Annotated in this window: 214 protein-coding genes, 1 pseudogene and 1 riboswitch (2 of these 216 running past the window's edge); of the genes and pseudogenes, 177 read left to right on the plus strand and 38 right to left on the minus strand. The window is 43.8% G+C overall.

Going from position 1 to position 230,686, the window contains the following annotated elements; all coding sequences use genetic code 11:
• From prfA to ACH6C1_RS03435, 10 genes are all read left to right on the plus strand, one after another.
• Positions 1 to 936: the 3' portion of a peptide chain release factor 1 gene (gene prfA, locus ACH6C1_RS03390; protein ID WP_366247804.1), read on the plus strand. It extends 135 nt beyond the left edge of the window; the window shows 936 of its 1,071 coding nt (coding positions 136-1,071); the start codon falls outside the window, past its left edge; its stop codon occupies positions 934 to 936.
• On the plus strand, positions 917 to 1,801 hold the full coding sequence (gene prmC, locus ACH6C1_RS03395; protein WP_374074623.1) for a peptide chain release factor N(5)-glutamine methyltransferase: 885 nt from the start codon (positions 917 to 919) through the stop codon (positions 1,799 to 1,801). Before prfA ends, prmC begins: the two co-directional genes overlap by 20 nt.
• A 117-nt stretch (positions 1,802 to 1,918) precedes the next feature.
• Positions 1,919 to 2,545 carry a stage II sporulation protein R gene (spoIIR, locus tag ACH6C1_RS03400; protein ID WP_374074625.1) on the plus strand — a complete coding sequence of 209 codons (627 nt, stop codon included), beginning with the start codon at positions 1,919 to 1,921 and terminating at the stop codon, positions 2,543 to 2,545.
• A 63-nt stretch (positions 2,546 to 2,608) separates the two neighbouring features.
• Positions 2,609 to 2,977 (plus strand): hypothetical protein, encoded by a 369-nt coding sequence (locus ACH6C1_RS03405; RefSeq protein WP_366247801.1) that lies wholly within the window; start codon positions 2,609 to 2,611, stop codon positions 2,975 to 2,977.
• 71 nt (positions 2,978 to 3,048) lie between these two features.
• Positions 3,049 to 4,065 carry an L-threonylcarbamoyladenylate synthase gene (locus ACH6C1_RS03410; RefSeq protein ID WP_374075557.1) on the plus strand — a complete coding sequence of 339 codons (1,017 nt, stop codon included), beginning with the start codon at positions 3,049 to 3,051 and terminating at the stop codon, positions 4,063 to 4,065.
• A 143-nt stretch (positions 4,066 to 4,208) separates the two neighbouring features.
• Positions 4,209 to 4,814, plus strand: a complete 606-nt coding sequence (locus tag ACH6C1_RS03415) for a low molecular weight protein arginine phosphatase (RefSeq protein ID WP_374074628.1) — start codon at positions 4,209 to 4,211, stop codon at positions 4,812 to 4,814.
• Positions 4,815 to 4,863: 49 nt separating this feature from the next.
• Positions 4,864 to 6,240: a methyl-accepting chemotaxis protein gene (locus ACH6C1_RS03420; RefSeq protein WP_374074630.1), complete on the plus strand. Its 1,377-nt coding sequence runs from the start codon at positions 4,864 to 4,866 to the stop codon at positions 6,238 to 6,240.
• Positions 6,194 to 6,634 (plus strand): ribose 5-phosphate isomerase B, encoded by a 441-nt coding sequence (gene rpiB, locus ACH6C1_RS03425; RefSeq protein WP_095220942.1) that lies wholly within the window; start codon positions 6,194 to 6,196, stop codon positions 6,632 to 6,634. Before ACH6C1_RS03420 ends, rpiB begins: the two co-directional genes overlap by 47 nt.
• Positions 6,635 to 6,649: 15 nt before the next feature.
• A complete protein-coding gene (locus ACH6C1_RS03430) occupies positions 6,650 to 7,189 on the plus strand; it encodes a TIGR01440 family protein (RefSeq protein WP_374074633.1) in 540 nt (179 codons plus the stop codon).
• 48 nt (positions 7,190 to 7,237) lie between these two features.
• Positions 7,238 to 8,473, plus strand: a complete 1,236-nt coding sequence (locus tag ACH6C1_RS03435; protein WP_366247796.1) for a serine hydroxymethyltransferase — start codon at positions 7,238 to 7,240, stop codon at positions 8,471 to 8,473.
• Between the two features lie 167 nt (positions 8,474 to 8,640).
• Here ACH6C1_RS03435 and ACH6C1_RS03440 read toward each other — a convergent pair whose 3' ends face one another.
• Positions 8,641 to 9,477, minus strand: coding sequence for a MurR/RpiR family transcriptional regulator (locus ACH6C1_RS03440; protein ID WP_374074635.1), 837 nt, complete (start codon positions 9,475 to 9,477; stop codon positions 8,641 to 8,643).
• Between the two features lie 152 nt (positions 9,478 to 9,629).
• Here ACH6C1_RS03440 and ACH6C1_RS03445 point away from each other — a divergent pair.
• Positions 9,630 to 10,619, plus strand: a pseudogene (locus ACH6C1_RS03445) (Gfo/Idh/MocA family oxidoreductase).
• A gap of 1 nt (position 10,620) precedes the next feature.
• Positions 10,621 to 11,583: a Gfo/Idh/MocA family protein gene (locus ACH6C1_RS03450; RefSeq protein WP_374074637.1), complete on the plus strand. Its 963-nt coding sequence runs from the start codon at positions 10,621 to 10,623 to the stop codon at positions 11,581 to 11,583.
• A gap of 367 nt (positions 11,584 to 11,950) precedes the next feature.
• On the opposite strand, the gene ACH6C1_RS03455 is transcribed toward ACH6C1_RS03450, so the two are convergent.
• Positions 11,951 to 12,385 (minus strand): hypothetical protein, encoded by a 435-nt coding sequence (locus tag ACH6C1_RS03455; protein WP_374074639.1) that lies wholly within the window; start codon positions 12,383 to 12,385, stop codon positions 11,951 to 11,953.
• A gap of 556 nt (positions 12,386 to 12,941) precedes the next feature.
• On the opposite strand from ACH6C1_RS03455, the gene upp reads away from it, so the two are divergent.
• The 31 genes from upp (at position 12,942) to ACH6C1_RS03610 (ending at position 42,476) form a co-directional block, all read left to right on the plus strand.
• Positions 12,942 to 13,571, plus strand: a complete 630-nt coding sequence (gene upp, locus ACH6C1_RS03460) for a uracil phosphoribosyltransferase (protein ID WP_038564063.1) — start codon at positions 12,942 to 12,944, stop codon at positions 13,569 to 13,571.
• Positions 13,558 to 14,718: a non-hydrolyzing UDP-N-acetylglucosamine 2-epimerase gene (gene wecB / locus ACH6C1_RS03465; protein WP_374074641.1), complete on the plus strand. Its 1,161-nt coding sequence runs from the start codon at positions 13,558 to 13,560 to the stop codon at positions 14,716 to 14,718. The genes upp and wecB overlap by 14 nt, the downstream gene beginning before the upstream one ends.
• Positions 14,719 to 14,784: 66 nt before the next feature.
• Positions 14,785 to 16,968 (plus strand): S8 family serine peptidase, encoded by a 2,184-nt coding sequence (locus ACH6C1_RS03470; protein WP_374074643.1) that lies wholly within the window; start codon positions 14,785 to 14,787, stop codon positions 16,966 to 16,968.
• A gap of 441 nt (positions 16,969 to 17,409) precedes the next feature.
• Positions 17,410 to 17,781 carry an ATP synthase subunit I gene (locus ACH6C1_RS03475; protein WP_366247792.1) on the plus strand — a complete coding sequence of 124 codons (372 nt, stop codon included), beginning with the start codon at positions 17,410 to 17,412 and terminating at the stop codon, positions 17,779 to 17,781.
• Between the two features lie 21 nt (positions 17,782 to 17,802).
• The gene (gene atpB / locus ACH6C1_RS03480) at positions 17,803 to 18,537 is read left to right on the plus strand and encodes a F0F1 ATP synthase subunit A (protein ID WP_095220936.1); all 735 of its coding nucleotides are present in this window, start codon (positions 17,803 to 17,805) and stop codon (positions 18,535 to 18,537) included.
• 32 nt (positions 18,538 to 18,569) lie between these two features.
• Positions 18,570 to 18,776 (plus strand): F0F1 ATP synthase subunit C, encoded by a 207-nt coding sequence (gene atpE / locus ACH6C1_RS03485; protein WP_077307123.1) that lies wholly within the window; start codon positions 18,570 to 18,572, stop codon positions 18,774 to 18,776.
• A gap of 130 nt (positions 18,777 to 18,906) precedes the next feature.
• Positions 18,907 to 19,416, plus strand: coding sequence for a F0F1 ATP synthase subunit B (gene atpF, locus ACH6C1_RS03490; RefSeq protein WP_374074647.1), 510 nt, complete (start codon positions 18,907 to 18,909; stop codon positions 19,414 to 19,416).
• A 3-nt stretch (positions 19,417 to 19,419) separates the two neighbouring features.
• Positions 19,420 to 19,965, plus strand: coding sequence for a F0F1 ATP synthase subunit delta (locus tag ACH6C1_RS03495; RefSeq protein ID WP_374074649.1), 546 nt, complete (start codon positions 19,420 to 19,422; stop codon positions 19,963 to 19,965).
• 18 nt (positions 19,966 to 19,983) lie between these two features.
• A complete protein-coding gene (gene atpA / locus ACH6C1_RS03500; protein WP_374074651.1) occupies positions 19,984 to 21,489 on the plus strand; it encodes a F0F1 ATP synthase subunit alpha in 1,506 nt (501 codons plus the stop codon).
• Between the two features lie 60 nt (positions 21,490 to 21,549).
• A complete protein-coding gene (gene atpG, locus ACH6C1_RS03505; RefSeq protein WP_095220933.1) occupies positions 21,550 to 22,416 on the plus strand; it encodes an ATP synthase F1 subunit gamma in 867 nt (288 codons plus the stop codon).
• A gap of 23 nt (positions 22,417 to 22,439) precedes the next feature.
• The gene (gene atpD / locus ACH6C1_RS03510) at positions 22,440 to 23,834 is read left to right on the plus strand and encodes a F0F1 ATP synthase subunit beta (protein WP_095220932.1); all 1,395 of its coding nucleotides are present in this window, start codon (positions 22,440 to 22,442) and stop codon (positions 23,832 to 23,834) included.
• A gap of 38 nt (positions 23,835 to 23,872) precedes the next feature.
• A complete protein-coding gene (locus ACH6C1_RS03515; protein WP_141234103.1) occupies positions 23,873 to 24,277 on the plus strand; it encodes a F0F1 ATP synthase subunit epsilon in 405 nt (134 codons plus the stop codon).
• Between the two features lie 192 nt (positions 24,278 to 24,469).
• The gene (locus ACH6C1_RS03520; protein ID WP_095220930.1) at positions 24,470 to 24,703 is read left to right on the plus strand and encodes a DUF1146 family protein; all 234 of its coding nucleotides are present in this window, start codon (positions 24,470 to 24,472) and stop codon (positions 24,701 to 24,703) included.
• A 78-nt stretch (positions 24,704 to 24,781) separates the two neighbouring features.
• Positions 24,782 to 25,489, plus strand: coding sequence for a YwmB family TATA-box binding protein (locus tag ACH6C1_RS03525; RefSeq protein ID WP_374074656.1), 708 nt, complete (start codon positions 24,782 to 24,784; stop codon positions 25,487 to 25,489).
• A 33-nt stretch (positions 25,490 to 25,522) separates the two neighbouring features.
• The gene (murA, locus tag ACH6C1_RS03530) at positions 25,523 to 26,827 is read left to right on the plus strand and encodes a UDP-N-acetylglucosamine 1-carboxyvinyltransferase (protein WP_095220928.1); all 1,305 of its coding nucleotides are present in this window, start codon (positions 25,523 to 25,525) and stop codon (positions 26,825 to 26,827) included.
• Positions 26,828 to 26,993: 166 nt separating this feature from the next.
• Positions 26,994 to 27,818, plus strand: coding sequence for a M55 family metallopeptidase (locus tag ACH6C1_RS03535; RefSeq protein ID WP_374074659.1), 825 nt, complete (start codon positions 26,994 to 26,996; stop codon positions 27,816 to 27,818).
• A 12-nt stretch (positions 27,819 to 27,830) separates the two neighbouring features.
• Positions 27,831 to 28,766 carry an ABC transporter permease gene (locus tag ACH6C1_RS03540; RefSeq protein WP_366247786.1) on the plus strand — a complete coding sequence of 312 codons (936 nt, stop codon included), beginning with the start codon at positions 27,831 to 27,833 and terminating at the stop codon, positions 28,764 to 28,766.
• Between the two features lies 1 nt (position 28,767).
• Positions 28,768 to 29,721, plus strand: a complete 954-nt coding sequence (locus ACH6C1_RS03545) for an ABC transporter permease (protein ID WP_374074662.1) — start codon at positions 28,768 to 28,770, stop codon at positions 29,719 to 29,721.
• A gap of 4 nt (positions 29,722 to 29,725) precedes the next feature.
• Entirely contained in the window at positions 29,726 to 30,715 is a 990-nt protein-coding gene (locus ACH6C1_RS03550; RefSeq protein ID WP_366247785.1) for an ABC transporter ATP-binding protein, read from the plus strand.
• 23 nt (positions 30,716 to 30,738) lie between these two features.
• The gene (locus tag ACH6C1_RS03555; protein WP_374074665.1) at positions 30,739 to 32,364 is read left to right on the plus strand and encodes a peptide ABC transporter substrate-binding protein; all 1,626 of its coding nucleotides are present in this window, start codon (positions 30,739 to 30,741) and stop codon (positions 32,362 to 32,364) included.
• A 74-nt stretch (positions 32,365 to 32,438) separates the two neighbouring features.
• Positions 32,439 to 33,362: a S66 peptidase family protein gene (locus ACH6C1_RS03560; protein ID WP_374074667.1), complete on the plus strand. Its 924-nt coding sequence runs from the start codon at positions 32,439 to 32,441 to the stop codon at positions 33,360 to 33,362.
• Positions 33,359 to 34,456: a dipeptide epimerase gene (locus tag ACH6C1_RS03565; protein ID WP_374074669.1), complete on the plus strand. Its 1,098-nt coding sequence runs from the start codon at positions 33,359 to 33,361 to the stop codon at positions 34,454 to 34,456. Before ACH6C1_RS03560 ends, ACH6C1_RS03565 begins: the two co-directional genes overlap by 4 nt.
• A complete protein-coding gene (locus ACH6C1_RS03570; protein WP_374074673.1) occupies positions 34,453 to 35,340 on the plus strand; it encodes a C40 family peptidase in 888 nt (295 codons plus the stop codon). Before ACH6C1_RS03565 ends, ACH6C1_RS03570 begins: the two co-directional genes overlap by 4 nt.
• A gap of 106 nt (positions 35,341 to 35,446) precedes the next feature.
• Positions 35,447 to 36,484: a stage II sporulation protein D gene (gene spoIID / locus ACH6C1_RS03575; protein WP_374074676.1), complete on the plus strand. Its 1,038-nt coding sequence runs from the start codon at positions 35,447 to 35,449 to the stop codon at positions 36,482 to 36,484.
• A 75-nt stretch (positions 36,485 to 36,559) separates the two neighbouring features.
• Positions 36,560 to 37,477: a stage II sporulation protein SpoIIQ gene (gene spoIIQ / locus ACH6C1_RS03580; protein WP_374074678.1), complete on the plus strand. Its 918-nt coding sequence runs from the start codon at positions 36,560 to 36,562 to the stop codon at positions 37,475 to 37,477.
• A 221-nt stretch (positions 37,478 to 37,698) separates the two neighbouring features.
• Entirely contained in the window at positions 37,699 to 38,766 is a 1,068-nt protein-coding gene (locus ACH6C1_RS03585; RefSeq protein WP_374074680.1) for an AimR family lysis-lysogeny pheromone receptor, read from the plus strand.
• 213 nt (positions 38,767 to 38,979) lie between these two features.
• Positions 38,980 to 39,249, plus strand: a complete 270-nt coding sequence (spoIIID, locus tag ACH6C1_RS03590; protein WP_038564118.1) for a sporulation transcriptional regulator SpoIIID — start codon at positions 38,980 to 38,982, stop codon at positions 39,247 to 39,249.
• Positions 39,250 to 39,429: 180 nt separating this feature from the next.
• Complete coding sequence (gene mreB / locus ACH6C1_RS03595) at positions 39,430 to 40,431, plus strand: rod shape-determining protein (protein ID WP_095221237.1); 1,002 nt, start codon at positions 39,430 to 39,432, stop codon at positions 40,429 to 40,431.
• A 132-nt stretch (positions 40,432 to 40,563) separates the two neighbouring features.
• A complete protein-coding gene (locus tag ACH6C1_RS03600; RefSeq protein WP_374074683.1) occupies positions 40,564 to 41,382 on the plus strand; it encodes a flagellar hook-basal body protein in 819 nt (272 codons plus the stop codon).
• Positions 41,383 to 41,394: 12 nt separating this feature from the next.
• Positions 41,395 to 42,192 carry a flagellar hook-basal body protein gene (locus ACH6C1_RS03605; RefSeq protein WP_374074685.1) on the plus strand — a complete coding sequence of 266 codons (798 nt, stop codon included), beginning with the start codon at positions 41,395 to 41,397 and terminating at the stop codon, positions 42,190 to 42,192.
• Between the two features lie 20 nt (positions 42,193 to 42,212).
• The gene (locus tag ACH6C1_RS03610; protein WP_095220914.1) at positions 42,213 to 42,476 is read left to right on the plus strand and encodes a DNA-directed RNA polymerase subunit beta; all 264 of its coding nucleotides are present in this window, start codon (positions 42,213 to 42,215) and stop codon (positions 42,474 to 42,476) included.
• A 36-nt stretch (positions 42,477 to 42,512) separates the two neighbouring features.
• Here the strand turns inward: ACH6C1_RS03610 and ACH6C1_RS03615 are convergent, their stop codons facing one another.
• Positions 42,513 to 42,671: a lmo0937 family membrane protein gene (locus ACH6C1_RS03615; protein ID WP_286160647.1), complete on the minus strand. Its 159-nt coding sequence runs from the start codon at positions 42,669 to 42,671 to the stop codon at positions 42,513 to 42,515.
• A gap of 122 nt (positions 42,672 to 42,793) precedes the next feature.
• Here ACH6C1_RS03615 and fabZ point away from each other — a divergent pair, with 122 nt between their 5' ends.
• The 9 genes from fabZ (at position 42,794) to ACH6C1_RS03660 (ending at position 52,041) form a co-directional block, all read left to right on the plus strand.
• Positions 42,794 to 43,216: a 3-hydroxyacyl-ACP dehydratase FabZ gene (gene fabZ, locus ACH6C1_RS03620; RefSeq protein ID WP_095220913.1), complete on the plus strand. Its 423-nt coding sequence runs from the start codon at positions 42,794 to 42,796 to the stop codon at positions 43,214 to 43,216.
• Between the two features lie 113 nt (positions 43,217 to 43,329).
• On the plus strand, positions 43,330 to 43,815 hold the full coding sequence (locus ACH6C1_RS03625) for a competence protein ComK (RefSeq protein WP_374074688.1): 486 nt from the start codon (positions 43,330 to 43,332) through the stop codon (positions 43,813 to 43,815).
• An 88-nt stretch (positions 43,816 to 43,903) separates the two neighbouring features.
• Positions 43,904 to 44,530 (plus strand): hypothetical protein, encoded by a 627-nt coding sequence (locus tag ACH6C1_RS03630; RefSeq protein WP_374074691.1) that lies wholly within the window; start codon positions 43,904 to 43,906, stop codon positions 44,528 to 44,530.
• 194 nt (positions 44,531 to 44,724) lie between these two features.
• Positions 44,725 to 45,843, plus strand: coding sequence for an acyltransferase (locus ACH6C1_RS03635; RefSeq protein WP_374074693.1), 1,119 nt, complete (start codon positions 44,725 to 44,727; stop codon positions 45,841 to 45,843).
• Between the two features lie 102 nt (positions 45,844 to 45,945).
• A complete protein-coding gene (locus tag ACH6C1_RS03640) occupies positions 45,946 to 46,620 on the plus strand; it encodes a hypothetical protein (protein WP_374074696.1) in 675 nt (224 codons plus the stop codon).
• 13 nt (positions 46,621 to 46,633) lie between these two features.
• Positions 46,634 to 47,896 carry an efflux RND transporter periplasmic adaptor subunit gene (locus ACH6C1_RS03645; RefSeq protein ID WP_374074698.1) on the plus strand — a complete coding sequence of 421 codons (1,263 nt, stop codon included), beginning with the start codon at positions 46,634 to 46,636 and terminating at the stop codon, positions 47,894 to 47,896.
• 96 nt (positions 47,897 to 47,992) lie between these two features.
• Complete coding sequence (locus tag ACH6C1_RS03650; RefSeq protein WP_374074700.1) at positions 47,993 to 49,081, plus strand: glycosyltransferase family 4 protein; 1,089 nt, start codon at positions 47,993 to 47,995, stop codon at positions 49,079 to 49,081.
• A 180-nt stretch (positions 49,082 to 49,261) separates the two neighbouring features.
• Complete coding sequence (locus ACH6C1_RS03655; protein WP_374074702.1) at positions 49,262 to 51,649, plus strand: cell wall-binding repeat-containing protein; 2,388 nt, start codon at positions 49,262 to 49,264, stop codon at positions 51,647 to 51,649.
• Between the two features lie 113 nt (positions 51,650 to 51,762).
• Positions 51,763 to 52,041, plus strand: a complete 279-nt coding sequence (locus ACH6C1_RS03660) for an AbrB/MazE/SpoVT family DNA-binding domain-containing protein (RefSeq protein WP_095220905.1) — start codon at positions 51,763 to 51,765, stop codon at positions 52,039 to 52,041.
• 44 nt (positions 52,042 to 52,085) lie between these two features.
• On the opposite strand, the gene ACH6C1_RS03665 is transcribed toward ACH6C1_RS03660, so the two are convergent.
• Entirely contained in the window at positions 52,086 to 52,856 is a 771-nt protein-coding gene (locus tag ACH6C1_RS03665) for an SDR family NAD(P)-dependent oxidoreductase (protein ID WP_374074705.1), read from the minus strand.
• Positions 52,857 to 53,045: 189 nt separating this feature from the next.
• Here ACH6C1_RS03665 and ACH6C1_RS03670 point away from each other — a divergent pair, with 189 nt between their 5' ends.
• Positions 53,046 to 53,660 carry a TetR/AcrR family transcriptional regulator gene (locus tag ACH6C1_RS03670; RefSeq protein ID WP_374074707.1) on the plus strand — a complete coding sequence of 205 codons (615 nt, stop codon included), beginning with the start codon at positions 53,046 to 53,048 and terminating at the stop codon, positions 53,658 to 53,660.
• 15 nt (positions 53,661 to 53,675) lie between these two features.
• On the opposite strand, the gene ACH6C1_RS03675 is transcribed toward ACH6C1_RS03670, so the two are convergent.
• From ACH6C1_RS03675 to ACH6C1_RS03690, 4 genes are read right to left on the minus strand one after another with little or no spacing between them, the layout of a single operon-like run.
• Positions 53,676 to 53,996 carry an EamA family transporter gene (locus tag ACH6C1_RS03675; protein ID WP_286160656.1) on the minus strand — a complete coding sequence of 107 codons (321 nt, stop codon included), beginning with the start codon at positions 53,994 to 53,996 and terminating at the stop codon, positions 53,676 to 53,678.
• A complete protein-coding gene (locus ACH6C1_RS03680; protein ID WP_095220901.1) occupies positions 53,983 to 54,339 on the minus strand; it encodes a DMT family transporter in 357 nt (118 codons plus the stop codon). Before ACH6C1_RS03680 ends, ACH6C1_RS03675 begins: the two co-directional genes overlap by 14 nt.
• A complete protein-coding gene (locus tag ACH6C1_RS03685) occupies positions 54,305 to 56,053 on the minus strand; it encodes a DUF6020 family protein (protein WP_374074709.1) in 1,749 nt (582 codons plus the stop codon). The genes ACH6C1_RS03680 and ACH6C1_RS03685 overlap by 35 nt, the downstream gene beginning before the upstream one ends.
• Positions 56,053 to 57,021, minus strand: a complete 969-nt coding sequence (locus tag ACH6C1_RS03690) for a glycosyltransferase family 2 protein (RefSeq protein ID WP_374074711.1) — start codon at positions 57,019 to 57,021, stop codon at positions 56,053 to 56,055. Before ACH6C1_RS03690 ends, ACH6C1_RS03685 begins: the two co-directional genes overlap by 1 nt.
• Positions 57,022 to 57,312: 291 nt before the next feature.
• Here ACH6C1_RS03690 and murJ point away from each other — a divergent pair, with 291 nt between their 5' ends.
• The 5 genes from murJ to ACH6C1_RS03715 all read left to right on the plus strand — a co-directional run bounded on the left by murJ (position 57,313) and on the right by ACH6C1_RS03715 (position 62,515).
• Complete coding sequence (gene murJ / locus ACH6C1_RS03695) at positions 57,313 to 58,824, plus strand: murein biosynthesis integral membrane protein MurJ (protein WP_374074714.1); 1,512 nt, start codon at positions 57,313 to 57,315, stop codon at positions 58,822 to 58,824.
• Between the two features lie 33 nt (positions 58,825 to 58,857).
• Positions 58,858 to 60,240 (plus strand): O-antigen ligase family protein, encoded by a 1,383-nt coding sequence (locus ACH6C1_RS03700; RefSeq protein WP_374074716.1) that lies wholly within the window; start codon positions 58,858 to 58,860, stop codon positions 60,238 to 60,240.
• A 34-nt stretch (positions 60,241 to 60,274) separates the two neighbouring features.
• Positions 60,275 to 60,751 carry a PssD/Cps14F family polysaccharide biosynthesis glycosyltransferase gene (pssD, locus tag ACH6C1_RS03705; RefSeq protein ID WP_095220896.1) on the plus strand — a complete coding sequence of 159 codons (477 nt, stop codon included), beginning with the start codon at positions 60,275 to 60,277 and terminating at the stop codon, positions 60,749 to 60,751.
• Positions 60,748 to 61,227 (plus strand): PssE/Cps14G family polysaccharide biosynthesis glycosyltransferase, encoded by a 480-nt coding sequence (gene pssE, locus ACH6C1_RS03710; protein WP_374074718.1) that lies wholly within the window; start codon positions 60,748 to 60,750, stop codon positions 61,225 to 61,227. The genes pssD and pssE overlap by 4 nt, the downstream gene beginning before the upstream one ends.
• Before the next feature lie 196 nt (positions 61,228 to 61,423).
• Complete coding sequence (locus ACH6C1_RS03715; protein WP_374074720.1) at positions 61,424 to 62,515, plus strand: glycosyltransferase family 4 protein; 1,092 nt, start codon at positions 61,424 to 61,426, stop codon at positions 62,513 to 62,515.
• Between the two features lie 62 nt (positions 62,516 to 62,577).
• Here ACH6C1_RS03715 and ACH6C1_RS03720 read toward each other — a convergent pair whose 3' ends face one another.
• Together ACH6C1_RS03720 and tagD are read right to left on the minus strand one after the other, a co-directional pair.
• Positions 62,578 to 63,657: a CDP-glycerol glycerophosphotransferase family protein gene (locus ACH6C1_RS03720; protein ID WP_374074722.1), complete on the minus strand. Its 1,080-nt coding sequence runs from the start codon at positions 63,655 to 63,657 to the stop codon at positions 62,578 to 62,580.
• Between the two features lie 112 nt (positions 63,658 to 63,769).
• Complete coding sequence (gene tagD / locus ACH6C1_RS03725) at positions 63,770 to 64,168, minus strand: glycerol-3-phosphate cytidylyltransferase (protein ID WP_095220892.1); 399 nt, start codon at positions 64,166 to 64,168, stop codon at positions 63,770 to 63,772.
• 385 nt (positions 64,169 to 64,553) lie between these two features.
• Here tagD and ACH6C1_RS03730 point away from each other — a divergent pair, with 385 nt between their 5' ends.
• The 7 genes from ACH6C1_RS03730 to ACH6C1_RS03760 all read left to right on the plus strand — a co-directional run bounded on the left by ACH6C1_RS03730 (position 64,554) and on the right by ACH6C1_RS03760 (position 79,169).
• Positions 64,554 to 66,680, plus strand: coding sequence for a CDP-glycerol glycerophosphotransferase family protein (locus ACH6C1_RS03730; protein WP_374074724.1), 2,127 nt, complete (start codon positions 64,554 to 64,556; stop codon positions 66,678 to 66,680).
• Between the two features lie 321 nt (positions 66,681 to 67,001).
• Positions 67,002 to 70,178: a GW dipeptide domain-containing protein gene (locus tag ACH6C1_RS03735; protein WP_374074726.1), complete on the plus strand. Its 3,177-nt coding sequence runs from the start codon at positions 67,002 to 67,004 to the stop codon at positions 70,176 to 70,178.
• Positions 70,179 to 70,386: 208 nt separating this feature from the next.
• Positions 70,387 to 73,329: a peptidoglycan recognition protein family protein gene (locus ACH6C1_RS03740; RefSeq protein ID WP_374074727.1), complete on the plus strand. Its 2,943-nt coding sequence runs from the start codon at positions 70,387 to 70,389 to the stop codon at positions 73,327 to 73,329.
• Positions 73,330 to 73,440: 111 nt separating this feature from the next.
• Positions 73,441 to 75,054, plus strand: a complete 1,614-nt coding sequence (locus ACH6C1_RS03745; RefSeq protein WP_095220888.1) for a glycosyltransferase family 2 protein — start codon at positions 73,441 to 73,443, stop codon at positions 75,052 to 75,054.
• Between the two features lie 76 nt (positions 75,055 to 75,130).
• Positions 75,131 to 76,666 carry a glycosyltransferase gene (locus ACH6C1_RS03750; RefSeq protein WP_374074730.1) on the plus strand — a complete coding sequence of 512 codons (1,536 nt, stop codon included), beginning with the start codon at positions 75,131 to 75,133 and terminating at the stop codon, positions 76,664 to 76,666.
• 72 nt (positions 76,667 to 76,738) lie between these two features.
• The gene (locus ACH6C1_RS03755; RefSeq protein WP_366247748.1) at positions 76,739 to 78,289 is read left to right on the plus strand and encodes a glycosyltransferase; all 1,551 of its coding nucleotides are present in this window, start codon (positions 76,739 to 76,741) and stop codon (positions 78,287 to 78,289) included.
• Positions 78,290 to 78,437: 148 nt separating this feature from the next.
• A complete protein-coding gene (locus ACH6C1_RS03760) occupies positions 78,438 to 79,169 on the plus strand; it encodes a WecB/TagA/CpsF family glycosyltransferase (protein WP_366247747.1) in 732 nt (243 codons plus the stop codon).
• Between the two features lie 34 nt (positions 79,170 to 79,203).
• Here the strand turns inward: ACH6C1_RS03760 and tagH are convergent, their stop codons facing one another.
• The 3 genes from tagH to ACH6C1_RS03775 all read right to left on the minus strand — a co-directional run bounded on the left by tagH (position 79,204) and on the right by ACH6C1_RS03775 (position 82,459).
• Entirely contained in the window at positions 79,204 to 79,992 is a 789-nt protein-coding gene (gene tagH / locus ACH6C1_RS03765; RefSeq protein ID WP_095220885.1) for a teichoic acids export ABC transporter ATP-binding subunit TagH, read from the minus strand.
• A gap of 16 nt (positions 79,993 to 80,008) precedes the next feature.
• Positions 80,009 to 80,845: an ABC transporter permease gene (locus ACH6C1_RS03770; protein ID WP_374074732.1), complete on the minus strand. Its 837-nt coding sequence runs from the start codon at positions 80,843 to 80,845 to the stop codon at positions 80,009 to 80,011.
• Positions 80,846 to 81,007: 162 nt separating this feature from the next.
• A complete protein-coding gene (locus ACH6C1_RS03775) occupies positions 81,008 to 82,459 on the minus strand; it encodes an LCP family protein (RefSeq protein ID WP_374074733.1) in 1,452 nt (483 codons plus the stop codon).
• 250 nt (positions 82,460 to 82,709) lie between these two features.
• On the opposite strand from ACH6C1_RS03775, the gene ACH6C1_RS03780 reads away from it, so the two are divergent.
• The 3 genes from ACH6C1_RS03780 (at position 82,710) to ACH6C1_RS03790 (ending at position 83,369) form a co-directional block, all read left to right on the plus strand.
• Positions 82,710 to 82,937, plus strand: a complete 228-nt coding sequence (locus ACH6C1_RS03780) for a DUF1659 domain-containing protein (protein ID WP_095220882.1) — start codon at positions 82,710 to 82,712, stop codon at positions 82,935 to 82,937.
• Positions 82,938 to 82,962: 25 nt separating this feature from the next.
• Positions 82,963 to 83,172 (plus strand): DUF2922 domain-containing protein, encoded by a 210-nt coding sequence (locus ACH6C1_RS03785; RefSeq protein ID WP_095220881.1) that lies wholly within the window; start codon positions 82,963 to 82,965, stop codon positions 83,170 to 83,172.
• Positions 83,173 to 83,234: 62 nt separating this feature from the next.
• Positions 83,235 to 83,369 (plus strand): YvrJ family protein, encoded by a 135-nt coding sequence (locus ACH6C1_RS03790; RefSeq protein ID WP_095220880.1) that lies wholly within the window; start codon positions 83,235 to 83,237, stop codon positions 83,367 to 83,369.
• A gap of 18 nt (positions 83,370 to 83,387) precedes the next feature.
• Here ACH6C1_RS03790 and ACH6C1_RS03795 read toward each other — a convergent pair whose 3' ends face one another.
• Together ACH6C1_RS03795 and ACH6C1_RS03800 are read right to left on the minus strand one after the other, a co-directional pair.
• Positions 83,388 to 86,390, minus strand: coding sequence for an ATP-binding protein (locus ACH6C1_RS03795; protein ID WP_374074736.1), 3,003 nt, complete (start codon positions 86,388 to 86,390; stop codon positions 83,388 to 83,390).
• 13 nt (positions 86,391 to 86,403) lie between these two features.
• A complete protein-coding gene (locus tag ACH6C1_RS03800) occupies positions 86,404 to 87,525 on the minus strand; it encodes a response regulator (RefSeq protein ID WP_374074738.1) in 1,122 nt (373 codons plus the stop codon).
• 216 nt (positions 87,526 to 87,741) lie between these two features.
• Between ACH6C1_RS03800 and ACH6C1_RS03805 the strand changes: the two genes are divergently transcribed.
• From ACH6C1_RS03805 to ACH6C1_RS03825, 5 genes are all read left to right on the plus strand, one after another.
• The gene (locus ACH6C1_RS03805) at positions 87,742 to 96,153 is read left to right on the plus strand and encodes a SpaA isopeptide-forming pilin-related protein (RefSeq protein WP_374074740.1); all 8,412 of its coding nucleotides are present in this window, start codon (positions 87,742 to 87,744) and stop codon (positions 96,151 to 96,153) included.
• A gap of 1 nt (position 96,154) precedes the next feature.
• The gene (locus ACH6C1_RS03810) at positions 96,155 to 96,742 is read left to right on the plus strand and encodes a class D sortase (RefSeq protein WP_374074742.1); all 588 of its coding nucleotides are present in this window, start codon (positions 96,155 to 96,157) and stop codon (positions 96,740 to 96,742) included.
• Between the two features lie 469 nt (positions 96,743 to 97,211).
• Positions 97,212 to 99,251, plus strand: a complete 2,040-nt coding sequence (locus ACH6C1_RS03815) for a choice-of-anchor I family protein (RefSeq protein ID WP_374074744.1) — start codon at positions 97,212 to 97,214, stop codon at positions 99,249 to 99,251.
• Between the two features lie 108 nt (positions 99,252 to 99,359).
• A complete protein-coding gene (locus ACH6C1_RS03820) occupies positions 99,360 to 100,286 on the plus strand; it encodes an AEC family transporter (RefSeq protein WP_374074746.1) in 927 nt (308 codons plus the stop codon).
• Between the two features lie 354 nt (positions 100,287 to 100,640).
• The gene (locus ACH6C1_RS03825) at positions 100,641 to 101,936 is read left to right on the plus strand and encodes a CitMHS family transporter (protein WP_095220874.1); all 1,296 of its coding nucleotides are present in this window, start codon (positions 100,641 to 100,643) and stop codon (positions 101,934 to 101,936) included.
• Positions 101,937 to 101,997: 61 nt separating this feature from the next.
• Here the strand turns inward: ACH6C1_RS03825 and ACH6C1_RS03830 are convergent, their stop codons facing one another.
• Both ACH6C1_RS03830 and ACH6C1_RS03835 read right to left on the minus strand, forming a co-directional pair.
• Positions 101,998 to 102,198, minus strand: coding sequence for a DUF2536 family protein (locus tag ACH6C1_RS03830; protein ID WP_095220873.1), 201 nt, complete (start codon positions 102,196 to 102,198; stop codon positions 101,998 to 102,000).
• 41 nt (positions 102,199 to 102,239) lie between these two features.
• A complete protein-coding gene (locus tag ACH6C1_RS03835; RefSeq protein WP_374074748.1) occupies positions 102,240 to 103,121 on the minus strand; it encodes a GNAT family N-acetyltransferase in 882 nt (293 codons plus the stop codon).
• A 162-nt stretch (positions 103,122 to 103,283) separates the two neighbouring features.
• On the opposite strand from ACH6C1_RS03835, the gene ACH6C1_RS03840 reads away from it, so the two are divergent.
• The 3 genes from ACH6C1_RS03840 to galE all read left to right on the plus strand — a co-directional run bounded on the left by ACH6C1_RS03840 (position 103,284) and on the right by galE (position 105,480).
• On the plus strand, positions 103,284 to 104,138 hold the full coding sequence (locus ACH6C1_RS03840; RefSeq protein WP_374074750.1) for an ROK family protein: 855 nt from the start codon (positions 103,284 to 103,286) through the stop codon (positions 104,136 to 104,138).
• A gap of 20 nt (positions 104,139 to 104,158) precedes the next feature.
• Positions 104,159 to 104,416 carry a YciI family protein gene (locus tag ACH6C1_RS03845; protein ID WP_374074752.1) on the plus strand — a complete coding sequence of 86 codons (258 nt, stop codon included), beginning with the start codon at positions 104,159 to 104,161 and terminating at the stop codon, positions 104,414 to 104,416.
• A gap of 74 nt (positions 104,417 to 104,490) precedes the next feature.
• The gene (gene galE / locus ACH6C1_RS03850; RefSeq protein ID WP_374074754.1) at positions 104,491 to 105,480 is read left to right on the plus strand and encodes a UDP-glucose 4-epimerase GalE; all 990 of its coding nucleotides are present in this window, start codon (positions 104,491 to 104,493) and stop codon (positions 105,478 to 105,480) included.
• Positions 105,481 to 105,492: 12 nt separating this feature from the next.
• Here galE and ACH6C1_RS03855 read toward each other — a convergent pair whose 3' ends face one another.
• On the minus strand, positions 105,493 to 106,008 hold the full coding sequence (locus ACH6C1_RS03855) for a GNAT family N-acetyltransferase (RefSeq protein ID WP_374074756.1): 516 nt from the start codon (positions 106,006 to 106,008) through the stop codon (positions 105,493 to 105,495).
• 116 nt (positions 106,009 to 106,124) lie between these two features.
• Here ACH6C1_RS03855 and ACH6C1_RS03860 point away from each other — a divergent pair, with 116 nt between their 5' ends.
• The gene (locus tag ACH6C1_RS03860) at positions 106,125 to 106,994 is read left to right on the plus strand and encodes an SMP-30/gluconolactonase/LRE family protein (protein WP_374074758.1); all 870 of its coding nucleotides are present in this window, start codon (positions 106,125 to 106,127) and stop codon (positions 106,992 to 106,994) included.
• A 37-nt stretch (positions 106,995 to 107,031) separates the two neighbouring features.
• On the opposite strand, the gene ACH6C1_RS03865 is transcribed toward ACH6C1_RS03860, so the two are convergent.
• The 3 genes from ACH6C1_RS03865 to ACH6C1_RS03875 form a co-directional block, all read right to left on the minus strand.
• Positions 107,032 to 107,160 (minus strand): hypothetical protein, encoded by a 129-nt coding sequence (locus ACH6C1_RS03865; protein WP_286160643.1) that lies wholly within the window; start codon positions 107,158 to 107,160, stop codon positions 107,032 to 107,034.
• 5 nt (positions 107,161 to 107,165) lie between these two features.
• On the minus strand, positions 107,166 to 108,263 hold the full coding sequence (locus tag ACH6C1_RS03870; RefSeq protein WP_095220866.1) for a response regulator aspartate phosphatase: 1,098 nt from the start codon (positions 108,261 to 108,263) through the stop codon (positions 107,166 to 107,168).
• 170 nt (positions 108,264 to 108,433) lie between these two features.
• A complete protein-coding gene (locus ACH6C1_RS03875; RefSeq protein WP_374074761.1) occupies positions 108,434 to 109,792 on the minus strand; it encodes an MATE family efflux transporter in 1,359 nt (452 codons plus the stop codon).
• Positions 109,793 to 109,998: 206 nt separating this feature from the next.
• Here ACH6C1_RS03875 and ACH6C1_RS03880 point away from each other — a divergent pair, with 206 nt between their 5' ends.
• The 5 genes from ACH6C1_RS03880 (at position 109,999) to ACH6C1_RS03900 (ending at position 112,492) form a co-directional block, all read left to right on the plus strand.
• Positions 109,999 to 110,349 carry a hypothetical protein gene (locus ACH6C1_RS03880; RefSeq protein ID WP_095220864.1) on the plus strand — a complete coding sequence of 117 codons (351 nt, stop codon included), beginning with the start codon at positions 109,999 to 110,001 and terminating at the stop codon, positions 110,347 to 110,349.
• A gap of 84 nt (positions 110,350 to 110,433) precedes the next feature.
• A complete protein-coding gene (locus ACH6C1_RS03885; protein WP_374074763.1) occupies positions 110,434 to 111,135 on the plus strand; it encodes a Na-translocating system protein MpsC family protein in 702 nt (233 codons plus the stop codon).
• Positions 111,136 to 111,297: 162 nt separating this feature from the next.
• Positions 111,298 to 111,708 (plus strand): ATP-binding protein, encoded by a 411-nt coding sequence (locus ACH6C1_RS03890; protein WP_286160655.1) that lies wholly within the window; start codon positions 111,298 to 111,300, stop codon positions 111,706 to 111,708.
• A 112-nt stretch (positions 111,709 to 111,820) separates the two neighbouring features.
• Positions 111,821 to 112,270, plus strand: coding sequence for an AraC family transcriptional regulator (locus ACH6C1_RS03895; protein ID WP_374074764.1), 450 nt, complete (start codon positions 111,821 to 111,823; stop codon positions 112,268 to 112,270).
• Between the two features lie 60 nt (positions 112,271 to 112,330).
• On the plus strand, positions 112,331 to 112,492 hold the full coding sequence (locus tag ACH6C1_RS03900) for a hypothetical protein (RefSeq protein WP_374074766.1): 162 nt from the start codon (positions 112,331 to 112,333) through the stop codon (positions 112,490 to 112,492).
• On the opposite strand, the gene ACH6C1_RS03905 is transcribed toward ACH6C1_RS03900, so the two are convergent.
• Positions 112,486 to 113,535, minus strand: coding sequence for a C40 family peptidase (locus ACH6C1_RS03905; RefSeq protein ID WP_374074768.1), 1,050 nt, complete (start codon positions 113,533 to 113,535; stop codon positions 112,486 to 112,488). The genes ACH6C1_RS03900 and ACH6C1_RS03905 overlap by 7 nt on opposite strands.
• Positions 113,536 to 113,866: 331 nt before the next feature.
• On the opposite strand from ACH6C1_RS03905, the gene galU reads away from it, so the two are divergent.
• The 17 genes from galU to ACH6C1_RS03990 all read left to right on the plus strand — a co-directional run bounded on the left by galU (position 113,867) and on the right by ACH6C1_RS03990 (position 130,493).
• On the plus strand, positions 113,867 to 114,751 hold the full coding sequence (gene galU / locus ACH6C1_RS03910; RefSeq protein WP_366247718.1) for a UTP--glucose-1-phosphate uridylyltransferase GalU: 885 nt from the start codon (positions 113,867 to 113,869) through the stop codon (positions 114,749 to 114,751).
• Between the two features lie 312 nt (positions 114,752 to 115,063).
• The gene (locus ACH6C1_RS03915) at positions 115,064 to 115,831 is read left to right on the plus strand and encodes a YveK family protein (RefSeq protein ID WP_374074770.1); all 768 of its coding nucleotides are present in this window, start codon (positions 115,064 to 115,066) and stop codon (positions 115,829 to 115,831) included.
• Positions 115,806 to 116,498: a CpsD/CapB family tyrosine-protein kinase gene (locus tag ACH6C1_RS03920; protein ID WP_374074772.1), complete on the plus strand. Its 693-nt coding sequence runs from the start codon at positions 115,806 to 115,808 to the stop codon at positions 116,496 to 116,498. The genes ACH6C1_RS03915 and ACH6C1_RS03920 overlap by 26 nt, the downstream gene beginning before the upstream one ends.
• A gap of 109 nt (positions 116,499 to 116,607) precedes the next feature.
• Positions 116,608 to 117,375: a tyrosine-protein phosphatase gene (locus ACH6C1_RS03925; RefSeq protein WP_374074774.1), complete on the plus strand. Its 768-nt coding sequence runs from the start codon at positions 116,608 to 116,610 to the stop codon at positions 117,373 to 117,375.
• A gap of 21 nt (positions 117,376 to 117,396) precedes the next feature.
• Entirely contained in the window at positions 117,397 to 118,068 is a 672-nt protein-coding gene (locus ACH6C1_RS03930) for a sugar transferase (RefSeq protein ID WP_374074776.1), read from the plus strand.
• A gap of 20 nt (positions 118,069 to 118,088) precedes the next feature.
• Positions 118,089 to 119,528 carry an O-antigen polymerase gene (locus ACH6C1_RS03935; protein ID WP_374074778.1) on the plus strand — a complete coding sequence of 480 codons (1,440 nt, stop codon included), beginning with the start codon at positions 118,089 to 118,091 and terminating at the stop codon, positions 119,526 to 119,528.
• Positions 119,494 to 120,630 (plus strand): glycosyltransferase, encoded by a 1,137-nt coding sequence (locus ACH6C1_RS03940; protein ID WP_374074780.1) that lies wholly within the window; start codon positions 119,494 to 119,496, stop codon positions 120,628 to 120,630. The genes ACH6C1_RS03935 and ACH6C1_RS03940 overlap by 35 nt, the downstream gene beginning before the upstream one ends.
• Before the next feature lie 14 nt (positions 120,631 to 120,644).
• Positions 120,645 to 121,637: a glycosyltransferase family 2 protein gene (locus ACH6C1_RS03945; RefSeq protein WP_374074782.1), complete on the plus strand. Its 993-nt coding sequence runs from the start codon at positions 120,645 to 120,647 to the stop codon at positions 121,635 to 121,637.
• A gap of 5 nt (positions 121,638 to 121,642) precedes the next feature.
• Complete coding sequence (locus tag ACH6C1_RS03950) at positions 121,643 to 122,647, plus strand: glycosyltransferase family 2 protein (RefSeq protein ID WP_374074784.1); 1,005 nt, start codon at positions 121,643 to 121,645, stop codon at positions 122,645 to 122,647.
• Between the two features lie 14 nt (positions 122,648 to 122,661).
• The gene (gene cps2T, locus ACH6C1_RS03955; protein ID WP_374074786.1) at positions 122,662 to 123,828 is read left to right on the plus strand and encodes a beta 1-4 rhamnosyltransferase Cps2T; all 1,167 of its coding nucleotides are present in this window, start codon (positions 122,662 to 122,664) and stop codon (positions 123,826 to 123,828) included.
• The gene (locus tag ACH6C1_RS03960; RefSeq protein WP_374074788.1) at positions 123,821 to 124,690 is read left to right on the plus strand and encodes a glycosyltransferase family 2 protein; all 870 of its coding nucleotides are present in this window, start codon (positions 123,821 to 123,823) and stop codon (positions 124,688 to 124,690) included. The genes cps2T and ACH6C1_RS03960 overlap by 8 nt, the downstream gene beginning before the upstream one ends.
• Positions 124,691 to 124,707: 17 nt before the next feature.
• Positions 124,708 to 126,132: an oligosaccharide flippase family protein gene (locus ACH6C1_RS03965; RefSeq protein ID WP_374074790.1), complete on the plus strand. Its 1,425-nt coding sequence runs from the start codon at positions 124,708 to 124,710 to the stop codon at positions 126,130 to 126,132.
• Positions 126,133 to 126,136: 4 nt separating this feature from the next.
• Positions 126,137 to 127,015: a glucose-1-phosphate thymidylyltransferase RfbA gene (gene rfbA / locus ACH6C1_RS03970; protein ID WP_374074792.1), complete on the plus strand. Its 879-nt coding sequence runs from the start codon at positions 126,137 to 126,139 to the stop codon at positions 127,013 to 127,015.
• Positions 127,016 to 127,030: 15 nt separating this feature from the next.
• Positions 127,031 to 127,588: a dTDP-4-dehydrorhamnose 3,5-epimerase gene (gene rfbC / locus ACH6C1_RS03975; RefSeq protein WP_374074794.1), complete on the plus strand. Its 558-nt coding sequence runs from the start codon at positions 127,031 to 127,033 to the stop codon at positions 127,586 to 127,588.
• Positions 127,588 to 128,451 carry a dTDP-4-dehydrorhamnose reductase gene (gene rfbD, locus ACH6C1_RS03980; protein ID WP_374074796.1) on the plus strand — a complete coding sequence of 288 codons (864 nt, stop codon included), beginning with the start codon at positions 127,588 to 127,590 and terminating at the stop codon, positions 128,449 to 128,451. The genes rfbC and rfbD overlap by 1 nt, the downstream gene beginning before the upstream one ends.
• Positions 128,448 to 129,464, plus strand: a complete 1,017-nt coding sequence (rfbB, locus tag ACH6C1_RS03985) for a dTDP-glucose 4,6-dehydratase (protein WP_374074798.1) — start codon at positions 128,448 to 128,450, stop codon at positions 129,462 to 129,464. Before rfbD ends, rfbB begins: the two co-directional genes overlap by 4 nt.
• 261 nt (positions 129,465 to 129,725) lie before the next feature.
• On the plus strand, positions 129,726 to 130,493 hold the full coding sequence (locus ACH6C1_RS03990) for a tyrosine-protein phosphatase (protein ID WP_374074800.1): 768 nt from the start codon (positions 129,726 to 129,728) through the stop codon (positions 130,491 to 130,493).
• Positions 130,494 to 130,538: 45 nt separating this feature from the next.
• Here ACH6C1_RS03990 and ACH6C1_RS03995 read toward each other — a convergent pair whose 3' ends face one another.
• Positions 130,539 to 132,530, minus strand: a complete 1,992-nt coding sequence (locus ACH6C1_RS03995) for a hypothetical protein (RefSeq protein WP_374074802.1) — start codon at positions 132,528 to 132,530, stop codon at positions 130,539 to 130,541.
• Positions 132,531 to 132,826: 296 nt separating this feature from the next.
• Here ACH6C1_RS03995 and ACH6C1_RS04000 point away from each other — a divergent pair, with 296 nt between their 5' ends.
• The 5 genes from ACH6C1_RS04000 to ACH6C1_RS04020 all read left to right on the plus strand — a co-directional run bounded on the left by ACH6C1_RS04000 (position 132,827) and on the right by ACH6C1_RS04020 (position 139,635).
• Positions 132,827 to 133,774, plus strand: a complete 948-nt coding sequence (locus tag ACH6C1_RS04000) for an LCP family protein (protein WP_374074804.1) — start codon at positions 132,827 to 132,829, stop codon at positions 133,772 to 133,774.
• Between the two features lie 89 nt (positions 133,775 to 133,863).
• Positions 133,864 to 134,793, plus strand: coding sequence for an LCP family glycopolymer transferase (locus ACH6C1_RS04005; protein WP_483887686.1), 930 nt, complete (start codon positions 133,864 to 133,866; stop codon positions 134,791 to 134,793).
• A 246-nt stretch (positions 134,794 to 135,039) separates the two neighbouring features.
• Positions 135,040 to 135,858 carry a phosphodiester glycosidase family protein gene (locus ACH6C1_RS04010; protein WP_374074808.1) on the plus strand — a complete coding sequence of 273 codons (819 nt, stop codon included), beginning with the start codon at positions 135,040 to 135,042 and terminating at the stop codon, positions 135,856 to 135,858.
• A gap of 119 nt (positions 135,859 to 135,977) precedes the next feature.
• Positions 135,978 to 137,999, plus strand: a complete 2,022-nt coding sequence (locus tag ACH6C1_RS04015; RefSeq protein ID WP_374074811.1) for a CDP-glycerol glycerophosphotransferase family protein — start codon at positions 135,978 to 135,980, stop codon at positions 137,997 to 137,999.
• Positions 137,917 to 139,635 carry a DUF6270 domain-containing protein gene (locus ACH6C1_RS04020; protein WP_374074814.1) on the plus strand — a complete coding sequence of 573 codons (1,719 nt, stop codon included), beginning with the start codon at positions 137,917 to 137,919 and terminating at the stop codon, positions 139,633 to 139,635. The genes ACH6C1_RS04015 and ACH6C1_RS04020 overlap by 83 nt, the downstream gene beginning before the upstream one ends.
• Positions 139,636 to 139,672: 37 nt before the next feature.
• On the opposite strand, the gene ACH6C1_RS04025 is transcribed toward ACH6C1_RS04020, so the two are convergent.
• A complete protein-coding gene (locus ACH6C1_RS04025) occupies positions 139,673 to 141,322 on the minus strand; it encodes a Na/Pi cotransporter family protein (protein WP_374074816.1) in 1,650 nt (549 codons plus the stop codon).
• Between the two features lie 465 nt (positions 141,323 to 141,787).
• Between ACH6C1_RS04025 and ACH6C1_RS04030 the strand changes: the two genes are divergently transcribed.
• Positions 141,788 to 143,080 (plus strand): amino acid permease, encoded by a 1,293-nt coding sequence (locus ACH6C1_RS04030; protein WP_374075562.1) that lies wholly within the window; start codon positions 141,788 to 141,790, stop codon positions 143,078 to 143,080.
• Here the strand turns inward: ACH6C1_RS04030 and ACH6C1_RS04035 are convergent.
• Entirely contained in the window at positions 143,057 to 143,677 is a 621-nt protein-coding gene (locus tag ACH6C1_RS04035) for a LysE family translocator (RefSeq protein ID WP_366247698.1), read from the minus strand. The two genes, ACH6C1_RS04030 and ACH6C1_RS04035, sit on opposite strands and share 24 nt — an antisense overlap.
• Positions 143,678 to 144,028: 351 nt before the next feature.
• Here ACH6C1_RS04035 and ACH6C1_RS04040 point away from each other — a divergent pair, with 351 nt between their 5' ends.
• Together ACH6C1_RS04040 and ACH6C1_RS04045 are read left to right on the plus strand one after the other, a co-directional pair.
• On the plus strand, positions 144,029 to 144,544 hold the full coding sequence (locus tag ACH6C1_RS04040; RefSeq protein ID WP_374074819.1) for a sigma-70 family RNA polymerase sigma factor: 516 nt from the start codon (positions 144,029 to 144,031) through the stop codon (positions 144,542 to 144,544).
• Between the two features lie 200 nt (positions 144,545 to 144,744).
• Entirely contained in the window at positions 144,745 to 146,088 is a 1,344-nt protein-coding gene (locus ACH6C1_RS04045) for a UDP-glucose dehydrogenase family protein (RefSeq protein ID WP_095224251.1), read from the plus strand.
• Between the two features lie 33 nt (positions 146,089 to 146,121).
• Here ACH6C1_RS04045 and ACH6C1_RS04050 read toward each other — a convergent pair whose 3' ends face one another.
• On the minus strand, positions 146,122 to 147,111 hold the full coding sequence (locus ACH6C1_RS04050; protein ID WP_374074821.1) for a helix-turn-helix domain-containing protein: 990 nt from the start codon (positions 147,109 to 147,111) through the stop codon (positions 146,122 to 146,124).
• A gap of 132 nt (positions 147,112 to 147,243) precedes the next feature.
• On the opposite strand from ACH6C1_RS04050, the gene ACH6C1_RS04055 reads away from it, so the two are divergent.
• The 8 genes from ACH6C1_RS04055 to ACH6C1_RS04090 all read left to right on the plus strand — a co-directional run bounded on the left by ACH6C1_RS04055 (position 147,244) and on the right by ACH6C1_RS04090 (position 158,105).
• Complete coding sequence (locus ACH6C1_RS04055) at positions 147,244 to 148,149, plus strand: ROK family protein (protein WP_374074823.1); 906 nt, start codon at positions 147,244 to 147,246, stop codon at positions 148,147 to 148,149.
• 3 nt (positions 148,150 to 148,152) lie between these two features.
• Positions 148,153 to 149,565 (plus strand): aryl-phospho-beta-d-glucosidase, encoded by a 1,413-nt coding sequence (bglH, locus tag ACH6C1_RS04060; protein ID WP_374074825.1) that lies wholly within the window; start codon positions 148,153 to 148,155, stop codon positions 149,563 to 149,565.
• A gap of 172 nt (positions 149,566 to 149,737) precedes the next feature.
• Positions 149,738 to 152,275 carry a winged helix-turn-helix domain-containing protein gene (locus tag ACH6C1_RS04065; protein ID WP_374074827.1) on the plus strand — a complete coding sequence of 846 codons (2,538 nt, stop codon included), beginning with the start codon at positions 149,738 to 149,740 and terminating at the stop codon, positions 152,273 to 152,275.
• Between the two features lie 90 nt (positions 152,276 to 152,365).
• On the plus strand, positions 152,366 to 152,764 hold the full coding sequence (gene gloA2 / locus ACH6C1_RS04070; RefSeq protein ID WP_217973748.1) for an SMU1112c/YaeR family gloxylase I-like metalloprotein: 399 nt from the start codon (positions 152,366 to 152,368) through the stop codon (positions 152,762 to 152,764).
• Positions 152,761 to 153,456, plus strand: a complete 696-nt coding sequence (locus ACH6C1_RS04075; RefSeq protein ID WP_374074829.1) for a hypothetical protein — start codon at positions 152,761 to 152,763, stop codon at positions 153,454 to 153,456. The genes gloA2 and ACH6C1_RS04075 overlap by 4 nt, the downstream gene beginning before the upstream one ends.
• 107 nt (positions 153,457 to 153,563) lie before the next feature.
• The gene (gene ppx / locus ACH6C1_RS04080) at positions 153,564 to 155,111 is read left to right on the plus strand and encodes an exopolyphosphatase (protein ID WP_374074831.1); all 1,548 of its coding nucleotides are present in this window, start codon (positions 153,564 to 153,566) and stop codon (positions 155,109 to 155,111) included.
• Between the two features lie 84 nt (positions 155,112 to 155,195).
• The gene (locus ACH6C1_RS04085) at positions 155,196 to 157,313 is read left to right on the plus strand and encodes an RNA degradosome polyphosphate kinase (RefSeq protein ID WP_374074833.1); all 2,118 of its coding nucleotides are present in this window, start codon (positions 155,196 to 155,198) and stop codon (positions 157,311 to 157,313) included.
• Positions 157,314 to 157,442: 129 nt separating this feature from the next.
• A complete protein-coding gene (locus ACH6C1_RS04090; RefSeq protein WP_374074835.1) occupies positions 157,443 to 158,105 on the plus strand; it encodes a hypothetical protein in 663 nt (220 codons plus the stop codon).
• Here ACH6C1_RS04090 and ACH6C1_RS04095 read toward each other — a convergent pair.
• The 5 genes from ACH6C1_RS04095 to ACH6C1_RS04115 form a co-directional block, all read right to left on the minus strand.
• The gene (locus tag ACH6C1_RS04095) at positions 157,991 to 159,157 is read right to left on the minus strand and encodes a hypothetical protein (RefSeq protein ID WP_374074837.1); all 1,167 of its coding nucleotides are present in this window, start codon (positions 159,155 to 159,157) and stop codon (positions 157,991 to 157,993) included. The two genes, ACH6C1_RS04090 and ACH6C1_RS04095, sit on opposite strands and share 115 nt — an antisense overlap.
• The gene (locus ACH6C1_RS04100) at positions 159,144 to 160,373 is read right to left on the minus strand and encodes a glycosyltransferase family 2 protein (protein WP_374074839.1); all 1,230 of its coding nucleotides are present in this window, start codon (positions 160,371 to 160,373) and stop codon (positions 159,144 to 159,146) included. The genes ACH6C1_RS04095 and ACH6C1_RS04100 overlap by 14 nt, the downstream gene beginning before the upstream one ends.
• Positions 160,370 to 161,143 (minus strand): hypothetical protein, encoded by a 774-nt coding sequence (locus tag ACH6C1_RS04105; RefSeq protein WP_374074841.1) that lies wholly within the window; start codon positions 161,141 to 161,143, stop codon positions 160,370 to 160,372. Before ACH6C1_RS04105 ends, ACH6C1_RS04100 begins: the two co-directional genes overlap by 4 nt.
• 38 nt (positions 161,144 to 161,181) lie before the next feature.
• A riboswitch (cyclic di-GMP riboswitch) is annotated at positions 161,182 to 161,265 on the minus strand.
• A gap of 40 nt (positions 161,266 to 161,305) precedes the next feature.
• Positions 161,306 to 163,564, minus strand: coding sequence for a glycosyltransferase family 2 protein (locus tag ACH6C1_RS04110; protein ID WP_374074844.1), 2,259 nt, complete (start codon positions 163,562 to 163,564; stop codon positions 161,306 to 161,308).
• Positions 163,565 to 163,582: 18 nt separating this feature from the next.
• Complete coding sequence (locus ACH6C1_RS04115; RefSeq protein WP_374074846.1) at positions 163,583 to 164,620, minus strand: endo-1,4-beta-xylanase; 1,038 nt, start codon at positions 164,618 to 164,620, stop codon at positions 163,583 to 163,585.
• 242 nt (positions 164,621 to 164,862) lie between these two features.
• Here ACH6C1_RS04115 and ACH6C1_RS04120 point away from each other — a divergent pair, with 242 nt between their 5' ends.
• The 6 genes from ACH6C1_RS04120 (at position 164,863) to ACH6C1_RS04145 (ending at position 171,759) form a co-directional block, all read left to right on the plus strand.
• Positions 164,863 to 165,780 carry a proline dehydrogenase family protein gene (locus ACH6C1_RS04120; protein ID WP_366247682.1) on the plus strand — a complete coding sequence of 306 codons (918 nt, stop codon included), beginning with the start codon at positions 164,863 to 164,865 and terminating at the stop codon, positions 165,778 to 165,780.
• A 20-nt stretch (positions 165,781 to 165,800) separates the two neighbouring features.
• A complete protein-coding gene (pruA, locus tag ACH6C1_RS04125; RefSeq protein ID WP_374074849.1) occupies positions 165,801 to 167,348 on the plus strand; it encodes an L-glutamate gamma-semialdehyde dehydrogenase in 1,548 nt (515 codons plus the stop codon).
• Between the two features lie 679 nt (positions 167,349 to 168,027).
• Positions 168,028 to 169,035, plus strand: coding sequence for a CobW family GTP-binding protein (locus tag ACH6C1_RS04130; protein ID WP_374074851.1), 1,008 nt, complete (start codon positions 168,028 to 168,030; stop codon positions 169,033 to 169,035).
• A gap of 56 nt (positions 169,036 to 169,091) precedes the next feature.
• Entirely contained in the window at positions 169,092 to 170,294 is a 1,203-nt protein-coding gene (locus tag ACH6C1_RS04135; RefSeq protein ID WP_374074853.1) for a GTP-binding protein, read from the plus strand.
• 16 nt (positions 170,295 to 170,310) lie between these two features.
• Positions 170,311 to 170,580: a 30S ribosomal protein S14 gene (gene rpsN, locus ACH6C1_RS04140; RefSeq protein WP_095224234.1), complete on the plus strand. Its 270-nt coding sequence runs from the start codon at positions 170,311 to 170,313 to the stop codon at positions 170,578 to 170,580.
• Positions 170,581 to 170,583: 3 nt separating this feature from the next.
• Positions 170,584 to 171,759, plus strand: coding sequence for a GTP-binding protein (locus ACH6C1_RS04145; protein WP_374074856.1), 1,176 nt, complete (start codon positions 170,584 to 170,586; stop codon positions 171,757 to 171,759).
• Between the two features lie 36 nt (positions 171,760 to 171,795).
• Here ACH6C1_RS04145 and ACH6C1_RS04150 read toward each other — a convergent pair whose 3' ends face one another.
• Positions 171,796 to 173,802 carry a methyl-accepting chemotaxis protein gene (locus tag ACH6C1_RS04150; protein ID WP_374074858.1) on the minus strand — a complete coding sequence of 669 codons (2,007 nt, stop codon included), beginning with the start codon at positions 173,800 to 173,802 and terminating at the stop codon, positions 171,796 to 171,798.
• A 218-nt stretch (positions 173,803 to 174,020) separates the two neighbouring features.
• On the opposite strand from ACH6C1_RS04150, the gene ACH6C1_RS04155 reads away from it, so the two are divergent.
• A complete protein-coding gene (locus ACH6C1_RS04155; RefSeq protein ID WP_374074860.1) occupies positions 174,021 to 175,238 on the plus strand; it encodes a PucR family transcriptional regulator in 1,218 nt (405 codons plus the stop codon).
• Between the two features lie 35 nt (positions 175,239 to 175,273).
• Positions 175,274 to 176,128, plus strand: a complete 855-nt coding sequence (locus ACH6C1_RS04160) for a pentapeptide repeat-containing protein (RefSeq protein ID WP_374074862.1) — start codon at positions 175,274 to 175,276, stop codon at positions 176,126 to 176,128.
• Between the two features lie 94 nt (positions 176,129 to 176,222).
• Here ACH6C1_RS04160 and ACH6C1_RS04165 read toward each other — a convergent pair whose 3' ends face one another.
• Positions 176,223 to 177,284 (minus strand): hypothetical protein, encoded by a 1,062-nt coding sequence (locus tag ACH6C1_RS04165; protein WP_374074864.1) that lies wholly within the window; start codon positions 177,282 to 177,284, stop codon positions 176,223 to 176,225.
• A gap of 288 nt (positions 177,285 to 177,572) precedes the next feature.
• Between ACH6C1_RS04165 and ACH6C1_RS04170 the strand changes: the two genes are divergently transcribed.
• From ACH6C1_RS04170 to ACH6C1_RS04190, 5 genes are all read left to right on the plus strand, one after another.
• On the plus strand, positions 177,573 to 177,887 hold the full coding sequence (locus tag ACH6C1_RS04170; RefSeq protein WP_095224228.1) for a PTS sugar transporter subunit IIB: 315 nt from the start codon (positions 177,573 to 177,575) through the stop codon (positions 177,885 to 177,887).
• The gene (locus tag ACH6C1_RS04175; protein WP_374074867.1) at positions 177,884 to 178,219 is read left to right on the plus strand and encodes a PTS sugar transporter subunit IIA; all 336 of its coding nucleotides are present in this window, start codon (positions 177,884 to 177,886) and stop codon (positions 178,217 to 178,219) included. Before ACH6C1_RS04170 ends, ACH6C1_RS04175 begins: the two co-directional genes overlap by 4 nt.
• A gap of 15 nt (positions 178,220 to 178,234) precedes the next feature.
• Complete coding sequence (gene celB / locus ACH6C1_RS04180; RefSeq protein WP_374074869.1) at positions 178,235 to 179,563, plus strand: PTS cellobiose transporter subunit IIC; 1,329 nt, start codon at positions 178,235 to 178,237, stop codon at positions 179,561 to 179,563.
• A 1-nt stretch (position 179,564) separates the two neighbouring features.
• Positions 179,565 to 180,980 carry a glycoside hydrolase family 1 protein gene (locus ACH6C1_RS04185; protein ID WP_374074871.1) on the plus strand — a complete coding sequence of 472 codons (1,416 nt, stop codon included), beginning with the start codon at positions 179,565 to 179,567 and terminating at the stop codon, positions 180,978 to 180,980.
• Positions 180,981 to 181,082: 102 nt separating this feature from the next.
• Positions 181,083 to 181,796 (plus strand): GntR family transcriptional regulator, encoded by a 714-nt coding sequence (locus ACH6C1_RS04190; protein WP_095224224.1) that lies wholly within the window; start codon positions 181,083 to 181,085, stop codon positions 181,794 to 181,796.
• Positions 181,797 to 181,815: 19 nt separating this feature from the next.
• Here ACH6C1_RS04190 and ACH6C1_RS04195 read toward each other — a convergent pair whose 3' ends face one another.
• Positions 181,816 to 182,661 (minus strand): MurR/RpiR family transcriptional regulator, encoded by an 846-nt coding sequence (locus tag ACH6C1_RS04195; RefSeq protein ID WP_374074873.1) that lies wholly within the window; start codon positions 182,659 to 182,661, stop codon positions 181,816 to 181,818.
• Between the two features lie 134 nt (positions 182,662 to 182,795).
• Here ACH6C1_RS04195 and gnd point away from each other — a divergent pair, with 134 nt between their 5' ends.
• The 18 genes from gnd (at position 182,796) to gvpU (ending at position 195,656) form a co-directional block, all read left to right on the plus strand.
• Positions 182,796 to 183,692: a phosphogluconate dehydrogenase (NAD(+)-dependent, decarboxylating) gene (gene gnd / locus ACH6C1_RS04200; protein WP_374074875.1), complete on the plus strand. Its 897-nt coding sequence runs from the start codon at positions 182,796 to 182,798 to the stop codon at positions 183,690 to 183,692.
• Positions 183,693 to 183,727: 35 nt separating this feature from the next.
• Positions 183,728 to 185,254: a gluconokinase gene (gene gntK, locus ACH6C1_RS04205; RefSeq protein WP_374075565.1), complete on the plus strand. Its 1,527-nt coding sequence runs from the start codon at positions 183,728 to 183,730 to the stop codon at positions 185,252 to 185,254.
• Positions 185,255 to 185,314: 60 nt separating this feature from the next.
• A complete protein-coding gene (locus tag ACH6C1_RS04210; protein ID WP_374074877.1) occupies positions 185,315 to 186,637 on the plus strand; it encodes a GntT/GntP/DsdX family permease in 1,323 nt (440 codons plus the stop codon).
• A gap of 506 nt (positions 186,638 to 187,143) precedes the next feature.
• A complete protein-coding gene (locus ACH6C1_RS04215) occupies positions 187,144 to 187,344 on the plus strand; it encodes a DUF3311 domain-containing protein (RefSeq protein ID WP_095224264.1) in 201 nt (66 codons plus the stop codon).
• Positions 187,341 to 188,798 carry a sodium:solute symporter family protein gene (locus ACH6C1_RS04220; protein WP_374074879.1) on the plus strand — a complete coding sequence of 486 codons (1,458 nt, stop codon included), beginning with the start codon at positions 187,341 to 187,343 and terminating at the stop codon, positions 188,796 to 188,798. The genes ACH6C1_RS04215 and ACH6C1_RS04220 overlap by 4 nt, the downstream gene beginning before the upstream one ends.
• Before the next feature lie 359 nt (positions 188,799 to 189,157).
• Positions 189,158 to 189,733: a LysE family translocator gene (locus ACH6C1_RS04225; protein ID WP_095224217.1), complete on the plus strand. Its 576-nt coding sequence runs from the start codon at positions 189,158 to 189,160 to the stop codon at positions 189,731 to 189,733.
• Between the two features lie 19 nt (positions 189,734 to 189,752).
• A complete protein-coding gene (locus tag ACH6C1_RS04230) occupies positions 189,753 to 190,529 on the plus strand; it encodes a helix-turn-helix domain-containing protein (RefSeq protein ID WP_374074882.1) in 777 nt (258 codons plus the stop codon).
• Between the two features lie 341 nt (positions 190,530 to 190,870).
• The gene (locus tag ACH6C1_RS04235; protein ID WP_374074885.1) at positions 190,871 to 191,227 is read left to right on the plus strand and encodes a hypothetical protein; all 357 of its coding nucleotides are present in this window, start codon (positions 190,871 to 190,873) and stop codon (positions 191,225 to 191,227) included.
• 15 nt (positions 191,228 to 191,242) lie between these two features.
• Positions 191,243 to 191,506, plus strand: coding sequence for a gas vesicle protein GvpJ (gene gvpJ, locus ACH6C1_RS04240; protein WP_095218620.1), 264 nt, complete (start codon positions 191,243 to 191,245; stop codon positions 191,504 to 191,506).
• A gap of 57 nt (positions 191,507 to 191,563) precedes the next feature.
• Entirely contained in the window at positions 191,564 to 191,836 is a 273-nt protein-coding gene (gene gvpO, locus ACH6C1_RS04245; RefSeq protein WP_095224213.1) for a gas vesicle protein GvpO, read from the plus strand.
• Positions 191,837 to 191,853: 17 nt separating this feature from the next.
• Positions 191,854 to 192,609: a GvpL/GvpF family gas vesicle protein gene (locus tag ACH6C1_RS04250; RefSeq protein ID WP_374074888.1), complete on the plus strand. Its 756-nt coding sequence runs from the start codon at positions 191,854 to 191,856 to the stop codon at positions 192,607 to 192,609.
• Positions 192,606 to 192,869, plus strand: a complete 264-nt coding sequence (locus tag ACH6C1_RS04255) for a gas vesicle protein GvpG (protein ID WP_095224211.1) — start codon at positions 192,606 to 192,608, stop codon at positions 192,867 to 192,869. The genes ACH6C1_RS04250 and ACH6C1_RS04255 overlap by 4 nt, the downstream gene beginning before the upstream one ends.
• Positions 192,870 to 192,874: 5 nt before the next feature.
• A complete protein-coding gene (locus tag ACH6C1_RS04260) occupies positions 192,875 to 193,684 on the plus strand; it encodes a GvpL/GvpF family gas vesicle protein (protein ID WP_374074890.1) in 810 nt (269 codons plus the stop codon).
• Positions 193,685 to 193,697: 13 nt separating this feature from the next.
• Positions 193,698 to 193,991, plus strand: a complete 294-nt coding sequence (locus tag ACH6C1_RS04265) for a gas vesicle protein (RefSeq protein WP_374074892.1) — start codon at positions 193,698 to 193,700, stop codon at positions 193,989 to 193,991.
• Positions 193,945 to 194,241: a gas vesicle protein K gene (locus ACH6C1_RS04270; RefSeq protein ID WP_038564390.1), complete on the plus strand. Its 297-nt coding sequence runs from the start codon at positions 193,945 to 193,947 to the stop codon at positions 194,239 to 194,241. The genes ACH6C1_RS04265 and ACH6C1_RS04270 overlap by 47 nt, the downstream gene beginning before the upstream one ends.
• Positions 194,242 to 194,245: 4 nt before the next feature.
• The gene (locus ACH6C1_RS04275) at positions 194,246 to 194,554 is read left to right on the plus strand and encodes a gas vesicle protein (protein ID WP_095224207.1); all 309 of its coding nucleotides are present in this window, start codon (positions 194,246 to 194,248) and stop codon (positions 194,552 to 194,554) included.
• A gap of 13 nt (positions 194,555 to 194,567) precedes the next feature.
• The gene (locus ACH6C1_RS04280; RefSeq protein ID WP_374074896.1) at positions 194,568 to 195,269 is read left to right on the plus strand and encodes a hypothetical protein; all 702 of its coding nucleotides are present in this window, start codon (positions 194,568 to 194,570) and stop codon (positions 195,267 to 195,269) included.
• Between the two features lie 15 nt (positions 195,270 to 195,284).
• Positions 195,285 to 195,656, plus strand: coding sequence for a gas vesicle accessory protein GvpU (gvpU, locus tag ACH6C1_RS04285; RefSeq protein ID WP_095224205.1), 372 nt, complete (start codon positions 195,285 to 195,287; stop codon positions 195,654 to 195,656).
• A gap of 90 nt (positions 195,657 to 195,746) precedes the next feature.
• Here gvpU and ACH6C1_RS04290 read toward each other — a convergent pair whose 3' ends face one another.
• Entirely contained in the window at positions 195,747 to 196,280 is a 534-nt protein-coding gene (locus ACH6C1_RS04290; protein ID WP_374074898.1) for a hypothetical protein, read from the minus strand.
• Positions 196,281 to 196,343: 63 nt separating this feature from the next.
• On the minus strand, positions 196,344 to 199,592 hold the full coding sequence (locus tag ACH6C1_RS04295) for an efflux RND transporter permease subunit (protein ID WP_374074900.1): 3,249 nt from the start codon (positions 199,590 to 199,592) through the stop codon (positions 196,344 to 196,346).
• Positions 199,593 to 199,795: 203 nt separating this feature from the next.
• On the opposite strand from ACH6C1_RS04295, the gene ACH6C1_RS04300 reads away from it, so the two are divergent.
• From ACH6C1_RS04300 to ACH6C1_RS04320, 5 genes are all read left to right on the plus strand, one after another.
• Positions 199,796 to 200,674 (plus strand): TetR/AcrR family transcriptional regulator, encoded by an 879-nt coding sequence (locus ACH6C1_RS04300; RefSeq protein WP_374074902.1) that lies wholly within the window; start codon positions 199,796 to 199,798, stop codon positions 200,672 to 200,674.
• Between the two features lie 136 nt (positions 200,675 to 200,810).
• On the plus strand, positions 200,811 to 201,122 hold the full coding sequence (locus ACH6C1_RS04305) for a PTS sugar transporter subunit IIB (RefSeq protein ID WP_095224201.1): 312 nt from the start codon (positions 200,811 to 200,813) through the stop codon (positions 201,120 to 201,122).
• Positions 201,123 to 201,127: 5 nt separating this feature from the next.
• Positions 201,128 to 202,477 (plus strand): PTS cellobiose transporter subunit IIC, encoded by a 1,350-nt coding sequence (celB, locus tag ACH6C1_RS04310; protein WP_095224200.1) that lies wholly within the window; start codon positions 201,128 to 201,130, stop codon positions 202,475 to 202,477.
• Positions 202,478 to 202,491: 14 nt separating this feature from the next.
• The gene (locus ACH6C1_RS04315) at positions 202,492 to 202,824 is read left to right on the plus strand and encodes a PTS lactose/cellobiose transporter subunit IIA (RefSeq protein WP_095224199.1); all 333 of its coding nucleotides are present in this window, start codon (positions 202,492 to 202,494) and stop codon (positions 202,822 to 202,824) included.
• Between the two features lie 62 nt (positions 202,825 to 202,886).
• On the plus strand, positions 202,887 to 204,794 hold the full coding sequence (locus tag ACH6C1_RS04320) for a BglG family transcription antiterminator (protein WP_374074905.1): 1,908 nt from the start codon (positions 202,887 to 202,889) through the stop codon (positions 204,792 to 204,794).
• Between the two features lie 28 nt (positions 204,795 to 204,822).
• On the opposite strand, the gene ACH6C1_RS04325 is transcribed toward ACH6C1_RS04320, so the two are convergent.
• The gene (locus tag ACH6C1_RS04325) at positions 204,823 to 205,089 is read right to left on the minus strand and encodes a hypothetical protein (protein ID WP_374074907.1); all 267 of its coding nucleotides are present in this window, start codon (positions 205,087 to 205,089) and stop codon (positions 204,823 to 204,825) included.
• A 145-nt stretch (positions 205,090 to 205,234) separates the two neighbouring features.
• Between ACH6C1_RS04325 and ACH6C1_RS04330 the strand changes: the two genes are divergently transcribed.
• The 8 genes from ACH6C1_RS04330 to ACH6C1_RS04365 all read left to right on the plus strand — a co-directional run bounded on the left by ACH6C1_RS04330 (position 205,235) and on the right by ACH6C1_RS04365 (position 212,358).
• Positions 205,235 to 205,591, plus strand: coding sequence for a nuclear transport factor 2 family protein (locus ACH6C1_RS04330; RefSeq protein WP_374074909.1), 357 nt, complete (start codon positions 205,235 to 205,237; stop codon positions 205,589 to 205,591).
• A 444-nt stretch (positions 205,592 to 206,035) separates the two neighbouring features.
• Positions 206,036 to 206,485: a MarR family winged helix-turn-helix transcriptional regulator gene (locus ACH6C1_RS04335; protein ID WP_374074911.1), complete on the plus strand. Its 450-nt coding sequence runs from the start codon at positions 206,036 to 206,038 to the stop codon at positions 206,483 to 206,485.
• Positions 206,482 to 209,139, plus strand: coding sequence for an MMPL family transporter (locus tag ACH6C1_RS04340; protein ID WP_374074913.1), 2,658 nt, complete (start codon positions 206,482 to 206,484; stop codon positions 209,137 to 209,139). The genes ACH6C1_RS04335 and ACH6C1_RS04340 overlap by 4 nt, the downstream gene beginning before the upstream one ends.
• 96 nt (positions 209,140 to 209,235) lie before the next feature.
• Positions 209,236 to 209,646 carry a hypothetical protein gene (locus ACH6C1_RS04345; protein WP_374074915.1) on the plus strand — a complete coding sequence of 137 codons (411 nt, stop codon included), beginning with the start codon at positions 209,236 to 209,238 and terminating at the stop codon, positions 209,644 to 209,646.
• A gap of 100 nt (positions 209,647 to 209,746) precedes the next feature.
• Positions 209,747 to 209,944 (plus strand): hypothetical protein, encoded by a 198-nt coding sequence (locus tag ACH6C1_RS04350; RefSeq protein ID WP_095224191.1) that lies wholly within the window; start codon positions 209,747 to 209,749, stop codon positions 209,942 to 209,944.
• Between the two features lie 2 nt (positions 209,945 to 209,946).
• On the plus strand, positions 209,947 to 210,753 hold the full coding sequence (locus tag ACH6C1_RS04355; protein ID WP_374074918.1) for an alpha/beta fold hydrolase: 807 nt from the start codon (positions 209,947 to 209,949) through the stop codon (positions 210,751 to 210,753).
• 63 nt (positions 210,754 to 210,816) lie between these two features.
• Positions 210,817 to 211,725 carry a hypothetical protein gene (locus tag ACH6C1_RS04360; RefSeq protein WP_374074920.1) on the plus strand — a complete coding sequence of 303 codons (909 nt, stop codon included), beginning with the start codon at positions 210,817 to 210,819 and terminating at the stop codon, positions 211,723 to 211,725.
• A 159-nt stretch (positions 211,726 to 211,884) separates the two neighbouring features.
• The gene (locus ACH6C1_RS04365) at positions 211,885 to 212,358 is read left to right on the plus strand and encodes a hypothetical protein (protein WP_374074923.1); all 474 of its coding nucleotides are present in this window, start codon (positions 211,885 to 211,887) and stop codon (positions 212,356 to 212,358) included.
• Here ACH6C1_RS04365 and ACH6C1_RS04370 read toward each other — a convergent pair.
• Positions 212,349 to 213,083 (minus strand): alpha/beta fold hydrolase, encoded by a 735-nt coding sequence (locus ACH6C1_RS04370; RefSeq protein WP_374074925.1) that lies wholly within the window; start codon positions 213,081 to 213,083, stop codon positions 212,349 to 212,351. The two genes, ACH6C1_RS04365 and ACH6C1_RS04370, sit on opposite strands and share 10 nt — an antisense overlap.
• 92 nt (positions 213,084 to 213,175) lie before the next feature.
• Here ACH6C1_RS04370 and ACH6C1_RS04375 point away from each other — a divergent pair, with 92 nt between their 5' ends.
• From ACH6C1_RS04375 to ACH6C1_RS04460, 18 genes are all read left to right on the plus strand, one after another.
• A complete protein-coding gene (locus ACH6C1_RS04375) occupies positions 213,176 to 213,868 on the plus strand; it encodes an HAD family hydrolase (RefSeq protein WP_374074927.1) in 693 nt (230 codons plus the stop codon).
• A gap of 24 nt (positions 213,869 to 213,892) precedes the next feature.
• Positions 213,893 to 214,648 carry a Cof-type HAD-IIB family hydrolase gene (locus tag ACH6C1_RS04380; RefSeq protein WP_374074929.1) on the plus strand — a complete coding sequence of 252 codons (756 nt, stop codon included), beginning with the start codon at positions 213,893 to 213,895 and terminating at the stop codon, positions 214,646 to 214,648.
• A gap of 39 nt (positions 214,649 to 214,687) precedes the next feature.
• Positions 214,688 to 216,298 (plus strand): gamma-glutamyltransferase, encoded by a 1,611-nt coding sequence (gene ggt, locus ACH6C1_RS04385; RefSeq protein ID WP_374074932.1) that lies wholly within the window; start codon positions 214,688 to 214,690, stop codon positions 216,296 to 216,298.
• Between the two features lie 14 nt (positions 216,299 to 216,312).
• Entirely contained in the window at positions 216,313 to 216,867 is a 555-nt protein-coding gene (locus tag ACH6C1_RS04390; RefSeq protein ID WP_374074934.1) for a chromate transporter, read from the plus strand.
• Complete coding sequence (locus tag ACH6C1_RS04395) at positions 216,864 to 217,394, plus strand: chromate transporter (protein ID WP_095224184.1); 531 nt, start codon at positions 216,864 to 216,866, stop codon at positions 217,392 to 217,394. The genes ACH6C1_RS04390 and ACH6C1_RS04395 overlap by 4 nt, the downstream gene beginning before the upstream one ends.
• Before the next feature lie 158 nt (positions 217,395 to 217,552).
• On the plus strand, positions 217,553 to 218,281 hold the full coding sequence (locus ACH6C1_RS04400; RefSeq protein WP_374074937.1) for a ThuA domain-containing protein: 729 nt from the start codon (positions 217,553 to 217,555) through the stop codon (positions 218,279 to 218,281).
• A 64-nt stretch (positions 218,282 to 218,345) separates the two neighbouring features.
• On the plus strand, positions 218,346 to 219,356 hold the full coding sequence (locus ACH6C1_RS04405) for a zinc-binding alcohol dehydrogenase family protein (RefSeq protein ID WP_374074939.1): 1,011 nt from the start codon (positions 218,346 to 218,348) through the stop codon (positions 219,354 to 219,356).
• Between the two features lie 91 nt (positions 219,357 to 219,447).
• A complete protein-coding gene (pfkA, locus tag ACH6C1_RS04410; protein ID WP_095224181.1) occupies positions 219,448 to 220,413 on the plus strand; it encodes a 6-phosphofructokinase in 966 nt (321 codons plus the stop codon).
• A gap of 218 nt (positions 220,414 to 220,631) precedes the next feature.
• Positions 220,632 to 221,906 (plus strand): ABC transporter substrate-binding protein, encoded by a 1,275-nt coding sequence (locus tag ACH6C1_RS04415; protein WP_374074941.1) that lies wholly within the window; start codon positions 220,632 to 220,634, stop codon positions 221,904 to 221,906.
• A gap of 13 nt (positions 221,907 to 221,919) precedes the next feature.
• Positions 221,920 to 223,248 (plus strand): carbohydrate ABC transporter permease, encoded by a 1,329-nt coding sequence (locus tag ACH6C1_RS04420; protein WP_374074943.1) that lies wholly within the window; start codon positions 221,920 to 221,922, stop codon positions 223,246 to 223,248.
• A gap of 19 nt (positions 223,249 to 223,267) precedes the next feature.
• On the plus strand, positions 223,268 to 224,089 hold the full coding sequence (locus ACH6C1_RS04425) for a carbohydrate ABC transporter permease (protein WP_095224178.1): 822 nt from the start codon (positions 223,268 to 223,270) through the stop codon (positions 224,087 to 224,089).
• A 24-nt stretch (positions 224,090 to 224,113) separates the two neighbouring features.
• On the plus strand, positions 224,114 to 225,175 hold the full coding sequence (locus ACH6C1_RS04430; RefSeq protein ID WP_095224177.1) for a Gfo/Idh/MocA family protein: 1,062 nt from the start codon (positions 224,114 to 224,116) through the stop codon (positions 225,173 to 225,175).
• Positions 225,172 to 226,140, plus strand: a complete 969-nt coding sequence (locus ACH6C1_RS04435; RefSeq protein WP_095224176.1) for a sugar phosphate isomerase/epimerase family protein — start codon at positions 225,172 to 225,174, stop codon at positions 226,138 to 226,140. Before ACH6C1_RS04430 ends, ACH6C1_RS04435 begins: the two co-directional genes overlap by 4 nt.
• Before the next feature lie 228 nt (positions 226,141 to 226,368).
• Positions 226,369 to 227,541, plus strand: coding sequence for a branched-chain amino acid ABC transporter substrate-binding protein (locus ACH6C1_RS04440; protein WP_374074946.1), 1,173 nt, complete (start codon positions 226,369 to 226,371; stop codon positions 227,539 to 227,541).
• A 63-nt stretch (positions 227,542 to 227,604) separates the two neighbouring features.
• Positions 227,605 to 228,564, plus strand: coding sequence for a branched-chain amino acid ABC transporter permease (locus ACH6C1_RS04445; protein ID WP_374074949.1), 960 nt, complete (start codon positions 227,605 to 227,607; stop codon positions 228,562 to 228,564).
• A gap of 7 nt (positions 228,565 to 228,571) precedes the next feature.
• Positions 228,572 to 229,873, plus strand: a complete 1,302-nt coding sequence (locus tag ACH6C1_RS04450; protein WP_374074951.1) for a branched-chain amino acid ABC transporter permease — start codon at positions 228,572 to 228,574, stop codon at positions 229,871 to 229,873.
• A complete protein-coding gene (locus ACH6C1_RS04455) occupies positions 229,854 to 230,642 on the plus strand; it encodes an ABC transporter ATP-binding protein (RefSeq protein WP_374074953.1) in 789 nt (262 codons plus the stop codon). Before ACH6C1_RS04450 ends, ACH6C1_RS04455 begins: the two co-directional genes overlap by 20 nt.
• Positions 230,639 to 230,686, plus strand: the 5' end (the start) of a protein-coding gene (locus ACH6C1_RS04460) for an ABC transporter ATP-binding protein (protein WP_374074955.1). 660 nt of this gene lie beyond the right edge of the window; only the first 48 of its 708 coding nucleotides appear in the window; the start codon lies at positions 230,639 to 230,641; its stop codon lies off the right edge, out of view. Before ACH6C1_RS04455 ends, ACH6C1_RS04460 begins: the two co-directional genes overlap by 4 nt.

The following is a 230,686-nucleotide window of genomic DNA, read 5'->3' on the forward strand; positions in this document are numbered from 1 at the left end:
CAAGCTTATCGCGAATACAAAGATATAAGCGCACAAGTTGAAGATGCTAAGACCATGCTTGCCGAGGAGAAAGATCCGGAAATTATCGATATGGCCAAAGCGGAGATCTCAGAGTTGTCACCGCGACTTCCTGAATTGGAAGAGCAGATGCGCATTCTGATGCTGCCGAAAGATCCAAATGATGACAAAAACGTTATCATGGAAATCCGCGGAGCAGCTGGCGGAGATGAAGCAGCATTGTTTGCCGGTGATCTATATCGTATGTACAGCAGATATGCGGAAGCACAAGGCTGGAAGACGGAATTGATGGAAGCGAATTCGACTGGAGTTGGCGGCTATAAGGAGATCATTTTCATGATCAATGGTGCCAATGCCTATTCCAATCTGAAGTTTGAAAATGGCGCCCACCGCGTGCAGCGTGTTCCTGAAACAGAATCTGGCGGTCGTATCCATACATCGACAGCGACTGTAGTAGTTATGCCGGAAGCGGAAGAAGTGGAAGTAGACATTCAGGACAAAGATATCCGGGTGGATACATTCACATCCAGCGGTCCAGGAGGACAAAGTGTAAACACGACGATGTCTGCGGTCCGTTTGACGCATATGCCGACAGGAATCGTTGTTTCCATGCAGGATGAGAAATCCCAGATCAAGAACAAAGAAAAAGCAATGAAAATCCTGCGTGCCCGAATTTATGATAAGTTCCAGCAGGAAGCGCAGGCTGAATACGATGATGCACGGAAATCAGCTGTCGGTTCAGGGGATCGTTCTGAGCGTATCAGAACATACAACTTCCCGCAAAACCGTGTGACAGATCACCGAATCGGACTTACAATCCAGAAATTAGATCAGATTCTGGAAGGGAAGCTCCATGAAGTAGTCGATGCATTGATCATGGAAGAGCAGGCGAAGAAACTTGAGCAAATCGGAGAATAAGCAGTATCCGACTATCAGTCAGGCTTTGCAGGAGGCGATAGCATTCCTGCAAGCGCATCAGCGGGAAGAACGAGTTGCGGAATTGTTGCTTCTGTTCCATCTTGGCATTAATAAAACGGAGCTTCTGATGAATATGAGGGAAACGGTGGATCCTGTGCTTTATGCTGCTTTCCGAAAAGACGTACAAGAGCATGCAGAAACAGGAATACCACTCCAGCATTTGACAGGAGAAGAAGAGTTTCTTGGCCGACGCTATTATGTGAATCGGGATGTGCTCATTCCAAGACCGGAAACGGAAGAGCTTGTCCTTGGTGTAGAGAAAATGATCCAACAGCAGCTGACCGGACAGGATTTGACGATTGCCGATATCGGTACTGGCAGCGGAATTATAGCAACTTCCTTGAAGCTTGCTTTTCCTGCGGCTGAAGTAATAGCAACGGATATATCCGAGCGTGTTTTGCTCATTGCCAAAAGCAATAGCCGCACATTAGGGGCATCTATCAGTCTAAAGCAAGGAAGTTACCTGGAACCGCTCCGTCAGCTTGATAAAAAAGTGAATGTGCTTGTTTCCAATCCGCCATATATTGATGAAGCGGACAGAGAACATATGAATGACACGGTGAAAAACTTTGATCCAAGTCTCGCTTTGTTCGCTGACGATAACGGACTTGCGGCTTACAAGGAAATCATTAGCGGATTATCAGATATCCTCGCTTTTCCGGCTATTGCTGCCTTTGAAATAGGCTGGCAGCAAGGACAGGCTGTCCGTGATTTGCTAGTGGAGGAGTTCCCATCCGCAGAAGTGGAAGTACGACAGGATATCAATGGTAAGGACCGTATGGTGTTTGCTTGGATACCAGAATAAAAGAACTGTGCCCAGGCATAGTTCTTCTTTTGTGGAAAAAAACTAGATTCATAGGTTTAATTCCTCCCAGCATGTTCATACTGGTACCATCACAACAAAAGGAAAGAGGTACCAGATATGAAGAAGCTTTGTTTTTCCCTGACTGCAATCGTTCTATTATTTTTATATATTTTATATCCGGGAAATGGCACAGAAGCGCAGGTGAGCAATAGTTCCCAAGCAGTGAAAGAAATTCCGGATGAAGCAATACGTCTCCGTATTCTGGCAAATAGCAATTCAGATGGTGATCAGCAGCTGAAGCGCTTGATCCGGGATGAAGTGAATGCGCAGATCAATAGCTGGGTGAAGGATATGACGGATATTGAAGAGGCGCGGACACTTATTGAAGAGCAGCTGCCTGAGATTAAGAAGACGGTCGCTCGTGTGCTGAATGAACAAGGGAAGAGCCAAGGGTTCAACGTGGAGTACAGTGATGAGATTTCTTTTCCGGCAAAGCTTTACGGAACCTATCTTTATCCAGCAGGGCAGTATGAGGCAGTATTGATCACACTTGGAGAAGGTGAAGGCGAAAACTGGTGGTGTGTGCTCTTCCCGCCGCTTTGCTTCTTGGATTTCTCCAGCGGTACAAGTGTAGCAGAAGCAGAAGAGAATGCAGATGCAGAGCCAGTCGAAGTAGTGGCGGAAGCGCCAGCAGAAGAAGAAAAGCCTAAAGTGAAGTTCTTTCTATTAGAATGGTTCAGCTAGGATCATATTCTATTCCTCCCGTTCATATAATCTAGTAATAAGTGCTAGACGGGAGGACTTTTTATGCAATTGATACCTGCTCAAGCGTGCGAGCTGTCCGAGCTGGATGCTTTTTTTGAGAATAGCCTGCCCCGGTGGAATCTCGAGCAGCAGAAACTATATGAAGAGGGTTATATCATAGAGGCGGAAGAAGGATGGCGGGCGTTTTTCTGTTTGGAACAGCATGGCGAGGCTTTGCGCGTGCATTCCATGTACGTAAAGCCGCCAGCTAACGGGACAATCATTTTAACTTGTATGGAGCTTGCCAGCATAGAAGCAAGAAGGCGGGAAGCGAGTAGTCTGCGGCTGATCAGCCACCATGAAACGCTCGACCAGCTAATGGCTCTGTATGGATTTGAAGCTAGACATGGCTTTTGGGAGAAGGCGCTCTGACATTGGGGATTGTCAGTCTATGTGGTATCATAGCTCTTAGTGATATTAGCAAAAGGAGCATCTGATCCATGATGGAAACGAAGCATTGGACTGTGTTACAGCAGTCCTTCGATAAAATAGCGATGGAGGAGGCAGCAGCTCTTCTTAAAAAAGGGGAAGCTGTTGCTTTTCCGACCGAGACAGTTTATGGTCTTGGCGCTGATGCAACAAATGAACAAGCCGTCCGGAAAATATTCGAAGCAAAAGGCCGTCCGTCTGATAATCCGCTCATCGTCCACGTGGCGAAAAAAGAGCAGCTGAAAGACCTTGTTGAAGATATCCCTGATGTTGCTTATAAACTTCTAGAAGCATTCAGCCCTGGGCCGATTACGCTTATTTTGAAGAGCAAAGGAACAGTTGCACCGAATGTCAGTGCTGGACTAGATTCAATTGGTATCCGGATACCGAGTCATCCGGTTGGCTTACGTCTTTTGCAGGAAGTAGCGTTACCGATTGCAGCACCGAGTGCGAATATATCAGGCAGACCCAGCCCGACGAAAGCTGAACACGTAGTCCATGATCTGGATGGACGAATTGCCGGGATCATGGACGGTGGTCCGACTGGAATCGGCCTGGAATCCACGGTGGTTGACTGTACGGAAGCAGTGCCAGTCATATTGCGGCCAGGCGGTGTGACAGCTGAAGCAATCCAAGAGGTCATCGGAACAGTGATGGTGGATCCTGGACTTGCTGGCGGAGAGAAAGAGAAACCAAAGGCACCAGGTATGAAATACACCCATTATGCACCAGAAGCTCCGCTATATTTAGTGGACAAAGAGATGCAGCTGCACGCGGACAAGCTTACTGAAGCAGGGGAGAAGGTCGGCATTATTGCAACAGAGGAGCTTGCGCAAATGCTGCAGGGTGAACGGATTCAAATCTGCGGCACACGAAGCGATCTCTCCACAGTAGCAGAGCATCTGTACGATGCGCTCAGGCATTTCAAGAAATCAGATGTAACTGTCATCCTTTGTGAATGCTTCGAGAAGCATGGAGTCGGTGCAGCTATCATGAATAGGCTTGAAAAGGCAGCGACAGGAAGAATATAAGCAAAAAGGGAACGTCCAGTGTGACGTTCCTTTTCTATGTGATAAATATTACTGGATTCGGGCAGATGTCCATGACGATGTAAGAATGCCTCACCTGTTGTATACTACTAGTAGAACCATTCTAGAAGCAAGGAGATATTTGGATGAAACTATTGATTGTTTGTACTGGCAATACGTGCAGAAGCCCGATGGCAGAAGCACTTGTGCGCAAACGGCTGCCGCAGGTGGAGGTACAGTCCGCTGGTATATTCGCACATGACGGGTCACCGGCCTCTCATCAGGCGGTAACGGTCATGGAGGAGGCTGGAGTACTGTTTAGTCACCAATCCAAGCCTGTGACGAGAGAGCGTGTGGATTGGGCCGATTTGATCCTGACGATGACAGAACAGCATAAACAATTATTGCTGGAACAGTACCCTCATGCGGCTGGAAAACTGTATACCTTGCCGGAATACGCGTCTCAGGAGGCGGCAGCTGCTTGGAAATCATTGCAGGAAGCGTATGCTGATCTGGAAACGAAACGTGTCCGGTTCGCCAGCAGTTTTTCTGGAGACCCTGCTGCATTCCAAAGGGAATTCATGCGCGCCCACCAGCACGAGATCGCACATATTCAGGAGCTTGAAGCAAGTATGCCTGCAGCGGATATCATGGATCCTTTCGGGCGTTCTGTTGAAGTGTACCGCACGACGCTGAAGGAATTGGAATTCTATGTTGATAAATTGGCAGAAAAGATTCACAATGAGAAGTAGGTAAAAAGACTCTCATACCAAAATATCAGCATGGATGGTGGATTATGTCATGAAAAGCTTCAGTCTGCGTCTCAAACTGGCGATTTTCGCCACAGTTCTCGCATTGGTCACCTATAGTGTGAGTGCATTATTCATTTATATTGTGCATCCCTTTGTACAGCAATATTGGAATGTTGCCGGTCCGGTACTGGTTCTTCTCACACTATTCCTCGGTGTTTTATGGACCGGGATCCTAGCCTTTTCTGCAGCACGCTTTATCACGAAGCCGTTGAAGGATTTGGAAAAGGTTGCAACAAAAGCTGCTGACGGCAGCCTGGAGGAAGAATGGGAGGTTGTTCCTTCGAATGATGAGATTGGTGCATTGACACGCGCTTTTCAGAAAATGCTTCATAACCTGAAGTCAATGATTTCAGACATTGATGCAAATGCAAAAGCGAATGATCAGTACGCCAGACAGATCCAGTCTGAAACAATGACTGCATCTGAAAAAGTCATTGAGATTGATGGAATTATGCAGACGATGGCTGAAGGAGCCCAATCTACATCAAGTGCGGTCGGCAGCATTGTGCAATCACTCGACAACGCTACAGCCTTGTCAGAGGATGTCCGGACTAAAGCGGATCAGTCACAGGAACTATCCAATGGGATGGTTGGAAAATTGCACAGTTCCCAGACAGTTGTAATGGATTTGGTACAGGGAATTCAAATGATCGCAGAAAAACAGGAGCATTCAATCGGCAATGTAAAGCAGCTCGAAAAGAACGCTTCAAAAATTGAAGAGATCATCCGTTTTGTCAGTGATATAGCGGAACAGACAAATTTGCTTGCACTTAATGCTTCTATCGAGGCGGCGCGTGCCGGCGAACAGGGACGGGGATTCGCAGTAGTAGCTGAAGAGGTTCGGAAGCTGGCGGATGAAAGCAGACAGGCAGCACAGGACATTTCTGTTAATATTAAAGAGATCCAGCAGAACATTGGACAAGTTGTTACGGAAATTGACGAGCAATTGGCACTGGCACGGACTGAGGCAGAAAAAGGCTCCGAAAGCAGTGTCGTCATGGAGGAAATGACGGCAGCCATTACACACGTTGTTACGTCGATTCAGGAAATCGGCAAGCTGACCTTGCAGCAACGAGAAGAAATTGCATCGGTTACAGATCAGTCCAAAGGTGTGGCGACACTTGCTGAGCAGGCATCAGCCGGAGCGCAGGAAGTAAGTGCTTCTGTTCAGGAGCAAGCATCTGTCATGCATAACCTGGAGCAATTATCGGCATCACTCGAGGAACAAGCTGGCAGGCTCAGAGAACAAATGAAACAATTCCATTTTACACAACAATCATCCGTGCATCACGCGGAATTCGGAAGGAAGGATGAAGAAAATGAAAGTGATTCTAACATCAGACCACGGTGGAGTAAATCTTCGTAAGGAAATTGCAGATCTTTTAACTGAGTTGAATATTGAATTTGTAGATACAGGCTGTGATTGTGAGGGCTCCGTTGATTATCCGGATTACGGAATTCCAGCTGCAGAAAGAGTAGCAAACGGCGAATTCGATCGCGGTATCCTGATTTGCGGTACTGGTATTGGTATGAGTATTTCGGCGAACAAAGTACCAGGCATCCGTGCAGCACTTGTGCACGATGTATTCAGCGCAAAAGCAACGCGTGAGCATAATGACAGCAACATGCTGGCAATGGGTGAACGTGTAATCGGGCCAGGACTGGCACGCGAAATCGTTCAAACGTGGCTTGGAACTGAATTTACAGCTGGTCGTCACCAAAACCGCGTCAACAAAATTTCAGAGTACGAAAACAAGTAAAGAGCGAGGGTATACATGAAAGCAATTGCAGATCATATTAAAACTGTTGTAAGGGAGCTTGCTTCCTGTGGCCATTTGCATCAGGGAGATTTATTCTTGATCGGATGTTCGACAAGTGAAGTAGCTGGTGAGCGAATCGGCAGTGCAGGAAATATGGAAATTGCGGAACTGCTGTACCAGCAGCTGGAATGGCTGAAAAAAGAAACTGGCATAAATCTCGTATTTCAGTGCTGTGAACACCTAAATCGTGCTATTGTAGTAGAGAAGCATATCAGTCGGCAATACGGTTTAACCGAAGTTTCCGCGAAACCTGTTGCAAGAGCCGGTGGTTCGATGGCTGCTTGCGCTTATGAGCAGTTTGAGAATCCTGTGTTGGTCGAAGATATCCGGGCGGATGCCGGAATTGATATCGGGGAAACGATGATCGGAATGCATCTGAAGCCTGTTGCAGTGCCATTCCGTCTCAAACAGCGTTACATCGGCGGTGCCCGGATCAATACAGCTTACACAAGACCTAAACTGATCGGCGGCGTGAGAGCTGTGTACCCTGAATAAAACACCGGCCACGACATACATCAACAATACACGAGGAGGCATGTTTCGATGAAACATATTCAAGCGAATGATCCAGAACTATTCCAAGCTATAGAAGACGAAAGAGGGCGCCAGCACGACAAGATTGAGCTGATTGCTTCTGAGAACTTCGTATCACAGGCTGTCATGGAAGCGCAAGGCTCCGTACTCACAAACAAATATGCGGAAGGCTATCCAGGCCGCAGATATTATGGCGGTTGTGAATATGTTGATGTAGCAGAAAATCTCGCAATTAACCGAGCAAAGGAAATCTTCGGTGCAGAGCATGCCAATGTACAGCCGCACTCCGGTGCACAGGCAAACATGGCTGTTTATTTCGCATTTTTGGAGCCAGGCGATACGGTTCTTGGGATGAACCTCAGTCACGGTGGCCATTTGACCCACGGCAGTCCAGTGAACTTCAGCGGTAAGCTGTATAACTTCACGGAATATGGTGTGGATCAGGAAACAGAGCAGCTTGACTACGACGTCGTACGTGAAAAAGCACTTGAAGTAAAGCCAAAGCTTATCGTAGCTGGAGCAAGTGCTTATCCGCGTGAAATCGATTTTGCGAAATTCCGCGAAATTGCTGATGAAGTCGGTGCTTATCTTATGGTTGATATGGCGCATATTGCTGGTCTTGTAGCAACAGGCGTACATCAATCGCCAGTTCCTTATGCAGATGTTGTGACAACAACAACCCATAAAACATTGCGCGGACCTCGTGGTGGTATGATCTTGACAAAAGAGAAGTACGCTAAGCAGATCGATAAAGCTGTCTTCCCAGCAATGCAAGGCGGACCATTGATGCATGTAATCGCAGCGAAAGCAGTGAGCTTCAAAGAAATCCTGGATAATGATTTCAAAGCTTATGCGCAGCAGATTGTTGATAACGCACAGCGTCTTGCCGAAGGCCTTACAAAAGAAGGCGTCCGTCTTGTATCTGGCGGTACAGACAACCACCTGCTTCTTCTTGATGTAAGCAAACTAGGTCTTACAGGTAAAGACGCGGAGCATGCATTGGATGAAGTCGGTGTGACAACGAACAAAAACACGATTCCATTTGATAAAGAAGGTCCATTCATCACAAGTGGTGTACGGATCGGTACAGCAGCAGTCACTACTCGCGGCTTCAAGCTTGCTGAAATGGACGAGCTTGCTGCTATCATCGCTACAACATTGAAGCATCATGATGATGCAGCGAAGCTGGAGGAAGTGAAAGGCCGCGTCAAAGCGTTGGCTGATCGTTTCCCGCTTTATAAGTAAAAGAAGAAAGACAGTCGCGCATGCGGCTGTCTTTTTTTATTATAATTTGGATACTATAATTATTTTGTCGAAACACAAAAATGTGTCCACTGGGATTGGCCTCCCATTGCTGATGATGACAAGCTTTTTTGTATGGAACTTAAAAAAGAGGAGTGGTAATAGGCTTTCTAAAAAAAACGATCTGCATCGAGTGCCTTGGCGACGTTTACCTCGTAATTCTCTTGAAATAAGCAGGCGTATAAAACATTTAATATATATTCAAAAGATAGCTGAGAAGAAAACGTACCGATCTTTGCAAACTTTTCTTCGCTGTTTGGTACAATCAAATTTGTGGTCCCCCACTTCGTCAGCTCGCCTCTTTCGTCTGAAGTAATGACAAGAATCGGAGTCTCTTGTGCATGTAAATAAGCAGCTGCTTTAGCGAATGTATCACTCATCCCATGGTAGCTTAATATAATGGCGCAGTCACTTTTATCGCTATTTTGTGTATGGTAAGCCCATTCTGCTAATTGAGTAGCAATAATCACATGCTTGTCTATCTTCAGCATTTTGTTTTGGAAGCTCGCTGCCCGAATTTGTGAATCGCCAAACGCATAAATATAAATTCGATTCGCGCTGCTCAGCATTTGAACGGCGTTTTCAAGATCCTCTTGTCGTAAGTAATTGAACGTCTTTTCTACAGTGCTTGACATTAAATCGGCCATGTCATTAGCTAATTGTAGGACTGGTGCAGTGGAATTAAATGGATAATTGATATCAATTTCAGAGTGAGCTACTGTTATTTGCAGTTCCTGAGCCAATCCAACAATGAATTCTTTGTATCCTTTCAAACCTAACTTTTGAATAAGACGAATGATGGCCGAATGCGAGGTATAAACTACCTTTGCCAACTGCTGAACATTCAGATGAATGACCTCTTCCTTATGCTCTAGAATGTACGCAGCAATTGTCTTTTCAGTTGGTGTAAAATCACGCATTGTCATTAATTTTCCTATAATATTCATGTTATCCTCTTTTGAAGCTAAACATTTTGTCCAAATCTCTCTGATCTTTTCGCTTCTCTATAAACAATATTACCAGCTTCTCCATATTTCAACTATATGTTTGCTATTTTCTATACAATTAGATAGACCTATGCGGAATGGAGGATTAATTTATGCTGAAAATTGGTTTTATAGGAAACGGTAAAAGTACGAATCGCTATCAACTTCCTTTCTTTATGCATCGTGAGATTTATTCCAGAAATCTAAATAAAAGGTTAGACAGGTTTATCCATCTATTACGTATACAGATGATTTGTCTGCAGTCATGACTAATCCAGCAATCAACCTTATATCTATGTGCACGCCTATAGAATCACATTATAATATGCAAAAATGGCGCTGAAGAACGGGAAACACGTGATGGTAGAAAAGCCGTTTGCATTAAATACCGATGAAACTTCTCTGGCAAAGGAAAAAGGTTTGGTTATCCAATGCTATCAAAATAGAAGACATGACGCAGATTTCCTTATCGTCCAAAAAGTGATTGAAAGCGGCAAGCTGGGCTGGGCGAACTTGTTGAAGTAGAAATGAATTACGATTATTACCGTGCAGACTCTCCAGCCCAACAGCCTTTTTCCGATTATAATAGCTTTTTATATGGCCACGGCGTTCACACTGTTGATCAAGCGATATCCTACTTCGGAGTTCCAGAAAGAACGCATTTTGATGTTAGACAGCTTTCAGGAGCAGACAAGATGAACGATTACTTTTATTTAGATTTTCATTATCCTACGTACAAAGCATCTATTAGATCAAGTTTCTATCGCTTAAAACTGCGTCCTAGCTTTGCTGTCTACGGAAAAAAAGGTGTGTTTATCAAAGAAACACAGGATAGACAAGAAGAACATTTAAAGCTGAATTACTTACCAGAAGGACATGATGATTTCGGGGTAGATTTACCAGCCCACTACGGAAAGCTAACTTATCTTGATAAATACGGTACCTACCATGAAAAAAATGTTATTTCCGTAAATGACGATTATGGACGTGTCTATGATGACGTCTACCGAGTGATTTTCAAAGGCGTAGAAAAGAAGATTAGAGATGAAGAAACGATACATGTAATAGATATCTTAGAACGAGCTATGAAGGAGCGTAACTAACATGAAGCTAGGAATTATTGGTGCAGGTATGATTGTGCACGACCTGTTTAGTTTTATTGATCAAATACCATCTATTACCGTTCAGGCTCTTTGTTCCAAGCCTTCTCACCTAGAAAAGCTAGTTAAGCTAAAGGGAGAACATGCCATAACGAGTATCTATACTGATTATCAAGTGTTGTTAGATGATCCTGAAGTAGACACGATTTATATTGGATTACCCAATCATTTGCACTTTTCCTATACAAAACTAGCTCTCCAAAGCGGCAAAAACGTAATATGCGAAAAGCCATTTACTGCAACGTTAAAAGAATTTACAGAGCTAAAAAATATTGCTATAGAAAAACAATTAATTTTGCTTGAAGCAATCTCTAACCAATATGCTAAGCAATATCAATTGATTCGAGACAGCTTAAGTGAAATAGGAACTATAAAAATAGTAGAGTGCAATTATTCCCAGTACTCTTCGCGCTATAATGATTTTCAAAAAGGAATTGTTCATTCCGTGTTTGACCCTGCTAAAGCTGGCGGAGCACTGATGGATATTAACATTTATAATATACATTTTACTGTTGGATTATTTGGTGCCCCAAAGCAGGTATGCTATAAGCCAAACATAGAAAAAGGTATTGACACATCAGGAATACTGCTACTCGATTATGATTCGTTTAAATGTGTATGTATTGGGGCAAAAGACAGCACATCGCCAAACCACATTACGATTCAAGGTGACAAAGGTTCTATCTATGTAAGCGGCAGCTCAAATGATATTACTAATTTTGAACTAACCTCCGTGAGCAGAGAAACGAATAAGTCATTGCTTAATAATCCGCCACATCGGATGTACGATGAATTTGTTGCTTTCAATGAAATTATAAACAAAAATAATTTAGACAAGGCATTTGCTATGCTGGAGCACAGTGAAAAGGTCATGCAGGTAATTGATTCAGCCCAAAAGCAGATGTAAAAGAAGCTGCTAGAACTCCCACTCTTGTAACGGGTTCAACCAAGAGGTATTAGCAGACTAGGCTATACCAGGCATTTTCAACCTAATTAATATTGTTCCTTACAAAAGATGGACCTACAGAATTTAGTTTCGCATCTATCTTAACTAAAAATAACCTAAAAGAACGTTCAAAAACATTGGGAATCAATTTTTTGAACGTTCTTTATCTTACATACACTTAGTACGAACATCTTTGATAGAGTAGATTATTAAGGAGCAAAAAAGGACAGTTTTACATCGTCCTTCTAAGTATAAAAATCCAGGTAATTCTCTTTAGATTGTAAAATGTGTCTCAGTGCTTTGTGACATCCAAATATTTACTTTTAGGTTATATCGACTTCATTACTGCAGAATCCTTCCAAGCGTGCCCAACATGATTCCTTCTTGTAGCATGTCTCTCCAAATAGATGAAAGTAGTCTCAATTTTCTTATGTCCAAGTGCTTGCATGATTCTAAAGACATCTTCAAACCCATGCCTCAATGTATGAGCTCTCACGGCCTGTTCCTTATACTTCATAAAAGGCAGATCTGTACGGTAGATTGCCTTTCCTATATAGTTAGAAAGGTATTTATATGTGTATGGCTTTCCGTTAGCTGTAGTTAGAAGAGGACTGTCATCTGAAGGGCTTAGTACAGTATCTATTCCTCTTCTTTGCCGAAATCTTGTTATTGTATCGAATACATTTGGATGAATTAGAAGGTCTCTTTTTTCTCCCCCATTTCCTAAGACATTTAACCAATACACACCAAAAGCAAAAAACATAAAAATTACTTCAAAATTATTCACGGACCAGAAGTTCAGTGTAATGAATAGCCATAAGGAAATAGGTGGCCATAAAACTAATCGATTTAATGGATGGGAAAATGGTTGAGACATAGTCTACTGATGATCCTGTGAAATTCAGGTGAAAAGATAGAAATTCCAGTGAGTATTACTATGATTGAGTTTGGGACATAAGTGTCTTAAGTAGTTGTAACCGAACTATAACGTGAATCTTTTAAGGAGATTACGTAGGTTCGGTTTTTTTATGATTATCTGCCCTAGCGTAGGCAAAACACGGAGACTCCTACGGGAACAGCGCGAGTTGAAGACCCCGCAGTGGCGTTCTTTCCACGAGGAGGCTGAGGCCGTGCCCGTGGAAAGCGGAGTGTTCTGCCGAAGCGGTGCCAAGGAGAGAAAAGGCTTACTAACCAGTGCTTTCTTACTGCCCCCTCCGTTTCTAGCCGATCTTTTCTGCTTTCCTTATTTTCATTGCGTTCCTTTTTCTCTTTCTGTATACTAGTTAAGATTTGAATATTTTTAGAGGGAGTGTTCGGAAATGGGTAATGTTTTTGTTTTGGATCATCCATTAATTCAGCATAAGCTTACGTACATACGTGATAAGAATACAGGTACGAAGGAGTTCCGTGAGTTGGTGGATGAGGTTGCTGCGCTTATGGCGTTTGAGATCACGCGTGATCTGCCAATGGAAGAGACAACGATTCAAACACCTGTCGTAGAAGCGAAAACGAAGGTACTTGCTGGGAAGAAAATCGGACTTGTACCGATCTTGCGTGCGGGTCTTGGTATGACGGAAGGAATCCTGCGCCTGATCCCTGCTGCGCGTGTCGGACATATTGGTATGTACCGAGATCCGGAAACAATGCAGCCAGTGGAGTACTATATCAAACTCCCATCTGATATTGAAGAACGTGAATTGATTGTCATCGATCCGATGCTTGCAACAGGCGGATCTGCTAATGATGCGATCCACTCCTTGAAAAAGCGCGGTGCGAAACAGATTCGTCTAATGTGCTTAATCGCTGCTCCTGAAGGTGTGGAAGTGATCAAGAAAGAACATCCGGATGTAGATATTTACCTGGCTGCAATGGATGAAAAACTTGATGATCACGGCTATATCGTACCAGGTCTTGGCGATGCTGGAGATCGTTTATATGGCACCAAGTAAAAAAAGAGTCATGCTTGTCTTCGGGACACGTCCTGAAGCAGTCAAAATGGCGCCGCTTGTTCTTGAATTGAAAAAGCGGTCAGAGCAGTTTGACACGATTGTCGCGGTGACTGCACAGCAGCGGGAAATGCTCGATCAAGTACTAACCATATTTGACATCACTCCTGATTATGACTTGAATATCATGAAAGCACGGCAAAGCCTGGCACATATCACTACAAAGGTGATGGAAGGGCTGGACGAGCTATATCAAGAGATAAAGCCGGATATCGTGCTTGTACATGGGGACACGACAACTAGTTTTGCAGCATCACTGGCAGCATACTATAATCAGATCCCTGTAGGGCATGTGGAAGCGGGGTTGCGTACTTGGAACAAGTATTCACCGTTTCCGGAAGAGCTTAATCGGCAGCTGACTGGTGTGATAGCAGATCTTCATTTCTCTCCGACAGCTCAAGCACGGCAAAATTTGCTTAATGAAAATAAGAGCGTGGAAGCTATTGCTGTTACAGGCAATACAGCAATCGACGCCTTACAGACTACTGTCGACCCGAATTATCAGCATCCTATCCTGAAACAAGCTGCTGGCAAACGTTTAGTGCTTGTCACAGCCCACCGTCGGGAAAATCTTGGTGAAAACATGGAGCATATGTTCACTGCGATCAGAAGGATTGCTGATGCTCATCCAGACACATTGATTGTCTATCCGGTGCACTTGAATCCAGCAGTGCGTGACATAGCGAATCGAATCCTCGGGAACCATGATCGAATTCAACTGATCGAGCCGCTAGGGCTGATTGATTTCCATAACTTTGCTTCCCAGGCTTACTTGATTCTCACAGATTCCGGTGGTGTCCAGGAAGAAGCACCGTCGCTTGGAGTTCCTGTGCTTGTACTTCGTGATACGACAGAACGGCCCGAAGGTATCGAGGCTGGTACATTAAAACTTGCCGGTACAGATGAAAAGACCATTTTCAATATGGCAGACCAGCTTCTTCGTGATGGTCAAGCACATGAAGAAATGTCACAAGCGTCCAATCCTTATGGAGATGGACGAGCTTCGATTCGTATTGCCGATTATCTTCAATTTTATTTCGGCTTTCAATCGCAGCCGCCTATACCTTTCCAACCAGCTGATCCCAAATAGGGCAGCTGGTTTTTTGCATAGGGAATCTGCACACGTGCATCCTAATGGCACGAGGGGGGAGAGGCTGTGAAGCGATTTAGTTTACTGTTCATATGTGTATGTATCATCTTCGGTTTTCAGCCGGTTCAAGCTGCAGAGCAGAGTACGGTAATCATTGAATTGGACGGAGACGTATCTGCCTATCGGGAGTATTTAGAGATGCATTATCCTTTTATCGAAGTCGTGGAAGAATTCGACACCTTGTTCCAAGGATTGGCACTGCGCGCAACGGACGCGCAGCTGCATGACTTGTCCCAGCACAGTCACCTGCTGAATATCCATCAGGTGCATACCTATAAAGCAGAAGCAAGAAAAGCGGAAGTTCCATTTGTGACACAGGAGTTCCTCGGGACTAGTGCAGCGGGTGTCACCGGGAAAGGGGTCAAAGTCGGAGTCATCGATACTGGTATTGATTACACCCATCCTGATTTGAAAAAGAATTACAAAGGCGGCTTTGATGTTGTCGACTGGGATGACGATCCGATGGAGACAAAACCGGAAGAAGGAGAAGCGACAATTCATGGGACCCATGTTGCTGGCATTATCGGAGCAAATGGAAAAATGAAAGGTATTGCCCCGGATGCTGACATCTATAGCTATCGGGCACTGGGACCAGGTGGTACAGGAACATCAGTCCAAGTGATTGCGGCTATTGAAAAAGCGGTCGAAGATAAGATGGATATCATCAATCTGTCGTTGGGTAGCTCTGTGAACGGACCGGATTGGCCAACCAGCCTGGCAGTGAATAAAGCAGTGGAGCTGGGCGTGATCGTCGTAACAGCAAATGGGAATGAAGGCCCTGCTAATTGGACAGTCGGTTCCCCTGCAACTGCCACGAAAGCATTATCTGTCGGTGCTGTTACCACACCGCAGAAAACAGCTGTCCTATACGAGCGTTTTTATAAGAAACTGATTCCGATTCTGCCGCTTCAAGGAGCTGTTGAGTGGAAGCAGCGTCGTTCCTTGCCGATAATGGATGGCGGTACGGGAGAAAGGCAGCTTCCGGATGCGACAGGAAAAATTGTCGTCTTCAAAAGAGGAAAAATACCATTTGCAGAAAAAGCTAGAGCTGCGGAGCAAGCGAATGCTGCAGCTGTCCTCATTTATAACGATGGGAGCGGTCCTTTGGAAGCATCCATCCAGGATGGCAAAAAGCCAGTTTCAATCCCTGTGGCAGCCGTCACAAAGCGGGATGGATTATGGCTTCTAAAAAATGCGCAGACTGCACAGCTGTCGGCGAAGCAAATAGAGCTCCAGAATAGAATGGCTGCATTCAGTTCGAGAGGACCTGTTACAAGGAACTGGGCCATCAAGCCGGAAATAGCTGCACCTGGCGCTCCTGTATGGAGTACCGTCCCCCAATCCGGGTATCAAGCTCTACAGGGTACGAGTATGGCTGCGCCATATGTGGCAGGAGCCCTGGCACTCGTTAAAGAAGCGCATCCAGAATGGACTGATGAGCAGCAAATAGGTGCGCTGCTTACAACGGCACAGCAGCTCCTGAAGCCAGATGGGCAGCCCTATGCCCCGATTGAACAAGGCATGGGGAAAATGCAGCCATCCAAAGCAATCTCTACGCCAGTCATCATTGAAAATCCTCTGATTCGATTCGGAAAGATCGATACAAAGCAAGAAGCAGAATACGTACTTACTGTCCACAATGTAAGCGACGTCCATCAGCATCTGCAATTCGATCAGCCTAAAGCAGTGAGGGGTACACGCTGGAAGGTACCATTGGCAGTCAAGCTAGCGCCTCATGAAACGAAACGATTAAAAATAAGTATCTCTGTCAATCCTGATATACAGGAAGCTGGTGTCCACCAAGGATATGTATCGGCCCGATTTGGAAAACAGGAAGTGCAGATCCCTTACTTATTCCTCTTAAAAAACGCAGATTACCCGAAGGCAATGGGGCTCGAAATGGAATGGAAACCGCTTGACAGAAGAGGTGCCTACCACTATCAAATCTATTTGCCTGAAGGAGCGGCTGAACTACGAATAGACTTGTATGATCCAGATACACTTATTTATAACAGAAAGCTGCTGACCAAAAAACAAGTGGATGCAGGGCTGCTGGAGGGGAGACTGAGTAAGAGGGAAGCCGGAAAACCCGGAGTCTATCTGGCTTTGATTCAGCTTCGTCTTAATGATGGAAAGTATGTGACAACGGAACTGCCGCTTTATTTGTCAGACCGGATGCTCGTGAAATAGTACAAGTAAGTGAATTATATGTCACAGAATTGTCATATATGAACAGCTGATTATCCTATATAATAGTAAGCGGAGGTCTATGCGTTTGAAGACGGATAGTCCTTTGCTTAATTGCTTTCGTGGAAGCGTATCCAATGTTGTTGTGGAAGGAAATTATTAACTTTGTAATTTATTTCACAATCTTGTATTGACACCACGAATAGGCCTATTGTATTCTATAAATTGCGTGTGGTGGGCAGCTTGTATCATAAGTGAGGCGTGGTTTGCGCGCAGCGTCCCTACAGATCATGTAAAACACCGGCGCAAGAAAGAACAATGGTGGACAAGCAATTATATGTCTTATATGTGGTTTGCAGGTTGATCCATCTTTTCGTATTTACCGCTTTCCATACATAAGTATAAGCAGTAAATGTACGTCTTACACGCATGGGAGTAATGAAGATGCAGCAAGTCAATAAGATGATCCATGCACGACAACTCAAATGGATGCTATATTTACTGGCACTTTTGATGCTTGGAGCGGGTTTCACTCCGTACCAGCGCATTTTCCTCGGCTTGTTTCTTGGGGCCTCCGTCAGCTTCTTCTCCGTGTGGCTTCTTCAACGGAAGATCAGACAGTTCACTGAAGCTGTCGCTACACATGGCAGAATACCAGCCTTAGGCACCTTTTCCCGCATGGCAGCGTCTGTGTTGGCTGTGATGCTCGCACTTCGTTTTGACGCTTATTTCCATCTTATTGCAGTAGTTATTGGTTTAGCTGCTGGCTACATCATTATCTTTATAGATAGTTTCTTCACGAGTTTAAAAGACTAGTAATGAAAGAGGTGAAATTAATTGAATCACGGATCACCAATGTGGAATAATGCATTCGGTATCGAATGGCTCGACTTCAACTTGTCGACATCTCTGATGACCATCATCTCCTCTGTTATCGTCTTTATCCTTTGTGTAATGGGCAGCAGGAATCTGCAGCGCAGACCTCGTGCTTTCCAGAACGTGATGGAGATGCTAGTTGACTTCGTAAAGAAAGTGATTGGCGACGCAATGGACTGGAAAACAGGCAAACAATTCCTGCCGCTCGGTCTGACGCTCTTCATGTACATCTTTGTGAGTAACATGCTTGGTGTCATCATCATGGTTGTCGTGGGTCAAGACCATAATCTTTGGTGGAAATCACCGACATCCGATGCAGCAACCACACTAACATTATCAGTGATGGTCATCTTGCTCACCAACTTCTATGGTGTCAAGATTCTTGGCGGAAAAGAATACCTCAAGGGCTACATTCGTCCGGTGCCGTTCTTGCTTCCATTGAACTTAATCGAGGAAGCAGCGAATACACTGACACTCGGATTGCGTCTTTTCGGTAACATTTTCGCAGGGGAAGTATTGTTATCCTTGATTGGGGAGTCTCTGGCTGGCGTTAACCCGCCATTTACGACAGTATTGGCATTCGTGCCGATGATCGCATGGCAGGGCTTCAGTCTTTTCATCGGGACAATCCAGTCTTATATATTCCTGGTGCTGACAATGGTTTACATGTCACACAAAGTTTCAAAAGCACATTAATCAGTTTTTAAATACAAGGAGGAAATTTAAACATGAGTTCATTAGCAGCTGCAATTGCAATTGGTTTAGCCGCACTAGGCGCAGGTATTGGTAACGGTCTGATCGTTAGCCGCACAGTAGAAGGGATCGCAAGACAGCCTGAGCTTGCTGGAAGACTTCAAACTACAATGTACATCGGTGTCGCACTAGTAGAGGTTATTCCTATCTTCGCCCTAGTTATCGCGTTCATGGTAATGTAATTCACCTATCGCAAGTACTCTATAATTTGAATGAATGGCGAAATTCTATATCTTGAATATTCGCCATTCTTTTTGTAAGGCCCCGGATAAATCGGGAAAAAGATAGTTTAGCTCGAAAGGAGTGGCACAGTTGCAAACACTTACGATTGGTGCTGCAGTAGGTGGATTACCTATCGGTAGCATGTTGATTCAACTTATCAGCTTCATCATCCTGCTGGCGCTTCTTAAGAAGTTCGCATGGAAGCCTTTATTGAAAGTCATGCAGGACCGCCAGGAATATATCTCAAATGAGATTGATACGGCAGAAGCTAGCCGCAAGGAAGCCGAAGCAGCAGCTAAAACTGCAGCAGAGGAATTGAAACAAACACGTGCAGAAGCACAATCTATCATAGAAGAAGCAAGAAAAGCGGGCCAGCAGCAGGAAGAGCAGATCATTGCTACAGCGCGCCGTGAAGCTGAACGCCTGAAAGACGCAGCGGTCGAAGATATCGCCAACGAAAAGGAAAAAGCAATGCAAGCATTGCAAGCACAAGTGGCATCCCTTTCCGTACAGATTGCAAGCAAAATCATCGAGAAAGAAATTTCTTCCGACGATCAGGACAAGCTTATTAGTGACTATGTGAAAGAATTGGAGCGATAAGCTATGCGTGATGTGACCATTGTAAAACGATACGCAGAAGCGCTGTTCGAAGTAGCAGAGAACCGCGATATCGTGGAAACCGTGCGAGCGGAATTGCACACAGCGAAGCAAGTGGCACAAAACGATGCTGCTTTCCTCCGGTTCCTCTCAGAGCCTAAGATTGGCTTGGACAAAAAGAAAGCATTGATCGAAATCAGCTTCGCTGCAGGAAGCATCGAAGTTCGCAATACGTTGAAACTGCTTTTGGATGCTGGACGTATCAGCAGTATCCCTCAAGTGGCGGATGCTTTCCAAACGTTGTATGACGAAAAGCAAGGAACTGCACAGGCGACAGTTTATTCTGTCCGTGAGCTTTCCGAAGCGGAACGTCAGACAGTGGCGGAGACATTTGCGAAAAAGCTCGGCAAACAAGCTGTTTCCATCGATAACAAGATTGATCCGACACTGCTAGGCGGTTTGAAAGTACGGATCGGCAATACAATCTACGACAGCTCGATTAAAACCAAGCTGACTCGTATCGAACGAAATTTAGTAAATGTGAGCAAATAAGGATAGAGGTGAGACCGCATGAGCATGAAAGCTGAAGAAATCAGCGCGTTGATCAAACAGCAAATCGAAAGTTATGACGCTGAAATAGAAGTAAGTGATGTTGGTACTGTTATTCAAGTTGGTGACGGTATCGCACGTGTCCATGGCTTGGACAATGTAATGTCCGGAGAATTGATCGAGTTCTCTAACGGTGTCATGGGACTTGCACAGAACTTGGAAGAATCAAATGTCGGTGTCGTTATTCTTGGTGAATACAAAGGCATCCGCGAAGGAGACGAAGTTCGTCGTACAGGACGTATCATGCAAGTACCTGTTGGAAAAGAGCTTATCGGACGTGTTGTTAACCCACTAGGGCAGCCGATCGATGGTAAAGGTCCAATCGAAGCTAGCAGCACTCGTCCAATCGAATCTCCAGCACCAGGCGTAATGGATCGTAAATCCGTTCATGAGCCGCTTCAGACTGGTATCAAAGCAATCGATGCACTAGTACCTGTAGGCCGCGGTCAGCGTGAGCTGATCATCGGTGACCGTCAGACTGGTAAAACATCTGTAGCTATTGATGCAATTCTTAACCAGCATGATCAAGATATGATCTGTATCTACGTTGCAATCGGCCAGAAGGAATCCACTGTACGCGGTACAGTAGAAACACTTCGTAAACACGGTGCACTTGATTACACAATCGTAGTAGCTGCAGGTGCTTCTGATCCTGCACCATTGCTTTACCTAGCACCATATGCAGGAGTATCTATGGGTGAAGAGTTCATGTACAACGGCAAGCACGTCTTGATCGTATACGATGATCTTTCCAAACAAGCAGCAGCATACCGTGAGCTTTCCTTGCTTCTTAAACGTCCTCCAGGCCGTGAAGCATTCCCAGGGGATGTTTTCTACTTGCACTCCCGTCTTTTGGAGCGTGCAGCGAAGCTAAGTGACGCAAAAGGCGGCGGTTCCATCACTGCATTGCCGTTCGTAGAAACACAAGCAGGTGATATTTCCGCTTATATCCCAACAAACGTTATCTCCATCACGGATGGACAGATCTTCTTGCAGTCCGATTTGTTCTTCTCAGGTGTACGACCAGCGATTAACCCAGGTCTATCTGTATCCCGTGTAGGTGGATCAGCACAGATCAAAGCGATGAAGAAGGTTGCCGGAACATTGCGTCTTGATTTGGCTGCATTCCGTGAGCTTGAATCTTTCGCGCAGTTCGGTTCTGATTTGGATGCGGCGACGCAGTCCCGTCTAAACCGCGGAGCACGTACTGTAGAAGTTCTGAAGCAAGGTCTGCATCAGCCGCTTTCCGTTGAGAAGCAAGTAACAATTATCTATGCGCTAGTAAATGGCTACTTGGATGATATTCCGGTTGAGCAGATTGTTCGTTTCGAGAATGAATTCCACACATGGTTTGCTGCGAATCAAGCGGACTTGCTTAAAGGTATCCGTGAGACTGGCAACCCAGCTGATTCTGATCAGCTTAACAAAGCGATCGAAGCATTCAAGAAGACATTCGTCGTAAACTAACGTTTCTATAAATTTCGGAATGCTGCACGTATTCCTTACGGAAGGGAGGCTGCATGCGCCTTGGCATCCTTAAGAGATATCCAGAGTAAAATCAACTCTACCAAAAAGACGAAACAAATTACGAAAGCGATGCAGATGGTCTCTGCGTCTAAACTGACGCGGGCAGAACAGAATGCAAAAGCTTTTGTACCATACAGTGAGAAAATGCAGGAGGTTGTGACGCAGATAGCTGCATCAGGCGACGCGACACATCCTATGCTGCAAACTCGTGCAGTCAAGAAGACAGGTTATCTTGTCATCACGGCTGACCGTGGTCTGGCTGGCGGATACAACAACAACGTAATCCGTGAAGTGTATCGCACCATCCAGCATCAGCACGCTTCTGCAGATGAATATACGGTGATTGCTGCCGGACGTTTCGGCCGGGACTTCTTTAAAAAGAACAACCTGCCGATTGCCAAAGAAATCATCGGACTGCCTGATCAGCCAGACTTTGCTGATATCAAGCAGATCGCATCTGAAGCAGTGGAGATGTTCCTGGAAGAAGAAATCGATGAATTGGTATTGTTCTACAACCACTTCAACAGTGCTATCTCCCAGGAAGTAACTTCCCAGAAGCTGCTTCCATTAACAGATCTTTCTTCGGAAAAAGGACGTTCCGTACAAAGTATGTACGAGTTCGAACCTGATGCAGAAGAAATTTTGAAAGTATTGCTGCCTCAATATGCCGAGAGCTTGATTTACGGTGCGTTGCTCGATGCGAAAGCTAGTGAGCACGCTGCACGTATGACAGCAATGAGAAGTGCGACAGACAACGCAAACGAACGGATCGATGAGCTGACGCTTACTTATAACCGGGCACGTCAAGCAGCTATTACACAAGAAATCAGTGAGATTGTCAGCGGAGCGGCTGCGCAGCAATCCTAAGAATACAGATAGGAGGGGTCCAGATGAGCAAAGGTATCATTACGCAGGTTATGGGTCCGGTTGTGGACGTACGTTTCCCTAACGGCCACCTGCCTGCCATCTATAATGCACTAGTTGTCCAAGTGAACGAAACTTCTTCTTTGACATTGGAAGTTGCACTTCACCTTGGTGACGACAGTGTTCGTACAATCGCGATGTCTTCTACAGAAGGCGTACAGCGCGGGAAAGAAGTAGTGGATACAGGAGCAGCAATCAGCGTACCTGTAGGGGAAGCTACACTAGGACGTATTTTCAACGTATTAGGTGAAACAATCGATTTGGATGAGCCTATCCAAGGCGAAATCAAGAAAGATCCTATCCACCGTGAAGCACCAGCATTCGAAAACCTTGCAACAGAAACAGAGATCCTTGAAACAGGTATCAAAGTTGTCGACTTGCTTGCTCCATATATCAAAGGTGGTAAGATCGGTCTCTTCGGTGGTGCAGGTGTAGGTAAAACTGTACTTATACAGGAACTGATCAACAACATCGCGCAAGAACACGGCGGTATTTCCGTATTCGCTGGTGTTGGAGAGCGTACTCGTGAAGGTAACGACTTGTACTTCGAGATGAAGGATTCCGGCGTTATCGCGAAGACTGCAATGGTCTTCGGCCAGATGAACGAACCACCTGGAGCACGTATGCGTGTTGCATTGACTGGTTTGACAATGGCAGAGCACTTCCGTGATCAAGAAGGTCAGGACGTACTTCTATTCATCGATAACATTTTCCGTTTCACACAAGCAGGTTCCGAGGTATCCGCATTGCTTGGCCGTATGCCATCAGCAGTAGGCTACCAGCCGACACTTGCTACTGAGATGGGTCAGCTGCAAGAGCGTATCACATCTACAAATGTAGGTTCCGTTACTTCCATCCAAGCAGTATATGTACCAGCCGATGACTATACAGACCCGGCTCCGGCTACAACTTTCGCTCACTTGGATGCAACAACAAACCTTGACCGTAAACTATCCGAACAAGGTATCTACCCTGCCGTAGATCCATTGGCTTCTACATCCAGAGCACTGGATGCGAACGTAGTCGGAGAAGAACACTATAATGTAGCACGTCAAGTGCAGCAAACATTGCAGCGTTACCGTGAATTGCAGGATATCATTGCAATCCTTGGTATGGATGAGCTTAGTGAAGAAGACAAACTTGTCGTTGCACGTGCACGTCGCGTACAATTCTTCCTATCTCAGAACTTCCACGTTGCTGAGCAGTTCACAGGCCAAAAAGGTTCTTATGTACCTGTAAAAGAAACAGTTGCAGGCTTCAAAGGAATCCTTGAAGGTAAATACGATCACATTCCGGAAGATGCTTTCCGCCTTGTTGGACGTATCGAAGAAGTGCTTGAAAAAGCTGGCGTTAACCAGTAAGCAGCAATCATGTAATAGTAGGATAGGAGGGGCTCCTGATGAGTACCGTAACAACAAGCATTGTTACTCCTGATGGCCCTGTTCTGGAAGAAGACTATGAAATGGTTAGCTGTACAGCGGAAAATGGTGAACTTGGTATCCTGCCAGGTCACATTCCGCTGGTAGCGCCATTGAAGGTTAGCTCGGTTCGTCTACAGATCCAAGGTCGCACGGATTGGGTTTCTGTAAGCGGCGGATTCCTTGAAGTCCGTCCGGACAGGATCACAATCCTTGCTCAGTCAGCCGAAAGAGCGAGTGACATTGATGTGGACCGTGCAGAACAGGCGAAGCAACGCGCTGAGAAACGTCTGCAGGATAAGCAGGCTAACTTAGACCAGATCCGCGCTGAACAAGCGCTTAACCGGGCAATCAACCGACTTGATGTCGCGTCTCACGCCCGCTGATAAAAACAGCATTCCCACAAGGAATGCTGTTTTTTTATTATGTCATTTCCTGGGCAATAATGATGGCGGGGCTTAGCAAATGCCGTTATAATTTGAAAGAAACGGGTTTAATGGTACGGAAATTTGGATATCAAGGTATTATGTGGCTAAAAAGCGCGTATTTACCTGTTTATCCGTTAAGGAGTGTATATCATGTTTGCGGTATTAGGACAGGATGCGATGCTGGGTATAGTTTCCCACATAGCTTTTATGGCAATTACTTGGCGTATATTGATGGGGGTCAATGTAGATGCATTAATAAAAAAAGGGAAAGTATTTGAGGCCAGGATGCTGCTTATTTTACTGACGATCGTTATCGGGACAACTGTAAGTAATGTATTTCTTCAACTGGTCAGCTGGACCAAACAGCTCCAATATTTACTCTAGCATTCTATCAAAAGTGTATAAGCTTTTTCATCTCTGTTCATACTGTTTCTAAAATGGTCGGACAGGGGAGAAAGAAAAATGAAACATTATCTTGGACTAATCGTAATAATCATTATGCTGGTAGGTAATAGCCTAGAATCATATGGAGCAGTGAAAGCTGACGTATCAGATGATGTAAATCGTATGTATGAAGTTTTGGATAGCGAAGGGGCCGAGCTTATAACCTTTGAGGTCACAATACGAGAGACAATTTCCCGGGACGATATCGAGGGAAAGCTGATGGATATGAATAATGCGGGAACCATTGTAGAAGAAAAAACGGAAAAAGCTACAAAATTTGTGGTACATACCCCCCATAAACAAAATACCATTGCCGAACGTATATTGTTGGTAGTACCTACAGATAAGGCATACCAGGCAGAACTTATTTATACAGTTTCCGGGTCAGAATGGACAGAAAAGGTGCAACAATCTGTCCAAGACTTGACATCTGCGGCAGAATCGCGATTTTTCACATATAATGCGACAAAATTCGCTTGTCTCAAAGCGGGTTTCGGTGATAAAATAAGCGGTGGTATTTTGTTTCAGAATGTCATGGAAAAATTAGATGTTCAACCACTAACGAATATGCAAGATAACGTTTACACTACGACAACAGGATATACAACACAATTGAAAGCCAGCCGTTCCTTAGCAGACAACATGAATATCCAGCTTGCGCTGCATGATGGGAATGGGCAATCAACCGTAACTGTAGGAACGCCTATCATAACGACTGAATATTAATATAGTGAAATTGGACGCGGAGGAGAATGTAACTTGGAAAAAATCATCGTCCGTGGTGGAAGGCAGCTTAAAGGATCTGTCAAGGTCGAAGGTGCGAAGAATGCCGTACTGCCTGTCATCGCAGCAAGTATAGTTGCAAGTAAAGGAAAAAGTGTTATTACTAATGTCCCGGCTTTAGCCGATGTATTTACCATCAATGAAGTGTTACGCAGCATGGGTGCTGAGGTGGTATTCAGCAATGGAACTATCACTGTCGATGCTACAAAGCAAATGACGACAGAAGCGCCTTTCGAGTATGTTCGTAAGATGCGGGCATCTGTATTGGTTTTAGGCCCATTGCTGGCACGTTTCGGTCATGCGAAAGTGGCACTGCCAGGTGGCTGTGCAATTGGTTCCCGACCAATCGATCAGCACCTGAAAGGGTTCGAAGCGATGGGAGCAAGTGTACAGGTCGGCAACGGCTATGTAGAATTACGTACTGAAGGACGCCTGCAGGGCGCTAAAATATATCTGGATGTACCTAGTGTAGGTGCAACAGAGAACATCATCACAGCAGCAGCACTAGCTGAAGGAACTACTATTCTTGAAAACTGTGCAAAAGAACCAGAGATTGTGGATCTAGCAAACTATCTCAATGCGATGGGTGCGAAGATCGTTGGCGCTGGTACAGAAACAATCCGTATCGAAGGTGTTGAAGAATTGACAGGCGCTGAGCATGTCATGATTGCAGACCGTATCGAAGCTGGCACTTTCATGGTTGCAGCCGCAATCACGAAAGGTGATGTCTTGATTGAAGGCATTGAAATGGAGCACGTGCGTGCAGCTGCTGCTAAAATGGAAGAAATGGGTGTCATTATCAAGGAAGAAGCAAATGGCATTCGTGTTATTGGTCCTGACAAATTGACAGCGACAGATGTCAAAACGCTGCCACACCCAGGATTCCCGACAGATATGCAGTCACAGATGATGGCCTTGATGCTATGTGCAGAAGGCACCAGCATCATTACGGAAACAGTATTCGAGAATCGATTCATGCATGTGGAAGAATTCCGCCGCATGAATGCGAAGATCAAAATCGAAGGACGCAGTGTCATCATGGAAGGTCCGACAAACATGCAAGGCGCTGAAGTAGCGGCAACAGATCTGCGTGCTGGAGCAGCTCTTATTCTGGCAGGATTAATTGCAGATGGTTATACGCGCGTTACAGAGCTTAAGCATTTGGATCGCGGTTACGTGAATTTCCATGGAAAACTGGCAGCACTTGGTGCAGATATCGAACGCGTAAATGATGAAGTGTTCGAAGAAGCAGCTGCTACAATGGAAGAAACAACTTATTAAGACTACTAATGATAAGTCCCTTTGTCAGAAGGGGCTTATTTTTTTTATGTCTTTGTAAGAAAACCTTCCCTACAAATTGGTAATTCTTCTTCCTAAGCGTATAGCGCTATGCTATAATTATTTAGAAAATTCAACTAATAAAGAATGTTCGGAAGAGAGGGGTAGAATGAAAATATACCTATCGGTGGACATGGAAGGGATCGTCGGTTTACCGGATTATACATATGTAGACAGTTCAAAACATAATTACGAACGGGCAAGAAGGATTATGACTGCCGAAACGAATAGCATCATTGGGGCAGCGATGGATGCAGGTGCAGCATATGTTCTTGTCAACGACAGCCATTCTAAAATGAATAACCTTTTGGTAGAGGAATTACATGAAGAGGCTTATTTGATATCTGGTGAAGTGAAACCGCTTTCAATGGTGCAAAGTCTGGATGCAAGCTTTGCAGGAGTGATGTTTTCCGGCTATCATGCACGTGCTGGACAGTTCGGTGTCATGTCCCATAGCATGATTCACGGGGTCCGTAACTTTTTTCTGAATGATGAGCCAATTGGAGAACTGGGTTTCAATGCGTACGTTGCTGGGCATTACGGTGTACCGGTCCTTCTGGTTGCAGGGGATGATCAAGCGTGTTTAGAGGCAGAACAGCTTATCCCAGGGGTTGTAACAGCTCCAGTCAAACAGTCACTATCCCGCTCTGCAGTTTTAACGCTGACACCGAAGAAAGCAAGCAAGCTTCTTCGTGAAAAGGTCCAAGAAGCGATGGAGAGAGTGACTATGGCGGAACCGCTCGTCCCGCCGGATAAAATCGTTCTGCGAATTGAATTCACCAACTATGGACAAGCGGAATGGGCCCATCTGATGCCAGGCACCTATATCGAGCCAGGTACAACCGTTGTTGCTTTTCCAGCCAAAGACATCATCGAAGCGTATCGTGCCATGCTCGTTATGACGGAGCTTGCCATGCATACGACCTTCAGTTAGGAGTGACAGCTCATGGCAATTTATCTGATTCGCCGATTTGTAATTATGATAGCAACCATATTCGTTATCGCGACACTGACATTCATCCTGATGCACAGCATTCCGGGGAATCCGTTCACGACACAGGATCGAAGCACAAGTGAAGCTGTCCAGGAAAACCTGAATGCACATTATCATTTGGATGAGCCAATGATCGTTCAGTACGGCATCTGGCTTAAATCCTTGGCAACATTTGATTTCGGTCCGTCCATCAAGCAGCCGACTGAAACCGTGAATGATTTGCTTGGCCGCGGTTTCCCGATATCAGCTGAGCTAGGCATGTGGACAATTACAATCGCCCTTATTTCTGGTATTACTTTAGGTGTCCTGGCTGCGCTGAAGCATAACGGCATTATAGATTATATAGCGATGACATTGGCTGTATTAGGTATCTCCATACCGAACTTCATCCTGGCAACATTGCTGATTCAGCAGCTTGCAGTGAATTTGCAGATATTGCCAGCTGCGACTTGGTCTTCACCGATGCATATGATCATGCCGATCATTGCTTTGGCGACAGGACCTACAGCGATCATTGCACGTTTGACAAGATCCAGCATGCTGGAGGTTCTGACACAGGATTATATCAAGACCGCACGGGCAAAAGGTCTGTCACCAGCTAAAATCGTCATTAAGCATGCTTTGCGGAATGCTCTGATGCCCGTAGTTACCATTCTGGGAACATTGGTGGCTGCTATCCTGACAGGAACATTCGTCATTGAACGTATTTTTGCCATACCAGGTATGGGAAAGTATTTTGTTGAAAGTATAAACAACCGTGATTACCCGGTCATTATGGGGACGACCGTTTTCTACAGTGCCTTTCTCATTTTCATGCTTTTCCTAGTCGATATCGTTTACAGCATCCTGGATCCAAGAATCAAGCTGCACAAGAAAGGAGGCAGCTGATATGGAACATCATAATAGACCGATTGATACGACTGGACAGCAAATACCGGATGAATGGTTCCAGCCGATAGAAAAGGATCTGAACAAAGCGGAAGAAGTAGCTCGTCCAAGCTTGTCCTTCTACAAAGATGCATGGCTGCGATTGAAGCAAAATCGATTAGCCATTACTGGGCTATTCTTTCTGATCGTCCTGATCCTAGCAGCAGTCTTCGCTCCAATTTTCTCGCCTTATTCCATTTCAGAAGGGGCATTACGGAACCAAAACCTAGCGCCATCTGCTGCACACTGGTTTGGCACTGATAATTTGGGACGTGATGTGTTTACCCGGCTTTGGCACGGAGCACGTGTTTCGTTATTTGTCGGTGTAGCGGCTGCCTTGATCGATTTCTTTATCGGAATCATATATGGAGGTGTCGCAGGCTATAAAGGCGGACGTACGGACAGTGTCATGATGCGTATCATCGAGGTGCTTTACGGACTGCCGCATTTGCTGGTTGTTATCTTGCTGCTTGTTGTAATGGGGCCGAGTCTCTTCACGATTATTGTTGCTTTGACGATGACGGGCTGGATCGGGATGGCTAGGATTGTCCGCGGCCAAGTGATGCAGCTGCGCAACCATGAATATGTGCTTGCATCCAAAACATTAGGAGCAAGTACAGGTCGAATCATCCGCAAGAACTTGCTGCCGAATACAATGGGTCCGATCATCGTGCAGATCACGCTGACTGTACCATCCGCAATCTTCGCAGAAGCATTCCTAAGCTTTTTAGGTCTTGGTATACAGGCGCCGAATGCGAGCTGGGGATCGATGGCCAATGATGGTCTGTCTGCAATTTTATCCGGAGATTGGTGGCTGCTGTTCTTCCCGGCATTGTTCATCAGTTTGACAATGTTCGCCTTCAATGTACTTGGTGATGGCTTACGGGATGCATTCGATCCGAAGCTGAGGAGGTGACAGAATGGAAAAGATACTTGAAATTGATGACTTGCATGTGCATTTCTCGACATATGGCGGAACAGTCCAGGCTGTCAGGGGTGTGAATCTGTATTTGAAAAAAGGAGAGACGCTTGCGATTGTTGGTGAATCCGGCAGCGGGAAAAGTGTGACGAGCAACAGCATCATGCAGCTCATTCCATCTCCGTCCGGTAAAATCGTCCGCGGTTCGATTCGTTTCAAAGGCAAGGATCTTGTCCAAACATCGAAAAAGGAAATGAGGGCTATCCGTGGTGTCGACATCTCGATGATTTTCCAGGATCCGATGACAGCACTCAATCCGACCTTGACTGTCGGTGACCAGCTGACGGAAGGACTGAAGCAGCACACATCAGTGAGTTCAGGCGAAGCGAAGGCAAAGGCCTTGGAAATGCTCCGGCTTGTCGGTATAGCCAATCCGGAGAGCAGGCTGAAGCAATACCCGCATCAATTCAGCGGCGGGATGCGGCAGCGGATTGTCATCGCTATGGCGCTAATATGCGAACCAGATTTGCTCATCGCTGATGAACCAACAACGGCACTTGATGTGACCATCCAGGCACAAATCATGGAGCTGTTCAAGGAAATCCAGGAAAAGACGGGAGTATCGATCATTCTTGTCACACATGACCTTGGTGTTGTTGCCCGCGTTGCAGATCGTGTCGCTGTCATGTACGGTGGGAAGATCATTGAGACCGGTGATAAGGATGATATCTTTTATCGTCCGCAGCATCCGTACACAATCGGTTTGCTGCAATCTGTGCCGCGGCTCGATATGAAAGAAGATATCCTGCAGCCAATCGACGGGACACCGCCGGATTTGTTCGCACCGCCGCAAGGCTGTCCATTTACGGCCCGATGTGCACATGCGATGCAGGTATGCGCAAATGTACATCCTAGCACCAGTTATCTATCCGATTCACATCAGGTGGAATGCTGGCTGCAGGATGCACGAGCCAAACGGCAGCCAGTCTGATCAAATTTCAAGGGGGAAAAGAGATGAAAAGAAACTGGAAATTATCTGTGATTGCTTGTCTTGCTGCATTGGTCCTTTTGCTATCTGCGTGTACTGCGAATAACAGTGCCGGCGGAAGCGGCGATGGTGGAGAAGGAGAGGATAAGAAAGTCCTTCGCCTTAATAACGGACAGGAGCCTACATCCCTTGATCCGCCAGAAGGCTTTGACAGTGTATCCTGGGTAATGGTCAACAACTTGATGGAGGGACTGACTCGTCTTGATGAAAGTCACCAGCCACAAGCAGCGATTGCAAAGAGCTGGGATGTCAGCGAGGACGGCAAGGAATATACGTTCCATCTTCGTGAAGATGCCAAGTGGTCCAATGGTGATGACGTCACTGCTAACGATTTTGTCTATGCATGGAAGCATATGCTTGATCCGGAACAGGCTTATCAGCCAGCATTCCTGGCATATGTGATTGAAGGAGCCGAAGCGTATAACAGCGGTGAAGGCAGTGCGGAGGATGTTGCCATTGAAGCAGTCGATGAAAAGACGTTCAAAGTGACACTAACAGCACCAACTGGATACTTTTTGAACCTGCTGACTAACCCTGCTTTCTTCCCAGTCAATGAAAAAGTAGCAGAGGAAAATCCGGAATGGTTCGCCGAAGCAGACACATATGTGAGCAACGGTCCATTCAAAATTGACAGCTGGTCGCATGATAAAGAACTGATCATGGCCAAAAACCCAGAGTATTGGGATGCTGAAACAGTGAAGCTGGATCAAGTGAACTGGGCAATGGTTGCTGACCGGAATACGGAGTACCAAATGTATCAGAGCGGAGACTTGGACAGATCCTCCATCCCTGCAGATAATGCGAAGGAACTGATGGAAAGTGATGAGCTGGTGACCGAGGTGCAGGCCGGTGATCAATTCCTCCGCTTCAACGTACAGAAAGAACCATTTACGAATGAAAAAATCCGTAAAGCATTCGCTATGGCGATGAATCGTGATGATATCGTTGAGTTTGTCCGCGGTATTGGCGAACAGCCTGCTCGCGGCTTCGTACCATATGGCTTTGAAACACCTGATGGCGGTGACTTCCGTGAAGAAAATGGCGATTTAATCCAAGATGATCCAGCCGAAGCGAAGAAATTGCTGGAAGAAGGCATGGCGGAAGAAGGCTGGGATGAGTTGCCTGCTGTGACACTGACATATGGTACAAATACAGAAAACGAACGCTTGGCGGAAGGCGTGCAGAATATGCTTTCTGAAAACTTAGGTGTTGATGTGACATTGCAGACGGTCGAATCCAGTGTGTTCAGCGAAGAGCAGACGAAGCTCGTCTATCAGTTGTTCCGCGGATCCTTCTTGGCGGATTATGGCGATCCGGTTAACTTCCTGGAAAGCTTTACGACTGAATCCTCTTCTAATCGAACAGGCTGGTCCAATGAAGAATACGATAAGCTGATTGCTGAATCGAAGACACAAAGCGATGAGGCTGCGCGTTACGAGATGCTGATGGAAGCAGAGAAAATATTGATGGATGAAATGCCGATCGTACCGCTTCACTTCTACCAGCATGTGTACTTGCAAAAGACGAATGTAAAGAATGTCATCATGCACCCAGTAGGCTACTTGGAGCTGAAATGGGCGGATATTGAATAAAGCAGAGGAAGAGAAGTGGTGAGAGCCACTTCTCTTCCGTCTGTCATACCATACATATAGACTGGGAGGAGATAATGATGAAAGCATCTGTGTGGAAAAAAGGAGATACAATCGGGATTGTATCACCAGCAGGTCCGATTAAACGCGAGGAACTCGAGCAGGGGATCAAGATTGTGGAATCGTTAGGTCTGCATGTGAAGCTGGGGAAGCATGTGTTTGACAAATATGGCTATCTTGCGGGTTCTGACTCTGATCGAGCTACTGATCTGAACGATATGTTCAAAGATGATGAAGTAAAAGGAATCATTTGCAGCAGAGGCGGCTATGGTTCTGCTCGGATTGTTGAAATGCTGGATTATGAAGCTATCAAACAAAACCCGAAAGTGCTGCTCGGATACAGTGATATAACGTATCTACATACAGCGATCAGGCAGCGGACTGGACTGATTACTTTTCATGGTCCCATGGTGGCTTCCGACATGGGGGAATCTGACTTTGCCAAACTGAGCTATGATTTGCTACAGCAATTCTTCATCCCGCAGGATGTTGTTTATACAACAGCTATTTCTCCGCTGGAGGCTATCGTGCATGGAAGAGCTACAGGAGCATTGGTTGGCGGCAACCTATCCTTGCTGACGAGTACACTTGGTACACCAGATGAAATTGATACAAAGGGTAAGCTGCTTTTGTTAGAAGATGTTTCTGAATCGCCATATAAAATCGACAGTATGCTGAATCAGCTGAAGCTGGCAGGCAAGCTGGATCAGGCAGCAGGCATTCTTATCGGGGATTTCACGGATTGCGAAGCGAAGGATCCAGAAACGTCACTCTCCTTTGATCAAGTCCTTGTTGATTACCTGACTGACCTGGAAAAGCCTGTCCTTAAAGGGTTCCGCATCGGGCATTGCAATCCGAATATCACAGTGCCGCTTGGAACAGAAGCAAAGATGGATACAAAAACGAAAACCCTCCAGGTGAGTGCTGGGGTGAGAGCATGAAGGTTGCTCGAATAGATGTATACCAATCTGCTGTTCCTTTGAAAAAAGCTTTCAAGACAGCGCTGCGAACGGTGACAGTAGCAGAGAGCATCGTTGTAAAAGTGACAACTGATGATGGTGTGATTGGCTGGGGGGAGGCTCCGCCGACGCATGTGATAACGGGAGACAGCCTGGCAAGCATTCATTATGCCGTTGAAGCCATCATCAAACCTGCCATCACCGGCATGTCATTGCTGGAACGAGACGCATTATTTCATCAGCTGCAGCAATGCCTCGTCGGCAACACAAGCGCCAAAGCAGCTGTAGATATGGCATTGCATGACTGTATTGCACAGTATGCAGGTATTCCGCTGTATCATCTGCTGGGCGGCGCTCGTGATACATTGGAAACCGACTACACAGTCAGCGTCAATACACCATCGGAAATGGCGTCAGACGCTGCAGGCTATGTAAAGGACGGTTTCCGGACCTTGAAAATAAAAGTCGGCAAGGATGATATCGAAACAGATATAAAAAGGCTTCAAGCAATTCGGGAGGCAGTTGGCAGCAGTATCACGCTTCGTCTTGATGCAAACCAAGGGTGGGATAGGAAAACCGCAGTCCGTGCCATCAGCAGGATGGAGGATATGGACCTTGCTATCGAACTTGTGGAACAGCCTACAGCTGCTGCAGATTTGAAGGGATTACAGTATGTAACAGCAAATGTCCAGACACCAGTCATGGCTGATGAAAGCTTATTTTCACCGCAGGATGCCCTTGCGTTGCTGGAAATGCGTGCGGCTGACTTGCTCAATATCAAATTGATGAAAGCGGGCGGCATTCAGCCTGCGCTGGATATCGCCCGTATCGCTCGCTCTTATGGTGTAGAATGCATGGTCGGCTGTATGATCGAATCCCGAATCGGTATCAGTGCAGCAGCGCATCTGGCTGCCAGTCAGCAGCATATTACACGGGTCGACTTTGATGCACCGCTCATGCTCCGGGAGGATATCGTTACAGGCGGCGTCCGATATGAAGGTAGCAGACTGCTGCTCAATGCATCGCCAGGGCTCGGTATCCTGGCAGTGGATGTCCAAGGGGAAAAGGTATTATGAAAGAAAGCGTGATTGCTGTTTCCGTCGCTAATCTGTGGACAAATCCTGCCTCCTCCAGACAAGTGGATACACCGATTGTTTCTAATCCGTCTGATCCGTCACGCTGGGTGCATGACCTTTCTCACGCCGATAGATTGGAGCTTCATGAAAACAATTTGCTTCAATCACAAGTGCTATTCGGCACAACAGTATGGGAAGTGGAGCGGAAGGGTGACTGGGTCAAAGTGGTGATACCCTCCCAGTCCACACCAAAAGATGAACAAGGATATCCCGGATGGATTCCCGCTCGTCAGCTTGCAGATCCGCTGCCAAAATCAGATCATATGGTTGAAGTACGAGCGAAGCAGGCTGCTCTGCAAGTAGAGGGTTCCGGCAAGATAGTTCAACTCAGTTTTTTGACAAAGCTGCCTTTTATTGAAGAGTCGGGAACGGCCTTTACTGTTCTGACACCGCTCGGCCGGGGACGACTTTCCAAGGCCCAGAGCAGTATCTGGACTTTTCATGAGGAAGACGGTGAGGCACTGATCACGTATGCGGAACAATTCATTGGGCTGGACTATCTATGGGGCGGAATGAGCAGCTGGGGCTACGACTGCTCCGGATTTGCTTACAATATGCATCTTGCGAGCGGTTATGTCATTCCGCGGGATGCGAGTGCACAGGCTTTGGAGGGAAAAGCCATTAGTTTGGATCAAGCAGAACCGGGGGATTTGCTGTTCTTCGCTTATGATGGTGGAAAGGGACGTGTTCACCATGTTGGTTTCTATTATGGAAACGGAAAAATGCTGCATGCCCCGAAAACAGGAAAACAAATTGAAATCCTGAATTTGGCGGGCACAGTATATGAAACAGAGCTTTGTGCCGTCAGAAGATATTGGAGCTGATAGAGTGCCTGCGGGTACTCTATTTTTTTATGGGCAGATGTTCTAGCAATCCACAGAAGATACATAGAGTAAAGAGTAGACCAGCAGGCAGATAAGGAGGTCCTCTATGCAAAATAAGAAACCAAGCACAAAGCGACGTCTCAAGTCCCACATAGTCATCAGCATCTTGATCATCTGTTTATTCACTGTCATCGTGGCGCTCCCTACATTGATTGTAGTACCATTTATAGACCCCGGCGGAATGGAGAGGACGGCAACAGCAATGGAACAAGAAAAAGAGATCAAGGAAACAGCCAGTGTAGCAGTGGAAGTAAGCCGTACAGCAAGCAATACAGTTGAAACGGTTCCGCTTGAGACGTACGTGACACGTGTGGTCGCTTCTGAGATGCCCGCCGACTTCGAACTGGAAGCACTCAAGGCGCAAGCGGTCGCAGCTCGGACTTACGTGGTACGTTATATGGAAGATCATCAAGCAGAGGAACCAGAAGCGATTGAGGTATCGGATTCTACCAGCGACCAAGTATACAAGAATGAAGACGAGCTCCGCCAGGCATGGGGCAAGGATTATGAAGAAAAAATGACGAAGCTGACAGAGGCGGTGGAAGGAACAAGCGGGGAGATTATCACATATGACGGCGAACCGATTACCCCTTCCTTTTTCTCCACAAGCAATGGATACACGGAAAATGCGGAGAACTATTGGGAAAATCCGCTGCCATATTTGAAATCAGTTGAAAGTCCATGGGATAAGCAGTCACCGAAATTTGAAGATCAGAAAGTAATTGAAATCGAGGAAGCAGAGAAGCTGCTTGGTGTCGAAATTGATCCGAATAACCCACCAGGTGAGCTGAAACGCAACAGCAGTCAGCGCGTAGCCGAAGTGGCAATTGGAGGCAAGCAGTTCACAGGCAGGGAAATTCGTGAAAAACTAGGACTCAAATCGACAGATTTCACGTTATCGATGAAGGATGATCATCTCATCTTTCAAACAAAGGGGTATGGTCACGGCGTCGGGATGAGTCAATATGGTGCGAATGGCATGGCTGCAGAAGGCAAATCGTATAAGGATATCCTGACATACTATTATAAAGATACGGAGATTAATAAACTGCCGGCGGAAGGCGCCAAGCTGGTGTCCAAGTAAGGTTGGAAAAATTTTCTGAAACATATGTATAGGAATCTATCTTTGTGACGACAATGGTTGCAGAGGTGATGATCTATGAAGGAAAAAAATAGCGTTTCAAAATCTAAGTGGAAACGTCTTTTCCGTAAAAAATGGTTTTTCCCAGCGTTGTATCTTGGTATTTCTGCTTTGCTTCTGACAGCTGTATTGTGGTACCAAAGCGGTACGAATGATCCGGAACAAGCAGAGGATGACAAAGGCATCTTCGACTCCCTGAATTTTAATGGAGATGAAGAAGCAACTCCTGTAGCAGAACAAGATGAAGTAGTGAAAGCTCCTGTAGCTGAAGACGCAGAAGCAACAGTCGTAACGAAATTCTATGATCACAATGCAGACAGCGAAGCCCAAGAGAATGCACTCGTACTCTACGACAACAAATACTATCAAAGCACCGGAGTGGATTACGCTGCAGCTGATGGCGGAGCATTCGATGTCCTTGCTGCATTGAGCGGGACAGTCACAGAAGTGAAGGAAGATGCCCTCCACGGAAACGTTGTTCAGATCGAGCATAAAAATGGCGTAGCAACGTATTATGCAAGTCTGGAAGATGTAAAAGTGGAAGCAGGCCAGGAAGTGAAACAAGGTGATGTGCTTGCAACAGCAGGACAGAGCCTATTTGCAAAAGATAAAGCGACACATTTGCACTTTGAAGTGCTTAACGGCGATACACCTGTAAACCCGGAAAGCTTTTTCAATCAGCCTGTAAGCAAATTGCAGGAAGCAAAAGCTGAAGCTGAAGCAGTACAGGAAGATACAGCTGACACAGCTGGTCAGAATGAACAGACTGAGACTGAAGCTCCAGCGGAAGAAAATGCAGATGCTGAAGCAACTCCAACAGATGAATCCGGTGATACAGAAGAAACTCCTGATACATCTGATGAAGAAAAATCTCCAGAACAAGATGAGCAGCCAGAGGACGAAGCAACGTCTTCCTCTTCTTCAGCCCAAACTTGATTCGACAGAAGCACCCCGAGCCCGGGGTGCTTTTTTTAGGCATAAAGCAGTCCAACAATAAAACCAGGAAACCTAATAATTTGTCGAACGAATCAGCCTAGAAACTGCTTGAAATTATCTGAAAAGATGGAATAATGAAATGGTGCAAAACACAAAGTGAAAGTCGAAGTCAAGTGATTCCATGGAGGTAAGATTGGGAAATGTGAGAGGAGAAAGGAACGTTGAATCAATCCAGTTTGCGTAAGGAAGCGACTGACTTGGGCAAGCTCTCGGCAGCAACAAGCCGGATGACAGATCTTTGGTCCTTCATTCAGCTAGTAGAGACAAGTCATGATGTGAAGCAGGTAACAGACCTGACTGCGAATTTCTGTGTACATTCCGCATCTGCCGATGTTCAGTTGGCGGCAATGGATTTCCTTGGTATGAACTTTTATGAAGAAGAGCTTCAGCTGCTGATACAAAAGAATAAGCAATCATTGCACCGGCGGAACAGGTCATATGCCCACTTATATGAACTAATAAATCAGTACCAGGTGTACAAGCTGCCAGGTAATGAGTTTGAAAGGCAGATAAGCCGCCATCAAGCGGATTTTCCAGAGGCGAAGGCTTTGATTCTGTTCGGCAGGATCTACCAGCATTTCCAATGCCACGATTATCATGCCATTGCATATTATCTGGATGAATTACAGGAGACGATTATCCTTATCAAAGATTATTTCCTGCGCATCATGATGACTGTGCGAATGGACAAGCTGCTTTTCCAATATCATTGGAAACGGAACGAATTGATCATTGCCAGGAAACATAGCAGAAACATTCTCCAACATACATATCTGCCAGGCCAGCGAGCCGTACAGCATTACAAGATGGGTTTGACCTTCCTTTTCGATGACAAGATTGCAAGCTTTTCTCATCTTGCTGAAGGGAGCAAGATGGCAAAGCAATACAACATAACTTGTCTGGCACAATTACTTGACCGGCAAGTGCTGCCGATCGTAGCTGCCCACTTTGGGATTTTGCATACGTATTTGACAGATGACCCGCATGCACTTGCATATATCGAGTTTCAGCTTGGCGAAGTGGAAAATGCAAGAAAGCGCTATCCTAAGTGGAAGCCTGAAAAACAGACAGCTTTTTATAAATACTTCTATGGACTCATCCACCAGAATAAAGATTATCTAGTGGCATCCTATCACCTATTCATCCGCAGACATAAAGACTTCTATTTTTCCCGTTTACCTATGTACGCAATCCAGAAAATAGATAACGACAGACCCTCCACTAGCTGAGAGGGTCTTTTTTATGGAATAAAACAGCTTTCCAGCTAATAAGATGTTACAAACCAAAGCAAGTGTTTGAAGGGAACGAGTGTGAAGCGCTCAACGCCGCAGATGCCCAATCATCTATGACTTGCACAAGAAAAATACATATCCGAATTACTTCATCGCTTCTCATCTTGTCTCATGAACATCAAGAACCGTCAACTTAAGGAGGCATGGGCTGTGCATGATTATATCAAAGAGCGCACGGTGCGCATAGGTAAGCACATTGTGGAAACGAAGAAGACAGTTCGCGTGATTGCAAAGGAATTCGGTGTATCCAAGAGTACTGTGCATAAAGATCTGACAGAGAGACTGCCGGAGATCAATCCGGATTTGGCCAATGAAGTGAAGGAGATCCTTGATTATCACAAAGCTATCCGTCATCTGAGGGGCGGGGAGGCTACCAAATTGAAGTATAAGCTGGAAACAAATACCGACGCTCCTGCCTAAAACCCAACTTTCATCCTGTAAAGGTCCATCCAATCCCTTTCCAATATTCCTACTTTTATCCTTCTTTTCTTTCAAAATTTGCTACTATTCTCCATGTTTTGTGCTACACTATAAGATAAGTAGCATTATGTTCTCGAACGGATGCGACAGAGTTTCTATCTTTACAGGGAGGATCTGAGGATATTGGCACGAGATATAGGAATTGACCTCGGTACGGCAAACGTACTAATACATGTAAAAGGAAAAGGAATCGTTCTGAATGAACCATCAGTTGTCGCGATGGACAGAATTACAGGCAATGTACTTGAAGTCGGGGAAGAAGCACGACGCATGGTAGGCAGAACACCTGGAAATATTGAGGCGATTCGTCCGTTGAAAGACGGCGTAATCGCTGATTTTGATGTAACTGAAGCGATGCTCCGCTATTTCATCAACAAGATCAATGTAAAAGGTTTTCTATCTAAACCGCGCATGCTGATTTGCTGCCCAACGAATATCACGAAAGTGGAACAAAAAGCAATCAGGGAAGCTGCGGAGAAATCCGGCGGTAAGAAAGTATACTTGGAGGAAGAACCAAAAATTGCAGCTATCGGTGCAGGAATGGATATATTCCAGCCGAGCGGTAATATGGTCGTCGATATCGGCGGCGGCACAACAGATGTTGCTGTTCTTTCCATGGGTGACATCGTGACAGCCCAGTCCATTCGGATGGCTGGGGATAAGTTCGATTCAGAAATCCTGCAGTATATCAAACGTAAATACAAGCTATTGATCGGTGAACGTACAGCAGAAAATATCAAAATTGAAATTGCGACAGTATTTGAAGGCGCGCGTCAGGAATCGATTGATATCCGCGGCCGGGACATGGTAAGCGGTCTTCCGCGTACGATCACTGTACATTCGCAAGAAATAGAAGAAGCACTGCGTGAGTCAGTTGCCATGATTGTACAAGCGGCGCGTACTGTATTGGAACAGACACCTCCTGAGCTGTCTGCAGACATCATCGACCGCGGTATTATCCTGACTGGCGGTGGAGCACTGCTTCACGGTATTGACCAGCTGCTAGCTGAACAATTGAAGGTTCCTGTATTCATTGCAGAAGATCCGATGGATTGTGTGGCAAAAGGTACTGGCATCATGCTTGAAAACATCGACAAACTGGAAAAACGTAAAGTAGTATGATAATTTGACCTCTTCTGTGTACTTTATTCTCTAATGTATACGGAAGAGGTTCAATTTGTTTAGGATTCTGCCGATATAAATAGATAGAAACCAAAAACACTGGCAATCTAACTGCCTAGGAGGACCGAAACATTGCTTAAAGGATTATATACAGCTGCATCCGGTATGCTCGCCCAGCAGCGCAGACAGGAAGTACTGTCTAATAACTTAGCTAATGCGAATACAAATGGATACAAAGCAGATCAAGGGCAGCTGCGGGCTTTTCCGGAGATGCTTTTGAAATCGATGGAGAGCAAGCCGACATCAGCGGATAACTCCCGCTATGTTACGACTTCCAAGGAAATCGGCAGTATCAATTCCGGCGTGTATGTGCAAGAGACGATTCCGAACTTTGTCCAAGGAGATTTACGGGAAACGGGTATCAGTACAGATACGGCTCTAGTGGACGGAGCGTACCCGGATGAAAATGGCTCTGTATTCTTCAATCTGCAGACAGCATATGGTGAAGCGTATACTCGCAATGGTAATTTTACCATTGATGCAGAAGGTTTTCTGACGAATGATCAAGGCAGTTATGTTCTTGATACAGCAGGCAACCCTATCCAGACAAACAACCAGACATATACGATGTCAGCAGATGGTTCTATGCAATTCACCGACGGCAGGAATATCCAGCTCGGACTGACATACGTACAGGATGCAAATTTGCTGGACAAGCAGGGTGAGAACGTCTATACCGCTAGCGAAGAAGCCGAGGCAGCAGACGCTCGGACAACAGCTGGCGTGACATATAATATCGTCCAGGGCGCAGTAGAAGGCTCGAATGTCGACTTGCAGCAGACAATGGCAGACATGATGCAGGCATACCGTACGTTTGAAACGAACCAAAAGGTACTGACAGCATATGATGAAAGCCTTGGAAAAGCAGTCAATGAAGTCGGGAAGCTGTAAAGGAGGAGCAAAATGAGCAGGATGATGACACAGGCTGCCGTAACAATGGGGCAGCTGCAGCAGCGATTGGATTTGATCGCGAATAATATGGCGAATACAAATACATCAGGCTATAAAGCACAGACCTCTAATTTCTCTTCCTTGCTTTATCAGCAGATGAATAACCCGCCGAATGATGAGGCGAATACGACAAGCCGAAGCACAAGTGACAACATCCGGATCGGCTCTGGAGCATACATGAGCAGTACAAACCCGCTCATGACAATGGGAACGATCCAGACAACTGACCGGAATCTGGATGCGGCACTTATGAATGACAACCAATACTTCACGATTACAGGCGAGAACGGACAGCAGCTCTATACACGTGCCGGGAATTTCTACCTTCAGCCGCAGCAGGATGGCACAGTTGCTTTGACGACAGCAGAAGGCAACTTGGTGAACGGTGTCGATGGACCTATTGCATTACGTTCTGATTTTGATAGTATTACAATCAATGACCGCGGAGAAATCGTTGTAGAGCGCAATGGAGTAAATGCTGTGGAAGCAAACCTTCAGATTACAGCCATCGATAATCCACGCGTCCTGACACGTACAGGTGATACTGCCTTTGAGCTTGCTGACCCTGCGCTTGCCCAAGCGCTTAATGCGGGAGAAGTCGAATTGCAGGCAGGCAGCCTGGAAGGGTCAAACGTTGATCTTAGTGAACAGATGACTGCAATGGTAAATACACAGCGTGCTTATCAGTTCAATGCACGCTCCATTTCCATGAGTGATCAGATGAGCGGTCTCATTAACCAGATTAGATAAGAATAAGGAGCCATAACGCTATGCCGAGTAATGCATCCAAACTCCAGACAAAAGAACAACATGATAAAAAGAAGCAGGCAGAAGGAGAAAAGGCACCGAAAAAACAACGGAGAAGATTATTTCCGATTTGGCTTCGCTTGCTTGTCGTGCCGATTATCCTGATCGTTTTCCTGCTGCTAGGCTTGCTGTTCGGCTATGGCGTACTGGGTGATGGCAACGCGCTGGACGTCCTAAAACGAGATACATGGACACACATCTATGACTTGATCAACCAGAAGTCATAAAAAAGGCTTGCTCCGGTTACCGAGCAAGCCTTTTTTCTATTTCCTTCCCCTGCTTTTCCTGATTGCATAAATAACGAACAGGATCACAGCAATGATAAGGAAAATGTGAATGATTCCTCCGAGGATATTGAAAATGACACCGATAAGCCAGAACGCGACTACGATGATGCCGATCCATAACAAAAGATTAAGCAATTGGCTTCCCTCCCAGCAGTTTTATGGAACAATACCCTTAACGCAAAACGCGTTAAACATGCTAGCATCATTTTTGGTATAATACGTTAGGAAAGACAACCATTCAGGAGGCTCACCATATTATGTATGATGTTCAACAAATCAAAGAAATAATCCCGCATCGCTATCCTTTCTTGCTTGTGGATCAAATAACTGAAATCGAAGAAGGCAAACGCGCTGTCGGCAAGAAGAATGTAACAATCAATGAACCATTCTTCCAAGGACATTTTCCTGATTATCCGGTAATGCCAGGTGTCTTGATCCTTGAAGCTCTTGCACAGACAGGTGCATTTGCGATGCTGATGAAGGAAGAAAACAAAGGAAAAATCGGCTTCCTTGCCGGCGTCGATAAATGCCGCTTCAAACGCCAGGTGAAACCAGGTGATACATTGAAGCTGGAAGTAGAGATTGTCCGTTTGAAAGGACCAATCGGTAAAGGAAAAGCAACAGCAACTGTTGATGGAGAGCTTGCTTGCGAAGCTGAAATCACTTTTGCAATCAAATAAAAGGGCGAAGCGTATGCTTCGTCCTTTTTTACTATTTTTTACAACTCCTTTACATATTAGCGTAGCTGTTTATAGTAATATAGTCTTGTATCAGTCAATTGGAGGGGGAAATTATGCAAATAGAAAAAAGGAAACAGTACATCATCACCCGTAATACCATTGCTGTCTTTCGTTTGCACGATCCAGTGTACCAATCCCGTGTTCTTGAAGCCGATAAAGAAATATGGGTGGAACAATCGCCTCTTACGATCATTGATCATAGCTGCATGCAGTACGGATCCTCTTATGAGGGCAGAGTACATGCAATTGGCAGACTGCTGCGGACGGACAAGAAGGTGCCTATCCCAGTGCATCCGGCCCATGGCGTTTTTATGCTCCCGACTTCCTCACCTACGAACACCCATTGCGTCTGGCTGTCCTTCTATCATATTCAATCCTTTAAAGAAACAAAAAGCCGCACCCGAGTCAGCTTCTATAATGGTACTGCTTTGTTTGTAGAAACGTCAGAGCGTTCCTTCGACCAGCAGTATAAAAGGACAGGTACTGTCATTGCCTTACTTAATAATGAACATTTCTTCATGGGGCAAAGCTTATCCTGAAGCTATCAATCACTTCTTCTGCCGAAGCGGTTATGTTATCATGTAAACTATCATTACCAGCTTTGGAGTGGAGGAGGAAACCTGTCTTATGCGCGACACATATACCGAAGCCGATTTTCTGGAGCAGCTGCTGCTTCATAAAGACCAGCTTCTATCATCAATCAGACGGGAGGATATCGCCCTCGATGCGTTCTTGCGCCAAGAAGCGAGCAGACCTGAACACAGTCCAGTATTTCAATACGTATTGAAGCACTACATAGGCTTGGTCAATCCCAATCTGACAGTGGCATTCGAACAGACCTTTTTCCGTCTGTTCCAGGAAGCCGCATGCCATCCGGACAAGCGGAAAATCGTCGGATTGACAGCAGCGTTATATGAAGTGAGAAATCGCCGGGGCAACCCTTCCATGCAATTTCCCCTCGTTACGCATATGCTGCATCTTTTGAATGTGCATTATCCGATATATGATCCGGCAAGAATTGCATTCCTAGGTATGCCATCAGCCAATCACTTGATTGGTTTCGATAAGAAGATGACGCGTTATATCGAACAATACGGTCAGCTTTTCGAGTTTTACCAATCCATTCTGCAGGACAGCCGTTTCGGCGCATTGGCAGCTGCATTCGACGAGCATTTCAAAGACGATAGCTATGAGCCGCCAAGTGATGCCAAGAAGCTTGATCTGCTTGTGCAGGCATTCAGCCAAACCACCTAAGCACTTACTACTGTAAGTGCTTTTTTTTTGTGGGAAAAATTAGGGCTAATTGGATAGAGTTTGTAATCATATTGCGAGCAGATTGTGTTGTCATTACAGTTCTGTTAAAACTCTTGCGGCACCCTGATTTGAGGGTATATAAAGAAGAAAAGACGGATATGATTTCTAAGAATATAGAAAGCAGGTAGATGCACATGACGAGGAATTACTCCATTGACTTCTTCAAATGCCTGGCGATCTTCGGCGTCGTTTGTATTCATACACATACATTCCGAGACACCGCTGTCCCATTCGGGAACGGTGAAACCTGGGCATTCATCATCGATACAATCGCACGCTTTTCAGTCCCGTTCTTCTTTGCTGCATCAGGCTATTTATTTGCAATGAAACTCCAGCGTACAGATGACACATTCGCGTACTTCAAACGCTATACTGGAAAGCTGATCAGCTTGCTTGCTGCATGGTTTGCTTTTTATTGGGTATATGATTTTATAAAGATGCTTACGACTTCAAACGGAACAATGAGTGAGCAAAAAGCTGAGCTGACGGCATACATTCAGGATACCTTCCAGTGGCGCACATTATTGGATGGGATATCTTATACACAATTCCAGCTTTGGTTTATGTTCGCTTTGATCTTTTCAATCATCATCATTTATGCTGCTTACAGATTACGCCTAATGAAGGTGACTTTGTTAGTGGGTCTTATTCTTAATCTAATTGGTCTCCTGGGACAATCTTATGGACCACTCTTCCATGTCACGATGGAAGAGACGACAAGAAACGGAATTTACTTTGGTTTATTTTATACAGCACTAGGAGCTTGCTTTGGCTTATATGAAAAACAAATCTTTCATGCAGCACAAGCAATCCGTGTAAGGACGATCGGTATAATGGTAGCTGCTGGATTTGTTCTGCAGCTGCTGGAGCGGTCTATCCTGTATTACGGGCTGGATTTGCCGCAGGGAGAGTATCTTATCAGTACGATTCCTTTGACAATTTCCCTTCTGCTGTTCACCTTGAAAGCACGTAGCATCGGAAAGCATCGTTATGTTAGCATTATTGCTAAAAATGTAGTTGGTATCTACTTGATTCATACACTATGGCGCAGTATCTTTGATCAGGCACTCGATCAATCAGCTGTGACGCACACGTTTGCTTGGGGCCTGCTTTATGCACCTATACTGTATATGTTATCTCTGCTTTCTTATGTAGGCATACAGTACGTGAAAGGAAAACTCAGCAACCCAGTTTTGCCAAAACGCGCGAAGCACCGCACTGCACTTCGCCCAAGCAACAGTCTTCTCAAATAGATTGGCATATTGCCAGTCTATTTTTTTATTGTAAATATATGTGCAAATTTTGAAAAATTACGGTAATCTTTTATTATATACATAGAAGAAGGATGGCAGAATATGACATATCATACGAATCCTTTCCGTCTCCTGACTAACCCGAAGGAGACATTATTCAAACTGCGGGAAGCTGAGCAGCTGCGTGGCCATTGGCTATGGACTGTCTTGATCCTCCTCGCTTTCTGTCTCGTTTATGCAGCACTAGGATGGGTTGGTGCTGGGACAGAGACGCTGAATCAATTGAAAGCAGATTACATAGGTTCGGATTATGAATACGCGAAGTTTTGGTTCATCATAGGCCGTCTCGTCTGCGGAGTAGGACTGGGACTGCTTATCATTTTTGTTGTGTCTCTCGTATTTTACCTTTTTTATGAAATACCATATCAGAAGCTATTAGTTATCCAATTAAGTGTAGGTATTGTATTCCTGCTGGAAGCTCTCTCCTGGCTGATCCTATTGCCAGCAGCCGGCCTGGACTGGGATCGATCGCCGTTTTCACTTGGAGTCATTGCAGATTTGTTTACAGACCGCCCCTGGATAATCAGCTTGTTTGGCGCAATGTCATTGTTCCAGCTGTTTATCCTGTATTTCCAGACCAGATGCCTGCTTATGCTGTTCCCAGCCAAACGATGGCATGTATGGGCTGTTGTCGGTATGATCTATCTCTGTTACATTCTTTTACTGACACTGCTTGGAGGGCTTGGGAATAAGATTGTTGCATTCATCTTCGCATAGGAGGGCCTGAAGGATGAAGAAAAAGCTATTAGCATTAGGACTCGTCCTTGTACTGGTCAACATCGCCATCCTATTCATGGATGATGAAGGCCGGGTAGGCAGGACGAATTTTATACATAAGTGGGAGCAGGTAACAGCGCAGGATGTAAAAGAGACGTTATCTGTTCCCGGTGAACTAACTTCTGCAAATGAAGTGCCAGTCTACTTGGATTCCGAGTCAGGATCTGTCTCAGAAATGCTTGTAGAGCCTGGCGATGCAGTAGAAGAGGGAGCTGACCTTTTCACCTACAAAGTAGCAGATTATGCGAAAACGTACCGTGAATTGACAGCCAGCATTACTTCGCTGGATGAACAGGCGGCAGCCGTGGAGCAAGCAATTTCAGAAGCAGGCGAATCTGATATGGCTGATACAGCATATTCAGAAGATGTGAGCGTTCCAGAAACGATGGACGAACCTGAGAACGAGGAAAATACAGATCAAGCTACTGAAGCGCTGCAGCAGGCAACAGAAGAGCTGCAGCAGGCAACAGAAGAGCAGACTGCCCAGCTGCAGGAGCAATACCGCATCAGTTTGGAAAAAGAGCTTGCCGAGAAAAATGCAGAACTTGCAGCAGCGGAAGAACAGCTGGCTGGTTTGGAGGAGACAGGGGAATATGTGACTGTCACGAGTCCAGCGGCAGGCACTGTGGAAGCTATCAATGAACCTGGGAATAAACCTATTATTACGATAAAGAGCAGAGAACTCGTCATTACTGGAGAACTGGCCGAATCGGAGCGGAAACAGGTGCAGAATGCCATGACGATCGAAGCGAAGCTTAAAGATGGTCCCGCTTTGGAAGGGGAAATCACGGAGTTGGCTGAACAGCCCGTTTCTGATGCCGGAAAAGAAAGCACGTATAAATTCGAAGCATCTTACTTGGCAGAAGATGACCAAGCCGATAAGCTTTTAGCTGGCTATCATGTGGATACCGATATTTTACTTGCTTATGCCAGTCAAGCCCCTACCGTTAAACCGGCACAGGTGGAAGACGATCAAGTTTGGAGAATGGCAAACGGTCAGTTATTCACAACCAAGGTGGATATCGGAGCACAAAATGATAACCAGGCAGCTATCACATCTGGTCTCGAAACAGGAGCATTCCTTCCTGCAAATCAAGGTGATTATTACCAAAATGAACCTTTCGTTACGCCATGGAAACCGCAGCAAATGGATTGGTCCACCTGGAGAGATTCCTTTACAAGCTATGAATTCCTGATCGGTCTGCTTGATCATTGATTGTAAATTGTTTCTAAAGAAGTAGACAATCCTACTGCAAGCATTGTCAAATAAGCGTACAATTTGTTTACAATTAAGTACGTAAGGGGCATTCTTATGAAAGTTCATTTGATCGCAAATATGTATCCAAGCAAGCAGCATCCCAATTATGGGGTGTTTGTCGAAAATACAGAAAAGATCCTTGCACAGTCGGGAGTAGCATTCGACCGTACTGTCGTCACAAAGCAATCAAGTTCCTTAGGTAAGCTGATTGCTTATGCCAGTCATTTTATCAAAGTGATCGTAAAATCGCTTTTCCGGAAATATGATGTTACCTATGTGCATTATGCAACACATAATTCAATTCCGGTGCTGATTGCCAAGAAATTGAACAAGAATATGGTTGTCTACACAAATGTGCATGGCAGTGATGTAGTGCCAGAGTTTCAGAAACGGCAGAAATACCAGCCTTACGTGAAGCGTTTATTAGAAGTATCAGATACTGTCATTACACCGAGTGATTATTATAAGCAGCTTGTGCAGCAGAAATATGGTTTGACGAATCGGATCGAAATTTTTCCATCCGGAGGCATTAACAAGGATACCTTCTATGAGAAAGATACCCAGCTTGCTTGCCAGGAGCTGGAGATCAATCCGGCATATAGCTATATCGGATTTGTTGGCAGGATTGATAGAGGAAAAGGCTGGGATGTCTATCTGAAGGCTGCCAAGCTCCTGAAGGAACAAGGCAAACTGGAAAAACACAAGCTATTGTTCATCGGTGATGGACTGGAAAAAGAAAGCTTTGATAATATGGTGGATAGTTATGGATTACGGGAAAATCTTGTGCATTTCCCGCTTCTGTCCCAGCAAAAGCTGAACAGTGTATACAATAGTATGACAGTGTTCTGTTTTCCGACAATGCGAGAAGGAGAAAGCCTTGGTCTTGTAGGTCTGGAAGCGATGGCTTGCGGAACACCTGTAATCGGCAGCCGGATGGCAGGACTGTTAGACTATATGCAGCATGGCAGGAATGGCTTTCTTTTTGAACCAGGATCTGCTGAGGAGCTGGCTGGCTGCATCACTGCTTATATGGAACTGCCAGAGGCAGCGAAGCAAACGATTCAAGAATCGGCAAAACAGACAGCAGCAGCTTATGAAGTGGAAGCAATTAAGCCGCGATTAACGAGAATATTTTCTGTATAAAGTCCAACTGCGGTTGGGCTTTTATTGTTAAGAAATTGTAAATTCGAGTTTTGAAATGTAAAGATTGTTCCGATAGTCTAGTAAAATCCACCTACTCTTTTTATAGTTTAAAAGACGCCGTACAAAATTCGACATGAGTATTTTGTATTGCGAATTTTAGTAAAAGAAAGAGGGTAACAGGTGGAAAGAAGCAGAGTGACGTATATCACTGTCTTTATTGCCGGTCTATTTCTCACATGTTTAGCATTATTCCAGCCGGCTGCTGTTCAGGCAGAATCAGCCAGCCATACGTTTTCGAGTGGCGCTGCATCAGTTAGCTTATCGGATGGAAAATCAGTCGAAGTAACGAATGATATCAACGGTACGATTCGGATCACCGGAGATGCCGGGACACTTTATGAATCCACGATTCCAGATTCGGATATAGCTTCCGTACAGGAAGCGACAATGGCCGAGAATTCTTATTTGATTGTCGAGTATCGTACACACGGTACAGCCCAAGCTTTGCAATTCGACATTTTGAAGCTGACGAATGAGGGCTTGGAACGTATTTATCAATCTGATTTGTATGAAGGAGCGCGACTAGCTGTTGATCAGGAAGGTTCGCAGGTCAGAGTCAGCTACCCGAAAATTGAACAAAATGTTCCACTAGCAGAGCCAAAAGAAGTATATGTGGAAGCATTCACAGTGGCACCGCAGCAAGTAACAGAAGAGGGTAAGCAAACAGAATCAGCCACAAATGGAACTCAGGCACGTAAGTTCAGTGCCAGTGCAGCCGGGCATACAAACCCAAGTGCTGAAACAATCAGCCGCAAACTGACTGCAGCAGCAGTCAAATACGATGTGCCGCCGGAAATCGTTAAATCGATCGCTTTCCGTGAAAGTGGCTGGAGACAGTATACGAGTGGCAGCATATCCTCTTGCGGTATATCCGATGGCTCAAATGTGTTAATTGGCTATGATTGCATTGGTATCGGAATAATGCAGGTTTCCGATTACAATCGCAATGATACACAGGAAATCCAAAAGCTGATGCACGATATCGATTATAATATCGATCGCGGTATGCAGATTCTTAAAGACAAATGGAATGAAACGAATAAAAAAGCTGAATCCACTTTGGCATATAATCTGATTCCAAAGGTCAACGATGGTAATCCTGATAAATTAGAAAACTGGTACTTTGCTATTCTGGCATACAATGGACGGTTAGAGCGGAATGATCCAATAGCAAATCCGCAAACTGCTTACCAGGAGCTTGTGTATAAGGAAATGGAGAATCAGTCGTTGATTACCACGACGCCTTTCCCGACTCACCTTTTGACACCTGGCAGAATTAGCGGAAAACTTGGTTCATACTTCTCATTCCAGACAAACCAAGTATCCACGCCTGGACCATTGCATGAAAGCACACAGAATTATGGAAATGGCAGCACAGTATATGTTACAGCTGACCAGCTCACGCTGCGCAATAGTCCGAATGGTTCTTCCATCGGCTCCTTGCCAAGAGGGGAAAAGCTGACAATCACTGGCGGTTACACTGCAAATAATTCCAATGTAAATCACTATGTCTGGTATCCAGTGCGTACTAGCAGCGGCAAAACAGGTTATGTAGCCAGCGGTTATTTGAGCAAGGCGCCTATGGTCGTGCACAATTTGGAAGGTTCACGCCGTAATGCCACGAGTGCGAGCATTTCCAACTACGGCTGGCATCTGGAATCTCCTGAAGCAGTCGTACTTGGAAGAAGCGATCTCCCAATCGATGCTTTCACAGGAAGCGTCCTGGCAGCCCAAACGGATTCTCCGCTTCTGTTAACGGATCAGAATAAGCTGGAGCAGGTGACAATTACGGAGATTGATAGACTGAATCCGTCTACCATCTATATAGTAGGTGCAGAGCCAGCTATTTCGAAAAATGTCGAGAACGATTTGCGTAAAAGGTTTCCTAATAGCACAATCGAAAGAGTAGCCGGCACTACTCGTTATGCGACAGCAGTAAAAGTAGCAGAGAAAGTGGCAGCTGTTTCAAGTAAGCCATCAGAGGTCTTCCTTGCAGTCGGAGATGAGAAATCGCCGGATGCGCTCACTATCGGACCTCATGCAGGAAAAGAAGGCATCCCTATCTTGCTGACAAGAACGGGAGAGCTGCATGAAGAAGTAAAGAATTATATCAAGCGCAATAGTATTAAAAAAGTGACAATTATCGGCAGTGAGACAGTCGTGTCTAAACGTGTAGCGGATGCAGTCAAGCAGCTTGGTGCTTCTGTGGAGCGTGTATACGGTCCTGATCGCTATTCGACGAATGCTGCTGTTATCACTAAGTATTATGGAAACAATCCGGATCAAGTATTCTTTGCTAACGGTCAAACGACGGTAGACAGTCTGTCTGGTGCACCGCTTGCAGCTAAATATGATGCACCTATCGTTCTGACGAGACCGGATGCTGTTACGAAGCCGACACGAGCTTTTCTAAATAAGGTTACCGATCAGCCTGAGATTTTCTATCTCGGCTCAGATGCTGCTATCGCAGATCGGACACGACAGGAACTCGAAGGAATCCTTCAGTAACTAAAAGAAGCACAAACAGAATCAGTGTTTGTGCTTCTTTTTACGACAATAATATTTTCAATAATTAGAAATATATAGTATAGTGTTAACATCACAGTAAAGGAGGCGTTTTCATGAAGAGTACCGGGATTACGAGACGGGTCGATCATCTTGGGCGTGTCGTCGTGCCGAAAGAAATTAGAAGAGAGTTCGGCATAGAAGAAAAAGATCCTGTGGAAATTTTTGTTGAAGGTGACAAGATCATCTTCCGAAAGTATCAGCCTGGTTTTACTTGTGCTATAACGGGAGAAATCACGCCGGAAAACAAGCAGTATGCAGACAACTTGTATTTAAGTCCGGAAGGTGCCCGCATCCTCTTTGATAAACTGAAAGAAGAATTTGATTCCAACTAAAAAAGACGCAGCAGACAGGTACCTGTCCGCTCGTCTTTCTTTTTTTATACTGATGTTGTTCCTTGTCCGCCATCAACACGGTAATAAGAGCCGGTGATGAAGCTGGAGCGATCAGAAGCGAGGAAGAGCATCAGTCCAGTCACCTCTTCGACTTCTCCATACCGATTCATAGGTGAACTCGCTTCAAAGCCTCGGCGGGCTGTGTTCTCATTCCCTTTAGCTGCCTTCGTTTCGATAGCTTCCATCCATTCTGTGTCCAAAGCTGACGGGCAAATTGCGTTCACTCGGATACCGTAATCTGCGACTTCCAAAGCCGCTGTCTTATTGAGGCCGAGCATAGCGTGCTTGGAGGCTACGTACGTGCTCATACCCGGTCCGCCCAGTAAGCTGCCGCTGCATGCAGTATTGACGACTACGCCGCTTTTTTGCTCAATCATGACACGCAAAACATGTTTTAAGCCGAGGAAGGCACCGACCACGTTCACCTGAAGTACTTCCTCCAGGCTCGCTGCCGTTTGTTCAGTAATCGGGACAAAGTCACCGCTCAATCCTGCCTGATTAATGAACACATCAATTCTTCCGAATCGCTGCACTGTCTTTTCCACGGATTGTTCTACATCTGCTTCTTTCGTGACGTCTGCAGGAAGCAGGATCTTTTCTGTTTCAATAGCTGCCGCAGCCCTGTCTAATGCCTTTTTTGAAAGATCGATCAACGCAAGCTTGGCGCCTGCTTCTGCAAAAGCTTTGGCTGCGGCTGACCCGATTCCGCCGGCAGCGCCAGTGATCAAAACGACCTTTCCTTGGAATTCCTTCACTGTGCGAGCCTCCTTGGTATATATAGAAGATAATACTGAAGATTTTGAGATGGTTATGCCATAGTAATCTTAGCGCATTGACAACTAGGTAACAATGCTCAATAATTTAGGTAATGTAACCTAATCAACAAAAATATTTTAGAGATAGAAGATAAATAGATTTAATATACAAAAAAGGCGGTTTTGTTGATGAAATTGAAAACGGACCGACGTAGTAAAAGAAGTGTGAAGGCGCTTAAACAGGCATATATCGATTTGATTCTGGAGGAAGAAGAAAAGAGGATCAGCATCCAGCAAATAGCCGATCAAGCCGATTATAACCGTGGCACCTTCTATAAGCATTTTGCTGATAAAGAGAGTCTGAAGGAAAGTATCCTTGCTGATTTCCTGGATGGTATTGCTATCGCTTTGTTAGAACCTTATAAGGAAGCTGCTTTTGTCGATTTACAGGAACAGGCTCCTTCCACGATGCGTATATTCACACATATTTACGAAGAAAGGCGTGTCTTGCAGGCTCTGCGAATTCTTTATCCTGATATAGCTGACAAGATGCTGCGAGTATTCGTCGACTGCTTATCAGGCGATTTTTATATGGAAACAGAAACTCCAAGGATTCCAGTGGATTATGATCTGATGATCCATTTTCAAATGGCAGCTACTGTCGGCTTTATCATGCGCTGGGCAGACTCGAACTTCAAATTTTCAACCTTGCATCTATCGGAACAATTTACTGAATTGGTACGTGTACGCCCCTACAGACTAGTCAATGCAACTATACAAAAAGAAAACGACTCCCGCGATTAAAGCGGGAGTCGTTTTTTATAGGACAAGACAGGCAGCGCCGGCGACAAGCAGTCCGACACCGATTATTTGCCGTAAGCGAATATGTTCCTTTAAGAAGTAATACGACAGCAATAATGTCCACACATACGTAATGGCCGTCAGGGGGAAGACGACGGAATAAGGAAGCAATGTGAGCACATAGATGTTGATCAAAGCAGCAGAGCCATAACAAGTGAGTCCGATCAGAAGTGTACGAGACGTATGTGTTGATGGATCACTGGCCCGCTTGAAGAAGAATCCGCCGCCCGCACCGAGCATCGTACAGGTAACTAATAAGATCCAGCTAATTCTCCCCACCCCCAATCAAAATCGCCCCAACGATAATCAGCGCCGTTCCGATGATATGCATGGCAGAGATATGCTCATCCAAAAAGATGGAGCCCATCACTAATGCGAACACATAACCAAGGCTCAGCATCGGGTGCAGCACACTAAGCTTACCGAAACGGAATGCAATCATCATGGTGACTGCTCCGGCTCCATAACAGGCACAGCCGATCAGGAGGGGAATATTGATTTCCCCGTCCGCGATCTTCCACAACAACTGACCGACGCTTGTAAAGACAGCTGACAATAAGATTAAAGCTATACCGAGCTTTTGCTTGTTATGACTGTTTTGTTGAGGTCGCGCGTTCTCCATGGCTTGGCTCCTTTCCTTTCTTGTACAAACATGCAAAGAGAAGGAAGAAGATACTTACCATGCTGTTGCTTACTTGATAGCGATAATCCTGAGCCGGCAGTCCAACAAAGATTGTTGCCGTATTCAAAAGCACTGGCAAAATCGGCAGCCAAGCAATTGCTCCAAGTTTCCGGGAAGCGATCAAGCTGAACAAGATGATGAGAATACTGAAAACAGCCGGACGCCAGAAGAGTTCTTCTGTATGGTAGCGGGATGTTTCCAGACCATATTCCACTACATCATATAGAGTTTGGCTCACCGGTCTCGTTTCCAATCCCATCTCGTTTGGATCCACGTCAATCGTGTACGGATTTGTATAACCGTCCACTGGTTTATTTATCTGCCATACGAGTGAAGTCTGCTTCAGATATGCCTCGATGACGGTAGCTGGGTTCTGTTTGACAATATCGAACCAGACGGATAAGTACTTGCCCATATCGGCCACAATGACATCGTCCTTGAAATTATCGTGGAACTTGATACGATCTGTCAGATATGGATTGTACGCATCCCAGTCCTCAATCGGCAATATCGTATCTAAGTAATTGAGCTGTTCTTCCGTCAGTTCTCCTTCCTGGGATACGACTGCGGCAATCTGCTGCGTCGGTATACTCATGGATTCATTCGGGTTGGCAGATTGGATGTCGTAAGCAGTAAATACTGGTCCCGTTACGACAATATAAAGAGCGGAAACGAGCACGAGCGGTGTCAGCAGCTGCTTCCAGTTTCTCCGATAAGCAAGGAGCATGCCTATCGCCGTTAAAATGGCAATTGGCAATCCATTATTACGGAAGAATGCAATGCCGAGGAGAACTACTGTAAATGTCGCGATGCCACTCCAAGTCCGCAGATTTTTCCCTTCCTGCAGCACTGTTTTCATAACAAAGAGTGTCAGGAAAACGATGAAAGTACTATAAACGACATCCTTCCAAAGGATAGTGGAGAAAATGCCGTTTACCGGCAGTACTGCCCATAGGAGGGCTGCAATCCAAGCGATCGTTTTTCCGAGTCCATATTGGCGGAAGGAATAGATTCCATAGGAATACACAAACGACATGAGCAAAATTTGGAATAACACGATGATGGCCGGAGAATCCCAAATCTGCGTCAGGACAAGAATTACCATTGTGTAAGCGAATGGATGCCAGTTATTGAACTCCATATTTTCTACTTGCCGCCAATGATTCAACGAATCAGGGCTCATATTACCTGGGAAGAAAGCGAGCAAGTAGACCATCCAAACAAGAATCATCGGCAGCATATACCAAAGGATTTGCCACCTGCTTACCGCCGTCCTCTGCCACATATAACCTCCGCGCATCAGGATAAAAGCAATGAAGGAAAAGAAGCAGAAAATTGTAGCGAGTGAAATGACATCTACAATCACCGTCTCATACCAAGGGCGATTGATGAAGAGCGGCCAGTCGATCAAGCTGATCAGCGTATAAACTGACAGCAAAGCAATGCCTATCATTATATAACGTTTCTCCAGAACAGCCCGGAGAATTTGTTTACTAAAGATAAGGAAAGCATAAAAGAAACAGATACTGATAACAGCAAGGACAGCATATTTCAAAAGTGACGTGTCCTGCCTTTCCTGCATAACAGCCAATACAGAAATAGTGGCTGCAAGACCTGCAGCCACACTGATCAAAAGATTTCGAACAAGCGTCATTACATGGAGCCCCCAGTTCTGGTCATACCTTGGACAGGTTTCGGTTTGCTTTCTGCCTGAATCCGGTTCAATTCCAATTCGTATTGCTTACGCTGATTGGAAGCAACAGTATCCAAAATTGCGCCGCAAGCGAAGCTCAGCACCGATAGGACAACCAATCCGACAGCGAGAATGGCTGAAGGAACCCGGGTGATGAAATCGGTAGCGAAGTATTCAGCAATAACCGGAATGCCAACAGCTAGCCCGAGAATGAGAAACAGCAGGGACCATGCTGTGAAAAAGAGCATCGGTTTGTATTCCTTGAACAGGGTGAAAATCTTATAGAGCACTTTGCGGCCATCAGCCAGTGTGTTCAATTTTGAATAGCTTCCTTCCGGACGGTCCCGATAAGCGATAGGTACTTCGACGATTGCAAGTCGCTTATCGAGTGCATGGATTGACATCTCGGTCTCGATCTCGAAGCCGGGACTCATGATGGGCATTGTCTTGACAAAAAGACGGTCAAAGGCACGGTAGCCTGTCATGATATCGCTAAGCTTCTTTTTATATAGGAAGTTGATGCAGCTTTTTACCATTGTGTTACCAAGGTTATGGAATTTGCGTTTATTCTCTTTTACATATGTGCCATTCGACAGACGGTCCCCGATAACCATATTGGCTCGGCCTTCCTGGATCGGTGCAATCAGATCATGGACGAATTCAGCAGGATATGTATTATCCCCGTCGACCATTACATAACAATCCGCTTCAATATTACGGAACATGGAACGGACAACATGTCCCTTGCCCTGCTGATATTCATGACGGACGATTGCGCCATGCCTCCGGGCAACCTCGCTCGTCTTGTCTTTTGAGTTGTTGTCGAACACATAGATATCTGCATGTGGCAGCTGGTTACGGAAAGCATCGATAACATCACCGATTGTTTGTTCTTCGTTGTAGCATGGAATCAATACAGCTATTTTCACTACGTACACTCCATTCCTTTTCTAGGATATGTCGAACCAAGTCTAGCAAAGGATTATTGTGCAACTGTTAACCAATGGTGAAGTAATTGTAAATAGTATGAATATGCGAATATTTTGTAAAGTTATGCCCCAGCCCAGTTACTGGAAGGGGTGAAGGCGTGCTGCAGGCTATGCGGTACGTTAAGTTACTGTAAATTGCCTTGAAACAGCTTTCTGTTCAGTCTTATAATTTAGCCAGCAATACGCATCCCATAAGCTATATCTGCATGGGCAATAGAGAGAGGTCCTATCATGAAGTCGAAACTTCGCATCGCCAGTCTGCTGCTGCTGTTCATGACCCTCGTTCTGAAGGTGTCAGGGTTGATCCGGGATATGCTCATAACTAATTATTTTGGAGCCAGCGGCGAATCGGACGCCTACTACGCGGCATTCGCACTGCCGAATATGTTCATCTTGTTCCTGACAACAGGTATGAAGAGTGCATTCGTTCCAAGTTATATCAAATACAAAGAAAAGAGCAGAGGGCTTTCACATCTGCAGGACGTATGGAAAGGGACACTGCTGCTCAGTTTACTGATCTCGGTTGTTTTCATTTTTATCGCGCCGGTATATATCCGTCTTCTATATCCGAATCTGACAGGCGATACAGCGCAGATGGCAACGATCATGACGATCATATTCCTTTCCTCGTTACTATTCGTCGGTGTCAATGCGGTGCTCGAAGCCTACTTCGATGCCGAGAACAAATACTATTTATCGGTACTGGCACAAGCAATCGTGCTCTTAGGAACAATCGGAAGCGCCTTGCTCTTCGCGGATGAGATCGGGGCTTATGCTTTTGCATTTGGTAACTTGGCAGGCGTGATCCTGAGCTTGCTATTCAAGCTATTGCTCTTGCTCCCAAAACGGACGCTTACCTTAAAAGGCAAAATAAATTGGGAAGAAAACAAGCGTTTCTACCATATCTTCATTCCGGTAGCGCTCACGGCGATGATCGGTCAAATTACTTTGCTGATTGATACATCTTTTGCAAATATGCTTGGCAGCAGCTTTGTTACATATTTAAATATCGCAAAGAACTTAACACAATTCCCGCAGAATATTATCGGAGTGACAGTTGGTACAATCGTATTTCCACTGCTTGCTGCCGCATATGCAAAGCGGGACATGGAAAGCTTCAAGGAGAACATCACACGCGGCCTGCAGATTATGTATTTCGTCCTGCTGCCTGTTCTGACAGGAATGATGCTGCTGATGCCTGAGATAGTGACCCTGCTTTTTGTAAACGGAGAATTCACTGCACAGCATGCAGAAGAGACTAGCATCGCAGCATATTATTACTTCGGAACCATCTTGTTCTACAGTCTGGTCATTATCGTCAACAATGGTTTTTATACGATGGAAAAGGGACATTACATGATGCGGCTGGGGTTCTTATCCATCGGTTTGAAGCTCTTGCTCAACTACTTATTTACAGAAAGCTTCGGTTTCATCGGTATCCCGCTTTCTTCATCCGTGACAGGCTTGATCTATGCAGTTGCCTGCTTCCTTTTGTTCCGGAAGCTCACGGGTGGCATATCTGTAAGTGCAATGCTGGCAGATGTCGCCAAGACGACTGCCAGTGTACTCATCATGGGAATCGCTGTTCTCTTGATCAAAGGGACTTTAAGCGATGTACAGCCTATCCTGACGATCCTGATCTGTTCAGCAGCCGGTGTCATCGTATTTCAGATCTGCGTATTCCTGATGAAAATCAAATCATTTTATATCCTATTGGGAAGAGGCGGCTCCGCTGCTAAGTAATTGGCAAGAGTGGCAAGAAGGAGGACAATCATTTTGCAAGCTCTGACACAGAAACTCAAGGACAACTATCATATATTCGAAAAACTTTTCATTTTCTTCATTTTGGCTCAGCCGTTTCTCGATCTGCTGTCGTACTTCTCGATACCTATTTCCAATCCAGTGCGGCTGCTCGTCATTCCGATTGGAGCATTGTACATGCTTAGCTATCCGGATCGGCGCTGGAGCAGAAATACGTTCATTTACATGCTGGTGCTGGCTGTCTATTTTGCCATCAATTTCGGTGTCAATATGATATGGAAGGATCCCGTTTCAGCGGCAGGCGAATTGACGTTCATCCTGAAGACCTTCTTCTTTATCACAGCCTTACTCGTCTATGTAATGATTTTCCGCCATATAGGAGAAAATAGGGAATGGAAAGTGATTGTACCGAAATATCTATTTATCAACACAAGTGTCGTCAGTGTCGTTATGCTTCTTGCCGAATTAACTGGTACAGGGAAGCGGAGCTATGATTACTTAGCAAAGCAAGGCCATTCTGGCTGGTTCTTTTCCGGTAATGAAATCAGTGCCATTTTAGGTATGGGTTTCTGCGGGGCAATCATCTACTATCTCTTCATAAAGAAGGGACTTGTGGCGCAAATTATCTGTACAGCACTTATAGCAGTCATGATATGGGCGATGCTGACAATCGGAACGAAGGTCGCATTCGGAGCAGCCCTGCTTGTGTTAGGAATGGCGTTCCTGATACTTCTCATACAAGCAATCATCACACGAAGCAACTTCATCCAGTCTGGTGTCGTGTTAGTCCTGCTTGCAGTGACCGTCTTCATCTCTCCTGAGATGCCAATCGGCAATAACCTCGGGTTATCTGTAGACATGGCAAATGAAAAGGCGGCACAGCAGCAGGAACAAGCAGAAGCTCCGCCATTGCCGGAGGAAGCAGAAGGGGAGGTCCCGCCTCCTGGCAGCGTAAGACAGTGGAGTTCCTGGCAGCTCATGGCATTGAATGGCCGGGAAGAATTCTTTGGCACAGTACTTTATTACTTCGAACGGGCACCCGTCATCCAGAAAGTCTTTGGCATGGGAATTGGCGGAAACTACACCGGGGAAGAACCTAGGATCATTGAAATGGATATCCTGGATTGGTTCTTCGGCTTTGGATATCTTGGGACACTGATCCTCGTGCTGCCGCTTTTGTTTATCATCGGCAGAATCCTGGTATTCATCTTCAAGCAGCGATTCCGTACAGTAAGCACAACTGCTTTATTCAGCGGTGTTGGCGCTTGTATCGGTCTTGGAGCAGCATTTATAGCCGGACACATTTTATCGTCACCGGCATCCGGATTTTATCTGGCGTTGTTCCTCGGGTTCCTGTATGGGCTGGTCAAACAGAAGCCTGAGAAATTCTTTCAATAGCATCTCACCTTAACTGGAATGGAGCGAATCTGTGATGAAAACGAAAAAGAAAAAATTGCTTCTGATCTCATCCATTGGCGGACATTTAACGCAGCTTTTGCAGCTGGAGCCGCTTTTCAAGGAATATGACTACCATATCGTGACAGAGAAATCTGAAATCACGGAGCAGATGAAGGGCAAGCACCCGATGAGCTTCCTTGTATACGGCGCACGCAATTATCCTTTTCGCTATATATTCAAGTTCAGTTATAACATTATAAAATCGATCTTTTTATTCCTGAAGCATCGTCCGGATGTTGTCATCTCCACGGGAGCACATACATCCGTGCCGATGTGCTATATCGCCAAGCTGTTTGGGAAGCGTGTCATCTTCATCGAGAGCTTTGCAAAGTCCACTTCACCGACCATTTCAGGTAAGCTGATTTATCCTATAGCCGATTTATTCATCGTCCAATGGGAGACGATGAAACAGATTTATCCGAAAGCGGTCTATGGGGGGTCCATCTATTGATACTGGTCGTCTTAGGTACCCACGAGCTTCCTTTCACCCGACTGCTTGAAGAGGTGGAACGGCTGAAACGGGAAGGAATCATCAATGAGGAAGTTATCGTCCAAGCTGGACACACGAAGTTTGAAAGTGACTTATTGACAATAAAGCCATTCGTTAACTATGAAGTCATGGATCAGCTGATGGAGGATGCCCGGCTTGTGATCACGCATGCAGGTACCGGATCGGTTATCTCTGCCTTGAAAAAGGGTAAAAAGGTAATCGCGGCAGCCAGACTGAAAAAGTACGGCGAACATAATGATGATCATCAGCTGCAGCTGATGTCCATCTTCTTGGAACAGAAGCATATCCTTAGCTGGGGAGAAGGAGAAGATCTCGGTAAGGTAATACAGGAGACAGAGCACTTTGAACCAGAGCCATTTCAATCAGGGAAAGAGCGGATGTTCACGATTCTCAGCAACTTTATCAAAGAAGCTTGATAAATGTAAAAGAAATGTAAAGGCGCTTGACCCGGTTATGATGTAAAATTTACATTATGTGCAATTGTGTTTTGTCAATAGAAACATTATAATAGTACAGAACCTACGCAGAATACTGTCGAAATCTAGTAATTTATGATACTTGGATTATAAAAGCATTTTTGGAACGATTTGCAAGCTATTTAGGAGGATACAAATGGTACACATAACGCCTTTAATCGTAGCGTTGGCAGCGTGTTTCATCCTTTCAATTGCGCTGACGCCTATGGTGAAAAAGCTGGCATTCGCAATCGGAGCAACGGATAAACCAAACGCTAGAAAAGTACACCAGAAAATCATGCCGCGACTAGGCGGATTGGCCATTTACATCAGTTTCATCATCGGTTATTTGGTTTTCATGCCACATGATTCGAATACAGCACCAATCCTGATTGGTGCAACAATGATTACTTTAATCGGAGTGCTGGACGATAAGTTCATGCTATCCGCAAGGGTGAAGTTAGTCGGACAGATTGCAGCCGCGACTGTAACAGTCATGGGCGGCATAAGGATTGATTTTGTAACGTTGCCATTCGTTGAGCGTATCGAATTCGGTGTTTGGGCAATTCCCATCACGATTCTGTGGATTGTCGGTATAACGAACGCCATCAACTTGATTGATGGATTGGATGGATTGGCAGCAGGAGTTTCAGCTATCGCGCTGTTCACGATTGCCATGATCGCCATCAGCATGGGTAACCCAATCTCTGCAATGATGGGCGTCCTGCTTTTAGGCAGCACACTTGGCTTCCTAGTGTTCAACTTCCACCCGGCTAAGATATTCATGGGGGATACGGGAGCATTATTCCTCGGTTATATGATTGCTGTTCTATCCGTAAGCGGTTTGTTCAAGAACGTTGCATTGTTCTCCTTGATCGTGCCAATCATCATTCTTGGTGTTCCGATCCTGGATACAACATTTGCTATCATCCGCCGGATTGTACAGAAGAAGCCTTTATCAGCACCGGATAAGCTGCATTTGCATCACTGTCTCTTGAATCTAGGATTCTCGCATCGCCAGACTGTTATTGTTATCTATGCGATCAGCGGAATCTTCAGCATTACAGGTGTCCTTTACACGGAAGCAACCATGTGGGGCTCGACCATCCTGATTATTGCCTTGGCAATACTGATTGAATTGATTGTTGAGATTACGGGACTGATTAGCGACCGCTATCGCCCATTACTCAATATGGTAGGTTTCCCGAAAGTGACAGAAGAAGAACGGCGCAAACAGCATCAGCAATAAAGGAAAACCCCTTCTCCAATGGAGAAGGGGTTTTTTTTATACAAAAAAACACGCTGAAATTATCAGCGTGTCGTCTGAGTGGATGGATTGGCTGTGGCAGCAACGGCCGGGTTGGATGTATACATCGCTTGTACCAGCTGCTCACTCGCATGTCCGTTTGAGTATTGGTTCCACTGTTTAGAGAAAGCCTGTACCTTCTCCAGTTGGAAATCACCCTTTTTGATCAACTTAATGATTGATTTTGTATCTCTGACCATTGGTCCTGGTAATGATTCAAGATATTCGTCTGACACACCGCGTTTTTTCTGGTAATCCTCCAGATCATACGTAAAGAAGATAATCGGGCGGTTCAGCAGCGAATATTCAAATGGTATGGAAGAATAATCGGTAATCAAGATATCCGTCACTAGTAAAAGTGGATTGATATTTTTATAGTGTGTGACATCGATTACGAAATTCGGGTAGTAGTTTGCCAGATCCCATGTAACAGCAGGATGAAGGCGAAGGAACAATACATATTCCTGACCCAGCTCCCGATACAAGCGTTCGATATCAAGTTCTATTTTAGGCTTGGCCAGCTCATCATCACGATAAGTCGGAGCATACAGGATAACCTTACGCTTCTTGATAATTGGATATTGCTCGGTGATTTCTCTTTCGTATTGATCGATTTGACTATCGTCGAAGAAGAAATCCGTTCGCGGCATACCAGTCCGCAATATATTCGCATTCGACAGACCGAAGCTCTCCTGGAAGATGGACGCCATCTTTTCCGAACCGACCGTAACATATGTGAAACGGCTATAAACCTGTTTGAATCTTTCCTGTGCCTTTGGACTTCTAGTCTGGACAGAAGGGTCCATCAAGCCGAACTTCTTCATCGCACCTGCTGCGTGCCAAAGCTGAATGCATGTGACATTTGGTTTGAAATCCGTTACGGCAAGAAATCCGAAGTAATTATCTACCATCACGACGCGCGAAGTGGCCAGATGATAGATACCTTTTACAAAAGCGCTGATATTCGTCATGGCAAATGGTACAATCTCCGCATCCAGATCAGTGAATTCTTCCCTGCAGGAAGATGTTTTTAATATGACTATTTCTCCCGCGTTCCACTTTTCAAGCGATTTAGCCGTATACAAAACATTATCCCCAAAAGAGGAAACCAAGGTGGTTTTGTTCTTTTGGGGAAATAGCTTGAAACATATAAATAGCATTTTGAAGAACGCTAGATAGAGAGAAATAGCAAGTTCTCTAACCATTATTGACTTCTAAAAGATCATCTTTGATCTTAGAAGTGGAGATACCAACTGTACGTGGAAGATATACGACTTCACAATGTTCTTTCAAGAAGTCGAATTTGCCTTCCCAGTCGCTGCCCATGACGAATACATCAATATTATGGTCCACTACATCGTGGACTTTTTGATCCCAGCTTTCTTCCGCGATAACTTCATCCACATAACGAATCGCTTCAAGGATCATTTTGCGGTTTTCAAAGCTGTGGTAAGACTTTTTGTCTTTCAGCTTGTTGAATTCATCAGAAGAGATTGCCACTACTAGATAATCGCCCATTTCTTTCGCGCGGCGAAGCAAGTTTACATGGCCCCAGTGCAACAAATCAAATGTACCGTACGTAATTACTTTCTTCATTGTTGTGCCTCATTTCCTTTATTAGTTTTGGTTTTCATATATAAAAGTTGTCTGCATCATCATTGTCACAGTGTAAGTATAGATCATAACATTTACACCTGATTAACATTATATTTACATTTTAATTAAATTTCAAGTCTGCTATGATAATAGAATGCAAATATATGCGCGAATTGTCGAATCTGCATACATATTTACCTAATTTTCCTACAATTGGTTAAGAAAATGTATAAATGACTAGGTATGAAACATGCTAAGGAAGAGCAAAAAAACCAAATCAAATACGAAGTATATGTAAAGAACTTTACAAAAGCATTGTTGAATTACCTACATATGAAATTTATAATAAGGAATGGATTTGCTAGTCGAGAGGAGAAAGTACTGCATGGAAAACATCAGCCTTCGAAATAGGAGAGCCATATCGGTTCGTATTGAAGCGGGAATTTTCTATATGGAGATTCCGATAAAAGCCTCCTACATCGCTGATTATGAAACATATCGGTTCTTATTGATGAATCGTTATACAAATGAGGACATTTACCTTACTTTTAATGAAGACCACAGTGTAGATGAATATACGATTTGTAAAGTAACGCTGGACCCGTCGGAGCATACACAGATGCTTCAGGATGGAGTTATGTGGGATCTGTATGTTGAACGGGAAAATGAAGGAGAAACGAAGCGGGCTCGGATTTCTAATCCGCCGGAGCACCTGCAATATAATTCCTATTTCATACCAGGAACGGACAAGGTTTTCTACCCGTATCGCACCGGAAAAGGAAACATCTCTTTCCGAGTAAACGATTATGTTTTCTTTGCCAATTTGGAAGAAGTCCATTTAAAGAAGACGGGAGTCATGCATTTTTCCGGTTCAATTAACTATGCTCCTCTATACCAAAGCGATGCTTACAAATTGGAAGAACTGAAACTCGTGGTGACAAACAACTTGAATGAAGAGGAAGAGCTCACTTTCCCGCTTCAGTTTAAGGAACGCGAGGATTTAGCAGATAAATATGAAGGAAATGAGCTGCTCCGGCACTCTGGATTCGAGGGACTATTCGATATAACACCTCATATTGATTTGTCAGATAAGAAGTTTCTGAAATTTTATGTAGAGCTGACTTATTCACATAATGGTGTGCGCCAGACCATCCGCAGTATCCGCATGCGCCATCTGAAAAAAGATTCAACCTTGCCAGCGGCTGCGAAAACGACTATCAATGGTAAGAAATATAAAATGACCGTGAGATTAACGAAGAAGTCGAAATATCTTTCTGTTCAAACTTCTGAGTATTTCTTTATCCGGGAAAGTATCTCGCGAGCGAGACGCAAGTGGGTCAATATCCGCAGAGGCAGATTCCTTAAGAACAGTTACCAGCAGGTGTTCAAGCTTTTCGGAGCTATCTTGCCTGTTGATAAAAAACTTATGGTTTTCGAAAGTTTCCTTGGCAAACAATACAGTGACAATCCAAGAGCGATTTATGAGTACATGCTGGAACACCATCCGGAGTACAAAATGTATTGGAGCTCGGACCGACGTGCAGTTCCTTACTTTGAAACAAAGGACGTTCCTTATGTGCGCAGGTTCTCCATCCGCTGGTTGTTCCTTATGACAAGGGCAAGGTATTGGGTCTCCAACAGCCGTCTGCCGCTATGGATTCCAAAACCAAATCATACGATTTATTTGCAAACCTGGCATGGTACACCGCTGAAGCGACTTGCTGCAGATATGGACGAGGTGCATATGCCTGGTACGAATACCGAGGCGTATAAACGCAATTTCTTATTCGAAGCTTCCAAATGGGATTATCTTGTTTCGCCAAATGCGTACTCCAGTGAAATCTTCGCGAGGGCGTTCGGATTTGAGAAGGATATGCTTGAAACAGGATACCCGCGGAACGACTTCCTTTATACACATAATAAGCCGGAGAATATAGAAGCACTTAAAAAAAGCTGCGGGCTTTCTGAGGATAAGAAAATTATCCTGTATGCACCAACCTGGCGGGATAATCAGTTTTATCAGAAAGGAAAATATAAGTTTGATTTAGAGCTGGATCTGGAACGTATGCGTCAGGAACTGGGAGACGAATATGTCGTTGTATTGCGTCTGCATTATCTTGTTGCTGAAAATTTGGATCTTTCCAGCTATGAAGGATTTGCTTATGACTTTTCCAAGCATGAAGATATCCGTGAACTTTACTTGATGGCTGATATGCTGATTACGGATTATTCTTCCGTATTCTTTGACTATGCCAACCTGCGTCGTCCTATGATGTTCTTCGTGTATGATTTGGATGACTATCGGGATAATCTTCGCGGATTCTACTTTGATTTTGAAGCAACTGCTCCTGGACCTTTATTGAAACAAACAGAGCAAATCATCCAGGAAGTAAAACGTATTGACAGGGAAGGCTATCAGCCGGATGAACGATTTGAAGCATTCTACAACCGTTTCTGTTATCTAGAGGATGGGAAAGCTTCGGAACGCGTAGTAAAACAAGTTATTAAATAATGTGAACCACCGTCACTAGCTGACGGTGGTTTTTATTAATTAATTTTGATTTATAAAAGCGGGAAAAGTCTTTTTCAATATAATGGAAAAAATTGAATCTATAGAACTATTTTAATTGTAAACTAAATGAAAATCAGATATTAGATTGTAAAGCTTTGTTTGATTTTGTAGAATTATAGATAAATAGGTAAATAGTTGCCTACTACATACCATTGTTGCCTATTCCTAGTAAAAACGAAGGAGTGGTCGATGCGTTTTTCGATACACAATAACGATGCCATGGCGTCTGCACATTGAAAACTGAATATTTTGGAGGGTGAAATGAAGAAATTTGCATATGTTTTAATCTTTCTGCTTTTGTTTAGCTTAGTGTCTCCGGCCAACTATGTGTCTGCGGAAGAAACGATAAAGTCTGATCGGCAGCCAGAATCTGTCCAGCAAGTAGATGAGACACAGACAGAGCAGTCAGAAACTGTTGCTCCAGAAAATCAACCTGGCACTGTCGATGAGACTGATGAAACAGAAACAGCCCCTGTTGAAGAAACGCAAGAAAACGAGGGTGAAGTTTCAACAGGTGAAGAAAACGACAGCGAAAATCAGCAGATTGAGGACGAAGCTGTGAATCAGGAAGAAGAAACTGATGCTCCGGCAGTAGAGGAAGATTCCGAAACTGATACCGAAAAGGCTGATGATTCTGAAAAGCAGACGATGCGTGCTGCAGCAGCTGCTCCCGTGGAAACTTCAATTGACCTAATGGGTCATTTGCGTTCCAATGCAGTCATCTATCCTGATCTTAACGATATGGATACTTTCAAAGGAGCTGTCGCTGGCGGCTATACCGACGCTGTTTACTACATCAAGAAACAAGCGAAATGGAATAATGAAACATATTATCTTATTAGTAAACAGGCAAGCAGTACGTCTGGTGTTGTCGGCTGGGTGAAGTCTACTGAAATGACTACACATGAGCATTCGGTAGTGAACAGCAATCAGCAGACATTTATCATCAGCGGATCTGGGAATGCCTACAGCAAGCCTTGGGGAGGATCTAAGGATTTAGTCTATAGCCTTAGCCAATACAAAGGCCAGCAGTTCAAAGTGAGCGCTGAAGAAAAAATCGGTGCCAACACTTGGTACAAAGGAACCCTAGCTGGTAAGACTGTCTATATCCATTCTGCATACGTGGAAGCATATGAGCCAGTTAAAATCGAAGAGGAACAGAAAACTAGTCTGCTTGGTCATCTGAAGAGCAGTGCGGTTATTTATCCAGATATCAATGATCCGTCTTCTGCAATCAATGCAGTAGCCGGCGGATACACAAGCGCCGTTTACTATATCAAAAAGCAGGCGAAGATAAACGGAGAACTGCATTATTTGATCAGCAAAGAACCAAGTGCAACTAACGGTGTTGTTGGCTGGGTGAAAGCATCCCAGTTGTCTACGCATACTCATACGACAATCGATAAAAACAAGAAGACCTTCACTGTTAAAGGATCTGGCCAAGCTTTTGCGAAGGCATGGGGTGGATCGAAGGATCTTGTCTACAACCTGAGCGATCTAGAAGGCAAAACCTTCTATGTAAACTTGACTGAGACTGTCGGCAGCAATACATGGTATCGCGGAATGCTGGATGGTAAGCAAGTGTTTATCCATTCTGCTTATCTATCAGCATACGAGCCTGAAATCACTGAGCAGCGTGTAAGTAAGCTTGGTCATCTGCATGCCGATGCAGTGATTTATCCTGATTTGAAAAACCCGGCTTCTACTCTTTCAGCTGTAGATGGCGGATACACAGATGCTGTCTATTACATTAAAAAAGAAGCAACTGTTGCGGGTGAGCTTTACTACTTAATCAGCAAGGAACCTAGCGCAACTAACGGAGTTGTTGGCTGGGTGAAAGCATCCCAATTGTCTACGCATGATCACACAACGATCAGCAAAGAGAAGAAGGGCTTCCTTGTGAAAGGAACTGGCCAGGCCTTTGCCAAAGCTTGGGGCGGATCCAAGGATCTAGTTTATAATCTATCAGACTATAAGAATGAAGTTTTCAGTGTTGATCTGACTGAGACAGTCGGGAATAATACGTGGTACCGCGGAATGCTTGGTGGTAAAAAAGTATTCATTCACAGTGCTTACGTCCAGGAAGTAAGTGAAACGAAGATCAGCCGTCTTGGCCATTTGAATGGTAGTGCAACAGTGTACGATAACTGGTCTGATACATCAGGAAGAAATGCTTCTGATGCAGGCCTGACGGATGCTGTCTACTATATCAAGGCACAAGTTGAAGTGAATGGCACAACGTATTATAAGATCAGCAAAGAACCAAGCAGTACAACTGGTGTTGTCGGCTGGGTGAAATCAACTGAGATGTCGTCACATGAACATACGACTATCGACAAAACTGCAAAAACATTCTACTCGAATGGAAAAGGCAGTTCCTACGCTAAAGCGTGGGGTGGATCGAAGGACTTAGTCGCAAGCGATATGTCCAAATATGAAGGTTCTCCATTCAAAGTCAATCTGACAGAAAAAGTCGGAAACAATATTTGGTACCGTGGTGTACTGGATGGGAAAACGATGTGGCTGCATGAAGCATTTGTGGTTGAAAGCTACGATAAACAAACACAATACGATTTGACACTGGAAGAAGCAGTAGCTATTCAGAGTACCGCATCTGCACAGACAGACAGCGAGTACAAGACATATGTATCTGCTGAATACATCAACAGCAATAACCAAGTTACGGCAGACCTGCTGAATGTACGCGGCGGTCCTAGTACTAGCTACTGGGTAGTCGGAACATTGAGCAAAGGAGCAAAAGTCACTGTTCTTGGTCAATCAGGCAGCTGGCTGCAAATCGAGTTCACGAATTCACGTCAGTGGGTGAATGCAAGTCCGGAGGATATCGAGTACTATCTTGATCCAAATAACTTCATCAATGATGAGCGACAGCGTTTCCAATTCCTGGATCTGACGAGAGCCAGTGATGCAGACGCAGCGACATTGAATAAATACCTTAATGGAAAAGGAACACTTTCCGGACAAGGACAAGCATTCATTGATGCAGCTAAGCTTTATGGAATCAATGATGTTTATTTGGTTTCACATGCTACACTTGAGACAGGTAATGGTTCGTCCACACTTGCCCAAGGAGTAATGTATAACGGCACGAAGGTCTATAACATGTATGGCATCGGAGCTTATGACTCCTGTCCAATAGATTGCGGGGCAAAACGTGCTTATGAAGAAGGCTGGACTTCTCCATATCTTGCGATAGTCGGGGGAGCACAGTATATAGGATCAGGCTACATCAATTCAGGTCAAAATACATTGTATAAGATGAGATGGAACCCTGAGGCGATGGCAGCAACCGGTACATTCGGCAAGCAGTACGCTACCGATATCGGCTGGGCATCCAAGCAAGTCTCAACAATGTACAACTTATATCAAAATATGGGTATTTATACCTTGTATCTTGATATACCAAACTATCGTTAAATCAGAAAAGCACATTATCCGATACGGATAATGTGCTTTTTTTGTAAATTAGTATTTCAGATTGTAAATTTTTTGTCGATATATTAGGTAGGAAAGGTTTTAGCAATTATTTTACATCATATACTTCCTAATCCAATCAGGCCGAGAAGGAGGCGAATTTTGAAACGGCAGCTATGACCATTTTCTAATAAGAGGACAGAGGGTAAAAATGAAAAAAGTTATTAGCTTGATAGTCGTTTTGATGGTATGTTTCAGTATCATGCCAGTGGGAGTTTTTGCAGAAGAGCATGATGTTCAGAATAAAGAGGATGACATTAGTGATTCCAATACTAATGCTGCACCTCAGGAAATAGACACAGAAGATTCAGCGATAGCAAAAGAGACCGAAAAGGAACCTGCTGCGTCGTCTGCTCAGATAGATAAAGAATCGATTGGCAAGGAAGAAACTGATCTGCCAGCAGCAGAAGAACAGGCAGAGCAGTCAGAATTACAAACAGATACGCCAGATACAGAACAAGACAGCACGAAGCAGGAATCTGTAGTCAAAGAGCAAAAGGAAGAAGAGCCGCGATACAACGAACTCGGTATTAAAGAGGGTACGATGGTTTATGGAATTGATATCAGTAAGCTATCTGCTGAAGAGCTTCAATACATTCCGCTAGAGTGGCGTGATGGAGTGGATGAATCTGAGGTTCAATCCTCTTCAGAACCTCGCTTATCTATTCGAGCTAGTTATCCGGATGTTAACGATTGGATTAAAAAAAATACGCCATCTACGTCTTCCATTAAATATGAGTATAAAAGCCAGTTTCCCAAATTCAATTACCGATACGGGAGAGGTGCTGTAGAAGGTGTCGTAGCACATGAAACAGCAAATCCAAATTCTACAATCCGCGGTGAGATAAACTACATGACAGAAAATTACAATAATGCATTTGTTCATGCATTTGTCGATCATGGCAATATCATCGAAATCCATCCGACTGATTATGCCGCATGGGGCGGGGGATATTACGCGAACCAACGTTTTGTTCATGTGGAATTGGTCCGGGAGGATAACTTCGAGGACTTTGCAAAATCTATTAATAACTATGCGGATTATATTGCTTATGTGCTGGCAAAATATAATCTTGGTGTAACAAGTGCAGAAGCAAATGGACGGGGAACGTTGTGGTCGCATAAAGCTGTAAGCAATTTCCTGGGTGGTACGACACATGTAGACCCGCATGGCTACTTTGCACAATACGGCTACAACTGGAGCGAATTTGTAACACTTGTTACGGAGAAGTATAACCAGAAAGCGATTAAGTACAGCAACACTAGCAAACTAGGACATATCCGGACTACGAGTGCGAGAATCTATCCGAATCTATCGAACTTGTCCAGCAGTACACAAGCAGGATCAACTAAAACAGACCAAGTCTATTACATCAAAAAGCAAGCCAACGTCAGCGGAACCACTTACTATTTATTAAGCACTCAGCCAAGTGCCTCTTCCGGGACAATAGGGTGGATGAAAGCAAGCGATGTGAAAGTATATGATCATAAAACGGTTAATCATGATCAGTATATGTACACAGTTGCGGGAGTCGGTAAAGCCTATAATAAAGCCTGGGGCGGTTCCAAGAACCAAGTGTATGACTTAGCGTCAATGAAGGGCAAGGTTTTCACCTCAAACCTTACGGAAACAGTCGGGAGCAATACTTGGATACGCGGTACCCTCAATGGTAAGGAAGTGTGGGTGCACTCCAGCTTTGTCACTGATAAGAGAAAAGAAAGCAATACAAGCAAGCTGGGACATCTGCGCAGTGGAGCTAAAATCTATTCAGAAGCTAAAAATACAGCTAAATACAGAAATGCTGCAAGCAATGAATATAATCAGGTCTATTACATCAAGAAGCAGATTGAAAGAGATGGACAGCTATTCTACCTTATCAGCTATGCAGCAAGCAGGACAGAAGAAGTAGTAGGCTGGGTAAAAGCGGAACAGCTGCAGACACATGACCATAAGGGCGTCAATAAGACTGCTCAGACGCTTTACCTGACTGGATCTGGAAAGTCTTATAATAAAGCCTGGGGCGGAAGCAGGAATCTTGTGAGCAGCAGTCTATCTGCATCAAGAGGTAAGGCCTTTTATGTAAATCTGACAGAGAAAGTCGGCAATAATATCTGGTATCGCGGAACACTTGACGGAAAACAAATGTGGCTCCACAGTGCTTATGTGTCGACTAAGAAAGAAAGTACGACCAGCAGACTGGGACAATTAAACGCTGATGCAGTCATTCAGACTGCACCCGGCGTCCCATCAGGTGCCAAAAAAGCAACCGATGGCTATACAGATGAGGTATTTTATATTAAAAAACAAGCGGTCTTCGATAAGAAGACCTATTACCTTATCAGCTACAATCCAAGCAGCACAAGCGGTACTGTCGGCTGGGTGGAAGCAGGTAAGATGAAGACATATTCCCACACAGGAGTCAGTAAAACTGCTCAAACACTTTATATAACAGGTTCAGGAAAATCGTACAATAAAGCGTGGGGCGGCAGTAAGAATCTTGTCAGCGGTAATCTGTCTGCATCAAGCGGTAAGGCCTTTTATGTGAATCTGACAGAGAAAGTCGGCAATAATACCTGGTATCGCGGGACACTTGACGGAAAGCAGATGTGGCTGCACAGTGCTTATTTGTCTACAAAAGAAGAGAGCAAGACAAGCAGGCTTGGTCATGTGAGGGCAGAAGCCCTCATTCTGACTTCCCCTGGTATAACAACAGGTGCCAAAAAGGCAGCGAATGGCTATACAAATCAGGTATATTACATAAAGAAACAACTTGTTTTTGATAAGAAAACATATTATCTGATCAGCAGGGAGCCGAGCAGCACAAGCGGGACCATTGGCTGGGTGGAAGCAGCACAGATAAAGACGTATTCACACGTTACAGTTGATAAGACACGTAAAACCTTGCATGTCTTAGGAACAGGCAGTGCTTATGCCAAAGCATGGGGCGGCTCGAAAGACCTTGTCTATGATCTCTCGAGTTATGCAGGTAAAGAGTTTCAGGTCAATTTAACGGAGAAAGTCGGAAATAATACTTGGTATCGAGGTATGTTGGCAGGGAAAGAAGTATGGATTCATTCAGCATACTTAAAATAAAAAAAATCACACCACGCGAGAACGTACGTGGTGTGATTTTTTGTTACATATTGTAGGAATTAGTTGTAAAATGAAATTAGTGTAAAATGAATGTAAATATCGGAGGATAAGATGAAGTTGAAGTATACAATTGCAATTCCAGTTTATAATGACGAAAATACAATCAGGCAGTGTCTGGACAGTATCATCAATCAGACCATTGATAAAGACAAACTGGAGATTATCTGTGTAAATGATGGGTCTACCGACCAAAGTCCAGCAATCTTGGAAGAGTACAGCAATACATACAGTTTTGTACGTATTGTCCACCAGGAAAACAGCGGTTCACCGAGCGGTCCGCGAAATAAGGCGATCGAGCTTGCGACAGGTGATTTCATCTTCTTCGTAGACGGAGATGATTATCTTGGAGAAGAAGCATTAGAGCGGATGGAGGAGAAAATCCTTCAATACGACAGTGACATCGTTGTCGGGAGATATGTCGGTATCAATAGAGGTGTTCCCCAAGCCATTTTCAAGCGGAACCCAGATAATTTCAGCTTCTATGGCTCTAACGCCATGTACACAGTCAGCGTACAGAAGCTGTTCCGAGTAAGCTTGCTTCGTGAGCATAATATCCGGTTCCCGGAACATTACTCGCTTGGTGAGGATCAGCCATTCGTCATCCAAGCTTATGCTTACTCTAATTCTATATCTATCGTAAAAGATTACCCGTGCTATTATCTCACGAATAATCTCACTGTAGGCAGAGAGCAGCTTACAAAAAAACCGATTACTGGCCGTCTTTATATGCATCAGTTTGAAGAGACGCTTGCTGCTGTTGCTGGTTTGCAGCTTCCTAAAGAGAAAAAGCTGCTCACCTATTATCAATATTTAACGCGAGTACTGAATATTGAACTCCGCACGACGATCACACGCTCCTTCCAGATGGAGGATAAGCTATTCATCTTCAATTCCTTGAAAGAATTGATCAAGCAGCATAATTTCCTGGAGATTTATGCGAATTTCAATACCAGGGAAAAGCTGCTGCTTCGAATCATTGAGCAAGGTGAGCTCGATGATCTTATCAACTTCTGGTATGCAGAGCGTCATCCAGGTAATATGCAAGTATTCCATGGTCTCATCTATCCGAAGGCAGAAAAAGCTTATGAATTGGCTAAGGCTGAATCTTTATCCTTCCACCGCTCGAATAAGCTTACGGCAGCTGTAACACGTGTGGAGAAAAAAGCAGAAGGCTTGTTACTAGAAGGGTATAGCTATCATTCTTTGGTTGACGCCTCTGAGGAACAGCTTTATTTGAAGCTTAGCGACAGGGATAGTGACCGCGTAACCTCTCTTGCTGTTCAAAAAGGTGCCTATCATATAGACAATCCAGTTCCTGTGAATCCTGAAGTGATGCAAGAGCAGATGCTATCGGCATTCCATGTTGTCATCCCGGCATCCATAATCGAAAGGATCGAAGCGGAGAAGGACATTGTAGATTTGCATCTTGTCAGCAGAATCGAGAATTATACAGCTATCGCGCGAATCTTAGGTGAGATGCCTCGTCATGCGACAACTAAGCTTACTTCTTCCAAGAAAAAGAATCATTTGCTTAATGTCACAACCTACAATACAAAGCACGGAAACCTATCCTTTAAACTGCAGGATACGACGAAAAAGAAACCAAAACAGCTTAGCAAAAAACAGCGTATCGCCAACAAAATCAAGCGGATGCTAAGAGCATGATAAGGTTATCGTTTTAAATAACTGTTAAGTTATGCTATCTTAAATGAACAATAATTCCGCTTAGGAGGACACAGCAATGAAAACACCAATCTTCGTGTTTAACTCATTGAATGTTAAACGCGGTGGTTTAACAAAAGCGGTATTAAAACGTGCCAACCTCTTGGTCGATCATTGTCCGGAGGTTGTCTTCTTTACACTTGCTTATCAACAGGATCATAAGAATATTATTGAAAAACTATACGAATCCGGACAGATGGACAGGCGTATCAAGGTGAGGAATTTCTACGCCGATCTGCTTGATATGGAGCATGTTACAGAACCGGTGCAAACGGCCGTGGAGCTTCCAGGCTACAGCCATATTGTCGATAAGAGAAGTAAATTGCCAGCTTATCGTTACTATAACAATGGATTTTATGAACAATACCGCCGATTTGAACAGGATGGTTCGCTGAAACTGATTGATTATATGGACGAGAGCCGAACAAGGCAGCGCCGAGAAGAATATTTGCGTAATAGTCGTCTAGTCAGGGCAAGTCACATGGATATCTCTAATAATAAGGCGAAGCTGCATAGGTATTTTCATGCAGACGGTTCTTGCAGGATTGCTGTTTGGCTGGATGAACCAAATACAGAAGGCCGCACTATTCGGTTCGATCTGAACAAGGAATATGCAAAGATCGAGCATGCTTATGCGGATTGGATTGAAGAGGCGGTCAAGATCTATGATTCACCAGTTCTTCTATCCGATTCCAGAAAAACAGATGAAACGGTGCTTCGAGTAAAAGGTGATTACGAGAAAATAGGCGTCGCGCATAGTTCTCATATCGCTGCACCATATAAAGATGATTCTGAAACGAAAATCACATGGCATACCTTCTTTGATGGAATCAATGATTATGACAAGGTCATCGTTCTGACAGAACATCAGAAGCAGGATATTATTTCCAGATACCAAGTTGATTCACAAAAGCTGCATGTTATTCCGCATGCTGCGCCACCAACGGCCCCTGCTGCTGCAGGAAGCGTCGATCAGCATCTTGCGGTTTCCTTGTCGAGATATTCGGAAGAGAAAGCTGTGGATGAGGGCATTCGTGCATTCCGGCATGTCGTAGACAAGCTGCCAGATGCACGCTATCATATTTACGGCTTCGGACCATTGGAATCGCAGCTGCAGAAACTGATCAAGGAGCTTGGGCTGCAGGATAATGTGAAGCTGATGGGCTTTACCACTGATCCGGCAGCAGCTTATCAATCAGCAGCATGCTCCATCCTTACATCAAAATACGAAGGTTTTGGAATGGTGCTGACAGAAAGTATGGCCGCAGGTACACCGGCAATCACCTATGATATGAAATACGGCCCAAGGGAAATCATCCGGGATGGAGTGGATGGCTTCATTGTGGAAGCCGGCAATCAGAAACTGCTCGCTGATCGGATACTATCCGTCATGGAGGATAGTGAACTGCGGAGAGAGATGGCTGAAAAGGCTATTGATATATCCGGACGTTTCAGCGAAGACAATTATAATCAGTCTTGGATAGAAGTGTTCAGCTCACAATCAGGACAAGGGAATAAGAAGAAAAAATCATTATTCGGTTTTATGAAAAAGTAATACCCTTAGATAAGGTAAATGACTGTTTGGTACTGTGTTTTTAGCGAAATTGCATACCAGTAGGAGGATAAAATGATGAAGACCCCAATATTCGTGTTCAATTCACTGAATGTGGAGCGAGGCGGCCTGACGAAAGCAGTAATGAAGCGGGCGAATATTCTCGCAGACCATTACGGGAAAGTTGTTTTCTTCACACTGGCTTTTCAGCAGGACCACAAGAACATCATCGAAAAATTGTATAAGTCAGGCCAGCTGGATAGAAGAGTCGAAGTGAGAAATTATTTCACGGATCTTCTTCATATCAGCAAGGTGGATAAACCTAAAGAAGCATCTGCCGAAGTTGAGGGATTGCACGCTATCCAGGATAAAAAGAGCAAGCAGCCTGCTTTTCGCTATTATAAGGATGGCGTTTATAAAGAATATCGTCGCTTCAATGGGGACGGCTCGCTGAAGCTCATCGATTATATGGATGACAGCCGTACACGTCTCAGCAGAGCAGAATACCTGCGGGATGGTCGTCTTGTGAGAACAAGCCACATGGATCACTTTACGAATAAGCCGAAACTGCACCGCTATCTTTTGGAAGACGGCACATGCCGTATTACGGTATGGGTCAATCCATCGGGCAGTGAAGGCAGGACCATCCTCTTCGGTGAAGAAGATGTCGAATACGATTCTATCAACCATGCGTATGCTGCTTGGATTGATACAGCAGTACTAGATTATGAAGCGCCTGTGCTCATGTCTGATTCAAGAAAGACAGATGAAACTGTCCTGCTCGTAAAAGCAGATGTGGAAAAAGTTGCAGTTGCGCACAATAATCACTTCGAATCACCTTATGATGATAGCGCGAAAACGAAGAAATCCTGGAATCATTTCGTGGAAGGTATCAATAGCTTTGACCATGTCGTCTTCCTGACGCATGAACAGGAAAAGGATATTACTTCCCGCTATCAGGTAACGACGAAGCTGCATGTCATTCCGCACGCAGCACCGGACACGCCAGCTGCACAGCAAGCCTATCAGCCGAAGGTAGCTGTCACACTGGCTCGCTTTGAGGGACAAAAGCGCCTGGATGAAGGAATTGCAGCCTTTAAACACGTGGTGGACAAGATCCCGGATGCAGAGTACCATATTTACGGATTTGGACCGCTTGAGGATGAGCTGAAGGCTCAAATCAAACGTCTTGGACTGGAGAAGAACGTGAAGCTGTTAGGCTTCTCCTCTGATCCGACAGCATCCTACCAGTCAGCAGCTTGTACAATCTTAACTTCCGATTTCGAAGGCTTCGGCATGGTGCTTACAGAGACACTTGCAGCGGGAACGCCAGCGGTCGCCTATGATATCAAGTATGGACCAAAAGATATTGTCAGGGATGATATCGATGGCTATCTTGTGAAAAAAGGCGATCAGAAGGCACTGGCTGATAAAGTAGTCGCTATCATGAATGACAAAAATCTTCGTGACAGACTATCAGAGCGTGCAACAGAAGTGATTGAGAGATTCAGTGAAGAGAGCTACAAAAAGGATTGGGTAGAAATGTTCGGACAATCCTATACTCCATCAGAAAACGAGAAGCCGCAGGAGAAGAAAAGATCCTTCTTCGGATTTGGCCGTAAATAAGAAAACAGCCGGTATATTACCGGCTGTTTTCTATTTGTGTAAATTCTATGTGAATAATTGTAAAGTTATTGTTTTCGTGGCATAATGGGAAAGTCTATCATACGAAGATTCCTACCTGATGGTTTGATCTTGAAAGGTTGTTACAAGTGTGTCAAATCAAGAAATCGTAGAAATAATGGATATTCCTTTTAATAAATTAACGCAAAAAGAACTATTGCAGCAGCATCTTTATCCACGGATCAACGCTGGCGAAAGTACGTATATCGTAACGGCTAACCCGGAGATTGTCATGCAGACAAGAGTGGATGCTGTTTATAAACAAAGTGTCAAAAGTGCTGACTATATAATACCGGACGGTGCAGGGGTCGTCATTGCCTCTAAAATACTTGGTAACCCAATTGAAGAACGCGTGACTGGCTTCGATCTTATGTTCAAGCTGCTCAGCTATGCCGAAAAGCATAACCTTAGCTGCTACTTCCTTGGAGCGAAACAGGAAGCGAACGAACGAGCGGTAAACCGTGTGCGATCTCAGTATCCCGGTATCCGCATTGCCGGAAGCCACCATGGATATTTTAACGCAGATGCAGAAGCTGCAGTTGCAGAGCAAGCAGCTGCAACTAAACCAGATCTTATCTTTGTTGCAATGGGGTTCCCGAGACAAGAGAACTTCATCGCTGCTCATAAGCATCTATTCGAAAAAGGTGTATTCATGGGTGTCGGCGGTGTATTCGACATATTAGCCGGAGAAATGAAGCGTGCACCTCGTGCATGGATAAAACTGAATTTGGAATGGCTTTACCGCTTGATTAAGCAGCCGTTCCGGTGGAAACGGATCCTTAAAGCATTTGAATTTATGTTCCGCGTCCTTATACGCAAATAAAAAGACAGAAAGGCGAGTAGCCTCTCTGTCTTTTTTAATTCCCTGCACCTGCGATGGCGCGCTCACGATATGCTTCTTTTTCTTCCTTCGACATCTTCTTGTATTCGTTAAGAAATTGGTCGTATCTCGGGATGACTTCATGAATAGAGCCATACTCCCGTACTTGTCCAAATTCCAGCCAAAGGATTTTATCGCAGAACTGCTTCATTTGTCCAAGCGAGTGGCTGACGAAAATCATCGTCTTGCCTTTATCCTTGAATTCATGCATCTTGGCAAGACTCTTCTCAGCGAATGCCTTATCACCTACGGATAACGCTTCATCGATAATCAAGATTTCCGGATCGATATTAACAGAGATAGAGAACCCAAGGCGTGATTTCATTCCGCTCGAGTAATTTTTAACTGGCTGGTCGATGAACTTCTCCAGCTCAGCAAATTCGATGATTTTCGGTTCAAGCTCGGCGATTTCCTTCTTGTTAAGTCCAAGCATCAAACATTTCAATTCAATGTTCTGTCTGCCCGTTAAATCACCCTTCAAACCAGCGGAAACAGCGATCAAAGCTGCATCGCCATTCAAGGTAACTGAGCCCGTCGTTTCGGGAACGATGCCAGCTATGATATTCGACAATGTAGATTTACCGGAACCGTTGATACCGATAAATCCGACAACATCACCTTTTTCAGCCGTAAAGCTTACATTGCGCAATGCGTAAAAATCTTCCCCGTATTCCTTCGGGAAAATGATGTCCTTAATACGATCTGAGCTTTTGCTATACAATTTATATTTTTTGCTTACATTTTCAACAATGATTGATTTATCCATAAAAATCCCTTTCTAATTAGAGAAAGTCGATAAAGTGTCTTCTGAAACGGATGTGTAAGGCAGCACCAATCATGAAGATGATTGCAGTGACTACCCAGAAGTAGATTGTATAATCCCATGATGTTATAAAGTACCAGCCATTTTGTCCCATCAATGATGCGCGGTAACCCTCTACCAGATAGTATAGTGGATTTAACTTCATCAGTATTTTCAGAAAGTCTGGCAAGCCTTGGGATACCCATAGAATTGGTGTCAAATACAGAACCATACGCAGGGTAGCTTGTAAAAGAAGCTGAATATCCCTTATAAGAGTCGTCAATGTTGTCATGAGCAGCACGAATGCATACGTAAACGCAAATGTCGCAACCATAAAGTATGGTAGCTGCAGCATATAGATACTAACCGGATAACCGGTCACTTGCATTAGAATTATTGTCAAAACTACGAGTATCAAATGCGGATAGAATTTAGAGAAGATCGTGATATTTGGAATCACGCTCATCGGGAAATTCATCTTGGATAACAATCGCAGTCTGGAATAGATTGATTTTGCGCCTTGAGTTGCAGCGGGCTGGAAAAACATCCAGATAATCAAACCGGAAACAAGCCAAGGGAAGAACTGCAAATCAGGTTCTCCAGGAGTTGGATTCGGAATCGTTCGTCCTTCACCACCGCTAATCAAGTAACCGAATACGAGCCAATAGATTGCGATTTGAATGACAGGGCTGATAATCTCCCACGCCAATCCTAGATAGTTTGCATTATTGTTATTCCTAAGTTCATAAAGCGATATGCGTCTAATGAGATTAAAATGCTTGAATTGTTCTTTTAGAACAGTAATTGCTGATTTCATAAAAAAGTCCTTCCTGCTAGGATGTTCTTTTGTTCAGACCTCTTAAATTATACTAGCAACAACAATAGAAAACAATTTTAATTTACACTGTCTTTACAATGGCGAAAGCTAATCTGACAAAAGGAACTGCCACCCAAAAGAGGGGTGGCAGTTTTGTTTGGGTTATGGTGTTGTAGTACTTCCTGTCGAGCCGACCGACGTGCTGTCGTTTGTTGTGGTACCTGTTGTATCTTCATAGGTTGAACCGCTAGTTGAATTGCTGGACGTACTGTCAGTGCTAGAGCTGCCTGTATCATAGCTTGAAGTCCCGCTTGATTCTGTACTGCTGTCTGTTGATCCGCTAGTTCCGGTACTGTTATCAGTGGTTCCAGTAGACCCAGTACTGCTGTCAGATGTACCAGTGCCTCCTGTTGTTCCAGTACTGCTGTCAGATGTACCAGTGCCTCCTGTTGCTCCAGTACTGCTGTCAGATGTACCAGTGCTTCCTGTTGCTCCAGTACTGCTGTCTGTGGTACCAGCTTCTCCAGTTCCGCTGCTAGTAGAACCAGTAGAGTCAGTAGTTCCAGAGCTATCATCGTAAACTCCGCTTCCATCCGTTTCCACGCTATCTGTGTCTACTTCCTCAGACAGGCCGAGATGTTTACGAAGCTGTGTCTGTACATCTGCCAGTGAAGCTGGGTCGACTTGATAGTACCAAATGCCGTCAGATAGCTTACCGCCGGTTCCGTCCAAATTCAATGTGTTAATCGTCAGGTCATTGCTTGTTCCGTAAGAGATGAAACTCTTGATCTGATCGAATGTAAGACTTGTACTTAGGTTGTCGCCTACATCCTGAATCAATGCATCATATTTGAATACTGATCCAGCTGATGATGCTTTGGTGATCATCGCCTTGATGATTTCCTGCTGGCGTTTCCCTCTTTCAATATCATTGTCGTAATGACGGGTACGGGCAAGCGCTAGTGCTTCTTCCCCATTAAGCTCCTGTAATCCTTCTTCCAGATGGATAGCATCTTTTTGATCCTTTGAGTTCTGTTCATATAGCTCATAAGGAACTTCCACCTCGATACCGCCTAGTGTATCGATGATGTCCATGAAGGCATTGAAGTTGATTTCTGCATAATAGTCGACTGGGACGTTGAGGAAATTCTCAACGGTTTCCACACTAGCCTGGGCACCGCCATAAGCGTGTGCGTGGGTGATTTTTGTCTGGCGATCGACTTCCGGTACATACACGTAAGAGTCACGCGGGATACTCAAAAGATCAACGCTATGCTCTTTCTTATTGAAAGTAGCAAGGATCATCGCATCGGAGCGGGAATTACCTTCATCGCGTGTGTCACTGTCGTCCACTCCCATGAATAGAATCGAAATATTATCCTCGACGGGGTCGACTGCTTCATCCCGTAATGCTGATTTATCCCGTGTATCTGCGACATGGGCATTGTCAATGGCACTGGCTGCGGAGGTCCATAAATGAGCAGCATACGCTGCTCCGCCTGCTCCAAGGATTAAAACGGGGATAAGGAGCAGCATCAAAATTCGTTTTTTATTTACTTTTTTCTTCACTATTCGCCTGGGAGGCTGGGATTGGTAAGGTGACCTTCTTCTCATGATTAAACTCCTTTATTTACTGATGTATCTGTATGTTTATTCATTAATTTTGCTGGTAAAGTCTACCTGTTAGCAGAACATGCTAACCTTAATTGTACTATGAAACAGCAGCAACGTAAAATTACTATTATATTACAAGCCTATCCCGCTCGTGACTGGGCTGAGGCTGTACCCTTGATCATTTTTCTAAACTTTTTCTACACTTTTTTGGGCCATGCTCCGATTATAGCTGTGAAAGAAGGGGAGAAACATGGCAGTCATAGCAACCCATAATAAAACACGTCTCAGCATCGTTTTATACGACGGTGTAGATCCTGACACAGGCAAAGACAAATACAAAACAAAATCTTTTAACAACATCAGACTCGATGCAACACCGGATGAGCTGCAGGCTTTCGCCAATGCATTGGTACCATTGCAGCAGCGCAATCTGTACGCAGTGGAGAAGAACGATCACTCCATCCTGCGTGAAACTTAATTCGACAAAAAAGGAGGAATAAAGCATGAAGAAGCTTGATCTGCAGTTTTTAAATGAAGCTGGCAAGACTGTAACCATCAGTTTGGAGCAGCCGGTGGAACCATTCGACGAGACAGCAATCAATCAGGCGATGGATGCGATTCTCGCACAGAATGTCATCGCATCGAGCGGCGGAGCGCTTGTCTCTAAAAAAGCAGCCCGTATCGTCGATCGTACTGTACAGGAAGTATTCTAACCTTAAAGGAGTGCAGCCGCTGCGTGCTGCACTCCTTTTTAATAAGAAAGGGGGCGTAGCTGATGGATCCATGGCTTGCGATCATAAAGGAATTCGGGTTTCCGGCAGCTGTCACATTTTATTTGATGCACCGGATCGAAAACAAGCTGAATACACTGATTGCTTCCATCCATAGTCTGCCTGAGAAGCTGAAATGAAGAAGAAGACCAGCTTCCTTAGGGATTACTGGTCTTCTTCTTTTCTTCTATTATAGGGATGCTGATTTGTATCGTGGTGCCTAATCCTTCTTCGCTGCAAAGTATCAGCCCGCAGCCGTTGAGCTTTTGCAGTCGGGAATGGGTATTGATCAAGCCGATGCTATCTCTGTGGCCAGCAGATATATTCAACCGCCGCTGTTTATCGGGAGTGATACCAATGCCGTCATCTTTAATTCGAATAAAGGCATTATCTCCTTTTCTAAATAGTTGTATCAGAACGGTGCCACCATCTTCTTTTGGCTGTAAGCCATGAAGAATTGCATTTTCAACCAAGGGCTGCAGCGTCAGGGGAGGAATACTGAATTTGACTTCAGATTCGATTTCCCAGTTAACTTGCAGCTTTTCACCAAATCGTTCCTTTTGGATATATAAATAAGATCGTACCAAATCCAATTCCTTTTCGATGGGGATACTGCTGGACAGGTTCTTTCCATTGAAGCTTGCCTGCAAGTAGCTGCCGAACTCCTGAAGCAGCCGCAGCATCCGGTCATTATCAATCGCACTTAATGCTCCGATTGTATTCAATGTATTAAATAGGAAATGCGGGTGAATCTGAGCCTGCAGCCAGGCAGCTTCCATGCTGAGTCGATCTTCGATGGAGCTTTTTAGCTCCAGCAGTGATTTGATACGTATTTTCATCTCGACCATATCCACTGGTTTGGTAACGTACTCATTGGCACCTGCTTGAAAACCTGCATATACATCCTCAGGCTGTGAGCGCGCAGTCAGCAATAAAACAGGTAATTCTGTAAGGTTGTAGCGGCTGCGCACTATTTTCGTTAATTGGAAACCTGATATCTCAGGCATCATCACATCAATAATCAACAAATCCCATCTGTCTGTATCCAATTGCCGGAAAAAATCATGCGGTGATGCAGTTGTTTTGATCTGGTAGCCTTCTGTTTTCAGTGCTTGTTTTAAGATCTTTAAGTTCACGGGATCATCATCTATTGCAAGTATGCGATAGCCGCTGTCTGCTTGAAGATGCGGTTCGGCAAACTGCTCTGAAGCGGCAGATTCGACGCGTGCCATTGCCTCTGCTTTGTATTCTTCCGGACAGTCCGCTTCGAGTGGCAAACTGAGAGTAAAAACCGAACCTTTTCCATGAACTGATTCTGCAGACAAAGAACCCCCATGCAGCTCGGCCAGCTGTCTGCTGATACTAAGCCCCAGACCGATACCTTCGCTTTCAGAAATGGAATTTTCTCCTTTTTCATACGGGCTGAAAATCCTTGCCTGCGTCTGGGCATCCATTCCGATTCCAGTATCCATTATCTTAACAAAGAGATTGGACTCATCCGCTGAAACTTCAATGGTTATGTTACCTTCCGATGTAAACTTTAAAGCATTATGCAGTATATTAGTCACGATTTGCGTGACGCGTTGTTCATCTGCATGTATGTAAGGAAGGCCTTGCGGCAGTCGCATATGGATCTTTACATCCTTCTCATCTGCCATAAAACGAAGCATATCGACTGTTCCGACCAGGATAGGTTCAATGGACATAGCAGAAGGTTGGAGTCGGATTTTATTGATCCTCATCTGATCGACATCAATCAAGTCATTTATAAGATAAGACATCTTCCGACTGAGTGTTTTCGCAAGTTCAAGCTGATATCTGCTGTGATCTGTCAGCTTATTTTCCTGTTTCAGTACGCTTTGGACCATATTCATCATTCCATGCAATGGTGTGCGCAGCTCGTGAGATGTATTTGCTAAGAATTGGTCCTTCCGTCTCTGCTCCGCTTCCAGCTGTTTAATGTATTGCTCGTTCTCAGTTTCTGTCTGGAAAAAGCGCAGGAACCAAAAGCTGCAGAAGCATACCAATGCAACTGTTATATCGAAAGGATAAAAGCCAGCCTTGATAGCAGCTCGCACCGTATCCCCGATAGGGAGAAAACTTACAATGATAGACCAGACAACATGAGAGATAACAGCAGCACCTGCAAAGAACAATGGCAAAGCTTTCTCGCCGCTGAGAAGAACAGTCCGGAATAAAATCAAGAATATGATGGAGAAAGCTACTACCAAAGAAATAGCGATGCCGATAACATACCGAACGAATTCAATCGGTGCTGCAAGGATATAAATCAAATAGGCAATAAAAAGGACATAAAGGATTTTAAATGGCCACCTGTAAGCTGCTTTTGTATAGGTGAAGATGACAAAAAGCAAAAAGAAAAAGCTTAAGCCAATATAACTGAAATAAACCATTCGAACATACCACTCGTGACTCAGCGGCATGACGTAGCCCAGTGTATTGTAATCGGAAGCTACAACAGCTATGCTCGCCAATAAAGCTGCAATGGAAAAAAAGAAAGTACCAGTTTTTTTTGGTTTCATTATGTAAAGTACAAATGCATATATTGCGTGGATAAATATAATGGCGCCAACGAAAAACTGGAGCAGGCCTGCTTGATATGTCTCCTTTTGAATTTGCTGGGACGAGCCGAATCTAACGTTAATCAATGATCGTGCCCGCTTATTACCGTGGAATTCATCAAAGGTGAGTTTGACTTTGAGTTGACCATTCTCATCTGCACGCAGATCTGTAATGGAAACCGGAGTGGGAGGTCCTTTTTCGAAGTCTGTTGTTTGGTAAACGAGCTGATCATTGGCATATACCGAGAAATTAGAATAAAGCGATCGGACGGAAAGGGCATATCGGCCAACTTGCTCACCGGTTTGTATCGTTATTTCATAAGTTCCTGCAGCTTTTGCTTCCATATATTTCGGAAGCGGTGTATAGAGGGGGTTATCAGCATTGATTAGCTGTTTCCACTCGCCATTCAATGCTATAGAGTGACTGTTTGAAAAATCAACTTGGCGTGCATCCAGCTGTCCATCGATTGCCTCAGGCTGAACTTCAGGTATCTGGGTGTGATACCAGATCACTCTTCCTAACGTCAAGACAATTGCAAAAGTTAAAATAATCATCATTTTAATGCTGCGTCTCATCATGTCCTCCTGCTAGTTAGGCCTGCATATGCCGCTTTCTCCACGATTCATACCAATCCATCAGTTCTGCCTCTGGAGCAATATCAAATTCTTCATCCAGCATCTGCTTTAAGCGTTCATAGTGACTGACAACTTCTCCGGTTTCCCCAAAGCTATCGTATAGATGCATGAGACGTATATAACTGTGTGCAATATACGGATAATCCGATTGCATACGCAAGTAAAGGGAAGTAGCATCTTCCAATATGTTCTGCTCCTCTAAGAATAAGCCGACCTGTGCTGCGGTTTTATACCAAATCTCTCTCAGCTGCCTTTGCTCTGATTCTGCCCAGGCGTAAGTCTCTGCAGAGAAATAATCCCCTTTGTATTGTCGCAGCAGCAGTCTCTGATAAGTGGTTAGAGAATGTTCAGTTAGTTCCGGTAAATGGGTTATTTGATTCCGCCATTCCATAACATCCACTTCAGCATCTCCCAGGTGTAGCTGATAGCACTGATTGGCGCTGCTCAATGACAGGCCTGGAAGCGATGCAGCCAAGGTCTTCCGGATAACATAGATCGTGGAATACAGCTGCGTAAAAGCCTTCTCTGGCTCCTTATCTTTCCAGAACTCTTCAATCAATACATCTTTGCGTATCGGCTTTCCTGCATGATGAAGCAGATAGCAAAATACCTCCTTCGCTTTTGATGTTCTCCATTGTACAGGCAATGTCTCACCATTCTGACGAAATTGTAATGTTGGCATACAGTTTATCTGTATAGGTGCATGAGATGTATTTTTCTGTCCGTCCGTATACAAGCGCTGGATCGTCTTCCGTAATCTGTCTTTCTGAATTGGCTTCACAATATAATCCAGTGCATTTAATTCAAATGCCTGAACGGCATATTCATGAAAGCCGGTTACAAATACAATTGGTAAATTTGGCTGTTCTTCTTGTATGACTGCCGCAAGTTCGACGCCATTTACAGAGCCGATCTTTATATCTAGAAAAAGAAGTTCAGGTTTCTTTTCTTTAATTTTTTCGGTTATTCCACGAGATGTTTGATAAGCACCGACAATCTTAAATTCTCCAATGCTATGTAATTGTGTTTCGAGAAATTGCAGCGCTAACGGCTCATCGTCTACGAGCATCACTTTCATACTATAGCCTCCTGCATAAAGTCATCTAGCTAGTATTATAACAATCAGTTGTGGGAAATCAGCCTTTATTTGGAAGAATTATTGCCTTTCGACAATATTTGCAGGTCTTTTATCACTCCTTTTTGGATAAAATGTACAGTTTTTGTTCAGAAGCCTTTGCTAATGTGAGGAAGTCTGAGCAGTACCCGATAAAAAATTGTAGAGGAGAACGAGAGAGTGATAAGAAAGATTCCTGTAATGATGCTTATTGCCATCCTGCTTATGCAAACTGTGTTGTCCGGTTCACTTGGAACCGCACAAGTTTTTGCAGAAGGAAATGATCCGGAAGCTTTTGAGGCGGTAATCGAAGTAACTGATGGAGAAGACAACACTATCAGTTCTGATAATCGTCTAGACAGAAACGCACAGCTGAAACTGAAAGTGAATTGGAACAAAAACCAGCACACATCAGATCATACATACAAGATTACACTACCAGACCAACTTGACTTTACATCAATTGAATCAACAACTCTGCTTAATGTAGAAGAAGCCGAAGTCGGAATTTATGAACTGAAAGATGGGGTATTATCTTTCCAATTTACGAATGAAGAACAAGAGCCTGCAAGCGGGGAGCTGGAGGTAACAGCACAGGTTGTTCAGACCCTTCAAGCCAGCGAGGAACAAGAGACGAACTTAACATTCTACGTTGAAAATAAAGAACAGATAATTCCGCTATTTTTGAATCCAGCAGCTGAGAAAGAACCGCTGCCGGAGGAAGAGCCTTCAGAGGAACCACAAGGAGATGAGCTTCCAGCTGAACCAGTGAAGGAAGAGGAGCAGCCTGTGGAAGAAGAAAAAGCAGCGGAAGAAGCTGCAGCTGGCAAGACAGAGGAAACAGATGAGCCTGTGAAAGAAGAGACTGAGGACACAGATCAAGAGCAGGCTGAAGAAAACGCTGAAGTAAAACAGGCAAACAATGAAATTGCAGCCCAAAATCGCCTTACAGGTGAAATAGAAGAGAATATCATCTCAAACATCGTATTAAAGGACAAAGACGGAAACATCATACATGCTGATGAAAACCCGGATAATCAGCCTGCTTTAGGGGATGAAGTTACCATTGATATGGATTGGGCCTTGCAAAATGGCCATTCATACGGAGCGGGATCGACTTTTACTTTCTCTTTGCCAGCCTACTTTAAGCTTTATAACGATGTAGATGGCCAGCTTCAATTTGGGAGTGAAAGTGTCGGAACTTATAAGATGAGCATGGATGGTACGGTTGTCATGACCTTCAATGACAATATTACTAAGCTATCCAATGTAAAAGGTACATTGCATTTCTGGACAGAGTTCCATGAAAGAACTGAAGGAAGTATCGAACAGGAAATCATTTTTACGATCAAAGAAGAAGATGTAGCGGTAATCCCAGTTAAATTCCAGCCGAAGCCTGGAAATGCAATTGATAAATCCGGGAAGACAGATCGCGGCTATAACGCAAAAGAAATTACTTGGACAGTTGATTTCAATAAACAGCTGAAGACTATCGAAGATGCTGTTCTGAAGGACCCGCTTCAAGCCAATCAACAGCTGCAGCCTGATTCTATCAAGGTGTATAAGCTGGATGTTCAGCTGGATGGCAGTGTGAAGCAAGGGGAAGAGGTAAGTCCTTCCGCCTATACGGTCCAAGAGGAACCTTTCCAGATCAATTTCGGTCAGCTTAAAGATGCTTACCGTGTGGAGTTCATGACAGATATTACGGATGCTGAAGGTACGAGATATGAGAATACAGCATTCCTAGCAGGTTCGAACACCGAAGAATTGTCTGCAAAGGCTTCTGTCAGTGTGAGCCGGGGTAAACCGCTTGCGAAACGCAGTATCGCTTATGATGCCGCAAAGCAAACAATCACATGGGAAATTCAATACAACTACAATGAAAAAAACATTCAGCAGCAAGACGCTGTATTGCAAGACTTATTCGATGCTAGCCACTTACTGATCCGTGACTCATTGAATGTCGAAAAAATCACGATTGGTGAAAATGGACAGGAAACAGGGGCCGAACCGTATACGAACTATCAAGTAGATGAACAGCCTGCTGCGGATGGAAAGCGCGGATTCCAGCTCCAATTTAAAGAAGATATCCAGAACGCTTACAAGATAACGTATCAGACAAAAGCTGATGGCCGGGTTATGGATGACGGCCGCATCAACAATAGTGTGGTAGTCGGAGAAAACACTAGTGAAACGGGTCAAGGAGTCAGTCAGCAAGTACTTTCCAAGGGCTACTCCAATGTTAACTATAAGGATAAAACGAATAACTGGACCATTGATTTCAATAAAGATTCCCATAAGATGACAGATGTTTTTATTACAGACACGTACCCGAACAAGGGACTGACGATGAAAGAGGATACGTTTAAGATAGTAGATCGTGCTACTAGTGAAACAGTATCCGAAAACGATTATGAACTTGTCGTATCAGCAGACGGATTTACGATCAAATTCAAAAACGAGATCAAGACACCGTATCGCATTACCTATACTACTGCATTTAATTACGACCAGCTTGGAGAACAAAAACAATTCCGAAACCATGTCCAGCTTGATTGGAAAGATGAATCAGGCAATGACCAGACCAAAGAAGCGGCAGCAGGATTCAATCCGGATAACTACACAGTAAACAACGGATTCAAGAACGGTTCTTATAATGCTGTTTCAAAAGAAATCACATGGAATGTCGGAGTCAACTATGACTTGAAGGACTTGGATAATATTGTTGTGACAGATTACATCCAAGGCAAGCAAAACTTAGTTGATGGCTCATTGAAGGTGTATGAAGTAGAGCTGACTGGCGGCAATAATGGTGTCAGAAAAGGTGCAGAGCTGCAAGAAGGCACAGATTATAATCTGGAAACTGTTAAGAATGATAAGAATGAACCTGGTTTTAAGGTGCACATTCTTAAAGATAACAGTAAAGCATATTGGATCGAATACAAAACCAGCCTTGCTGGGGAGCTGATTGTCAATCGTTACGATAACACCGCTACGCTGACGAGTGATGGCAAAGAACCGATCAATTTGAACGCGCAGGTTTCCGTTGCGAATGGCGGCAGCTATAACGTAAAGGATGGCACCCAAAACGGAAACGTAATCAATTGGAAGATTGACATCAATAAAGGGCAATCACATGTATCGAAAGCGAAAGTGACAGATGAACAGCAAGCCAACCAAATCCTTTTAGAAGACAGCTTCAAGCTATATGAAACGAATGTTGCGCAAAATGGCGGTCTTTCAAAAGGAGAGGAAGTGTCGAAAGAGGCTTATAAGCTCGATATCATGACAGCTGATGATGGCAGCCAGACGTTTGAGTTATCGTTCCTGGATGATATTGATCGTGCTTATATCCTGGAATACCAATCGTATATCAATGCCGCAAACGGTGAGTCGGTCAGCAACAAAGCAACCTTCTCCGGTGAAAATATCACAACGGAAACAGTCGAATCTGGCAAGACAATCATTGTCCACAAAAGCGGGGGCAGTGGTACTGGCTCGGGAGAATACGGCAGCTTGGAAGTGTCCAAAGTGGATGCAGAGACAGGCGAGGCATTAGCTGGTGCAACATTCACGTTGTACGACAGTGAAGGAAAGATCGCAATCCGTACAGTGACAACAGGCGAAGACGGAAAAGCGTTATTCAAGAATCTGCTGTATGACGATTATCTTCTGAAAGAAGATAAAGCGCCAGTTGGCTATGTGGTGGGCATCCAGGATACAAAAAAAGTTACTGTGGATGGCGACACAAAAACGATTATTCAAAACAAAGAAATCACACGAGATGTGAAACTGACGAAATATGATAGTGAAACGAGAGAGAAGCTTCAAGGAGCAGTTTTCGCATTGGAGCAGCAAGTGGATGGGGAATGGAAACAAATCCAGGAGAACTTGACAACAGATGAAGATGGAACGATTTCGGTAACAGATTTAGATGCTGGCAATTACCGTTTTATGGAGACAGAGGCACCGGATCTATACGAATTAAATAAAGATCCTGTTTACTTTGAAATCAAATCCGACCAGACAACTGTGACGACTGTCACAAAAGACAATGCAGTCAAAAAGGGCAGTGTGAAACTGCAGAAGGTCGATGAAGCAGGCAACCCATTGCAGGGTGCAGTCTTCACTTTGAAAGACGCCGCAGGCAAAGTCGTTAAAGATAATCTTACAAGCGATGAAAATGGTTTGGTGGAAGTAAAGGATTTGCGACCAGGCAAATATGCAATCGTGGAAACGAAAGCACCGGAATTCTACCAGCTGGACACAGCAGTGCATGAGTTTGAAATTAATCCAGCTAAACAGGCTGAAATTGATCTTGGTAAAATTCAAAATAAGCTAGTCACTGGCGCTATTCAACTGACAAAGGTAGATAGGGACCAGAAGGAGACATTGCTTGCAGGAGCTGTGTTTGAATTGCAAACAGCGGACGGCAAGACGCTGAAAGAAGGCCTGACAACAAATGAAGCTGGTGTACTCGTTGTCGATCAGCTTGCACCTGGTGACTATCAGTTGGTCGAAACAATAGCACCAAAGGATTATCAACTTGATCAGACACCAATAGCCTTCACAATCGAGAAAAGCAATGAAGCAACGGTTCAGGTAGAGCGTGAAATGAGCAACAAGCTTTTGCCAGGAGAAGTCATTTTGACAAAGGTAGATGATAGAGATAATTCCCTTCTAGCTGATGCAGAGTTTTCGCTTTATAAAGAAAATGGAGAGCTCATCCATGAAGGATTAAAGACTGATGCAGAAGGAAAGCTGACTGTTTCCGATTTGCAGCCAGGCAGCTATTATTTCCAAGAAACGAAAGCACCGGTGAATTATGAGTTGAATGGAGAAAGACTTCCATTTACGATCGAGCGCAGTCAAGCGGAAGCTGCCCAGGTCAGAGCGGAGAATACACTTACTCCAGGAGCAGTTTCTTTGGTCAAGGTAGATGAAGATGATCAGAATCTTCGTCTGGCAGGCGCAGAGTACAAACTGCAAGATGCGAGTGGCGAGATTGTGAAAGATAATCTTGTTACGAACGAAGAAGGAAGAATTGTTGTTGAAGATCTTGCTCCAGGAACTTATTATTTCGTGGAGACAAAAGCACCGGAACATTACCAGCTGGACGAAACACCAATTGAGGTGAAAGTGGCAAAGGGACAGCAAGAAGCTGCTGTTGTCACTGCTACGAATACGCTTATTCCAGGAAGTGTGGTACTGGAGAAGATGGATAGTGCCGATCACAGCATTACGCTGGAAGGTGCTTCCTTCAAGCTGGTGAACAGTAAGGGCGATGTTGTGGAAGAAAGATTGGTAACGGATAAAGACGGACGTATCACAGTCGACAACTTGAAGCCAGGCGAGTACCAGTTCATTGAAATCGATGCACCAAAAGATTATGAGCTGGATGCAGAACCAATAAAATTCACTGTTGAAAAGAGCCAGAAAGAAGCGCTCGTGATTCAACAGACGAACACGCTGAAGCCAGGCGAGGTCGAACTGACGAAGGTCAATAAACACAATACAGGCGAAACATTAGCTGGTGCAGAATATGCTCTGAAGGATGCATCAGGCAATGTTGTGAAAGAAAATCTAGTGACTGATGAAAACGGCAAAATTGCTGTATCTGGTCTAGCGCCAGGAAAATATCAATTTGTAGAAGTGAAAGCGCCAGAGCACTTTGTTTTGGATGCAACGCCAATCACATTCGAAATTGCGCGCAGCCAAGAGAAAGCAGTATCTGTATCAGCTGTCAACGAGTTGAAAAGAGGCGCTGTTGAGATCACTAAAGTCGGCGAAGACAATTTGGAAAAAGGTCTGGAAGGCGCAGAATACGAGCTTCGGACAAAAGCTGGAGACGTCGTTGCAACAGGCAAAACGGATGAGACAGGAAAAATTCAATTCGAAGATCTGCTTCCTGGCGATTATGAGATTGTCGAAACAAAAGCGCCATTTGGTTATGAGTTGAATGCGGATCCAATCCCTGTAACAGTAGATCGCAGCCAAGAACAGCTGCTTGCAGTGCAGCAAGTGGACGAATTGACAACAGGTTCTGTTTTATTGAAGAAAGTCGACAGCAAAGAGAATACGATAGGCCTTACCGGAGCGGTATTCGAATTGCAGGATGAAACAGGCAAGACGATTAAAGAAGGACTAACAACCAATGAAAATGGCGAACTATCCATCACAGATTTAAAACCGGGTGATTATCAGCTGATCGAAACCCAAGCACCGACAGATTATAAGTTGGACGGTACACCAATCATTTTCACAATCGAAAAAGGACAGCAAGTCATCCCGACTGTGGAGGTGGAAAATACACTGACACCTGGTGCTGTATCTTTGATCAAATTGGATAAAGATAATGAAAATGTGCCACTCTCTGGAGCAGAATACAAGCTAGTTGATGATACTGGGGCAACTGTCCAGGAAAACTTGGTCACTGATCAAAATGGACGTATCATTGTTACAGATCTTGCACCAGGTAAGTATCAATTCATTGAAACGAAAGCACCGGAAAATTACGTGCTGGATGCAACACCAATTGATGTGGAAGTTACACGGAGTCAGAAGGAAGCTGCTGTAGTATACGCAGAAAACGAGCTGATTCCTGGAAGTGTTGTGTTAGAAAAGAAAGACAGCGTGGATGAATCTATTACACTGGCCGACGCAGAATTCAAGCTGGTGGACAACAAAGGCAGCGTTGTGGCAGAGAAACTGAAGACAGATGAAAACGGCAGAATAGTAGTGGAAAATCTCAAACCTGGTGCATACCAGTTCGTTGAAACCAAAGCACCAGCAGATTATGTGCTAGATGACAAACCGATAGACTTCGAGATTGCGAAGAGTCAGAAAGAGCCATTACTCATTACAGCAAAGAATACACTCATCCCTGGCGGAGTGGAATTGACGAAAGTCAACGTGCATGACAATAGCGAAAAACTTGGGGGAGCTGTATTTGACCTGCAAGATCAGGATGGCAATGTCATCGAAAAGAATTTGACGACAGATGAAGCTGGTAAGATAACAATCGACGGTCTGGCACCGGGAAGCTATCAATTTGTTGAGACAGAAGCACCGACTGACTTCCTGACAGATAGCACGCCAATTCCGTTCACAATTGAAAGAAGTCAGACAGAAAAAGTAACAGTTACAGCAGAGAATGATCTGAAAAAAGGATCATTGGAAATTTATAAAGTTGACAGTGAGGATGAAACAGTTGGGTTAGAGGGAGCTTCATTCGACCTGTTGACAGCTGCTGGAGAAAAAATAGCTTCCGGTAAGACGGATAAAGAAGGAAAGCTGCAATTTAGTGATCTAGTTCCTGGTGATTATATTATCAAGGAAACAGAAGCGCCATTCGGCTATGACTTGGATCCGACACCGAAACAGGTCACAATTGAACGCAGCCAGCAAGAAACTGCCGTGATTCAGCTGGACAATCAACTTTCAACAGGAGCAGTTCACCTGGAGAAAGTGGACAGCAAGGATAACAACATCAGATTAGCGGGAGCTGTATTCCGTTTGCTGGATAGCAATGGAGAAACACTGCAGGAAGGTCTGACAACGAATATCGATGGGCTTCTGACAATAACAAATCTGAAGCCGGGAGATTACCAGCTAATCGAAACCAGTGCTCCAGAAAATTATGTGCTGGATGAAACACCGATAAACTTCACAATTGAAAAAGGGCAGCAAACACCACTGGCAGTAGCAGCGGAAAATACGCTTCAGCCAGGCATTGTGTCGCTTGTTAAAGTAGATAAGGACAATCCGGAAACTCATCTTGCTGATGCGGAATTCCGTTTGTTGGATGAAAAGGGTAATGTAGTGAAAGACCATTTGCACACCGACAGCGAAGGACGCATCATAGTCGAAGATCTTGCACCAGGTTCTTACACATTCGTTGAAACGAAGGCACCTGTCGGGTATGAGCTGGATACTACACCTATCGAAGTGACTGTAGAAAAAGGTCAAAAAGAAGCTGCAGTTGTCACAGCAGTAAACGAATTGACGCCAGGAACAGCTGTATTGGAGAAAGTCGATGCAGATGATAGTACTGAGAAACTAAAAGGCGCTGTTTTCAAACTAGTAAATGACAAAGGCGAAACAATTCAAGAAGACCTAGTTACTGACGAAGCTGGTCAAATAACGATTAACGATCTGAAGCCAGGAAACTATCAATTCGTTGAAACAAAGGCTCCGGCTGGATATCAGCTAGATGATAAGTCTATTGCATTTACAGTTGAAAAAGCGCAAGTGGAAGCAGTAGTTGTTACGGTGACAAATACACGCGAACAAACACCAGAGAATCCTGAGGAACCAGAAGAGCCTAACACGCCGGAGCAGCCAGCAAATGGTGATACACCAAATGGATCCGATAAAGATCCTGCTCCAGGAAACACTACTGTTCCTGCAGCAGGTGACGGAAAAGGTGCAAAACCAACTGCTAATAACCAAAATGGACTGCCAGCAAGTTTGCCGCAGACTGGCGAGCAGCTCCTATCATTGATACTGATGGCTGGTATCATATCGTTCGGTGTTGGAGGGTTGTTCATTTGGAACGCATTCCGAACACAGACAGTAAGAAAGAGGCAGTAGGATGAAAAAAGGGAAACTGATAGCAGGGGTTGTGTTTCTTTTGCTAGGAGTGGCGCTAGTTGCCACTCCCCTCTCTATAGAAAAAATGCATGCGAAAGAAGTAAGTGAATTAGAAAAAGCATTCGCCAGTATTGAGGCAGGAGACGTACCGCAAGCAGGGGGAGAGCAAGGTCAAAAGTGGTCGGAGGATGAATTAGCGAATATGATGAAGCTCGAAATTCCATCAATCGAATTAGAGCAATATGTGCTTAATGAGACAACTGATGAGAATTTAGCTGCAGCGCTGACGCAAATTAAGACGGATCAGAATCCTGCTAAGGACAATTTCTCGATAGCTGGCCATCGTGGATACCGCGGCGATCGTTTCTTCAGACAGTTGCCTGAGGTGAAGGCAGGAGCAGAAATTAAACTTCAGGATAAGGATGCGACCTATATCTACGAAGTAGACAGTGTAAAGATTGTTGAGCCTAACAATATCGCGATACTGGAAAATACAGATGAACCAGAGATTACGTTAGTTACATGTACGCTCTCAGGAAAACAGCGAGTTGCTGTAACTGGTAAATTAATAGATGTACAAAAGAGCTGATGATGTGCTTCACTTTGGAAGATCTCGCTACCAGTGGATTTACAACAACTTCATAGGAATATTGGTAAACATCTAAAGAAGAGCAGATACAAACCGATAATGATATAAGAAAACCCTGCTGTTGCTGAAGAAAGGATGGACCAATGATCCTGAAAGAAAACGACTTTTTTGTTGGTTTGTGGAATGCCATTCTGGTATCTGGATTGTTCTATGCTTGTCTATTGTCCATGTATTTTCTGTTTACTAGATAATGTGCAGGCGATGATTTACCATCAAACGATAGTATCTTTAAAGCGTTGGGGACGTTGAGGGATACGGTGAATGAAACTTGAAGGCTGCCATGAAATGGCAGTCTTCTTTTTTGTCCTGCAACATTACAAGAACTTCATACACTTTTAACAGGAACTTCACGCCACTAAGCTATCATGACTATCATACATATTCTAATGATAGAGTTGGGGTGGCGAAGGTGAAGAGTTGGAAGAAGTGGACGGCTATGTCGCTGGCGGCGGCTAGTTTAGCATTGCCTGCTGTCGGGCATGCAGAAGAGCTGAAGGTATACAACAGAGGTCAAGCGCAAGCACTTCAAGTAGAACAGATTGGCCGCTATAACAGCGGCAGCGGTATTGGTGAAGGCGGTACAGAGATTGTAGCGTACGATGCTAATTCAAAACGTGCCTTTTCAGTGAATGGTGCTGCGAGAGCTCTGGATATTCTCGATTTGAATGGATTGAAGGATGGGAATGGAGAGATTCCGCTTCTGAAACGGGTGTCTCTGGAATCGTTTGGGGTAAGTGCTTCCGATGTGACTAGCGTAGCTATCCACCCGGAAGGTGATTATATTGCGGTGTCGGTACCTAGTGAGGTCAAGACCGATCCAGGTCATGTCGTCTTGCTAGATACAGACGGGAACAAGCTTGCTAGTGTCGAGGTCGGAGCTTTGCCGGATATGGTTACTTTCACCCACGACGGCACAAAGGTGCTTGTTGCCAATGAGGGGGAGCCTTCCGATGATTACACAGTCAATCCAGAGGGCTCGGTTAGCATTATTAATGTAGGAAGTGGGTTGGACAACCTTACAGCGGAATCAGCCAATTTTACGGATGACATCGTCGATTCGGATGTCCGTAAAGTGAATCCAGATCCGGAAAACGCAACGTATGCTGAAAACCTGGAGCCGGAATACATAACTGTAGACAAGGACAACCGTTATGCTTATGTCGCTATTCAGGAGAGCAATGCCATCGCAAAGCTTGACTTGCAGTCGAACAGCTTCACAACGGTGAAGAGTTTAGGATACAAGGATTTCTCCAAAGAGGGCGTGGAACTTGATCCATCCAATAAAGATGAGGGTATCCAAATCGGCAATTGGCCGGTGCTCAGTATGTATATGCCGGATGGGATGACAGCTTTCCAATCAGGTGGCAAGACGTATCTCATTACTGCCAATGAAGGTGATGCCCAGGACTGGGAAGGCTTTTCAGAGGAAGTGCGGGTAGGGGATCTGGCAGCAGAGGATGCTTATGCATTGAATGCGGATTTATATCAAGGATACACACAGGAGCAGCTTGATCAGCTTGTGCAGGATGGGCTGTTTGAAGATGAAAAGCTTGGCCGTTTGAACACAAGTATTGTGGCACCGAAAAATGCAGAGGGTAAATATGAAGCAGTTTACGGATTCGGCGGGCGCAGCTTCTCGATCTGGGATGCAGATTCACTGCAGCAAGTATACGATAGCGGTGCTGATTTTGAGAAAATAACAGCTGAAGCAAATCCAGAGTATTTCAATACGACCAACGACGAAGACAAGCTGGATAACCGCAGTGACGACAAAGGACCGGAACCAGAAACAGTCATTACTGGAGACATAGATGGCAAAACATATGCATTCATCGGTCTGGAGCGGACAGGCGGTATCATGGCTTATGACGTGACAAATCCAGCCAGCCCGGCGTTCTCAACGTATTTCTCCAGCCGGAACTTCCAAGGAGATGAAGCAGCTGTGGATAGTGCAAGCGGCGATGTGGCACCGGAAGGGCTGACATACATACCGGCAGAAGAAAGTCCGACTGGCCAGACACTGCTATTAGCGGCACATGAAGTGTCAGGAACAATTGCTGCCTACGCACTTGGGGAGAAGCCTGAAACACAGCCAGAACCTGTGCCGGAAGAAGAGCCTGAACAGCCTGTAACAGAACCGAATGAGCCGGAGAAGGAAGAACCAGCGGAAGAGACAACTGCACCGGTAAATGAGGAACCAAAGCAGGAGACAGAAAAAGTAGAAGAAGAAACTGAAACGGTAACGGAAACTACAACGACAGATCCAGCAACTGATGAGAAGGATAGTGGACAGACAGCTGCTTCTGCAAAATCAGATACGGATGATGCAGAAGGACAGCCATTGCCGAATACAAGTACGAATGTATTCAATTGGCTGCTGGGCGGGGTTGCCCTAGTGGCAGCAGGTGTCATATTCTTTGGCATCAATAAGCTTCGAAAGCGTGCATAGCCGTGACAGCCACCAACAAGGTGGCTGTTTTTTTGATTGCTTCCTATAGAGTTTTGAAAATGTTAGCAGTATAATGAGCCTGTATACGCTTACAAAAGGAGGGAGCACATGGCTGTATTATCATTAATTTTCCTGGAAGTAATTGCGCCTTTATTAATTTTGCTGGCTGTTGGTGTTATCCTGCAGCGAAAATTTTCATTACAGCTTGGGACCTTGTCCAAGCTGCTGACGTATTGCTTCCTTCCTGTGAATGGTTTTATCAATATGTATCAAAGCAGTATGCCGCTTTCGGTGTTCGGTCAAATCATTTTATTCCTGCTGCTGTTCACAGTGTTTTCCGTCGGTTTTACAGAGATTACGAGCAGGCTGTTCAAGCTTGAAAGAGGAGTGGCTGCCACCTATAAGAACAGCGTGGTGCTCATGAACTCGGGGAACTACGGTATTCCAGTCAGTCAGCTTGTTTTTCAGTCAAATCCGCTAGGGGTATCCATTCAGCTGATTGTCATGGTGTACCAGAATCTGCTCACCTTTACATATGGGCTTTACAATATGGTGAGTGTCAAAAGCCAAGGAAATGCTATATTGAAGGAGCTTGTTCGGCTACCGATGATTTATGCTATCATTCTAGGGATTCTTTGCGCATCATTCCATGTGGACATTCCGACTTTTATATGGAATCCTATCACTTCAATCGCTGATGCTTTCCTAGCTGTTGCCTTAATCACGCTTGGAGCCCAGGTAGCACAGATTCAGCTGAAGCGTCCGCATGTTGTGCTTTATATGAGTACGATAGCTCGCCTGTTGATCGGACCTGCTGCAGCCTTGGGTATCATTTTCCTGCTTGGTCTGGACGGAACTGTCGCACAGTCACTGTTCATTGCCAGCTCATTCCCGACTTCCCGGAACAGTTCGATATTCGCACTGGAGTATAATAACAATCCGGATTTAGCGGCGCAGACTGTCCTGGTGACGACAATTTTGAGCAGCATTACTGTTACCATCGTAGTGTATTTGGCCGGCATCCTATTTGGATAGAGCATATATTTTAATAGAAGCAGCTAAAAGTTATAGAGTGCAGGATGCAATAGGTTTATTAAAATTGGAAATTCGGCAAGGTTATTTAGTATAACTCATTATATGTATAAGTGTTATACAGTATATAGGGTGACTTGCGTTTATAATGATGTAAACATAGGGTATTCTACCCGATTTTAAGTAAGAAAAGCTTTCGCAGAGCCATTTCAACTTCTCTGCCTACTTTTCTTACTTAAAAAAGTAACAAAACTGTTGAAAATATATTTGGAAGCGCATACAATAGTTGTAATATATTATTCAACGCTGCTTAGGATTTGGGGGAATTGTTTCAGGAGACGATGAGGGGGATTTAGCATGTTAGCAATAATGGGATTCTTGATGGTCTTTCTATTCATGTATTTGATTATGACGAAAAAGCTATCTGCGCTCATTGCGCTGATGATCATCCCGGCTATATTTGCAGTTCTGACCGGGCATGCAGGTGACTTAGGGGAAATGTCACTGCAAGGTATCACAGATTTAGCACCAACTGGAATCATGCTATTATTCGCGATTCTATATTTCGGGATCATGATTGATGCAGGTTTATTCGATCCAGTCGTCGGCCGTATTTTGAAAGCGGTTAAAGGAGATCCGACGAAGATCGTTATGGGTACGGCTGCTCTTGCACTTGTCGTGTCCTTGGATGGAGATGGAACGACAAGCTATATGATTACTGTATCTGCGTTCTTCCCGCTGTACCAGCGCCTGAAAATGAATCCGCTTATATTGCCTGCCATCGCCGTCATGTGTGTAAGTTTGACGAACATGGTGCCGTGGGGCGGACCGACAGCGCGTGCTGCTGCAGCCCTTAATGTTGATGTAGGCGATGTATTCGTTCCGCTAATCCCTACTATGATCGGCGGAGCAATCTGGATTTTCTTCACTGCCTTCATCATGGGACGCAGGGAAAAGAAACGTCTTGGTGTTGTTACATTCGATGATGCAGAGCAGCGCATCCTGCAGCAGCAGGCTGCCACAGTCGATGCATCACTGAAACGTCCGAAGCTATTGTGGGTCAACTTTGCATTGACTGCACTTTTGATGTTCGGTTTGATCAAGGGTATCATGCCGCTGCCGGTATTGTTCATGCTTGCATTTGCCGCTGCTATCACAATCAACTATCCGAACCTGAAGCAGCAAAAAGAGCGTATTGCTGATCACGCTGGAAACGTACTTGCCGTCGTATCGCTTGTATTCGCAGCTGGTATTTTCACTGGTATCCTATCAGGAACTGAAATGGTAGATGCTATGGCATCCAGCCTTATTTCCATCATTCCTGATTCATGGGGGCCTGCTTTCAGTATCATCGTTGCAGTCACAAGTATTCCATTCACATTCTTCATGTCCAATGATGCCTATTACTTTGGTGTTGTTCCGATCCTGGCAGAAGCAGCAGCTAACTATGGCTTCTCTGCAGCGGAAATTGCACGTGCATCCTTGCTTGGACAGCCTGTCCATTTACTCAGCCCGCTCGTTCCGGCTACATACTTGCTCGTCGGAATGTCGAAGGTAGACTTCGGAGAATTCCAGCGATTCACCATTCTCTGGGCAACCGGAACAGCATTTGCTGTAATTGCGGTAGCGATTGTTACGGGTATTATCTTCTAGGAATATAAAAATACCGTCCGGAATGGACGGTATTTTAGTGTGAAGTTTTAATGTGGTTTCTTCACTTTGATTTAAAATGAGCAACAGCACTAAAAAACCGTCTGCCATTCTCATCTACGTGCATGTTATGCGCTACATGGTGAAGCTCAAGCAGAATTGCTTTGTTGTGCTGAATCTGTTCATTGATTTTCTTTTCTAATGTAGACAAGTCATGTGCTTCGAAAAATTCGACCTTGTCTTTCAGCATTTCTAAATCTAGCATTGCTTTTCGTTCCTTTCTATTACAGCTTTCTTCCCATTATATTATGCGTGGGACAATTCGGGAAACTGGAAATCTGCGGGCAGCAGCTCCGGTTTGTTTACAAAGAGTGTATCTCGTTCCGTGTGCGTGTGAGAGAGAGGCTCCAAGTCCGGAAAAGTCGGTGTGAAATGAAAGATGACCTCGGTTATCCCTGGCTGGGAGACGTAATCTGCAATCTGCCGCCAGACAAGCCGTGTTTGACTGATCACTTCATACAGATGCATTTTCTGCCCAATCTTTTTATAAAGCAGCAGGGCTGCAGGCTCCAATAGCTCAATAATCTCTATTTCTGGATCATATAATGTGTGGAAGCCAAGAATGTGCTGAGCGTCTGACACATCGAGAATGGTGGATTGCGGATGGCGTTTGCCATAGCGATCAAGCAGCACAACCATGTCCTGTGGGTTGACAGCTGGCTTCAGCTTCCGATAATCCGGCACCGGGCGCGGCTCAGAAGATACCGGAATGGAAAATAATTTTTCCTGCACAGCAGTGAAACCGAGTTTTTCGTAGAAGTTTTCCACTCCTGGACGGGAAAACAGATAGATGAGATCACTGTCCGTTTCGTATTGCTGCATAACACGCTGCAGCAGCTGGGTAGCCAGTCCTTGGTTCTGGTAGCCTGGGTCAGTCATGACGGTTCCGATCTGAACCGCCTTAGTCTTCTGCTGGTTGATATGTACTGTGAGCGCGCTTACAGAAACATTCGCCACAATTTGTTTGTCATCAGCGAAGGCATGGGTATGATAGCGTTCGTTCCACAAGCCGCTTTTATATAATAATTCAAAATCAAAGCCGAAAGTTTTTCTGGCTAGTTTATTAAAACTTTTACGTAAATCGCGTTCATGCGCAAATGCAGTTACTGCTTGCAGAGCAGTCATCATGCATCCCCCATTTCTGACAGACTAATCTAGTTTTTAAGATTATTAGATACAATTCAGTATTACTATTTTATAACAATTCCCGCATTTGTACAGTCCGGGGTAACTATTGACGGAGAAGGAGAAAAATCCCATAGTAGAATAAGAGAGACAAATGAGGTGATAGTGATGCGATATGGAGCAATTGAAGCTGGCGGTACAAAATTCGTTTGTGCTGTTGGTGATGAACATGGAAATGTAGAAGAAAGAGCATCTTTCCCGACAACGAAGCCGGAAGAAACACTGCAGCTGGTGTTTGACTTCTTCCATGACAAACAGATCGAAGCACTAGGAGTCGGAGCCTTCGGGCCAGTTGATGTAAAAGAAGACAGTCCGACTTACGGCACCATCGGCAACACACCAAAGCTGCAGTGGAAGGACTATCCGCTGCTGTCGGAGCTTAAAAACAGGCTCGGTGTACCGGTAAAGATGGATACCGATGTGAACGCAGCTGCTTTAGGGGAGTATATGCACGGAGCAGCAAAACATGCAGGCAGCTGTCTGTATATTACGGTTGGAACAGGTATTGGTGCAGGAGCCATTGTGAATGGCGAAACCTTAAGAGGCTTCTCCCATCCGGAAATGGGTCATCTGCTTGTCCGTCGGAGTACGCATGATGCGTATCCTGGGAAATGCCCGTACCATAAGGACTGCTTGGAGGGGCTGGCAGCCGGACCAGCCATTGAAGCACGCTGGGGGGAGAAGGCACAAAAGCTGTACCATCAAGAAGCGGTATGGCAGCTGGAGGCCTATTATTTGGCTCAGGCAATCATGAGCTATACCTTGGTGCTCAGCCCGGAGAAAATCGTCATGGGCGGCGGCGTCATGAAGAAGGAGGGCCTTCATGAGATGGTTCAGCAGGAGCTGGAAGCACTTATGCAGCGCTACGTCCCGCTGCCGGAAAATTATCTCGTTCCGCCAGGTCTAGAGGATAATGCAGGTATTGTCGGAGCACTCATGCTTGCCAAGACCGCAGAATAAAATAGAAGGGGAGATTTCCAATGAAATACTTTGCTGCATTCCTTAAAATGGAGAAACCGGAATTGAACCAGCAATACCGCCAGGCACATTTGGATTTCCTGGCTGACTTGGACGAAAAGGGATTTATCTTTGCAAGAGGAGCACTCGCTGATGGAACAGGCGGACTGGTTATCTATCAGGCAGAAGACGAGGCAGAAGCAAGAACGCTTGCTGAGCAGGATCCATACTTGGTTAATGGCGTTCGCAGTCTGCATCTTCACGAATGGAATAAGGTGTAAAATTTACCATTTATTTGACCGCAAGCATGCTATAATTTGAGTGATAATAATAAGAGAGAATCGAGGAAAAATCTATGAAAGTACTAGTTACAGGCGGTGCAGGTTATATTGGTTCCCATGCAGTAGCCATGCTTTTGGAGAAAGGGCATGAGGCAGTCATTATTGATAACATAATTACAGGTCATGCCGCAGCTGCCGACAAGAATGCCATTTTTTATGAAGGTGATCTTCGTGATGCAGCATTCCTGGATGATGTATTCACAAAGGAAAAAGTCGATGCGGTTGTCCACTTTGCTGCTAGCTCCCTTGTTGGAGAATCAGTAGAAGATCCCTTGAAGTACTTTGGTAACAATGTGTACGGTATGCAGGTGCTGCTTGAGACAATGCGTAAGCATGAAGTAAAGAAAATTGTCTTCTCTTCTACAGCTGCGACATACGGCGATACAAACGTTGTGCCACTTACAGAGGATCTAGATACAAATCCAGAAAGTCCTTACGGTGAATCCAAGCTGATGATGGAAAAAATGATGAAGTGGTGTGACCAGGCATACGGTATTAAATATGTCTCACTACGCTACTTTAATGTCGCTGGCGCTCATCCGAGTGGACAGATTGGTGAAGATCATGATCCGGAAAGCCATCTGATTCCAATCATTCTCCAGACAGCACTTGGACAGCGTGAGCATATCAGCATCTTCGGTGATGACTATCCAACAGAAGATGGAACATGTATCCGCGACTATATCCATGTTGTTGACTTGATCGATGCCCATTTGCTGGCGTTAGATTACTTGGATAAAGGTGGGGAAAGCGATATCTTTAACCTCGGCTCCAGCCAAGGCTTCTCTGTTAAAGAGTTGATTGACGTTGCACGAGAAGTAACAGGCAAGGAAATCCCGGCCAAAGTCGGTCCGCGCCGTGCTGGTGACCCAGCTGTCTTGATCGCAAGCTCTGCGAAGGCGAAGGAAATACTTGGATGGAATCCGTCACGTACAGATATGAAAGACATCATCGGTGATGCGTGGAGATGGCATCAGAATCGTCCGAATGGCTATGATGCATAATTTCCTCCCCTCCTAAATAGGAGGGGTTTTTTCTTTGGCGTAAACGAATACTTCCTTGTTATGGCGCTCGATCGTTTTCCAAATATGCATACCTAGCTTCTCAGCAACTCTGCAGGAGGCAATATTCCCGGGATAAATCAAGGCAATTATTCTATTTTCGTTCAATTGATCGAATGCCATCTCCTGGAATGCAGCAGCAGCTTCAGTGGCAAAACCCTTTCCCCAATATGCTGGAGCAATCCAATAGCCAACTTCAACCTCCGTTACATCATCTATCTCCTGCGGAACCAGCCCAGCGTGGCCAATTGGTTCCCCGCTAGCTTTCTCAACCAAAAGCTGCAGCCCTAATGGCTGCTTTTCTTTCATATGAGACAAATTCCAATTGAAAAATAAACGGGCGCCTTCCTTTGTTCTTGGTTTTCCGTTTCCGATATAACGGACCACGCGTGGGTCGCTGACCAAGCTCTCCAAAAAAGGAAGATCCTCAGTTGTATACGGACGAATAAGCAGTCGTTCTGTTTCGAACATCGTATTCCCTCCTTTTTTCAATAGGATGCTTAGATGATAGCAATTCAGGTAATAAGTAAATCATATAATGGTATTATTACTATAGCAGGTAATACATACGTAAAGGAGTGGAGAAAGTGGCAGAAGCGAAATTATTCTTAGACGCGAAACAGAGCTTAGCCGAAGGTCCTTTTTGGCGGGAAGAAACGGAAGAGTTATATTGGGTGGATATAAATGGTCAAGCAATTCATGTATATGATACGAAATCGGAAGAACATCGGGAGATTCCAGTCGACCAGAAAATCGGAGCGGTCATACTGAAAAAGGATGGCGGACTTATTATGGCGATGGAAGAAGGCATTTATGAAACGGATAGCGAGCTCAAAGCGAAGGTGCTGCTTCACAGCCCGGAAACTGACAGACCTTCCAACCGTTTCAATGATGGAAAGGCGGATCCTTACGGGAGGCTTTGGGCAGGTACGATGCCGAAAAAGGGTAGCGGCCATAAAGGAGCCTTTTATCGTATGGAAGTTGATCAAACGCTGACACGCATCATTGATGGTATTGGGAACTCCAATGGTCTTGCGTGGAGTCCGGACCATAAGTTTTTCTACTATATTGATACACCGACAGGCGAGGTGCAATGCTTTGATTACGACGGTGAGAAGGGCGAAATCAGCAACCCTCGTACAGTGGTTTCGTTCAAGGATGGTAAACCAGACGGTATGACGATCGATGAAGAAGGCAATCTGTGGGTCGCACATTATGGCGGATCCAAGGTGTCTCGATGGAACCCTGAAACAGGTGAGCGGCTTGAGGATGTACATTTGCCAGTCAGTCAAGTGACAAGCTGTGCGTTCGGTGGTCCGGAACGGAAGACATTGTACATCACGACAGCAAGACAGGGTCTGACGGAAGAAGACTTGAAGAAGGAGCCACTTGCTGGTGGTATCTTTGTATATGAGACAGATGTAGTGGGAGCACCAAGTTATAGATATGGAAAATAAGAAAAACCGGCGGATGCCGGTTTTTCTGTTTTAAGTATTAGAAGTCCGTCAAAACAGGTGCGTTAGGCAGGTGTCCTTTTTCAGCAGTATCATTGAATGAAATGCCTGCAATGCTGCTTAGGATTGTTACAAGTACTAGTAATCCTACGATTCTTTTCTTTGTCATCATCATCACCTCCTTGAATGGAACATAATAATATTATTTTGATTACCTAAAGCCAACCGATAGAAATGATTCGCTTTTTCAAAATTTCTCTCATTACTAAAATAGCTAGCTAGCTCATCAGCGTATTTTTGCGTCTCGTAAATGCGATGAGCACTTGAGAAGTAATCTACAGCTTTTGATAGTGTATCTATATACTTATCTGGTTCAATATATTTAGCGTGTAAGATCTGAAATTTCCAATAGTAATCTTCATCTGGTTCCTGTTCCAAGCGTCTTGTACCCATTTTAAGGTAGGTAACCCCATTTTCATATTCCTTTTCCCGAAATGATATCTCGCATAAAAGAAAAACAGTAGATAAGTAATTTTCGAAGTCCTCATGCTGGATGACCTTTGTTAAATAACGTTTGGCTGCCTCATTGAGTCCTTTTCGATCATAAAGAATCCCTAAGTTATGATAGACACTAACTTGCACCATAACATCATGTTTCGTATTAGTATCCTGTAAAGCAGAGTGAAGATATTCTTCGGCTAAATCGAATTCACACATATCGATATAGTTTAAAGCAATCAAGATTTTAGCTCTTGTCAGCTTTTTCTCATACGCAGGATACAACTGATAAATATAAATCGCCTTCTCCGCATATATAGCCGACCGATTCGTATAGTCCAAGTAATAAAGCGCCGATGCAAACAGATCAAAGAATTCCGCTTTTTCGATTTCATCCTGGATATAGCCGAGGTAGGGTTCGACTTCCCCGTATTCCTCAATGGCATTGTAATAATCCTTGGTCGAATACAGATACATGCCTTTGAACAGATGCAGATAGTAGAGGTGCTCTTCCTTGAGATAAGGGGAGAAGCCTTCTACTTGGCTGATGAGCTTTTCTGCTTCGGAATAATTCTTGCATAGGATATGGTGGCGGCTATGGATCAGAAGTGCTAGCTTGACGACGTCGTCATTCGCTTCACCTTTAGCGAGCTGTTCGGATACTTCCGTTTTAAGCTTTTCCGCTGCTTGGACTTTCTTCAATTTGATATTCATATACCACAAATTGAGCAGTTCCCTTAGCTCTTCTGAGTTGAATGTGACGTCAGAACGCATCAGTTACACTCCCTAGTCTGTAAGATTTTGCCTGTATCAAGCATAGCATGTTTCCTAGTAGATTTTAATTGGGAAAGTAGGTTGAATTTTGAGACATTAATTTGAGATTGGAAGCATTGATTGGGGAAACTAGGAAAGTTGTACAAAAAAACACCTCCGAGATGGAGGTGTTAACCAGCAGCTTTCTCTTGTCTGCGCTGAATGAATCGCAGTCGAAGGAAAAAGCCAATAGCGGCACAGGTCAGACCGAGTGTAATGCCGACCCAGAATCCGAAGGGTTCCAATGTAGTGAAGCGGGAAAGTAAATAACCGCTAGGCAAACCGACGATCCAATAGGAAATAAAGGCAATGATGAATGGGATAGTAACATCCTTATAACCTCGCAGCACACCCTGCAGGGATGCTTGGGCTGCATCGGAAAACTGGTACATGATCGCGAACAGCATAAACTGCATGGCAAGCAGTACGACCGCACGATCAGATGTGTAGAAGTAACTGATCTGTTCGCGGAAGATGAATAACAATAAGCTCAAAATACCGATAATCACTAGTGCAGAACTGACACCAAGAATGGCGTATTGCTTAGCGTGGTTCATCCGTCGGGCACCGACCTCATGTGATACCACGATTGTCATACCAATTGAGATGCTTAGCGGTACCATGAACATGAGTGTCGTAAAGTTCAATGCCGTCTGGTGGGCTGCAATGACAGTCGTATCGAATAAGGAACCCATCAGCAGCGTAACAACACTGAAGATACTGGCTTCGAAGAATGTACTGAGACCCATTGGCACACCGATCTTCAACTGCTCCTTCCAAGCCTGAAATGATACCCTATACCATCGGACAAACAGGTAATGCGTTCGCATCTCTTTCAGCTTGAATGTCAGAAACACACTTGCCCCGAATATGAACCAATATGTAAAGGCTGTCGCATAGCCGGCACCGGCCCCGCCAAGTTCCGGAAAACCGAAGTTACCGAAAATGAGCAGATAGTTCAGCAACGCATTGATTGGCAGTGCCATTAACAAAATCACCATTGATACTCTCGTATAGCCTTGTGCATCAAAGAAATTACGTAAAACGGCGCTGGCAAACAGCGGGATGATACCTATCGATAGTCCGTGCAGATAATCTGTAGCCACTATATGTACGTCAGCACTCAAGTCCATAATTCCGAGCACAGGCTGCAGAGCAATTGCGCCGATAGCCAGTACAACCAATGAGATTACAATAGCCAGATAAAATCCTTGCATAACTGTCCGCCCGACATCGCTGCGGCGGTTGTTGCCGATCAGCTGTCCGACCATCGGCGTGATGGCCAGCATGATGCCGGTCAATCCGGTATAGACTGGCATCCATAGACTGGAGCCAACGGCCACACCAGCCAAATCATCTGTGCCTGCGCGTCCAGACATCATTGTATCCAGCACAGTCATGGCATTGTAGCTGATCTGTGTCACGAGGATAGGCCATAATATGTGAAAGAATAAAGACGCTTTTTCGCGTATCGTGTTCGTAGGATACATAAGTCTGCCCCCAGTTGTCGAATAAAGTAAAATCACAGCACCTAGTGTATCATAACCCCTGGTTTAAAGCATATTTGCCTGGGGCGAAAGTTTCAGAAAGCCTGTGGATAAATCGTTTATCTTTTTGCAGGAAGGGTACATAACTAGTAGCAAGCCACCTAAGAAAAAGCTTTCCATATGCTTAGACAGGAAAGGAGTGGTAAGAGATGACTTGCCCTTCATTGACGTTAAGTGTGCAGGATTTTGTCGAGCGAACAAAAAGAGGTTCGTCCATCAATGATAATTACTTTTTCGTTTTCAACCATAAACCAATAGTTGCAAAAATATATATAGACAATCATATGATCGAAATACCAGATCTGCATGACATCGTACTCGAAAAAGGAACAGATGGTAAGAACAGCCTGTTCTTTATGCCGCAATCATTCATTTATGAAAACCCGAAAGCGAAGCGGACATTGGACGATATGCCCCGCATTATCCTGGAAGGAGAAGAATTATCCATGTCAATGGAACAGAACAACGAAGCCTACACCATGACGATTAAAATTCGTTAGTGCAGGCTTTTTTTTATATCCAAATAAGGCGCTTATACAGTACAATTAAAATAAAAAAATCTATCGGAAACAGGGTATACGAGAATGAGTATAAAAGAACAACAAAAAGAGCTGGCAGGCTTTACAGCAGGACTTTTCCGAAAACATTTCGGAAAAGGACCTGAAGGGGTATTTGTTTCTATTTCTGAAGCTATAGTCTGTATTTATGTGCGGGATTTGCTGACACCGGTTGAAAAGGTGCTTCTCGAACAAGAGCAATATGCCATGGTATACGACACACGAGATACACTCATGGAAAAATGTCTCCCTGAATTGAAAAAACAAATAGAGAAGTGGACTGGGCGCGAATATCAGCATTTCTTTTATGATTGGGATATAGAGACAAATGGCGGTGTTATCGTAGCCATTAGAGATAGTATCATCACAATAGAGCAAAAAGATTCTTCTGAGCAGATCAATGAGCTAGTATCTATGATCACAGAATCGATTCAAAAGTTGCCAAATACAGTAAAAACAGTTACACTGAATAATAGAACTCTAGTTATCTACCGCGATGGCATTCTGGTCGACATTGAGAAGGAAATCTTCAATATAGGTGAGACAGAAGTATTAAGGAGAGCGAAGAGCAAACTGGAAAAGCAAGCGTTCCGCAAGGCATTTGATAAAGAAAGTCATCTGCTGGAAGGCGTTGTACAAGAGGTGTTCGCTGATTGGGAGTTCGAATCAGATCGGAGCATCATAGTCGTTATAATTGATCCTTTGAACAAACTAAAAGATATTGGCTAGCAATCAGCTGGGCATGGAACTAGCGATAAAGCCAAAGTAGGGGCAGCGGGAAGCGTCTTTACTTTGGCTTATTTTAATGGTCCAAGCCAATCAGAAGGAGACCTATCTATCAATATAAGTAAGCACGTGGCGTCAGCTCCTGGTGAGGGGAAGGTGACTGAAATGAAGATAGAAAATGAAAAAGATATTGTCACAAGCAGATCATGCGGCAGGAAGCTAGCAGCAGACTTAGGATTCAGTGCGGTCGAACAAGCACGCATCACTGCAGCCATCTCAGAGCTTGCCCGTAACATATATAAATATGCAGGCAGCGGAACAATCTGTATCCGCAGCGAACAAGATACAAGAAGGATTGGCATTCATATTACAGCCAAAGATAACGGACCTGGTATACAAAACCTGCAGGAAGCCATGCTTGATGGCTATACGACAGGAGGCGGATTGGGACGCGGACTTCCAGGGGTGAAGCGCCTTATGGATAACTTCGATATTACGTCTTCCACAACGGAAGGTACACGTGTAGAAGTAGCCAAATACCGTATCGTTCATACAAAAGGCTTATTCCGAATATAGGAATAAGCTTTTTGTATGCCTATTAAGTATTTTTTAAAAAATCAATTGAATAATTTTTATAACATATTACATTCGAGAGGCAAGAAAACAAAAAAAGGAAAGAAGGATGTAAATGAAAGTAAAAATCGAAACCATCCCAACTTACCGGATTGCTTACTTTCGCAGAGTAGGTCCTTATGGCGCTGCTAATTATCAAACGATGCAAAAATTAAAGGAATGGGCAGCAGCAGAAAAACTACTGGATGACACCTCGATCATCCTGGGCATATCGCAAGACAATGTAGAAACGACAGATCCGCACGAATGTCGATATGACGCTGCTCTGATCATACCTGAAGATTTTCAGAAGGATGATACAGTACTTATTGGAGAGTTGAAAGGAGGTAAGTATATCAGTTTCACTGTACAGCATACTGTGGAGGCGATGAAGCAAGCATGGAAAGACATATTTGGTACGTTATCCGATCGTAGTTTGGAAGTTGATAGTCGGCCTGCCTTTGAAAGATTCACTGCGAAGCTTCTAAAGGAAAATTATTGTGAAATATGCATACCAATAAAATAAAACGAAACCAAAGTGCCCTCCGAACCGTCTTATAAAGTAACTAACATAGGAGGGAACGACATGTTCCAAATTGTTTTCTATATCATTGGTGTACTTGTTATGCTATTCCTGGTGGCTGAAGTAGCGCGTCAGCTGACGGACCTGCGCCAGCTCATATCTCCAGAAAGCAAAATAAAAAAGCCTGAGACAGAAGGTTCTGTCCCAAGCTTTCATGATCAATAGAAACGCTTGTAGCTATCGAAATGCTTAGCGTAGTAAGAGTTGCTTGTGCTTGTGATACGTACGCCGTCGTTATCCGCATGGATGAACTGACCGCCGCCAAGGTAGATACCCATATGGGAGATACCAGCTTTATACGTACCTTTGAAGAAGATCAAGTCACCAGGCTGCGGTGAGTTTACATAGTAAGAACGGTTGAAGTAGCCTTCCGCAGATGTACGGGAGATATCATAACCAGCGTTCTTGAAAGCATAATAGATGAATCCGCTGCAGTCGAAGCCAGCAGTTGAAGAACCGCCCCATACATATGGTTTGCCAAGCTGGGATTTAGCAACGCTGATCAGCTTGTCCACACTCTTAGAAGTCTTAGCGGAATCCACTTGCGTGTTATTCGCAGGCTTCGAAGAAGAAGATGAACCGCTGCTCGCTTTACCATTGATCTTCAATGTTTGACCAACGCGGATCACATCAGAAGATAGGTTGTTCCAGCTTTTCAGGTTCGCAACAGATACGCCGTTGTTGTTAGCGATCTTCCATAGTGAGTCACCAGACTTCACTTTATAAGTAGAAGAAGAGCTGCTGTTATTGCTGGATGAGCTTCCAGAATTAGAGGAAGAGTTATTCGATGAAGAAGATCCTCCTGCAGAAACCTTCAGCTTGTCACCAGGATAGATCAAGTATCCGGAGATATTATTCCATTTTTTCAAGTCGTTCAAAGAAATTTTATGTTTAGATGCAATACCACTCAACGTATCACCGGATTTAACAGTATATGTAGATGCACTGCTAGAAGATGATGAAGATGTTTTCGCAGTAGATTTAGATGAACTGGATGAACCAGAAGTCTGCAATACTTGGTTAGGGAAGATAATGGAGCTTTTCAGTCCATTGATTTCCATTAATTTATTTACGGAAGTGTCGTATTTGCTAGCAATCTTCCAGAGCGAGTCGCCCTTCTGAACCTTGTAAGATGCAGCGTCAACAGTTGTGGCATATGAACTAGCAATTACCGCAGTAGCAGCAAGGGTAACAATCGTCTTTTTCATTCTAGTAACGTTCTCCTTTATTTTCATAATCCATAGAAATTAATCATACTATAGCATAATTTGGCACCTGAATTACCAGAATTTACGCAGTTGTAATGTAACTGTAATATTAAACTCGTATATTGTAGGGAAATGTAGAAAGTTATCTATTGAGCCAATTCTGAAAAGTATGTTACTATTTTTACAGATTCAGTAAAGGTAGAGGGACTTTAGTATGAGTTGCACTTTACCGTATGGAAATATGTTTTATCTTCATTGCATCGGGAAGTATAATTTGTACGAAACACTCTACACGCTATCTACATACATTACATAAAGAGGTGCAGAACGTATGAAAATCAAAAAGGCCATCATCCCAGCTGCAGGATTAGGTACACGCTTCCTGCCAGCAACAAAAGCACAGCCAAAGGAAATGCTGCCGATCGTCGACAAACCGACAATTCAGTACATTGTTGAAGAAGCCGTAAAATCAGGTATCGAGGATATCATCATTGTCAGTGGCCGCGGTAAGCGTGCGATTGAAGACCACTTCGACAAATCCTACGAATTAGAGGATCAGCTTATTAAGAAGGATAAAATGAAGATGCTTGAGGAAATCCAAGACATCTCCAACCTGGCTGATATCCACTATATCCGTCAAAAAGAAGCAAAAGGTCTTGGCCACGCAATCTCTACTGCTAAGAAATTCATCGGCAACGAGCCATTCGCAGTATTGCTAGGTGATGACATTGTGAAAACAGAAGGCACACCAGCATTGAAACAATTAACAGAGGCATTCGAGAAGTATCGCGGTTCTGTTGTTGGTGTTCAGCAAGTACCTGAATCTGAAGTATCCAAGTATGGTGTTGTTGCACCTCAAGGTTCTACAAGCGAGCCGAACCTGATGCAAGTCAGTGACTTGGTTGAGAAGCCTAAGAAAGAAGAAGCTCCATCTAACTACGCTATCATGGGTCGTTATGTATTGACTCCGGAGATATTCGATATCTTGGAAACTCTTCCTCCAGGTGCTGGCGGAGAGATCCAGCTTACAGATGCAATCAAGGAATTGAACAAGAAGCAAGCCGTTTACGCTTGTGAGTTCACTGGCGATCGTTACGACGTTGGTGATAAATTTGGATTCATCAAAGCGACGATCGAATTCGCGCTTGATCGTCCTGACCTAAAAGATCAGCTTCAGGAATATCTGAATAACAGTGTTGTAACAGAAAACAAATAAGAAGAAACCGAACCTGCGCAAGTGGGTTCGGTTTTTTTAATATAAATTGGTAATTCTATGTTGCATCTGGGAAATTTGTGGTATACTTTTCATGTTTTTAAATGCTGACTAAGAAAATTGAACTATATATTATAACGATGTTTCGACAAGATGCAAGTGACTATTGTAGCGCTTACATATATTCGACAAAAACAGTCATTGCAAGGTTATGGAAACCTTATATAATAAAAAAGTACATACAAATTTCTAAAAGTTAGCATTTTTCTTTGTCTTTGGACTTATTTTTTAGTACATCTCATCGGAGGGACATGAATGGAAGAGACAATCTCTTTAAAGGAAATTTTTGCAGTATTGAAAAAACGAGCGCTAATGATTTTATCTTTGATCGTTAGTTTCGCTGCAATCGCTTTTTTAGTTAGTTATTTTTTAATTACCCCGACCTACCAAGCTAGTGCATCTGTCGTAGTCAACCAGGAAGAAAACGTGGATGTTTCCACTCTGAATAATGCTATCCAATCCAATATCAGCTTAATCAATACATATAAGATTGTCATGACAAGCCCAGTCATCCTGGATGAAGTCGCAAAGGAAATGAACTTATCCCTCTCTTCCAGCGAATTGGCTGAGAAGCTGGAAGTTTCCTCCGAAGCTGATACACAGATCATCACAGTAACCGCAACAGATACAAGCCAGGCAAAAGCTGCAGAGCTAGCCAACACTACAGTTGATGTTTTCCAAAAAGAAATTCCGGAACTAATGAATTTAGAAAACGTCAAGCCTTTATCCTTAGCTGAAACAGTAGAAAATCCATCACCGGCTAGTCCAAATATACTTTTGAATACTGCAATTGCCCTTGTACTAGGTGCAATGGTGGGAATCGGACTCGCATTCCTATTAGAGTATCTAGATAATACTGTGAAAACTGAAGCAGATATCGAAAAACGCATCGGTATCCCAGTTATCGGTATCATTAGCCATATGACCGAGGAAGACATGAAAACCAATAAGCAATATGCAGCACCTGCTAATAAGAGACAAGTTAGGAGAGAGTACAGTGGCCAAAAGAAAAAAACAGTTTAAGACAAATGTCCGATCTCTCATAACAAAGTTTAATCCTAAGTCCCCTATTTCGGAGCAATATCGAACAATCCGTACGAATATTGAATTTGCATCTGTGGATGCAACGATGCGTTCACTTCTCGTGACATCGTCGGGTCCATCTGAAGGGAAATCATCTACTACTGCAAACCTGGCTGTTGTCTTTGCGCAACAGGGTAAAAAGGTACTATTAATTGATGCCGATTTGCGTAAGCCAACGGTACATTACACATTCAAGCTAGATAACCGTGCGGGTCTTAGTACTGTACTGGTGGGCGAGAAACCTTTAGAGGAAGCAACCAAGGAAACGGATGTTCCAAATCTAGACATCCTGACATGCGGACCAATTCCTCCAAACCCATCTGAACTATTAGGTTCTAACGCTATGAAACAATTGATTCTAAAAGCACAAGAAACGTACGACATGGTTATCTTTGATACACCGCCAGTACTGGCTGTAACGGATGCACAGATCCTAGCTAATACGTGTGATGGAGCCCTGATCGTCGTGCGCAGTGAACAGACTGAGTATGATGCGATTCAAAAAGCAAAAGAGCTGCTTGAACCGGCACATGCTAAGCTTCTTGGAATTGTGCTGAATGATGTAGAGCAAAAGAAATCTAATACTTACTACTATTATGGTAGTTAACCTAAGCAAAAATATGTCCTCGATTAACGAGGATATATTTTCGCGAAGATTATAGGAAATATGTCATTATTTTTTTGAATAATTTGGGGAAATGAAGGGTGTAGATCTTATGATAGATATTCATTGCCATATATTGCCGGGTGTTGACGATGGAGCAAGAACATTGGAAGACAGTATAGAAATGGCAAAAGCAGCAGCGGCACAAGGTATTCATACCATTGTCGCTACCCCGCATCACCGCAATAATCAATTTGATAATTATCGAGAAGATATCCTTATGCGTGTTAATGAATTAAACAGAATCTTAGAGGAAGAAAATATAGAAGTTTATATCCTGCCAGGACAAGAAACCAGAATATATGGTGACCTTGCTGAAGGGTTATCAGCCAAAGAAATTTTACCCGTGAATCTTGATACTCCTTATATCCTTGTTGAATTACCTACCTCAACTGTTCCTAAGTATACGAACAAACTGCTTTATGATATTCAAGTGGAAGGTTACACGCCCGTAATCGTGCACCCTGAACGTAATAGTGAATTGATGTCCAAGCCAGACAAGCTTTATGAACTTGTAAAAAGTGGAGTACTGACACAGGTGACTGCAGCAAGTATAGTTGGGAAGTTTGGGAAGAAGATACGGAATTTTAGCCATGAAATTATGCAATCTAATCTTACTCATTTTATAGCCTCAGATGCACATAACGTACATAGTAGAGGATTTATTATGCATGATGCACTAAGAGAAATTGAAGATACATATGGTATAGACCTAATTTATTCTTATCAAGAAAATGCAGAATTACTTATTGCGGGTGAAACCATAGTGGGAGACGTTCCGGAAAGAATAATACGTAAAAAGTTCTTGGGAATTTTTTAGTTGGGAGGGAGAGGACAACAAATGACAGGATCAAAGCAGCATATGTATAAAGCTGTTGAGGCAAAAACTATAATAAAAACTGAAAATAAAAGCTATCTTTTTGTTAAAAGATTTATCGATATTTTCTTATCTCTGATTAGTATCATTTTACTCCTACCTATATTTGTTCTGATTGCTCTATTAATTAAGCTAGAAGATAGAAAAGGACCGTTCATTTTTAGCCAGGTTAGAGTTGGAAAGGATGGTCGTAAATTTCAAATGTACAAGTTTCGTTCTATGGTATCTAATGCTGAGGATTTACTAGAGAGTTTGCTAGAACATAATGAGGCTAGTGGACCGTTATTCAAAATGAAAGAAGATCCTAGAGTGACTAAAATCGGAAAGTTTCTTAGGAAAACTAGCTTAGATGAGATACCGCAATTATTAAATGTACTCAAGGGAGAAATGTCACTTGTTGGACCGCGGCCGGCATTGCCAAGAGAAGTCGAAACTTATTCATCATACGAACGAGAACGACTTAAGGCTGTTCCAGGATTGACTTGTTTTTGGCAAGTCGAAGGTAGAAGTAACTTGAGCTTTAAAGAACAGGTCGAATTGGATTTGAAATATATCAATAGTCGCAATCTTTTACTTGACTTAAAACTTATTATAAAAACTTTTAAAGTGCTAATAGGTTCAAAGGATGCTTATTAATATATGACGGAAGGGTAAATATGATCATTTCACAGGTACGAGTCAGAATATATATTTTTCTTTTATTCATCAGTATTATGCTTGGAATAACTGCAGTTTGGATGGGGGAAAACTTAAGTATCACCTTTTTTGCGATGATAGTAAGTTTAATACCACCATTATTGTATATGGTTATAGCAGCTTCAAAAAATAAAGGATATATATTCCTTACAAATCCTCTTTTATTGTATAGTGCATTTTTCTTCGTGTTTTTTGGACTAGGAGGACTATTATATGCTGGAGCCTTTGAAAGTTACTCCGATATAGGCGGTAAAGCTACTATTCTGGGTGTTGTAGGTTATTTGTGTGGATATTTATTTTCTAAGCTTTTACTTGATAAGTACAAGAAACGTAAAGTACAGCACAAGGAAATTTACAAAACTCAAATTCCACAATCTCTACAATTTGAAAAGTTACTTTTTATTATAGGGTTTGTTGGCTATTGTCTTTATATAATTCAAATTGGGCAAATTCCATTATTAATGAATAATCTGGAACAAGCACGAGTAGATGCTTCTTTAAAAGGGGGCGCCATTTTAAATATACTAAGTTATTTCCTAATCTTTTCATCAACGATTGGTTTTCTAAATTATATGATTATTAAAGTGAAAAAATTGAATATAAAACATCACTCTATTATTCGATATTTATTAGCCATCGCATTTTTATTATCGTTAGGAAATAGAGCTCCTGTATTCAGTCTTCTTTTTTCATCGTTATTAATTTTCATATTCGTAAAATATAAGGGGAAGATAAAGTTACCTAGATTATTATTAATAGGTGTGTTATCTGGACTAGGAGTTTTTATTTTTGTAGGAGGATTTGGGGCATATCGCGTAATTAATACCACTTCTTTTCATTCTTATCCCGAGTTCTCTAACTATTTGGATAGTAATAACTATTTAGGTCTAATGTATTATGTTTTTACACATTATCTTACAGTGGGTTTTGAGAATTTTATGAGAGTACTGGTAGTGGTACCGGATATTTTAAATTTTCGATTTGGTACCTCCTATTTCGATTCTCTTTTAACGATTTTACCGGGAACTCAATATACTTTAGATATGCAAATAAAAATGGCTCTAAACCAAACTTATTTAGGGGGAGGAACAGTACCTTCAGTATTAGGAGAAGCTTTTGCTAATTTTGGTGTCTTAGGTTGGTTTATTGTACCATTCATTAGTATGTTTCTACTTAAATTACTTTATAACGCTTATCAAGGTAGCTCAAATAATTTATTCAACATAGTCATATATATCTATTTATTGAATCACTTTAGTAATAGCTTGCTATCTGGTTTGGCAGCTTCAAGTATTTTACCGTTTGTAACAATTTTTATATACCTTACTTATGGCTATTTTATTAGTAAACGAAAAGGAGTTAAATATGGGAAAGTTATTAGTAATGATATCTCCACATAACTTTTATAATCATGTAAATAGAAAAAAAATCAATAGACCCTTAAAATTTGCTGAGTTTTTTAATAAGAATAAGGCAATTTCACAGGTAATGGTAGTTAATAGATTGAACCCTATATTGTTTATTAAAGGATTAAAAGATGATAGAAGATTAATTATAAAAAAAAATATACTATTTAAACTTTATCAAGATAAGGATGGAATATCCTATTTAGAACACTTTCTACCATTCGGATTCTTAGAAAGGTCTTTATTGCCATGGTATATAAAAAAAGTGGTAAAAGAAAGATCTAAAGACATGATTTTATGGATAGGGGACCCAAAATCAGTTGAAATTGCAGAGCATATTAATGTTCCTAGTATATTTGATGCTTATGACGATTGGTCCATTTCTCCATTATTTTTAAATAGAAAACGACACATAAAACATATAACTAAGGGCTATCAAACTGCAACAGAAATGGTAGATATCATTACTGTGAATTCTAAATATATGAGAGATAAGTTCAGAGATTCTAATAATGTTCATATAATTAGTAACACATCATCAATTAACGATGAAAGTAAAGAAGAAAAATCTAAGTTCGAAATAGATTCTTCATATAAATATTTTGTAGGGTATGTAGGTAATATCCATGAAAGAATAAATCTTGAAATAGTTCATTATTTAATTTTTAATATGCCAGATACTTTATTTGTATTTATTGGGAAGAATGATTTTGAATCTAGTGCGTTTGTAGACTTAGTTACTAATAATACAAACATAATACATATACCTGAGGTTCCTTTCTCTAAAGTACCCTCTTATATAAATAAATTCGATGCATGCATAGTACCGCATTATCTCGATGATTATACACTGTCTCAGGATTCAATGAAGATATATGATTACTTAGCAATGGGCAAGCCTATTGTAACTACAAGCATACCTCCTGCTCCTGACCTAAGTGAATATCTTTATGTTGCTAATACGAAAGAAAAATTTAAAGAACAGCTTGAGATTGCATATGCAGAAGATGAGGAAGTTAATAGACATAAAAGAATAAATTTTGTTAGCGAAAATTCTTGGGCAGAAAAGATAAAGTCCATAGTTAAGCTATTTTAAAGGGTGGAACCAAAATGAAAAGTTTAACTGTTTGTATTGTGACTTGGAACAGTTCAGAGCATATAGCTAGATGCTTGGAATATCTTAATAACCAGTCGTATTCTGATTACGAGTTGCTTATTATAGATAACAATTCAGTTGATGATACAAGAGAAATAATCAAAGAATGTGCTCCTAATGCTAAATTAATTCATTCCGAAAAGAATTTAGGTTTTTGTGGGGGTCACAACTTAGGAATCAATGTTTCTAATACAAAGTACTACATGCCTTTTAATCCTGATATAGTCGCTGAGAAAGAATTTCTGGAACAGATGGTAAGGAGCATTGAAGGTACAAATGATATTGGTTCTGTATCTGGAAAGCTACTAAGGTACGACCCAATTAAAGAACAAAAAACTAATGTAATTGATTCGACAGGAATAATATTCAAAAGAAATAGAAGAAGTCTTGATAGAGGTGCGGAAGAAATAGATAAAGGTCAGTACAATGAAATGGAGTATGTATTTGGCGCTTCTGGAGCTGCACCTATATATAAGAGAGAAATGCTTGAAGATATAAAAATTAATAATGAGTATTTTTTGGAGTATTTCTTTGCATATAGAGAAGATGTAGATTTGGCATGGAGAGCACAGTTAAAGGGATGGAAATGCCTATTCAATCCTGCTGCGAGATCATACCATGTTAGGCACAATACTCCTGAAAAAAGAGCATTAATGTCTGCTTCTATCAATATGCACTCAGTAAAAAATAGAATAATTATGTTAATTCAAAATGAGTCTAAAAGAGGAATAATTTTAGACGGTTGGAATTTTATAATTTACGATCTTATGATAATAATTTATGTCTTATTCCGTGAACATTCTTCTATTCCTGCCTTAACTTTTATCCTAAAAAGTAGAAAAAAGATACTTGGAGTCAGAAAAGTAATTCAAAGTTCTAAATCGACTAAGAGCAAAGAAATTATTAAATGGTTTGGTAGAATAAATGCCGAAGTTTATAAGGGGTAAAAAAATTGAAGGCAAATACTCTGAGTACTAGTATAGTAACCGTTACCTATGGTTCTCGCCAAAATTTGTTGAGAAATCTTCTTGAATATGTCAAGGAAAATGAACAGGTAAGTAACATTGTTATTGTAAGTAATGGTTCTAACCTTGAGGAACTAAAATTAATATACAATAATGATAAATTTATTTTTGTTGATTTAGCTGAGAATACAGGATCTGCAAATGCATACCAGATTGGCATAGAAAAGGCGAAAACATTACCTTCAGATTATGTATATTTATTAGATGATGATAATACACCTAGTCGAGAATCACTGGATGAACTATTTCATTTTTATAATATTTTATCAGCTAAAACTAAAAATATTGCTTTATTATCTCTCAGAGAAGATAGAAAAGACTTCTTAAATGTTTCAAAAGGAAATAAGCCAAGTAAGGAATTTAAATTAGGAAATAGTTTTCTCGGATGGCATTTAAAAGATATACCCATTAAAATTTTTAGGAAGTTGAAGGGCAATAAGATTAAGGATATTCATTCAATTCCATATGCAGAAGTGCCTATTGCTCCATACGGTGGACTATTTTTAAGAAAAGAAATGTTAGATAAATCCCGCTTACCAAATAGTGAATACTATTTATATTGTGATGATTATGATTTTACATATGGTCTTCGGAAAGATTTAGGTGCACGAATTTATTTGATTCCCTCAAGTAAAGTAATAGACATGGATGAGTCATGGTTTGTAAAGAGTAAGGATGGTTTTGTTAAGTCATTTCTAACTAGTAATAATGATATACGTATTTACTACAGCGTTAGAAATAGAGTATATTTTGAAAAAAAAGATCTCGTTACAAATTTACCGGTTTATTACATTAATAGATTTTCTTTGATGTTAATATTATCAATATTAAGCAAAGTACTTAGGAAGAAAGAACGTTATGAACTTTTAAAAGAAGCTATTAATCACGGTGATAATGAGATTCTCGGTAAAAATGAACTTTATGTATATTAGAAGGAGGACTCATTATGAAAAATGTATTCATTATTGGTTCTAAAGGCATACCAGCAAAGTATGGAGGATTTGAAACATTTGTAAATGAACTTACTATTAACAGAAAAAGTGAGGACATTAAGTATTATGTATCATGTTTATCAGAAACTAGTAATGATAGATCTAATTATGAAGGAGTTGAACTATTTAATATTAAGGTTCCCAAAGTAGGAAGTGCAACTGCAGTACTGTACGATTTGAAGAGTTTAAGTGCAGCACTAGATATAATAGAAAGTGAAAAATTGAAGGATTCCACAATCTATATACTAGCATGTAGAATAGGGCCATTTATGAAATTATTTGATCAGAAAATCAAGAAATTGGGCGTGAAAATTTTCTTAAATCCGGATGGCCATGAGTGGAAGAGAAGCAAGTGGAATGCAGCTATTAGAAAGTATTGGAAGCTATCAGAGAAGTTAATGGTGAGAGGTTCTGATTTAATTATATGTGATTCAGTTAATATTGAAGAATATATAAAAAAAGAGTACAGCTCTTATCAACCTAATACAACATTTATTCCTTACGGTGCATATTCTTTAGAGGAAACTAGCAGTAATTTAGAAAGACTAAGATCAAAATATGTAGCATTTTGTGAATCACATACAATACGAGAGAACAATTATTATCTTATAGTTGGAAGATTTGTTCCCGAGAATAATTATGAGCTAATTATTAAAGAATTTATGAAAACTAACATAAAAAAAGACTTAATCATTGTTTCTAACGTAGAACAGAATAAGTTTTATGAATACTTAATTAAAACTACTGAATTTAATCAAGATAACAGAATTAAATTTGTAGGAACAGTATATGATCAGGAGTTGCTAGTTGAATTAAGACAGAAGGCAAGTGGCTATATTCATGGTCATGAAGTTGGAGGTACAAATCCTTCCTTATTAGAAGCTCTAGCTACCACCGATCTTAATTTATTACTAGATGTTAATTTTAATCGAGAAGTAGGATCCAATGCTGCATTGTATTTTAGTAAAGACAAAGATAAATTATCCAAATTATTAACTGCTTTGGACACTTTCAGCACAGAAGAAAAGAGAAATCTAGGTAAACTTGCTAAGAAACGGATCAATGAAAAGTATTCTTGGGAAAAAATAATTAATAAGTATGAAACTGTTTTTCATGGATAAAGGAGATAAAATGATAGCAGGCATAGTTGTCTTATACAATCCAAAATCAGATATGGTTATAAAAAATATTTCAACCTATTTAGAATATATTGATTATTTACTGGTTGTTGACAATTCAGAAGAAAGTAATGCTGCATCGTTCTCGCAATTAATAGAAAAGGAAAATATAGAATATCTTTCTTTGGGAGAAAACAAAGGAATTGCTTTTGCGCTAAATTGTGGCATTAAGTTTGCACTTCAAAAGAAAGCAGACTATTTATTGACAATGGACCAAGACAGTTATTTTAAACCAGAGGAAATAAAGAAATATATAAACTACATATATGGAGACTTTATGGAACTAAAGAAAGCTGCTTTACTTAGTCCAAAGCATACAGTTCCATATCTAAAGAACGATGAAGGTATTAAAGAAGTTAAGACAGTTATGACTTCTGGCAATATAATTGATCTACATAAAATTAGTGAAATTGGACTGTTTAAGGAAGATTTGTTTATTGATTCCGTTGATCATGAATATTGTTATAGAATTAAAAACTCTGGATACAGAGTATATAGAAACAACAATATTGCTTTAGAGCATAATCTTGGTGAATTACAAGAAAGGCTTTTCTTGGGGAAAAAATTAGCAGTTACTAATCATAATTATATACGCAGATATTATATTACGAGGAATCTACTATGGGTTTATAGAAATTATCAATCGAACAAATTAAAAGTTACCAAATTTACATCGATGTATCTTTATTGGACACTAATTACTATTTTGATATATGAAAAGGATAAGTTAAGAAAGTTCAAAAGTGTATTAAGCGGATACAAAGATTATAGAAGGGGTGAATTAGGAAAAAAGATTTGGAATTAGGAGGAGCTTGAAAGAATGTGGTAAAAAACTATTTATATAATTTAATATATCAAGTACTAAATTTACTAATTCCGTTCTTAATTACACCATATATTGCACGAGTTCTCGGCCCGAGTAATTTAGGAATTTATGCATATACATTCTCAATAGTGCAATTTTCCGTAATAATTATTTTATTAGGTGTACCTCTATATGGAAATAGACAAATTGCAACAGTGTCTGACAGTAAAGACAAGATAAGTAAGGTATTCTGGTCGATATATTCTATACAATTTTTCGTAGGCTGTATCATTCTTATTTTTTATCTTATTTATGTTACTTCAATTACCGGAGAAATAAGATTAATTTCAATGTTTCAAGGTATATTTTTGATTGCTTCACTTTTAGATATATCATGGCTATTACTAGGTTTACAAAAAATGAAACCAGTCCTTTATAGAAATATTATAATTAAAATCTTGTCTGTCGTATTAATATTTATGATGGTGCGTCACACAGATGATTTACTTCTATATACAATTATAATGGCTGGAAGTACATTAATGGGCCAAGTAATTTTATGGTTGGGAGTTAAAAGGCATATAAATTTCACTTTAAATAGTTTAGAAATTAATAAACATTTAAAGCCTGTAATGATTTTATTTTTACCATCAGCATTTGGTCAAATTTATTTATCTTTGGATAAGGTGATTTTAAATTATTATGCTACGTCATTTGAAGTCGGTTTATATGATCAAGCAATGAAAATTATAAAATTAATTACAGTGGTAATAACCTCTCTTGGAGTAGTAGTTCTTCCTAATATTGCAAAAGCTTTTAGCGTAGGAGAAGTATCTAAAATAAAAAAGATAGTCGATGTGGTATTAAGATATATTTTGTTCATTTCTTTGCCTCTCATCTTGGGTATTATTGCTATATCAGAAAAATTTGTTTACTGGTACCTAGGTGATGAATATGAACAAGTTTCAACATTATTAATAATCATTAGTCCTATTATTTTATTCATCGGGCTAGGAAGTTTATTTGGAATCCAAATCTTAGCAGCCACTGGTCAGAATTTGAAGTTAACATTATCAATTCTTTTTGGAGCTCTGGTCAGCATATCATTAAACTTTATATTTGTACCATCATATGGAATGTACGCTACTTCTATAGTTACACTTATAACAGAAATTCTAGTAGCAAGTTTACAGCTCTATTATGTAAGATATTACATAAGTTTCTTATCAGTATTCAAGGGGCTTTGGAGATACTGCTTTGGATCTCTATGTATGTTTTTAATATTAATTTTTTTAAATGAACTAAGTAATGTATCTCTCGCATTTACAGTTGTACAGATAGTAGTTGGTACTATTAGTTACATCGTAATAGTATTTTTGTTAAAAGACGAACTATTAAGATCTTTTATTAAATTGATAAAAAGTAAATTTAGAAAGGGCTGATTTTATGAAGGGAATTATTTTAGCAGGAGGAAGTGGAACGAGATTGTATCCACTAACCATGGTAACAAGTAAACAGCTTTTGCCGATTTACGACAAACCTATGATTTATTATCCACTTTCTACCTTGATGCTCGCTGGTATAAAGGATATTTTGATTATATCTACACCTGAGGATACACCGCGCTTTAGTGAATTGCTTGGAAGTGGTTCTCAGTTTGGTGTGAATCTAGAATATAAGGTTCAAGATAGTCCCGATGGGCTGGCACAAGCTTTTATTATAGGCAAGGACTTCATTGGAGATGATTCTGTAGCTATGATACTCGGTGACAATATCTATTATGGAAGTGGTTTACGAAATAGTCTATTGAGAGCAAGTCAGAAAGATAATGGAGCAACTGTATTTGGTTATCACGTGCCAGATCCGGAAAGATTCGGAGTAGTGGAATTCGCAGAGGATGGAAAGGTAATTAGCGTAGAAGAAAAACCTGTTGAACCAAAATCGAATTATGCAATAACAGGTCTGTATTTCTATGATAACCGCGTAGTTGATATCGCACAAAGTATAGAGCCATCAGAAAGAGGAGAATTGGAAATTACCTCAATAAATGAAGCTTATTTGAATTTAGGAGACTTAGACGTGGAGCTATTAGGAAGAGGTTATACATGGTTAGATACTGGTACTCATGATAGCCTTACTGCGGCCACTAACTTCGTACGAACAGTAGAAGAGCATCAAGGAATAAAGATTTCAGCTCCAGAAGAAATAGCCTATTTAAATGGCTGGATTTCAAAAGAACAATTGTTGGATTCTGGCGAAAAATTCTCTAAAACAGGATATGGGCAATACCTATTAAAAGTAGCGAACGGAGATATTCGATATTAATTAGGAGGTTTTCAAATGGAATTGATGGAGACAAAATTATCCGGAGTAGTCGTTATCTCTCCAACTGTACATGGGGATAACAGAGGATGGTTTATGGAGACGCACAGCTCTGCAAAATTAATTGGAAATGGTATTGATTTAAATTTTGTCCAAGATAATCACTCTTTTTCAAGTGAAAAAGGTACCTTAAGAGGGTTGCATTATCAAATGATGCCTAAGGCTCAGACTAAACTAGTTAGATGTACAAGAGGAAGTATTTATGACGTAGCTGTGGATCTAAGAGAAGATAGTCCAACTTTTAAACAATGGTTCGGTATTGAACTTAGTGCAGAAAACAAGAAGCAATTGTTAGTCCCTAAAGGATTTGCTCACGGATTTATCACACTTACTAATGACGTAGAAGTCCAGTATAAAGTAGATGAAGTCTATTCACCTGAACATGATAGAAATATCTTGTGGAATGATCCTGAGATTGGAATTGAATGGCCTGCCCTTGAAGTGACGTTATCAGAAAAAGATAGAAATGCTCCATTATTAAGAGATGCTGATAATAACTTTAGGGTGGATAACTAATGAAAATTCTTGTGACTGGCTATACGGGTCAACTAGGTTATGATGTTGTCCGAATTGGGGAGAGTCGTGGGTATCAGATGTTTGGCGTAGGTTCTAAAGAATTAGATCTAACCGTAGAATCAGAGGTTGAGCGTGTAGTATCAAGCTTTAATCCTGATGTGATCATTCATTGTGCAGCCTACACAGCAGTTGATAAAGCTGAAGAAGAAAAAGATATTTGCTGGGATGTAAATGTGAACGGTACTAAATATCTTGCAAACATAGCAAAAGAAATAGGTTGTAAATTTCTATTTGTAAGTACTGATTATGTATTTAACGGTGAAGGAGAAACACCTTTTAAAGAAGAAGATTTACCTTCTCCAATTGGTTATTATGGACATACAAAATTTGAAGCTGAATCAATCATACAACAAACTTTATCAGAATGGTTTATATGCAGAATATCATGGGTTTTTGGTGAAAACGGAAATAACTTTGTTAAGTCAATGCTAAGATTAGCCGAAACTAGAGATGAATTAAATATTGTACATGATCAGGTTGGATCGCCAACCTATACATATGACTTGGCAAATCTATTACTAAATATGATTAAAACGGATAAATATGGATTATACCATATATCAAATGAAGGCTTTTGCAGTTGGGCTGAGTTTGCAGAAGAAATTTTTAGAGTAGCAAACAAGAATGTAAATGTAAATCGGATAACTTCTGCTGAGTATCCGACACCTGCAGCTAGGCCAAAAAATTCCCGTATGTCAAAGGACAAGCTAGTGTTAAACGGATTTGACAGGCTTCCAAACTGGAAGTCAGCTTTGAAACATTATCTAGCAGTTGGAGAAGAAGAGGAGACGATACAAAGATGAAAATTCTAGTAACTGGTGGAGCGGGATTTATTGGAGGGAACTTTGTAAAATATATGGTAAACAAGTATCCAGAGTACCATATCTTTAATTTAGATACTTTAACATATGCAGGTGATTTAACAAAGCATCGTGATGTTGAAGAACGAGAGAATTATTCCTTTATAAAAGCTGATATTGCAGATAGAGAAATAATAAACGAGTTCTTTAACAAGGAGAAGTTTGATTATGTAGTACATTTTGCAGCAGAAAGCCATGTTGATCGTTCTATTACAGAACCAGAAATTTTTATAAAAACAAATGTCCTTGGAACACAAGTGTTACTCGATGCCGCTAAATCAATAAATATTAAGAAATTTGTACATGTATCAACTGACGAGGTATATGGGGAATTAGATTTTGATCCTGAAACTTTCTTTACCGAGGATACGCCGCTACAACCTAATAGTCCTTATAGTGCAAGTAAAGCATCATCAGACATGATAGTACGTGCTTACTACGAAACTTATAATATGCCAATAAATATTACTAGGTGCTCTAATAACTATGGTCCATATCATTTTCCGGAAAAGCTTATACCATTGACTATTTCAAGAGTCTTAAATGATGAAAGGGTCCCAGTATACGGAGATGGGAAAAATATTCGTGACTGGTTGCACGTAGAAGATCATTGTTCAGCAATAGATCTTGTTATGCATGCAGGTGATTTAGGTGAAGTTTACAATGTCGGTGGTCATAACGAGAAGACCAACTTAGAAGTTGTTAAGACAATAATTAGCGCTTTAGATAAATCTGAAGACTTAATAGAATTTGTCGAAGATCGTCTAGGTCATGATAAACGTTATGCAATTGATCCAACGAAATTAGAAAAGTTAGGATGGAGACCTACTTATAACTTTGAGACAGGTATAAAGCAAACAATCGATTGGTACCTGGCTAATAAAGCTTGGTGGGAAAATATAGTTAATGGTGACTATAAGAATTATTTTGAAGAACAGTATACATTCACAGAATAAGAGAAAGGAATCCGTATTTCGTACGGATTCTTTTTTATTTTATTAAGATAAAATATGGTTCCTTCTGAGGATATTTACTTTTATAGACATAAAACGAAAAATAGTCATAAGGCGCTTTTAAAAAACTTAGGATTTTAATGAAGAGAGCGTTAACTTTAATTCATTGGAGATTCTAAAAAAGTGAGACAAAAGTGAGACATTCTTTATCTCATCTCATGCTACCATTTCAGTAAGCATAGCTACTGAAACGGAGGCTTCCTAATGATAGATATCCACTGCCATATCTTGCATGGTTTAGATGATGGTCCGAGTACGCTGGAGGAAAGCTTGAAAATGGCGGAGGAAGCTGTATTTGAGGGAATTGATACAATCGTGGCTACTCCGCATGATCAGAGTCGGCATTCTTTTAATAATCGACAAAGGATTTATGCCAGTATAGAAGAATTTAATGAAATACTTCGGGAAGAGGGAATTCCATTACAGGTTCTACCTGGACAGGAGACGCTAGTATCAAATGATTTACTTGAGGATCGGGATTTTATGGATCTGCTGGCAGTTAATACGAATACAAGCTATCTTTACTTGGAGTTACCTCAGAATCCGCTTCCTAGCTATGTGAAGCAATTGATCCGGGAGATGCAGGCTTCTGGATTTCATCCTGTGATTGCTAGTCCGGAGAAGAACGTGTATGTAAATCAGCAGCCGGAATTTCTCTATGAGCTAGTCAAAAACGGCTGCTTCGTACAGATTGCTGCAGGGAGTATCAATGGGGATTATGGTGGGAAGGTACGGAAACTTACACAGCAGTTGATTGATTCCAATCTAGTTCACTTTATTGGTTCGAATAATCATCAATCTGGTAAAGGATTTGGTTTGCTGAGGGCTTATCAGGAAGTAGGAAAATCATTTGGCAATCAAGCTGCTTATATGCTGATGAATAACAGCTGGAAGATGGTAGAAGGTGCAGTGGTTATAAGGGAAGAGCCTGAAAGAATTGGCAGAAGAGGGCTTAAAAAGCGGTTTGTATAATACATAAAAAGAAGCGATACAGCGGTTCACTGTGTCGCTTCTTTTTTATAATGCTAGTATATCAGTAAGTTTTTGAATTGCTTTCTTCTGCTGGCGATAAAAAGTAGCTCTGCTCATATTGCTTGCAGCTACGGCTTTTACTATATTATTCGGGTAGCGGACAAAGCTGTTTAATAGTACGTCCTGTTGTTCTTTAGAAAGTCCACCAGGATTTTGAAGACATTGCAAAACCTTTTGCTGTACAGCTCGTCCATCGTGACAATCTGTGAACATGCTGCAATAACGGTTTAACTCGTTAGGTGACTGGATCGATTGAAGGATACGCCGCATGTGATTTACAGATAAGCTGTTCTGTTTATGTTGTTCTTCCGGCATCATGTGCAGGACCCAATCACCAAAAGGTCTTGTACGCAGATCCAGCTCCATAATGTCAGCTTTCGCCCAGGAGGTATCGCAGCTGGTGTCTATTACAGGGCGGCTGTTAAAGCCTATTGTACGCAGGAACTGTTTGAGTGAATTGTTCGTAGCTACAAGTATAGCTCTTCTGCCTGACTCTAACTTCACAAGCTGCTCTACAATCAGCATGCCGACTAGTTCTTCTCTTGTATAGGCAGTAATGTCATTCTGTGCTGTCACAAGTATGGGAATATAAGTATCTGCTTGCAATGCAGCGTGTCTGCATCCCTTTGCTGTAAAGATAGCATTCAGCTCATTCTGAAAATGCTGGAGCAGCAAAGGAGCTGTTCGTGTCGTATAAAGCACCGTGATGAACATGCCGATCGGCTTATTCGTATAATCGCGTAAAATGGTTATACTGTCTGGATCCATTTGAACCACGGCATCCAAGAAATCATGGTAGTTCTGGTTATGTTCTTTATCTACACTATAAAAACACCATTCCTCCAAAAGCTCATGAAGCAGGGGAAGGTCACTGGCTATCAGCTTGCCTGTTCGCACCTGATGAATTCGCTGCGTAAAACTTGCATAAGCATTATGTTTTGGCCACATCGCTTGATTCATCTTGAGCAGCGCAGATGCAATGATTACACGATCTGTTTGAGAAGCATGTGTAAGCTCTCGATACAGTGCCCGCATGCAAGATCGATGAAGCTGATAAAGTCTGGTCGGCTCCCTCAGCTGGAAATCCTGGAGTAAGTAACTTTTCGCCACGTCATGCAGCTTCAATCCAAAAGGGTGCAGATCAATGAATGACAGCAGTTGCAGATTACGATAATCTTCCAGGCTCACCTTCCGCCCGAGTACAGCTTCGAATATTTCTTGGTTGGCATACTCCATGACAATAAGTACTTCAAGTAGCGGGTGGAGTGAAACAGCGGTTACTTCTTTTAATATTTTCGCACTGATCGTTTGACTAACAGCGCGCACATCTGGATTTGTACTTGTAGTAACCATGTCTACAGCTAAGGCAAGGCTTAAAGGCAGTCCGTCTGTTTTATTCGCTAAGTCATGAATTTGTTTGGGAAACAAAGAGGTTGTTTTCTCAATATATTGAACCGATTCCTCATAAGATAGATAATCCAGCGGTAAAGATAGTGTCTGTATATGTGCAATGGATATGGGCAAGGGCTTTCGGGCAGCAATTACTATCCCAATGCCATTCACAGCTAACTGTGGAACAAACGTGTGCAAAAACCAGTCTCTTACTTCTGCAAGTCCCTCAAAATGATCGATATATAGGAGTAGTCTAATGCCTGTTGGATTATGGAACAACACATCCAAAGGAGCTTTTTGATGGAAGGATTGCAACAGGCTATGCACATATTCCATAAAGCTTGCTGGTGTTTGCGGACAGGCATTGCCATCCAGAAAGACTGTTCTGACATTTTCTTTTTTTGCGAGATAGTTCATCCTTGCCAGCAAAGAACTTTTCCCAATGCCTCCCATACCAGAGATGGCAAATATAGCAGACATTGCGTCATTATTCTTTAACCAGTCATGGAATACTGTTAATTCCTTTTGGCGACCAACAAATACTGGCTGACGTGCTGCCGGCTCAATGGGGACTATTCCTTCCACCTCGCTTTATCCTCCCTCGCTGTTATAATCTACTAATACTATAAGGATATATTACTATATATTTTGAAATTAATAAGATAAATGACAAAAAAAGACAAACAAAATGTAATGAAATATCCCGTACATTTGTACCGGTTCGTTATACAAATAAATAACTACAAATAAGTTCTGACTGGCCGTACAGTAAATTGGTTTATTTATACTGGATATTCTTTGCAAAAATTATTAAAACTATATTCCGTATAGGCATTTCATGCTATTATCTTTAGTAGGTATTTTCAGAAAGGCGGATAATTGTGACTTTACAACGTCAGAGGCGTAAGAAAAAGAAAGTGCGCAAATTCAGACTGTTTATGATGGTATTTCTGATCGCATTCTTAGCGATTGGAAGTTATGCTGCATATGAATATATTTCTGCCTCGCGAGCTGCGAACGCAGATAATAATTTAAGCGATGAAGTTGAATTCAATGGTTCCGACGAAAATGTTGATAACGTAAATGTACTTGTACTTGGCAGTGACTCTCGCGGAGGAGATAGTGCACGAGCAGATACAATCATGATTGCCAATTACAGTTCGGATACGAAGCAGCCAAAGCTGATCTCGATTATGCGTGATACGTATGTGAATATTCCAGGGTACGGTTATAACAAAATCAACGCTGCTTATTCAATTGGCGGTCCTGAACTAGTACGCAAGACAGTTACCGAAAACTTTGGTATTGAGATTAATTACTATGCAGAAATTGATTTCAAAGGCTTTGAAAAGCTTGTTGATGCCGTAGCACCAGACGGAATTGAAGTAACAGTAACACCTGAGATGACAACTGACCAGAAAGCATTGGGTGTACAGCTGACAGAAGGCACGCAAAGACTTCACGGTGAAGAGCTGCTAGCATACAGCCGTTTCCGCCATGATGCGAATGGTGACTACGGTCGGGTACAGCGACAGCAGGAAGTCTTAGGTAAGCTGAAAGAGGAAGTTGCCAGTGTAACGACTGTTGCGAAGCTGCCTAAGATGATTGGTATTGCCAATGGGTATATCAGTACAAATGTCCGTAACGGCTTGTTGTTGTCGATGGGAACAGATGTCCTAAGAGGAAAAACAGAGGATATGGAGACTATGCGTATTCCGATGGATGACACCTATCATGATGCTCGCTATGATGTAGGAGCAGTGCTAGAATTTAATGTGGGCGGCTTGGAACAGAATGCCCAAGAAGCGCAAAACTTCTTAAATCAGTAATATAGACCTCTTCTTTTTACAATTAAACGGAAAAAGAAGAGGTTTTTCTGATATAATTTAATTTCCAGTGGTAGCAGAATAAGGGGGATATGGTTTTGGGCAGGAAAGAAAAGCGTAAGAAGAAAAGAACTTGGCTGAAAGTAACCTTGAGTATTATTGCTGTATTAATAATTGCAGTAGCAGCAACGGGCATCTATGCTGCCAATAAAGCGAAGACGACAGTTAATACGATGCAAAAAGGCTCAGACTCAATTGACATGAAACAATCAGTGACAAAAGTGAAGGATCAAGAGAAGTTGAATGTATTGCTGCTTGGAGTGGATCAGCGTGATGATGATGCAGGGCGCTCCGATGCACTGATGGTAATGTCGCTTGATCCAGCGAATGATTCTATGAAACTAATAAGTATTCCTCGTGACTCACGTACAGAAATTGTAGGACATGGTACAACCGATAAAATTAACCATGCGTATGCATTCGGCGGGGTTGATATGACAATTGATACAGTAGAGAACTTCCTGGATACAGATATTGATTATTTCGCTGAAATGAACATGGAAGGCTTGTCCGACTTTGTGGATGCAGTTGGCGGTATCACAGTGAATAACCAGCTTGATTGGATCGATGAAGGGTATTACCAAAAAGGCTATCACTATGCACAGGGAGAAATTCAACTGGACGGACCAAAAGCAATGGGCTATGTACGCATGCGCCACTTGGATCCAGATGGCGACTTTGGCCGTAATGCTCGACAGCGTCAAGTAATCCAAGCGGTTATCGATAAAGGTGCAAGCATCAACTCTGTTAGCAAAATTGATGATATTTTAGGTGCGCTAGGTGATAACGTTCAAACGAATATGGACTTCTCAACGATGACGGATCTGTTCAAGAACTACCGGAATGTGCGTCAGAACTCTGAGAATTACCAAATCCAGGGTGCAGGCACAACCATCGATGATATTTATTATTATGAAGTTTCTCAAGAGGAACGAGATAAAGTCCATGATATGATTTCGTAACAACTAAGAAATAGCCTTCCTAATTATTGGAAGGCTATTTCTTTTGTCCTTATTATCATCCATATAATTGTTATAACTTAATCAGAAAGCCTTGTTCTTGTCTGTGCTATCAGAACTGTTTTTTACAGTTTCTCCTTCACATCTTCTAGCCTTATCGCTCTATTTATACCTTAAACCATTAATGATAACCTAGAAACTGCTTATGTTTCTACTACTAACCTAAGGCAACTAAAAGGAGCACGCCGCATGAAGCAGCCATTCAAAATAGGTTTCATTTGCTTAACAGTATTGCTATCTTTCATCATCCTTCCTATAGATCTTTCCCCATCCACCTATGATAAAACCAAGGTGGTTTTTAATTCCTATGACTACAATGATTCCGTTTATTATGTAACCAAAATATATTATCAGAATGAACTTGGTAAGACCTCCCCGGTAAAGAAGGCATATGCAAACGATGACTTCGGCAAAGGCCTGGAGGAGGTACTATCCTTTTCAAAGAGACAGGATGCTAGCGTGGCGATCAATGCCAGTGTATTCAATCCCGACAAGGGTGAGGCTTATGGTATACAAATGAAAGATGGGAAATTCCAAAAAGAGGAAAGTGATTTGGGTAATAGCTGGCTGCTTGGCAGTGATCGTGCAGGCCGGCTGTATACGTTTCAGTCACGCTTTGCGGATAAGGAAATAAAAGAGAAGAATATCGTGAATACGTGGCAAGGTTTCTTTCCTTTGGTTGCAGATGGTGAGTGGAAAAACTACTATCGCTCCTATACCATTCCAAATATAAAAATCGATAATCCTCGGCAAATCATCATGCAGGATTATTACAACAATACATACATCTATACATTCGATGGCAGAACAGAGCAAAACAGCGGCATAACGTATACGGACTTTTATCACATCATCAAAAACAAAATCAAATACATACGGGTTGCATATGTGCTGGATGGAGGAGGAAGTACATCTCTTGTCCTAGATGGGAAGGCGACGAATGATTTAATTGGAACAAGTAAGGAAAAAGACGGGAGAAAAGTTGCTGATTATATCTATTTCGACTAAAATCTTCATTACTTTCGTCATCTTTCGTGCGGAGAAGGATGAATCTATAATTTTAAGCGAATGTAAATTATCTTTTTTTATTTGTAAATATTAGTGAAGATATGAGAGGAGACTGCAGATTGTCCGTCTACAGCGAAGTATCTAATGGGTCTCTCGTTTTCAAGGATGGGTTTCTGGACTTTAACGGTTCGGTGAATTTGATTACGAGAAAGAGAAGCTCCAATAAGAAATACTATGTGTATGATGCAGCAGGCCAGATAATTACGGAAGAGAGCGACGAGTCTCATAACGTTACGATTAAGGAAATTGTCTATCACAAAGGAAAGCAAGTCATTTTTTATTTGGACAAACGAATGAGATTATCCTTTATTGTGACCCGTAAGCATAAAAGCCTCACGGAGGAGCAGATAATTGAAAAAGCTGAATTAGCTCCTTCGCAGCGTGTTTGGAGCATTCCTCTTTTGAATATGATTCTGTTCATAGGGGTTTTGCGATTCAGGTATATAAATATACAGGAATATGAGATCGCCCTGGGATATGACAAGAAGCACAGATTTCCGATCAAATATTTATTCTCAAAGACGATACGCGAGAAGAATACCTTCAATACAAGTAAGCTGAAGCTTTTATATCATACATTCTTCTGCATCATCCCAGCCAAAGACCTCGAACGAATATACATAGAAACAAGCTCGATCAATTTACCGATGTTTCTTCGAATACATAACGACACTGCGAATTATTATTATCCGTTCAAGAAGAGCGGCTTTGATAAGTACAGCCGCAAGCACTATCTTTACAATACGTTCAATTACCATATAAGCAAGAGTTTATCTGTATTTATCAGGAAATCGGTCACAGGGCAGTTAGTGTTCGTGTACTCCAACAAGCTGCATAAATCAATCGTAATAAAAGAAGCAATTGCGTATGTATTTGTGAAAGTATTCGCTCGGAAAAATAATCGCATCATCCTTTTTGAGAAGTTTTGTGAAGGAGCCAGCGAATCAGCCTATGAGATCTTTAAATATGCCAGACAGCAAAACGATACGATGGCAAGATTCATTATTGATAGCAAATCGGACTTATACCCGGTATTAATCGAACAGTTTGGCAGCAAATACATCATCAAAAAAAATACGCTTAGAAGCTTTTATAATATATTCAAAGCAGATGCATTGATTTCCTCAGATTTAGCTACACATATCCAGCGTCGTCTGTACGACAATGATCGGTTGATCAAGAAGAAAATTCTAGATAACAAAAATAAAATATTCCTTCAGCATGGTGTAGCGTTAGCGACAAATGTATTTGAAAGAGGCTACTTCAATAAAAGAGTGCCGATTGCACCGGATTATATCGTGACGAGCTCCAGAAGAGAAAGTCGGAATTTTTTGAAGTATGCAAATTATACAGAAGACGATATTATACCTACCGGTCTTCCTAATCTGGACCTGTATGTCGAATCAAAAGAGACAGTCCAAAAAGATGAAATAACCTTCATGCTTACATGGAGACCTTGGGATCTGACAGGTGGTAAAACAGAAGGTTCTTATGTAGGCAGGTACATACAATTCATCCGTATGATCAACAGTGATCCTTTCTATGAAGGGAAAAAGATCAATGTAGTACTGCATCCGAAAGCAAAGGTGATACTGCGTGATCAATTCCCTGCTATCTATGCCGACATACAATCCAAGCTATACGCTGGGGACATAAAAGATATCCTACTTAAAACTAAAGTGCTTATCTCTGATTATTCTTCTGTTACGTTCTATGCATTTGCTGGCGGAAGCAATGTCATCTTCTATTGGGAGGATAAAGTAAAGGCAGAAAAAGAATATGGTGCCCGGAACATCCTGCAGAAGGAGAATGCATTTGGCGACATTATTTACGATTTCGATCAATTGAATGCTTTTATCCAGAGCAATTATGTTCAGGAACAGAAAGCTGCCTACCAATCGAAGTTCAGCCTGATGGTTGAGAGAACCGACGGAAACAATACCGAAGAAACGTACAACTATATACGTGAAATTCTCGATAAGGAGAGGGGATTGGCTGATGTTGAATATAGAAATAAAAGGATCCTGCGTAACGAGGGAGTCCTTCAATTATCAGGACAAGAAAACATACAAAGTAAATAAGTATATCTTTCAAAAGCCTTTAAAAGTCATTTCCACTGCTCCAGCAGCGCTCGGTGATGAGGCTGCAATTATCAGAGAAATAAAGCTGCAGCTTACCAATAATGAAAGTGTCAGCGACTTTGTGCTCAAACAGGTGGATGATAGCTTCACGAAGAAGTTCATTATTGGCGGCGCAGATTACTTCATTTTCGATTTGATTGATGAACGAATGCCAACACTTAAAATCGGGGAGACCTACGTGGAACGCCGTCCAGAGATCCAGAAGGTTCTGGAGAGATTCGGAGTTGATTTTCTGAATGAACCAGGTAATGCGGACGATCTATACGGATACATCGATACCTTTATCGAGGGTTTGCAGCAGTATTATCCTTTAGAGAAGGTCATCCTGCATAAAGCCTTTGCTCAGTTCAAGGTTTCGGACGGGGAGCAGCTTGTTCCTCTTGCTTATACATTTCCAGATGAAGGTCATCGGAAGTACAGTGCCAGAAGAGCAGTAGAGACTAATTTATATTTGCATTCGTTATACGAATACATTGAAGCAAATTATCCTGAAATCCCTATTATCGAACTCAAGCATATGGACTACTATTCCACGCATGACCATGTGTACGGTCGGGGTTATTATCATTATAATGACGAATATTATCAGGACTTCTTATCTGCATTAGATGGTATTGTGAGCGGGATTCCAGCTGATGCAGACAAGCAAAAGCTGATTGCTGATGATAATCTTCACCTTTTCAAGCTTCAGCAAAACATTCTGGATATTACCGCAGGATTCGAGACGGACAGAAGACTGCTTTTAACAGAAATACCCGATCACAAGCCAGTCGATGCACTGTTCCATGATAAAAATGGATTGAGAATATGCAAAATTTATTATCCTAACGGTGCAAAGCGCGGGTTCATGTTTTATGTCAGGAATAAGATCATAGCAAAAGTGATTATCAAAGAAGGACATCATTATATCTACACGCCAGATGATACGGGGAAATTTGCAGCAGCCGTTGCGTGGAGCACCCAAGGATACCGGTTATTGCGAGAGGGAAGCAACTATATCGAAAAAGCCAATGAAGTATCGATCGTTATCAATAAACTTCAAAGGGTTAAGATCTTGTTTAGAAAAGATGATTTCTCTATCCTGCTGTATAACTTCAATGCATTAGTTGCAAGGCATGAGTTCCAGCAAGGGTTCCTGCACACAGCCAGAGTATTTTCTGCAAATGGGAAGCTTCAGGAGGTACTGTATGCAAAAGGCTACAAGCGAGCCGGAAGAATGGCGTCTTCCTATAAATATGATGAAGACGGCAATTTGGAGAATAAAACAGATTTTTATCTGGATGGGAGTCTGTACACAAAACTAGAGTACAACCCGGACGGAACTTACTTCCGAAAGATATTTTACAAAAAGGATAAGCCGCACCGCGCAGTTCAGTTCCAGAATAACAAACAAGTGAAACGCTTTGTTTATTATCCGGATGGATCCTCTCTGCAGCAGGAAGTTGACTTTTTTGAGGATGGTACGAGGAGACAAGTAACAGTATTTGATGAAAGCGGAGATATTAAAAGGGTGTTGAGTCGTAATTCACCAAACGAAAATCTCGTAGTGAAGGATGCAGCACTTCTGGAAGTATAATGAAAGAGCCCCTGTCCAGTCGGACAGGAGCTCTTTTTTAATTCACTGTATGCATATGCTTTGATTCACCAAGAACAGCTTCTGCGATATTTACTGCATGATCGCCAATGCGTTCCAGGTTGCTGATAATGTCTATGAAGACGACACCAGACTGGCCGCTGCAGGAGCCTTCCGTCAAGCGCTGGATATGCTGCTTGCGAAGTTTACGCTCAAGCGTGTCGATCTTATTTTCTTGTTCAACAACTAGTTTTGCATGATTTTTATCATTGTTCTGTAAAGCAAGCATCGCATCACGTACCGTGTCAGTTGTAAGAAGGAACATATTTGTCAGATCTTCCATTGCAGTGCTGGAGATTTTGACTTTGTTGGTTTGCTGATATTCGACAAGCTCAATGATGTTCTCGAAATGGTCGCCGATTCGTTCAATATCGCTGACTGCATCGATCAATGCACCATGCTCTTCCGATTCCTGAGCAGATAGCGACTCAGCGGAGATTTGGACAAGGTAGTCCATGATTTTGCGATCAAAGTTGTTGATAGCTTCTTCTATTTGATAAGCATTATTAGCATGTTTCACTTGTTTTGTCTGCAAGAATTGGTTCGTTTCTTCCAAGCCCTGGACAGCCACTTCACCCATCCGTACAACTTCTTGCTTCGCATTGCCTAATGCCACAGAAGGAGACTGCTGGATCATAACTGGATCCAGACCCTTTGTATTGTAATCAACAACTTTATCTTCACCAGGAATCAATTTCGTCACAATCCACGCGAGTACAGCCACAAATGGAAGCTGGATCAACGTGTTCGTAATGTTAAACGTTCCATGTGCAAATGCAATCGTCATACTCGGGTTTAAATCCCAAGTTGCCTGCATCCAGTTTACAAGTGCAGTATACGGGATAAGCAGGATCAAGAAGATCACGGTTCCGATCAAGTTGAATAGTACATGTGTTGCTGCTGCTCTTCTAGCTGCAATGGAAGCACCGATAGAAGCAAGTACAGCTGTAATCGTCGTTCCGATATTATCCCCGAACAGGATCGGCAGCGCTGCCTGCAAATCAACAAGTCCCTCCGAATAAAGACCTTGCAGGATACCAATTGTTGCACTGGAGCTTTGAACGATTACTGTAAATATTGTACCAGCCACAACCGCCAGGATTGGGTTGTCGCTTAGCTGCACCGTCAGATCATGGAAAGATTCCAGGCTGCGGAGCGGCTTCATTGCTCCGCTCATCAGCTCAAGACCATAGAACAATGCTCCAAAGCCAAAGAAGATCTGACCGATATTGTTGATTTTTTTGTTTTTAAAGAAAAATAACATGAAAGCACCGATGGCTAGAATAGGCAGTGCATATGCACCGACATCCAAACCGATGATAAAAGCGGTGACTGTAGTACCGATATTGGCACCCATTATGACACCGATTGCCTGGCGCAGCGTCATGAACCCAGCGCTTACCAAGCTGACTGTGATAACAGTCGTTCCGGAGCTGCTCTGGATCAGAATGGTGACAAGCATACCTGCTAGTACACCCATTAAGGGATTTGTTGTGAATCGATCAAGAATATCGCGTAATTTATCTCCAGCCGATCGTTGAAGTCCATCTCCCATCGACTTAATACCAAATAGGAAAATACCTAATCCCCCGATAAACGAGAAGATTAATTCCTGTACATTTATATCCAAACTTTTCACCCCTAAGGTTAATTATCTGCTGCAAACACGACTATTATGTCTAAATGTTAAGGTTGTGTAAAGGTGATGGTTAATTAATTTACAAAACCTTTACAAAAGTATGGGGATAAGAGTAAAAAAGTGTCATATAAGCAAGGAAAATACAAAAAGAGTTGTTCCCAATGGGAACAACTCTTAAGATCAAAGCAAATCGCTATATCCGTCAATCACGAAATAAATCGTTAAGATCATCATTACAGCTAGTAATACGAGCATCGTGTAGAAGAAAGCCTTTTTACCTTTAGATGGTTTAGAATCCATTATACTGCTCCTTTTGCATAATCAATAACAACATCATACCATGCTTGTCTTACATAATTCCATCGTTACTCCCCATACTAACAGGACGAGGAGGGAACGGACTTGAAAAAGCATCCAGGTAATAACGGGCAGGGCAAGACATCCAATACAGGTAATATGAAATGGTGGCAGCTGTCGCTTGTCGGGATTGGCTGTACGATTGGAACGGGGTATTTCCTAGGTTCGGTCATCGGCATCCATTTGACTGGTGCTTCCATTGTCATTTCTTTCGTAGCTGCCGCAATCGGCACATTGATTGTATTTTTATCTTTGGCAAGAATGACTGCAAATGACCCCCAGGAAGGCTCATTCTGTTATTACGCAGGTAAAGCCTTTGGTGGATGGGCGGCTTTTAGCTGTGGCTGGAGCTATTGGTGCTCGAATATATTGATTATGGGAAGTCAATTGACGGCGATTTCACTTTTGAGCCAGTTTTGGTTCGAAAAAATACCTCTTTGGGTGTTTTCCACCATTTACGCCGTACTTGCAATTATCGTAGTCCTGACGGGTGCCAAGGGATTCAATAAGATGGAGAATATATTTGCGGTCGTCAAGACAGCAGCAATTACCATGTTTATTATATTGGCCGCACTTGTGTTATTTAACGTTATCTCTACAGAATCAACGTATAAGCCTTTTGAGGAGTCGTTCCTTCATGATGGATACAAAGGGTTATGGGCATCGCTGATTTATGCTTTTTATGCTTTTGGGGGTATTGAGGTTATCGGAATGATGTCTATGCAGTTGAAGAAGAAGGAGGAAGCCGCAAAGGCTGGGACAATTATGCTGATCGGACTGGCGATTCTTTATGTCGTTTCATTGCTTTTGGCAATCAGCATGGTCAAGACGCATGATTTCAAGATGAATGAAAGTCCATTTGTTACGGCGCTATCGAAAACGCCGCTTGATTTCTTCCCGCATGTGTTTAATGCTGCTGTCATCATTGCTGGGTTCTCCACTTTATGTGCAGCACTTTTTGCAGTAACGAATCTGCTTGTCGTTTTGGCAAAAGACAAAGATGCGCCGCAGCTGTTTGCTAAGAAATTGAAATATAAAGATCTTCCTTTGGCTAGTATGCTGCTGGCGGCAGTAGGTCTGCTTGCCAGTATCATCACCGCTTTATTATTGCCCGGGAAAATATATGAGTACATCACCACGGCGGCAGGATTGCTGCTATTGTACAATTGGATGTTCATCCTGGCATCTGCCTGGAAGATTGAAAAGTTCAAGATGGGCAATAAGCTGGTGACGGTAATAGGAGGTATTCTGCTGCTTGCAGGAATCAGCGGAACAGCAGTCGAAGCGGAAGTACGTCCAGGCTTATATGTAAGTGCCGGCTTTGCGGTACTTATTCTTATTATCGGTATTTGGGTCAAACGAAAAAAATCAGAGCACACTCAAAATGCCTAAATAGCCAAAATAGATACCAAAACCAAGCAATGACATACCAGAAACAAAGGTAATCAGCCGCAGCAGTCGATCATTCAGGAAACGGCGCAGGCTGCTGGATAAAAGGGCGATTACATTATCCCATAGAAAAACACCGACAAAGATGCTGATCGTGTAAAGCAATAAATGATTTGACTCGCCTTGTTCGACTATCTTGGCAAGAACGGATCCATAAACGCCTACCCAAAACATAATGCTGATTGGGTTTACGAGTGCAAGAAAGAAACCATATCGAAGCCCTTGCAGCGGTGCAACCGTCGTCATACTGGCTCGAGTCAAGGTCCGTGTTTTCAGAACGCTCTCGATACCAAGATAAAGGAAAACAAAGCTTCCGAAGAAGAAAAGAAAAGACTGGACGACCGGGATCATGATGACATGATAAAACCCAAGATATACAAGCAGCATATACAGGATATCTGCCAGCATGGCACCGAACCCGACAGATAGACTTTGCAGGAACCCGCCGCGTATTCCTTTTTCCATTTGAGCGGCATTGACTGGACCGACTGGTGCAGAGAGACTTACTCCTAACAATATATAATTGAGTATATTACCCATGCTTGGCCTCCTTTTGGCTGACTTGTACAGCCTATTCAGAGCATGGGAAGGGTAGTCCATCTTTTTATTTTACAAATTATTAATACACTGTCTGTGACACGCATTTCTTAATGGAAAATGCGTGTTTTCGTTTTGATTCCAGAAAATGTGACAGATCCTGCAGTTAAGTTCCTGTAAAAACAGGCATTTTCTGCTTTAAGATGTCGAATATGGTAAATTCACCCTTTTCTTGCAAAAGATACGATTATAAGACAGAATGGCATGGGATGAATAAATAGTCCTAAATATTGCATAAAGGAGGATAAGTATTCGTAAGCTGTTCTACCCAAAAACCAAAGGGAGTGGATGACATTGAAGGACATTCGCAATAACGATTTTAATTTGATTCTGGACCAGTATAAAAATATGATTCATTATCATATCCACCGCATGCGTATTCGAGATCCGCACGATGAATTTCTGCAAGAAGGAATTATGGCATTGTTCCTCGCCTGGACCGGATATGATGAATCAAAAGGTGATTTTAACGCCTACGCCAACAGAACAATCCGCTTTCGCCTAATTGACCACCTCAGAAAAATCATCCGCGAACAAGAAAAAACCGACCTCATCATCAATGAAGCCCACACAAAGGAACTCATCCAGCAAGAGCTCGACTTACTCGAAAAACAAGAATTCTGGAAGCGTGTCAAACATACACTCACTGACAAGCAATGGAAATGGGTGTATTGGTACATAATCCATGGTTATGCTGTGAAGGAAATCGCCGCAATCGAACGCACCACAGAGGATGCTGTGAAGAACTGGGGAAAAGAAGTGAAACGCAAGCTGCGGGATTCTGCATTTATTAAGGATTGCAGAAAATAGTGAAAAAAACGAGGGGGCATCTTTATGCCCTCTTTACATTACAGTTAAAATTGTAAAATTCATGAAAAAATATCGTAAATATTAACCGCTTTTTGGATAATTTATAGTAAACTAGTATCATTATCTTTTAGAAAAAATTGGTTTTAGTTATAGCTTAGTAGAAGTGATTGTACACCTCGAAACAAGAAGGGATCGTAAAAATGAAGAAAATTGCAATTGTTGGAACAGGATATGTAGGCTTAGTTACAGGAGTGGCACTTTCAGATGTAGGACATGATGTCACATGTGTGGATATCGATGAGACGAAGGTTGCCAAGATGAATCAAGGCTTGTCTCCAATCTATGAGCCAGGTCTAGCAGAATTAATGACCAAAAATATCGAAAGAGGCAATCTTCATTTCACGACTGACCACAGCATCGCATTCCATGATGCAGATGCTATCTATATTGCTGTCGGTACCCCAGAGAGAGCGGACGGTTCTGCTAACCTTGACTTTGTCCAGCAGGTAGCAAGGGATATCGCTGCTCATGTAACAGACAAAGGAGCAGTTGTCGTAACAAAGAGTACAGTGCCTGTCGGTACGAACAAGCTTGTGAAGCATTGGATTACGGAAGCTCTTGATCGTGATGTGCAGATTGAGGTTGTATCCAATCCGGAATTCCTTCGAGAAGGCTCTGCTGTACACGATACATACAATGGTGATCGTATCGTAATCGGATCTGAGTCAGAAGAAGCAGCAGCTTTAATAGAAGAAATCAATAAACCATTTGGCGTACCGGTATTCCGTACGGATATCGAGAGTGCCGAAATGATTAAATATGCGTCCAACGCCTTCCTGGCAGCGAAAATAAGCTTTATCAATGAAATTGGTACGATTTGCGGTAAGCTGGGTGCCAATATTGAAGATGTTGCGAAAGGAATGGGTATGGATAAACGTATCGGCGATAAATTCCTGAATGCCGGAATCGGTTATGGCGGCTCTTGCTTCCCGAAAGATACAAAAGCACTTGTTCAGATCGCTGGAGATGTGAATCATACATTCGATTTGCTGGAATCCGTTATCAATGTAAATAACAAGCAGCAGCAAATTCCTGTTGATATGGCGCAAATGGTCGTACGCGGCGGATTGGAAGGCAAGAAAGTTGCCATGCTTGGTCTTGCATTCAAGCCGAATACCGATGATATGCGCGAATCAGCAAGCATTGTTCTTGCCCAGAAATTGACTGATCTTGGTGCAAACATCTCTGCATTTGATCCGATCGCTATGGACAATGCGAAGCGATTGCTTCCAGAGACTGTTCATTATGCAGCTAATACAGAAGAAGCACTCAAAGATGCAGATGTAGCAATCATCGTGACAGAGTGGGATGAGTTCAAGGACCTTCCACTGACTGTTTTCGAACAGCAGATGAAACAGCCGATCGTTATCGATGGCCGTAACTGCTACCCGCTTAAGTTTGTAGAAACAGCGAATATCGACTACTATTCAATCGGACGTCCTTCTGTCATCCGTGCGAAAAAATCGAATCAGCCAGCAAACTAATTCAAAGCCGACAGCTTCTGCTGTCGGCTTTTTCTATGCCTGCTCCCGGAATTTCCGGGGTGTAAGGCCTGTATGTTTTTTGAATACTTTCGTGAAATAGCTTTGGTCATGGTAATGAAGCAAAGCACAAATATGCAGCAGGGAATGATCCGTCAGCCGCAGCAAGAGCTTGGCTTCCTCGATTCGAAGGTGCTGGATATAGGTCCGTATGGGCATGCCGACTTCCTGTTTGAATCGAGCGGATAAATAAGTCGGATTCATCTTTAGCATGTCAGCGAGCTGCTTCAGCGTGAGAACTTCGTAAAGATGCTGGTAGATATAATGGACGCAATGAGCAATTTTACGCGAATATGTTCCCGCCTTTATTTCGCCTACTTTTTCAGCAAATGTGCACAGTGCTTCGGTTTGGAGACGCACAAGTGCAGGCAAATCCTTCTTTTCCTCAATCTGCTGGATATACGCATCACTCATCGTAAAGGCAAGCTCAGGAGCCAGTCCGCCGTTAATGGCAGCGCGCGTGGCTAATGTTATTGCCGTTATAGCAAGGTTCTTCCGGTTTCGAACTGCATTCTGTTTCGCTAATGTCCCGCTGAGCTCGTCTGGAAAACTCTGCAGCTGTTCCTTGACGAGATCTGGCTTGCCGGCACGGATACAGTCGAAAAGCTTTTCCTCTAAATAAGGGTGATGGTGCAAATTGGTATTCTGTCTGTTTTCGGCAGACTGAATCATCGGCAGTTCAAAGGAGGGCTTTTGCAATGCGGCCGCATCCAGTTCGCGCTGGTAGAGCATGTAATAAGCGAGTGAGCCGATATCAATTAGCTTCTCCTTTGACAGGCTGGTTTCTGGTGCAGGACCGAGCTGCAGCATCCCGCCCTTATTTTCAAATGGTATGTAAAAAGAGAAGCCGGCAGCTTCTTCCTGTACATATGGAGAGCTAGATGGTGCAGCTTCTGACTGATAGGTAACAGGTATAGAAAAAGTCTGTTGAAGCAATCGTGTGACGGTGGACCATTCGTTCGGCATACATAACCCCCATTGCAGAAAATAGAAAGTAACTACCAAAAAAACGAAATCAATACCAGAAATGTAATCGGTGTCATTATATCATAAATATGCAGGGGTTTTGTAATAGGACAACCGGAGGAGGTGCAGGGCATGTATCTTGTAGTCGACATCGGCGGAACTTTGGTCAAAACCGCTTTGATGGACAGAGGCGGCAAAATTATCAAAAAGGACAGCCGGCCGGCTTCTAGAGAAAATATTGAAGCTTTCGATAACATCTTGTTTGCCAGCATAGATGATTTGTTCCAGGAGGATGTACGAGGCATTGCTGTCAGTACGCCGGGAGCTGTCGATACAGACACTGGTGTTATCTATAATGGCGGATCCTTTCCTTTCCAGCATGGCGTGAACCTGAAAGAAAAACTCCAGAAGCGCTATGGTGTGACTATTGCAGTTGAAAATGATGGCCGCTGTGCAGCGCTCGCGGAGCTTTGGCTCGGCAGTCTCAAGGACAAGCGTGACGCTATCGTCTTAGTGCTTGGCAGCGGAGTGGGCGGCGGTATCCTAATGGATGGCAGAGTCCATCATGGCCGGAATCTGCTGGCAGGAGAACTGAGTTATGTGATGGAAGCAGTTGACGAGAAGTCAAAGAAAGCCACCTTCTTTGGAGGTACTGGTTCAGCAGTCAATATGATCAAACGTATCAATCAGGAAAAAGAAGTAGCGGATGTCACAGATGGAAAGAAGGCATTCGAATTCATCCATGCTGGCGATACGGCTGCAAATCAGATTTTTGATGAATTTTGCCAGAGCATCGCCGTACAGATTTTCAATCTCCAATATATTTTCGATCCAGAAGTGTTTGCCATTGGCGGCGGCATCAGTGCGCAGCCAATAGTGGTAGAACGAATTCAGCAAACTGTAAAAGAGTTAAAGCAAGCAAACCCGTTCCATGCAGCAGATCCAGCAATTGTCTGCTGCCATTATCAAAGTGATGCTAATTTATACGGGGCGCTATATCATTATTTAACGGAACATGAAAAGACAGGGAGGAACTAAATCATGGCAGAAGTGAAAAAAGAATTTCCACAAGGTTTCCTATGGGGCGGCGCTGTTGCAGCCAATCAGCTGGAAGGTGCTTATCAAGAGGATGGCAAAGGGTTGTCTACAGCAGATGTGTCGCCGGACGGCATTATGTATCCAGCATCTGAGGATCCAGCCAAACTGAATCTATATCACGATGGAATCGACTTTTATCATCGCTACAAGGAGGATTTAGCACTGTTCGGTGAGCTTGGTTTCAAATGCTTCCGTACAAGCATCGCTTGGACACGAATTTTCCCGAATGGTGATGATGCCGAGCCGAATGAAGCAGGCTTGAAATTCTATGACGATTTGTTCGATGAAATGCGGAAACAAGGCATGGAGCCTGTCGTTACTATTTCTCACTATGAAATGCCATTGAATTTAGTGAAAAAATATGGTGGCTGGCGCAATCGTGAAGTGATTGGTTTCTATGAGAAATTCGCCCGCACTGTGCTGGAGCGCTATAACGGCAAAGTGAAATACTGGATGACATTCAACGAAATCAATGTTGTGCTGCATGCACCATTCACTGGCGGCGGTTTGGTGTTCGAAGAGGGTGAGAACAAGCTGAACATTATGTATCAGGCTGCTCATCATCAGTTCGTTGCAAGCGCATTGGCTGTTAAAGCATCTCATGAAATCAATCCGGAAGCACAAATTGGCTGTATGATCGCGTCTATGACGACGTATCCACTCACGCCGAATCCAGATGACGTATTCGCAGCCCTGGAGCAGGATCGCAAAACATTGCAGTTCTCAGATGTACAAGTACGCGGGTATTATCCAACTTATATGAAGCGGTATTTTACTGAAAATGATATAGAGTTCGAGATTGCTGCTGGTGATGAGGAACTCATGCGTGAGCACACTGTCGACTATATCGGCTTCAGCTATTATATGAGCTTCATTGCGACAACAGATGAAGAAAAGCTGAAGGAAGCAGCAGCAGGAAACTTGATGACAGGGGTAAGAAACCCTTATCTCGAGTCTTCCGAATGGGGCTGGCAGATTGATCCCAAAGGATTGCGTACAACGCTGAATATTCTTTATGATCGCTACCAGAAGCCTTTGTTCATCGTTGAGAACGGCCTGGGTGCCGTGGATAAGGTCGAAGAAGACGGCAGCATTCAGGATGATTATCGTATCGATTATCTGCGTGCTCATATCGAGCAAATGCGGGAAGCTGTAGCTGATGGGGTTGATTTAATCGGCTATACGACTTGGGGACCGATTGACCTAGTCAGTGCTTCGACAGCGGAATTGAAGAAGCGTTATGGCTTTGTATACGTAGATCGTGACAACGAAGGCAATGGCACGTTGGAAAGAACGAAGAAGAAGAGTTTTGCCTGGTATCAGCGTGTAATCGCGACAAACGGACAAGAACTTTGATTTGTAAGGCACCTTGCTGCACAGCAGCGGGTGCCTTTTGGTTTGTTGTGGAAATGTTTCCATTATACTACTACGATTTGTAATTATAGATACAAAAGTGCTAGATTGTACCACCAAATTTCAACAAATTTTGCTATACTAATAGCAACTAAGATGAAAAAGGTTGATGGGGATGCGGGAACATGAAGCTAGCAGGAATGAAACGGCTGAATCTACTTTGAAAGTCGGTCAGATGAGAATAGAACGGATTAAGCCGGACAGTGTCTGGACAAAGATCGAAAAGTGCAAGCTGACGACGTTGACAGCTCCCTCTGGCTACGGCAAGACGACAATGCTCCAGGAGTGGGCCGCACGGACTGATTTGGAAGTAGGCTGGATCAATCTAGAGGAAGAAGATATCCAGCGCGTCGCCTTCTGGAAGAAGGCAATCTTACATATGCCTGGTCTGCCAGATCAGGAACGAAAAAAACTATTGGATATCATCCAATCCGCTTCTTACTCGCCGACACATTTCATTGCGACATGGTGTGCTTATTTGCGTGAGCATCATGTGGCTGGTGCACTGATCATTGATGATTTTCATCTGATGACAAATTCCAATGAACTGTATGAATTGACTTCATTACTAGAAGAAATGCCAGACACTTTCCACATTATAGTATCGGGGCAGGCTTTTCCGGGTCTTTCAATGAAACGGCTGCTGCGGCAGAGGCAAGTACTTCAGATTACGAAGCGGGATCTCATCTTCACAGAAGAAGAGATTGAGACTTATATCCGAAAACATTTGCATAAGGAGCCAACGGAGGCTGCTGTTCAAAATATTCTGCAGCAGACAAATGGGTGGGCTGCCGGACTTCAGCTTATCCACATGTATGAGCAAATCCAGGAGGATTACTCCGAGCTCCAGTTTTCAAATATTGTTGTTGCAAGGCAGCTGATTCAGGAAATCGTCCATAGCCTTCCTGAGAATGAACGGACCTATCTGCTCAGCACTTCTATTTTGAATACGATGCACGTCCGGTTATGTGATTATATTGTAGGCACAAGACGTGGCCGGGTAATCATGCGTCGGCTAAGGACACAAGGATTGCTCATCGAGAGTCAGGAGGAGCCAGGCTGGTTCTCCTATAATAAGCACTTCCGCACATACCTGAAAGAAATGCTCGATATGCAGACAACAGACGTTAATGACTTGTACATCCGGGCTAGCGAATGGTACGAGAACGAAGAAATGCTGCTCATGGCTATCCAATACGCATGGAAAGCAGGAGACCTGGAGCGTGTCAAACAGCTTTTGATCAAAACAGCTCCGCTGCTGCTGGAGGAAGGACGTGTGGACCAGCTGCAGGAATGGATCGGTAAACTGCCGCGAAAGTTTATTTATCAGCTGGAATTAGGGATCATTTATGGCTGGGTGCAATGCCTGCGCTTTCAGCCGAAGCTTGCACAGCGCCATGCATATATGATGGAAGAACAGCTGCTGCGCCGGGAACTACAGCTTTCAGAAGAAGAAGAAAAAAGGCATTTTGCCGATTTGTATACCTTGAAAAGTTTTATTTCCTTACTAGAGGATGATGCCAGGGGGGCAATGGATCATGCTAGCAAGGCATTAGTGTACAGTGCGAACTCTAGCAGATACTTTTCCCATTCGGTTGATTATAATCGTCACGATGCCACTATTCTTCATTCCCCTCTAGGTGGAGGTGGTGATTTACGTGGTGTTCAGCGCTTATATGAAGCTTTGGGACATACAGTTTCGAAAGAGTCTGTGTTCAGCGGCTATTATCACTTGAGCATGGCCGAGCTTTACTACGAATGGGGTATGGCTAGCAAAGTGAAAATCCATCTGGAACAAGCATCGATTATTGCTGACTTGTTTGGACTGCCAGGTCTGCTCGTACCTACATATATTCTAAAAGCACGTCATGAAATCGAACAGCAAGGTGATGCTCAATCAGCCAAAGCTACGCTTCATGCGCTAAAGGATATGCTCACGCGGAGCAATGCTTCAGCAGATTGGTTCAAGAAAGCAGAGGCGGCAAGAATTCGCATCGCAATTCATCAAGGTGATACAAAGCGAATTCAAAATTGGCTTTCTCTTTTCGTTCTTCAAGAGCCTCCAATGCAGCAGAAAAGTCTATTTGAATACATCACACTTGTGTGGGCTTACGCTGCGCTGGGTGAAGCAGAAAAGGCGCAGAGCTATATCCAAAAGCTGCTGCCACTCGTCAAATTCGGTCATCGTCTAAGTGCAGAAATCGAATTGTACATTATTCAAGCGGTGCTGCTGTATCCAACTGAACGTGAGCAAGCATTGCAAGTTATGAGTGATGCACTGCGTCTCAGCGCCGATCATAAATATTTGCGTACGTATTGGAAAAACGGCGATACAGTGCGCGACATGCTGAACGAACTGATGGATACAGAGAAAGTACCGAAGAAGCATCGGAAATACGTTGAACAGATCTTGGCGTACTGGTGGGAAGAGACAACAGAGCAGAAGCTGCAAAACAAGCTGACAAACAGAGAGCTGCAGCTGATCTATCATCTTCAGCTTGGCAAACGGAATAATGAGATAGCGGAGGAGCTGGACTTATCACTTGGTACGGTAAAAGTGTATTTCCATCGAATCTATGAAAAGCTTGGTGTGAAAAATCGCAAGCAGGCAAAGGAATTGGCAGCAGGTCTTGATTTTTCCGACATTTTGTAAAGAAGCAAATGATTTTGTGGAATGGTGCTGAATAGTGGAAGTAATTGTAGTAGAATGGAAGAAATGGAAATGCGGGAAGGAGGCGGCACTGTGCTGCAGGCTTTGCATCATATTGCAATCATTTGCTCGGACTATACAGAATCCAAGCGATTTTATACAGAAATATTAGGCTTACAAGTAATTCGGGAAGTATATCGGGAAGAACGAGATTCCTATAAACTCGATCTTGCTTTGGGAGATACATATATTATCGAATTGTTCTCCTTCCCGAATCCGCCGGCACGGCCTAGTTATCCGGAAGCAGCTGGACTGCGGCATCTTGCTTTCACAGTAGATGATGTCGAAAAGGAAGTAACTCGACTTCAAGCAATGGGTGTGAAGACGGAACCTGTCCGAATTGATCCTTTCACAGAGAAAGCATTTACCTTCTTCCAGGATCCAGACGGATTGCCGATTGAACTGTATGAAGAGGAGGCTGCCGAAAAGTGAAAAAGGAGACGCTGCTGATCGGGACATTCATCCTTTTCCTTGGTATTGCAGTCTCGGCCTTCTTCTATGTCCAGAACAAATCTGTGACAAGCAGTTCCCTTAAGGCGAATGAGCAAAAAGAGCAGTCTTATGCCGCTGAATCAAAGCTGACAGAAGAACCGAAAGAAGTGAAGATCGAGCATATCGATGGAGAGTTTGCCCTCCAGAAAGAAATGATTGCAGTGGAGGAAGAAGAAGCTGCTGAATTAGAGCCTGAAACGGAAGAAGTTCAGACAACGGAAGAACCAGTGGTTACAGAAGATGAAACAGAGTCCGGTTTTAGCTCTGATTCTACTTATCAAGCACCTGGATCAAGCTACACTGCGCCATCAAGCAGCTCATCTGGCAGCAGTTCATCCAGTTACAGTGGAAGCAGCTCCAGCAGGTATAGTGGAGGATCTTCCAGTGGAGGATCATCTAGTGGCTCAGGTGGGGGGGCTTCTTCTGGAGAAACGGATGCAGAGAAAGAGAATGATAGTAATACTGCACCGTCAAAAGAAGAGGATAAACCTGCAGATAAACCGAAACCAAATCCGAAGCCTCCTGCAGCGGAGGAACCGGAAGAGGATCCAGCACCGGAACAAGACTCCGAACAACCGGAAGTCCCTTCAGATGATGCCGATGATAAGGAAGAAATAGAAGCAGTAGGATAAATCAGGACAGTCGCACAATTGTGCGGCTTTTCTTTTAGGGACAATGTTATGCCAGGTCCATTTTGGGTAATATGGAGAGAAAGGATTTCGACGTGAGGGGACTTGTTATGAAGACAAAGTATTATGCCATTATAGATATCGGATCGAATACGATGCGCCTTGTCGTGTATTTGCGTGACAAGAGCGGCAGAATCAAAGAAAAAGAGAATGTGAAGGTTGTCGCGCGTCTGCGAAATTATTTGACTGCTGATGGAGTCCTGGACGAAAAGGGAATCCAGACATTGATTAAAACATTGCACAGCTTCCAGGAAGTGACACGCTTTTATGAGCTGGAGTCCACAACATGTGTGGCAACAGCTACCGTTCGACATGCGAAGAACCAGCAGGAAATAGTAGAACAGGTAGATAAAGAAACAGACTTTACTATCAGGGTCCTATCAGACTATGAAGAAGCGTATCTCGGTTATTTGGCTGTGGCAAACAGTACACCGTTTCGGGATGGTATAACCATCGATATCGGTGGCGGCAGCACGGAGGTGACTTATTTCGAGAATCGCAAGCTGCTATTCTATCATAGTTTTCCATTTGGAGCTTTATCTCTGAAGCGGCAATTTGTAGCAGGAGAGAAGCCGACGGAGGAAGAACTGGAGCATATCCATACATTTGTATGTGAGCAGCTGCAAACATTGGAATGGCTGCCGGATAAACAGCTGCCGATCCTCGCAATTGGCGGAAGTGCTCGGAATGTCGTCCAGATGCACCAGGAAAAAGTCGGTTATCCACTGGCTGGATTGCATCAATATAAGATGAAGAAGCAAGATATCGAAGACATGGAATCAGAGCTTGCTCCGCTCAGCTTTGCCGAGCTGCAGAAGGTGGATGGTCTCTCAAAGGATAGAGCTGATATCATTTTGCCGGCAATACAGGTGTTCCGCTGCTTGCTTGATATTGTAGGAACAACAGATTTTGTTCTCAGCCGAAAAGGATTGCGGGATGGATTGCTGTATGAAGTGCTGCATCGCCGTAATGAAATGACCTTATTCACAGACGTACAGGAACGAAGCTTCGAGGAGCTGGCGAAGGATTTCGAGATTGATCGGACCCATGCACTGCAGCGGCAGAAAACAGCTGTATTGCTGGCGGAGCTAGTGGAGAAAACAGGGCTGGTGGAATTGAATGACCATGATAAGTTTCTCGTGAAGTATGCTGCTTATGTTTATAATGTCGGAGCGTATATTGATACAGAGTCTGGAAATCAGCACACGTTCTACTTGTTGGCGAATCGGACAATCGATGGCTTGCTTCATAAAGATCGAATCATACTGGCATTACTCGCTTCCTTCAAAAATAAATCCTTCTATAATCGTAACGCAGAAGTATTCCAGTCCTGGTTCAAGGAAGAGGAGCTTGCGCATTACCGGCTGCTGGGAGCTATTATCAAACTGGCCAGCAGCTTGCATGCAACGAAGCGGAATATTGTGGCTGACATCGACTTGCAGGAGGATGGAGACGATCTTCTGCTTACTGTATTATGTAACAAAGACTGGCGTGCAGAATGGTATCAAGTGGAAAAACAGAAAAAACATCTGGAAAAACAGCTTAGACGAAATATAGGGCTCGTTTTCCGTGAAGATACTCATTTCCATATAAGTTAAAATTTACAATAACTTCATAATCTCTCTTTTTACTGACTGATATACTAGAAGTGAAGAATACTGTCGAAAAGTGGTGCATGGAAATTGAGAACTGAGGAACAGCTGCGGGTTGATTTGAATAACCCGAAAAATTACAATAACCGAGAGTTGAGCTGGCTTGCATTTAATGAACGAGTGCTGGAGGAAGCGCTTGATGAGCGCAACCCTTTGTTGGAAAGGCTAAAGTTCCTGTCGATTTTCAGTTCCAATCTGGATGAGTTTTTCATGGTGCGCGTGGCTGGTTTAAAGGATCAGGTGAAAGCTGGATTCAACCGGCCTGAAAATAAAGCCGGTATGACACCGAAACAGCAGCTTCAAAAAATTGGAGCAAAGGCGCACCGTCTCGTGGAGACGCAGAACAGTGTATTCCAGGATGTGATTATCCCGGAGTTGAAAGAAGAGAAAGTAGAATTATTGAACATGGAGCAGCTGTCCAGTGCCCAGCTGCTTCGTCTGGAAACGTATTTTGAAGAAGAAATATTCCCTGTACTTACGCCGATGGCAGTCGATGCTTATCGCCCGTTTCCAATGCTTCTGAACAAAAGTCTGAACCTGGCTGTCTCCTTATTGGACGAGCATGAGATGGATGAAGCTGCTCAGCAGAAGACAGCCATCGTGCAGGTGCCGGCTGTTCTGGACCGTTTTATTCAGCTGGAGGATACAAGGGAAGATGAACTCCATTTTGTTCTGCTGGAAGATATCATCAGTCACTATATTTATAAGCTATTCCGCGGATATCAAATAAAATCTGTGACAGTTTTCCGGATAACTCGGAATGCTGACATGACGATTCATGAAGAAGGCGCCCGGGATTTATTGAAGGAAATAGAAAAAGAGCTCAAAAAACGTAAATGGGGAGCAGCTATCCGGCTGGAAATCCCAAAACAAGAGTATGACTACAAAATGATCACCTTCCTGACAGAGACACTGGATATCCATCGGAAGGATGTCTATGAAATTGATGGACCGATCGACATGACGCGAATGATGCAGTTCTACAAGCTCGTTGCAGCAAAACGGGAGCATCTAGTTTATGAGACGCTCATCCCGCAGCCGCCTGCTGAAATCGGAACAGATGAGAATTTATTCGATGCTATCAATGATCGGGATATATTCCTGCATCATCCGTATGAATCGTTCGAGCCTATTGTTGATTTCGTTTCAAAAGCAGCAGATGATCCCGATGTGCTGGCGATTAAGCAAACGCTTTACCGAGTGAGCGGGGATTCGCCTATTATTGATGCGTTAAAGCGTGCAGCAGAAAAAGGGAAACAGGTTACCGTGCTGTTCGAGCTGAAAGCACGCTTTGATGAGGAGAATAATGTGCAATGGGCCAAGGAACTGGAAAAGTCCGGCTGTCACGTTATCTATGGGATGACCCATTTGAAGACGCACAGCAAGATAACACTTGTCGTGCGGAAGAAGCATAACCGAATCGAGCGCTTTGTTCATCTTGGCACAGGGAACTATAATGATCAGACGGCCAAGCTGTATACAGACATGGGGCTGTTTACCTCCAAGCGGAAATTCGGGATTGATGCGACTAACTTTTTCAATTACCTAAGCGGCTATACAGAGAAACCGACCTTCCATCATCTGTCGGTAGCTCCATTTGATATCCGGTCGGATATGATCAGTATGATTGATGAAGAGATTCGCTTACATAAACGGTATGGGAATGGGCGAATTATCATGAAAATGAACTCGATTACCGATAAGCCAATCATTCAGAAGCTATATGAAGCTTCCATCGCCGGTGTCAAGATCGATTTAATCATCCGGGGCATTTGCTGCCTGCGTCCTGGAATCAAGGGTGTGAGCGATAATATACGTGTACGGAGTATTGTCGGCAGATATCTGGAGCATACACGAATCTATTATTTCCATCATAATGGGGAGGAAAAGATACAGCTTTCCTCAGCTGATATGATGACAAGGAATATGGAGAAGCGGGTGGAAATCCTTTTCCCGATATTCGACGGACCTATCAAGCGTCGAATCCGAGACATCCTCGATGTCATGCTAAAGGATAATAGCAAGGCAAGAGAGCAGGATGAAAACGGAGTCTATCATTATGTAACAAGAGGCGATCAGGAAGAGCTGATAGATAGCCAGCTGATATTGTTTAATGAAGCTTATCGTGTGATGGAAGATGAGGAGTGAGGATAGGACGCAATCAGCGTCCTATTTTTTTGCTTTTCGACAGAATCTGCTGGGAATTATTGCTATAATGGACTCTAGCAATCTTAAACTGGAAATTCATTCTAGCAGTCTAGCAGAGGAGTGGAAGCAGTGAAGGCATTTTTTATAACATTAATATGTATTTGTGTACTTGCAATAACAGGTACTGGCATCTACTTCTTCCTATCTCAGGAAGAAAACGATACAGCCAGCGGGAAAGAAAATGAGGCAACGCAGCAAGAACAATTGCCAGCTGAAATGCCGGAAGATAAACAATTGAAGCCAGTAGAGAAAGGAGAAGGGGCGTCCAAGCTGGAGGAACTTTCTGGCGATACAAAGGATTTCCTTTCTACGTTCACATACGAGGTCTATGATGAACAAGTTGCCTATAAGAATGAAGAGCTGATCAAACAAATCATCAGTGACCAGCATGCCTATTTGAATGATCTCACTGGCTGGGGACACATCGATAATGTAGATATCGACTATCTGGCTCAATCAGAGGAATGGCAGCAGCTGCAGAAGGATGTAGAAAGGCTGCGAACGGAAGGCTTTGCTCCATCAGAAGCTGTAAACGATATGTGGAACGCCGAGGCGTTCATGCGAATCGCAACAGACAGCGCGGACCTGAACAGTCTGCGTTATGTGCATCGGATTTTTCATGATATGGACGCAGAAATCAATGGAGCAGAAGTGGATAAGGTATGGGGGGCAACGCGTGCGTTTGGTGCTGAAACGGAGACGCAGGAGCTGTATGCATATATTAAGGGATAAAAAAAGCAGTCAACGACTGCTTTTTGTTCTTTATATAGTGTTGCTGCATAAGAAGCATACATATAATCAAAGAAATGGATATCATTGTAGTTTGGGTCAGCCTGCAAGGGTGATTGTTTCTGCAGCTGGCTATATAGAGTTTCGGACATTTGCTGATCATCTACTGTTAAACTATAAATCAAAGCAAGCGCATATACAGCACTAGATTCATAATTAACTACGGGCTTGCCGGTGTTACGGTCATAACCACCATATAATATACCATTATTTTGCATTTGAGTTTGAACCCAATCATGAAAACTTTTCGGTTTTTCATGTGTACTTTCTGCATACTGAATAGCAATCAAGAATTGATCAATCATATTTACCGTTTCTGCATTTGCTGTGTGGTAGCTATTGTTTTCCGGGTTGTAGATTTCATTGAAAAAAATCTTGTCTGTCAGGCCATCTGACAAGATTTGCTTGTATCTAGGTAATTTGGAAGCTTGCAGCTTCTCCAGCACATCATAATCTATATAACTGAGATGAATCTCGGATGTTCTTTGTTGTGATGACCAATCATAGAAATCAACGATTAAACCATTAACAGTTTGTGTTTTATTCATTGTATCCCATATCTGTCCTGCAAAATTAGTGTAAGAGGAATTATGAAACTGTTCTCCCCCTCTTAGCAGTGTTCTTATTATCCGGTAATCGTCTACTGAAGCATTTGCAGTTACATCTTCTTCAAGCTGCCACTTTAGAAAAATGCCCTCATCGGTATTGACTGTGAAGTTAGATTGAAGCAGGAGAAACTGCTCCTCAAATTCTTGGCTATCTCCGACTATGAGTAAATATTCCATGTATTGCCCGAGGCTTTCAAGAAGGATAGGACTAGTGTCGCGTTCTCCATCTCCATAGCTAGCAATGAAACCTTCTTTGTTCTTGTATTGTTGTTTGACGGTACTAGTAACTGTTTCCTGGTCAACAGAAGAAGAGAAATTTAAAAACAAAAGAAGGCTACAAATCAGCAGCAAAAGTATTTTAGCAACATAACTTTTATGCTGCATCATCCTTAAACCTTTCTGTTTTATCCCACTTAATTGTTTGCTTAGTCAGCCGGCTCCATATATAAGAAAGTCCACTCCGTAAAAGCAGTAACAGGAAGATCTGAGCATAAGTGAAATACATGATTAAGCCGATAAGTACATTAAAGGGGGTAATAGTCCTTTCAAGCACCATTGCACTGACGACCTGAGCAGTATAAACTACATAGCTCATAAACCAGAACAACAGCAAAGGAGATTCAAAATCGGGCAGGTTGACACCTAGTAAGCTTAGAATGAACCATGTATTTGAAAATAGCAGCATTAATACAAATAATAAATAAGTCAAAACATGCTGGAAGCTATGGACAAACGTCTTTCCTTTCCAATAACTCCATTCATGAAACGATTTCTCCAATAGATAGATATTACCTGTCAGCCATCTTGTACGCTGTCTGACAAAGATACTGATTTTCTCTGGTTCCTGTTCCCATGTTCTAGAGTGGTGAACAACAGGTAATTTCCACCCTAAAGCCGTCAGCCTGACAGTAAGTTCTGCATCCTCGGCAAGAGCATACAGGTCATACCCCCCAGCTTCCTGCAGAACACTTCTTCGAAGCAGCATGTTCGTTCCTGCCAGGGAACCTGTTTTAAACATCTTCCATCGACCACTTTGCATTAATAGCTGAAAGACCTGAAATTCGATCGAGATCATTCTAGTCAATACGTTTCGGTCTGCATTGATAGTCTTAACATAACCCACTGCTCCTCCAGCGTCAGGAGTACGTTCTGCAGTGTGAATCAATTCCATCACACTGTCTTCAGCGGGCTGATTATCTGCATCAAAGACAATGAAATAATCAGATGTCGTTACAGATAACCCATAATTAAGTACCCTTGATTTTCCTTTCGGAGACCCAGGAGGGACTTTTAAATAATGTATACGGGAGAAAGTGCTGCTGAATTTTAGAATGATCTCCGCTGTGTCATCTGTAGAGGAATCATCCAAAACATAGACATCCAATGCTCCTGGGTATTTTAGTCGGATCATGGCTTCTAAAGTCTGCTTTATCACGACTCCTTCATTATGTGCAGGAATTAAAACAGCGATAGAGGGATAGGAAGGTAATGTAATTTCTTCTTTCCTTTTCAATCGCTGTAAAACGCCAGCGATTGTAAGAATGGAATAATAGATGAGCAGAATCCAGAAAAAGGCCATAACTGCTACTAGAATAATCTTCATCCTGCTGCTCCTTTGAATGGCTGGGTTATCTCTAAGATAGACTCTATCTCTTCCTCCAGTACAGTTTCACATATGAGAGGAGGATCAATTAGATTAAATTGATTCCGAAGTTTACCCATCAATCTGTCAATTACGATTTGACATCCTGCTTCATTGGTGTTCTGAAGGAAGATAAGGAATTGCTCTTCTTTTACTTGTGTGACTAAGTCGAATTCAGCGCGTATCGAGCTTAAAATTCCCTCACTTACAATGTGGGAAATAGAGCTTGTTGTTTCCAGGACTTTATCAGGAGTAACGATGGAAGCAAAAACATAATAATTTTGTTCATTACGTCGTCTCGTCCCGGTCGAAATCAACTTCACACGACTCTTAAATTCAGTCAAAGTTAGTAATTGGGAAGAACCAGCATATTTTTCAAGTGCTTGAATCTTCTCTTTTAATGCTATATTTTCGTTACGATAGCGTGATGTTATCCCATAGGTAAGCCAAATTAAAACCATGCTAACAGTTACGAGAATATGGCGAAGCAAATAATAAACCTGTTCTGTCAAAGATGCATGCGTGAATAATGCATAGAAAAGTAGAAAGAAACCAAAAGAAAGACTAAGCAAAAGCAACGTGATAAATTGTTTGGCAAAGCTTCCGGCGTGGATGGAAAAAATGGCTAAAAGCAGAATTAAACCATCGGTCAAAGGAATAGAGGACGATGCTGTAAAGGATAATGCCATAAAACTACATAAAAGAAATGTCAACAAGATCCGGAGTTGCATGTAAAACCTACTTTCTTATTCAAAATAAAAAACAACCGCCAATAAAATGGCGGTTGCACTAGTAGCTCTTCTTTACCCAAGTGCCCACATACAGATAAAGAGTCGAAGCTTCATTTTCTATTGTCATAATATATCATTTATTGTATAGATGTCCATATTTATTTACCCAGTATTCGATTCAGCTGTCTCTGTCAGGAATCGCAAACCTGCTAAATATTTTCGTCCGCGTTTTTGCACCCATTGGACACGTACATCACTTTCGCGGAAGCTGTTGTGATTGGCGTGCAGACGCAGTACTTGACCTGGTTTAATCGGCTTCTTCAGTTCGATTTGGCATCCGCTCAGACTGTAATCAATAAGCGTGGTTTCTATTTTACCAGTATCTGCAAAATAGAGGACGCCAGGAACCGAGATTGTTTCCCTGATGCTTTGCCGCTCGGATTGTTTTGGTTCGGCTTGTGTTTGACGGAAGAAGCGGGAAACTGCATGCAATAGTGTTGAATTTACATATTCCCTGCTAGTATATATGTCTGGTGCATCGACGAACAGGAGTTTGATAAGGGCACGGTACTGTTCCTGCGTGACATCCTGGAAGGATACGCCTGCATAATAGCTTTTTCCTTGCTGGGAAACCCAATGCTTGTGAAGCTTCAAGCCTTGTAGCGGACCTGAGGAAAGCGTCAGCGGACTTCCGGCTGACAGCAGATGGGCTGCTTTTGCATCAGGCAGTTCCAGCCTTGCGCCATATTCGCTTAAGTCAATGATTCGTATGGAATGCTTCTTCTCATCAAGACTATTCACAAGCTCTGCTTCCAGCGTCACATCAAAGCGCTCTGCTTCTCGGAAGCGCGGCCGTTCCACCGAAATGATCAAAGCCATGACAAGTGCGACAGCATTGTATAGCACCCAGAAAATATTGATATAGAGCATTTCGACATTATCGTAAATCTGTATAGGGGTAAACAAATCTATTCCGATCATAATCATACTAGCAATGCTCATCGCAAGCAGAACTACATATGGTGTGCTTGTCCGCCAGAGAAAATGCCGGCGATTATTCACTATTCCTTTGCGGGTAACATTGAATTTGATCGATTTTCGGAAGAATAGTTCCGTTAGAACAGATACAGCCATGTAAGGGGCGAGTGCCACCTCATAAATGTGACTCCAAATCGTCGTCCGTTTGTTATCTGCCATGCGGCGGAACGCGAGCTGTGACGATAGGAACGCCGGCAGCCAGAACAGCAATAGAGTCGAGAAATCGGTTTGCAGACTATAGATGGAGAACAGCAGGAACAGCAATGGTGCCAGTAAATACACCATCTTATAGATTCCGAAGAACCAATAATGAATTCCATCCATGTACAGCAAGCGCTGCATGAAGCTCAAACCTTTGATTGTGAGCGGATTCCATTTTCGGATGACTTGGATATTGCCTCGGCACCAGCGGTCGCGCTGCTTTAGAAGGTCAGCGTACGTTTCAGGGGATAAGCCAACAGCTAATGCTTCATTCACAAAGACCGTTTTTTGCCCATTTGTCTGGAGAAGCATACCTGTTGCCATATCCTCGGTTATGACGCCCGTTGCGAAACCCCCGATTTCCTCTAATGCACTTCGGCGGAACAAAGCATTGCTTCCGACATACATCGTCGCATTGAAGCGATCCTTTCCTTCCTCCAAACGGCGCATGAAGAAGTCTTGTTCATTCGTAATATTATCCTCGAAGAACAGATTGTACTGGAATGCGTCTGCATTATAGAATACTTGCGGTGCCTGGACGAATGAGACTTTGTTATCGGTAAAGTAGCCAAGCGTGCGTTCAAGGAAATTGGCGCGCGGTACCATATCAGCATCCATCGTGACGATGATCTCGCCGTCTGTTTTTGTCATTGCATGGTTCAGATTCCCGGCTTTTTGATGCTTATTATCCGGTCGATCTAAATAGTAAGCACCCATGGATTCAGTCAATTGCCGGATGTCTGCACGTCTTCCATCATCACAGACATAGACCTTGAGCTTGTCCTGCGGATAAGTCATCATTTGGCACGCTGCAATCGTCCGCTTTAGAAGATCTGCTGGTTCATTGTAAGTGGCAATATATACATCGACTGTCGGCAGTTCCTTGAATTCCGAAAGCGGAATGGTTTTCCGCCTGAACGGCTTCCAGGAGAGGATGGTGAAAACGACGGATTGTAAAAATCCAGCCCATTCCGTCACCAGCAGCAGGATTCCGACTATCAGACTGAGTATTCCTACTGTCGGCAATGTGAATGCAGTCCGCCAAATCAAGTAGACAAGGTTGATACCAAGAAAGGCAGCCAGCAGCAAATACTTAGCAGCTAGATGTTTCCGGGCCAACCCATAAAGAACGAGCAGAATGACTGTGGAAGCGATTAGCCAAATAATTTCTGAAGTTTGCATGATGTATCACTTCCTTGCTTAGAATAATAGTTTTCGTTTCAATGTGTTATAAGCCTTCTTCGGCTGCCCGTTTTCATCGAAGAGGAGCGGTTTGCCATGTGGAGCTTCCTGCTCGGTAACCCAGCTATGATTATCGGATATGCCCCAGACAGTGAATTCCCCGCAGGCTGGTGTATCCAGACACACTTCCATCACATCTCCGTACCGCTCAGCTTGGACATTCTTTGCATCCCCATTGTTGAGATTTTGCAGCTTTACGTCCATTTCTGTCACAGCAATTTCAAAGCCTGCATCTTCTATACGGGTGAACCATTCCTGGATGCGATCCTTGGAAAAGCGGGGGTCAGCGGCATCTACATGCGTTTGCATACCGATACCGTCAATTGGGATACCTTCTTGTTTCCAATTGCTCAAAGCTTCCAGCATCGCTTCTGATTTAGCGTTGGACATTTCATTACCATAGTCATTGTAATACAGCTTAGCATCTGGATTGGCCTCACGAGCCCACTGGAAGGCGAGGGGAATATAATCAGGTCCAATCGTGCGGAGCCAAATCGTATCCCGTAAGGTACCATCATCATTCCACGCTTCGTTGACAACATCAAACGTGTCGATGCGGCCTTGATAATGAGTGACAATTTCTTGGATATGGGTTTTGAGCACTTGCTCTGCGGAAGCGCGATCTACAGCCTGTTGAGATACCCATGCGGGCAGCGCTTCACCCCAAACAAGTACATGTCCCCGGAGTTTGATATCGTGCTCTTCTGCCATAAGCACCATCTCATCTACTTTAACAAAATTGAAGGCTCCTTGCTCTGGCTGCATGGCATCCATTTTCATTTCGTTCTCGATTGTCCAGCTGGAGAATTCTGTGGTAGCCAGTTTCTGATATGTATCATCCTCCAGCAGGGCATCATAGCGAATCGAAGAGCCTATAAGCAGACCATCGTCTTGAGCAAGCTTACGCAGTGGTTGTCTCTCCATCAAATACCCTCCAATGGCAATTCCAATAATGAGGATTGCTCCCCCGATCCAAATCCATTTACGCTTTTTCACAAGAAGTCCTCCATTATTAATATAGTAGTTATCGGATGGGGTCGGCAGTTATGTACCTTTTTCCAAAAGTATCCTGCAGTAAACCAGCCAAACCTAAAATGTAACTTTCCTCATAAGATATTTTTGTGTATTTTACACAAAAACGCTAAAATTGTTTGTCTTTTCTGCATATTGAAAGCCCTTCAATAGATTTCTACAATAAAGGTATAGCACATGTGCAAGTGGATTGGGAGGTGTCACAGTTGGAAGCTTTATCTCGCAATTTTTTCTTGTATTTATCAAAAAATCAGCCGTTGAACAAATTGGCTAATTTATATGGCATTCGAATGGTCAAAGGAAAAATCGTCGGAGGTGTGTCCTTCGATCAAGCAGTACCATTCATCCAGAAGTTGAATCAAACGGGGATGAGTGTGACAGTAGATCATCTTGGTGAATACGTGGCTGACCCGCAAACAGCTGTAGAACGAGCAGGCGAGGCAGTCGCAGCTCTGGAGATGATTAAAGCGGCGAATCTGGATGCGCAAGTTTCCTTGAAATTGACGTCACTGGGACTTGATATCAGTGAAGAGCTTGTCCGTTTGAATCTACGCCGAATCCTGACGGCTGCCGATCGTCTGGATGTGATGGTGACGATTGATATGGAGGATTCGGAACGCTGTCAAAAGACTCTGGAGTTGTTCCAAGAACTGAAAGCTGAGTTTCAAAATGTGAGTACCGTCATCCAGGCGTATCTTTATCGCAGCAGTGATGATCTGGACAGGATGCAGCATCTGCAGCCGTTCATTCGTTTAGTCAAGGGAGCGTATAAAGAACCGAAATCCGTTGCTTTCCCTGAAAAAAGGGATGTAGATGCCAACTATCGCAAGCTAATTGCTAAACAGCTGGACAGCGGCAGTTATACTGCGATTGCAACACATGATGATCGGATGGTTTCCTTTGCTAAACATTATGCCTTGGAAAAAGGGATAGGGAAAGACAAATTTGAGTTTCAAATGCTGTATGGCATGCGGCAGCAGCTGCAGCAGGAGCTGGTCAAGCAAGGATATAAAGTCAGGATCTACTTGCCTTATGGGGATGATTGGTATGGCTACTTCATGCGCAGACTGGCTGAGCGGCCGGCGAATATTGCATTCGCATTCAAAGGTATGACACAAAAATAAAAGAAAAGGAGCGATTGATCATGACGACACCTTATAAACATGAACCGTTCACCGATTTTACAGAGGAAAAAGAACAGCAGGCTTTCCATAAAGCGCTGGAGCAGGTACAGAAGGTGATGGGAGAATCGTACCCGCTTGTGATTGACGGTGAAAAAGTGACGACCGATGAGAAAATCGTCTCTATCAATCCGGCGAATAAAGAAGAAGTAGTCGGTGAGGTTTCCAAAGCATCACAGGAGCATGCGGAGCGTGCTATCGAGGCAGCAGCGACAGCTTTTGAAACATGGCGTTACACGAAGCCGGAGGAACGCGCCCATATTTTGATGCGTGCAGCAGCAATTGTCCGCCGCAAAAAGCATTATTTCTCTGCGCTACTCGTGAAGGAAGCAGGAAAACCATGGAAGGAAGCGGATGCGGATACAGCAGAAGCAATTGATTTCATGGAATATTATGCACGGCAAATGATGGAGCTTGCTCCTGGTAAAGCCGTCATGTCTCGTGAAGGTGAAGCGAACCACTACATTTACACAGCGACAGGCGTTACAGTAGTCATTTCACCTTGGAACTTCTTGTTCGCCATCATGGCTGGAACGACTGTTGCTCCATTAGTGACAGGCAACACGGTAGTTCTTAAACCAGCAAGTGCAACTCCTGTCATCGCGGCTCAGTTCGTTGAAGTGCTCGAGGAAGCTGGTGTACCAAAAGGTGTCATCAACTTTGTACCAGGAAGCGGCGCTGAAGTGGGTGATTATCTGGTAGAGCACCCCAAAACAAGCATCATTACGTTCACTGGCTCACGCGATGTCGGTACACGTATTTTCGAAAAAGCAGCCAAGGTACAGCCAGGACAGCAACATCTGAAACGCGTCATTGCAGAGATGGGCGGGAAGGATACGATCGTTGTTGATGAAGATGCTGATATCGAGCTTGCAGCAGATGCGATCGCAGTTTCCGCTTTCGGCTTTGCCGGACAAAAGTGCTCGGCTGGATCTCGTGCTGTTGTGCATGAGAAGGTATATGACGCAGTCCTTCAGCGAGTAATTGAAATCACAGAATCCCGCATCACAGCAGCACCAGAAAGTGCAGATGTGTACATGGGACCTGTCATCGATCAAGCTTCCTTCGATAAGATTACCGAGTATATCGAAGTCGGCAAAACAGAAGGCAAGCTCGTAAGCGGCGGTTCCAGCGATGACAGCAAAGGCTTCTTCATTCAGCCGACCATTTTCTCTGAACTGTCTCCGACATCCCGTATCATGCAGGAAGAAATCTTCGGACCAGTCCTTGGCTTCTCGAAAGTATCCAGCTTCGAGGAAGCAATCGACGTCGCCAACAACACAGAGTATGGTCTCACAGGCGCAGTCATTACGAAAAACAGAGCCCACATCGAATATGCGAAAGAACGATTCCACGTCGGCAACCTGTACTTCAACCGCAACTGCACCGGCGCCATCGTAGGCTACCACCCATTCGGCGGCTTCAAAATGTCAGGAACCGACTCCAAAGCCGGCGGACCAGATTATCTGCAGCTGCATATGTTGGCGAAGACTGTAAGTGAGATGTATTAAGAAAAGTGGAAGAAATCGTTTAGAAACGGAGGAATAAGTGTGGGAGCCCGGAGTAAGGTGTTTTCCCTTACGCAGGGATTCAACGCTTATGCCGTAGTTTCTGATTTCTGGAACTAGACAACACCGAAAAGCGGAAAAGACCGCTTAGAAACGAAGGAATAAGCGAGAAAGCCCGGAGTAAGGCGTTCTTTCCTGACGCAGGGTTTTAGCGCTTATCCTTACGTTTCTGGTTTCTGTAGCTGGACAGCTCCTCCGCCAAGCAAAACTCGTCCATAAAACGAAGAAAAGCGTGCCCTCACAGGCACGCTTTTTATATATGGAGAAATAAAAAAGAAGGAAGATAGAGGAGAGGGGGATTAGCCGTCTAACTCTTCTTCGTTCTCTGGGTCACTCAATCTTGTTAGCCAGTCTCTGAACTCAGCATCATCTTTGCAATGAATTACCTTTGGTGTTTCGTCTAGTTTGTTAAGCATGTTACATCTCTCCTTTTAGGTGTTTCAACCAGATTATACCCGATGCAGGATATATTGAAACCAATTTTACAGACTCTTCATCAATCTAACAAACACTTTGTAAAGTTATCTCCCGGACAATTTTTAGGATACAGACTTTACAAGCTGTTGAACATCATGTATGATTTAAATCGTAACAATTACGAATTGGGTTTGAGAGGTGTATCATGTCTAACACAACAAACAAAATTCCTGTCACGATTTTGACGGGATTTCTTGGAGCAGGAAAGACGACGTTATTGAACCGAATTCTTCGTGATGTACGAAGCAGTAATACGGCCGTTATCATCAATGAATTTGGTGAAACAGGAATCGATGGAAAGTTTATCGAGGAGACGAAGGAAGAGATAGTTGAAATAAATAATGGCTGTATCTGCTGCAATGTACGCGGTGATTTGATTAGAATACTCAAAGACATGCTCGTTCGTGCGCATAAAGAGGGAACCGAGCTTCAGCGTGTGATCATTGAGACGACTGGTTTGGCAAATCCCGCGCCTGTTATTCAGACTTTCCTGATGGACGATGTTATGCGGTATTGGTTTGAACTGGATAGTGTGTGTACAGTCGTGGACGCTTTACATACCAACAGACAATTAGATGCTCATGCAGTTGCTAGAGAGCAAATTGCTTTTGCAGATAAAATTATCATAAATAAACAGGATCTTGTATCAGAAGAAGAGCTGAACCTATTATCTACACGCATACAGGGAATGAATCCGGAAGCGGAACTTTTCTTCACTCAAAACAGTCAAGTTCCATTATTTAAACTGCTGGATGTATTCAGTTTTTCGCTGGATCAGAAATTAAGTGTTCGTCCTGATATGCTGGATCATCATCACCATCATCATGATGACATTCAAGCAATCGTACTGAAGGATAAGCGGCAAATCGACTCGAAGCGCTTAGATATGTGGTTCTCTTATTTGGTTCAAGTAAAAGGAGAGAGCTTATTCCGCTATAAAGGAATTCTGCATGTGAAAGGGCTGAGCAAGCGAGTGCTGTTCCAAGGTGTTCATATGTTGTTTGCAAGTACTGCTGACAGAGAGTGGAAGCAAGGAGAAGACAAGCAGAATGAACTTGTTTTTATAGGAAGAGATCTGGATGAAGAAGAACTGCGGATAGGTTTTGCTTATTGTCTTGGTGATACTGACGATTTTCTTACAATGGGCGCGTAAATCTAAAAAAATTTCGTCATTTTTAAATCGTAACAATTACAATTAGGAGAGATGAAATGAAAAAGAAAATACCTGTAACAGTTTTAAGTGGGTATCTGGGAGCAGGGAAAACAACGCTGCTCAATCATATTCTGCACAACCGGGAGGGCTTGAAGGTTGCGGTCATTGTCAATGACATGAGCGAAATCAACATTGATGCTGGACTGGTAGAAAACGAAGGTACCTTATCACGAGTAGATGAACAGTTGGTTGAAATGTCGAATGGCTGTATTTGCTGCACACTGCGGGATGATCTGCTGGTTGAAGTGGAGAAGCTGGCGAAGAACGGCAGCTTTGATTATATCCTCATTGAATCAAGCGGTATTAGTGAGCCGGTACCAGTAGCTCAGACGTTTACGTATATCGATGAGCAGCTGAATATTAATCTGTCAGACTTCACTACTCTAGACACGATGGTGACGGTAGTAGATGCGAACCGGTTTTGGCATGACTTCGGTTCTGGCGAGAGTTTGCTGGATCGGCAGCAAGAGGTTGCTGAGAATGATGAACGAGAAATTGCCGACCTGTTGCTTGATCAGATTGAATTTTGTAATGTGCTAATTCTTAATAAGTGTGATCTTGTGGAAGAAAAGGCTTTGCATGAATTGAAACATGTACTGCGGCTATTACAGCCGGAGGCAAAAATCATTGAAGCAACACACGGAAAAGTGAATCCAAAGGAAATTCTGTCCACTCAATCGTTTGACTTTGAGAAAGTCAGCTCTTCTGCTGGCTGGCTGAAGGAATTGGAGAATGGACCAGAGCAGCATACACCTGAAACAGAAGAATATGGCATCGGCTCGTTCACGTATGTCCGGCAGCATCCTTTTCATTCAGAACGCTTTATGCAGTTCGTAGAAACAATGCCGGAAAATATTATCCGCTCCAAAGGAATAACCTGGTGTGCGACGCGTAATCAGTATGCTTTGCTTCTATCGCAAGCTGGTCCGGCAGCGAATATCGAGCCGGTATCTTATTGGGTTGCTTCCTTGGATGAGGAACGACAGCAGTTCATTAGACGGGAAAATCCGTCCATCAATCAAGATTGGCATCCCGACTATGGCGACAGAAAAACACAGCTTGTGTTCATCGGAACAGACTTGGATCAGCAAGCAATAACAGAGGAATTGGACAGCTGCCTGCTGACAGAATCAGAGCTTGCAGGCGATTGGTCACAGCTGCCAGATCCATTTCGCTGGAACATCCAGACGGCTCAATAAATAGGAGGAAGTAATAATGGCAAAAAAATCGAAAATAGCAAAAGAGAAAAAAAGACAGGAACTCGTGATGAAGTATGCAGAACTGCGAAGGGAACTGAAGGAAAAGGGAGATTACGAAGCATTACAGAAGCTGCCCCGTGATTCTTCGCCGACTCGATTGAAAAACCGCTGTGAAATAACCGGACGCCCGCGCGGTTATATGCGGCAATTCGGCATGAGCCGGATTAAATTCCGCGAGTATGCTCATAAAGGGCAAGTACCTGGTGTGCGGAAAGCGAGCTGGTAAGCGGTGGATCGAAGAATACCAGTGACCGTCTTGAGCGGTTACCTTGGAGCGGGTAAGACAACGCTTCTCAATCATCTGCTTGCCAATAAGCAGCAGCTGAAAATAGGTGTGCTCGTGAATGATATGAGTGAAATTAATATTGATGCCCATTTGGTCGAGCAGGGCGGATTGAAGCGCACCGATGAGAAGCTGATCCAGCTTGAAAATGGCTGTATCTGCTGTACGCTCCGAGAAGATTTGATAATCGAAATTGACAAGCTGGCTGACTTGGACATCGACTATATCATTGTAGAATCAACAGGGATATCCGAGCCAATTCCGGTAGCGCAAAGCTTTACGTATCAAGAAGATGTACTCGGAATTGACTTGTCTGCCAAATGCCGGCTGGATTCGATGGTAACGGTCGTGGATGCAGGGAGCTTTTGGCATGATTATCAATCTGGAGAGTCCTTATTGGATCGGCAGCAGCAGGCAGTAGAAGAAGACGAACGAGAGATTTCTGATTTACTGCTCGACCAAATCGAATTCGCGGATGTGATTTTGCTTAATAAAGCAGATCAGCTGGATAAGGATGAACTGCAGCGGCTATACAGCTTGATGCATACACTGAATCCAGAAGCGAATATCCATCAAACGGAGTTTGGAAAAGTAGATCCGAGTCTTGTGTTGGATACAAAGGAATTTTCATTTGAGAAAGCCAGTCAATCTGCTGGCTGGATCAAGGAATTAAACAGTGAGCATATACCAGAAACAGAGGAGTATGGAATCTCTTCATTTGTCTATCGAAGACAACGGCCGTTCCATCCGGATCGTTGGATGAAGTGGCTGGAGAATTGGCCGAGCGATGTTGTGCGGGCGAAGGGCTTTTTCTGGCTTGCATCCCGCCCGGATACAAGCGGTTTATTGTCACAGGCGGGACGGTCGCTGGCAATCGAAGCTGCGGGACCGTGGCTAAGCACATATCCGCCAGATGAACAGGAAGCTCTCCGAGCCGAGGACAAAGAACTGGATGCTAGATGGCACCCCATTTATGGAGACAGAATGACGGAGCTGGTTTTTATCGGGATTGGCATAGATAAGGAAGGTATAAGCAGGGATCTGGATTCGTGTCTGCTGACAGATGAGGAAATGCAGCAGGATAGTGCTGTATTTTCTGATCCGCTGCCAGCTTTTGTATAGAAAAAACCCGCTTTCCAACAGGAAAGCGGGTTTTTGTTAATCTAATTTGAATTGCTGAAGCTGCTCTTGTAAGGTATTGGCATCTTGCTCGAGCTTTTCTGCCAGCTCTTTTAATTGATCCATGGAATGAGTTTGGTCGGCTACAGATGCCGTAATTTCTTCTGTACCGGCTGCTGTCTCCTGACTGATTGCTGCAATTTCACCAGTATTGGTTGCCAGGGTAGCTTCTCTTTCCATCATGAGTTTCATTTCTTCCTTCGTCCGTGCAGTCAATTCCATATTATGCGCAATTGCTTTCTGGATTTGAATGAAGATTTCTTTTGTATTATTTACCGCTGTTTCTTGACCGCGGACAACGTCGCCAGTCTTCGAAGCGAAGGCTGCTGTTTCAGCCGTTTCAGTTTGAATTTCCTGCACGATGGAACCGATATCACGAAGTGCGTATTCTGTCTGTTCTGCCAGCTTGCGCACTTCATCTGCCACGACAGCAAAGCCCTTGCCGCTTTCGCCTGCACGTGCTGCTTCAATGGCAGCATTCAGTGCCAACAGGTTCGTCTGCCCAGCAATATCTGTGATCGTATTAACGATACCGCTGATGTTCGCGGATTTTTGCTGCAGGTTCTGTACAGCTTGTTCAATCTTGCTGGTAGCTTCGATGGCATCTTTGGATTGCTCAATCAATTGCTGCATCTGTGAGCCGCCGACTTTGGCTGAATCGGTCATTTGCAGTGCTTCATCATATACTTGCTGGTTGTGCGCATTTACTAGTTTAATATTTTCGGACAATGCTTCTGTCGCAACAGTATTGCGCTCCATGATTTCAGCCAGGCTTGTCGTACCAGCAGAAATTTCTTCCATGGTCGCAGCTACCTCAGCGGAAGTGGCAGCATTTTCTTCTGCATTCGCCGCAAGCGCCTGCGATGCGGACTGCACATTAGCAGAAATCGCAGTATTATTCTGCATCATAGAATGGATGTTCCCAATCATATTATTGAAGCTGTTGGATAGATCGCCAATTTCATCAGAGGCTTTACTATTCATCTTAACAGTCAAATCGCCATCTTCTACTTGCTTCATCTTGTCTCGCAGTTGCTTTATCGGCCGTACTACAGAGTTCACAACGAAGAAGGTAACGATCAGTGCGAGAGCTAAAACAATCAATACAGTGATGGTTAAAGGAAGAATAATCCCTTTAGCTAAATCGCTGAACTCATGTTTTGGTACAATAGCTGAGATTGTCCAGCCTGTTCTGTCATTCGTTGTAAAGGCAAGAACACGTTCTTCGCCTTCATATTCATAATTGACGATACCGCCGCTCCCGGTCGATTGCATCTTCTCCCAGAATTTCTCTTTCGTTGCATCTGTGCCTAGTTTTTCAGCATCCGGATGGGATAGGAAATGTCCTGTACCATCAAATACCGCAGCGAATCCTGTCTCACCGACTTTAACCTGCTCTGTCAGCTCCTTCAGACGGGAAAGCTTGAATTCGACGACAACCATGCCTTTAAGTTGATTATTATTGTCAAAGATAGGCTTAACCGCATCGACTACAGATTCGCTTGAATCGGCTGACATGTATGGATCTGTATAACCAGCGCGCTCTTCCAGCTCTAAACCAAGCTGATACCATGGCCGTGTAGTTGGATCATAGTCTTCTGGTAAATTGGCTTGCGGAAAGGCTACCATGTCACCGTCAATTGGCTGGTAGAAAATGGTGCTAATATTTGGGTTGTCTTTTGTATAGCTTTCCATCGTTACAGCTAGTCGGTCCATATCATCTTCCTGTAATGATTGGGTTCTGCTGATACTTCCCAATGTAGACTCGATATTGTCGAGGAATAGATCATAGATGCTGTTCAGCTGAACAACTGTTTGATCCTCCATTTGATTGGATTGGCTTTCAAGCACCATGTTACGGCTGAATTCATAGCCGAAATAGGCTGTTACTACTCCTGAAATGACAAACATTGCAAGAATAGGATAAAGTATTTTGCGTAAAATCTTCCTGCTAAAGAAATTACCTCTTTTTTTATTTTCTTCCATTATTGATATTGTCCCTCTCTCTGCTTATATTACGGCTACATTTATTTATCGGTAGGTAAATAGAATTATGTAGTTTTTTAAAATATAAATAATTAAAGAGAACCAATACTTTAGTTAAATTCTATCAATATTTTTGGTTTTTATAGAAAAAAAGGAAGTATCTAGGCAAAGCCCTCCTGCTGGAGTATGATAAAAGAAAATGCTTAGGGGTATGAGCTATGGAGTTATTCGATCGTGTATTATCCATCAATGACTTGGATGCTGTCATCGATTTGCTTAGCTTCGAGCTGGAACGGCCAGTGATTGTCGAGAGTGCCGATTATACATTACTTGCGTATAATTCGCATTACATCCAACATTTTGATGAAGCGAACCAGCAGACGATTTTCACAAAGAAGTGGACACTGCCAATCTATGAAGAGTTTATTGAAGCAGGTGTCGTAAATAAGCTGAAAACATATGAGCGTCCTTTTGTAGTAGAAGCAATGCCGGAAATAGGCTTGAATACGAGAATTGTTGTAAGTGCAAAGCACGAAGGCCGTATTATGGGCTTTATCTGGATTCAGCAGATGGAGGAACCGCTTCCTGTTGAAGGGATCGACTTTTTATATGATATTTCCTTCCATATCGGCAGGCTCATTTATGACATACAGAAGTCGAAGCTGAAGCAAGAGGAAAAAGAGGATCAATTTTATCAGAATATTTTTAACAGGGTATATAAATCAGCTTCAGATTTGGAATGGGGAGCAAAGGAATTCGGTGTGAAGCTGCCGGAACATTTTGCTGTTGCGGCTGTACAGCTGACAGCAAAGGACGAAGCGCTTCTTTCTGATTTGCAGCAGGTTGCTCAAACTTCCTTGCAGCTTGAAGATAAATTGCATCATGTTCTCATACAAGAAGATATCCTGCTCATCGTATTAGGAGGAAAGCGAGCAGATGCGCCAATTGAAGCATTAGCCAAGGAAGTCATCCAGCGAATCCGTGATTATGTGAAGGATAAAGACGCTGCTGTGATGAGTGGTGTTGGAGGTATTTATCAACATCCTTTCGACTTGCTGAAAAGTGCGAATCAAGCAAAAGAGGTCATCCATGCCGGCATTCTGACCCATCGCCCTTTATCTCTTTATTACAAGGATTTACACGTGTGGCGCTATCTTCAGGCTATTGCTGACAAGAATGAAGAACTTGGCTATGAAAGCGAACATCTGAAAAAGATCCAAAAGCTCGATCCGAACGATAAGAAAGAACTCCTGAAAACCCTTGAAATGTATTTGCTTCACAACTGCAAAATCAAACCGACTGCAGCAGCACTTTTTGTCCATCCGAATACGGTGAATTACCGGATTAATCAGATCAACGAAGCGCTGGAGCTTGATTTGACGGATGTACTGCAGAGATTTCAGCTGCTGTTGGATTTGATGACTAGGGGAAAGTAGAAAAGTAAAAAACTACACTATAAGGAAGAATGCTAATGTCTTATCAGATTGATAACTTCGCTGCCGAGGAGTATAGGAAGAGTATGCGGACAGATTGTGCCAACTGTTTTGGCTTGTGCTGTACAGCGCTTCATATTGCAGCATCCAGCGACTTTGCCATTGATAAACCTGCAGGTGTACCATGTCCTAACCTGCAATCTGATTTTCGGTGTCAGATCCATAGTGAACTAAGGGGGAAGGGGTTTAAGGGGTGTACCGTATTTGATTGTTTCGGTGCTGGTCAACAAGTCTCCCAAGTCACGTTCAATGGACAGGATTGGAGAGAAAGCAAGGAAACAGCCGATAAGATGTTCTCTGTATTTCCGGTGATGGTACAGCTGTACGAGATGCTGGCTTATGTTACAGAGGCATTGTCTTATCGACTGCCGCAGGATCTACATAAAGAACTCACACTTCAGCTAAAGGATTTAGAAAGCTTAACAATTCTTGATGCCGACAACTTACAGACTTTGGATATAATGAAGCTGCGCAAGCCTGTGAATAAGTTACTTTCCAAGACAAGCAGTCACATCCGGCATACGATAACGAATTCCATTCCGACTAAACGGAAACTGGACTATAGAGGTGCAGATTGGATAGGGAAAAGTGCAAAAGGAAAAGACCTTAGAGCAGCTGATTTTCGAGGAGCCTATCTGATTGCAGCGGACCTGAAGGATGGCGATTTAAGGGCTGTCGATTTTATCGGAGCAGATTTGCGGGATGCAAATGTGGAAGGCGCCAATCTGTCTACTAGTATGTTCTTGACACAGATGCAGATAAATTCGGCACAGGGTAATAATCAGACGCAGCTGCCTTCACACATAATCCAGCCCTCTCATTGGGCTTCTTAAAAAGAGAGGATTTTAAGTTAAAGATAATATGCTATTTTGTCTGAAGGCTAATTTAAAAATAGAAAAACGGCTCATCATCAGATGAGCCGTTTTTCTATTGGAAGTCATTCGACAATGCAAGTTTGTGATAATAATGGAATTGTTCGATTTGCTGTGCTTCCCATAAGAATTGTGAATAATCGCGGGCATATCTGCGCATCAAGTAGAACAGACCGTTTTCCTTAAAATAAGTGATCGCTGAATCGTACACATAATCCATTGTGTCACGTTCCACATATTTCGCCCAAAGTATGGCGAACTGCCAGCGATATTCCAGGTTTCCCTTTTCTTCGCATACACGCATGCCGATTTTGTAATAGGTCTCCGCTTGATCGGATTTTCCTAAAATGTAAAGGGAACGAGTCAGCGTGAATAGTGCCTGTATGTACAAGGGATGTTCCGAGTGCGTAACAGCCTGCAGCAGATACGGGATGCCTTTCTCATCTGCATTTTGTTTGTGATACATGAGACCGATGTTAAATCCGCATGCAACAACCATATCTTCCTGTCCGAGTTTTTCGGCAATGGAGAGGGCTTCGAGGAGATTGCTTTCTGCCTTATCGAATTCCCGCAGATCGATTTGATTCAATCCTTGGAGGGATTTGCAATTTGCAACCTTCAGTTCATATTGCGGATATGCCGAATAGATAGCTATTGCCTTTTCCAAATGAAAACTGGACAAGGCATTGATGTCTAAATAATAGAATTGCATCGCCTTATTATAATGCAAGCCGGCATGCTCTTCTTCATCCTCAACTGCATGCATATGCAACTCTGCTTTTTCCAATAAATCGATAGCTGTAAAGTATTCTTTTCTGCTATACTTCACGATTGCCAGAAAACTATAGTAGAAAAAAGACTGGTAATCGTTCAACTCATCCGGGTTCAACCGCTGCAGTTTTTCCTCGCAAAGATCCGTATCGCCTTTCAGAAAATCAAACCGTGCATCTAGCAGCAAAAAACGATCCCATAGTTCGTCCGCGAATTCACCTTCATGCAAAGCTGTATATGCTTCTTCGCGCAGTTTAGCCGACAAAGTCCGGTCGCGTGTTTTGATTGTTTTATGCCATGTGTGCAGATGGGTGATAAATTGTTCCGTGCTTTCAATAACAGCCATATACCAATACTCCTATTAGTCATAATATGCTGGACGGTTAAGGGGGTGGTGTTAATAGACTGCGATTATAAGAAAACTACTTTCAACTGATTCAAAAGCAGCTATACCGTCCCTGAAAAGATAAAGCTAGTTTAACATATTAAGGCAATGAAAGCCTATTACTATTGCCTGACATGTAGTCAGTTTAACAAAAGACTAAACATTTATTATTAAATGTCTAGACAAATATAAAATTAGTTATATAATACAGATGAAAGCGCTTTTAATAAATCCGAGGAGTGTTATCAAATGAACAGAATCCTTTTAGCATGCAGTTCCGGTATGAGCACGAGTCTCTTGGTCACCAAAATGCAAGCGTTTGCAGATTCGATAGGAGAAGAAGCAAAGATTTGGGCAGTCGGTCAGGATCAGGCAAAAAAAGATATGGCGGAGGCAGATGTTGTACTAATCGGTCCACAAATGAGCTTTCTCAAAGGGGAACTCGCGGCTGAAGCGCAGAAATATGGCATCCAAGTTGACGTAATCGACATGATGGCATATGGGATGGCTGATGGAGAGAAAGCGTATAAACAGGCGCTTGGTCTGATTGGAGCAACATCATGAGTGAGCTGAAATTAGAAGAGCTGACCGAGGAGCAGGTTTGTTTTCAGATGATCCTGCATAGCGGTAATGCCAGAAGTAAAGTACTGCAAGCACTTCGGCTTTATCGTGAGGGTGATATAGAGAAAGTCAATGAAATGCTGGTAGATGCAGAAGATGATCTGTCACTTGTACACAAGGTCCATTTCCAGCTGGTACAGCAGGAAGCAGCAGGCCAGCAGCGGCAGGAACTTTCTCTTTTGTTCCTTCATGCAGAGGACCATTTTATGTCTACATTGACGATGAAAGAAATGGTCAAAGAAATGATACCAATTTTCCAAGAGCTGAAGAGCTAAAGGAGGAAGCAGGCAATGTTCGATAAGTTTAGTAAGTTTTTGATTCCGATTGCCGGTAAGCTGAATAACAATCGCTATCTTGGTGTGCTGCGGGACGCCTTCATGCTGGCGTTCCCATTGACGATTTTCGGTTCTATCATGGTCGTTTTGGCAAACTTGCCATTTTTGGACAATGTAATGAGTGAATCGCTGCTCGCTGGTATCCAAGAGTCGCTTGGACCAGCGCCGAATGCCACAATGAATATCGCGTCTGTCTTCGTCGTCTTTGGTATTGGGTATTATTTGGCGAAAAGCTATGGAGTGGAAGCCATTTTCGGCGGGGCTGTAGCATTGACCGCATTCCTGCTGCTGACACCATTCGTTGTGTCGACAGAGAGCGGGGAAGTGGTGAGTAATGTACTTGCTGTCGACCGTCTTGGAGCAAAGGGTATGTTCCTCGGTATGATCGTCGCGTTTGTTTCCGGGGAAATTTATCGATTCATTACACAGAAGAAAATTGTCATCAGGATGCCGGCAGGTGTGCCGCCAGCAGTATCGCAATCATTCGCTGCCCTCATTCCGGCGGTTGTCACGCTGTCGGTATTTTTAGTACTTAATATCATTGTGACGCAAGGCTTCCATACGAATTTGCATGATGTCATCTTCAACACGGTGCAGGCACCGCTTGTCGGACTTGGCGGAGGGCTTACGGCTACCTTGATTGCCGTGTTCTTCATCCAAATCCTTTGGTTCTTCGGGTTACATGGACAGATCATCATCAACTCGGTAATGGATCCAATCTGGAATACATTGTCTTTGGAAAATCTGCAAGTTTATACAGCTGGTGGTGAAGTACCACATATCATCAATAAACAGTTCATCGAAGTCTATCTTGTCGGTGCAGGGGGGACAGGGATGACGCTTGCCGTACTGGCGGCAATACTGCTGTTCATGCGGAGCAAGCAGATGAAGCAGGTCGGAAAGCTTGGGATCGGGCCGGGTATTTTCAATGTCAACGAACCAGTCATCTTCGGACTGCCGATTGTTATGAACCCGCTGATTTTGCTGCCATGGATCATTGCGCCGATGGTTGTAACGGTGGTCAGTTATATAGCGATGGCGATTGGTCTCGTGCCGCCGCCGACTGGGGTAACGATACCGTGGACCGTTCCGATTTTCATTAGCGGATTCCTGGCAACCAACTCAATTGCCGGATCTCTGCTGCAGCTCGTTAACGTTTTGATCGTATTCGCCATTTGGTTCCCATTCCTCAAATTTATCGACCGGATGAATATAAAGCAGGAAAGAGAAGCGGAACAGAAAAATGCAAAATCGGATATGCAAGTACCAAAGGAGAAGATTTGATATGGAAGTGACAGAACAGAAGAAAGACCAAGTAAACTATCTATTCCCCGAGGATTTTTGGTGGGGTTCCTCCTCATCGGCACCTCAGATGGAAGGTGCTGCGGATGTTGACGGGAAGACGCCGAATATTTGGGATTATTGGTATGAGCAGGAGCCGAATCGTTTTCATAATGGTATCGGCCCTGCCGATACATCCGGATTCTATTACCGTTACAAAGAAGACATCGCTTTAATGAAACAGGTTGGCCATAACTCTTTTCGATTCTCCATTTCCTGGTCAAGGCTGATACCGGAGGGGACAGGAGCAGTCAATGAAAAAGCAGCAGCGTTTTATCAGAATGTAATCGATGAACTGCTGGATAACGATATTGAGCCATTCGTGAATTTGTTCCATTTCGATATGCCGATGGTACTGCAGGAAAAAGGCGGCTGGGAAAGCAGAGAAGTCGTCGAGGCTTACAGAGATTATGCGTCTGTATGCTTCCGTTTGTTCGGCGATAAAGTGAAAAAGTGGTTCACGCATAACGAGCCGATCGTGCCGGTAGAAGGTGGTTATCTGTATGACTTCCACTATCCGAATGTCGTAGATTTCAGTCGAGCTGTGCAAGTGGGTTATCATACGCAGCTCTCAAGTTCCCTTGCCATTCAGGCGTACCGGGAACAAGCACAGGATGGGGAGATTGGCATCATTCTGAATCTGACCCCATCATATCCGCGAAGCAGCAATCCAGCTGATGTGGAGGCTTCCCGGATTGCTGATGCTTTCTTCAATCGTTCCTTTCTGGATCCATCTGTGAAAGGGGAATTTCCGCATCAACTGGTAGACATACTTCGTAATGAGGGATATATGCCAGTTTATACGGAAGAGGATTTGAAGATCATTCGTGAGAATACGGTTGATTTGCTTGGAGTGAACTATTACCAGCCGCGACGTGTGAAGGCAAAGGAAAATAGTGTCCACCCAGATGCACCGTTCATGCCTGACAGATTCTTTGATTCTTATGAGATGCCTGGCCGGAAGATGAATGTGCATCGAGGCTGGGAGATCTACGAAAAAGGAATCTACGATATACTTGTCAACCTGCGAGATAATTATGGGAACATACCTTGTTTCATCTCTGAAAATGGTATGGGAGTTGAAGGGGAAGAGAAGTTCCGCGACAGTGATGGAATCATTCAAGATGACTACCGAATTGATTTCATCAAGGATCATTTACGCTGGGTGCACAAGGCTTTGAATGAAGGAGCAAATGTAAAGGGATATCATCTGTGGACGTTCATGGATAATTGGTCGTGGACGAATGCATATAAAAATCGCTATGGCTTTGTGTCGGTTAACCTGGAGAAAGACGGGGAACGCACAATCAAGAAAAGCGGCGAATGGATGAAACAAGTCGTACAGCGAAACGGTTTCTGATAGTGGCGGCCAATATGGCCGTCATTTTCATTGGCAGATTGCTGCAATTCCAGTATTTTGATAAGCTAACAACAAACAGATCGGCAGCAGAGGAGGAACACTATGAAATATCAAGTGATATCAGAAGAAATCAGACATCGTATCGAATCAGGATTCTACCCTCTGGACCAGCCGTTACCAGATGAACATAGCCTTGTCGAAGAATTTTCATGCAGCAGGATGACAGTTAAGCGCGCGCTTGATGTACTTGCATCAGAGGGAATCGTTTTCCGAAAGCGCGGACATGGAACATTCATTGTGCAGTCTTCCTTCCAATCGGATTACATTCATGTGGGAACGAATGAAACGCTCGGCTTTACCAGTTTAATGAAGGAGAAGCAAGTTACCTCTAAGCTTTTGTTGTTTGACATGATTGCCCCTACAGCTGAAGTGGCATCATACTTGGCCATTTCGGAAGATACGCCTGTGTATCATCATATCCGTGTACGCTGTGTCGATGATAATCCTCATGTTATAGAAGAAACGTATATGCCGACGCCGCTCATTCCAGGTATCACCCCGACAGTCCTGCATAACTCGGTATATGCATACATGGAAAAAGAATTAGGCTTGAAAATTGCAGGATCACGCCGCCGGATCAGAGCGGAGCAAGCAACAGCACAAGACATGAAGGAACTGGGATTATCCGAAAATGAACCGGTACTTGTGATAGAGCAGGTCGCTTATCTCAATACCGGTATTGCCTTCGAGTATTCCTTTGCAAGACATCGGTTTGACAAATTCGAAATTACAACAGTAAATCTCAATGGAAAGTGACCCGTCAGCTTCTGGCGGGTCACATTTTTGTTGCAGCGATAGCGTTACGGACTTTTTCAACGGAGGTTTGTGCCTTTTCTTTCTGACGCATGATGACTGTTACATAAAGAGCATCGATGATACTCAGTTGTGCAATCCGCGACGCAAGCGCTTCGGAACGATAATCGGTTTCCTCTGAGCTAGTATGCAAGGCAACGTCCACCTGCTGGCCGATAGGGGACTTGGGGAAGCCAGTGATGGCGATCGTTCTGGCGCCTGTTTTCTTGACGGTCTGCAGCAGCTGATAGGCATCCTTGCTGGCACCTGAATGAGAAAAGATAAAAGCAACATCCTGGTCGGTCAGTTGGGAAGCAGACATGAGCTGCAAGTGAGCATCAGGAAACGCGAAGGCCGGCACACCAGAGCGGACAAACTTATGATACGCATCCATTGCGACCATATTCGAGCCTCCAAAACCATAGAACTCCACTCTTCTTGCCTCTAGGAGCAATGAGACAGCCTGCTCCAGCTCCGCCTTGTCCAGCACCTGCAATGTATTTTCCAGGGTTCGGATATTGGAATGAAAAATCTTTTCCGCAACCATTTTTGCCTCATCCGTATCGTTTACGTCTTCGTGCAGCATCTTATTGGGAGAAATGATTTCTGGTGCTAAAGCAATTTTCAGTGCTTGGAAGCCTTTGTAGCCGATTCGTTTACAGAAACGGGAAACAGTAGCATCCGCTACTTCGAGCTGATCTGCTACTTGGCTGATAGTCTGGTGAACAATACTTTCCGGGTGTTCCAAAATGAAATCTGCAATTTTTTTCTCTTTTTCACTCAGTCTTGGATAGTGGGAACGAATCCCCGTTAAACCTTGTTGTGCCAAGAAAATCAGCTGCCTTTCGTCCTATTTGTTACAAGCAGTATAGCACAAATTAACTGAAAGCGCTTGCTATATGAAAATTATTTTCGTATTATGGTATCATAAATTGAAAATTATTTTGAAGGAGCTAACTTATCATGCATATTGGATTAATCGGTCTTGGGAAAATGGGATTCAATCTTGGTTTGAACTTATTGGATAATAACTTTGATGTTACAGCTTTTGATGTAAGTGAAGACGCACGTGCTAAATTCGCTGAATCAAAAGGATCAGCTGCTGGTTCTTTAAAAGAATTGGTCGAACAGTTGCCAAGCCCTAAGATTGTCTGGTCGATGGTACCGGCTGGTGAAATCACTGATAAAGTGCTGGAGGAATTAAAAGGCTACCTATCCGAGGGAGACATCCTGATGGATGGCGGTAACTCTAACTACAAGCAATCCGTGGAACGATCCAAAATCTTCGCTGAACTAGGCGTTCATTTCTTCGACGTTGGTACAAGCGGTGGAACTGATGGTGCTCGTAACGGCGTATGTACAATGATCGGTGGCGATGCAGAGGTGTTCAAGACGATTGAACCTATCTTCCAAGCGATCAGCGTGGAAAATGGCTATCACTACGCTGGTAAAAGCGGCAGCGGTCACTTCCTGAAGATGGTCCATAACGGAATCGAGTATGGCATGATGCAGGCAATTGCAGAAGGCTTCGAAGTGTTAGAAAAAAGTGATTACGACTTCGATTATGAGCAAGTTGCGAAGATGTGGAACAACGGCTCCGTTGTCCGTTCTTGGCTGATGGAACTTGTGGAATCCGCTTTCAGCAAGGATCCAAAACTTGATGCGATTCGCGGCGTGATGCATTCTTCCGGTGAAGGAAAATGGACGGTTGAGACGGCGCTTGAATTGCAAGCTGCAACTCCAGTCATCGCAATGTCACTTATGATGCGTTACCGTTCCTTGGACGAAGATACCTTCTCTGGAAAAGTAGTAGCAGCACTGCGAAATGAATTCGGTGGACATGCAGTGGTGAAACGCTAAAGAAAAGGGAGGGGAAGACGTTGGCAGCTTCCTATATGATCGGTGTGGACATGGGCACAACAAGTACGAAGGCAGTCCTGTTCACAACCGAAGGTGAGGTAATTGCAAAGGAAGGCATTGAATATCCTTTGCATTCGCCTACAGCTGAAACAGCAGAACAAGATCCGGAAGTCATCTACCAAGCTGTTGTAACGGTAATCCGGGAGACGATTCAGGTAAGCGGCGTAGACAAAGCGGCAATCCGCTGTATTTCCTTCAGTTCCGCCATGCACAGTGTGATAGCAGTTGATGCAAATGATAAACCGCTCACAGCATGTATCACATGGGCTGATAACCGCGCGACGAAATGGACGGAAAAAATCAAAGAAGAGACGGATAGCCATAGCATCTACTTACGCACAGGCACACCGATCCATCCAATGGCTCCTCTATCGAAATTGCGCTGGCTTAAAGAAGAACATCCAGCCACTTTTGAACAAGCGGCTAAGTTCATCTCTATTAAGGAGTATGTCTTTTTCAAACTGTTCGGCAGTTATAAGGTCGATTATTCGATCGCATCTGCAACCGGGATGTTCAACCTGGAAGAGCTTGCTTGGGATAAGGAAGCATTGCAGGTAGCTGGGGTTACGGAAGATAAACTATCTGAGCCTGTTTCGACGACGTACCAATTTGTTGGTCTCACCGAGCAAATGGCAGAAAAACTTGGTGTGCTGCGGCAAACACCATTCATCATCGGTGCAAGTGATGGTGTCCTTTCGAATCTTGGTGTCGGCGCCGTCGAAGAAGGTGTAGTAGCCGTAACAATCGGAACCAGCGGCGCGATCCGAGCTGTAACGGACAAACCGACAACTGATCCGAAGGGCCGTATATTCTGTTATGCCTTGACGGAGAATCATTGGGTTATCGGTGGTCCCGTGAATAACGGAGGCGTCGTGCTACGCTGGGTAAGGGATGAACTCGGAGCTGCTGAGACAGAAACAGCAGCTAGACTTGGTATCGATCCATATCAAGTGCTGACAAAAATCGCTTCAACGGTAAATCCAGGATCAGACGGTTTGCTGTTTCATCCATACCTTGCCGGGGAGCGGGCACCACTTTGGGATGCCAATGCCCGCGGTTCTTTTTTCGGACTTGGTCTGCATCATAAAAAGGAGCATATGATCCGGGCGGTGCTGGAAGGTGTGCTTTTCAATCTGTACTCTGTGCTGCTTGCTTTAACGGAACTTACCGGCAAGCCGAAACGAATCCAAGCAACAGGCGGTTTTGCACGATCGGAAATGTGGAGACAGATGATGGCGGATATATTCGACCAAGAGGTTCATATTCCGGAGAGCTATGAAAGCTCCTGCTTAGGAGCAGCTGTTCTCGGATTGTACAGCTTAGGGGATATCGATTCCTTTGATGTGGTGAACGATATGATTGGCAGAACGCATCATCATACACCAGATCCGGATTGTGTCGAAGTGTATCAGGAACTAATGAGTATATATATTCAGCTGTCCAGAAGCTTCCAAACAGAATATGAACGAATCGCTGATTTCCAGCGGAGGATGCTGCACTAAAGCAGCAGCTTCCGCCCATAGGTTTGAAAGCGCTTAAATAGAGAGAGGGGAAATCGAGAGATGGAAATCTATCTTTTACTCATGACCTTATTAGCAATCGTGATCGTTATCATCGGTGTCACGGTTTTCAAATGGCATGCGTTTATCAGCTTGACCGTGGCCAGTCTCTTCCTTGCCATTACCGCAGGTCTGTCATTTGATCAGATTGTCGGAGCTTATGAGACAGGTGTCGGCGGTGTCCTTGGGCATCTAGTCGGTATCCTCGCGCTCGGTACGATCCTTGGTAAGATGATGGCGGATTCGGGTGCCGGTAATCAGGTGGCAGACTTCTTCGTAAAGATGTTTGGGCCGAAAAGATTACCGTGGGCTATGTTTATTGCCGGTTTCATCATCGGAATTCCAGTATTTTTTGAGGTTGGCATCCTGATCGTACTCCCGCTTGTTATCAGTATCTATAAGACAACGAAGCAGAATATTTTGCTGATCGCTTTGCCTGTCATAGCCGGTCTATCCATTGTGCACGGACTTGTGCCGCCGCATCCCGGTGCACTGGCAGCTATCAGCATTTTCGAGGCAGATCTTGGAATGGTATTATTATACTCCCTTATTATCGCTATCCCTGCAGGTATCCTGGGCGGACCGGTATTTGCCAAGTGGGTGCATAAACGGGTTATTCCAGTAGGAGAGCCTAATCTCATTAAAGTGACACAGCCTGAAAGCAAGCCAGGCACAGGCATCAGCTTCTTTGTTATCCTGCTGCCAGTCATATTGATGATATTGTCAGCAATTGGGCCATATCTGCCGCTTCCTAGTCTAGCGGAGAAACTGCTTGTCTTTATCGGAAGTCCGTTAGTAGCGCTATTGATTGCAGTATTTGCAGCTTATTACTTCCTTGGTTTCCGTCAAGGTATGAATAAGGAACGTTTGAAGAAAATGACGGAGGAGTGCATCCTGCCGGTTGGTTCCATCATCTTGATTATTGGTGCTGGCGGAGGGTTTAAGCAAGTGCTCATCGACAGTGGAGTTGGCGATACAATTGCGCAAATGTCAGAGCATCTATCTCTTTCTCCAATTGTGCTCGCATTCATCGTTGCCGGCCTGATCCGAATAGCAACAGGATCCGCAACAGTTGCGCTGACAACAGCAGCTGGTATTGTATCTCCGATCATCGCGCACATGTCAGGTGTCAATCTAGAGCTACTCGTCATCGCTACCGGAGCCGGTTCCCTCATGTTCTCCCACGTGAATGACGCCGGTTTCTGGATGGTCAAGGAGTACCTCGGCCTTACCGTCAAAGAGACATTCCGAACATGGACCGTTCTCGAAACGATACTGTCATTTGTAGCATTCGGCGGCGTATTGATTATGGATATATTCGTTTAATAGATTTAATCTAATTTTATATGACGCTGGGCAGGAGTGTTTCAGCTAAAAAAATCCGAACTGTAATGTGAATTTCTCTTAATAGAAATTGCATAAGTTCGGATTTTTTATTTATTCTTTTAGCCATGACATACCTTTATGATTGTAATAAACGATTAGCGTAGGCAGAATACGTAGACTCCTCGAAAATACAAAACAATTTTCTTCGTGCGAAGTGAAGCTATCGAAGCTTTCCTTGTCCAGCGGGAACAGCGCGAGCTGAAGACCCCGCAGCGTGGTTTCTCGCGAGGAGGCTGAGGCCGTGCCCGCGGAAAGCGGAGTATTCTGCCGGAGCGGCGCTCATGAGTTGTGCTTGTATTAAGTGCTGCAATTTTATTTATGCCCCATTCCCTTGTGTCTTTGCAATATTAATTTTGCTTATCATGAGAAGAAGGATTATGATATCATCATGTGCTTTTCAAGAGGAAAAGCAGTTGTAACTACAAACTTGGATGGTGAAATCAAAAATGAAACGTTTATATTTTCTCACTGTCATTCCCTTCATCGGGATGCTGGGATTCCTCCCATTCGCAAATAGAGTGGAACCTTTTGTACTTGGCATGCCGTTCGTGATGTTCTGGGTGGTTCTATGGACTGTTCTAACATCGGTTATCTTGGCAATCATGTACAAACTAGATCCACGGAATAAAGAGGATGAGAAAAAATGAATATTGCACTTATAATTATATCGGGATTTTTGCTTTTGGCAGTCTTCCTGGGGATCAGATCCACAAAAGGAAAGGATATGGACCTGGAGCAATGGACAGTCGGAGGCCGAGGATTCAGCGGCATTTTTGTCTTCCTGTTAATGGCAGGGGAAATTTATACAACATTCTCCTTCCTGGGTGGAAGCGGATGGGCATATGGGAAAGGCGCACCTGCTTTATATGTACTTATGTATATTGGTTTGTCATATGTTATGTCTTATTGGCTTTTGCCGGTCATATGGCGATACGCGAAGGAACATAGACTTGTGTCCCAATCTGATTTCTTCGTCAGAAAGTTTAACAGCCCGTATCTAGGTGTACTTGTTGCACTAGTCGGGGTGATTGGCATGATTCCTGTCATTGTTGTGCAGCTCAAGGGGTTGGGAATCATCGTTTCGCAAGCATCATATGGGGCTATTTCTATGCAAACTGCTGTATGGATCGGCGCTATCAGCTTAACGATTTATGTCATGCTTTCGGGCGTGCATGGTTCAGCATGGACAGCTGCAATCAAGGATATTGTCATGGTAATCGTCATTTGCTTCCTCGGTATCTATTTGCCACTTCATTATTATGGCGGCTTCCAGCCTATGTTCGAGGCAGTTCATGCGGCTAACCCAGAATTTCTCAAGTTCCCGGATGAAGGCTATAGTATGACATGGGTCATCTCAACTGTTTTGCTGCTCGTGCTAGGGTTTTATATGTGGCCGCAAGTGTTCAGTTCCACGTATACAGCGAAAAGCGAGAAGGTCTTCCGTAAAAACGCGATAATAAGCCCGCTTTATACACTTATGCTTTTATTCGTCTTTTTCGTCGGAACAGCAGCGATTCTGGCTGTGCCTGGATTGGAAGGGGAAGATGTGGATCTTTCCCTATTGCGACTATCGATTGAGACCTTCGACCCGTGGGTGATCGGTATCATCGGCGGCGCGGGATTGCTGACAGCGTTGGTACCAGGTTCCTTGCTGGTCATGAATACAGCCACTCTACTTGCAAAAAATATCTATCAGGTGTTTGCACCTAAGACAAGTGATAAGACAATAGGAAAGTTGGCTAGAATGTTTGTTCCGATTGTTTCCCTGCTGGCAGTCTATTTCACACTGCACGGAGGAGCAACGTTATCGAATATCATATTGATGGGCTACAGCCTGATGACGCAACTCGCTCCGTCCCTATTCTGCAGCTTGTGGAAGCGGAGTTTCATTAATAAATATGGAGCAGCAGCAGGTATCATTGCCGGACTAGCTGTTGTCGCTTATATCACAACAAGTCAAACAACATTAGTCGATTTAATCCCATCTCTTCCGCAATCATGGAATGATGTGAATACGGGGATTATTGCATTGATAGTTAACTGTATAGTGATGGTATTAGTGAGTTTGGCTACACAGAAAAATAAATTGAAATCTGTGTAAGGTTGAAGTCCTAGGGAGGCTGGAACAAAAATGTTTTAGCCAGATGAAAACCTGAACAAGTGCGTAAATCTTAAAACAAGATCTGCGTAAGTTCAGGTTTTTTTTTGTTTTACTATAATCTATACTAGCGTAGGCAGAATACGGAGACTCCTACGGGAACAGCGCGAGTCGAAGACCCCGCAGTGGTGTATTTCCACGAGGAGGCTGAGACCGTGCCCGTGGAAAGCGGAGTGTTTTGCCGAAGCGGTGCTTAGGGGCATTGTTCGTAATTAGACACTTATAATTTGCAATAATGTACTATATAACAGCAGTTGCTTCGGTTTATATTCATGTTAGACCATTGAAAAAGGAGAGTCAGCATGAATATCACTTCTTTTCTGATTTACTGCTTTATCGTTACATTTACACCTGGACCTACGAATATTGTTATCTTATCAACTGTGAATCAATTTGGTACTAAAAGAGCAATGCGCTATACGTACGGAGCGACTCTCGCATTTAGTCTGCTATTATTTCTATCTGCTATACTGAATGCAGTACTTGTAACTGTTTTACCGAAAATACTCGTTTTCCTGCAAGTAATCGGAAGTCTATACATGTTATACCTTGCATATCAAATATATAAGTCAGACAGCTCGAAAAAGAGCGGTCAACTGAACGGCACTTTTCTATCCGGTTTCTTCATGCAGTTTTTAAATCCGAAGGTGATTATCTTTACACTGACTGTCATTCCCAGTTTCGTTATGAAAAACTATACAGAAAATGCAGTGATACTGATCTTTGTTGCTGTTATAACGATAATTGGTTTCTTGGCTTTCATTGGATGGGTCCTTTTCGGGACTATTTTTAAGAGATTCCTCCAGAAACATACCAAAGTGGTAAATATACTCATGGCAGTGTTTTTACTCTATGCAGCCTGCATGATATGGATTTAGATAACCAGAGGTGAAGAAAATGGAAAAGTTCATCTATAAGAAGTCGGCTGGGATCACTGTCTTGTCGGCGAGCATGAAGGAATTCACATATAAGAAACATGCGCATAGGGAGTATGCAATGGGGGTTACCTTACGAGGTATACAACAATATAATTTGGATGGCCACAAGCAATTGTCTTATCCAAATGGCGTGATGTTATTTAATCCGGAACAGACACATGATGGTATGGCACACGATGAGACTGGTCTTGAGTATGTGATGCTGTACTTGGAGCCTGAGTTGCTGCAGGAAATTACAGGGCAAAAGGAATTGATACGTTTTGCAGAGCCAATCGTATATGATGCTGGACTCGAAAAAAAGATCCTGAGACTTGGTCAGGCAATATTAAATGAAACCGAAGAAGTCCTAAGTAATGAACTAGCAGTTTCTCTAGCAGATAGACTCACAAAAACGGAATTAAATACTACCAGTAAAAAGGATAATGCATTAATTCTGAAGGCGAAGGAAATGATTCACAGCAACCTTCAAGGTGTACTAAAACTGGATGAAATAAGTCACGAATTACAAATTTCGAAATACAAATTTATTAGATTGTTTAACATGCATACGGGCATTTCGCCGTATCAGTATTTCCTAAATAGCAAAGTCCAGCATGCGAAGCAAATCGTAGAGAAAAACAAAGATATATATGAAGCAGTTGCGGCTTGTGGGTTTGTTGATCTGACTCATTTGAATAAGCATTTCAAAAGTGTCTATGGAATAACTGCGCATGATTATGTGGAAAATATAAGGTAATATTCCATTTGTCGGAAATAAGGAAGTCAACTAAAAAATGAACATCTTTACAAGGTAACAGTGATTAACAATATTATTAAGTGCAAGAAACGTTGCAACCGCGCTATCGCATCAGATAGCGCGGTTTTCTTATTTTTTGTTACCAATGATGCCAATATCTTCATTCACAATTTTTTTGCTATAAAAGTGATTACTTCTGGGAATGTAGCTTCTATGTGCACAGGAGGTGAGCAATCGTTAAAGCTTACAAAACAAAAACAGCTAAGGCAGCAACGCGGCTCGTAACCGGTGTTCTAAAAAAAGCTATTCCCGAGGAAAAGAAAAAAAACCTTAAGAAAAAAATGGGGCAGATAGCAAAGGATCAAATGGAAGCCTCTCTATCGAATAAGGTAGGAGAAAAAGCAGAAACTGCCGCTTCGAAACTGGAAGACATCAAGAAAAACAAAGGTACTGATGTACACGAAAAGGCTCAGCAATCGGCCGATAAGCTGAGGACGAAATTACTGGATTGGAAAGATGAACTCCAGGATACTGCAAAGCAGATGAAGGACAAGGTGGAGGGTGACCGCGGATCTGATAACCATGGCCCGCAAGTCAAGTCTGTTTCTAAAATCAAACATATTGAAGATATAAAAAGCTACCGGGATGTAAAAGGGCCGGCAGCAGCGAAAAAGTTGAGCGACGTGAAGAAAAAATAAGAAGGAGTGTTTAACATGGCAGTTCAAAAAAGTACAGATAGTTCCGGCTTGGCAGATGTAATTGACCGCATTCTAGATAAAGGGATTGTAATTGACGCGTTTGTCCGGGTCTCTGTAGTAGGAATTGAAATTCTAACAATCGAGGCCAGAGTCGTAATCGCAAGTGTGGATACTTGGCTGCGATATGCGGAAGCAGTCGGGCTATTACGTGACGAAGTACAAAATGAGGGATTACCGGAACAAAAGAATGAACGAAGCAATTCCTTATTCAGTGTATGAGGAGAGCAGGCTTAAGGCCTGTTTCCTCTTTCACAATTTAGTTAAAGGGGGGGGAATATGAGCATTACAGAAATCATGAAAAAAGTTAGCAGCTTCTTTGAAGAATATATCGCACCGCCCCATAAAATCACAGCAGTGGAACCGAGACAGGGTGAAGATAGTGCAGACGGATGGACTGTCACGATAGAAGTATTTGAAGAAAGGGATTATATGAAGAAGTATGCAAAAGACGAAATGCTTGGTGTGTATAGCGTCACTCTTAATAAAGATGCGGAAATTGAATCTTATTCAAGACAAAGCACACGTTACAGAAGTGCAGTAGATCATTAATAAAGGAGGCAGCAGCAATGGATGGAACGTATGTATTTTGCGCAGTACAGAATCCGGTTCAGCCGAGCTTCGGAGATGTGGAGCTAGATGGCGTTTCCGGGAGCACATATATGATCCCTCATGGGGATATGGCATTTGTGGCGGCTAAAGTTCCGCAGAAAATTTATCATCCTACCAAGGATAATCTAATGGCTCATCAAGCTATCCTTTCCTCTGTCATGAAGAAACAGGAAGAGATGATTCCGGTCAGTTTCGGCAATGTTTTTAAAACGGATGAAGATGCCAAGGTGATATTGAAGAAACTAGAACCTCAGTTTACAGAACTATTTCCGGAGATTCGCAATAAGATCGAGCTGGGATTGAAAGTGATCGGCAAACAGGAATGGCTGGAGGAGGAAATTCATAAAGATCCTGCTATCGTCAGACTGAAAGAAGCCGTAAGCAAGAAATCCAAGGAAGCTGGATACTATGATCGAATGAAGCTTGGTGAACTAACACAGAAGTTCTTTACTGACAAGCGCCGGCAAATGGAAGAACAGATTCTTACGCCGCTTCAGAAGCTCGCCACAGCAGCAAAAGCAAATGAACCGATCAGCGAGAAGATGCTGCTTAACAGTGCGTTTTTGCTGGATAAGGAAAAAGAATCTCAATTTGATGAAGCAGTCAATGAGCTCCATGACAAATGGGAAGGAAAAGTAGATTTTAAATATTCCGGCCCATGGCCAGCATATAACTTTATCAATATTCGTTTACAGGTTGAAAAGCCATCATGATCCCTTTTCTGGTCTCTGCACCAATCAAACTACTGATAAGAATTGGGCGGGAAATTAAGGGCGAAGCTGATAAGGAGTATTTCGATATCTCCGTTATACAGCAAAAGTTGATTCAGCTGCAGATGCTGTATGAGTTGGAGGAAATCTCAGAAGCGGCATACAAAGAAAAGGAACAGGAACTGCTGCTGCGCTATGAAGTAGCCAAGCAGCGTGAATTGGATGAGTGGGAAAAGCTTGCTGAAGAAGAGGATAAGGAGTAAGGGATATGGAACAGAAGAAAAATTATATTTATTTATACGGTATTGTACCTGTTATTGAACTGGATAAAACGCCATTTTCTTCTTTTGCTGGCATTGATAAGGAACAGCAGGCAGCGGTTGCAATATACGGGGACATTGCAGCTATTTATACGAAAGTGGATGCGGAAGCGTATGAAGGGGAAGCATTGGAGTCGAGAATGAAGGACGACCTTGAATGGCTTCAGGAGAGTGCAATGCACCATCATGAAGTGCTGCTTGATTTGCAAAAGCAGTATACGCTGATTCCGATGAAGTTCTGTACAATCTACCTGAGTCAGGACAGTCTGGAAGAGAAACTGCGTGAACAAGCAGAAACAATCCAAAATCTATTTGTCAGAATTAAAGGCAGCCAGGAATGGAATCTGAAAATCTACTGTGATGATGAACCCCTCCGTGCGCACGTACTGCAGCACAGCCCCAGCATTAAAGAAAAGATGAAGGAAATAGAGAGCTTGTCTCCCGGCCGTCAATTCTTTGAAAAGCGGAAAATCGATCAGCTTGTTGATGGTGAATTAGAAAAAGAGAAAAACCAATTCTGTGAACAGGTACATGCTGAACTAACTGAAATTGCTTCAGAAGAAAAAGTAAAGACAGCCTGGAGCAAGGACGTCACAGGTCGTGAGCTGGAAATGAGCTGGAATAGTGTTTATCTTATCCAGGAGAACCAAGTAGAAGCATTTTTAGAGCTTGTTCAACAGAAAAATGAAGAAAGTGCTTCGTCTGGATGGAGATTCGAAGCAACTGGACCTTGGCCAGCTTATCATTTCGTCTATTAGATGGAGGCACAAGATGAATACACGTGAGACGATTGACAGAAACATGGATGTTTCCTTGATAGATATACTTGATGTCATCCTCGATAAGGGTGTTGCAATAAAAGGAGATTTAATTATTTCAATTGCTGGAGTTGACTTAGTGTACTTAGATTTGCGAGTGCTGATTGCCTCTGTTGAGACGCTAGTACAAAATCAATCCGGTAATACACGGGTGGACTTTACATCAGAAGCATTTGATAAACAGAAGGAGGAGCTGGAACATGGAAGTGCAGCAGCCGAAGAGCGGGCGAATCCATTTAGATCCTGATGATGCGGAACATGGTTTGGCACAATTAGTTATGACAGTGATCGAATTGCTTCGCCAGATTGTCGAACGTCATGCCATTCGTCGGGTGGAAGGCGGAACACTATCGGATCAGCAAATTGAAGATCTTGGCATGGCATTGATGAATTTGGAATTAAAGATGGAGGAACTGAAGCTAATCTTCAACTTAAAAGATGAAGATTTGAATATTGACCTTGGCCCATTAGGAAATCTCTTACCAGGAAAGAAGTGAAAACATGGCAGATCAACAAGTCGTTCAGAGCAACACGAGTAACTTGGTCGATGTATTGGAAAAAGTACTGGATAAAGGTGTCGTTATTGCTGGGGACATCACAGTAGGAATAGCTGATGTAGAACTGCTTACCATCAAGATACGTTTAATCGTAGCCTCGGTCGATAAAGCAAAGGAAATTGGCTTAGACTGGTGGGAATCAGATCCATATCTATCCTCGAAAGCAGCAGACAGCAATACGAAAAGGCTGCAGGAGGAAAATGAACAGCTTCAGAAACGCCTGGAATTACTAGAACAAAAAATGTCGGACTAAGGAGGAACAGAAAATGAGTGAAATGAAAGATAAAGTTGTAAATAAGGCAGTAGTTAAAGCAGCAGATAAAGTAAGGAAGGTAGATAATACCTGGAATCGGACAATTGCAGGTGGTATAGCCGGAGCCTCAATCGGACTACTGACTAGCCCGAATATCGGGAAGAAAATCGCAGGTACTTTCAAATCAGCGAAAACGAAGGTGACGGGAAAAAACTTAGGTGAATCAGTTAAGCAGATGAAAGGCCAGACCATCAATATGGTGCAGGATAAATTTAAAAAAGACAAGAGTTCAGACGAAGATAATAACACACAAGAACAAGAAGAAAAGAACGAGAATGTTGCGAACCAGAATGATAAGAACAACGAGGACAGTCAACAGGATAACAACAATACGGGTAACCAGAATGATAACCACCAGGACAAAATGAACAATCAGGATAAGCAAGATGATAGCAACAAGCAGGATAAGCAGGATAATAGCAACAATCAAGAAAATCAAGATGATAACAACAATCAGGATAAACAAAAGGATCCAGGCAGCCAGAACAACCAAGCTAACGAGAACCTGCGTGACGAGAATGAGCATTTAAAGCAGAAAATAGAAGAATTGGAAAATAAATTGAGCCAGCTTTTGAATGAGAACTCATCAAAAGAGGAAGATACTGCGAACAGCAATGGAATAACAATCGTGCGACAAGATGACGTAACAAAGTAATTAGGAGGGTTGAAAATGGCTAAAGATGAAATTTTATCATTCTTTGTACAGGCAGCTAATCATCATGATTTCTCCACGGATATAACACTGCATGTGAAAGGTGGGCTGGTCACTGGGACTATCATTTCAGCCGCATCTTACTTCTCCGATTTAAAAGACAGCATCTCAGAAAAAAATGATGTGGCTAAGCAATTGAAGGAAGCTTTGAAGCAGGCGGAGGAATCGGCGGACACCAAGCAAAGCAATGCGGAGTACATTCATTTAAAAAATATGTCCACATATCTGGCAGAAAATAAAACTACACCAGCTAATTCTGATCTCCTGTGGCGCGGAAAGATTAGCGAGGTAGATGGATTCTTCCTTGGTAGGATGTCAGATGAAGAATAAAGAGAGCTCCGGCATATGGTTGCCGGAGCTTTTTATGCGTTGCGAATGTTTCTGCAATCACTATACAATGTGTGCAATAATCGTGTTTCCTTAGTTAATACCTAGACGATCTTTCATTGTAGTTATCATTTCTTCCTGTACAAACGTTTCTCTTAAGGTAAGGACCAACTGATCCTTTACGACAGGGCGTCCTAAGATGGCATTTTCGTAAAGGAGATGGATGGTAAGTATTTCTTTGTCGGTTATTCGGAAGATTGTATACAATGAATTGAAGCCATCTTGTCCAATGAAACGTTCAACGGCCATACTTCCGGTCATGCTGCCCCACCATGATAAAAAGGCGTCTAAGCAGCCTTCAAAGCTGTTTTCATCTTGAAAAAGCAGTCGGAATTTTTCTTTTTGGTGGTAAAGAGACAAGGAAGGGGAAGTAGTGCTGGATAATGATTCATTCCATAGCTGCTGTAATAAAGGCTGCAAAACTGCTTTTTCCCGCAGTTTCCATGGGTTACCAGGCATATAGGGAAAACGATGTTTCTCTTGTTTGGCATAGTTATGTACAAATAAAAGGAAATTCAAAGGGTCGGATGCATCAACTGTCAGTAACCGTTCCTTTTCAGGTTTCAAATAAAGTCCTCCAATATGATGGAAAAGCCTGCAGTCATTTACTGCAGGCTTTTCTGTGTTCTTTTATTCCTTAGCTGCTTTCTTCGCTCGTTTTCTTTCCTTGCGGCGCTGGCGCTCTGCTTTATGATGCTCTTGCAGGCTGAAGCGTGTTGTTGCTTCATACACGATAGGTACGATAACCAGTGTCAGCAAGGTAGAACTGATAAGACCGCCCATTACAGTGATCCCAAGTCCTTTCGAGATTAGAACGGAACCGCCGCCTTCGAAGCCGAAAGCAAGTGGTGCAAGTGCGCCGATTGTAGCAATGGCTGTCATCAGTATCGGACGAAGACGAGTTACACCGGCTTCGAGAATCGCTTCGCGAGTCGGAATGCCTTCTTTTTCCTTATGAATGATACGATCGACTAGAACGATGGCGTTCGTTACAACGATACCGATCAGCATAAGCACCCCGATAAGGGAGGAAACACTGATTGTCTCGCCGCCGATGAGCAATCCTACCAACGCACCAATGACTGTGAACGGCAGGGAGAATAGAATAGCAAACGGTGCCAGTGCTCCGCCGAATGTTAATACTAGTACGAAGTATACAATCGCAATCGCTGCCAGGATTGCAAGACCAAGCTGACTGAACGATTCATTGATCTGTTCAGAAACCCCGCCCTGATCGATGCTTACGCCATCAGGCAATTCAAGGTTATCAATCTCTTCTTGCAAGCCGCTAGTAGCAGTTGCGATATCATCGCTTGTAATATCAGCAGATACAGAACCGTAAAGCTTTTCATCACGTCGCTGCAAAGTATTCGGAGACTGACCGTCTTCGATTTCAGCAATTTCGTTCAGAGCCACTTCTGTTCCGAGTGATGTTTGGATCGTTGTATTTTCCAGATCTTCTTTATCCTCGAAAGATTCGTTTGCTACTTGCACATAAACATCCAGTGCTTCGCCATCATCATTTTGAATAGTAGCGATTGACGGCTGGCTGCCAATGTTGGACAGCTGAGCCGTGACTTGAGCTGCTGTCAAACCTAACTGAGCCAGTTCTTCCTGGTTGGCTACAATTGTATATTTGTCATATTGCTCAGAAGCATCAGAATCCGCGTTAGTGAAGTTATCGTCATTTTCAATTAGATCAATGACCTGCTGAGACGCAGTTTGAATATCTTCTACGTTATCACCGTAGATGTAATATTGTGTTGTGTTGCTGCTTGTGCCCGTCATGTCGATGGATCCCCACTCACCTTGATCTGTCAAGGCTTGCAGATCATCGACGACTGCTTCTGTCTCGCTTTGGATATCTTCATAATCATCGCTATAGCCTAAATAGAAGAGGGCTGAATCACCGGTTGAACCTGAGAGCGGATTACCTCCGCTGCTAATTGTATACTGCAACGTCTCAACGCCGTTGCGATCTAGCAGCATATCCTCGGCTTGGTCAGCAACTTCCTGAATGTCTTCGCGTGTTTGACCTGGTTCAGGTGAATAAGACGCAACGACCATATTCTCGCCGGTACTAGGAATAAAGCTGACGCCAATCGAAGGAACCAAGAACAGACTTCCGATTAGTAAAACAAGCGCAATAACGAAAGTGATGATTTTATGCGACAAGCTCCAATTCAAGATTCGCTTGTAGAAATTCGCCAGTTTGCTTGGTTTTTCTTCCTTGTGTACATAATTTTTTGCATCTTGTTCGCTAGTGCCGCGATCCAATCGCTTGCGGAACAATGTATGTGCCACCATCGGTACAACGGTAACCGCAACGAGCAAGGATGCCAGCAAAGCGAATACGACAGCTAATGCGAATGGCAGGAACAATTCTCCGATTTGTCCTTCAACTAATCCAAGAGGAAGGAATACTGCTACTGTTACAACAGTAGAGGATAAAATCGGGACGAACATTTCGCGTGTTGCATCAATGATCAATTCTTTGCCGCGCAGTTTTTCATCTGCCAAGGACATGCGTCGGTAAATATTTTCTACAACAACAATCGAGTCATCAATTACCCGGCCAATGGCAACGGTGATGGCACCCAATGTCATGATGTTCAAGCTGATATCCATTTCAAATAGGAAAATCAGACCAATCAAAATCGATAATGGAATCGAAATGATAGAAATGATTGTAGAACGGATGTTACGCAAGAACAAGAGGATGATGATCACAGCGAAAATGGCGCCGAAGAGTGCTTTGTTCACCATCGTGTGGACAGAATCCTCGATTGGTGCACCTTGGTCCATTGTTGACGTAATGGTCATACCATCATGATCTTCTTCAAACTGCTTTATTTCATCTTTTACTGCATTGACAACTTCTACAGTATTGGCGTTTGGATCCTTCGTGATGTCGATCCCGATGGAGTCTTCGCCATTTGTACGGGAAATAGATTCTACTTCACCGACTACTTCCACTTCAGCTACATCCTGCAGCTGGACGGTTGGCAGTTCAGTCGGAGCTTGAGCAGCCTGAGCTGCTTGTGCTGCAGCATCAGCTTGACCGCCTGCAGCTGCCTGAGGGCTTTGACCTGCAGCCGCTTCTTGGCCGCCTTGTGCCTGTTGTGCACTTGCACTGCCTGTAACCGGAATTTCCAAGTTACGCAAATCATCAAGTGTGACAATGTTGCCATCTACAGCAACATTTTTCTCGCTGTTACCGAATTGGTACAAGCCGAGCGGGTAAGAATCACTGCTGTTCTGGATGACTTGACCGACAGTATCCTGTGTCAAACCATTTTCTGCCAGAGCATCTTCATCGTAAGTGATTTGAACTTCCTGCAGCTGCTGTCCCGAGATACCAACAGAAGCGGCACCTTCAATTCCTTCCAGTGCTGGCTGGAGATCGGATTCGACAGTCTGTGTCAGTTCTTCTATTGTTTGATTGCTATTAGAAGCACTAAGTGTGATGACAGGGAAAGAATTCAAATTGATTTGTGCAGCCTCTGGTTCTTCTGCATCCTCTGGAAGCTGTACATTCTCAAGTGCTTCCTTTACTTCCGCTTCTGCATCATCCAGATTTTTGGAATAAGCGTATTCCAACTGGATAGTTGATGCATTCTGCATCGATGTAGAGCTTACATTCTCTATGCCATCCAAGCTTTGGACAGCTTGCTCAATTGGTTCTGTTACATTTTCCATGACTTCCTCTGGCGGTGCGCCAGGATATGTAGTTGTTACGGTGAGGACTGGTACACTGATATCCGGAAGTGTTTCCAGTTTCATATTTGTTCCAGCATAAATACCTGTCACGACAACCATGATGGTAAGTAACCATACGGCAACCTTATTTTTCAAAGAAAAGTTGATAAACTTTCTCACGGTCCAGCTCCTTTACTCTCCATTTGACCGACTGGTCATTAGTCCTCTATACTATATAGGCAACCACATCACAATGCAACAATTATATCAAGGATATAAGGAAGTTCAATAGCTTAATTGCAGCTTTATTCTAAGAATTCATATATTATTCACAGTCTCTTAACACACTTATGACCGACCGGTCAGTCGAAAGGAAAGGCAATATGCAGGAGAAAAAAATCACCATAATTGAACGAGCAACTGAGATTATTGCCAAAAAGGGCTATCATGCTGCAAGCATTCAAGAGATTGCAGTCGCGAGCAAGCTTTCCAAGGGGGCATTTTACCTTTACTTCAAATCCAAGGAAGAGCTGATGGCAGAAATCCTTCGCTATCATATCCGTTTGATAACGGAGGAGATCGAAAAAATCGATCAGCTGGATTTGGACAGCCGGGAGAAAGCAAAGCTGCGTCTGACAACCATGATGCGTGAACTCGTCAAACGCGGAAATTTCATCGTAATGCAGCGTCACGATATCGATTCCGAGATAGGGAAAGAGATGGAATTGTTTTTCCTGGAGGAAATGGAAAAGGGTAGGCGTAAGACAGAGCTTGATTTGCTCGAAGTATACGGAGAAGAAAGCAAACCGTATTTAAAGGATTTAAGAATGATGCAGGAAGGGATTCTTGCACAAATCATAGGTGATATGCTTCTTCATGGGCTGATCCTGGATCTGGACAAGACAGCATCTTATATTCTCGAACGAATGGATGATATGGTGGAAGGCCTTTTGAAAAGGAAAGCTGAACCACTTGTGACAGATGCAACACCAGTTTCAGCTTCCATTTTCGAAAAAGAGATGAAGGAGCGGGAAGTAAAACAGGTGTTAGAACGGATGCAGGTTGTTATTCTAACCCTTGATGCAGATGTCCAGGATGTGCAGGAGCTGCAAGGAGTTGTTGAACTGATTCAGGAAGAGATGCAGAAAAAAGAGCCGAAAAAGCTGCTCATCCAAGGCTTGATTGCCAACTTTAAAGGCATCGGGGAACTGGATAGTATGCGTAAGGAATTGGCAGGACTATTGAATATAAAAGTATTATAGGGCAGAGCCGGGATGCAGCATGCATGCCGGCTCTCCTGTACTTAAACAAGTTTCCGTTGTGATACGGCAAAAGAATAGCAGGAAATGTAAACGCTTTCATCGTATATTGAGAGTAAGAACCGAAGGGGGTAGAAAAATGAATATCTTACTCGTATGTGCCGCAGGAATGTCTACTAGTCTGCTTGTCTCAAAAATGGAGAAAACAGCAGTAGCAGAATCGAAAACGTACAATATTCAAGCTGTATCTGCCGATCAGGCGAAAAAACATATTGCACAGGCAGATGTATTGCTGCTTGGTCCGCAAGTACGCTACATGCTGCCACAGATGAAAAAACTAGGAGAAGAGCGCGGTATTCCGGTTGATGTAATCAATAGTGTCGATTATGGTACTGGAAATGGAAAGAATGTGCTTCATCATGCTGAATCGCTATTTGCGAAGAAGGGGTGAGCTAGATGAGCCGGTTCAATGATTTTCTTGAGATGAAGGTAATGCCGATTGCTGGTAGAGTTGCAGCACAACGGCATCTGGTAGCGCTGCGGGATGGTATCATCCTGACAATGCCATTGATCATTGTCGGATCACTCTTCCTTATTCTAGGTAACTTGCCGATTCCGGGATACGCCGATTTCATGGCTGGTATTTTTGGGGAGTCATGGAGTACAAAGCTGCAATATCCCGTTAATGTAACCTTTGATGTTATGGCGTTATTTGCTTGTTTCGGTATCGCGTACCGACTGGCGCAAGCATATGAATCAGATGGCGTGGATCCGCTTTCTTCTGGAGCAATTGCCCTATCTGCATTCTTGCTTGCAACACCTTACAGTCCTTTCCAAGTTGGAGAAGCTACTGCCAATTTCGTGCCGGTTTCCTTACTGGGCAGCGGCGGCTTGTTCGTTGGTATGCTGGTGGCGATGCTAGCTACCGAGGTGTATCGATTCATTGTTAAAAAGAATATTGTCATCCGCATGCCAGATGGTGTACCGCCGGCAGTGGCGCGGTCATTCATTGCACTTATTCCGGGTTTTGCTGTCATCATCCTTGTTTGGCTTATTCGTTTGCTTGTAGAAGCAACATCGTTCGGTGATATCCATAATTTGATTGCAACTGTTATTGGTTCACCGCTTACGCTCGTCGGTTCCTCCTTCATCGGCAGCTTTGTCGCAGAATTGATGATCGTGCTGCTTTGGGTGTGCGGTCTGCATGGTGCCAATATCGTCGGCGGAATCATGTCCCCGATTTGGCTGAAGGCGACAGCGGAAAACGCTACAGCATTTGCTGCTGGCACAGAACTGCCGCACATTTTCACAGCTCAATTCTTTGAAGTGTTCATTCACGTTGGTGGATCAGGGTCGACGATTGGTTTGGTTTTGATCATGATTTGGCGGGCGAAGCTTAAGCAAAATAGACAGCTGGGTAAGCTGGCGACCGGTCCAGCGATTTTCAATATTAACGAACCAGTCGTTTTCGGTCTTCCGATTGTACTGAATCCGATTATGATTATACCGTTCATCACTGTCCCGCTCGTGATGGTCATCACCACATACATCGGGATGAGCACAGGTCTGGTGGCTAAACCAGCAGGAATTGTTGTCCCTTGGACCATGCCGCCATTTATCTCGGGTTACCTGGCTACAGGAGGCAAAATCTCAGGTGCTGTTATTCAGCTGATCAACTTAGCGATTGCGATGGTTATCTATTATCCGTTCTTCCGCGCTCTTGAGAAAAACCAGCTGAAGGAAGAGGAAGCAAGACAGCGCGAAGTGGCAGCGTCAGAAGACGGCACAGATCCGGTGAGCAGGTAAAAAGGAGGAACGTGATGAATATAGAAGAGAAAGCATTTCAGCTGATACTGCATGGCGGTGATGGCCGAAGCTATGCGATGGAAGCAATGATACTGGCCAGACAGCATGCATTTGAGGAAGCGAAACAGAAAATCCAGGCTAGCAAAGAAGCAATCAATCAGGCGCATCATATCCAGACAGAGCTTATCACTGCCGAGGCAGGCGGTGAACAGACGACCTTGACTCTCTTGATGGTGCATGCGCAGGATCACTTGATGAATGCCATGACAGTACGGGAATTAGCGGAAGAGATCATTTATTTGCAGGAGGAGCTGGCCAGACAGGCAGCGGCTAGAGGGTCAGTTTAAAGCTGGGCGGTCATTTGATCGCCTTTTTTGCATAGGCATGGAGGATATGGGGGTGAATCTGTATGTTGCAACCAAGGCTGTTGGAAGTATTGACTTTCCTGTCATCTGAATCGCGAACGCTGACAGCGGATGAACTGGCAAGGAAGCTGGCTGTTTCTGAAAGGACAGTGCGTTCTGATATCAAGCTGCTGCAGCAGGAACTGCCGGCGGACTATGCCAAAATAGAATCGATACGAGGGCAGGGCTATCGGCTGGTGGTAATAGAGGAAAAGCTTTTTCAGCAGTACTTGCAGGAAACTATCCGAGTAAAGCAGGAGCGTCTGTATACGCGGGTAGAAACACCTGCTGAAAGAGTGAATCACCTTATGCAGCTGTTGCTTTTAGCAGATGGCTTTATCAAGATGGAAGACCTGGCACAAGCTTGTTTTGTCAGTTTTCCGACAGTGCAGAACGATCTTAAACAAGTGCGCTCTTTATTACAGCAATCGGGGCTGGATCTGGAGAAAAAACCGAAGTACGGTATTCGTATCGCTGGAACAGAGACAGAGAAACGGTATTTCCTGTCAGCATTTTTTTCGAAGCAGGCCGGTTGGCATAAAGCATACAGTTTACCGGATAGCATTATCTCTGAAGCGGAGATTCGTTACGTGCATGATATTGTGCATAAGTTTGTGACGGAAAATCAATTGATACTGTCGGATGTAGCAGTACAGAACTTGGTTACGCATATTGCGATTGCCTGCCGGCGGATCAAGGATGAACAATATGTAGAGCTTGCCCCTGATGCCATGCAGGATATCATCCAGCAGCCGGCATTCCGGGAAGCAGCCCAGCTTACCGCTATGCTGGAGGCAGAGCTTCATCTGTTTTTCCCGCAGGTTGAAGTAGCTTATATGACGATACATCTGATGGGAACAGATTATGTATCCAAAAGTAAATTGGATGGTCACATGGGAATGCCGGACTTGGCAGCAGCAATTGTAGCGAGGATATATGATAAGACAGGATTAGATCTGAGGCTTGACCAGGAGCTGCTGCGTGGCTTGAGTTTGCATCTTAAGCCTGCCGTGCATCGACACCTGTATGGCATGAATGTACACAACCCGCTGCTTGAGGATATTAAACGGCATTATCCGCTTGCATTTGAGGCTGCTGTCATCGGTTCTTGTGCGGTAGAAAAAGAGGTCGGCATTCAGCTGGCAGAGGAGGAAATCGGTTACTTGGCGCTGCATATCGGTGCCGCACTAGAACGAAGCAAGCAAACAGGGCGGAAAATCAGATGTTTGTTGGTCTGTGCATCTGGCGCAGGCAGTGCGCAGCTGCTTCGATATAAGCTGCAATCACTTTTTCCGGACAAGTTGGATATCATTGATACAATCGAATATTATCGCTTGCTTCGCGAAAAAGAATGGGAAGCTGACTTGATAATCAGTACAATTCCAATTGAGTCGGCTGTCACACCATTACCGGTTATTCTCGTACCCGTCATTCTGGATAAAGAAGCAATTTCAAATCTGGAAGCTTACCTGCATTTCGGTCAGCAGATCCGCTATATTAATCCTGCTTATGTATACCTGCAGCAGGATCTAGAGAGCAAGGAGGAAGTTCTGGCTTATTTGACTGAGGTACTGCAAACGGATGGAAAGGTTGGCGAGGATTTTCTTGCTGCTGTATATGAGAGAGAGTCTATGGCGCCGACCAGCTTTGGAAATTTTGTGGCAGTACCGCATCCGATTGAAGCGAGAGTGGAAGAGACCTTGTGGGTGATCTGCACCTTAAAAAAACCAATCGACTGGTCTGGTAAGCAAGTGCGGTTTGTGTGTCTGTTATGTATCGAAAAGGAAAGCGATGAGGATTTTACCGGTATGTATCAGCAGCTGGTGCGAATCATCGAGGAGCCGGAGCATGTTCAGAAACTGTTGGAAGCCCAGTCGTATGAGGAGTTTTATAAGGTGCTTGTATCTATATGAAAGCAGCTGCCGAAGTAGGGCAGCTGTTTTAGTTAGGCGAAGGCTCGACTTTTCCGCTCTGACGGGCGAGCTTCATATTCGCGCGTTTTGCCATTTTATAGGCGTCATAGATATTATAGATCCAGAAAATGAAAAACGTGAACAGACCAACAACAAACCACATCAGGAACAAGTTGATCAGATTGATCAGGATGAAGATAGTCCCTTTCAAACTCTGTTGGTTATAAAACTGACCCAAGCCAGCGAATAGAAAGCTCAATAGTGCCGCAACGAGCGGTGTTCTTTTCAATTCCATCTTGTCACCCCATCTTTTAAATACTGTACCAGTTTTCATAAATGTATACAAATATGGTCAGCAAGTCTTTTTTATTGTATTTTGAAACCCTTTTCATAGAATGGACGTAAAGATATAATTAAGATAAAAAGCGAGGCGAGTCGAGATGGATGAACAGCTGCAAGTGAAAGAGACAATTTTGCAATTAGAAAGATCCCTGCTGGAAGATGACACTAGACTATCGACAGACGCTGTCGGCAATTTACTGACAGAAGACTTTTTGGAACATGGATCATCCGGTCAATCATTCCGTAAAAAGGATATTGTCAAAAATGGATTGGATTCAGTTGATTTGGATATCAGGGATTTCGATGTACGGATATTGTCTGAAGACACAGTTCTGGCTACATTTCGTACCTGTGACGCAGGATCGGGAAGAGAGCAGCTGCGAAGCTCCATTTGGCGTTATCAGCCGGGCGGCTGGCGGATGTTATTCCATCAAGGAACTCCAGCAGAAAAATAAAAAAAGGGCGGCTGCATGAAGCAGGCCGCCTTTTTTATGTTGAACATTCTCATCATCCTTCATCCTAAACAAGTGTGCTGGCTGATTTGTGAAGCGATTCTATATGGGAGATGCTGGACATACTTGCTTATATGACCTGGTACGTAATATTCAACGTTCTTCGTGCTTGTTTGGCTGTCGACTGTGACGACGCCCCGGCAATCTGTGCAGACGTCATTTGTCAGTCCGCCCGTTTTGGACTAATTCCGGGTTGTTCCGATGATAACCTGATCCATCTGCCAGCTCAAGCTACCTCCGAAATCCTCCCTTCATGGCTTGCTGCCTATAATTGCCCATTCTTATTGTCATGACTTTTTTCTAATTACATAATATTTTTAGATAGTAAAAGGTTTGACTACATATAGTTTAGGGTATAAACTGAATTGGTATAGGGGGTAAACCATTTTGGATAAATTGAAAGAAGCAATTGATCTCTTCAATGAGGTGTCATTCATGGCAACCGAATTGTTCCATAAGAAAGGCTCTGCATATGACGTGTTCAAGGAGGTATCGCCACAGCAGGTTGGTTTAATAAAAATCTTGAGCTTGTATGGAGCTTCTTCGCCTGGTCACTTGGCTATCGTGCAGCAAGTACATAAGAGTGCTATTTCCAATCGGTTAAAAAAACTGCATGAGAAGGGCTGGGTAGAATGGGTCCATTCAGAAGGGGATAAGCGGACGAAGTTTGTGCAAATTACAGAGAATGGGGAAGAGATCCTGAAACAAGCGGAGGAAGCAATCTATGATAGGTTCTGTGGGCTTTTCGAGCATATTAAGGATGAAGATGTAGAAGCATTCATCCGGATCTTCACAGATGTAAAAGAACAGCTTAAAAAAGGGGAGAAGGAAAATTGAGGACAATCATTCGTTTCAAATGGGTCATCGCGATTGCAGTTATCCTGCTCGCGGTTGGATTGACGATTTTTTCGCCGAATCTGACCCAGCTGGCATCAGATAAAGGACAGACACAGCTTCCGGAAGATGCGGTCTCCATACGCGCTAGCGATATATTAGAAGATGCCGGGGAAAATAGTAATTCCATAAGTGTCGTGTTCGAGCTTGACGAGGCCTTGGATCAAGATAGCGAGGACATGATTCAGGGAGTCATCGATAAAGTCGAACAAATCGACGGTGTCAGTGAGATTACAACACCGCTGACAGATAATCAAGAGATACAGGATCAAATGACATCCGAAGACAAAAAGACGGTCATGATGCCGGTAACGGTCGAAGGATCGGATGAAGAAGTGGAAAGGATAGCAGATGAGATTTATGATGCGGTACCTGAAGATGCTACGGCATATGTAACGGGTGCATCACTGATCAACCAAGATTTTGCCAATACATCTGAAGAAGGTTTGAAGAAGACAGAGCTGATTACAGTTTTCATTATCGTAGCTTTGCTCTTGATCGTGTTCCGTTCGATCGTGACACCATTCGTTCCATTGATCACAGTAGGTATTACATACTTGATCAGCCAGGGAATTCTGGCTATTTTAGTGGACACGTTGGACTTCCCGATTTCAACGTTCACCCAGACGTTCCTGGTTGCGATTTTATTCGGTATCGGTACTGACTACTGCATTCTGCTGCTCAGCCGTTTCCGGGAGGAGCTTGCTAATGGGCATGATAAAGTCGAAGCTACCATTACGGCATATCAGACAGCTGGACGTACACTATTCATCAGTGCCATTGCAGTGTTTGTGGGATTTGCATCTATCTTCTTTGCGAAGTTTGCCATCTTCCAATCTGCAGTGGGAGTTGCTGTAGGGGTCGCAGTTTTATTGATCGTCCTTGTGACAGTACTGCCGCTGTTCATGGTAACGCTTGGTGAGAAACTATTTTGGCCTTCCAAAAAAGCAGCCTCTCACGGAGACAACAAACTATGGCATTTCCTTGGACGCCACTCTGTTGCAAGACCCGTGCTGTTCCTGGCAATCACAGCAGCAATCACAGTGCCGTTCGTGCTCACGTATGATGAACAAGTTTCCTTTAACTCAACGGAAGAAATCAGCAGTGATTATAGTTCCATCAAAGGGCTTAATGCTATCGGAGACGCTATCGGAAAAGGAGAAGCTATGCCGATACAGGTTGTCATCAATGATGATGAAAACCTGACAACAGCAAACACGCTGCCATACCTTGATAATTTGAGTGATGCAATCAGCAAGATTGATGGTGTGGAAAAGGTCCGCACAGCAACACAGCCAACGGGTGAGAAGATCGATGATTTGTATGTAGATTCCCAAACTGGTCAAATTGCGGATGGCATCAATGATGCTGTTGATGGAATCGGAGAAGTGCAGGATGGCCTGACGCAGGTACAGGATGGACTGAACCAAATTTCTGGGCAGGCAGGCGGTGCTGGTTCATCAAGCGGTGGCGGCCTATCTGATGCAACAGAAGGTCTTGGCCAAGTCAATACTGCATTGCAGCAAGTGACTGGCCAATTACAGCAAACAGGCAATATCCAGCAAGCATCTGCTCAGCTCGCAGGTATCAGCGAGCAGCTCGCACAGATACAATCAGGTCTGGAACAAGCTGATACGCAGCTGCAAGGTCAGCAGGAGCAGGTTGGTACATTGACTGAAACGCTGCAGCAGCTTGCAGATGGCGTCGGCTCTGCAAACGAAGGGCTGACACAAGTATCAGATGGACTGACAACTGCATCTGATACATTGCGTGATATCAGCGACAGCGAGACAGTCCGCGAGACTGGTATGTATATTCCGGAGGATGCCTTGGAGGGTGACTTCCAGGAAAGTATCGATACGTATGCCTTCCGTGATGGAGAAGGTGTAACACTTGATGTTGTATTGGATGCAGATCCATATTCCGAGGAAGCGATTCAAACATTGCAGACAATCAAGGACCGTGTCGATGCAGAAGTGAAGGACACACCTTATGAAAATGCAGAGATCGTTTATGGAGGAGTAACAAGCACCAACGCCGACCTGGAGGATCTATCTACCTCCGACCTTTCACGGACAATGGTCATCATGATGATCGGATTATTCATCATCCTGACTTTACTGTTCCGTTCTATGGTCATTCCGGCTTACATGATTGGATCCTTGCTGCTAACCTATTATACAGCTATCTCTATTACCGAATTGATCTTTGTCAACGGTTTGGATTATGCGGGTGTGAGTTGGGCTGTCCCATTCTTCAGCTTCGTTATCTTGATATCGCTTGGAGTGGATTACTCGATCTTCCTGCTCGACCGCTTCACAGAAGAAGCGCGTGGTGATTTGCAGGCAGGCATGATTCACTCGATGAAGAAAATGGGTGGAGTTATCATTACCGCAGCTATAATCCTGGCGGGTACATTCGCTGCCATGATGCCATCTGGTGTCTTGACGCTTCTGGAAGTTGCGACAGTCATAATCATCGGTCTGTTATTGTATGGACTTGTGATACTGCCGCTGCTTATCCCGGCAGTAGCTACGACACTTGGTGAGCTGAACTGGTGGCCGTTCAAACGGAAACGCAGAGAAGAAGATAAATAAATTAATGAAAGGAGTGCGCTTGGAGGCGTACTCCTTTTTCTATGGACAAGTTTCCATAGCCTGCTGCATATAGTAGCAAGGAATGGAGGTATGCTGATGAAACGAAGCCTTGGATTGCGTCTCGCTCTGGCGGGGACAATGGTGATAGCTGGCCTGCTCTTTTTCTTCACTGACCGATCCACCCACCCTGTCCCCTATAATGATATCCACGAAGAGATGATTCGTCATGCATTGGAGGAAGTGAACGATACAGCAGTTGAGGAGCTGGCTGTTTATGATACGTACGAAGTGCTTGGAGTTGGTTTTCAGCCGGAAGGCATTATCACCTTGCGCATCCAGAACGAGGGAGAGGAAGTTGATCACGGAATGCATTCTGTTTGGGAAGATGTGAAGGGAGAAGCTGCGGAGGTCGTGGAGGCTCATGACTTAGAGGATGATATCAACCGGGAAATTGAATTGGAGATCAGCTTGATAGGACCGGAAGGCACTGTTTTGCACACACATTAAGCATGCACGGGAGGCATGCTTTTTTCTTTTGCTTAAAACTGGCAGCTAATGGGTATATAAAAGCAAGAACATAAAACATAAGTTGGAAGGAGTGAGATGTATGAAGATAGCAGGCTATTTTGGATTTTTCATCCTGGCGCTTGTCTTCCTACTAATCTTTGCATTTACAACCAATACGCTATTTCTTCTGCTCACTATTCTTTCAGGTGTAGTTGGGGCATTTTTCTTATTCCGTGAATTGAGAACAAGAGAAAAGAAAGAACCAAGAGAACGAGACTATAACCGCAAGGGGAGATAATAATGGGACATGTCATCAAAACAGAATCAGGATATAACATTTTCGCAGAAGATATTGGCGCAGGCATCCCAGTTGTCTTTCTTCATGGCTGGCCGGTAAATCACAAGATGTTCGAGTATCAAATGAATGAGCTGCCGAAGCACGGCTATCGGTTTATTGGTATAGATTTGCTTGGATTCGGCAAATCAGACAAACCATGGAACACCTATACGTATGATGCACAAGCTGAAGCGGTGCACGCAGTAATTGAGTATCTTGGACTGGATCGCTTTGTTTTGGCCGGCTTTTCGATGGGAGGTCCGATTGCTGTCCGTTATATGAATAAATACGGTCTTGCCAAAGTGGACAAATTGCTGCTATTGTCGGCTGCATTACCAGTGTTCACACAGCGCGATGCTTATCCGTTTGGCATGAAGAAAGAAGAAGCGGATGACATGATTGCGCAGCTGCAAGCAGATCGCCCGAAAACGCTGGAGGACTTCAGTGATATGTTCTTCGCACAGGAACATTCTGATCCATTCCTGGAATGGTTCTTCCACCTTGGTCTGGAAGCTAGCAGTCATGGTACGATTCAAGCAATGGAAGCGCTTCGTGATGAAGATCTGCGCGATGAGCTTGTTCATATCAGCACTCCGACATATATCTTCCATGGCCAGAAGGATGAAATCTGTCCATTCGATTTTGCAAATGAAACAATAGGCGGAATTGTTAATTCAACAATTATACCTTTTGAAAACAGCGGTCATGGCTTGATGTTCGATGAGAAAGAAAAATTCAATCAAGAGCTGCTGCGTGTATTGCAAAGCTAATGGAATCATAATAGAGCTGACGAATGAGTCAGCTCTATTTGTCATGGGAAGGAGGAGAAGCTAATGGATGGATTGGTTACGGTTATAGGGCTGGCAGTTGTGATTATTCTTGTTGGAATAGCTATTTTCTACAATACGGGGGCGCGTAAACGTCCCATGCAGAATTCAGATCGCCACCGGGAGCAGCTGAAGCTGCAGTATGACACATTAAAAGTGCGCCCGACAGAAATAGTGGATAAAGAGCATTTCAACAGGATGAAACGAGCATTGGATTTTGACTATTTAGATAAAGTTAACGATGCCTTTCGGAAAGAACATTATGATTGGAGCCAGAAAAAAATCAATATGCATTTCCGGGGATTATTCCGTTTCTTTATGCTTGCATCCATTTTTCGCAGCAAAGAATTATTTGGCAAGGAAATCCACCGTCTATGGGAAGTAATGCGCCAGTTTGAAGACGAATACAAACAGTTTTGTATGGATTTCTTTGAAGGGGAAATTACCGAAGATGCTTCTGAACGAGGTGAGCGGCACGCTGAAGAAAGAGAACGTTTCGAGATCAAATATTTACTGCTGTTCCAATTGGGCGAGCAGACGCCAACCATCTGGGGAGAATTCTTCCAATATGGTGATGGGGAGGAGTTTATCGATTATATCCGGACGCATACCCTCGAGCAAGTAAAACAAGAGTATATGGCGGAAAATATAACGCCTGATGCAGAAAGGACATTCGAAAACTTATATAACCATATTAAATGGGGGATGGAGGCGGATGTGGAGGAACTTCGTCAGCATCAGCCGGAGCCAGAAGGTAAAGCAGAGGACAAGGAGATGGATGTGAGTTTCCTTTACTTCCTCAGTTTAAGAGGGGAAACGACAGAAGAGGAGGAAGAGGATTTGTCGATCTATACCGGTAAAGGCAGTGGCTTTTATGCTACGAATGAATCCTTCGGTAAGATGCAGAAGCAATAATCCCGGGCATATATTTAGAATCCAAACTCACGCAAAATCTTTCCTTAACAATTTTGTGCAGGTTTGGATTCTTTGCTGGGTAAACGCTTTTATCCCCATCATTTTTTATACTACCTTCTGCCGGTCGTGAATAAGCTAGTCCTGAAGGGGGCTTGGTTTATGCATCATTACCGGAGGATCAACCGCAAGCAACTGATAGCCATATGCCTGCTGATTATGCTGCTGCTTTGTCTGTTTGCTCTTTTACTGAAAAACGCTTCGCCCAATCAGGCGAAAAAGACTGTGGAAGACTTTTATACATTGGAACAGAAGGGCGAATTTTCTGCCTCATGGGGTTTGCTGCATAAGGATTTGCAGGCACGTTTTCCGCTTAAGGATTATGTTACGGATCGTTCCCATGTATTTATGCGTCATTTTGGTGCAGATACCTTTTCGTTTGAAATAGAAAAGGGGGAAAAGCAGAAGAAATGGCGGGCAGAACCGAAAGGCCATACCTATAAGGATGTCTATTCCTATACAGTCCAACAGAATTATCAAGGAAAGTACGGGCGATTTTCCTTTGTGCAGTATGTCTACGTGACAAAGGAAAAGGGAGAATGGCGTATTCTATGGGATTATCGAAATCAAAGTTGATAATCAGCCAGTTTTTGACGCAGCAGATTGTTGAATAACAGAGGCTGCTCCACTGGAAAGCCATGTCCGATGTCGGCGATTAGAAGGCTGGTGCAATAGGGATTTTCATTTGTTAGTTTAGCTGCAGATCTTTTCATGATTTTTTTCTCCTTTTCACCTACTGTTACAAGAATGTCGGTTTTAATATTAGGGAAATTTTCAGGAATGGAAAACTGCATATTTTCTTCAAGCATTTTAATAACAGCCATGGAGGATATTTGCAAACTATGTTGATAGTAAGTATCAAAGTCTTCGATAGGAATAGAAAGGGAACGCGCCTGCAATGCTGCAAAACTTCTGATTTTGATCAATGGATGCACTATGTGGACAGTATTTCGTATAATATCTTTTGGCAGATTGACTGGGATTGTAAGAGGGCTGTTTAGCATCGTAAAACAGAATAATTCAGGTTGCTTACTTACCATTTGCAAGGCAATCTGTGCGCCAATGGAAAATCCGATTAGAGATAACTTACCATTGCCCTTCTTTTTTTCTGCCCAATTCAGCAATTGATTCGCTAAGTGTTCTATTGATACATTTTCTGCCCCAAAGTCCAACTCAGCCACAGCGCATCTGTAGTCTTTAAAATCTACGATTTGCTTTCTCCACATCCAGCCACCAACACCTCCTCCATGCAGGAACAGCAGTGTCTGCTCCTGATGATCATGATAGGTAGATATTTTCATTTTTTCTCACCTCTTATTGTAAGTATAGCGCAGTACTGACAATCTTTCTTGAAAGGCGTATGATGGAGAAAAAAGAGAAACGGAGAGACAGGATGAAAGCAATACTTTTTGACTTGGATGGGACAATTCATGACAGGCATACTACATTACGGCGGTTTTTAACAGATCAATTCCAGCGTTTTCAATCTGAGCTGCATGGTGTCAGTGAATCAGATTTTACAGCAGCTTTTCTGGAATTGGATGAAAACGGTTATGTGGAGAAACCGATTGTGTATAAAGAGCTGTTAAGCCGCTTTTCCATGGATCCAAACATGGAGCCTGTATTGACAGCTGATTATTCTGATAGGGTAGCGCAGTTTGCAGTCGCATTTCCGGATGCGCTTGAGACTTTGCAGGAATTGAGTATGTCTTATACATTGGGTGTCGTCACGAACGGACCAGCTCTGCTTCAGCAGCAGGTGATCGAACAGCTTGGCCTGTACTGGCATTGCCAAAGCTTGATCATTTCCGAAGCGGTCGGCTTGCGAAAGCCGGATCCGGCAATCTTTGAGATGGCGCTGCTCGAGGTTGAGGCAGCAGCATCAGAAGCTGTTTTTGTTGGTGATCATGCAGAAGTGGATATTGCAGGCAGCAAAAATGCAGGCTTGCAGCCGGTTTTCTTTGGCGGGAAGCTGGAAGGTGTGCCTAGTTTTTCAGATTGGCGTGTGCTCCCAGCTCTGCTTGCTAACTGGAATCGGTCTGAAAGGAAAAATAATGGGGACTATACTATAATGGACATGGACTAAGCATTTACATAAAGGGGAGATTGGATGGCTGAGAACATAATACAAAAGGATTACAAACTGATCGCACTGGATATGGATGGTACAATGCTCAACCCGAGCGAAGAGGTATCGGATGCGAATAGACAGGCGATACAACGAGCACAGGAGGAAGGCGTCCATGTCATCTTGAGCACAGGCCGAGGCATTCGGACATGTAAGCCTTATGCGGATGATCTTGGGCTGCAATCCTTTCTGGTGACAGTAAACGGCAGTGAAATCTGGACTGCTGATGGCGAGCTGCTCGAGCGTGTGTTGATCGAGGATGATCTGATCAAAAAAATGAAACGCCTGGCTGATGAGTATGACACGCATTATTGGGCAGTCAGCACAGAGCATGTATTCCGCGGTAATTTCCCTGCCAATATGGAAGAATACGATTGGCTGAAATTCGGCTTTGATACATTCAATGATGAAAAGCGGGAAGCGATTGTCAAAGCACTTTCGGATAAAAATGAATTGGAGCTTTCCAACTCGAGTCCGACAAATATCGAGGTCAATGCAGTGGGAATAAACAAAGCAGAAGCAGTGCAAAAGGTATGCGACAGGCTAGGTATCAAAATGGAGCAGGTAATTGCCATGGGTGACAGCCTCAATGACATTAAGATGATCGAAGCTGTTGGTTGCGGCGTGGCGATGGGCAATGCCCAGGATGCAGTCAAGGAAGTCGCAAACTATCAGACTGATACAAATGAAGCTGATGGGGTAGCAAAAGCGATCCATCATCTGCTAGGATGGTCATAAGCCCGGTATTCCGGGCTTCTTACATAAGGGGGATTCTGAATGAAGACAGATCATTTGTATTACCCATATCATTCTCAGCGAATGACGACTATTGCAAGACAGGGAATGGTAGCCACATCGCAGCCGCTTGCTGCACAAGCAGGACTGGATATGCTGAAAAAGGGCGGCAATGCAGTCGATGCCGCGATTGCAACAGCAGCCATGCTGACAGTTGTGGAGCCGACTTCAAATGGAATAGGCGGTGATGCTTTTGCACTCGTTTGGATCAGGGACAAGCTGTATGGCCTTAATGCCAGCGGTCCAGCACCCCAATCCATTAGTATCGATAAAGTGAGAGAACTTGGACACGAAGAAATGCCATTGCATGGCTTCCTCCCAGTAACTGTACCAGGCGCACCAGGCGGGTGGGCTGCCCTCAGCAAGCGCTTCGGGAAGCTCCCTTTGATCGAAGTGCTGCAGCCAGCAATCTACTATGCTGAAAACGGATTTGCGGTAACGCCGACAGTTGCGAAGCTATGGGAACGCGCATACCAAAAGTTCAGCACATCATGTACAGATGCTATGTACACTGGCTGGTTTGATACATTCGCTCCAAATGGAGAGTATCCGAAAATAGGTGACATATGGCGATCTCCTGATCATGCTGAAACACTGCGCCAAATAGCACGTACAGATGCTGCTGCTTTTTATGAAGGTGAGCTAGCTGCTAAAATGACGGAATTTTCTGCTGATAATGGCGGCTTCCTGACGAAAGAGGATTTGGCAGCTTACGAGCCGGAATGGGTTGAACCAATTTCGGTGAATTACCGTGGTTACGATGTGTGGGAAATTCCACCGAACGGCCAAGGGTTGGTTGCTCTTTCTGCTTTGAATATTTTGAAAGGATTCTCTTTCCAGGAAAAAGAATCGATTGATACGTATCATAAGCAAATGGAAGCGATGAAGCTTGCATTCGCTGATGGTCATGCATACATAACGGAAGAGCAGCATATGCCTGTCACTGTGGAGGAATTGCTGTCAGATGCTTATGCGGCCAAAAGACGGGCTGAAATCGGGGAGACAGCACAAGAACCAGAGGCGGGCGAACCGAAAGCAGGCGGAACGGTGTATTTGGCAACGGCAGACAGCGATGGAAATATGGTTTCCTTCATTCAAAGCAACTACCATGGCTTCGGTTCCGGACTTGTTGTACCAGGTACAGGTATAGCGCTGCAAAACCGCGGACATAATTTCAGTCTCGATCCTGAGCACGCCAATAGTTTGCAAGGCGGGAAGAAGACTTTCCACACAATCATCCCAGGCTTTTTGACAAAAGACGATCAAGCGATCGGTCCGTTTGGTGTAATGGGTGGATTCATGCAGCCGCAGGGGCATGCCCAGGTGGTCATGAATATGCTTGATTTCGGGCTCAACCCACAAACAGCTCTGGATGCCCCACGCTGGCAGTGGATCAAAGGCAGAACATTCCACGTGGAAGCCGATTTCCCGAAGCATATTGCAGAGGCACTGATACGAAAAGGGCATGATATCGAGGTCAAAGCGGATAGATCCACATTCGGACGCGGACAAGTCATTTGGCGCGACCCGGAGAACGGAACATTATATGGAGGAACAGAAGCGAGAGCTGATGGCAGTATCGCTTCGTATTAGAGAGGTTGAACAACATGATCTACTGTCAATTATTTATGGCATTTTTCCGTGTCGGCATCCTCGGTTACGGCGGGGGACCTGCATCGATCCCGCTTGTGGAAAAGGAAGTCGTCAAACAGTATAAGTGGATGGACGATGAGGAATTCGGTAACACTCTGGCACTTGGCAACAGTTTGCCTGGTCCGATAGCAACGAAGCTTGCAGGCTACATCGGCTATCGAGTGGGCGGCTGGATCGGTATGATCAGCGCATTAATCGCAACCGTCATTCCGACAGTCGTGCTGCTCATCGCTTTATTTTATTTTGTCGATGCATTGAGCGACCAGCCTTGGCTCAGCGGAATGACAACAGCCGTTATCCCTGTAGTTGGGGTCATGCTGGCAGTGATGACATTGGATTTTCTGAAAAAATCCCGTAATGGGTTGAAGAGCTGGCAGATCGTTGCGTTGTTAGCGGCATCTGTCGTGCTGCTTGAACTGCTTCATATTCATCCAGCATTCCTTATCCTGGCGCTTCTCCTGTTTGCACTTGTCAAACCGGATAAAAGGAAAGAGGAGGAAGGAGCATGATTTACTGGCAGATATTCCTTGCCTTCTTCATTCCTGGAATCGTCGGATATGGCGGCGGTCCAGCTACCATTCCGCTCATCGAAAATGAAGTAGTGGACAGATATGGCTGGATGACAACGGCTGATTACAGCCAGATGCTGGCACTGGCCAACGCACTTCCCGGTCCGATTGCCACGAAGCTGGCAGGGGTTATCGGCTTCCAGCAAGCCGGGGTCCTGGGTGCGGCAATTGGCTTATTCGCTACAGTAGCGCCTTCACTCATCTTAATGATTGGATTGTTAAGTATTTTAGCGAAGTTCAAGGATTCTCCCCGTGTTAAGCGAATGACAGCATATATCCGGCCGACAATCGCTGTGCTGCTGGCAGGGATGGCAATCAGCTTTTTCCGCACATCCTATGAAAGTGCAGGCTGGATACATACAATCATTTTGGTTGTGTTAAGCTATTTGCTCATGGAGAGATGGAAGGTGCATCCTGCCTTTGTGATCCTTGGCGCTTTGGTGTATGGTGCCCTGCTTCTCGGATGAGATCCTGCAGATTTTTTGCAGGATCTTTTTCTCTGGGCAGGAGATGGAAGGAAAAGGGCTAATGTAATTAGTAAAATAAAATTCACTGCATAATCTAGTAGGGAACCGGGTAGCTACTTAACAAGGGAATAGGATAAAAAAACAAGAAGGAGCATCTTATGCGCGTTACCATTTGGAACGAATACCGTCATGAGAAGGAAAACGACCAGGTGAGAAGCATCTATCCCCGAGGCATTCATGGAGCAATTGCCGAATTCCTGGAGGAAGCAGGCTTTGCTGTACAAACCAGGACACTTGATGATTCGGAGCAAGGATTGGACCAAGCGACGCTGGAACAAACGGATGTCCTAATCTGGTGGGCTCATAAGGCGCATGATGAAGTAAATGACGATGCTATCGAGCGAGTGAAGCAGCGTGTTCTGGCAGGTATGGGACTGATTGTCCTTCATTCCGGCCACTTCTCCAAAATATTCCGTAACCTGATGGGCACAACATGTGACCTGAAATGGAGACAGGATGGCGAGAAGGAACGCATTTGGGTGGTTCAGCCAAGTCACCCGATCACGAGGGGACTTGGGGAGTATTTTGAGCTTCCGGAAGAAGAAATGTACGGCGAGCATTTCGATATACCAGAACCAGACCATACGCTGTTCATCAGCTGGTTTGAAGGCGGCGAAGTTTTCCGCAGCGGCTGCACGTATAATCGAGGAAAAGGGAAAATCTTCTATTTCCGACCCGGTCATGAAACGTACCCGACTTACCATGATAAAAATGTGCAGACTGTTATCCGAAATGCTTGCGAGTGGGCAGCAGCACCATCAGCTGTCGTCCCGCACTATGGAAAGTCAGAAGCCTTGGAACCGATACTGCGCCTAGCGAAGAAGTGAGTATAAAGCCGTCTTAAGTCGACGGCTTTTACATAAACAGATAAAAATAGAGGAGGAGAAATAGATGCGTGCAATCGGAATATACAAAAACAAATCCGTGGATCAGGCAGACAGCTTTATAGAAGAACAGGTGGATAAGCCAACTGCCTCAGGTGGGGATGTGCTTGTCCAAGTGAAGGCTGTCAGCGTCAATCCAGTTGATACAAAACAGCGCAAGCTGAAAGAGGACGATGGTACCTTCCGCATTCTTGGCTTCGATGCAGCAGGAATCATCGAGGAAGTCGGAGAGGATGTAGAGGGGTTCCAGCCTGGAGATGAAGTCTATTATGCTGGATCTGTTGCCCGTCAAGGGTCCAATAGTGAGTACCAGCTTGTCGACCATAAAGTCATTGCCAAAAAACCGGCAAATCTTAGCTTTGCAGAAGCAGCGGCTTTGCCGTTGACAGCACTGACAGCGTGGGAAGCTATGTTTGAGAAGATGCATATCCCGCTGGACGTGGAAGCGAATAAAGACAAAACGATTTTGCTGGTCAATGCAGCCGGCGGTGTTGGGTCGATTGCTTCACAGTTCGCACAATTATATGGATTGAATGTAGTCGGAACTGCTTCACGGGAAGAGACGATTACATGGGCCAAGCAGCATGGTACCGAACGGGTGATCAATCATCATGAACGCTTCCATCCGCAGCTGGAAAAGTTGGGAATAGATAGTGTCGACTATGTTTTTTGTATGCATCAGCTGGACAAGGCATGGGATGATATTATCGAAGTCGTGAAACCAGAAGGTATCATTTGTGCCATCACAGGCCCGGTTGAGGATATCAAACTGACGGATCTGACGTCCAAGAGCCTGACACTTGTCTGGGAGTATATGTTCACACGCACGCTCCATCAAACACCTAGCAGATATAAACAAGGAGAAATATTGTCCAAAGTGGCAGAGCTGGTCGAGGACGAACGCATTCGTACGACGAAAGCGGAGGAGCTTGAAGGCCTTACCGTCGAAAATCTGCAGGAAGCGCATAAACGATTGGAAGATGGCAGCATGATCGGAAAACTCGTCATTTCTGTATGACAGAGGCAGGCTTCATGCCTGTCTTTGTTCTGTTTCCTGCCAAACTTGTTGTATAATAATACTAAGACATATATGGTGGAGAGGTGAACTGATGTTACATAAAGTGGCTGTTATAACTAGCGGTGGAGATTCACCGGGTATGAATGCTGCTATACGGGCAATCGTCAAGGCGGCAAACTATCATGATATTGAAGTTTATGGTGTGGAAGGCGGTTACCAAGGTCTGATTGAGGACAAATTATCTATCATCCGCACACCTGATGTTGAGACGATCGCCAATAAAGGCGGAACGATCCTGAAAACGTCACGCTCGCTTGCTTTTATGGATGAATCTGGCAGAAAGCAGGCAGTGGAAGTACTTCGCAACTATGGTATTGCTGATGTTATCGTCATCGGCGGGGAAGGTTCACTTCAAGGTGCACAAAAGCTGCATGAATTGGGCATCCGAGTCATCGGCATTCCGGGAACGATTGACAATGATCTGGATTACACCGACTACTCTATCGGTTTCGATACAACATTGAATACAGTGCTCAGCTCCATCGGACGAATCAAGGATACTGGTCTATCGCATAACAAAACAACCATCGTCGAAGTAATGGGCAGACATTGCGGTGATCTGGCATTGTTCACTGCTGTAGCAGGAGAAGGAGATATCATTTCCACGCCTGAATATAAACTGAGCTTCGAACAGATTTGTGAGAAGCTCCAAGACAAAATTTCCAAGGGCAGGAATGATAATATCATTGTTGTCACGGAACGGATGTATGATTTGGATGAACTCCAGAAATTCATCGAAGAACAGATGAATATCGAAGTACGTACAACAGTCCTTGGATTCATTCAGCGCGGCGGTGAGCCTTCTGCATTTGACCGGATTCTTGCAAACAAAATGGGTGTCAAAGCGGTGAATATGCTGATGGAAGGGCAGTCTGGCTATGCAATCGGAATCAAAGCCAATCAGCTGATCGAGAAGGATTTGCGTACGATGCTCGATGAGAAAACTGATAAACAAGCAAATTATGATTTGCTTGATATGCTATTGCATACGATATAAGTAAGCGAAACGGAACACGCCTGAGACAGGCGTGTTTTTTTCTTTGGCGAAACTTGTATATACAATATTATTGAAAGCGTTTGCAATATTATGATAAACTTTTTATAACTTCTGCAGAAAAGACAAAAATTAGGGGGATAGGCTTAATCTTACAAAAAGGAGGGAATGAGATAACCGCACTAAAGAAAGCGTTTACTAAAATGCGAGGAGGAGCTGTGATGAAGCGAAGCTTTCTGATGGTTGCCTTACTTGCCGGCATTGGGCTGGCAGGCTGCTCGGCCGTGACGAGCGGAGATGGTGCGAGTGATGACAGAGTCCAGATTACATACGCGAGGGGGACGGACACGACTGGTGCCACGGATATACTAGTCGAAGCATTCGAAAAGGAGCACCCGGACATTGATGTGGTGGTGAGGGAAATGCCATCTGATACTGGGGAATCCCACAACCAGTATGTGACAATGTTCAGCGGCAGAAGCCCGGAAATCGATGTATTTGATGCAGACATTGTCTGGTCTGCAGAGTTCGGCCAGGCAAACTATGTGCTGCCGCTTGACCGATTGATTGAACGGGATCAGGTGGATATGGACGCTTACTTCCCGGCTACGGTAGAGGCAGGCAGATATAACGGCAGACAGTATGCTATGCCTGGTTATGCAGATGCAGGATTGCTTTATTATCGGACGGACATAACCGATCAAGTGCCCAAAACCTGGGATGAGCTGGAACAATTAGCCCAAGAGAATATGGGGAAGGAAGGTACCGAATTCGGCTATCTTATGCAAGCAGCTCAGTATGAGGGCATCGTGACCAATGCCATTGAGTATATTTACTCCTACGGCGGTCAGGTATTGGATGCTAATGGAAACGTTGTCATTAACAGCCCTGAAGCAATTGAAGGCTTGCAGAAGATGATCGACATAACGAATAGTGATTTTGTTCCGAACAATATACTTAACTTCCAGGAAATCGACACAGAGTCTTCTTTCAATGAAGGAAATGCCGTCTATGCAAGGAACTGGCCATATTTGAATGATACAGCGAATGATCCGGAGATATCAAAGGTGGCAGGGAATGTCGGCATTGCTACGCTTCCGGCCGGAAGTGAAGGAGCTGCGTCATCACTTGGAGGATGGATGCGGATGATCAACCGCTACTCCGATGAAGTAGAAGCGTCCTGGACTTTCGTGAAATGGATGGGCGGAGAAGAAGGGCAGAAGATCAGCGCACTCGAAGGCGGTAAAGCTCCGACATTGGAAGCTTTGTATGATGATAAAGAGATCACGGATGTCAGTGCCGTTCTTGCAAGCGAGGATTTCTACGATTCGCTTCAGAATGCGATACCGCGCCCGATTACGCCAATTTATCCAGAAATCTCCGATATCATGCAAATCGAGCTTTCCCGTGCGATGGCAGGAGATATTACTGCTGAGGAAGCGGTAGAGCGTATGGAGACGAAAATGCAAGCTGCGTTGGAATCCGTAACCAATTAAAGGAGCTGAGTGTATGAAGCAACCGAAAAAAAGACGGTTTCAGCTGAGTGAACGGCAGCTTGGTTACGCGATGGTCGCACCGTCTATCATTCTTATTGCCGTCATCATCATTTGGCCGATTATGTTGTCAGCATGGAACAGCTTGTTCGATTACCGCTTGAATGACCCGGCCAAAGCAGAGCGGATTTCCTCCTTGAGCATCAATCTCGAGACCTATGCCGATAACCGATATCTCGTTTACGACACAATGGAAGATGTCAGAGAAGCGATGCCGGATGCGGGCGGGGCATTGGATGATATCACAACAGCATTGGATGAACAGCATGAAACATTATTGAATACCGATGAAGGACTTGCAGACCGGTATGAAGAAGTCAACACTATGCTGGAAAATTTCCAGCCTGTAAACGATGAGGAGCTCCGGCTGACAGAGGTGCCCGAGGAGTGGGCGGATGGCTTTGCCAACACGTTGGATGAGCAGACGGCCGCTGTCCAGGCTTTGCGGGAAAGTGCTCCTGAGGAAGCTGTCCAGCCGCTGACGGACCTGGAATCCCAGCTTTCGAATACACAAGGTTCGATTCTTGAGCCGAACTTTGTCGGGTTAAAGAATTATACAACTTACCTTGGTGATGGACGTACATGGACGGCGATGCTTAACACGTTATTGTTCACCGTCGTTACTGTAGGTGTCGAACTTGCCATTGGGTTAGCTGTTGCTTTACTGATCAACCGTGTGTTCATTGGACGTGGGCTTGTCCGCGCTGCTGTACTCGTGCCATGGGCGATTCCGACAGCGGTAGCGGCAATGATGTGGACCTTCCTGTTTGATGGCCAATCCGGTATCATGGCTCATTATATGGCTCAGTTCGGTCTCATTGATGATCCAGGTGCACTGCTTTCGACTGGGGCGGGCGGTATGTTCTCTATCATGTTTGCAGACATTTGGAAAACGACACCGTATATGGCACTTTTACTTTTAGCTGGCTTGCAGACCATTCCTCGCTCGCTCTATGAAGCAGCGGAAGTGGACGGGGCAAATAAATTCCAGCAGTTCATCTCCATCACTCTGCCGATGATCCGTTCGGCAATCCTAGTTGCAGTCTTATTCCGTGCATTGGATGCTTTCCGTGTGTTCGACCTTATCTACGTCCTTACTGGGGGAGGTCCAGCCAACTCGACGGAATCCATCAGCGTCTATGCTTACAAACTGCTGTTTGAACAGCAGAATTTCGGTGCAGGTTCTGCTTTGAGTGTAATTGTATTCTTGAGTGTCGCATTGCTCAGTACGATTTTCATCAAGCTGATCGGCTCGGATTTGTTCAGCGGAAGGCTAAAACAATAGGACGGAGGAGGAGAATAGTATGGTAAAACGTGCTGGCGTCGGCTTCTACATTTTTTTGATTATCTTTGTATTCCTGGTCATGTTCCCGTTTATTTGGGTGTTCCTGACATCAATTAAACCACAGGGAGAAATTTTTTCCTCCTTCCAATGGTTCTCAAGCAATATGACCTTGGATAACTATGCATCGGCATTGGAAACAAGGCCGTTGCTTATGTACATGCTGAATAGCTTTGTTGTGGCAACGCTCACCACGATCATCTCCATCATTGTCGCATCATTCACAGCCTATGCGGTCACACGGCTGCCGATCCGCTTCAAAGGATTAATTCTAGGATTGGTGCTTGCTGCATCCATGTTTCCGCAAATCGCAGTCCTATCACCGATTTTCAACTTTGTCACCGATGCAGGCTTGCGCAACAGCTATCTAGGTCTGGTAATCCCGTACATTACGATCAGTTTGCCTCTGGCAATCTGGATTCTATCGACATTTTTCATCAAAATTCCGCTTGCATTGGAAGAATCAGCGAAGCTGGATGGTGCTACTCCGTTCCAGACATTCCGCAAAATAATCTTCCCGCTGGCAGCACCAGGCGTGTTTACGACAGCCATTCTTGTCTTTATTGCTGCCTGGAATGAATATCTATTTGCCTTGACGATCAACACCGATGATCGCTGGCGCACGATACCAGTCGGTATCTCTTTCTATCAAAGTCAATACACTGTTCCGTGGGGAGATATCACTGCTGCAACCGTTATCGTGACGATTCCGATCGTTGTTCTCGTACTCTTGTTCCAGCGTCGTATCGTCGCTGGTCTTACAAGCGGATCTGTCAAAGAATAATAAACTTGGAGGTACTGCTGGATAATGAAAACCTTACGCGTAGGAGTAGTCGGACTAGGAAGTATTGCACGTAATCGCCATTTACCGGAGCTTGAAAACAACCCAAATACTGAAATCACTGCTGTTTGTGATGTGGTGCCGAGCCGATCGGAGGAAATCGCCAAAGAATATAACGCAACAGCATATACCGAATATGAAGAGCTGATCGAGGATCCACGAATCGATGCCGTTATCGTTTGTGCTGCCAACCATTTGCACGCACCGGTATCGATCGCTGCTCTGCAAGCGGGGAAACATGTGCTTTGTGAAAAGCCGATGGCAACGACATTGGAGGAAGCGGATGACATGATCGCAGCACAAAAGGCGAGCGGCAAGCTTCTGCTCATAGCACATAATCAGTGCTTTGTCCCATCTCATCAAAAGGCGCGGGAGATGATTCAAAACGGCGAGCTTGGCAAGATCTACAGCTTCCGGACGACATTCGGTCACGGAGGCCCGGAACAGTGGAGTATTGATGGGAAAAACAGCTGGTTCTTTGATAAAGACAAAGCTTATATCGGAGCGCTTGGTGATCTGGGCGTGCATAAATCCCATTTGATTGAATTCCTTCTCGATGAACCGATTCACGAAGTAGCGGCATTTGTCGATACGTTGGCAAAGCCTTATGCAGACGTGGATGATAATGCAGTTGCGGTATTACGTACAAAGTCAGGAATCATCGGGACACTTACGGCCAGCTGGTCGTATGTAGCGGAAGAAGACAATTCCACGATTATTTATGGCGAGAAAGGGGTCATCCGACTCGAGGAAAGCCCTGAATACAGTTTGGTTGTCGAGTATCATAACGGAAATCGCAGTAATCATTCACTTGGAGCTATTCAAACGAATGATTCCCAGACGCAATCGAATTCTGGCGTCGTGGACGCGTTTGCCAGCTGTGTACTCGAAAACAATTCCACATGCCCAATTACGGCAGAAAAAGGCCGATCCGCGCTAGCTGTCATCTTGGCAGCCTTGGATTCCAATGGCACAAAAAAAATAATTTCGCTTGCACCAGAGGCAGTAGAGAAAGGGGAACAAGCATGAAACTAGGCGTTTTTACGGTTCTGTTCCAGGAGCTTTCACTCGAGGATATGCTTGCGCGCGTGAAACAAGCAGGATTGGATACAGTGGAAATAGGCACCGGCGGCTATCCGGGAAATGCGCATTGCCCGATTGATGAGCTGCTGCAGAGTGAGGATGCGTTGAAGCAATACCAAGCAGCATTTGAGAAATACGGCGTTACGATCGGAGCTTTCAGCTGCCATGGCAACCCTATATCACCGGACAAGACATTTGCCGAAGAATCGGATTGGACTCTGCGTAAGACGATCAAGCTTGCTGCTAAAATGGGTGTTCCGGTTGTAAACTGTTTTTCCGGCGTGGCAGGTTCTGAAGAGAGTGCAACGAAGCCGAATTGGCCGGTCACCGCTTGGCCGACTGAATATGGCGATGTGCTGAACTGGCAATGGGAACAGAAGCTTGTTCCTTACTGGAAGGAGCTTGGCTCATTTGCAGAGGAGCATCAAGTCAAAATTGCGCTGGAATTGCACGGCGGCTTCCTCGTTCACACACCATATACAATGCTCAAGCTTCGAGAGCTGACGAGTGATGCTATCGGAGCAAACTTTGATCCAAGTCATATGTGGTGGCAGGGAATCGACCCAACCGCTGCCATTAAGATACTCGGAAAAGCTGGCGCAATCCATCATTTCCATGCCAAAGATACGTATATCGACCCTGAAAATGTGAACATGTATGGCCTGACTGACATGCAGCCGTACAGCAATATCAAACAGCGGGCATGGAACTTCCGCACAGTCGGGCTCGGACACGGTCAAGAGGAATGGAATAAGATGATCAGTGCGCTGCGCACATATGACTATGACTATGTCATCAGCATTGAGCATGAAGACTCGTTGATGTCGATCGAAGAAGGCTTCCAGCGAGCTGTCGATAATTTGAAAAATGTCGTGATAAATGAACCTGCCACTACGATGTGGTGGTCGTAAGTTTTGAGAGCACCTGCCATATTGGCAGGTGCTCTTTTTTTTTGTTAGATACGCTAACATCTCCTAAAAACCGCGGTTTGTCAGGGTTTCTAACAAATATACACAATATTAATAATTTTCTAAAAACTATCTTGACTTGCTTCTTCAGCCTGTATATTATTAGACCTAACTTCGAGGCGGCACGTACATAATCTTACAAACGCTGAAGGAAGCAAAGGGGGAAGACAGATGAGGAAGCAAGTAATGGCTTTAGCTATGACAAGTACATTGGCACTTGGTTTTTTGGCGGCATGCGGTAATACGGATTCTGCATCGGGCGGAGGAAGCAGCGAGACGGTGAAGATTGCGCTTCAAGCACCAATGTCCGGCGGCAGTGCGACATTAGGAGAAGCGATTAAAAATGGAGCTGCTATGGCGGTGGAAGAGGAAAAAGCTGCTTTCGAGGAAGCAGGTTTCAGTCTGGAATTAGTGGAATACGATGACCAAGGTGATCCGCAGAAAGGGGTTTCCAACGCGCAGATCATCGGTTCCGATCAAGATGTGTACGGTGTCGTGGCTCATTTGAACTCTGGAGTCTTCATACCTTCAAGCGAAGTGTATGAACGTTATAATATCCCTTCTGTATCGCCGGCTTCAACAGCAACGGATGTAACCGATCGTGGATTGAAATCGGTCAACCGGATTGTAGCGAGAGATGATTTCCAAGGACCAGCTGGTGCTGAATATGCAGTCCAGGAAATCGGTGCAAAGAAAATCTTTGTCATCAATGATAAGACAGCTTATGGGCAAGGCTTGGCAACTGCTTTTGCTGAGGCAGCTGCAGAAGAGGGTGCCGAAATCGTCGGGGAAGCTGGAATCACTGTCGGAGAGAAAGATTTCAATGGTGTGCTGAATCAAGTATCAGCGGCTGATCCGGATCTTGTCTATTTTGGCGGCCTGTACTCAGAGGGTGGATTGCTGATCAAGCAGGCACGTGATAATGGCATCGATGCAGCCTTTATGGGTGGTGACGGAATGGATTCCTCCACACTTGTCGAGATTGCTGGTGACACCGTCAGCAATGTTTATCTGACTTCGGTAGCCGGCGATTCAAGTGCGACTGAATTTGCTAAAAACTATGAAGAAGAATATGGAGCCAAACCGGAATCCTTCTCCATTTATGGCTATGATTCAGCCAAGGTGCTGATGGAAGGCATACTGGATGCAGCTGAGGAAAACGGAGGCAAGCTTCCTGCCAAAGATAAAGTCGCAGCTGCTGTACGTGCAGTCGATGATTATGAAGGGGAAATGACTCAGGTCAGCTTTGACGATAAAGGCGATAACGAATTCGCAAAAATATTCATTTACAAATTCGATGAAGCAAGCTATCCAGCCAAAATCCAAGGCGAAATTTCACAGTAAGAAGTGAAAAGGATATGGTCACGGAACCATATCCTTTTTCATTACAGAAAGAAAGGAGTTGGAATGATGACACAGGTTTGGGATACACTTCCGCAAGTGCTGATTGATGGCCTGACGCTTGGAGCTATCTATGCAATCATCGCTCTCGGCTATACGATGGTTTACGGCATTTTGGAACTTATCAACTTTGCTCACGGAGAAATCTTCATGGCAGGAGCTTTTATCGGAACAGCCGTACTGATCGGCTTGACTGGTCTTGGCTGGGTTGCTGTCATGCCAGCGATATTCGTTTTGCTTCTTGTTTTAGTAATTACAGGAGGGCTAACCGGTATGCTCGGCATGGGTATCGAACGACTTGCATACCGCCCGCTCCGAAAAGCATCGAAATTGATCACCTTGATTACAGCAATCGGCGTTTCCTTTCTGCTGCAGGACATTGTCCGCTTTATCACAGAGACACAGCAGAATAACTATATCGTCAATACACCATCGCTTTTCCCAGGCAGTGTGTCGATTAGCGGCTTGAACATCCGCTATTCTTTCCTCGTCGTCATCGTCGTTGCGATTCTGATGATGATCGCATTGGAGTTTTTCGTCAATCGGACAAAGTGGGGACTGGCCATGCGTGCTGTTGCGCAGGATCAGGATACCGCTTCCCTGATGAGTGTGAATGTAAATAAAGTTATCAGCGTTACCTTCTTTGTCGGATCAGCTTTAGGCGGTGCAACGGGAGTGCTGTTCGCAATTCATTATGGCACGATCGACCCATATATCGGCTTTATCCTTGGATTGAAGGCCTTCACTGCGGCGGTTTTGGGCGGAATCGGAAATATCCGCGGTGCCATGGCTGGCGGTATGCTGCTCGGACTATTGGAAATGTTCGCAGCTGCAAATCTTTCAGCAATAACAGCGGGCGTCCTTAGCTCCGAATACAAAGATGTGTTTGCTTTCGCCATCCTTATCCTCGTATTGATATTCCGGCCAGAAGGCTTGTTCGGCAGAGCCGCAATCGAGAAAGTGTAGGTGACATATGAAAAAAATCCTGGAACAAATTCGTGGGAACAAGTGGCTGCAGCTCGGGCTCTTAGTCGGCTATATCGCCCTCACTTCCCTTAGCTTGATCTTGGCACAGCGTTCGGTCGCGGCATTTTTGCTGCTGCTGTTATCGTTTTTGCTCTTGTACTATACCAAGCTGCCGAACTGGTCAAAGTGGGCAATCGGTCTTGCCATCATGTTCTTCATCCTGCCATTTTCTGCGATGCAGGGACCTGCTTATCAGGAATACATGGATGTAGCAACGCTTGTCGGTATATATGTGAGCATGGCACTTGGTTTGAATATCGTCGTCGGAATGGCGGGGTTATTGGATCTTGGTTTTGTGGCCTTCTTTGCCGTCGGGGCTTATACATACGGTATTTTCGCCACAGCTCAGGCGTCCAACTTCATGCCGTTCGGTACGTATCCGTTATCGGGGAACAGCTTCTGGATCTTCATCATCATCGGCTGTTTCGTCTCTGCACTGTTCGGTGTGCTGCTTGGAATCCCGGTGCTGCGGGTGAAAGGTGATTATCTGGCCATTGTTACACTGGGGTTCGGGGAAATCATCCGGATCGTTTTCAATAACATGGATCAGCCAGTCAATATTACGAATGGTGCACTAGGTTTGTCTTCAATCGCACCACCTAAGATTTTCGGTATCGAGCTGCTTTATTCCAACCAGATTTATTTTGTCGTTTTGTTCATTTTGCTTTTCGTCATTTTCGCTGTCCGCAGTCTGGAGCATTCGAAACTGGGCCGTTCCTGGAAAGCTGTTCGTGAAAATGAAATTGCGGCTCAAGCGATGGGCATCCCGCTCGTAAAAACGAAGCTGATGGCTTTCGCAATCGGCGCATCATTCTCTGGTATGATGGGCGTCGTTTTTGCTGCCAAGCAAGCATTCATTGACCCAACCAGTTTCACGATGCTCCAATCGATCAATATTCTTGTCATGGTTCTGCTCGGAGGGATGGGGAGTGTGCCCGGTGTCATCCTCGGTGCTGCCGTCGTGACCATCCTGAATGCCCAAGTGCTGAATGAACTGACGATGTGGTTCAACAGCTTAAGCACCGCAGGCATCATCACCTTGCCGGATGCCATGTCACCGGTGAAAATGCAGCGCTTCTTCTTTGGCGCATTGCTCATATTGTTTGCACTGTATCGATCGAAAGGCCTGATACCGGCAAAGAATGTCGTATATGATAAACGCAAATTTTTATCTGAGAAGGGCATGAAGAAACGACTGCAATCCGTTGGTGCACCAAAGGAGGATGAACATGGCAATACTGGAAGTTGAGAAACTGACCAAAACATTCGGAGGATTGACTGCCAATAAGGAAATCAGCCTACGGGCCGAAGCCAATAAGATAACAGCTGTAATCGGTCCGAACGGCGCTGGCAAGACAACTTTTTTTAATATGATTACTGGTGTTTATAAACCAACATCCGGTAGCATCAAGCTGCGCGGGGAGTCAATCGGTGGTCTAAAACCACATGCGGTTGCTAAAAAAGGAATCTCCCGTACATTCCAGAATATCCGCCTGTTCGGCCCAATTACTGTTTTGGAAAATGTACTAGTCGGTATGCATACACATTTGAGGGCAGGTATTTTCGGGACGATCTTTCATTTGCCAGGAGTGGATAAGGAAGAACGAATAGCCGAACGGGAAGCATATCGGCTGCTGGAATATGTCGGACTGGAAGAGCATTACAATGATGAAGCTGCCAGCTTGTCATATGGCAGTCAGCGACGTTTGGAAATTGCCAGGGCGCTTTCGACGAAGCCGTCCGTCCTGCTGCTCGATGAACCTGCTGCCGGTATGAACCCAAAAGAGACGGCGGACTTGACAGGTCTTATCCAAAAAATCAAACAAGAGATGGATATGACGATCATCTTAATTGAGCATGATATGAAGCTTGTCATGGAAATTTCGGATTATATTTATGTACTGGACCATGGAGAATTGATTGCAGAAGGACTGCCAGCCCAAGTACGCCATGATAAAAAGGTCATCGAGGCGTATTTGGGTAAGGGAGCGGCCGAGGAACAGGAGGCGGAAGGATGAGCTATCTGGAGCTGAAACAAGTGACTGCTTTTTACGGCGCAATC

The sequence above is a fragment of the Terribacillus sp. JSM ZJ617 genome, assembly GCF_044383785.1.
Classification (GTDB): Bacteria; Bacillota; Bacilli; order Bacillales; family Amphibacillaceae; genus Terribacillus.

Bases quoted from the DNA above. Each gene is read 5' to 3' on its own strand.
- spoIIR (WP_374074625.1), top strand. From the start codon at position 1,919: ATGAAGAAGCTTTGTTTTTCCCTGACTGCAATCGTTCTATTATTTTTA.
- ACH6C1_RS03405 (WP_366247801.1), top strand. From the start codon at position 2,609: ATGCAATTGATACCTGCTCAAGCGTGCGAGCTGTCCGAGCTGGATGCT.
- ACH6C1_RS03410 (WP_374075557.1), top strand. From the start codon at position 3,049: ATGGAAACGAAGCATTGGACTGTGTTACAGCAGTCCTTCGATAAAATA.
- ACH6C1_RS03415 (WP_374074628.1), top strand. From the start codon at position 4,209: ATGAAACTATTGATTGTTTGTACTGGCAATACGTGCAGAAGCCCGATG.
- ACH6C1_RS03420 (WP_374074630.1), top strand. From the start codon at position 4,864: ATGAAAAGCTTCAGTCTGCGTCTCAAACTGGCGATTTTCGCCACAGTT.
- rpiB (WP_095220942.1), top strand. From the start codon at position 6,194: ATGAAAGTGATTCTAACATCAGACCACGGTGGAGTAAATCTTCGTAAG.
- ACH6C1_RS03430 (WP_374074633.1), top strand. From the start codon at position 6,650: ATGAAAGCAATTGCAGATCATATTAAAACTGTTGTAAGGGAGCTTGCT.
- ACH6C1_RS03435 (WP_366247796.1), top strand. From the start codon at position 7,238: ATGAAACATATTCAAGCGAATGATCCAGAACTATTCCAAGCTATAGAA.
- ACH6C1_RS03440 (WP_374074635.1), bottom strand. From the start codon at position 9,477: ATGAATATTATAGGAAAATTAATGACAATGCGTGATTTTACACCAACT.
- ACH6C1_RS03450 (WP_374074637.1), top strand. From the start codon at position 10,621: ATGAAGCTAGGAATTATTGGTGCAGGTATGATTGTGCACGACCTGTTT.
- ACH6C1_RS03455 (WP_374074639.1), bottom strand. From the start codon at position 12,385: ATGTTTTTTGCTTTTGGTGTGTATTGGTTAAATGTCTTAGGAAATGGG.
- upp (WP_038564063.1), top strand. From the start codon at position 12,942: ATGGGTAATGTTTTTGTTTTGGATCATCCATTAATTCAGCATAAGCTT.
- wecB (WP_374074641.1), top strand. From the start codon at position 13,558: ATGGCACCAAGTAAAAAAAGAGTCATGCTTGTCTTCGGGACACGTCCT.
- ACH6C1_RS03475 (WP_366247792.1), top strand. From the start codon at position 17,410: ATGCAGCAAGTCAATAAGATGATCCATGCACGACAACTCAAATGGATG.
- atpE (WP_077307123.1), top strand. From the start codon at position 18,570: ATGAGTTCATTAGCAGCTGCAATTGCAATTGGTTTAGCCGCACTAGGC.
- ACH6C1_RS03495 (WP_374074649.1), top strand. From the start codon at position 19,420: ATGCGTGATGTGACCATTGTAAAACGATACGCAGAAGCGCTGTTCGAA.
- atpA (WP_374074651.1), top strand. From the start codon at position 19,984: ATGAGCATGAAAGCTGAAGAAATCAGCGCGTTGATCAAACAGCAAATC.
- atpD (WP_095220932.1), top strand. From the start codon at position 22,440: ATGAGCAAAGGTATCATTACGCAGGTTATGGGTCCGGTTGTGGACGTA.
- ACH6C1_RS03515 (WP_141234103.1), top strand. From the start codon at position 23,873: ATGAGTACCGTAACAACAAGCATTGTTACTCCTGATGGCCCTGTTCTG.
- ACH6C1_RS03520 (WP_095220930.1), top strand. From the start codon at position 24,470: ATGTTTGCGGTATTAGGACAGGATGCGATGCTGGGTATAGTTTCCCAC.
- ACH6C1_RS03525 (WP_374074656.1), top strand. From the start codon at position 24,782: ATGAAACATTATCTTGGACTAATCGTAATAATCATTATGCTGGTAGGT.
- ACH6C1_RS03535 (WP_374074659.1), top strand. From the start codon at position 26,994: ATGAAAATATACCTATCGGTGGACATGGAAGGGATCGTCGGTTTACCG.
- ACH6C1_RS03540 (WP_366247786.1), top strand. From the start codon at position 27,831: ATGGCAATTTATCTGATTCGCCGATTTGTAATTATGATAGCAACCATA.
- ACH6C1_RS03545 (WP_374074662.1), top strand. From the start codon at position 28,768: ATGGAACATCATAATAGACCGATTGATACGACTGGACAGCAAATACCG.
- ACH6C1_RS03550 (WP_366247785.1), top strand. From the start codon at position 29,726: ATGGAAAAGATACTTGAAATTGATGACTTGCATGTGCATTTCTCGACA.
- ACH6C1_RS03555 (WP_374074665.1), top strand. From the start codon at position 30,739: ATGAAAAGAAACTGGAAATTATCTGTGATTGCTTGTCTTGCTGCATTG.
- ACH6C1_RS03560 (WP_374074667.1), top strand. From the start codon at position 32,439: ATGATGAAAGCATCTGTGTGGAAAAAAGGAGATACAATCGGGATTGTA.
- ACH6C1_RS03565 (WP_374074669.1), top strand. From the start codon at position 33,359: ATGAAGGTTGCTCGAATAGATGTATACCAATCTGCTGTTCCTTTGAAA.
- ACH6C1_RS03570 (WP_374074673.1), top strand. From the start codon at position 34,453: ATGAAAGAAAGCGTGATTGCTGTTTCCGTCGCTAATCTGTGGACAAAT.
- spoIID (WP_374074676.1), top strand. From the start codon at position 35,447: ATGCAAAATAAGAAACCAAGCACAAAGCGACGTCTCAAGTCCCACATA.
- spoIIQ (WP_374074678.1), top strand. From the start codon at position 36,560: ATGAAGGAAAAAAATAGCGTTTCAAAATCTAAGTGGAAACGTCTTTTC.
- ACH6C1_RS03605 (WP_374074685.1), top strand. From the start codon at position 41,395: ATGAGCAGGATGATGACACAGGCTGCCGTAACAATGGGGCAGCTGCAG.
- ACH6C1_RS03610 (WP_095220914.1), top strand. From the start codon at position 42,213: ATGCCGAGTAATGCATCCAAACTCCAGACAAAAGAACAACATGATAAA.
- fabZ (WP_095220913.1), top strand. From the start codon at position 42,794: ATGTATGATGTTCAACAAATCAAAGAAATAATCCCGCATCGCTATCCT.
- ACH6C1_RS03625 (WP_374074688.1), top strand. From the start codon at position 43,330: ATGCAAATAGAAAAAAGGAAACAGTACATCATCACCCGTAATACCATT.
- ACH6C1_RS03630 (WP_374074691.1), top strand. From the start codon at position 43,904: ATGCGCGACACATATACCGAAGCCGATTTTCTGGAGCAGCTGCTGCTT.
- ACH6C1_RS03635 (WP_374074693.1), top strand. From the start codon at position 44,725: ATGACGAGGAATTACTCCATTGACTTCTTCAAATGCCTGGCGATCTTC.
- ACH6C1_RS03640 (WP_374074696.1), top strand. From the start codon at position 45,946: ATGACATATCATACGAATCCTTTCCGTCTCCTGACTAACCCGAAGGAG.
- ACH6C1_RS03645 (WP_374074698.1), top strand. From the start codon at position 46,634: ATGAAGAAAAAGCTATTAGCATTAGGACTCGTCCTTGTACTGGTCAAC.
- ACH6C1_RS03650 (WP_374074700.1), top strand. From the start codon at position 47,993: ATGAAAGTTCATTTGATCGCAAATATGTATCCAAGCAAGCAGCATCCC.
- ACH6C1_RS03660 (WP_095220905.1), top strand. From the start codon at position 51,763: ATGAAGAGTACCGGGATTACGAGACGGGTCGATCATCTTGGGCGTGTC.
- ACH6C1_RS03670 (WP_374074707.1), top strand. From the start codon at position 53,046: ATGAAATTGAAAACGGACCGACGTAGTAAAAGAAGTGTGAAGGCGCTT.
- ACH6C1_RS03680 (WP_095220901.1), bottom strand. From the start codon at position 54,339: ATGGAGAACGCGCGACCTCAACAAAACAGTCATAACAAGCAAAAGCTC.
- ACH6C1_RS03685 (WP_374074709.1), bottom strand. From the start codon at position 56,053: ATGACGCTTGTTCGAAATCTTTTGATCAGTGTGGCTGCAGGTCTTGCA.
- murJ (WP_374074714.1), top strand. From the start codon at position 57,313: ATGAAGTCGAAACTTCGCATCGCCAGTCTGCTGCTGCTGTTCATGACC.
- pssD (WP_095220896.1), top strand. From the start codon at position 60,275: ATGAAAACGAAAAAGAAAAAATTGCTTCTGATCTCATCCATTGGCGGA.
- ACH6C1_RS03715 (WP_374074720.1), top strand. From the start codon at position 61,424: ATGGTACACATAACGCCTTTAATCGTAGCGTTGGCAGCGTGTTTCATC.
- tagD (WP_095220892.1), bottom strand. From the start codon at position 64,168: ATGAAGAAAGTAATTACGTACGGTACATTTGATTTGTTGCACTGGGGC.
- ACH6C1_RS03730 (WP_374074724.1), top strand. From the start codon at position 64,554: ATGGAAAACATCAGCCTTCGAAATAGGAGAGCCATATCGGTTCGTATT.
- ACH6C1_RS03735 (WP_374074726.1), top strand. From the start codon at position 67,002: ATGAAGAAATTTGCATATGTTTTAATCTTTCTGCTTTTGTTTAGCTTA.
- ACH6C1_RS03740 (WP_374074727.1), top strand. From the start codon at position 70,387: ATGAAAAAAGTTATTAGCTTGATAGTCGTTTTGATGGTATGTTTCAGT.
- ACH6C1_RS03745 (WP_095220888.1), top strand. From the start codon at position 73,441: ATGAAGTTGAAGTATACAATTGCAATTCCAGTTTATAATGACGAAAAT.
- ACH6C1_RS03750 (WP_374074730.1), top strand. From the start codon at position 75,131: ATGAAAACACCAATCTTCGTGTTTAACTCATTGAATGTTAAACGCGGT.
- ACH6C1_RS03755 (WP_366247748.1), top strand. From the start codon at position 76,739: ATGATGAAGACCCCAATATTCGTGTTCAATTCACTGAATGTGGAGCGA.
- tagH (WP_095220885.1), bottom strand. From the start codon at position 79,992: ATGGATAAATCAATCATTGTTGAAAATGTAAGCAAAAAATATAAATTG.
- ACH6C1_RS03770 (WP_374074732.1), bottom strand. From the start codon at position 80,845: ATGAAATCAGCAATTACTGTTCTAAAAGAACAATTCAAGCATTTTAAT.
- ACH6C1_RS03775 (WP_374074733.1), bottom strand. From the start codon at position 82,459: ATGAGAAGAAGGTCACCTTACCAATCCCAGCCTCCCAGGCGAATAGTG.
- ACH6C1_RS03780 (WP_095220882.1), top strand. From the start codon at position 82,710: ATGGCAGTCATAGCAACCCATAATAAAACACGTCTCAGCATCGTTTTA.
- ACH6C1_RS03785 (WP_095220881.1), top strand. From the start codon at position 82,963: ATGAAGAAGCTTGATCTGCAGTTTTTAAATGAAGCTGGCAAGACTGTA.
- ACH6C1_RS03790 (WP_095220880.1), top strand. From the start codon at position 83,235: ATGGATCCATGGCTTGCGATCATAAAGGAATTCGGGTTTCCGGCAGCT.
- ACH6C1_RS03795 (WP_374074736.1), bottom strand. From the start codon at position 86,390: ATGATGAGACGCAGCATTAAAATGATGATTATTTTAACTTTTGCAATT.
- ACH6C1_RS03800 (WP_374074738.1), bottom strand. From the start codon at position 87,525: ATGAAAGTGATGCTCGTAGACGATGAGCCGTTAGCGCTGCAATTTCTC.
- ACH6C1_RS03810 (WP_374074742.1), top strand. From the start codon at position 96,155: ATGAAAAAAGGGAAACTGATAGCAGGGGTTGTGTTTCTTTTGCTAGGA.
- ACH6C1_RS03820 (WP_374074746.1), top strand. From the start codon at position 99,360: ATGGCTGTATTATCATTAATTTTCCTGGAAGTAATTGCGCCTTTATTA.
- ACH6C1_RS03825 (WP_095220874.1), top strand. From the start codon at position 100,641: ATGTTAGCAATAATGGGATTCTTGATGGTCTTTCTATTCATGTATTTG.
- ACH6C1_RS03830 (WP_095220873.1), bottom strand. From the start codon at position 102,198: ATGCTAGATTTAGAAATGCTGAAAGACAAGGTCGAATTTTTCGAAGCA.
- ACH6C1_RS03835 (WP_374074748.1), bottom strand. From the start codon at position 103,121: ATGATGACTGCTCTGCAAGCAGTAACTGCATTTGCGCATGAACGCGAT.
- ACH6C1_RS03845 (WP_374074752.1), top strand. From the start codon at position 104,159: ATGAAATACTTTGCTGCATTCCTTAAAATGGAGAAACCGGAATTGAAC.
- galE (WP_374074754.1), top strand. From the start codon at position 104,491: ATGAAAGTACTAGTTACAGGCGGTGCAGGTTATATTGGTTCCCATGCA.
- ACH6C1_RS03855 (WP_374074756.1), bottom strand. From the start codon at position 106,008: ATGTTCGAAACAGAACGACTGCTTATTCGTCCGTATACAACTGAGGAT.
- ACH6C1_RS03865 (WP_286160643.1), bottom strand. From the start codon at position 107,160: ATGACAAAGAAAAGAATCGTAGGATTACTAGTACTTGTAACAATCCTA.
- ACH6C1_RS03870 (WP_095220866.1), bottom strand. From the start codon at position 108,263: ATGCGTTCTGACGTCACATTCAACTCAGAAGAGCTAAGGGAACTGCTC.
- ACH6C1_RS03875 (WP_374074761.1), bottom strand. From the start codon at position 109,792: ATGTATCCTACGAACACGATACGCGAAAAAGCGTCTTTATTCTTTCAC.
- ACH6C1_RS03880 (WP_095220864.1), top strand. From the start codon at position 109,999: ATGACTTGCCCTTCATTGACGTTAAGTGTGCAGGATTTTGTCGAGCGA.
- ACH6C1_RS03885 (WP_374074763.1), top strand. From the start codon at position 110,434: ATGAGTATAAAAGAACAACAAAAAGAGCTGGCAGGCTTTACAGCAGGA.
- ACH6C1_RS03890 (WP_286160655.1), top strand. From the start codon at position 111,298: ATGAAGATAGAAAATGAAAAAGATATTGTCACAAGCAGATCATGCGGC.
- ACH6C1_RS03895 (WP_374074764.1), top strand. From the start codon at position 111,821: ATGAAAGTAAAAATCGAAACCATCCCAACTTACCGGATTGCTTACTTT.
- ACH6C1_RS03900 (WP_374074766.1), top strand. From the start codon at position 112,331: ATGTTCCAAATTGTTTTCTATATCATTGGTGTACTTGTTATGCTATTC.
- ACH6C1_RS03905 (WP_374074768.1), bottom strand. From the start codon at position 113,535: ATGAAAAAGACGATTGTTACCCTTGCTGCTACTGCGGTAATTGCTAGT.
- galU (WP_366247718.1), top strand. From the start codon at position 113,867: ATGAAAATCAAAAAGGCCATCATCCCAGCTGCAGGATTAGGTACACGC.
- ACH6C1_RS03915 (WP_374074770.1), top strand. From the start codon at position 115,064: ATGGAAGAGACAATCTCTTTAAAGGAAATTTTTGCAGTATTGAAAAAA.
- ACH6C1_RS03925 (WP_374074774.1), top strand. From the start codon at position 116,608: ATGATAGATATTCATTGCCATATATTGCCGGGTGTTGACGATGGAGCA.
- ACH6C1_RS03930 (WP_374074776.1), top strand. From the start codon at position 117,397: ATGACAGGATCAAAGCAGCATATGTATAAAGCTGTTGAGGCAAAAACT.
- ACH6C1_RS03935 (WP_374074778.1), top strand. From the start codon at position 118,089: ATGATCATTTCACAGGTACGAGTCAGAATATATATTTTTCTTTTATTC.
- ACH6C1_RS03940 (WP_374074780.1), top strand. From the start codon at position 119,494: ATGGGAAAGTTATTAGTAATGATATCTCCACATAACTTTTATAATCAT.
- ACH6C1_RS03945 (WP_374074782.1), top strand. From the start codon at position 120,645: ATGAAAAGTTTAACTGTTTGTATTGTGACTTGGAACAGTTCAGAGCAT.
- cps2T (WP_374074786.1), top strand. From the start codon at position 122,662: ATGAAAAATGTATTCATTATTGGTTCTAAAGGCATACCAGCAAAGTAT.
- ACH6C1_RS03960 (WP_374074788.1), top strand. From the start codon at position 123,821: ATGGATAAAGGAGATAAAATGATAGCAGGCATAGTTGTCTTATACAAT.
- rfbA (WP_374074792.1), top strand. From the start codon at position 126,137: ATGAAGGGAATTATTTTAGCAGGAGGAAGTGGAACGAGATTGTATCCA.
- rfbC (WP_374074794.1), top strand. From the start codon at position 127,031: ATGGAATTGATGGAGACAAAATTATCCGGAGTAGTCGTTATCTCTCCA.
- rfbD (WP_374074796.1), top strand. From the start codon at position 127,588: ATGAAAATTCTTGTGACTGGCTATACGGGTCAACTAGGTTATGATGTT.
- rfbB (WP_374074798.1), top strand. From the start codon at position 128,448: ATGAAAATTCTAGTAACTGGTGGAGCGGGATTTATTGGAGGGAACTTT.
- ACH6C1_RS03990 (WP_374074800.1), top strand. From the start codon at position 129,726: ATGATAGATATCCACTGCCATATCTTGCATGGTTTAGATGATGGTCCG.
- ACH6C1_RS04005 (WP_483887686.1), top strand. From the start codon at position 133,864: ATGGTTTTGGGCAGGAAAGAAAAGCGTAAGAAGAAAAGAACTTGGCTG.
- ACH6C1_RS04010 (WP_374074808.1), top strand. From the start codon at position 135,040: ATGAAGCAGCCATTCAAAATAGGTTTCATTTGCTTAACAGTATTGCTA.
- ACH6C1_RS04020 (WP_374074814.1), top strand. From the start codon at position 137,917: ATGTTGAATATAGAAATAAAAGGATCCTGCGTAACGAGGGAGTCCTTC.
- ACH6C1_RS04030 (WP_374075562.1), top strand. From the start codon at position 141,788: ATGAAATGGTGGCAGCTGTCGCTTGTCGGGATTGGCTGTACGATTGGA.
- ACH6C1_RS04035 (WP_366247698.1), bottom strand. From the start codon at position 143,677: ATGGGTAATATACTCAATTATATATTGTTAGGAGTAAGTCTCTCTGCA.
- ACH6C1_RS04045 (WP_095224251.1), top strand. From the start codon at position 144,745: ATGAAGAAAATTGCAATTGTTGGAACAGGATATGTAGGCTTAGTTACA.
- ACH6C1_RS04050 (WP_374074821.1), bottom strand. From the start codon at position 147,111: ATGCCGAACGAATGGTCCACCGTCACACGATTGCTTCAACAGACTTTT.
- ACH6C1_RS04055 (WP_374074823.1), top strand. From the start codon at position 147,244: ATGTATCTTGTAGTCGACATCGGCGGAACTTTGGTCAAAACCGCTTTG.
- bglH (WP_374074825.1), top strand. From the start codon at position 148,153: ATGGCAGAAGTGAAAAAAGAATTTCCACAAGGTTTCCTATGGGGCGGC.
- ACH6C1_RS04065 (WP_374074827.1), top strand. From the start codon at position 149,738: ATGCGGGAACATGAAGCTAGCAGGAATGAAACGGCTGAATCTACTTTG.
- ppx (WP_374074831.1), top strand. From the start codon at position 153,564: ATGAAGACAAAGTATTATGCCATTATAGATATCGGATCGAATACGATG.
- ACH6C1_RS04095 (WP_374074837.1), bottom strand. From the start codon at position 159,157: ATGATGCAGCATAAAAGTTATGTTGCTAAAATACTTTTGCTGCTGATT.
- ACH6C1_RS04100 (WP_374074839.1), bottom strand. From the start codon at position 160,373: ATGAAGATTATTCTAGTAGCAGTTATGGCCTTTTTCTGGATTCTGCTC.
- ACH6C1_RS04105 (WP_374074841.1), bottom strand. From the start codon at position 161,143: ATGCAACTCCGGATCTTGTTGACATTTCTTTTATGTAGTTTTATGGCA.
- ACH6C1_RS04110 (WP_374074844.1), bottom strand. From the start codon at position 163,564: ATGCAAACTTCAGAAATTATTTGGCTAATCGCTTCCACAGTCATTCTG.
- pruA (WP_374074849.1), top strand. From the start codon at position 165,801: ATGACGACACCTTATAAACATGAACCGTTCACCGATTTTACAGAGGAA.
- ACH6C1_RS04130 (WP_374074851.1), top strand. From the start codon at position 168,028: ATGTCTAACACAACAAACAAAATTCCTGTCACGATTTTGACGGGATTT.
- ACH6C1_RS04135 (WP_374074853.1), top strand. From the start codon at position 169,092: ATGAAAAAGAAAATACCTGTAACAGTTTTAAGTGGGTATCTGGGAGCA.
- rpsN (WP_095224234.1), top strand. From the start codon at position 170,311: ATGGCAAAAAAATCGAAAATAGCAAAAGAGAAAAAAAGACAGGAACTC.
- ACH6C1_RS04150 (WP_374074858.1), bottom strand. From the start codon at position 173,802: ATGGAAGAAAATAAAAAAAGAGGTAATTTCTTTAGCAGGAAGATTTTA.
- ACH6C1_RS04155 (WP_374074860.1), top strand. From the start codon at position 174,021: ATGGAGTTATTCGATCGTGTATTATCCATCAATGACTTGGATGCTGTC.
- ACH6C1_RS04160 (WP_374074862.1), top strand. From the start codon at position 175,274: ATGTCTTATCAGATTGATAACTTCGCTGCCGAGGAGTATAGGAAGAGT.
- ACH6C1_RS04165 (WP_374074864.1), bottom strand. From the start codon at position 177,284: ATGGCTGTTATTGAAAGCACGGAACAATTTATCACCCATCTGCACACA.
- ACH6C1_RS04170 (WP_095224228.1), top strand. From the start codon at position 177,573: ATGAACAGAATCCTTTTAGCATGCAGTTCCGGTATGAGCACGAGTCTC.
- ACH6C1_RS04175 (WP_374074867.1), top strand. From the start codon at position 177,884: ATGAGTGAGCTGAAATTAGAAGAGCTGACCGAGGAGCAGGTTTGTTTT.
- celB (WP_374074869.1), top strand. From the start codon at position 178,235: ATGTTCGATAAGTTTAGTAAGTTTTTGATTCCGATTGCCGGTAAGCTG.
- ACH6C1_RS04185 (WP_374074871.1), top strand. From the start codon at position 179,565: ATGGAAGTGACAGAACAGAAGAAAGACCAAGTAAACTATCTATTCCCC.
- ACH6C1_RS04190 (WP_095224224.1), top strand. From the start codon at position 181,083: ATGAAATATCAAGTGATATCAGAAGAAATCAGACATCGTATCGAATCA.
- gnd (WP_374074875.1), top strand. From the start codon at position 182,796: ATGCATATTGGATTAATCGGTCTTGGGAAAATGGGATTCAATCTTGGT.
- gntK (WP_374075565.1), top strand. From the start codon at position 183,728: ATGATCGGTGTGGACATGGGCACAACAAGTACGAAGGCAGTCCTGTTC.
- ACH6C1_RS04210 (WP_374074877.1), top strand. From the start codon at position 185,315: ATGGAAATCTATCTTTTACTCATGACCTTATTAGCAATCGTGATCGTT.
- ACH6C1_RS04215 (WP_095224264.1), top strand. From the start codon at position 187,144: ATGAAACGTTTATATTTTCTCACTGTCATTCCCTTCATCGGGATGCTG.
- ACH6C1_RS04220 (WP_374074879.1), top strand. From the start codon at position 187,341: ATGAATATTGCACTTATAATTATATCGGGATTTTTGCTTTTGGCAGTC.
- ACH6C1_RS04225 (WP_095224217.1), top strand. From the start codon at position 189,158: ATGAATATCACTTCTTTTCTGATTTACTGCTTTATCGTTACATTTACA.
- ACH6C1_RS04230 (WP_374074882.1), top strand. From the start codon at position 189,753: ATGGAAAAGTTCATCTATAAGAAGTCGGCTGGGATCACTGTCTTGTCG.
- ACH6C1_RS04235 (WP_374074885.1), top strand. From the start codon at position 190,871: ATGGGGCAGATAGCAAAGGATCAAATGGAAGCCTCTCTATCGAATAAG.
- gvpJ (WP_095218620.1), top strand. From the start codon at position 191,243: ATGGCAGTTCAAAAAAGTACAGATAGTTCCGGCTTGGCAGATGTAATT.
- gvpO (WP_095224213.1), top strand. From the start codon at position 191,564: ATGAGCATTACAGAAATCATGAAAAAAGTTAGCAGCTTCTTTGAAGAA.
- ACH6C1_RS04250 (WP_374074888.1), top strand. From the start codon at position 191,854: ATGGATGGAACGTATGTATTTTGCGCAGTACAGAATCCGGTTCAGCCG.
- ACH6C1_RS04255 (WP_095224211.1), top strand. From the start codon at position 192,606: ATGATCCCTTTTCTGGTCTCTGCACCAATCAAACTACTGATAAGAATT.
- ACH6C1_RS04260 (WP_374074890.1), top strand. From the start codon at position 192,875: ATGGAACAGAAGAAAAATTATATTTATTTATACGGTATTGTACCTGTT.
- ACH6C1_RS04265 (WP_374074892.1), top strand. From the start codon at position 193,698: ATGAATACACGTGAGACGATTGACAGAAACATGGATGTTTCCTTGATA.
- ACH6C1_RS04270 (WP_038564390.1), top strand. From the start codon at position 193,945: ATGGAAGTGCAGCAGCCGAAGAGCGGGCGAATCCATTTAGATCCTGAT.
- ACH6C1_RS04275 (WP_095224207.1), top strand. From the start codon at position 194,246: ATGGCAGATCAACAAGTCGTTCAGAGCAACACGAGTAACTTGGTCGAT.
- ACH6C1_RS04280 (WP_374074896.1), top strand. From the start codon at position 194,568: ATGAGTGAAATGAAAGATAAAGTTGTAAATAAGGCAGTAGTTAAAGCA.
- gvpU (WP_095224205.1), top strand. From the start codon at position 195,285: ATGGCTAAAGATGAAATTTTATCATTCTTTGTACAGGCAGCTAATCAT.
- ACH6C1_RS04300 (WP_374074902.1), top strand. From the start codon at position 199,796: ATGCAGGAGAAAAAAATCACCATAATTGAACGAGCAACTGAGATTATT.
- ACH6C1_RS04305 (WP_095224201.1), top strand. From the start codon at position 200,811: ATGAATATCTTACTCGTATGTGCCGCAGGAATGTCTACTAGTCTGCTT.
- celB (WP_095224200.1), top strand. From the start codon at position 201,128: ATGAGCCGGTTCAATGATTTTCTTGAGATGAAGGTAATGCCGATTGCT.
- ACH6C1_RS04315 (WP_095224199.1), top strand. From the start codon at position 202,492: ATGAATATAGAAGAGAAAGCATTTCAGCTGATACTGCATGGCGGTGAT.
- ACH6C1_RS04320 (WP_374074905.1), top strand. From the start codon at position 202,887: ATGTTGCAACCAAGGCTGTTGGAAGTATTGACTTTCCTGTCATCTGAA.
- ACH6C1_RS04325 (WP_374074907.1), bottom strand. From the start codon at position 205,089: ATGGAATTGAAAAGAACACCGCTCGTTGCGGCACTATTGAGCTTTCTA.
- ACH6C1_RS04330 (WP_374074909.1), top strand. From the start codon at position 205,235: ATGGATGAACAGCTGCAAGTGAAAGAGACAATTTTGCAATTAGAAAGA.
- ACH6C1_RS04345 (WP_374074915.1), top strand. From the start codon at position 209,236: ATGAAACGAAGCCTTGGATTGCGTCTCGCTCTGGCGGGGACAATGGTG.
- ACH6C1_RS04350 (WP_095224191.1), top strand. From the start codon at position 209,747: ATGAAGATAGCAGGCTATTTTGGATTTTTCATCCTGGCGCTTGTCTTC.
- ACH6C1_RS04355 (WP_374074918.1), top strand. From the start codon at position 209,947: ATGGGACATGTCATCAAAACAGAATCAGGATATAACATTTTCGCAGAA.
- ACH6C1_RS04360 (WP_374074920.1), top strand. From the start codon at position 210,817: ATGGATGGATTGGTTACGGTTATAGGGCTGGCAGTTGTGATTATTCTT.
- ACH6C1_RS04365 (WP_374074923.1), top strand. From the start codon at position 211,885: ATGCATCATTACCGGAGGATCAACCGCAAGCAACTGATAGCCATATGC.
- ACH6C1_RS04370 (WP_374074925.1), bottom strand. From the start codon at position 213,083: ATGAAAATATCTACCTATCATGATCATCAGGAGCAGACACTGCTGTTC.
- ACH6C1_RS04375 (WP_374074927.1), top strand. From the start codon at position 213,176: ATGAAAGCAATACTTTTTGACTTGGATGGGACAATTCATGACAGGCAT.
- ACH6C1_RS04380 (WP_374074929.1), top strand. From the start codon at position 213,893: ATGGCTGAGAACATAATACAAAAGGATTACAAACTGATCGCACTGGAT.
- ggt (WP_374074932.1), top strand. From the start codon at position 214,688: ATGAAGACAGATCATTTGTATTACCCATATCATTCTCAGCGAATGACG.
- ACH6C1_RS04390 (WP_374074934.1), top strand. From the start codon at position 216,313: ATGATCTACTGTCAATTATTTATGGCATTTTTCCGTGTCGGCATCCTC.
- ACH6C1_RS04395 (WP_095224184.1), top strand. From the start codon at position 216,864: ATGATTTACTGGCAGATATTCCTTGCCTTCTTCATTCCTGGAATCGTC.
- ACH6C1_RS04400 (WP_374074937.1), top strand. From the start codon at position 217,553: ATGCGCGTTACCATTTGGAACGAATACCGTCATGAGAAGGAAAACGAC.
- ACH6C1_RS04405 (WP_374074939.1), top strand. From the start codon at position 218,346: ATGCGTGCAATCGGAATATACAAAAACAAATCCGTGGATCAGGCAGAC.
- pfkA (WP_095224181.1), top strand. From the start codon at position 219,448: ATGTTACATAAAGTGGCTGTTATAACTAGCGGTGGAGATTCACCGGGT.
- ACH6C1_RS04415 (WP_374074941.1), top strand. From the start codon at position 220,632: ATGAAGCGAAGCTTTCTGATGGTTGCCTTACTTGCCGGCATTGGGCTG.
- ACH6C1_RS04420 (WP_374074943.1), top strand. From the start codon at position 221,920: ATGAAGCAACCGAAAAAAAGACGGTTTCAGCTGAGTGAACGGCAGCTT.
- ACH6C1_RS04425 (WP_095224178.1), top strand. From the start codon at position 223,268: ATGGTAAAACGTGCTGGCGTCGGCTTCTACATTTTTTTGATTATCTTT.
- ACH6C1_RS04430 (WP_095224177.1), top strand. From the start codon at position 224,114: ATGAAAACCTTACGCGTAGGAGTAGTCGGACTAGGAAGTATTGCACGT.
- ACH6C1_RS04435 (WP_095224176.1), top strand. From the start codon at position 225,172: ATGAAACTAGGCGTTTTTACGGTTCTGTTCCAGGAGCTTTCACTCGAG.
- ACH6C1_RS04440 (WP_374074946.1), top strand. From the start codon at position 226,369: ATGAGGAAGCAAGTAATGGCTTTAGCTATGACAAGTACATTGGCACTT.
- ACH6C1_RS04445 (WP_374074949.1), top strand. From the start codon at position 227,605: ATGATGACACAGGTTTGGGATACACTTCCGCAAGTGCTGATTGATGGC.
- ACH6C1_RS04450 (WP_374074951.1), top strand. From the start codon at position 228,572: ATGAAAAAAATCCTGGAACAAATTCGTGGGAACAAGTGGCTGCAGCTC.
- ACH6C1_RS04455 (WP_374074953.1), top strand. From the start codon at position 229,854: ATGGCAATACTGGAAGTTGAGAAACTGACCAAAACATTCGGAGGATTG.